The following is a 172,460-nucleotide window of genomic DNA, read 5'->3' as shown; positions in this document are numbered from 1 at the left end:
TGTTTTTCAAGTTTCTGCTTTTCAGATTCCAACTTTCACGCTTCTTATTTGTCAATTTTCTGCGGAAATAAATGCTTGTTTTCTGATTGAATTTACCTGCGTAATTTCGGCTCAACTCACGCATAACTAGTATATATGCGAAACAAACCTTCGTGTATCCACCCTTTTTCGAAGTGATAGGCGAAGTTTTGTTACGCTTTATTGTTTTTCAAAAATAACTAAAAAAGATTACAAATCATCAAACGCACTTTTTGTTGCTATTCTATTTTATGAATTTGTTTAAACAGATTGAGCTGTGTTTGTAATGTTTCAATTTGTTTTTCATTCTCGGCAAGCTGGGTTTTCAATTCCTTTTCAGCTTTGGTTTCATAGGGTATTGCCAGTCGTTCGCCTAGTTCCATCAGAAAATTGTATTGTACAGCCTGCGAGATACGCCATAAAATAGCAAACTGAAAAGAGGATTGCTTAAAATAGCCGTTAAGGGTAGTGGGGAGAACTCCTAAAAAATCGGATATGCTTTTCTTCTTGGTCTTGTTCTGTTGAAAGTGCCAGTTGATGAAATTGCCCAATGATGGCGGGTCATTCTCTCTCTTTTCCAGAAATTTTTTTTTGATGTCCATTTGGTTTATATCAAAGTTATAAGACAAATATATGTAAATTTTTTATTACAGTTGGTAGTTAAGGCTAACTAAATTAATGTTTATGGCTAATAGTATTTGCCTTGAAGGCTAACTGAATTAGCCTTAACTACCAACTAAGTTAGCCCTATAGGCTAACTTAGTTATGAATAAATACAAACTGAATTAGCCTTTAAACATAATTTAGTTATCCTTTTTCACCAACAAAATTAGCCTTAAAGGCTAATTTTGTTGGTGAAAAAGGATAATAAACCCTTAAAAAAGTCATTTTAGGACACTCAATGCAAGGCACAAAAAAAACGCTTTCTTACTAAAGAAAGCGTTTTTGATTGGTGTACTGCTTGAAATATTTTTAATTGGAAACTACTGGAGTAGCAGGAATACCTGAGCCTCCCTGACCCGCGAAGCGTTGTTTGAGTTGTGATACAATACTATCGGTACCACCTACACCAGCATCGGCAGCAGAGCCAAAAAGTTTATACAGCGTAAGTGCCGATGTATAGGCTTCGCTACCCACCAATAATTGGGTGTCCTCCATTTTTTCAAGTAACTGTTTGGTTACCATAATAATTTCATCGAGTTGTGTAAAAAGCAACATGTCATTTTGCATACTGGCTATAGATACATAAGATGGTATTAATGTCGGGTTGTTTACTCCTGCATTAATTGCGTCCTCGGTAAATGCCTTGTTGGAAACGTTTATCGACGGGAGAGCAATACGTTCCTCGGTAGTAAGCCCCACCAGAAAAGGCAGGTTCGCAGTAATGGTTTGCAAGGCAGTTTTTACGGCTGTTATTTGTGCAGCTGTAGCGGTAGTGTTGATTCGGTTGTTGGTTAAATTGGCCATAGAATGATGGTTTAAAAGGTTGTTAATTAATGCTAATATAAGAATTTTAGCAAATAGTATTTAAAAAGATTGAGGTATTTTCTTATTTTGTTATCTGAAAAACAAGACATAGTAGTTAGGCGTAATATTGTCAAGTTTGGAGTTTGTAGAGGTGTGAAAAATATGCAAAACGGCTATAGAATGTGCAGTGGCTTTTTTGGAAAACGTCTTATGAAAAACTAAAGGTGTTAACTAGCCCTGATGGAAGCGGCATCTCCCGATTTAGAAAAACAAGGCTTTTTTGCCGTAGTTTTTGTTAATCGGGAATACAGCGGACAGCAGGAGTTATGTTGATGAGAAACGAATAATTTCTGCTCCTTATTTTCATTAGGGTTATAAAATGAAAAACCCTTTCAGTTTTAATACTGAAAGGGTTTTGTATAATCTGCAATCTAATTTCTGCAACCTGCAACCTGCAATCTGCAACCTGCAATCTGCAACCTGCAATCTGCAATCTGCAATCTGCAACCTGTAATCTAGCTCTCCATGTAAGCCTCGATAGGCGCACAACTGCACACTAGGTTTCTGTCTCCGTAAGCGTCATCGGCTCTACGAACGGTAGGCCAGAATTTGTTTTCGGCAATGTAATCCAATGGGAAAGCGGCTTGCTCTCTGCTGTATGGGAAATCCCAAGTTTCGGCAGTAAGCATGGCTAATGTATGAGGAGAATTTTTCAATACGTTGTTGCTGTCTTCGATGGTTGCAGCTTCGATTTCTTTACGAATGGAAATCATGGCGTCACAAAAACGATCTAATTCTTCTAGGTTTTCACTTTCGGTTGGTTCGATCATCAAGGTTCCTGCCACTGGGAAAGAAACGGTTGGTGCGTGGAAACCATAATCCATTAAACGTTTTGCGATATCGGTAACTTCGATTCCTTTTTGTTTGAAAGGACGACATTCCAAAATCATTTCGTGAGCCGCACGACCCATTTCGCCAGAGTACAATGTATCGTAGTGACCGTTTAATTTTTCTTTGATGTAATTGGCGTTCAGGATAGCGTGCTCTGTAGCTTCTTTCAATCCATCGGCACCTAACATTGTGATGTAACCGTAAGAGATTAAACATACCAATGCCGATCCCCAAGGGGCTGCAGAAATACCTGTAATGGCATTGCTTCCGCCTGTTGGAATAACTGGATTAGAAGGTAAGAAAGGAACTAAGTGCTCGGCAACGCAAATTGGTCCAACACCAGGTCCACCACCACCGTGAGGGATGGCGAATGTTTTGTGAAGGTTCAAATGGCAAACGTCAGCTCCAATAGTTGCTGGGTTGGTCAAACCAACTTGTGCATTCATATTGGCTCCGTCCATATATACTTGTCCACCGTTTTCGTGGATGATTCTTGTAATTTCGATAATGGCACTTTCAAAAACCCCGTGAGTCGATGGATAAGTAACCATCAAACAAGAAAGGTCATCTTTGTGCTCAATTGCTTTTTGACGTAAATCTTCTACGTCTATATTTCCGTTTTCCAATGTTTTGGTAACGATAACTTTCATACCCGCCATTGCTGCAGATGCCGGATTGGTTCCGTGAGCCGATGATGGAATCAAAGCAATATTTCTGTGGTGATCACCACGAGATTGGTGGTACGCACGAATAACCATTAATCCTGCGTATTCTCCTTGTGCTCCTGAGTTAGGTTGCAAAGTAGTTCCTGCAAAACCAGTGATTACGTTTAATTGTTGCTCTAGTTTTGACAACATTTCTTGGTATCCTTGTGCTTGATCTAGCGGTGCAAAAGGGTGAATGTTGTTCCAAAGCGCATTGCTCAATGGCAACATTTCGGCAGCTGCATTCAGTTTCATTGTACAAGAACCCAATGAAATCATCGAGTGATTCAATGATAAATCTTTACGCTCCAACATTTTGATGTAACGCATCATCGCTGATTCCGAGTGGTACTGGTTGAAAACATCGTGTTGTAAAAAAGATGATGTTCTGTTTAAATCCTCTGGGAAATGATTTGCCTCTGGTAAAGTCTCGATAGTTGTTGCTTGCTTACCATTTGCGGAAGCGAAGATGCTAACGATTTTATTGATATCGGCAATACTTGTCGTTTCATTCAAAGAGATTGAAACGGTATTGTTGTCTATGTAGTAAAAGTTTACTTCGTTTTGTTCAGCAATAGTGCGAACTTTTTTAGCATCGGCTTTGATTACGATAGTATCGAAGAAAGCTGTATTGGTTTGTTGTAAACCTAGTTTTTCCAATTCGTTTGACAAAGTTGCTGCCAAAGCGTGAACTTTGTTGGCAATATATTGCAAACCTTTTGGTCCGTGGTATACGGCGTACATTCCCGCCATTACCGAAAGTAAAACCTGTGCAGTACAGATATTTGAAGTCGCTTTGTCACGTTTGATGTGTTGTTCACGAGTTTGCAAAGCCATACGCAAGGCACGATTCCCGTTAGTATCAACAGTTACCCCGATGATTCTTCCTGGCATAGAGCGTTTGTACTCGTCTTTGGTAGCAAAATAAGCAGCGTGTGGCCCACCATAACCCAACGGAATTCCGAAACGTTGTGTTGTTCCAACTACTACTGCAGCTCCCATTTCTCCTGGAGGAGTCAGTTTTGTTAAACTCAAAATATCGGCAGCAACGGCTACTTTTATTTCATTAGCGGCAGCTTTTGCAATAAATGAGGTATAGTCGTTTACTTGACCGTATTTACCTGGATATTGAAGAATAGCTCCAAAAAAGTCTGATGAGAAATCAAAAGCTTCGTGGTTTCCAACAACCAATTCTATTCCGATTGGAGTAGAACGAGTTTCTAAAACAGATAATGTTTGAGGTAATATTTCTTCGGAAACGAAGAATTTATTGATGTTGTTTTTCTTTTGATCGCGTGTTCTTACGTCGAAAAGTAAAGCCATTGCTTCGGCAGCGGCAGTCGCTTCGTCAAGTAGAGAAGCATTGGCGATTTCCATTCCGGTAAGTTCAACTACCATAGTTTGGAAATTTAAAATTGCTTCCAGACGACCTTGTGCAATTTCGGCTTGGTAAGGTGTGTAAGCTGTGTACCATCCTGGGTTTTCAAAAATATTTCTTTGAATAACCGCCGGAACAATAGCTTGATTGTAACCTAAACCGATGTAAGATTGAAACATTTTGTTTTTGCTTCCCAACTGGGCGATATGATTGGAATATTCATATTCGGTCATGGCCGGGTCCAAAGCGAGAGGTGCTTTTAGACGAATATCATCCGGGAGGGTTTCATAAACAAGTCGCTCTATGGAGTCAACTCCTATGGTTTTCAACATGTGTTGTAAATCTGTTTCTCTCGGGCCAATGTGTCTTAAAGCAAAAGAATCTGTTTTCATGTGTAGTTAATATTTGTTTTTTATTTGAACATGGTATCGCCATTCTGTTTTAATTATTCTACAGTATGAATCATGGCGATTTCATATGTGTGTAGCTACTATTTGTTTTTTTTAAGTCTAAAGGAAAAGCCTGATTGTTTAAATATTCAATTATATTTGAATTTCGGTCCAATCAAGACTATTTAGTGTAGAAATAAAAGAGTTGTGTTTTTTGTGGTGCAAAAATAAATATTAATCTCTTAATAAAGCTCTTTTTTAACTTGATTTTATAGGGATTTTTCAACTAATGGACTGATTTATTAACAATTGATTAAATTTGTTAAATGAAGGTTTTAAAAAATATTTTGCAGTTTTATATAAACAGTAGTATTCATGTTGCTTTGTCTGTGTATTCTTTGGTACAAATGACCAATTTTATGTTCAATATTCCTGAGGATAAACCAATAGCAAATTTTGCTTTTTTTGGGACTATTGTGGGGTATAATTTTGTTAAGTACGATAGTTTCGCCCGAACACATAAAATAAAAATGAGAGGTACTTTGAAACTGATTGTTTTGTATAGTATTTTTTCTTTTTTGGCGGTTGGTTTTTACTTTTTTCAATTGCAACGCATAACACAAATTGTTTCAGTAGGGGTTTTATCGGTGACTTTATTGTACACGTTACCATTTTTTCCAAATCGGAAAAATGCTAGAAATTGGGCTGGTGTCAAAATTTATATTGTGGCTTTGTGTTGGGTTGGAGTAACTTTAGTATTGCCAATTCTGGATGCTGGAATTGCAATAACTTTGGATTTTTATCTAAAAAGTGTTCAACGATTTATATTGGTTTTTGTATTGATTCTTATTTTTGAAATTATAGATTTGGCCAATGATGATCCTCATTTAAAAACCGTTCCACAACAAATAGGAGTGAGGCGAACTAAAAATTTGGGTTATCTTTTATTGATTATTTTTTGTGTTTTGGAATTGTTTAATAGTAATTTCAAGTACAACATTATGCATTTAGTGCTAATAATTATTATTGCCATTATTACAGCTTTATTTTTGGCTTTCGCCAGTGAAAAACGGTCCAAATATTACACTTCGTTTTGGGTTGAGAGTATTCCTATTGTTTGGTGGGTTTGTGTTTTGTGTTTTTGGAAAATGTAATGATTGATTCATTGCTTTTTAAAAATATAAAACCGAAGCATCTCTACTTCGGTTTCTCTTTGAATTCTAAAATCTAGAATCTGCAATATTTTATAACAATCCCGCTCTTTTTAGTAAAGCATCCGGTTTTGGTTCCTGTCCTCTAAAACGTTTGTACAAAATCATAGGATGTTCTGTTCCTCCTTTTGAAAGTACATTTTCTTTGAATTTTTCGGCTACTTCAGTATTAAATATTCCCTCTTCTAAGAAATAATCAAATGCATCGGCATCAAGAACTTCGGCCCATTTGTAACTGTAATAACCCGAAGAATATCCGCCTTGAAAAATATGTGAAAAGGCAGTACTCATCGCATTTTCTTTTACATCAGGATACAATTGTGTTGAAGCAAATACTTCATTTTCAAAAGCTTTAATGTCTGTTATATTTGTTGGGTCTTGTCCGTGCCAACCCATATCCAACAATCCAAAACTCAATTGACGCATGGTTGCCATCCCTTCCTGAAAACTTGCACTTTCTTTAATTTTTTGTACGTATTCCTGCGGAATTACTTGCCCAGTTTCATAATGGTGTGCAAACAAAGCCAAAGCTTCTGGCTCGTAGCACCAGTTTTCCATAATCTGGCTTGGTAGTTCCACAAAATCCCAATAAACCGATGTTCCTGAAAGACTTGGATAGGTGGTGTTGGCTAACATGCCATGCAATCCGTGACCAAATTCGTGAAATAAAGTCGTCACTTCGTTAAATGTCAAAAGCGACGGTTTGGTTTCGGTAGGTTTTGTAAAGTTGCAAACATTCGAAATGTGTGGTCTTTCATTTATGCCGTTTTTGATGTATTGTGATTTGAAAGAAGTCATCCAAGCACCGTTTCGTTTTCCTTTCCTTGGAAAGAAATCGGCATAAAAAACAGCAACCAATTCGTTATTTTGGTCTTTTACTTCATAGGTAGTTACTTCTTCATGGTATTTATCAATATCAAAAACCTCAGTAAAAGTCAATCCGTATAATTTTTCGGCAATAATGAAAGCGCCATTCAATACTTTTTCCAATTGGAAATATGGTTTCAATTTTTCATCATCTAAATTGAATAATTGTTGCTTCAATTTTTCCGAATAATAAGCTCCGTCCCATTTTTCAAGCTGTTCGATGCCATCCAGTTCTTTGGCGAAAATAGATAATTGTTCAAATTCTTTTTCCGCGGCTGGTTTGGCTTTGGCCAATAAATCATTAGAAAACGACAATACTTTCTCTGGACTTTCGGCCATACGTTCTTCAAGAACAAAATGAGCGTGTGTTTTATATCCCAAAAGATTGGCTCTTTCGAAACGTAGTTTGGCAATTTTTAAAACAATCTCTTGATTGTCGAATTCGTTATTTTGGAAACATCTGGCGCCAAAAGCAATCGCCATTTTTTTACGTAATTCACGGTTGTCTGCATATGTAATAAACGGAATGTAACTCGGATGGTCCAAGGTGAAAATCCAGCCTTCTTTTTCTTGGGCTTTCGCCAATGAACGAGCGGCTTCAATTGTTCCTTCCGGTAAGCCTGCTAAATCCTTTTCATCCGTTAGATGCAATTCAAATGCATTGGTTTCAGCCAAAACATTTTCACCAAATTGCAAACTCAGTTTCGATAATTCTTTGTCAAGTTCCCGTAATTGATTTTTTTTGTCTTCTGGTAAATTGGCTCCATTTCTGGAAAAGCTTTTGTACTGTTTATCTAGTAATGTTGCCTGTTCTGGATTTAGGTTTAAGGATTCTCTTTGATCATAAACCGTTTTTACTTTGGCAAATAATGCGGCATTCAAACGAATGTCATTTCCAAATTCTGACAATAACGGTGAAACTTCCTGAGCAATTTTTTGCATTTCGTCACTCGTTTCGGCCGAATTCAAATTAAAAAAAATACTTGAAATTCTGTCCAAAGTATCTCCGCTAAAAGATAATGCTTCAATTGTATTCTCGAAAGTAGGATTTTCTGTATTGTTGACAATGACGTCAATTTCGGATTTTGCCAAGACAATTGCTTCCTGAAATGCAGGAAGGTAATCTTCGTTTTTTATTTTAGAAAATGGCGCTGTGTCTAGCTTGGTGTCAAATTTTTGAAGTAGTATATTCATAATTCTATATTCTATTTTGTTACAAATAAGTGGTTGTTATAGTTTTGCATTTTTATCTTTTAAAAACAAAAAAGAAGAAAAATGTGTTAAATTTTCCAATAGATGTGTATTTTGTCGATTATTTGTGTACTTTTGTCGAATAATTAATTTACACATGAATTAATTAAGTCAAAATTATAAGCTCTTTTTGTCCCAAATCACAAAGAAATTTAGTTCCTTAAATACCACACATTATTGATAAAACTAAATTCCCCCAAGTTTAGATTTTACAATACCAAAAAAGCTCCTTGTTTAGGAGCTTTTTTTTATTTATTCAAGTTTTCAGAAGATTTGTAAACCGCTTCTTTTAGTCCTTCTTTATAGGTGATGATTTTGTCCAAAACAATTTTGTCGGAACTTCCTATGATTTGCGCGGCAAGAATTCCGGCATTTTTTGCTCCGTTTAAAGCCACTGTTGCTACAGGAACACCACCTGGCATTTGTAAAATCGACAAAACGCTGTCCCAGCCATCGATAGAATTACTTGATTTTACGGGAACTCCGATTACAGGCAATGGAGACATGGAAGCGACCATTCCAGGTAAATGCGCGGCCCCGCCAGCTCCGGCAATAATCACCGAAATACCGCGGCTATGGGCATTTTTACTGAAATCAAACAACTTTTCAGGTGTTCTGTGGGCCGATACAATATCAACTTCTACAGCTATATCAAATCCTTTTAAAATGTCTATGGCATCCTGCATTACCGGCATATCCGAAATGCTTCCCATGATTATGGCTACTTTGCTCATTGTTTTTTATGTTGAATTTTGAATTATAAATTTTAGATTAAAATAATTTAGGTTTTCATTTAAAATTTATAATTCAATATTTATAATTATTTTTAACTGATTACTCTTATTGTATTCTTCACATCCTCGGCAATTTTTCTTGCTTCGTTTATGTCTTCATTGACAATCGTCACATGTCCCATTTTTCTAAAAGGACGGGTTTGTTTCTTGCCGTAAATGTGTGGTGTAACACCATCCCATCCTAATATTTTCTCTATGTTTTCGTAAACGACATCTCCAGAGAAACCTTCTGCACCGGTAAGGTTAACCATAATTCCGGCTACTTTACTGTCGGTGTTTCCAAGAGGTAAATCTAGAATCGCACGTAAATGGTTTTCAAATTGTGAAGTATAACTGGCTTCAATTGAATAATGACCAGAATTGTGTGGGCGAGGAGCAACTTCGTTTACCAGAATTTCATCGTCTTCGGTTTGGAACATTTCAACAGCCAAAAGCCCGACATGATTGAATTGCTGAGAAACATTCAAGGCAATTATTCTTGCTTTGTCGGCTACTTTTTCGTCAATTCGGGCAGGGCAAATCACATATTCCACTTGGTTGGCTTCGGGGTGAAATTCCATTTCTACCACTGGATAGGTTCTTATTTCTCCTTGAGGATTGCGGCAAACAATTACGGCCAATTCGTTTTTGAAAGGTACCATCGTTTCTGCAATACATTCAACATTCGGTAAATTTTCTAAATCAGAAGTTTGTCTAATAATTTTTACACCGTTTCCGTCGTATCCAAATTCGGTACACTTCCATACAAAAGGAAGTTGAATGTTAGAATCCACTAAATCAATCACCAAATCTTTTAAAGTTGCATAACGTTTAAAAGGAGCTGTTGGAATGTTATTTTCTATATAAAAAGCTTTTTGAATGCCTTTGTTTTGTATCAGTTTCAGTGTTTTTGGCGAAGGATAAACTTTTATGCCTTCGTTTTCCAATTTTTCAAGAGCATCAAGATTGACCAACTCTATTTCAAAAGTCAAAACATCTACTTGTTTCCCAAAATTGTAAACCGTTTCAAAATCCATTAAGTCTCCTTGAAAGAATTGATTACACGCTATTTTGCAGGGAGCTTCATCGCTAGGATCAAGAACATAAGTTTGTATGTCAAATTTTCTCGTGTCAAACAAAAGCATTTTGCCTAATTGTCCGCCACCAAGTATACCTAATTTAAAAGAGGATGAAAAATAATTCATTGTGATTGTCTTTAACTTTGTCTGTTGGGCATATTGCCTAGTGTGTGCAAAGATACTTTTTCCTAATCGAATAGGAAAATGCTATTTTATTTTCTTCAAAACTTCTTTGGCGACGGCCTTATAAGCTGCACTATGGTTTGGAAAGTCTTTAGTAATTATAATTTTCAATTCGGGATGTATCCAGTCATAATGTTGTCCCAGTATATATAAGGTACGCATCGAATAGGCTTTGGCCGCTACTTTGGTGTCGTTTATCATCCAATCAAAACTATTTTCTGTTATTTCTTCCAAATGTTTTTCAGAAAGCTGAATCTCTTTTTTCTTAAAATGCGAAAGAATCAAAAGCTGGCAGATTTTTGCAGCTGGTCGTATGGCGCTTTCATCTTTCAGACTTTTAATTTGAGAACAAAAGAAATTCAAATGTTCTTCTATCCATTCCAATTTTTGGTAACAAACAAATTCCAGGATCCAAAAGGCTTTGGATGCATTTTTGTTTGAAGTCTGAAAACACAACTGAACCAGCTCAGGAAAAAGTTCCCGGTTATCCAGAACTTCATTGGCATATTTTTGCCTGTTGGCCCGATGTCCAGTTACATTATCTAATTTTTTTTGGAATTCGGTGACCATCATCTATGTTTTTGATTTAAAAGTACAAATCAATTGACAATTGTCAAAAGTGAAATCCCTATCTTTGCCAAATATTTTAAAATATAAAACTGTGATACAACTACACGATAAACAATTTGTTCCGTTTATTTCAGCCAAAGAGATAAACTTTGCTATTGAAAAAATGGTAGCACAAATAGAAGACGATTTTTTTGATGAAACACCAATTTTTATTGGAGTACTGAATGGTTCTTTTATGGTCGTTTCCGATTTTTTAAAATTATACAAAAAACCTTGCGAAGTGTCTTTTATCAAATTAGCTTCCTATGAAGGAACTTCCTCTACGGAATCGGTTAAGCAATTAATAGGTTTGAACCAAGATTTGACGGGACGGACTGTAATTATTTTAGAAGATATTATCGATACAGGAAACACTTTGGAGGAATTGAAAAATTTATTTAAAAGCCAAAATGTAAAGCATTTTAAGATTGCAACGCTGTTCTTCAAACCCGATGCTTTCAAAAAAGACCTAAAAATTGACTATGTGGGTATTCGCATTCCTAACAAATTCATTGTTGGTTTTGGTTTAGATTACGATGGTCTGGGCAGAAACTTACCAGAGGTATATCAATTAAAGGAATAACAAAATAGTAAAAATCATATATAAAAAAGGAATGATCAATATAGTTTTATTTGGAAAGCCAGGAGCAGGAAAAGGAACTCAGGCAGAATTTTTAAAAGAAAAATACAAATTAACACACATTTCAACTGGAGATGTTTTTCGTTACAACTTGAAAAACGACACTCCACTAGGTAAAGAAGCAAGAGTGTACATGGATGCCGGGGATTTGGTTCCAGACGAATTGACTACCAAAATGCTTATTGATGAGGTAAACAAACACCCAAATACCAATGGGATTTTGTTTGATGGCTATCCAAGAACAATTTCTCAAGCTGAAGCATTGGACGCTTTTTTGCAAACAATTGGTTCAAAAGTTACGGCTACGATTGCACTCGAAGCCGATGATGAGATTTTAGTGGCCAGATTATTGGAAAGAGGAAAAATAAGCGGAAGAGTTGACGATCAGGACGAAGATAAAATCAGAAATCGTTACCAGGAATACAACGAAAAAACCGCTCCTTTAGTGGGATATTATAAAGCACAAGATAAGTTTCACGCTGTAAATGGAATAGGGTCTATTCAAGAAATTACAGAAAGATTAACTGCAGTTATCGATAATTTGTAGAAGCAATTTCCAGCTGTACGTTTCAAGTCCGCGTCCCGTTGTTTATTTTTCTAAAGCGCCCCATAAGCTTCTTTCAGTCGCTTTTGTGTCACTCATAAAAATTAAACAACGGGACTGTGGGCTTTTCACTTCCATCTGGGCTATTAAAATAAGATTACACAACAACAGGATTCTAAGAATCAAAAATATAAACGAATTATCTAAACATTGGAAATAGTAATAATATTTTTTCTGATACTCTTAAATGGATTTTTTTCTATGTCTGAAATCGCATTGATTTCGGCCCGAAAAAACAGGTTGGAAACCGCGGCAAAAAAGGGTAACAAAAGTGCTCAAATAGCTTTGGATTTAGCCAATTCCCCAAATAAGTTTTTGTCAACAGTACAAATAGGAATAACATTGATTGGAATACTTACCGGTATTTACAGTGGGGATAAAATAACCACAGATGTGGAGGTATTTGTAAAAGGATTTCATGTGTTAATTCCGTTTGCACGTTCAATTGCGGTTGGAATTGTTGTTGTAATATTGACGTTCTTTTCTTTGGTGTTGGGAGAGTTATTACCTAAACGAATTGGATTGAACCATCCAGAAGGAATTGCCAAGGCAGTAGCGTGGCCTATGAAAATTGTTTCTATAATTACCGCACCTTTTATATGGTTGCTAACCACTTCGACCGAATTTTTATTGGATGTACTGCAAATAAAACCTACAGCCGACGGAAAAGTAACTGAGGAAGAAATAAAAGCCATCATCAAAGAAGGTACTGAAGTTGGTGAGGTTCAGGAAATAGAACAAGATATCGTGGAGCGCGTTTTTCATATTGGAGACCGAAAAATCAATTCGTTGATGACGCACAGAAAATCGGTTATGCTCTTGCCTTTACACGCTGATAAAAATAAGGTAAAGGAATTTATGCTAAAAGAATTGCATTCGATTTATCCTGTTTATGGCGAAAATCACGATGATATTGTGGGAGTTGTAAATTTGAAAAATATTTTCGCCCATTTTGAAAACGATAGTTTTAATTTGGCTGAAATTATGACCGAAGCTCCTTTTATGATGGAGCAAACCACAGCTTACAAAGCACTGGAACAGTTCAAGGAAACAGGAATTCATTATGCATTGGTTTCAGATGAATATGGGGTTTTTCAGGGGGTAATTACGTTGAATGATATTCTTGAAGCGCTGGTTGGCAATGCTTCGGATTTTTATAAGGACGATTTCCAGTTAATCGAAAGGGAGGACGGAACTTGGATGGTAGACGGACATTATTCGTTACACGATTTTCTGACGTATTTCGAACTGGATGATTTAATAAATGATTATGAAGTGACCACCGTAAGTGGATTAATAATGACCGAATTATCTCGTATTCCAAAAGAAGGAGAAAAGTTAATTTGGCAAAAATTTGAGTTAGAGGTCATCGATATGGATGGCGTGAAGATTGATAAAGTAATGGTTAAATCATTACAAAAATAGAAATAAAAATAGATGGCAGATGGCGATGGTAGTTTGATTTTTTTTCAATCTAAAATCTAAAATCTAAAATCTGAAATTGAGAAAAATGACAGAAGGGAATTTTGTAGATTACGTAAAAATTTATGTTTCTTCAGGAAAAGGAGGAAAGGGATCTACGCATTTGCATAGAGAAAAATTTATTGAAAAAGGTGGACCAGATGGTGGTGATGGTGGACGAGGCGGACACGTTTATTTAGTGGGTAACAAAGGACTTTGGACTTTGTTTCACTTAAAATTTGCACGTCATATTAAAGCAGGACACGGAGGAGATGGAGGAGGAGACCGCAGCACTGGTGCTGATGGTGAGGATAAATACATCGAAGTTCCGTTGGGAACTGTTGTAAAAGACAAAGAAACAGGCGAAACCCTTTTTGAAATTACCGAAGACGGAGAGAAACAAATTCTTTCCCGCGGAGGTAAAGGAGGATTAGGAAACTGGCACTTTAGAAGTTCAACGAATCAAACGCCGCGATATTCACAGCCAGGTTTGCCAGGTGTGGAAATGGATGTGATTTTGGAACTTAAAGTATTGGCCGATGTAGGTTTGGTAGGTTTTCCTAATGCCGGAAAATCAACGCTATTATCAGTGTTGACTTCTGCAAAACCAAAAATTGCCGATTATCCTTTTACAACTCTAAAACCAAATCTTGGAATTGTAGCGTATCGAGATTTTCAATCTTTTGTAATTGCCGATATTCCGGGAATTATCGAAGGCGCTGCAGAAGGAAAAGGACTAGGTCATTATTTCTTGCGTCATATTGAGCGTAATTCGACTTTATTATTCTTAGTTCCTGTAGATACTCCAGATATTAAAGCAGAGTATGATATTCTGGTTAATGAATTGACCAAATACAATCCGGAAATGCTAGATAAAGAGCGTTTATTAGTGATTTCAAAATGCGATATGCTGGATGATGAACTGAAAGCGGAATTAAAAACCGAATTAGACGTTGCTTTCAAAGACATTCCTTATATGTTTATCTCATCAGTTGCCCAACAAGGTTTGACTGAATTGAAAGATAAATTATGGAAAATGTTGAATGATTAAAATCAGTATTTTTATACTAAAAAAGGTGTTCTAGCAATAGAACACCTTTTTTGTTTTTTTAAACATTTCTTAAATTTTGGTTAATTTAGAAGTGTTTGATTGTGTTTATGTTGGTAAAAATTTAGTAGAATTGTCAAAATGATTATATTCGTGGCGCTAAAATAAAATATACCCAAATGAAAAAAGTTGTATTATTCTTGACCATGTGCCTAATGGCTTTTCCAGTAAGAGCTGATGAGGGAATGTGGTTTTTGATGTTTATCGAGAGATTAAACCATAGAGATATGGAAAAAATGGGCTTGCAATTGACAGCCGAAGAAATTTACAGTATCAATCATCATAGTTTGAAAGATGCTGTAGTTCAATTCAACGGAGGTTGTACGGCCGAGATCGTTTCAAAAGAAGGTTTGGTACTGACCAATCACCACTGTGGATACAATGCCATCGCTGAACTTTCTACAGAAGAACAAAATTATTTAAAGAATGGATTTTGGGCAAAAAATCGAAGTGAGGAGTTAAAACCAAAATCATTATATGTACGTTTCTTTGTTCGTATGGATGACGTTTCTAAAAGAATTTTATCAAAAGTAAATGATAAAATGACCGAGACAGAGCGCAATAAAGTGATTCAACAAGAAATTGCTCTAATCGAAAAAGAAAATAATGAAGGTGGAAAATACACGGTATCTGTTCGTCCATTTTTTCAAGGAAACGAGTATTACTATTTTGTTTACCAAGATTATAAAGACGTTCGTTTGGTAGGAACACCTACAGAAAGTCTTGGGAAATTTGGTGGAGATACGGATAACTGGGAGTGGCCTCGTCATACTGCCGATTTCTCTATGTTTAGAGTATATGCAGATAAAGACGGAAATCCGGCAGAATATTCCAAAGATAACCTGCCATTACAGCCGAAACACCATTTGCCAATAAATATTACTGGAGTAAAAGAAAATGATTTTGCTATGATTTTGGGTTATCCAGGAAGGACAAACCGTTGGATGCCATCGGGAGGAATTGCACAAAATGTAAAGTATGCTTATCCTGCATGGGTTGAAGGTGCAAAAACTGGAATGGACAACATGAAGAAGTTCATGAAACAAGATGCGACCGTAAACTTAAAATACGCGTCTAAATATGCTTCGACTGCCAATTATTGGAAAAACCGCCAAGGAATGATTGATGCATTGACTAAAGCAAAAACAGCTACTGCAAAATCAAATGAAGAAGCTAAATTCAATGCTTGGGCCAATAAACCTGAGAACAAAGAAAAATACGGAAATGTTATTGCTACAATAAATGATTATTATGCAAAAACAAATTTGAAATCACGTCATGACAATTATCTTACCCAATTGATGAGAACGACTTCTTATGGAGCTGGACCGTCTGTATTAGGGAATGCATTGATTGCATATTACAAAGAAAATGAAGCTAAAAGAACCGAAATGATTCCTAAGATAAATAGTTTAATCGGAAACTATTATGGAGACTTTTACGCTCCTTTGGAAAAAGAAGTTTTGACGGCTCAACTTAATTTGTATGCTGCTAAAGCATCAGAATATGGTTTGGCTCCAGTTGTGGCCAAAATGAAAGAAACTAATAAAGGTAATTTTGCAGCCGATGTTGATAAAGCAATTGCTGGAAGTATTTTTGCTAACAAAGAATCGGTTGAAGCTTTTATGAAAGACCCAAAACCGGAACTAATTGAAGCAGATCAATTGTATGTGATTTCAAATGATTTGATGACAAAAATGAGAGCCAAGTCTCCTGAGCAATTAAAAGCAGATGATGATTTTGCTATTGCTTACCGCAAATTGGTGGAAGGTTTAAGAGAATCAAAATTGAATACTATTCAGTATCCAGATGCCAATTCGACTTTGCGTTTAACGTATGGTAAAGTTCGTTCTTTACCTACAGACAAACGAAATGATGCCAAAATAAACAATTATACAACAATGACCGGTATGGTCAATAAGTATAAAGTAGGAGATTCTGAATTTGATTTGCCAGCTCGTTTATTGGAATTAAACAAAGCAAAAGATTTTGGTGAATATGCAGATAAAGCAGGATATATGCCTGTGAATTTCTTGACTGATAATGATATAACAGGAGGGAATTCAGGATCTCCAGTATTGAATGGAAAGGGAGAATTAATCGGTGTGGCTTTTGATGGAAATATCGAGGCCATGGCAGGCGATGTTATTTTTGATAAAAAACTGCAACGTACGATCAATCTTGATATTCGTTTTGTACTTTGGATTATTGACAAATATGCAGGTGCGCATAACATTATTGAAGAAATGACAATTGTGAGGGATGCACAACCTTAATAAAAAAGAGTAGAATACCGTTGCTATTGAAAATTAAAACCCCGTCTTGTTATTAAAAAACAGACGGGGTTTCCTTTTATAATATAGATTAATCATAATAAGTGTCAAATAAAACCTCTAAGGTTTCTTTAATATTATTGGCTTTCATCGTTGGATATTTGATCGGGGAATCCAACCAGTTTTCGATTATTAGATCAAAATTATCGTCAACATCGTAAAGCACTGGGATACCTAGTTTTTTAAGAGCAGCCGCATTGCATTCTTGTTCATAATGTTTTCGGATAGGAATAGAGAGTATTTTTTTACCAAGATATAAAGCCTCGGCTGGCGTCTCAAATCCTCCTCCGGTAATGATTCCTTCGCAATTGATTAGACTTTTATTAAAGTACTGTTGATTGACAGGAAAATAGGTAACATTCTTAATTGTGTGTTTGGTTTTTATGTCATTCAAAAACCAGTGAAATTTTAAATTCGGAAGTTTGTTGAATGCATTTTCCAAGCAATCCTTTTGGAATGAAGGCAAATAAACAGTGATATGTCCTGCGTTTTTGGGTTCTGCATTTATGATTTCATCTTTGATGATGGGAGGGTAAATAAAATCATCGTATTTGTCAAAATGCAATCCAATGTTTTTTGGAGAGGGAGCATAATGTTTTAGAATCATTTCTCCCATAATACTTTTCTTTTCGGGTCTTGGAGTTTTGGACGATATAAAACTGGCTTGATGTCCAAATTGTATCGAATGTACTTTTTGAAGTTTGCAGGCCAAGGAAGTAATCGAGTCAAAGTCATTGATGACCACATCGTAATTTTTCAGGGGCAAAGCATCGGCATCTTTATAGATTTGTCTCGGTTTAATGTTTTTGGCAATGTCCCAATAATCCAAACCGCCGCATTTACTGTAATGCAAACTACAACCCTCACTTTTGAATTTTATAGGCAAATTGATGTCCAGACTGGCATTGTTGCCGCTTAAGAAAAAATCAACCTCACCAAATTTTTGAAGATACGGATACAATTGCACCGCTCTGCTTATGTGTCCATTGCCTGTTGCCTGTATGGCGTAAAATATTTTCATTTCTGTATATTTTGATTTTAAAGAACTTTTTTTGAATAATGATTTTAAGAAAGAATCTTATTGACAATGTCATTAACCACTTTTTCCTCATTGCTGTCGGCATCCTTGTAATGCTCTTTTTTATACTGGTAAAGGCTCCATTTTTGTTTTTTGTATTCCAATGCAGTCAAGTTTTCAATCCAATCGCCACTGTTTAGGTACATTACTTTACCGTGTTCATTTTCTACTTCCTTCATTTGGGGTTTGTGAATGTGTCCGCAAACTACGTAACTGTATTTTTTTTGGATAGCGACATCGGCTGCGGTAGTTTCAAAATTGGATATGAAGGAAACCGCTTTCTTGACACTGTCTTTGATCATTTTAGAGTAGCTTCTTTTTTCTTTGCCCAAAACAGTCAAAAACCAATTAATCAAGCTATTGATAAGTATCAATAAATCATATCCTTTTCCGCCCAGTTTGGCAAGTATTTTGGCATAGCCCTGAGTGGAAGAATCGAAGACGTCGCCATGAAAAATCCATGCTTTTTTGCCATCTAAATCCAATGTAAGTTTGTCAACCAATTCGAAATTGCCTAAAACAAAATCAGAATATTTTCGTAACGCCTCATCGTGATTTCCGGTAATGTAAATAACTCGTGTCCCAAGATTGGACATTTTTATTATTTGTCTCAGAACATTCATATGGGCAGCAGGGAAGTAGCTTTTGGTAAAACTCCACATATCAATAATATCGCCATTAAGAACTAATGTCTGTGGGTTTATTGATTTTAAATACTGTAGTAATTCTTTGGCGTGGCAGCCGTAAGTTCCTAAATGGACATCACTTATAACGACTAGTGGAATTTTTCTTTTCCTTTTCATTTTTAGTTTTTACGAAAGTAAGATCATTATGTTATCCCAATATGTTCTTAGGGTTATTTATATATGAAAAACGGCCGATTCAGTTTATCCCTGTATCGTTTTGCACAAACTTTTAGGAGTTATAATTTTGTAAGCAAGACTATTAACTTTGGGTATAATAGGGGTGTTTTGTGGTAGCAGGGGTATGATTTATAAGATGTATTGCTCCTAGTTTATGGTAGTGTTGTTGGTCTTTTTAGGCAGCGATACTCCTTGTTTATGGGGGTATAAATGGTATTTTTAGGGAGTAATACTCTTGCTTTAAGGGAGTATAAGGGGTGTTTTTAGGTACGTGTAGGGGGTATAATAGGGTGTAGTGGCCCTGTTTCAAGTATAATTAACTGGAACGAAGTTAGCGGTTTTTAACAAAAATGATCTAGTAATATTCCACTGACGCTCGTTTGTACACGTTCCCTCGTAGTCGTCTGTGACGAGTACTTGCTTAAGTTAAAAGACAAATTGTAGCGTTTACAACGCAGGTAGCTAAAACAAGAATTTGAGAGGTTTTGGAAAATCCGAAAATAAGGATTAATTTAGGATTAAGTTTCTGGTAAAAAGCATGTTATGTCTCGTAGTGAAATGTGTTTTTTTATTTATTAATTCTAACTGTTAAACTAATCTATGGCATCACTTAACAATACCAGAATAGAATCCATTGACTTACTAAAAGGTTTGGTGATGGTCATAATGGCACTCGACCATGTTAGGGATTATTTCCATTATTCGGCTTTCTTTTTTGACCCAACGGACCCAATTCAAAGTAATTTGCCCATCTTTTTTACACGATGGATAACTCATTTCTGTGCACCTGCGTTTAGTTTTTTGGCAGGAATGTCTGCATTTATGGTTGGCAAAAGGAAAACAAAGAATGAATTATCGGGTTTTTTATTCAAACGGGGACTTTGGTTGGTTTTTATAGAGTTGACAGTTGTTGGCTTTGCATGGTTTTTTGATATTCACTTCAGGACTTTTGGTTTGCTGGTGATATGGTCTTTAGGTATTAGTATGATAGTTTTGGCTGCTTTAATTTATTTACCGAGAATCTATATTTTGATTTTTAGCTTGTTGCTTATTTTCTTTCACAACCTGTTTGACAACGTTCATTTTTCTGGGAATGAATGGTGGTCCCTTATTCATGAACAAGCTTTTTATCCGCTTTCAGAGCATACTCAATTGTTGATAGGATATCCACTTGTTCCATGGATTGCTGTAATGGCTTTAGGATATTATTTCGGTGCTTTTTATGATAAATCTTTTGACAGTAATAAACGAAAAAAAATGTTCAACTCTATTGGAGGGATCGCTATTGTAGTTTTCGTTCTTCTACGATTGACCAATCTGTATGGAGACCCGAAGCCGTTTAAGCACTATGATACGTTATCCCAAGATCTGATTTCTTTTTTAAATCCAAGTAAATATCCACCATCGCTTTTGTATGTATTGATGACTTTGGGTGGGGTATTTTTATTTTTGGCCAACACTGAAAAGCTCAAAGGAAAGATTGTTAATTTCTTCTCCACTTTCGGGAGAGTTCCTTTTTTTTATTATATTCTGCATCTCTATTTAATTCATATACTCGCAATGATTTTTGCTGAACTCTCTGGTTTTGGCTGGCAAAAATTTATTTTCTCAACTTGGATAGGATTTGAACCCAATATGAAAGGCTATGGTTTTAGTCTTTTGGTAGTTTATGCTGTTTGGATTGGAATTGTTCTTCTGCTTTATCCATTATGTAAAAAGTTCGACAAGTATAAACAAATGAACAAGGAAAAATGGTGGTTGAGTTATTTGTAAAAATAAATGCAGACTCGTTTTACTTTTGATATAAAATAATTTTTATTAAGTAATAAATAAAATTTATGAATCCTAAAGTTGATTTTTATTTTAGTAAATCCAATAAATGGCAGCCAGCATTGGAGCAATTAAGAAAGATTGCTTTGGATTGTCAACTAACCGAAGAGTTGAAATGGGGCACTCCTTGCTACACTTTTCAGGGAAAGAACATTGTTTTAATACACGATTTTAAAGAGTACTGTGCTTTTTTGTTTTTCAAAGGAGCTTTGTTAAGTAATGCAGATGGTATTCTAATTCAGCAATCAAAGAATGTGCAGGCAGCGAGACAGATTCGCTTTACCAATGTAAAAGAAATAGTGGAGATGCAAACCATTTTAAAAACTTATATTTATGAAGCCATTGAAGTAGAAAAAGCCAGTTTGGAAGTAAAATTTAAAAAAACGGAAGAATTTATTATGGCCGAAGAATTTCAAAAGAAATTGGACGAATTACCCACTTTGAAAACGGCATTCGAAGCTTTGACTCCAGGACGCCAAAGAGCCTATATGCTTCATTTTTCTGCACCCAAACAATCCAAAACCCGAGAGTCAAGAGTTGAAAAAAGTATACCACAAATTCTGGGCGGAAAAGGATTGAATGATTAGTATATTTGGCGAGAAAATAAAGAATCCATTTTAATCCTTGTAGCAAAAGCATGTCTGAAATATTTAAAAATCATTTAGGAAAATTTATCGAAATAGATGACAAGGAACTTTCGAATATTTTAGCTTTTTTTCAGGTTAAAAAGATCAAAAAGAAAGAGAACTTACTTGTTGAAGGGCAGATTTGCAAATCTCATTATTTTGTACTAAACGGTTGTCTGCGAAAATTTTTTATCAATGCAAAAGGAATGGAGCAAACTACGGAATTCGCAATCGAAACCTGGTGGATGACTGATAATTTTGCCTACGAGCGGGGATTGGCAACAGAGTTTTATATTCAGGCGGTAGAGAATTCGGAGATTTTGGTCATTGACCGTGAGGCACAAGAAAAATTACTGACCGAATTCCCTAAAATGGAGCGTTATTTTCGATTCATATACCAACGGGCATACGCGGCAACACAAATGCGAATAAAATACTTGTATGATTTTTCCAAAGAAGAATTCTACGATCATCTGTGCAACGGACATCCTGAATTTGTGCAAAGGATTCCACAGTATTTAATTGCTTCTTTTTTAGGTTTTACACCAGAATATTTAAGCGAAATCAGAAATAAAAAGCGTTCTTAAACCAGTTTAAGTTTTTTCAGTTATCTATTCCTGAAATTTGTACTGTTAATTTAAAACAAACAAATAAAATGGAAAAGAGAATAAATATCAACGAAGTAGAACCTCAGGCTTATAAAGCGATGTATGCTTTGGAAAGTTATTTGGCAACAAGCCAATTGTCAAAAATAAATAAAGAATTAATAAAAATAAGAACTTCCCAAATTAATGGATGCGCATTCTGTCTTGATATGCACACCAAAGATGCGTTAAAATATGGTGAAACCCCCCAACGTATTTTTTTGCTGAATGCCTGGCGTGAAACCGCGTTATTTACTGAGGAAGAAAAAGTGATTTTGGCCATTACCGAGGAGATTACTTTGATTCATAACCACGGTTTATCTGCTGAAACGTATACAAAAGCGGAACAGTTTTTTGATAAAAATACCATCGCACAGATTATAATGGCTGTCGTAACCATAAATGCTTGGAATAGAATTGCAGTAAGCACACAGTTGGAGCCTGCGAATTAAAAGTCCATTAGGAAAAGTAAGTATTAAAAAGCGCAAGAGTTGGGAACTTTTGCGCTTTTTTTATGATTAAAATCTAAGTTGTGTAAAGTTCTTAGCTGTAATATTGATTCGATTTTACTCTTTATTTTTTAAGTTAAAAGCCTTCTATTCTTTTAAAAATTCTTTATTTTTGGTGGATGAAACTACTGGCAAGCGTCTTTTTGTTATTTCCAATATTATTGTTTTCTCAATCTTTTGAAAAAGGAGAAAAATTGTTCATTGATGGAAAATTCGATCAAGCGCAGCCTATTTTGGAGATTTACTTAAAAAACAATCCATCAAATCTTAAAACCATTGAGTATTTGGGAGATATTGCAGGGTATAATAAGTCTTGGGACAAAGCGATTTCCTATTATAAAAAACTGAAAACATTAAAACCCAACGAAGCTAATTATTACTATAAATATGGGGGCGCTTTAGGTATGAAATCTCTGGGAGTCAGTAAATTTAAGGCACTAGGGATGATTGGTGAAGTGAGATCTTCCTTTGAAAAAGCAATAGCCTTAGACCCAAAACACATCGAAGCACGTTGGGCATTGATTGAATTGAATTTGGAATTGCCCGGAATTGTTGGCGGAAGTGAAGCAAAAGCCATTAAATATTCGGGAGAATTAAGGGAATTGTCGCCAGTTGACGGGTATTTGTCCCGTGGTCATATTGAGGAATACTTTAATAGATATTCTAGTGCCGAACAGCAATATAAAAGAGCTATTTTGATAGGAGGTTCCAAGGTTTGCTATCAAAAATTGGCGGATTTGTATAAAAATAAAATGAAACAACCCGATAAAGCCAATAAGGTTTGGGAAGAGTATAAAAATAAAAAATAACGGTTATTCGATAACATTGTCCTCGATTAAACCTAGTAACGAATAAACGAATAGACATAAATGAGAACACATTTCATTGCCATTGGCGGAAGCGCAATGCACAACTTAGCATTGGCATTACATAACAAAGGATATCAAGTTACGGGAAGTGACGATGCCATTTTTGAACCTTCAAAATCAAGATTGGAAAAAAAAGGAATTCTGCCTGCTGAGTTGGGATGGTTTCCAGAGAAAATCACAGCCGATATTGAAGCCGTAATCCTTGGGATGCACGCCAAAGCTGATAATCCGGAACTCTTGAAAGCACAGGAATTAGGACTTAAGATTTATTCATACCCAGAATTTTTATACGAGCAATCCAAAAATAAAACGCGCGTAGTTATTGGTGGTTCACACGGGAAAACGACCATAACGTCGATGATTTTGCACGTGATGCATTACCATAATATCGAAGTGGATTATATGGTGGGAGCTCAATTGGAAGGGTTTGACACGATGGTGCATTTAACGGAAGAAAATGATTTTATGGTTTTGGAAGGAGATGAGTATTTATCTTCGCCAATTGACAGAAGACCTAAATTTCATTTATATCAACCAAATATTGCCTTGATTTCTGGAATTGCCTGGGATCATATCAATGTTTTTCCAACCTATGATTTTTATGTGGAGCAGTTTGAAGTTTTTATCGATAGAATTACAAACGGTGGGATTTTGGTTTATAATGAAGACGATTCCGAAGTAAAACGTGTTGCCGAAAAAGCTACTAATCCGATACGTAAATTAGCCTATCACACTCCAAATTATACAGTAAGCGATGGTATAACTTTATTGGAAACTCCGGAAGGACCTATGCCTATTGAAGTGTTTGGAGCTCATAACTTGAATAATTTAGCAGGAGCCAAATGGATTTGTCAAAATATGGGAGTCGATGAAGCCGATTTTTATGAAGCAATCGCCAGTTTCAAAGGGGCATCTAAACGATTGGAAAAAATCGCCGAAAGCAAAACAAAAGTAGCCTATAAAGATTTTGCCCATTCACCAAGTAAAGTGGCTGCAACAACGAAAGCGGTAAAAGAGCAATATCCAAACCGTACGATTGTGGCTTGTTTGGAATTACATACTTACAGCAGTTTGAATGCCGAGTTCTTGAAAGAGTATGAAGGAGCATTGGAATATGCTGATGTTGCTGTTGTTTTCTATTCGCCAGATGCTGTTAAAATTAAGCAATTAGAAGAAGTGACTTATGAGCAAATAGCCAAAGCTTTTAATAGAGAAGATTTGATTATTTACACTAATCCAAAAGATTTTAAAGATTATTTGTTTAACCTAAATCTTGAGAATTCAGCTTTATTATTGATGAGTTCTGGAAATTATGGTGGATTGAACTTTGATGAGGTGAAAAGTTTGATTGAATAAAAATGGTTGTTTATATTGTACAATGTGCCAATTGCAATTTTGTAATTGGCACATTTTTTTTTGCATAGTTAATCCAATATTAAATAAGAAATTAATTTTATTGTATGATTTTTCTCTTTTTTTAATACATTAGCAAAACTAAGATTAAATATTTATGGACTCGATAGTAAAAGTTGTACAAACAACCAGTGAGAATTCTGATTTTTTATCATTGATAAAGACATTTGATGAGTATTTGTGGGAACGTTACCCAGAATTGAAAACCAATTATTGGGGAAACAATATTATAGAATTGAACAGGAATGTAGTAGTAATTTATTTGGATGAAAAACCTGTTGCTTGTGGTTGCTTCAAGAAATATGATAAAAATACGATTGAAATAAAGCGGATGTTTGTTTCTCCAGAAGCTCGCGGATTAGGTTTGGCTCAAAGAGTGTTGCAAGAATTGGAACTTTGGGCGAAGCAATTGAACTATTCGGTTTCAGTTTTAGAAACGTTACATAAACAACAGGAAGCGATTAATTTGTATCAGAAAGTTGGATATGCAATTGTCGATAATTACGGGCCTTATATTGGCTTAGACAAAAGTGTTTGCATGAAAAAAGAAATTTAAGAAGATAACCTATGTCTGAAACTTCATTTTGTCCCATTACCAATTGGTCTGAAGACGATAAGCCTCGTGAAAAGTTGATGCTCAAAGGCAAAAGTGTTTTGAGTGATGCCGAATTGATTGCGATATTGATTGGTTCTGGAAGCCGAAACGAATCGGCGGTAGGTTTGAGTAAACGAATTTTGGCAAGTGTAGATCATAATTTGAATGCTTTGGGGAAGCTATCTATTGCACAATTAATGAATTTTAAAGGAATTGGCGAAGCCAAAGCGATTTCGATAATTGCTGCAATGGAGTTGGGGAGGAGAAGACGAAGTGAAGATGCAGTTGAGTTAACAAAAATAGCATCCAGTAAAGCAGTTTTTGAAGTGATGCAGCCCATAATAGGTGAGCTGCCCCATGAAGAATTTTGGGTTTTGTTTTTGAATAATTCCAATAAGATACTTTTCAAAGCACAATTAAGCAAAGGCGGAATGACGGGAACAATGGTAGATGTTCGAATTGTTTTTAAATTGGCCTTTGAGCAAAACGCAACGGCAATAATTCTCACGCACAATCATCCTTCCGGAAAATTGCAAGCCAGTGAGGCCGATATTCAAATAACAAAAAAGATTAAAACGGCAGGGCAACAATTAGATATTCCTGTTTTGGATCATGTAATTATCACAGAAAATGGTTACTACAGTTTTGCTGATGAAGGAATATTTTAAAAAACTTGCGAATAAAAGACATTTGTCTTATATTTACAGACAAATGTATTTATATGGAAGCGATTAAATTAAAGCCAAGAGGCCCTATTGATAAGGCGGTTAGAGTTTTGGTCAATAGAGTAGAGCACGAGAGAGGATATAAGCTTTTGAATAAGAATATCACCTATGATGAGTTTTTGAAAAATAGGATGCTAATCGTTCATGCCATTCGCGAAGGAATTCCGTATGAGTTTTTTAATTTAATAAAAGAAATAACTCCTTTTAATGAAGAGGATTGGGCTTCTTTTTTAGGGATTTCCACAAAATCGCTTCAACGAAATAAAATCAAAGAAGATTTTATTTTTAAACCTCTGCAGTCCGAGAAAATATTGGAATTGGCCGAGGTGACTTCTTTGGGAAATACCGTTTTTGATTCCGAAGTACAATTTTATATGTGGTTGAAAACCCCTTCGTTTGCGCTTGGAAATTTACAGCCTATAGAATTACTTAGGGATTCTTATGGCAAAGAAATGGTGGTCAATGAATTGAATAAAATAGACCAAGGAATTTTCGTTTAATGGAAGTTTTTCGATTAGCACGCAAAAAATACCCTGTTGAGTTATCTGGAAAAGGAGCGTCAATTTCTGGTGCACGTTGGAATTCAAAAGGGACCGAAATTATTTATTGTGCCCAAAATAGGGCTTTGGCAATGGCCGAAGTTTTAGTTCATCTTTCATTGGCAACATTGCCCAATGATTTTGTGATGCTTTCAATTGATATTCCGGATAATATTTCCCTAGAAGTTTTAGACCTCAATAAATTATCTATCGATTGGAATGTTTTTCCTTGTACCTTTGAGACACCTTTTTTGGGCGATGATTTTATCAGAAGAAATGAAGCGTGTGTTTTGAAAGTGCCATCAGCGGTAGTTAAAGGAGATTTTAATTTTTTGATTAATCCCTATCATGCTGATTTTACTAAGATTAAAATTACGGAACAGGTGAATTTTCCTTTCGATAAACGAATTTTTAAATAATGAAATTACATGTTTTCTACTAAAATAACCGACATATTCTTCGACTTAGACCATACACTTTGGGATTTTGATGTTAATTCGGAATTGGCTTTTGAAACAATTTTGAAGAAAGATCATCCAACAATCGAAATTGCCGATTTCATAGAAAAGTATGCTCCAATCAATCAGGCCTGTTGGAAATTATACCAATATGATAAAATTACACATGCTGAATTAAGGTATAATCGTCTCAAACATACTTTTGATGCGTTGGAATATTTTGTTTCGGATGCTCAAATAGAAATTATAGCGCATGATTATATTCAGTTATTGCCCGAAAATAATCGTTTGTTTGATGGTACAATTGAAGTTCTGGAATATCTGGAAAAAAAGTATAAATTGCATATTATTACCAACGGTTTTGCCGATGTGCAATACAAAAAAATACAGAATTCGAACATTGCCGGTTTTTTCAAAACGATAACCAATTCGGAGATGGCGGGTGTTAAGAAGCCTAACCCTGTTATTTTTGAGTATGCTCTTAATCAAGCTAAAGCCAATAAAGAAAGTAGTATCATGATTGGAGATTGTCTAGAAGCCGATGTCCAAGGAGCGTTAGATGCAGGACTAGACGCTATTTTTTTTAATGATAAAAGAATTAAAATAGAGAAAAACATCAAGCAAGTAACTCATTTATTAGAATTAAAAAAATATTTATAAATATGAAGACAAAATTTTTATTCCTATTGTTGCTTGTTTCAAGCTACGGTTTTTCTCAATCGGTTAATGATTATGCTGCAGTTATTGTTCCACTTAAATTTGATTTTCTCAAAAGTGAAAATCAGTATCGACTCAATACCTTGACCAAATTCAATCTGCAAAAAGCTGGTTTCGTTGCTTATTATAACAACGAAGATATTCCAAATGAATTAAATAATAGATGTAGTCTTTTGTCAGTGGATGTTTTGAAGGAAAGCGGATTTTTGATAACAAAATTGTATGTAATCCTTAAAGATTGTAATGGTAAAGTCGTTTTTAAATCTGAGGTAGGGAAAAGCAAAGAGAAAGAGTATGAAGTAGCCTATAGTGAAGCTTTGAATATGGCTTTTGCGTCTGTTTATGCTTTGCATTATAAATACAATGGAGGGATTGCCTCTAGTTTAACACCGGATAAAGTAGTACCAATAACAGCTTCAGTTCAGACATTGGGAACTGTAATAGCGGTAAATCCTGTAGAAAATAAAGAGTCAAATTTGCTGTATGCACAACCTACAGCATTGGGTTTTCAATTAATAGACAGTACACCAAAAGTTGTTTTTAAAATATTTAAAACATCGATTCCTAATTGTTTTATTGCCTTCAAAGATAATATTCAAGGAGTTTTAATAGCTAAGGAAGATCAATGGTTTTTTGAATATTACCAAAGTGAAAAACTGATGTCCGAGAAAGTAGTGGTTAAGTTCTAACCAAAAACAATAACATTCCGTAATTTAAATCAAAATTCTACAATCTTAATACCCGTATTTACCCTTCCATCTGTTTTTTAAGAATTCACGTGTCGTGTTTTCTCTGGAATTATTGCCCGGAATATATATGGGGGTATTGCTTAAAGCTTCGGGTAAGAATTCTTGTTCAGCAAAATTATTGGCATAGTCGTGTGAATATTTATAATCCTCACCATACCCTAACTCTTTCATTAATTTGGTAGGGGCATTACGCAAATGGATAGGTACAGGTAAATCACCTGTCTGTTTTACTAATTGTTGTGCAGTTCCAATCGCCAAATAAGAAGCATTGCTTTTAGGCGAAGTGGCAAGGTAAATTGCACATTGACTCAGAATAATTCGGCTTTCAGGATAACCAATGGTTGATACCGCCTGAAAAGCATTATTAGCCATAATAAAAGCAGTTGGATTAGCATTTCCAATATCTTCACTGGATAAAATCAACATTCTTCGGGCAATAAATTTCACGTCCTCTCCGCCTTCAATCATTCGTGCTAACCAATAGACAGCGCCGTTCGGATCACTTCCGCGAATCGATTTTATAAAAGCCGAAACAATGTCATAATGCTGTTCGCCACTTTTGTCATACAAAACCGTATTTTGTTGCACCAATTCAAAAACGCGATCATTGGTGATTAAAATTTCGTCTTCAGCTGAAGCGTTTACGACCAGTTCAAAAATATTTAATAGTTTGCGCCCATCGCCGCCAGAAAGACGCAAGAGAGCCTCTGTTTCTTGTAGCTCGATCTTTTTTGTAGCCAAATAAGTATCCGTTTTTATTGCCCTTTGCAATAAATGTTCTAAATCCGATTTAGTAAAAGCATTCAAAATATATACCTGACAACGAGACAATAAAGCGGGAATAACTTCAAAACTCGGATTTTCGGTCGTAGCACCTATAAGTGTAATCCATCCCTTTTCAACCGCAGCCAATAAAGAATCCTGTTGTGATTTACTAAAGCGATGAATCTCATCAATAAATAAAATTGGATTTTTGGCTGTAAATAAACCGCCGCTTTGTCTCGCTTTTTCAATTACATCTCGAATGTCTTTCACCCCCGAGTTAATGGCGCTTAAGATATAAAATGGGCGTTTGGACTCTTGGGCAATAATTTGCGCCAAAGTCGTTTTTCCAGTTCCGGGTGGTCCCCAAAATATTAGGGACGGAATAATTCCTTTTGATATTTGTTGCGTCAACGAGCCATTAGGCCCAACCAAATGCGATTGACTGATGTAATCTTCTAATTTTTGTGGGCGTATGCGTTCTGCGAGTGGTGCTTCCATGTGGTAAAATTAAACAATTTTCAGTTTTTACAAGTATATTTTTCGGGAGCTATTCCTGCTGTTCACTATATCTTTTGTGTCTCGTAGAAAAAACGAGACACAAAAGGATGGCGTTTCCATCAGGGCTAGGGCAATCGTTTTCATAACAGAATTATTTTATATGACAAAATAGCATTAAATTGCTTTTGGATACATTTTTGATTTACATTAAGAATCTATTTAGTCCAATAATCCAGTATTCTGAAAATGGAAGAAAATCATTTTAAATTCACCAACGCAGTAGTGGGAGTCCCGCTTTTTTTTGTGCTCTTCCTATGGTTTGTCTATTGGTTAGAAATCCGTTTTGGATTTGATTTTGATGATAACGGGATTTTACCGAGAACTTTTTCTGGATTACAAGGTGTAGTTTTCAGCCCATTTATTCATTCGAATATTGAACACCTCTATAATAATTCTATACCATTAATAGTCCTTTTAGCAGCGTTGTTTTTCTTTTACAGAAAAGAAGCAATAGGGATATTGGTTTACGGAATTTTATTATCTGGGGCTATAACATGGCTCATCGGAAGAGAAAATTATCATATTGGAGCGAGTAGTTTAATCTATGTATTGGTTTGTTTTATTTTTTTTAAAGGAGTTCAAACCCAATATTATCGATTGGTAGCCTTGTCACTTACGGTAGTTGTGCTTTATGGCGGAATGGTTTGGTATGTTTTTCCAAAAATTGATGAAACTATTTCTTGGGAAGGTCATTTGTCTGGGCTAATAGCAGGTTTTATACTTACTTTTTTATACAAAAAGCCAGAATTCAAAAAAGTAATTAAATACGATTGGGAACGCCCGGATTTTGACCCGTCAGAAGACAAATTCATGCAGCGTTTTGACGAGAATGGAAATTTCGTCAATCTACCCAAATCTGAAATTATTGAAGAGTGTCAAATAGAAATTGATCCTTTTTTTCAGTCGAATGCTAATGTTGTTTATGATTTTATCGAAAATCAAGAGGATATAAACAACAAAAATGAATCAAAAACGGAGTCTTGATTCATTTTTGTTTTTAATCTAAAATCTGCAGTCTTACCCTCTCTGTCTCACGGCTTCGTATAAAAAGGCTCCACAAGCCACAGATACATTCAATGATCCTATTGATCCAAACATAGGAAGTTTTGCTTTTTCATCTACAATTTTGAGAACAGATGGATTAACTCCTCGGTCTTCAGATCCCATAATAATTGCTACAGGTTCATTCAAAGAAATATCGTATATATTTTGTTCTGTTTTTTCGGTGGCTGCCACAGTTTTTATACCGCTGGCCTGCAAAAGAAAAATAGCATCTTTTATGTGTTCTACTTTACAAATCGGAATATTAAATACCGCACCCGCCGAAGTTTTCACTGTGTCTCCATTTACTGGGGCCGAACCAGCTTTTTGAACAATTATGCCATTAACTCCTGTGCATTCTGCCGTTCTGATTATAGCTCCAAAATTCCTTGCATCCGATATTTGATCAAGAATTAAAAATAATGGTTTTTTGCCGTTTTCAATAACAGTATCTATCAAGGTTTCTAAATCATAAAATGAAATAGGAGATACGGTAGCAACTGCACCTTGATGATTATTGGGAGTCAGTCGGTTTAGTTTTTCAACAGGAACATAAGAAAAATTAATATTTCCTCTTTTCATCACTTTCATTAAGTCTTTCATTAGTTCGCTGCTTGCTTCCTTCTGAATATAGACTTTATCTACTGTTGCGCCTGCTTGTATGGCTTCAATTATTGCTCTGATTCCAAAAATTTGATGTTCTCTTTCCATGGGGCAAAGTTAAGTAAAAGGTTTGTATAAAAAAAACCACCAGCAGTGCTGGTGGTTTTTAAATTATTTAGTGACAAATAATTATTGTACTAATTCTCCTTCTTTGTAAACAAATTTAAATCCTTGAATTAATGCTGAAGAGCTAAGAGATAAATCAGTTACTTTCAATAATCCGTAATAAGTTACATCTTGAAAGTCTGGTTCGTCTTTAGTTCCTAAATTAACATTTCTAGTAACTTTATACAATACTACAGAATCAATAAATAATTCCTCAGTCAATGTAGTTACAGGTGTTCCAGCATTAAAAGCAGTTTCTGCATCAAATAAATTAGCATCATCATAGCTTAAACCAGAGTTTTCAACAAATTCAATTCTTGTTTCTCCAGCTTTTGCAAAACCAAATTCAGGGTTGAATACAATCTCTCCTTCTGTACTATCGCTAGCGTAAGTTTTAGCAGTTGCAAAACTGAATTGATTCATTGATGAATCTTGAGAAAGGCTACCGGTACTTGATCCTCCAAATACTTGATCAGCAATTGTAACTTTAGTTTTAATGGCGTCTTTTTGTCCTGTTGAGGATGTTACTGTAAATTTGTAATAAATCACATCTCCAGCAGCTAAACTTCCATATGTAGAATATGGAATAGCAGCAATATCAATAGTTTGTTTAGTTGTTGAAAATGTTCCAGGAAGAGCAGCGTAAGTTACATCATCTTTAGACCATTCACCAGTAACACTTGCAATGGTAGTAGCCGGTTTTTTAACAACTGCGTATCTAATTTCAACTGGTGTAGGGTCGTTAAGTTTGAAGCTTGAAACTCCACTAGTAGAAGTAGTTACTCCATCAGCATCTTTCCAAACAATTCCTTTAGCAACAGTTTGTACATATGGTGTAGTAGTTACTGTACCGTCAGAAAAAGTTGATTTGATAGCTAACGGAAAAGTTCCGGTTTTTCCTGTAAGTGTTACTTTACCATCAGTGCCTGTTACAGGAAATATATCAAAGCTCCCTAAAGTAGATGAACTATACGTTGCAGTTGTATTCGTGTTGTCAACTGTTACTATAGTCGCATCCGAAACTTTATCTCCAAGTACAATTGCTGCAGTTGAATTTGCAGCTATATTTCTGTAGATTTCAACTTTAGTAACCGTTACGCCTTCTTTTAGTTTTATTTTAACTGTAAGAGGAACGTTTGTGTCTAAGCGGCTTATGCTAGTTGGAGCAACTGCACTTCCTCCAGCTGAAAGCATATCTACTTTCTCGTCGTCTGGTGAACAAGATGCAAAAGACACGATTAATGCCAACGCAACAATTTGTTTTATATATTTTTTCATGTTTTTCATTTTAAATATTAGAATTTATCCCAGAAGATTTTTGCTGTCAACGTGTTTTTACCTCCAGGTAATTTTGCGATTGCAGCAGATACGTTAGTACCATTTAGGGTTTGCTCTCTAGCTGGGTACGAATATCTCTTAGGAACTTCAGTTAAACCATTATAAGTTACCGCAGGAACGTTTAACACAGGGAAGTCTAATCTTCTGTAAGAAGTCCAAGCTTCAAAACCTCTGTTGTATAAAGCAATCCAAGCTTGCTCTCCAATTACTTGTTTATAGTTCGCAGCATTATAAGGATTTGCAGCTAAATATGCTGTTGCATCAGCAGAAGCAACTCCCCAGTTTTCCATAGAAGCAGCGATAGCATTGTTATAATGTGTTGCAGCAGCACCTACAGCAGCACCTTTCGCAGCAGCCTCAGCTAATAAAAATTCGACTTCAGTAGCATCCATTAATGTACCTGGAAATGTAGGTTCATTTAAAGTAGCGGTAATGTGAGAGAAACTTCCGAAAGCATTAGATGCTCCATATATACCTCCTTTGTAAGTACCGTCAGAGTAAAGTTCAAAATACTTAGCTCTTCTTGGGTCATTAAGGGCATTCATTTTGTTAACTAAAGTGTTTGCAGGGATGAAGTCATTTCTACCACTTACCACTAAATCAGCGTATAATGGGTTAGCATTTGGCTGTAAAGGCAAATATATTAAGTTAGTATTATCAGCATTACTGGTTATTACTCCTGCAGTTGTAGCTTTTTCTGCTTCAGCTTTTGCGTAAGCAGCATCTACATCAGACATGTTTACAGCCATTCTCAAACGCAATGAGTTCGCAAATTTAGCCCATTTTGCACTGTTACCACCATAAATCAGGTCAGCATTAGCAAAACTACCTGCAGCGCTATTTGCTGTTAAGCTACTAGCATCAGCAGTCAATCTAGAGATAAGATCTTTATATATTGTTTGAGCATCATCGTATGCTGGTAACGGGTGATTTTGAATGTCTAAAGCTTCAGTATAAGGAACATCTCCAAAAGTATCCACCAATACACTATAGCTATAAGCAGATAAAATGTCAAGAACCGCTTTTTTGTTTGCCAAAATAGCTGTTTCTTCTGCTGTAGCGGGAGTTTCAAGATCTAATAATCTTTTAGCTTCTTTAAAATCAGCCAATACATCTCTGTAAAGAGTAGCAAAGTGAAAATCAGGAATAGTTCTAGTTGTGATGTCATACTGACTTTCGTCTGGATAAGTCGTCTCAGTCCAATGTTGAGAAAATAATCTGAAAACGTTTCTGTTTACTGATGTATTTACCATTTGATCCACTAATGTTTTTTGTGCATTAGTGAACAAATATTCCGCCTTGGTCGTTGCGGGTCTTTTTGCTTCTTCATTCAAATCTGTGATATCACTTGAGCAGGATACAAACAAACCGATGAATGCTGTTAATAAAGCTATTTTTTTCATAATTTAAAATTTAATTGTTACGTTACCACCAATGTTTCTTGTTGTTGGTAGAGATCCCACAGAGTATCCAGAAGACAAGTTACCTGAACTTGATCCACTTTCTGGGTCTGCATAAGGAAGGCTTTTGTCGATAATCCATAAGTTAGAACCTACAATTGCAAATGACATAGCTGTAAGTTTCATTTTAGAAACTATACTACTAGGTAAATTATAAGTAATGTTAGCTTCTCTTAATTTGATATAACCTGCATCATACATAAACGCTTTGTTAGGAGCTTGTCTGTAACCAGCGATATTTCCGTACTGATCTGGAGAAGCAGTTCTAATCGTGTTGGGAGTACCGTCTTGTTGTACACCTGGAAGTATAACACCACCACCATTAGCGATAGTATTTCTCATTGGGTATCCTAAGTCGTTAAGACCTGCAGACTCTTTGTATAAACCTGTAGCTTGTCCGTAAGCTTGATCAAGAGAGAAGATGTCTCCACCTTTTTGCATATCAATTAAAAATCCTAATGAGATTTGTTTGTAAGTAAATTTGTTACGGATACCACCAATCCAATCTGGAGTGATATTTCCAATAACGTTTGTGGTTGCAGTATTTCTGATATATCTACCGTTTGTCCCTACTACTTTTTCTCCATTTAAGTAAGTATAGTCAGTACCTTGAATAGTTCCGTAAGGTTGTCCAACAGTTGCATTGATTGTAATACCTTGTTGGAATGATCCTAATTGTAAATTTTCAATACCTTCAGTTAACTCAACAACTGTATTTTTGTTTTTAGACCAGTTTACAAAAACATCCCAAGCAAAATCTGCTGTTTTTACTGGAGTTACATTAAATTGTACCTCTATACCCTTGTTTTCAACAGATCCAGCATTGATGAATCTTTTTGTAGCTCCAACTGCTGTAGAATAATCTACATCAAAAATTTGGTCAGTACTTAAACTTTTGTATACTGCTACGTCAAATCCAAGTCTTCTATCAAAGAATTGCATTTCTAAACCAATTTCCTCAGATGCTGTTTTTACAGGGCGTAAATCTGAATTAGATAGTGTACTTGGCATTGAGTATTGTTGGTTTGAACCAAATGGGTCAAATTTAGTATATGTATTTACTAAAGAGTGTAATGCAATGTTACCTTGTGGGTTTTCTGCATAACTACCTCTTAATTTACCAAATGACAACCATGGTTGGTCAATGTGTTTAGTGAATACATAAGATCCTGATACAGAGAATGTATTAACACTATTATTGTCTTTTGGTAAAGTCGAGAATGAATCTCTTCTAAATGTTCCGTCTACGAATAAGAAATCTTTGTAACCAAATGAAGCCGAAGCGAAAACAGAATTAACTCCTGAGAAATCTTGACGTTCAACTGGAAAAGGTACTGAGTTAACAGAGTTTGATAAACTATATAATCCTGGAACAATTAGACCTCCTTGAGTAGAAGCCAAAATAGAAGTAAAGTTAGTTCTCAAAATATTACCTCCTAGAATTCCATTGAAAGAGAAGTCTTCGTTAATGTTTTTCTTGAATGTCAAAATACCTTCGTAGTTTTGTTCAGAGAAGTTACCATTATATCTTGTGTATCCTGAACTCTCATCTAATCCGTTGATTCCGAAAGTACCAGGGATAGATCCAGTAGCTCTTCTTTCCTCACGTAATTCAGCGTATGAATCTGTTGAAACTTTTCCAGATGCAGTTACCCAGTCAAATAATTTATAGTCAACTTTAGCGTAACCGGTAAAACGATTTCTGTTATCTGATTGATAGTTTTGATATCTTGTGAAATATGGATTATCCCAGTAAATAGGGTTTGTTGCACCACCGCTTGGGTTTTGCATATTCCAAGTAATGTTTTGGCCACCTGATCTGTTATAAGCACGTTCAAGTTCTTTGATATCGACATTAGTTTCGAACCATTGACGGAATGAAGTCATGATGTTGTCATTATAACCAGTTGAGTTTCTTCCTACTGTGTTTTGAGAAGTATAGTTAGCAAAAACTGCTGTAGAAAGTTTGTCTGTGAATTGGTGGTTAACTTTAACACTCATAGTGTTTTTCTTTAATTCACTGTTTGGCATAATACCAGTTTGTTTGAAATTGTTGTAGTTCAATACAAAACTAGTCTTGTCTGTAGCATCTTCCATAGAAACAGAGTTGCTGAAAGTATTCGCTGTTTGGAAGAAAGAGAAAGGTCCGTTTTTACCAGCAACCCAAGGAGTTTCTTGTTGGTAATGATCTGAATATGGAGTGTAAAAACTCCATTGTCTTACATTTAAAGATGGGTCAAAAGCAGCACCGTAAGAAGCATCTTCGTAAGTTGGAACAACGTTGTTTCCATCTGCATCAACATCAAAAGGTCCGTCTCCATTTGGTCCATAAAAAGGGCCATAACCAGCTCCGTATTTATCTTGGTATTTAGGGAAAGTAGCCTTGTCTGCATTAGATGTGGTAAATTCACTAGTAAGTGTTATACCCATTCCTTTTTTAGTCTTTCCTTTTTTGGTAGTAATCATTACTACACCGTTACCAGCTTGCCATCCGTATAATGCTGATGCAGCTGCTCCTTTTAGGATATTTACACTTTCAATATCATCTGGATTCACATCCATTGCGGCATTACCATAATCGTAACCACCTCTACCTCTGTCTTGACCTACTGTCATTTCATTGTTTGTGTTGTTGTTATTGATTGGCATACCATCAATAACAATAAGCATCTGGTTGTTACCTGTAAGGTTTTTAACACCACGAGAAACGATGTTAGTAGAACCTCCAAAGTTGTTGTTTCTTCTGATGCTAACACCTGCAACTTTACCAGAAAGATCATTAATAAAATTTCCTTGTGTTGGCCCAACGTTTAAATCAGCACCTTTTACTTCTTGTGTAGTATAACCTAGAGATTTTTTATCTCTTTTGATACCTAAGGAAGTAACAACAACACTCTCTAATTGAGTAGCATCACTTGCTAATTTTACATTAACTGTTGTTGAGCTTGCAGATTTCTCTGAAGATTTCATTCCAACATAGCTAAATACCAATACATCGCTTGGTGAAGCTTTGATAGAGTACTTTCCATCAAAATCTGATTGAGTTCCATTTTTTGTTCCTTTTACTAATACACTTACACCCGGTAAAGGCATACCTGCATTGTCGGAAACAATCCCTGAAACAGATCTTTCTTGCGCAAAAGTTAGTTGCGCCACTAGTACTACTAAGAGTACTAAGAATCCATTGAACTTTAGTTTCATTTTTAAATATTTTGAATTAGTGAGGCAAAAATCATAATAATTTGTTAACTATCCTAATATCTGAAACTCTTTTTTTTGTTAAAGCTAAAATTTAACATTATAACTTAAAGTTATGTTTGTGTTATAAAATTTTAATTCTGTGGTTTTTGTCTTTCCATTTGTTATTGCAAATTTTAATAAACCATTGGTGGTTTGGACGCCCAAGCCTATTCCAATCCCTAGAAGTTTTTCGTTTTTATTTTCTCCTATTGTAATTGTTGGGTCTTCGTAATAGCAGTAATCGAGTATAGAATTGAAGTAAAAAGTTTGTGAAACTAAATAACGGTATTCTGTCATGAGTGAAATAATTAGATTGGCTTGTAAGCTATTTTCTGCAAATCCTCTTATGGTATTAATGCCGCCAAAACGGAATAATTCATTTGTTAGGTAATTGTGGCTTTTTAGATAATAATTTTGGTTTTTAACACTTATAATATTTTTCTCATTAATGTAAAAATTGTTCATTATGTTAAAATTTACAAAATTTTGTTTTAAGGATGGGTTTGTTGTCGTGTTTCTATTTCCAGTGCCTATTGTTATATTTAATAGCGATTTTATGGGAAATAGATTGTTTTTGGTTGAGTTTTTTTTGAAATCTATTGTAGAAGTATAAAATAAATTTTTAAAATCACTTAGATTTTGGTTGTTTGAATTTTGGATATCGCTTGACTCGGTTGATTCGTAACCAAAATAAAATCGTCGATTGTAGTCTATAGAATAACCAAGTTGTATGGTTGTTTTTGTGTTTTGAAAAATACTGTCTTGTTTAAAAATGTTTAGTTGGGCTTTAAGTCCTATTTGGCTTTTAAATAAATATGGTGCGGTTAAATTAGCATTGAATATTTTTTGATTATTTGCATCATTTTTCCAATAGATGGATAGCTCTTCTCCGTTTCGAAGTGTATTGACTAAAGTTAAGTCTAGATATCCGTTAAATTGTATTTTTTTATTTTCGGTATTGTTGAAGCCTAAATATCCGTCAAATATATTTGCTTTTCTTTTTTCTAAATACACAAATACTTTGGTTGTGTCTTTTGTGAATAGAATTTCTGGATATTTGATTTGATTGATGAATCCAAATTTTTCAAAATCATCATGTAGTTGTTCTATTGTTTTTTGGCTGAATATTGTGTTCTTGTATTTTTTGTTGATTTGTTTTTCTGCACCTTTTGGGAGGAGGTTTTTTTGTTGTTGATTGGTGTACTTTATTTCAATGGTATTTATTGTTCTTCTGTTTCCTGTAGTGATTGATAAATCAGCATAAAGATTTTGTTTTTTCTTTTGGATATTGATAAGTTTTACTTTTGTAAAGGCGTAACCATTTTGTTCTAAATTTTGTGTAGTGTGTTTTAAAAATGATTCTGTTTGAGAATATGGTAATATTATGCTGTCTTGATTTATGATAAAGTAATTTGGTATAAATGAGGTCTTTTTTATACCTATATATATATGTATGTTTTTTGTTTTGTTCTCTAGTGAGATTATAGTGGTGTAACTGCTGTCATTTTCTTTTTTTTCTTCTAGTATTTTGTTCTCAATATAGCCGACTTCAGAAAGTTTTTTTCTTGTTGAATTTATTTCTTCAATTAATTGTTTTGTGTTTTGATGTTTTGTTGCATATCCAATTGAATCAATAATTGAAGTTTCAATTTTGGTCTTCCCAATTATTTTTAATTGTAAAGTTTGACTCGTTGAAGTCATGTGAGTAAATAGAAATAATAGAATAAGAATTGTAGATTTCAATTTTGATTTCTTTAATTAGGCGGTTGCAAATATCTGCTCTTTGTTGGAATAATCATAGTGTTAGCTCAATGAAGTTTTATTGTGCTATAAAGTCTTTATTTTGGTTTGAAATGTAGTTTGTTGGAATAATGTCAATGGTATTGATAAACAAATATTTACTTCGGTTGAAAATTAATTGATTATGGTTTGTAAAGTGAAAATTAATTTATACATTTGCAACCCCGTAAAAAGCGGGATTTTAATATAATAAGAAATTTTTAGTATTAATTATGCCAACAATTCAACAATTAGTAAGAACAGGAAGAACTCAGATAACTAAGAAGAGTAAATCGGTTGCTTTAGATTCTTGTCCTCAAAGAAGAGGGGTTTGTACGCGTGTTTACACTACAACACCAAAAAAACCAAACTCTGCAATGCGTAAAGTAGCGCGTGTACGTTTGACAAATGGTAATGAAGTGAATGCCTACATCCCTGGAGAAGGACACAATTTACAAGAGCACTCGATAGTATTAGTTAGGGGTGGAAGGGTAAAAGATTTGCCAGGAGTAAGATATCACATCGTTCGTGGTGCACTTGATACGTCAGGAGTAGCAGGAAGAACGCAAAGGAGATCTAAGTACGGAGCAAAACGACCAAAAGAAGCGAAAAAGTAATTTAAAACGTTATTCTTATAGGGGTACGATTCGTCGTAGCTATATAGGTATGAAATTTTATTAAAAAAAAGACATGAGAAAAAGAGCGGCAAAGAAAAGACCACTTTTACCAGATCCAAGGTTTAACGACCAATTGGTAACACGTTTTGTGAATAACTTAATGTGGGATGGTAAGAAATCAACAGCTTTTAAAGTTTTTTATGATGCAATTGACATTATAGAGACAAAAAAGCAAGATTCAGAAAAATCTTCATTAGAAATTTGGAAAGATGCTTTAACTAACGTTATGCCTCACGTAGAAGTACGTAGTCGTAGAGTAGGTGGAGCTACATTTCAAATTCCAATGCAAATTAGACCAGACAGAAAAATTTCTATGGCTATGAAATGGTTAATTCTTTATTCAAGAAGAAGAAACGAAAAGTCAATGGCTCAGAGATTGGCTTCAGAATGTTTAGCTGCGGCTAAAGAAGAAGGAGCTGCTGTTAAGAAAAGAATGGATACTCACAAAATGGCAGAAGCTAATAAAGCTTTCTCTCACTTTAGATTTTAATTCTTAAGAAATGGCTAGAGATCTTAAATATACAAGAAATATAGGTATTGCTGCTCATATCGATGCTGGTAAAACAACAACAACTGAGCGTATATTATTCTATACTGGGAAATCACATAAAATTGGTGAAGTACACGATGGTGCTGCAACAATGGACTGGATGGCACAAGAGCAAGAAAGGGGTATCACAATTACTTCTGCAGCTACAACTTGTGAATGGAATTTTCCAACTGAACAAGGTAAAGTTTTACCTGAAACATTGCCTTATCACTTTAATATTATCGATACCCCGGGACACGTTGACTTTACAGTTGAAGTAAACCGTTCTTTGCGTGTACTTGATGGTTTGGTTTTCTTATTTAGTGCGGTTGATGGTGTTGAGCCTCAATCTGAAACTAACTGGAGATTAGCAGATCAATATCGTGTGCCACGTATGGGATTCGTTAATAAAATGGATAGGCAAGGTTCTAACTTTTTGAATGTATGTCAGCAAGTTAGGGATATGTTGAAATCAAACGCTGTTGCGATCACTTTGCCAATTGGAGAAGAAAATGATTTCAGAGGTGTTGTTGATTTAGTGAAAAATCAAGCTATTGTATGGCATGATGAAACATTAGGAGCGACTTTTGATATTATCGATATCCCTGCGGATATGGTTGATGAAGTGAAAGAATACAGAGATATCCTTATTGAAGCGGTTGCTGATTATGATGAGAACTTGCTTGATAAATACATGGAAGATCCGGATTCTATCACGGAAGAAGAAATCAACAAAGCTTTAAGAGCTGCGACTATGGATATGGCTATCATTCCAATGATTGCAGGTTCTTCTTTCAAAAATAAAGGAGTTCAATTCATGTTAGATGCGGTATGTAAATATTTGCCATCTCCAATGGATAAAGAAGGTATTACTGGAATTCATCCAGATGATGCTGAATTGCTTGAAGAAGACCAAACTCAAATTTTGCGTAAGCCAGATGTAAAAGAGCCATTCGCTGCTTTAGCATTTAAGATTGCTACTGACCCATTCGTAGGTCGTTTGGCATTCTTCCGTGCTTATTCAGGAAGACTTGATGCTGGTTCTTATGTATTGAATACTCGTTCAGGTAATAAAGAAAGAATTTCTCGTATCTACCAAATGCACGCTAATAAACAAAATCCAATCGAATATATTGAGGCTGGAGATATTGGAGCTGCTGTTGGGTTTAAAGATATTAAAACAGGAGATACATTGTGTGATGAAAAACACCCAATTATTCTTGAGTCAATGAAATTCCCTGCTCCGGTAATTGGTATTGCTATTGAGCCTAAAACAAAAGCTGACGTTGATAAGATGGGTATGGCTTTGGCTAAATTAGCTGAAGAGGATCCAACGTTTACAGTTAGAACTGATGAAGCTTCAGGACAAACTATTATCTCTGGTATGGGTGAGTTACACTTAGATATCTTGGTTGATAGAATGAAACGTGAATTCAAAGTTGAAGTTAACCAAGGTGAACCTCAAGTTGAATACAAAGAAGCTTTTACAAAATCTGCTCAACACAGAGAAACTTATAAAAAACAATCTGGAGGTCGTGGTAAATTCGGTGATATCGTTTTCTTACTTGAACCTGCTGATGAAGTTGATGGTAAAGTTCCTGTTGGATTGCAGTTTGTTAATGCAGTAAAAGGTGGTAACGTACCAAAAGAGTATATTCCATCTGTAGAGAAAGGTTTCCGTGAGGCTATGAAAACTGGTCCTTTAGCAGGATACCAAGTAGATAGTTTGAAGGTTACTTTATTGGATGGATCTTTCCACCCTGTGGATTCTGATGCGCTTTCTTTTGAGCTTGCAGCAAGAATGGGGTATAGAGAGGTGGCTAAAGCAGCTGGTGCAGTTATTTTAGAGCCAATTATGAAAATGGAGGTGATAACTCCAGAAGAAAACATGGGGGATATCGTAGGTGATATCAACCGTCGTAGAGGTCAAGTAAATGACATGGGTGATAGAAATGGTGCTAAAACTATTAAAGCTGATGTACCATTGTCTGAAATGTTTGGATATGTAACAACTTTAAGAACTTTATCTTCAGGTCGTGCAACATCTACAATGGAATTTTCACACTACGCTGAAACGCCTTCTAATATTTCAGAAGCAGTTATCAAAAAAGCAAAAGGAAACGCATAATCTTTAAGAAAATGAGTCAAAAAATCAGAATAAAATTGAAGTCTTACGATCATATGTTGGTAGATAAGTCTGCTGAAAAGATTGTAAAAACGGTTAAAACTACCGGTGCAGTTGTTACGGGTCCAATTCCATTGCCAACTCACAAAAAACTTTTCACTGTATTGCGTTCTCCACACGTAAACAAAAAAGCTAGAGAGCAATTTGAAGTAATGTCATATAAGAGATTAATTGATATTTATTCATCTTCATCTAAAACTATTGATGCTTTAATGAAACTTGAATTGCCAAGTGGAGTTGAAGTTGAAATCAAAGTTTAAGTACTTTAAGAGTAAAAAGGAACGCCGTTTTTAGGTAAAAAATATTTTTTTGGTTTGTGTGTAAATAAGTTATACATTTGCACCCACTAAAAAAATAGGATTTGCTTAAAAGCTGCGTTCTATATTTATATTTAATAATTAATAATTAATATTTATGTCTGGGTTAATTGGTAGAAAAATCGGCATGACTAGTATTTTCGACGAAAACGGGAAGAATATTCCTTGTACAGTAATCGAAGCTGGACCATGCGTTGTTACCCAAGTCAGAACCAAAGGTGTTGACGGGTATGAAGCGTTGCAACTTGGTTTCGATGACAAAAACGAGAAACATTCCACAAAAGCGGCTGTAGGTCACTTTAAGAAAGCTGGAACTGTAGCTAAGAAAAAAGTCGTTGAATTCCAAGATTTTGCAACAGAACAAAAATTAGGAGATCTTATTGATGTTTCTATTTTTGCTGAAGGAGAATTTGTAGATGTACAAGGTGTATCTAAAGGTAAAGGTTTTCAAGGGGTTGTGAAACGTCACGGTTTTGGTGGTGTTGGACAAGCAACTCACGGTCAACATAACCGTTTAAGAGCGCCAGGTTCTGTAGGAGCTTCTTCTTATCCATCTAGAGTATTCAAAGGAATGCGTATGGCTGGAAGAATGGGAGGAGATAATGTAAAAGTTCAAAACCTTAGAGTTTTAAAAGTAGTTGCTGATAAGAACCTACTTGTTGTTAAAGGATGTATTCCTGGTTGCAAAAACTCTTATGTAATCATTCAGAAGTAATGGAAGTAAAAGTATTAGATTTCAACGGAAAAGATACTGGAAGAAAAGTTCAACTTTCTGATTCAGTTTTCGCAATCGAACCAAATAATCACGCTGTATATCTTGATGTAAAGCAATATTTGGCTAATCAAAGACAAGGTACTCACAAAGCTAAAGAAAGAGCTGAAGTAGCGGGAAGTACACGTAAGATTAAAAAACAAAAAGGTACAGGTACAGCTCGTGCGGGTAGTGCTAAAAACCCTTTATTTAAAGGTGGAGGAACAGTTTTTGGACCTAGACCAAGAAGTTATTCATTCAAATTGAATAAAAACTTGAAACGTCTTGCTAGAAAATCAGCATTTTCAATTAAAGCAAAAGAGTCGAATATAATCGTACTTGAAGATTTTAATTTTGAAACGCCAAACACTAAAAATTTCATTAATGTTTTGAAAGCTTTAGAGTTAGAAAACAAAAAATCACTGTTTGTGTTGGGTGATACGAATAAAAACGTATATTTGTCCTCACGAAATTTAAAAGCGTCTAATGTTGTAAGTAGCTATGAATTAAGTACTTACGCTATTTTAAATGCTAATAATTTAGTGCTTTTGGAGAGTTCTTTGGAAGTAATTGAAGAAAATTTAAGTAAATAATAGGATATGAGCATCATAATTAAACCTATAGTAACGGAAAAAGTAACCAAAGAAAGTGAAGTTTTAAACCGCTTCGGATTCGTTGTTGACAGAAAAGCAAACAAAGTACAAATTAAGAAAGCTGTTGAGGCTGCTTATGGAGTAAATGTTTTGAGTGTTAATACAATGAATGTGAGACCGGATAGAACTACAAAATACACTAAAAGTGGTTTAATCAGTGGAAAGACTAACGCTATTAAAAAAGCGATTGTTCAAGTACAAGAAGGAGAAACAATTGATTTTTACAACAATATCTAAGATAAAATGTCAGTAAGAAAATTAAAACCTATTACCCCAGGTCAGCGATTTAGAGTTGTGAATGGTTATGACGCCATTACAACTGATAAGCCGGAACGCTCTTTGATAGCGCCGATAAAAAACTCTGGAGGTAGAAATAGTCAAGGAAAGATGACCATGCGTTATACGGGTGGTGGTCACAAGCAGAGATATCGTATTATTGATTTCAAACGTACAAAAGAAGCAATTCCGGCTACAGTGAAATCTATTGAATACGATCCAAATCGTACTGCGTTTATCGCTTTATTAGCTTATGCTGATGGTGAGAAAACTTATATTATTGCTCAAAACGGATTGAAAGTTGGTCAGAAAGTAGTTTCTGGACCAGAATCTCAACCTGAAATTGGTAATACTTTACCTTTAAGCAGAATTCCTTTAGGGACTGTTATATCTTGTATCGAATTGAGACCAGGGCAAGGGGCTGTAATTGCTCGTTCTGCTGGGACATTTGCTCAATTAATGGCAAGAGATGGAAAATATGCTACAATTAAAATGCCATCAGGTGAAACAAGATTAATCTTGTTGACTTGTTCAGCTACAATTGGAGCAGTTTCTAATTCAGACCACCAATTAGTTGTATCTGGTAAAGCAGGTAGAACAAGATGGTTAGGAAGAAGACCTAGAACAAGACCTGTTGCAATGAACCCTGTCGATCACCCAATGGGTGGTGGTGAAGGACGTTCTTCTGGTGGACATCCACGTTCAAGAAATGGAATACCAGCTAAAGGTTATAGAACTCGTTCTAAGAAAAACCCGAGTAACAAGTATATCGTAGAACGTAGAAAGAAATAATAAGATATGGCACGTTCATTAAAAAAAGGACCTTTCGTTCATTATAAGTTAGACAAGAAAGTTGCAGAAAACATCGCAGGTGGAAATAAAGGAGTGGTTAAGACATGGTCTAGAGCTTCTATGATTACTCCAGACTTTGTTGGACAAACAATCGCAGTTCATAACGGTCGTCAATTTGTACCAGTTTACGTAACAGAAAACATGGTAGGTCACAAATTAGGAGAATTTTCACCAACTAGATCTTTTAGAGGTCATGCTGGAGCAAAAAATAAAGGTAAAAAATAAGAAGCAATGGGAGTTCGTAAAAGAGAAACAGCAGATGCGAGAAAAGAGGCTAATAAGTCTATAGCTTTCGCAAAATTGAATAACTGCCCTACTTCACCTAGAAAAATGCGCTTAGTAGCGGACTTGGTAAGAGGTCAGAAGGTAGAAAGAGCACTTAACATATTAAGATTCAGTTCGAAAGAAGCTTCAAGAAAATTAGAAAAACTATTATTATCTGCAATCAATAACTGGGAGCAAAAAAATAGTGAAGGTAATCTTGAAGAAGCTGGATTATTTGTTAAAGAAATCCGTGTAGATGGTGGAATGATGTTGAAAAGACTTCGTCCAGCTCCACAAGGTAGAGCACACAGAATAAGAAAACGTTCTAACCACGTTACAATCGTGTTAGGAGCTATCAATAACACACAAAGCAATTCTTAAGCAGCATGGGACAAAAGACAAATCCAATTGGAAATAGACTTGGTATCATCAGAGGGTGGGACTCAAACTGGTATGGTGGAAATGATTACGGTGATAAATTAGCCGAAGATTATAAAATCAGAAAGTATATCCATGCTCGTTTATCAAAAGCTAGTGTATCGAAAGTAATCATCGAGAGAACTTTGAAACTTGTAACCGTTACTATCACTACTGCAAGACCTGGTATTATTATTGGGAAAGGTGGACAAGAGGTAGACAAGTTGAAAGAAGAACTTAAGAAAATTACTGATAAAGAGGTTCAAATCAACATCTTTGAAATTAAAAGACCTGAACTTGACGCGTATCTAGTTGCTACAAGCATCTGTCGTCAAATCGAAAGTAGAATTTCTTACAGACGTGCAATCAAAATGGCTATTGCTGCTTCTATGCGTATGAACGCTGAAGGTATCAAAGTTTTGATCTCTGGTCGTTTGAATGGTGCTGAGATGGCTCGTTCAGAGGGTTTCAAAGAAGGTAGAATTCCTCTATCAACTTTCAGGGCTGATATTGATTATGCTTTGGCTGAAGCTCATACTACTTATGGTAGAATGGGTATCAAAGTATGGATCATGAAAGGTGAAGTTTATGGAAAGAGAGATCTTTCTCCACTTGCTGGAATGGACAAAAAACAACCAGGTGGTGGTAAAGGTGGAGATTCTCCTAGAGGAGACAGAAAGCCTTTTAATAAAGGTGGAAAACCAGACGCTCGTAAACGAAAGTAAATTTTTAAACTAAAGAAAAATGTTACAGCCTAAAAGAACAAAATACCGTAAGGTACAAAAAGGTAAAATGAAAGGAAATTCTCAAAGAGGACATGAACTTTCTAATGGAATGTTTGGTATTAAATCTGTACATGAAGATGGAATGTTCTTAACCTCTCGTCAAATCGAAGCTGCGCGTATCGCTGCAACTCGTTTTATGAAAAGAGAAGGACAATTATGGATCAAAATATTTCCAGACAAACCTATCACTAAGAAGCCTCTTGAGGTACGTATGGGTAAAGGTAAAGGTGCCGTTGAATATTGGGCTGCCGTTGTTAAACCCGGAAGAATTATGTTTGAAGTTGGAGGAGTTCCTTTGTCAGTTGCAAAAGAGGCATTACGTCTTGCAGCTCAAAAGCTTCCAGTAAAAACTAAATTCGTTATTGCTAGAGATTTCGAAGCATAATCTATATTATATTATGAAACAATCAGAAATAAAAGATCTTTCTGCAGCGGAGTTGCAAGAAAAACTTAGCCAGACTAAGAAGGCATATGCCGACCTAAAAATGGCTCACGCTATTTCTCCAATTGAGAACCCACTTCAAATTAGAAGTGTAAGAAGAACAGTTGCAAGATTAGCTACAGAACTTACTAAAAGAGAGTTACAATAATTGTATTCTGCTGAAAGATGGAAGAAAAAAGAAATTTAAGAAAAGAAAGAGTTGGGGTTGTTACTTCAAATAAAATGGATAAATCCATTGTGGTTGCTCAGGTAACTAAAGTAAAACACCCATTATACGGTAAGTTCGTGTTGAAAACAAAGAAATTTGTTGCACATGACGAAACAAACGACTGTAACATAGGAGATACTGTAAGAATTAGCGAAACGCGTCCTTTGAGTAAATCAAAATGTTGGAGATTAGTTGAAATCCTAGAAAGAGCTAAATAATTATGGTACAACAAGAATCAAGACTAAAAGTAGCAGATAACACGGGAGCAAAAGAAGTTTTAACTATCCGTGTTTTAGGAGGTACCAAAAGAAGGTATGCCTCTGTTGGAGACAAGATTGTAGTATCTATAAAAGACGCAACACCTAACGGAAACGTTAAAAAAGGTGCTGTTTCAACTGCAGTTGTTGTACGTACCAAAAAAGAAGTAAGAAGAGCTGATGGTTCTTATATCCGTTTCGATGATAATGCATGTGTTCTTTTGAATGCTGCAGGGGAAATGAGAGGAACTCGTGTTTTTGGTCCGGTAGCAAGAGAACTTCGTGAAAAACAATTCATGAAAATTGTATCATTAGCACCAGAAGTGCTTTAATTCGTTTTAAGATGATAAAGCTAAAAATAAAATCAGGAGACATCGTAAGAGTAATTGCTGGAGACCATAAAGGTGCTGAAGGCAAAGTTTTACGTGTTTACCGTGAGAAAAACAAAGCAATTGTTGAAGGTGTAAACATGGTTTCTAAACATACGAAACCTAGTGCAAAAAGCCCTCAAGGTGGTATTGTAAAGAAAGAAGCTTCTATTCAAATTTCTAATATATCTTTAATTGATCCTAAAACTAAGGAAACAACAAGAGTAGGTATTAGAGTTGAAGGAGATAAGAAAGTAAGATTTTCAAAAAAATCTAATCAAGTACTATAGTAATGGCATATATACCTAGACTAAAAGAAGAATATAAGAGTAGAGTTATCTCTGCTCTTAAAGAAGAATTCGGTTACACAAACGTAATGCAAGTTCCAAAATTGGAAAAAATCGTTTTGAGTAAAGGAGTTGGTGCAGCAGTATCTGATAAAAAATTGATTGACTATGCAGTTGATGAATTAACTAAGATAACTGGACAAAAAGCAGTATCTACTATCTCTAAGAAAGACGTTGCGTCTTTCAAATTGAGAAAAGGGATGCCTATTGGAGCAAAAGTTACTTTGCGCGGTGAAAGAATGTATGAGTTTTTAGATAGACTTATTACTTCTGCTTTACCACGTGTTAGAGATTTCAGTGGTATTAAAGCTACTGGTTTTGACGGTAGAGGAAACTATAATCTTGGTGTTTTAGAGCAAATCATTTTCCCAGAAATTGATATTGACAAAGTAAATAAAATATCTGGAATGGACATTTCTTTTGTAACTACTGCAAAAACAGACAAAGAAGCAAAGTCATTGTTGGCTGAATTAGGTTTACCTTTTAAAAAGAATTAAGATATGGCTAAAGAATCAATGAAAGCCCGTGAGGTTAAGAGAGAAAAAACGGTAGCTAAGTATGCTGAGAAAAGAAAAGCTTTGTTAGAAGCTGGAGATTTCGTAGGTTTGCAGAAATTACCGAAAAATGCTTCGCCAGTTCGTTTGCACAATCGTTGCAAATTGACAGGTAGACCAAGAGGGTATATGCGTCAATTCGGTATTTCACGTGTTACATTCCGTGAAATGGCAAACAATGGATTGATACCGGGTGTTAAAAAAGCATCTTGGTAGAAAAAATATTCAGACGTGAGTAATCACGTCTGTTTTTCACATTTATAAACTGGTTTCAGGTTCGATTACGTTTAATCGAAAACCGTTACCGCAAATCAATACATATGTATACAGATCCAATTGCAGATTATTTGACGAGAGTTAGAAACGCTGTGGCTGCAAACCACAAAGTTGTCGAAATTCCAGCATCTAATCTAAAAAAAGAGATAACAAAGATCTTATTTGATCAAGGTTATATCTTAAGTTACAAATTTGAAGACAACGCTGTTCAGGGTTCAATCAAAATTGCTTTGAAGTATGATAAAGATACTAAAGAGCCTGTAATCAAAGATATCCAAAGAATTAGTAAACCAGGTTTACGTAAGTACACAGGTGCTTCTAAAATACCGAGAATCCTTAACGGATTAGGAATTGCTATTGTTTCAACTTCAAAAGGGTTGATGACAGGGAAACAAGCCAAGCAATTAAATGTAGGTGGAGAAGTAATTTGTTACGTATACTAATTTTAAAGACTATATAAGATGTCAAGAATAGGTAAAAGCCCAGTAACAATACCAGCTGGTGTAACTATTACAGTTGCCGACGGTATTATTACGGTAAAAGGAAAAAACGGTCAACTAACACAGGAGTTTTCGGACGTAACTGTTACAGTTGAGGGAGATCAAGTTCTAGTAGAAAGATCTTCTGATCATAAAGACCAAAGAGCAAAACACGGTTTGTATAGATCTTTGATTAATAACATGGTTATTGGTGTAACAGAAGGTTTTACAAAATCTTTAGAATTGGTTGGAGTTGGTTATAGAGCTTCAAATCAAGGACAAAAGTTAGATTTAGCGCTTGGGTTCTCACACAATATTATTTTAGAAGTAGCTCCAGAGGTAACTCTTGAAACTATATCTGAAAAAGGTAAAAACCCAATTGTAAAATTAACATCATTAGATAAACAACTTTTAGGTCAAGTTGCGGCAAAAATTAGAGGTTTCCGTAAGCCTGAGCCGTACAAAGGAAAAGGTGTTAAATTTGTAGGTGAAGTATTAAGAAGAAAAGCAGGTAAATCAGCTTAAAAAATAAGATTATGTCATTAACAAAACCTGAAAGAAGACAACGTATTAGATTCAGAATTAGAAAAACGATTAGTGGTACTGCTACTAAACCGAGACTATCTGTTTTTAGAAGTAACAATGAAATTTACGCTCAATTAATTGACGATGTAAACGGAGTTACTATATTAGCTGCTTCTTCAAGAGAAAAAGAAATAGGAAAAGGTACGAACATTGAAGTGGCTACAGCTGTAGGGAAACTTGCAGCAGAGAAAGCTTTGAAAGCAGGTATAAGTGAAGTTACTTTCGATAGAGGAGGTTACTTATATCACGGTCGTATTAAATCATTAGCGGAAGGCGCAAGAGCGGCTGGACTTAAATTCTAATATATTATGTCTAATAAATACAAGAATATAGAGTTAGTAAAACCAAGTGGTCTTGAATTAAAAGATCGTTTGGTGAGTGTAAATCGTGTTACTAAGGTTACAAAAGGAGGTAGAGCTTTTGGTTTTTCTGCTATTGTAGTTGTAGGTGATGAAAATGGAGTTGTAGGTCATGGATTAGGAAAATCTAAAGACGTTTCTGAAGCAATTGCGAAAGCAGTAGAAGATGCAAAGAAAAATCTTGTGAAAATTCCTTTGAACGGACAATCAGTTCCTCACGAACAAAAAGGTAAATTTGGTGGTGCACGTGTATTTTTAATTCCTGCCTCTCATGGTACAGGAGTTATTGCTGGTGGAGCTGTTCGTTCAGTTCTTGAATCAGTAGGAATTCATGATGTATTGTCAAAATCACAAGGATCTTCAAATCCTCACAACGTAGTGAAAGCAACTTTTGATGCTTTATTACAAATGAGAAGCGCTTACACTGTTGCAAAACAGAGAGGTGTTTCTTTAGAAAAAGTTTTTAAAGGTTAATTCAAGGAAATTATGGCTAAATTATTAGTAAAACAAGTTCGAAGCAAAATCAACTGTCCTCTTACTCAAAAAAGAGGTTTGGAAGCTTTAGGCCTACGTAAAATGGGACAAGTTGTAGAGCATGATTCAAATCCTGCTATCCTTGGGATGATAAATAAAGTTAAACACTTAGTTTCTGTTGAAGAAGCTAAATAACAAATACTGTTATGAATTTAAGTAACTTACAACCTGCTGAGGGTTCTACACACAATCAAAACAAAAGATTAGGTAGAGGTGAAGGTTCTGGTAAAGGTGGTACCTCTGCAAGAGGACACAAAGGAGCAAAATCTCGTTCTGGTTATTCTAAAAAGATTGGTTTTGAAGGAGGGCAAATGCCACTTCAAAGACGTGTACCTAAGTTTGGTTTCACTAACATCAATCGTAAAGAATACGAAGGTGTTAATCTTGATACTCTTCAATTATTAGTTGATAATGGAGTAATTACAGATACTGTTGATATGACAGTTTATGTAGCTAATCGTCTTGCTACCAAAAATGAAATCGTTAAGATTTTAGGTAGAGGAGAATTGAAAGCAAAATTAAAAGTAACTGCTCACAAATTTACTGCTACTGCAAAAGCTGCTATCGAAGCTGCTGGTGGAGAAGCTGTAACCATGTAATATTACAATTAAGATGAAGAAATTTATTGAATCAATAAGTAATGTTTGGAAAATAGAAGAACTAAAAAATAGAATTTTAATTACTTTAGGTCTACTTCTTGTTTATCGTTTTGGTGCCCATGTTACACTTCCCGGAATTGACGCAACTCAATTAACTGGATTAGCTGGGCAAACTAAAAATGGATTAGGATCTATTCTAGACATGTTTACCGGAGGTGCATTTTCGAAAGCTTCAGTTTTTGCTTTGGGAATTATGCCTTATATTTCTGCATCTATTGTTGTGCAACTTATGGGAATTGCAATTCCTTATTTGCAAAAACTTCAGAGTGATGGAGAGAGTGGTAGAAAGAAAATCAATCAAATTACCCGTTGGTTAACTATCGTTATAACTTTAGTACAAGGGCCAACTTATATCTACAATCTTTACAGAACTTTACCTAGTTCAGCTTTTATTTTGGGGTTTAACTCTTTTGAATTTTTATTTTCTTCAGTTGTAATCTTAGTTACTGGTACAATTTTCGCCATGTGGTTGGGAGAAAAAATAACTGATAAAGGAATTGGAAATGGAATTTCCCTTTTGATAATGGTTGGTATTTTGGCTAGGTTGCCACAAGCTTTTATTCAAGAATTTACAACTAGAGTAACTAACAATAATGGTGGACCAATGTTATTGGTTGTTGAAATCATTATCTGGTTACTTGTGATTATATCTTGTGTATTACTTGTAATGGCAATTAGAAAAATTCCAGTACAGTATGCCCGTCGTACAACATCTGGTGATTTCGAACAAGATATGATGGGTGGTAATAGACAATGGATTCCATTGAAGCTTAATGCAGCAGGTGTAATGCCTATTATATTTGCACAAGCGATTATGTTTATTCCTGCGGCTGTTGCTGGTTTGTCTAAGTCAGATGCTTCTCAGTCTGTTGTTGGTGCTTTTAGTAATATGTTCGGTTTTTGGTATAATTTAGTTTTTGCAACATTAATAGTTGTATTTACTTTCTTTTATACAGCAATTACAGTTCCTACTAATAAGATGTCTGATGATTTAAAGAGAAGTGGTGGTTTTATACCAGGTATTAGGCCGGGTGTTGAGACTTCAGATTATCTTGATAAAGTGATGTCTTTAATAACTTTTCCAGGATCTTTATTTCTTGCTTTGATAGCTGTGTTCCCAGCCATTGTTGTAAGTCTTATGGATGTTCAACAATCTTGGGCTATGTTTTTTGGAGGGACTTCATTGATAATTATGGTTGGAGTTGCAATAGATACTATTCAGCAGATTAATTCATACTTGTTGAATAAACATTATGATGGTTTGATGAAAAGTGGTAAAAATAGAAAAGCAGTAGCTTAACTTATGGCAAAACAATCAGCAATAGAACAAGACGGATCAATCATTGAGGCATTGTCTAATGCAATGTTCCGTGTAGAGTTAGAAAATGGACATATTGTAATTGCTCATATTTCTGGAAAAATGCGTATGCATTACATCAAATTATTACCTGGTGATAAAGTGAAACTAGAAATGAGTCCTTATGATTTGTCAAAAGCAAGAATTACTTATAGATATTAAAGGATATTCACTATGAAAGTTAGAGCATCAGTAAAAAAGAGAAGTCCCGAGTGCAAAATTGTGCGTAGAAAAGGGAGATTGTACGTAATAAACAAAAAGAATCCTAGATTTAAACAAAGACAAGGATAATTATGGCAAGAATAGCAGGGGTAGATATCCCAAAAAATAAGAGAGGTGTTATAGCACTAACCTATATCTTCGGATTAGGAAGAAGTAGAGCAATTGAGATTTTAGAAAAAGCTCAAGTTAGCCAAGATAAAAAAGTTCAAGATTGGAATGATGACGAGATCGGAGCAATTCGTGAAGCTGTTGGAACATTCAAAATTGAAGGAGAATTACGTTCTGAAGTTTCTTTAAACATCAAACGTTTAATGGATATTGGTTGTTATAGAGGTATCCGTCACAGATCTGGTCTTCCATTAAGAGGACAAAGAACTAAAAACAACTCTAGAACTAGAAAAGGTAAAAGAAAAACTGTTGCTAACAAGAAAAAAGCAACTAAATAATAAGTAATATGGCTAAAGCAACTGCAAAAAAACGTAAAGTTATCGTTGAATCAACGGGTGAGGCTCATATTTCTGCTACCTTCAATAACATCATTATTTCTTTGACTAACAAAAAAGGTGAAGTTATTTCTTGGTCTTCAGCTGGTAAAATGGGTTTTAGAGGTTCTAAAAAGAACACTCCATACGCAGCTCAAATGGCAGCAGAAGATTGTAGTAAAGTAGCTCTTGAGGCTGGACTTAAAAAAGTAAAGGTTTATGTTAAAGGACCAGGAAACGGACGTGAGTCTGCTATCCGTTCTTTACATAACGGTGGAATTGAAGTTACAGAGATTATCGATGTTACTCCAATGCCGCACAATGGATGTCGTCCTCCAAAAAGACGTAGAGTTTAATACTCAAAAGTAATTATAGTATAACCTAGATTGAACATAGATTATCGAAGGATAAGACCTGAATTCATAATCTCAATCTTAAACAATTTAAAATGGCAAGATATACTGGTCCTAGTACAAGAATCGCTCGTAAATTTGGCGAGGCAATTTTCGGAGACGATAAAGCTTTCGAAAAAAGAAATTACCCTCCTGGACAACACGGGATGGCAAAAAAAAGAGGAAAAAAATCTGAGTATGCTGTTCAGTTAATGGAAAAGCAAAAAGCTAAATATTCTTATGGGATTTTAGAAAAACAATTCAGAAATTTATTCGAAAAAGCATCAGCTACCAAAGGTGTAACTGGTGAAGTATTGTTACAATTATGCGAAGCTAGATTAGACAATGTTGTTTTTAGAATGGGTATTGCTCCTTCTAGAAGAGGTGCTCGTCAAATCGTTTCTCATCGTCACATTACTGTTAATGGAGAAAATGTTAACATTCCTTCTTACCACTTGAAACCAGGTGATGTAGTAGGTGTTCGTGAAAAATCTAAATCTTTAGAGGCTATCGAACGTTCTTTATCTAATTCAAGTCATGTTTATGAGTGGATTACTTGGAATAATGAAACTAAACAAGGTACATTTGTAAGTGTTCCTGCTAGACTTCAAATTCCAGAAAACATTAAAGAACAATTAATCGTAGAGTTGTACAACAAATAATAATTGACTTAGTCGAAATTTATGGCAATATTTAATTTTCAGAAGCCCGATAAAGTTATCATGATCGATTCAACCGATTTTGAAGGTAAATTTGAGTTTAGACCTTTAGAACCTGGTTACGGATTGACTGTTGGTAATGCACTTAGAAGAGTTTTGCTTTCAGCATTAGAAGGTTATGCAATTACATCTGTTCGTATAGAAGGTGTAGATCATGAGTTTTCTACTATTTCAGGAGTTGTTGAGGACGTTACCGAAATTATTCTTAATCTTAAACAAGTGCGTTTCAAACGTCAAATTGAAGATATAGATAATGAATCAGTTACTATTTCTGTTTCTGGTAAAGATCAATTAACAGCTGGTGATTTTCAAAAATTTATTTCAGGTTTCCAAGTTTTGAATCCAGAACTTGTTATCTGTAATTTAGATAGTAAAATTAAACTGAATTTCGATTTAACTATCGAAAAAGGTAGAGGATATGTTCCTGCTGAGGAGAACAAAAAACAGAATGCTGCAATAGGAACTATTTTTACTGATTCAATTTTTACTCCTGTAAAAAATGTGAAGTATGCAATTGAAAACTTCCGTGTAGAGCAAAAAACGGATTATGAGAAATTGGTTTTTGAAATAAAAACTGACGGATCAATAAATCCAAAAGACGCTCTTACTGAAGCTGCAAAAGTTTTGATTCACCATTTCATGTTGTTTTCTGATGAAAGAATTACACTAGAGGCTGACGAAATTGCACAAACAGAATCTTATGATGAAGAGTCATTGCACATGAGACAATTGCTTAAAACTAAGCTTGTTGACATGGATCTTTCTGTTAGAGCATTAAATTGCTTGAAAGCGGCTGAAGTTGATACACTTGGTGATTTAGTATCGTTCAATAAAAATGACCTAATGAAATTCCGTAATTTTGGTAAAAAATCTTTAACTGAGCTAGATGAACTAGTTGCAATTAAGAATTTAACCTTCGGTATGGATTTAGCAAAATACAAACTAGATAAAGAATAATCTAATCCCGCTTGCGGGATTAAATTTCATAAAGCAATGAGACACGGAAAAAAATTCAATCACTTAAGCAGACAGACTGCACATAGAAGTTCTATGTTAGCAAATATGGCTTGTTCTCTTATTGAGCACAAACGTATTAACACTACTGTTGCTAAAGCTAAAGCGCTTAAACAATTCGTTGAGCCGCTTATAACAAAATCAAAATCTGATACTACTCACAATCGTCGTATCGTTTTTGCTTACTTACGTAGTAAATATGCAGTAACTGACTTGTTCAGGGATGTTGCAGCTAAAGTAGGTGATCGTCCAGGAGGATACACTCGTATCATTAAAGTTGGAAATCGTTTAGGAGATAATGCTGATATGGCAATGATCGAATTAGTAGATTTCAATGAACTTTACAACGGCGGTAAAAAAGAAGTTAAAAAAGCAAAAAGCCGTCGTGGTGGAAAAGCTAAAAAAGCAGATGAGGCTACTGAAGCTCCAATTGCTGAAGCAGAAACTACAACTGACGCTGCTGAATAATTATGAAAATAATCATTCGATAATAATCAAGGATAAGCTATTTATAGTTTATCCTTTTTTTTTGATTTTTAATTAAATTGATGGATTGATTATTGTTTTCGTTAATTGATTCAGAAGTAGAAGTAGAAATAGTGCTAATGTAATTTGGTTTTGTAATATTTCATTTTGTCTTTTTTGAACATTTTATGGCCATTTTGTTACTCTGTGTCATTGAGTTTTAAATTGACTGAATTATTCATAAAAAACGTTGCGTCCACTGTTTTAAAAATTTAAATTTGCACAATATTAAATTACATATGAAATATACAACACGAAAAAGCGCTATTCTTTTATTAAGTGACGGAACCATATTCCACGGAAAATCAATTGGAATAAGTGGAAAAACATTTGGTGAAGTTTGTTTTAATACAGGTATGACAGGATATCAAGAGATTTTTACAGATCCTTCTTATTTTGGTCAATTAATGGTTGCTACAAATGCTCATATTGGAAATTATGGGGTGAATGACAAGGAAGTTGAATCTAGTAGTATAAAAATTGCTGGTTTGATTTGTAAAAATTTTAGTTTTAATTATTCTAGAGTTGACTCATCAGGAAGTTTGGAAGATTATTTTGCTAAACAGAATTTGATTTGTATTTCGGATGTAGATACACGTGCTTTAGTAAGTTACATACGTGAAAACGGAGCAATGAATGCAGTTATCTGTACTGATGATACTCCTGTTGAAGAGTTGAAAGTATTGTTAGCCGAAGTTCCTGAGATGGAAGGATTGGAACTGGCGTCAAAAGTATCTACTCTTGAACCTTATTTTTACGGGGATGAAAATGCAACATATAAAATTGCTGCCTTGGATCTAGGAATAAAGGAAAATATTCTGCGAAACTTAGCTAAAAGAGATTGTTATGTTAAAGTTTTCCCATACAACTCAACCTATCAAGAATTAGCATCTTTTAATCCAGATGGTTTTTTCTTGTCCAATGGACCTGGTGATCCTGATCCTTTGGAATCTGCAATACAAGTTGCAAAAGATATTCTTAAAAATGATAAGCCTTTATTTGGTATTTGTTTAGGGCATCAAGTTATTGCTTTGGCAAATGGTGTTTCAACATACAAAATGTTCAATGGACATAGAGGAATTAATCATCCTGTGAAAAACATAATAACCGGTAAAGGTGAAATTACTTCTCAAAATCATGGATTTGCCGTAAATAAAGAAGAACTTGATAATCACCCAGATTTAGAAATTACACATTTGCATTTGAATGATGGAACTGTAGCAGGGATGAGAATGAAAAATAAAAATTGTTTTTCTGTTCAATATCATCCCGAAGCAAGTCCTGGACCGCACGATTCTTCTTATCTTTTTGATCAGTTTATTGAAAATATCAAATCTGTATAAGACTAAAACGTTATCGTTAATAAATAAAAGTACATTAACGTTTTTGGAATAAAGACTTGTGATTTTTTTTACTTAATTTTGAGTAAAATACAAATTAATAACATAAAAAATAAGAATAATGAGTATTATTGTTAAAATTCACGCAAGACAAATTTTCGATTCAAGAGGAAATCCTACAGTAGAAGTAGATGTAGTAACAGAAAACGGAGTTTTAGGTAGAGCTGCTGTTCCGTCAGGAGCATCAACTGGTAAATTCGAAGCAGTTGAATTACGTGACGGAGGAAAATCTTTCTTAGGAAGAGGTGTCTTAAAAGCTGTTGAAAATGTAAATACTAAAATTGCTGAAGAATTAGTTGGAACATCAGTTTTTGAACAAAACTTGATTGACCAAGCAATGATTGATTTGGATGGTACACCAAATAAAGCAAACTTGGGAGCAAATGCTATTCTTGGAGTTTCTCTTGCTGTTGCAAAAGCTGCTGCTAATGAATTAGGATTGCCTTTATATAGATATGTAGGAGGTGTCTCTGCAAATACGCTACCTGTTCCTATGATGAATATCATTAATGGAGGTTCACATTCTGATGCGCCTATCGCATTTCAAGAATTTATGATTTTCCCGGTAAAAGCAACTTCTTTTACTCATGCTATGCAAATGGGTACTGAGATTTTTCACAATCTTAAAAAAGTATTGCACGATAGAGGTTTGAGTACTGCTGTTGGTGATGAAGGAGGATTTGCTCCAAACTTAGCTGGTGGAACTGAAGATGCTTTGGATACTATCAAATTGGCAGTTGAAAAAGCAGGGTATTCTTTTGGAGATGAAATTATGGTGGCTTTAGACTGTGCTTCGTCAGAATTTTATGTTGATGGAAAATACGATTATTCTAAATTTGAAGGTGCAACTGGAAAAATTAGAACTTCTGCTGAACAAGTAGATTATTTAGCTGAATTAGCTGCTAAATATCCAATTATATCTATTGAGGATGGAATGGATGAAAATGACTGGGATGGATGGAAATTATTGACCGAAAAAATTGGTAATAAAGTTCAATTAGTTGGAGATGATTTGTTTGTAACTAATGTAGAGCGTTTGTCAACTGGAATTGAAAAAGGAATTGCAAATTCAATTTTGATAAAAGTTAATCAAATTGGTACTTTGACTGAAACAATTGCTGCAGTTAATATGGCTAAAAATGCGGGTTATACATCTGTAATGTCTCACCGTTCTGGAGAGACAGAAGATAATACAATTGCTGATTTGGCAGTTGCATTAAACTGTGGTCAAATCAAAACTGGATCTGCCTCACGTTCTGATCGTATGGCAAAATACAACCAATTATTAAGAATTGAAGAGGAATTAGGGAATTCTGCATATTTTCCTGGAAAAAAGGCATTCAAAATAAAGTAATTGTAATGAAATTGTAGTAATTGAGCCATTCGTCTATGATGAATGGCTTTTTTATTGAATTTTTAACAAATTCAATGTTCAATTAGTTTTTAATTTAATGTGGAATTCCTTAGATTTGGTAAATTATAAATTAAATTATATTTCATAAAAAAATATGTCAAAAATAGCAATATTAGAAATTGATGGTAATAAATTTGAGCTTCCCGTAATTGTAGGAAGTGAGAATGAAGCTGCTGTTGATATTAGTAAATTACGAGATATGTCAGGCGTAATTACCCTTGATCCAGGGTATAAAAATTCTGGTTCTTGTAAAAGTGAGATTACCTTTTTGGATGGTGAACTTGGAATTTTGCGTTATAGAGGGTATTCGATTGAGGAATTAGCTGAAAAATCTCATTTTTTAGAAGTTTCATATTTAATAATTTTTGGAGAATTGCCTTCCACAGAAAGATTGGAGCAATTTGAAAATGACATTCGAAAATTCACTTTAGTGAGTGAAGAAATGAAGATTATTTTGGATGGTTTTCCAAGAACAGCTCACCCTATGGGAGTGCTGTCTGCTTTGACAAGTGCTTTGACTGCTTTTAATCCTAAGTCTGTAGATGCGGATAACGAAAAAGACATGTATGATGCAGTTTGTAAAACTATTGCTAAATTTTTAGTTATTGCTACCTGGACTTATAGAAAAAGTATGGGATATCCTTTGAATTATTATGATAATACAATTGGGTATGTTGAGAATTTTATGAATTTGATGTTTAAATTGCCTACCGGGCCATATACTGCTGATCCAATTGTTATTGACGCATTAGATAAATTATTTATTCTTCATGCGGATCACGAACAAAACTGCTCTACTTCAACAGTAAGAATGGTTGGTTCGTCACATGCTGGTCTTTTTGCGTCTATTTCAGCGGGAGTGTCTGCTTTATGGGGACCATTGCATGGTGGTGCAAACCAAGCTGTCCTAGAAATGTTAGAAGAAATTCATGCTACAGGAGGCGATGCTGAGAAATATTTAGCAAAAGCGAAAGACAAAAACGATCCTTTTAGATTGATGGGTTTTGGACATAGAGTTTATAAAAACTTCGATCCAAGAGCAAAAATAATCAAGAAAGCAGCTGATGAAGTACTTGCAACTTTGGGAGTGAATGATCCTATTCTTGAAATCGCTAAAAAATTAGAAGTTTCTGCATTGGAAGATGAATATTTCAAATCTAGAAATTTATACCCTAATGTTGATTTTTATTCTGGAATTATTTATAGAGCTTTAGGTATTCCTACTGATATGTTTACAGTATTGTTTGCAATTGGTAGATTGCCAGGTTGGATTGCTCAATGGAAAGAAATGAGAGAAAATAAAGAACCAATAGGAAGACCAAGACAGATATATACTGGGTATCCTTTGAGAGAATATGTTAAATCATAAATCTTAAATAGATTATTAAGGCTTCACTTTACGGTGGAGCTTTTTTTTTTATCTTTGGCAAAAGTTATAAAAATGCTAGAATTAAACATAAAAAATGAGACCTCAAAATTGAGGCTAGTGGTGTTAGGTTCTGCTGTTAACAATGGCCCTACGCCAAAGGCGGAAGAAGCTTATGATCCTAAATCTTTAGAGCATATATTAGCGAATACCTACCCAATGGAGGCTGATATGGTTGTTGAAATGGAGGCTTTTAATTCAGTGTTTCAAAAATATGGAGTAACTGTTTTACGTCCAGAAATGATCGAAAATTACAATCAGATATTTGCAAGAGATATTGGTTTTGTAATAGACGATACTTTTGTTAAATCAAATATTTTGCCGGATCGCGAACGGGAATTGGATGCCATTCAATATGTAATTGATCAAATGAATCCTGTAAAAGTAGTTCGTCCTCCCGCTGAAGTTCACATTGAGGGAGGTGATGTAATGCTTTGGAATGATTATATTTTTGTTGGAACTTACAAGGGGAGCGATTATGCAAGTTATGTAACGGCCAGAACGAATTGGCAAGGTGTGAAATTTATAAAAGAATTGTTCCCAAATAAAATTGTAAAAGATTTTGATTTGGTTAAATCAAAAATTGAAGCCCGCGATAATGCTTTGCATCTTGACTGTTGCTTTCAACCAGTAGGAAATGATAAAGGAATTATTTACAAAAGAGGGTTTAGGGAAGAGGCAGATTATATGTTTCTAGTAAACCTTTTTGGAAAAGAAAACTTGTTTCATATTACACGCGATGAAATGTATAATATGAATTCCAATGTATTTTCGATAGACACAAATGTAGTTGTTTCTGAAAAGAATTTTACAAGATTAAATAATTGGCTAAGAGCTAATGGGTTTACAGTGGAGGAAATTCCATATGCCGAAATTGCAAAGCAAGAAGGGTTATTGAGATGTTCTACTTTGCCATTAATTAGAGATTAACAATTCGTTTTGAGTTTTATTGTTTAACTTTAGACAATAGATCCTTTTAATGATAATACCATAAAAATATGAAACAAACAACAAACTCCATTTTGATGATTCGGCCTGTTGCATTCCGTATGAATGAGCAAACGGCGGTTAATAATTATTATCAAAAAGTTTTAGACGGTCTTTTGCCAGCAACAGTAAATGCAAAAGCGCAACAGGAATTTGATGTTTTTGTTGAAAAACTTCGTTCGGTTGGGGTCGATGTAACGGTGGTTGATGACAAAGAAAGTTCGGATACGCCTGACAGTATCTTTCCAAATAATTGGATTTCTTTTCATGAGAACGGGGACGTGGCGTTATATCCTATGTTTGCAGAGAATCGTCGTCTGGAACGTCGTGAAGATATTTTGGATACTTTGGAAGATAAAGGATTTATAATCGATAACATTATGGATTATACTTCTGCCGAAGAAGATGGTTTTTTCCTGGAAGGAACGGGAAGTTTAGTTTTAGATAGGGAGAATGGGAAGGCCTATTGTGCACTTTCTCCAAGAGCAGATGAAGAGTTGTTCATTGAGTTTTGCGAAGATTTTGAATTTACACCTGTTATTTTTGAAGCCTTTCATACTGTTAACAACGAACGAAAGCTGATTTATCACACTAATGTAATGATGTGTATTGGAGAGACCTTTGCTGTTATTTGTGCCGATTGTATCGATGATAAAAAAGAGCGAAAAATGGTTCTTGAAAGCCTTAAAGGTGATGAAAAAGAAATCATTTTGATTACCGAAGAGCAAGTGAATAATTTTGCAGGAAATATGCTTGAAGTAAAAGGTGTTGATGATAGAAGGTATTTGGTAATGAGTGCTTCGGCGCATCAAAGTTTGACTAAAAAACAAATTGCTCAATTAGAAGAACATGTAACAATTTTGAGTTCAAGTTTGGATACTATTGAAGCTTGCGGTGGTGGAAGTGCCCGCTGTATGATGGCGGAAATTTTCTTGCCAAGAGAATAAAAGGTGAATTTTTAAAATAAAAAAACAAATTCCAATTACTCACGACGATTGGAATTTGTTTTTTTTATTGCTAATTTTTAGGATTACATCAAATTACTTTTGATGATATTGATAAGGGCACTTACAATGTATTGAATACCAATTGCAATAACTATAAAGCCTACAATTCTTGAAATTGCTACTATCCCAGATGCGCCAAGTATTTGGGCTAGATAATGTGCACTTCTCAGAATAATAAAAATTGCAATCGCAATTGCTAATATGGCTATTGAGGCAATTATAAGTTCGTTGGTGGAATTATGTTCTTGGTAAAATGCAATTAATAGAGAAATTGAACCAGGGCCGGCAAGCATTGGAATAGCCAGTGGTGTCAAAGCAATGTCATTTCGTTTTTGAGCATCGGTTTCTATCTTTTTGTTGATACCTCGTTTTTTATTAAATTTTCCCGATAGTAAGGAGAAGCCTGAGCTCACAATGATCAGGCCCCCGGCAATTCGCAGGGAATCAATGCTAATGCCAAAAAAACTCAAAACATATTTTCCAATAAAAAACGAAATGATAAGAATTAAAAATACATTTATGGAAGTCCATAATGAAATTCTTGAACATTCTTGTTTGGAGTCGCCTTGCGTTAGACCTACAAAGATTGGTACTGTTCCTATTGGATTTAATACAGAAAATAAAGCAACAAATAAGTAAATAAATAAATCCATCCAGTTTTGGTTTTTTGATTGTAAAATTACGAATTTATGTATAAATAAGTTTAAACAAGAGTTATGTAATTGTTTATTTCAATAAATGAAAGAGTTAATTGCAGAATTAGTTAAAAGGTACTTTGATTAATGGCTATTAATATGTTTGTGACAACTATTTAGTTAGTGCTTACTCCTTTTTGATTACTTTTGCATCTTATATTGATTTAAAATGACAAAAAATAAAAAAACCTTAGTTCTTGGAGCTACAACAAAACCAGACAGGGCTGCATTCAAAGCTGTTGAAATGTTGGTTGCTAAAGGACATTCAGTTCTTGCATTAGGACAAAATGCTGGAGAAGTGGCTGGAATTAAAATAAATACCAAAGCAATTCCAGTTAAAAATATTGATACCATTTCGTTATATATAAATCCAATGCGTCAAAGGGATTATTATAATTATATTGTTGATGCCAAGCCTAAACGTGTTTTGTTTAACCCAGGAACTGAAAACCCAGAGTTTTATCAATTGCTGGAATTGAATAATATAAAATATGAAGCAGCCTGCACATTGGTTCTGCTGACATTAAATAAATATTAATGTTTTAGGATCTATTTAGTTCGTGAGTTTGCTTCGCTAGTTTTCGGCTGTCTGTTATATCCACGCAAAAAAAAGTGGGATGCCGATTCAATATGGGATAAGCCATATCAATACACAATTTTAACTGAAACGATTTGATTTTTTGAAAGTATTAGGTATTTGCTTTGTGTAAAAAAGAGATGGCTTCCTTTATTTTAAAACTGAAATACAGTATTTAAAATAGATTCAATTTTCTAAATGGCAGTTTGTCAAATTGCTTACTTTTGTATTCATGGAATTTTCTTCAAAACTAATAGAAAAAGCAGTTAATGAAATGGCTCAATTGCCAGGAATTGGCAAAAGAACCGCCTTGCGATTGGTTCTGCATATTTTAAAGCAACCCAAAGAGCAGGCTGCTTTTTTAGCTCAAGCATTAGTCACAATGCGTGAGGAAATTAAATATTGCAATAGCTGCCATAATATATCAGATAGTGAAGTTTGTGAGATTTGTGCCAATCCAGGTAGAAATCATCAGATTATTTGTGTTGTCGAGGATATACGAGATGTGATGGCAATCGAAAATACGGGGCAATTTAGAGGTATCTATCATGTTTTAGGAGGCAAAATTTCACCTATTGATGGAGTTGGGCCTAGTCAGCTTACTATTTCTAAGTTGGTAGAGAAAGTCAAGTTAGGTCAAGTCAAAGAGATAATATTTGCTTTGAGCTCAACAATGGAAGGAGATACCACGAATTTTTATATCTACAAACAGATAGCAGATTTGCCAATAGTGGTTTCAACAATCGCAAGAGGAATTGCTGTTGGAGATGAATTGGAATACGCAGATGAAGTTACTCTAGGGCGAAGTATACTGCAAAGGGTGCCTTTTGAAAAATCATTAAAAAACAATTAAAGGTTTATTAAGCATGATGCTTTTTTAATACTAATTGAAAAACTATATTTGTTACTAAATTAACACGAATGAACAAACGTTTACTCCTTATTTTTTTAATTATAGGTATGTTATTTGCATCCTGTATTCCTGTAAAGGATTTGGTTTATCTGCAAAAAAAGGATAATTCTTCCAATGAAGGACCAGTCGTAATGGTGGAATCAAAACCGTATCGTTTGCAAACCCACGATGTATTAAGTATCACTATCAAAGCCTCAGATCCAAAACTAGTAACTATTTTTAATCCGACTGCGAATGGTTCTGAAACAGATCAATCAGAGTCTGGTTTGTATTTTGATGGTTTCACTGTAGACGATCATGGAAATATTCGAATCCCGGTTTTAGGAGAGATGAATGTTATGGGATTTACTTTAGAAGAAGTACGTGTTAGTGTTGAAAAAAGATTATTGGCAGAATATTTTAAAGATAATGCCAGTATTTTTGTAGTGGTAAAATTAGCTGGTTTTCGATATACTATTAATGGAGAAGTTGGTAGTATGGGGACCAAAACTTTGTTTCAGGAAAAAGTAAATATAATGGAGGCTATTGCCAATGCTGGGGATATAACCACAACTGGGGATAGAAAATCTGTAACTGTTATTAGGCAAACTCCGAATGGAACCGAGATGAAGGATTTGGATTTAACGAATATTAATGTGATGAATTCACCTTATTATTTTTTGCAGCCTAACGATTATATTTATGTAAAACCACTTAAACAAAAAACGTGGGGAACCGGGAGTACTGGAATTCAATCTTTGACAACTCTTATTACATTATTGTCTTTAGTTAGTACCACTTATTTGTTGCTTAAAAAATAAAATCAATTTTCCAATATGTTAGATATTAAAGATTTTTCGGTTTTTGAAAATCAGCCCAGTTTTGATTTTAAGGGTTTTTTAATAAAGATATTAAGTTATTGGAAATGGTTTTTGCTATCTGTAGTTGTGGCATTAATGATTGCGTATCAGGTTAATATACGCAAAGAGAAAATTTACGGAATCGAAACTCTAATTTCGGTTAAGGAAGAAACCAATCCGCTTTTTACATCCAGTACCAACTTGGTTTTTAATTGGGGAGGTGCTTCTGATCAAATGCAGACTATCTCGACCACTTTGCAGTCCCGCTCGCACAATGAGTTGGTGGTTGATAAATTACAATTCTATATTGATTATTTGGTGCAAGGAGAGTATAATCTTGTAGATGCATACGGAGCTGTTCCGTTTCATTTTGATATTGATGAAAAGCAGGGTCAAGTAGCAGGAAATCTGATAGGAATTAAATTTATTACTGAAAATGAATATGAAATAAGAATTCCTTTTGAAAGAACATCTGTTTCACTTATTCATTATTCTGATAATAGTTATAGTAACACGTCAGTTGTAGAAGGAGAATTTGTAAAAAAATACAAAGTTGGACAAAAAGTATCTTTGCCTTTTTTGAATTGGACATTGCAAATAAATGACAATCCAGGTTTGTACAAGGGGAATGAATACTTTGTGCGATTCAATGACTTTGACGGCACAGTTGCAAATTATAGAAACATTAATGTAAAAACAGATGACAAAGGAAGTTCTATAATTACTTTGGGAATGCAAGGTACTAATAAAGCCCGAATGGTCGATTATCTGAATTCGACTGTAAATATGCTGATTAAAAGACAGCTAGATAGTAAAAATCAATTTGCAACAAACACTATTAATTTTATTGATAGCACACTTGTTGCTATGGAATCTCAACTCAAACAGACGGGTGATGAGTTAAAATCTTTTAGAAAAGATAAAAATATTTATGATGTTGAAGAAGGAGGGGCGGCTAAATTTTCAGATAAAATTCTTAATTTCGACGTAGAAAAAGACGCTGTAAAACGAAAAATAGCTTATTATAATTCGTTAAGATCTTATTTAAGAAACAGTGTTGATTATTCAAAATTGCCTGCACCTTCCGTGGCAGGAATTGAAGATCCTAATATTGCAGTCAATGTGTCCAAATTAATAGCTCTTTCTACTCAGCGATCGGAGATGGCTTATGCTGTGAAAAGTGAAAAAATATTTCGGGATTTTGATAATCAAATGGAAGCGGTTAAAAACGTTTTATTGGAAAATATTACTACTGCAAAAACTTCTTTGGACTATGATTTGGCAATGGTGGAGAGTAAAATGAATGAAGCTGAAAGTAAGATAAAGCGTCTGCCAGATGATCAGCAAGAATTGATAAAAATCAAAAGAAAATACGACTTAAATGATAATATCTACAGTACTTTTCTTCAAAAAAGGAGTGAAGCTGATATCGTAAAAGCAGCCAATCTGTCTGATATTCATTTTATAGATTCGGCTAAAGATATTGGAGGAGGTCTAATAGGACCTAAGACAGGGGTGAATTACATATTGGCCTTATTTATTGGGTTCTTACTGCCTTTGTTAGTTATCGTTGTAATTTTCTTTATCAATAACACCATTCAAAACCCGGATGATATAAGTAAGTTAACTAGTATTCCGTTGATTGGTATAGTTGGAGTTAATACTGATAATAATGATTTGGCCGTATTCGAAAAGCCAAAATCAGCCTTGTCAGAGTCCTTTAGAGCCATTCGTTCTTCTCTTCAGTTTTTGTACAAGAAGAGTAATGTCGCTGGGGCAAAAACATTAATGATAACGTCTTCGGTGAGTGGTGAAGGAAAAACATTTTGTTCCATAAACATTGCTACGGTTTTTGCTTTAAGCGGAAAAAAGACAGTGATTGTTGGTTTGGATTTAAGAAAACCAAAATTGTTTGAGGAATTTAATTTGAGCAATACATCGGGAGTTGTCAATTATTTGATTAAACAGAAAAGTTTGGATGAAATTGTAAATCATACTTCAGTTCCTTTTTTAGATGTAATATTTTCAGGGCCTATACCTCCCAATCCTTCGGAGCTGATTATGAGTGACGGAATGAAAGAATTGATAGAAGAACTAAAAACTAAATACGATTACATTATTTTGGATACGCCACCGGTTGGTTTGGTTGCTGATTCTCTTGAGCTGGCGCAATATTGTGATGTTACTTTATATATGGTAAGACAAAATTTCACTAAAAAAGAAATGATAACTTTGCTGAATAATAGGGTAAATCGAGGAGAACTGCATAATACGAGCATTATTTTGAATGGTTTTGAAAATAAAGCCAAATATGGTGGTGGTTATGGATACGGGTATGGTTATGGAAGCGGAAATTATTCAAGCGGCTATCATGAGGGCGAAAAGAAAAAAAGTATTATTGATAGAATTGGAAGAAAGAAATCATGACTACTTCTATTTTAAAATGAATTAAAAATGACTGGAAATAACATGAAAAAAGTCCTAATTACGGGAGGAGCTGGATTTATTGGATCTAATTTATGTGAGTATTTTTTATCCAAAGAATACAAAGTGGTTTGTTTGGATAATTTTGCTACTGGTCATCGTCATAATTTGAAGGATTTTGTAAACAATGATAATTTTAGTTTGATCGAAGGAGATATACGAAATTTAGAAATATGTCAAGAAGCGGTAGAAGGAGTAGATTATGTATTGCATCAAGCTGCATTGGGTTCCGTACCCAGATCGATAAATGATCCAATTACCACAAATGATGTGAATGTTTCCGGTTTTTTGAATATGTTAGTAGCGGCAAGAGATGCACATGTTAAGCGTTTTGTATATGCTGCCAGTTCTTCAACTTATGGGGATTCGGTGGGGTTGCCAAAAGTAGAAGATGTAATTGGGAAACCACTTTCTCCTTACGCCATCACAAAATATGTAAATGAGATGTATGCCGAAATTTTCAGCAGAACTTATGGATTGGAAACTATTGGTTTGCGTTATTTTAATGTTTTTGGTAGAAAGCAAGATCCTAATGGGGCCTACGCAGCAGTTATTCCAAAGTTTGTTATGCAATTAATGCAGCACCAAAGTCCAAAAATAAATGGGGATGGAAATTATTCAAGGGATTTTACATATATCGATAATGTAATCCAGATGAATGAATTGGCGATGACTGTCGAAGATCAAAAAGCAGTAAATACCGTTTATAATACCGCTTATGGAGATCGCAATACATTAAATGATTTGGTTGGTTACTTAAAAACTTTTTTGGCAGAATATGATCCAAAGATTGCTGATGTAGCAATTGAATATGGTCCAAACAGGGTGGGAGATATTCCTCATTCATTAGCCAGTATAGCTAAAGCGAAAGCAATTTTGGGCTATAATCCAAAATTTTCCTTGCAAGAAGGACTGAAGGAAGCTGTAGGTTGGTATTGGGAGAATCTTAGTAGATAAAAGATTTCAGAAAGCAGGATTGAGAAAGTAGAACAGAGAAAGCAGAATAGAGAAAAAGAACAGTAATATGAAAATTACGAAAATTTGTTGCATCGGGGCAGGATACGTTGGAGGGCCAACCATGGCCGTTATAGCACAAAATTGTCCTCACATTCAAGTTACGGTTGTCGATTTGAATACAGAAAGAATTTTAGCATGGAATGATGAAAATACAGATAATATTCCAATTTATGAGCCTGGTTTGGATGCTATTGTTGCTGAAGCCAGGGGGAGAAACTTATTTTTTTCCACTGAAGTGGATAAGGCAATAGACGAAGCTCAAATTATTTTTATATCGGTAAATACGCCTACAAAAACCTATGGAAAAGGAAAAGGTATGGCTGCTGATTTGAAATATATTGAATTGTGTGCCAGACAAATTGCAAAAGTTGCAAAAGACGATAAGATTGTTGTTGAGAAGTCAACACTCCCAGTACGAACAGCCGAGGCTATTAAAAGTATTCTTGACTCTACCGGGAATGGGGTGCAGTTTCAGATTCTGTCAAATCCAGAATTTTTAGCCGAAGGTACTGCAGTTCAGGATTTATTAAATCCAGACCGTATTTTAATAGGAGGAGACACCACAGAAGAAGGACAAAAAGCAATCCAAGCTTTGGTTGATGTTTATTCGAATTGGGTAAGTCCAGAAAAAATATTGACCACAAATGTTTGGTCATCAGAGCTGTCAAAGTTAACGGCAAATGCTTTTTTGGCTCAACGAATTTCCTCCATTAATGCAATGTCTGAACTTTGTGAAAAAACAGGTGCCGATGTCAATGAAGTTGCTAAAGCCATAGGAATGGATAGTCGAATTGGATCTAAATTCCTGAAAGCTTCCGTTGGATTTGGAGGTTCTTGCTTTCAAAAAGACATATTGAATTTGGTATATATTGCAAAATCATACGGATTGAATGAAGTAGCTGATTATTGGGAACAGGTGATTATTATGAATGACCATCAAAAACGTCGTTTCTCCAATAATATAGTGAAAACGCTATATAATACCGTAGCTGATAAAAAAATTGCTTTTTTGGGTTGGGCTTTCAAGAAGGATACCAATGATACAAGAGAGTCGGCTGCAATATATGTGGCAAATGATTTGATTAATGAACACGCAAATATTGCGGTATATGACCCAAAAGTTTCTCGAAAAAAGATTCTTTCAGACTTGGATTATCTTGAAACAAGATCGTCAGAGGAGAATGCAGGGAGTATTATTACTTTTGATAATCCGTATTTGTCCTGTGAAAATGCACATGCCATTGCGGTACTTACTGAGTGGGATGAATTTGTACACTATGATTGGCAAAAAATATATGATAAGATGCAAAAACCCGCTTTTGTTTTTGACGGAAGAAATATATTAAATAAAGCAGAATTAGAAAATATTGGTTTTGTTTATCAGGCTATCGGTTCGTAATAGTCTTGTTATGGTGAATGATGGATGCTAAATGGGGAAGTAATTTGTTTGTGGCTAAATTGCAGATGAAATTCCTGATTAAAAAAATGAATCAAATTTAACGAACAAAATTTTCATAAAAAAAAGGGCTAATTTTATAAAGTTAGCCCTTTTTTATGCTTGATTAGGTTTGAAAAATGGTTTTCAATTATATAGATAATGTTTAGTAAATTTCTTTGAAAGCGGGAAGACCGACAAGAAAACAGCTTTATTCTTCAATTTAGAGACTTAGGGGTGAAAAAAGAACTTCACTTAATAGTATTCACTCGGTGTATGAGGGACTCCCTTTTACGAACACGATATTCTCCCCAGTTGAGGGGATAAGTTTTTTTTGTTTGTAAGGCTTTTGCTTTTTTATTAAATAAATTGATTCGTTTGCTATGATGATGCCGGTTTTCGATCTGTTACTGCTTTATTATTAAGTGGTTGTTGTTTTATGAACTACTTGCTGAACTAGTGTTTTTTTTAGAGTAATTGACTAGAGATTTTTCCCTTACATGTTACCCGATTATACAACGTAAAACATGCTCTAGCTAAAGGCCTGAATACGAACAAAATTCCTCTATCGAAATTAATTGATGTGGTTCTTTATTCAAGTTGTCTTTAATTTTGTTTAAATACAACCTTGCCTGTCTGTTTGTTTTACCGGTAATACGTTGTACATCTTTGGGATAAATACATACCTTGATGTTGCCTGCTATCACACTACTACTTTTAATACATTATCCTGTGATTTTTCACCTTCAGTTTGGATTTTTATAAAAAGATTTTTATTGACTATTAGTTGTTTACAATTTTAGTTTATAAGAATCTTTTTTTTTGATTGGAATAGGTTTTTTGGGGTAAAATTGGAAGTTTATTTTTACTACCTTTGTCTGCTAAATTTCATTCAGAGTTAAGGTTAAATACATTACAATTCTGAAAAATTATTTTATAAATAAAACTTTCAAAACCAACAATAGTTTAAGAAATTGAATAAAGACATAAAAATTGCAGTAATAGGTTTGGGTTATGTTGGTTTGCCTTTGGCTCGATTATTTGCTACCCAATTTTCAGTTGTAGGTTTTGATATTAATACATCAAGAGTTGTAGCGTTGCAGTCGGGAACCGACAGTACGCTTGAAGTTGATGATGAAACTTTGCAAAAAGTTCTGGTTTCAAAACCAAGCGATGAAAAAGGATTGTATTGTTCTTCAAAAATAGCCGACATCGCCGATTGTAATTATTATATTGTTACAGTTCCTACTCCGGTGGACAAAAATAATCGACCCGATTTAATCCCATTGTACAAGTCCAGTGAAACTGTCGGTTCTGTTTTGAAAAAAGGAGATATCGTTATTTATGAGTCGACCGTTTATCCAGGTGTTACCGAGGAGGAATGTGTACCCGTTTTAGAAAAAGTTTCGGGATTGCAATTCAATGTCGATTTTTTTGCGGGCTATTCTCCAGAGCGTATTAATCCGGGGGATAAGGAACATACAGTAGAGAAAATTTTAAAGATAACTTCAGGATCCACACCTGAGATTGGGCAAAAAGTAAATGAATTGTACCAATCTGTTATCCTTGCGGGGACGCATCTTGCGCCTTCCATAAAAGTAGCTGAGGCCGCCAAGGTAATCGAAAATTCCCAACGTGATATTAATATTGCCTTTGTCAATGAGTTGGCCAAAATTTTTAATCTTTTAGAAATTGATACTGCTGCTGTACTTAAAGCGGCGGGTACCAAATGGAATTTTTTGCCCTTTAAGCCAGGCTTAGTTGGAGGACATTGCATAGGAGTTGATCCCTATTATTTAGCTCAAAAAGCCCAAGAAAAAGGCTATCATCCTGAAATAATTTTGGCAGGACGTCGTTTGAATGATAGTATGGGCGAATATGTGGCTTCACAAGTAGTGAAGCTAATGATCAAAAAAGGAGTGACTATTAATGGTGCCCGTTTGTTGATGCTGGGTATTACTTTCAAAGAAAATTGTCCAGATGTTCGGAATACCAAAATTGTTGATGTGATAAAGGCATTGGAAGATTATGGAATTCAAGTGACTATTTTTGATCCTTGGGCAAATCCAATGGAAGTAGAACACGAATATGGTTTAACAATTGTAAATGATGTTCCAAAGACTAGTTTTGATGCAGTAGTTTTGGGAGTGGCTCATGCCGAATTTATAAATCTTGATATCAATTCATTAAGGGAAAAATGTAGTATTCTTTATGATGTTAAAGGGGTTTTGACGGATGGAGTGGATGGAAAACTTTGAAAGAGTTATGAGTTATGAGTTGTCGATTTTGGTTTTAAAAAAGTCGAAAAAAACAATGGCAATGGCAATATCAATGTCAATTTGAAAGAAAATAGAATAAAGATAACAGTTGGCAGAATTCAGAAAGCAGTATAAAGAGAGCTGAAAAATAGAAAATATAAAAAAATGAAAAAGATACTTATTACAGGAGGGGCAGGATTTATTGGTTCACATGTCGTAAGACGATTTGTGCAGAACTATCCAGATTATAAAATATTTAACTTAGATGCCTTGACGTATGCAGGGAATTTGGAAAATATCAAAGATATTGAGAATGAACCCAATTATACTTTTGTAAAAGGAGATATTACCGATGAAAGTTTTATAAATGGATTGTTTGAAGAGAAACAATTTGACGGAGTGATCCATCTGGCAGCTGAATCCCATGTGGATCGTTCTATCGAAGATCCTCTGGCTTTCGTGAAAACCAATGTGATTGGTACAATGAATTTATTGAATGCTGCCAAAAAACAATGGATCGGAAACTTTGATGGGAAACGTTTTTATCACGTAAGTACAGATGAAGTTTACGGGTCGCTAGGAACTGAAGGCTTATTTACGGAAACTACAGCTTATGATCCTAATTCGCCATATTCGGCTTCCAAAGCGAGTTCAGATCACTTTGTGAGAGCTTATGGGGAAACATACGGATTGCCATATGTAATTACGAATTGCTCCAATAATTACGGACCTTTTCATTTTCCGGAAAAATTAATCCCATTGTTTATCAATAATATTATCAATAATAAGCCATTGCCAGTTTATGGAGATGGGAATTATACCAGAGATTGGCTGTTTGTAAAAGATCATGCTGTGGCAATAGATTTGGTTTTTCATCATGGCAAAAATCATGAAACCTACAATATTGGAGGGTTTAATGAATGGAAAAATATTGATTTGGTTACAGTGTTGTGCCAAATTATGGATCAAAAATTAGGAAGAACTTTAGGTGAATCAGCTCAATTGATTACTTACGTTAAAGACCGACCTGGTCATGATTTGCGTTATGCTATTGACGCTTCCAAAATAAATACACAGTTGGGTTGGAAACCATCGGTTACTTTTGAGGAAGGGCTGGAAATTACAATTGATTGGTATTTGAATAACCAAGATTGGTTAAATAATGTGACTTCGGGTGCTTATGCTTCTTATTATGAGAAACAGTATTCTTGATAAGAATTTTAGATTTCAGAATGCAGATTTTAGATTTTTAAGTTCAATAAGAGAAAAAATATGAACTGGTACGTAGTTTATACCAAGCCCAAGTGGGAAAAGAAAGTTGCGGAACGGTTGAATGAGATTGGGATTAAAGCCTATTGCCCTTTGATAACCAAAGAACGTCAATGGTCAGATCGTAAAAAGAAAATACAGGTGCCGTTGTTTAATTCCTATATTTTTGTTCAAGTCAATGAAAAGGATCGGAATGTCATTTTTGAAGTTACAGGTGCCATACGCTATTTATTTTGGCTGGGAAAGCCAGCCATTGTAAAAGAGAAAGAAATTGAGGCTATTCAAAATTGGTTAGATGTGCCAGATACTTTTGAAGTTATGGTAGACAAATGGCAAAAAGGAGATAAAATTGTATTGGAATCCGGACCATTTATGGCACAGTCGGCCATTGTACAGAAAGTAAAACACAATCACTATGTACTCGTTTTGGAGTCTTTGGGATGTATTCTTAAAGTGAAAATAAAATAAAATGATTGTTTTTTATACAAAGTATAATCACACCCAACAGAGTAAAGTATAAAAAAGTGATTGTTGTTTTTAATTATTTGGTGATCAGTTATTTGTGCTGTTTTTAGTTTTTAATTAAATTTTTGAAATAAAAACACCAAATCAACGCAGTAAAAGGAGGGCAAAATCCTTTTTTTTAGTATAAATTTGCAAATTCTTAAAAATCGGTGAACCAAATTGGGACTCACTGAGGCGGAGCCGTGTAAAAGGGTGAAAAATGGGTTGTGAGTTGTGTATAGCAATCTCATTAAATAAGTTGCAAAAGTAAATTACGAAATAATTGCTTTAAAAACATTAAATTTTAAGTTATAATATCCAAAATAGTATTTATATATGAAAAAAATAATTACAGCAGTTGTCCTTTTTGTAGCACTTTTTCAATCTACCACTTTGATGGCTCAGGATATTTTAAAAGGGAATGACTTAAGCAATGTAAGAGTAGATTATTTATCCGACGGAGACATAGCAAAGATAAAATCGCAATTGCAAAGCAATAATGTTTCCATAGATCAAGCGGAATCCATGGCGCTATCAAAAGGAATGAGTGCTACAGAATTTGCCAAATTGAAAAAACGTTTGGCTCTCCCGGAAGGACCAAAAGCTACGGCAGACAAAAAAAAGACCAAAAAGAAAACAAAAGATACAGAGTCGGAAGACGAACAGGACGATAGTGACGATACCGAACGAAAGCAAGAAAAATTCGAAAACGAAAAAGTAAAAGACAGTTTGAATTCACTTGTTTTTGGATCGGAGTTATTTGATAATCCCACATTGAATTTTCAACCTAATTTGAAATTGGCCACGCCCGTAAATTATGTTTTAGGACCTGGAGATGAATTGCAAGTGAGTGTAAACGGTGTTCAAGAGTTTGATGATAATGTGCCTGTAACTGTAGAGGGAAAAGTCAATATTCAATATGTAGGACAAATTTCAGTGTCGGGAATGACTATTGAAGCCGCGACCCAAAAAATAAAGGGAGCTATCGCCCGAATCTATAGTACAGTTCGTTCCGGACAATCTCAAGTTAGTATAAGTTTAAGTCGTATTCGAACGATTAAAGTAACCATTATTGGCAGCAGACAACCTGGAAATTATTCTATTTCGTCCTTGGCAACAGTATATAACGCTCTGTTTTTAGGTGGAGGACCCGGAAAAAATGGAAGTTATAGAAACATAGAGCTGATCCGAAACAATAAGGTTTTAAAAAATATTGATATATATCGTTTTTTAGTTTCAGGAAATCAATCGGATAATGTAGGTCTAAAGGATAATGATGTCATTCGGATTCCGGCTTATACAGATAGGGTAACCCTTGAAGGGGAAGTAAAACGTCCGGGTATATTTGAGATAAAAAAAGGTGAGCGTTTTTCTGACGTATTAAATTTTGCTTCAGGATTCAATGAATTTGCTTATACGGCATCGGTTAATGTTTTGCAAAAAACAGGAAAAGAATTTAAAGTAGCCGATATACAAGCTGCGCAATATGGCAGTTATATACCCTTGAATGGTGATGTGTATCGTGTTTCCAAAATTTTAAACCGATTTGAAAACCGTATTATTATCGAAGGAGCCGTTTTTAGACCAGATACTTATTCTTTTTATGAAGGAATGAGAATATCCGATTTGATTCGACAAGCAGAAGGACTAAAAGAAGATGCCTATAAAAAGAGAGCTGTAATTGTGCGTTTGAAGTCTGATTTGACCACCGAAGTTGTCAATGTTAATTTAGAAAAGGCTTTGTCCGGGGATAGTGAAGCTGATATTGCGTTACTCAAGGAAGATAAGGTAACTGTTTATTCTATTTTGGATTTTAGGGAAGAATATAAGATAACGATAGACGGGGAGGTTAAAACACCTGGCATTTATGATTATCATGATCGCTTGACTTTGAATGATTTGCTGATTGAAGCCGGAGGATTAAAGGGTTCTGCGTCCAAACGTGTTGAGATTGCGCGTATGATTAAGTCGGAGACTATTAATGATAATGATCCCAACCGATCGACATTGTTTAATCTTGAAATCAACGCTGACTCCAATGAGCAAATTAAAAACTTTGCATTAGAGCCATATGATGTAATTAATGTCAGAAGAATGGCCGTGTTCGAAAAACCAGAAATGGTAAAAATCACAGGAGCAGTTGCATATACCGGAAAATATGTCTTGGCCAATAAAAAAGAAAAAATTTACGATGTCATTCAAAGAGCAGGAGGGTTAACTTCTGTAGCCGATTTGGATGGAGTAAAAATTAAAAGGCCTATAAAAGGCAAACAAATTGAAGATTTGGAAAATGTGAGCATGAATGTAAGCTCCAAAATCGAAGATGTTGAGGGCGAAAAAATAAAGGATGGTGAAAAAAATAATGGTTCAGGGGTAAAATCAGATACAATTCAAAATAAATTGGCTAAAAAATTATTGGAAGAAAAGAAATATGCCACAATTCCAGTTGATTGGAAAAAAATTATTAAAAATCCAGCCAACAATACTAATGTAACGCTTTTGCCAGACGATGAGATTGAAGTGGCTACTTATAATGAAAGTGTAAAAATTACAGGAAATGTACTTTTGACTTCTGAGATCCCTTATACAAAGGGGAGAGGTTTTAATTATTATTTGGATGCAGTCGGTGGATTGGATGCCAGAGGATGGAAGAAAAAAGCCTATGTCATTTATCCAAATGGGAAAGCAGCAGTTTCGAATCCTGTATTTTTGGTTTTTAGAACCTATCCAAAAGTATTACCAGGCTCTCAAATTGTAGTGCCGGAGAAACCATTGACTAGGAAAATGACAACAGGTGAATGGGTAAGTATTGGCGCCATAATGACAAGTTTGGCAACACTTATGGTTACAGCTTTTAAGTAGGTTAGCAGTGAATAGTTTATAGTGAGGAGTGAAGGGACGAAAAGTATGGGAATTTTACGGCAGTTCGTTTAAGGGGTTAAAATTCCTAGACAATGAGAAATTAACCCAGAAATTGGAAGGCAGAATTCAGAAAATAGAATTAAGAATAAAAATTTCAGAGTTTGAATCTAGAGGGTTAAGTTATGGATTCTAAAAACGATAGCGCAAATATGAAAGAAGAAATACCTAATGACGAAATATCTTTAAAAGAACTGATAGAAAAAGGAAAAGAATGGTATGTTTATTTGCTATCCCAATGGAGAATCATTGTATTGGCGGGTGTAATTGGAGCTACCCTGGGAGTGACTTATTCTTTTATCAAAAAACCAGTTTATACAGCTACTTTGTCTTTTGCATTAGAGGATGAAAAAGGAGGAGGAGGATTAGGCAGTGCCTTGGGTTTAGCTAGTACACTTGGATTGGATCTAGGTGGTGGTGGTGGGAGTATTTTTACAGGATCTAACCTTACTGAGTTATTTAAATCCCGTACTATGGTAGAGCAAACGTTATTATCACCTGTAACAGTAAATGGGAAAGTAATTTCTTTGGCTGAAATGTACATTCAAAATAATGAATGGAGAGACAGTTGGAACAAAAATCCGAAATTTAAGAACATCCAATTTTTGCCTGAAACCAAACGCAAGTATTTTACAAGAGTTCATGACAGTATATTGGGTGTAATGTACCGGAATTTGTCTAAAAGTTCTTTGTCTGTTGCCCAGAAAGATAAAAAAATTTCCATTATATCAATGGATGTGACTTCTACCGATGAATTGTTTTCACTTTATTTTTGCGAAGCATTAGCAAGACAAGTAGGGCGTTTTTATGTTGATACGAAAAGTAAAAAAGCTCGTATGAATATGGAAATTCTGAAACGACAAACCGATTCTATACGTGCAGAATTGAATAGTGCCATCACGGGTGTAGCTGTGGCTACGGATAATACTTTCATGTTGAATCCTGCGCTCAATGTACGTCGTACTCCATCAGCTCGCCGGCAGGTGGATGTTCAGGCTAATACTGCTATCTTAACCGAATTGGTTAAACAAACCGAATTAGCGAAAGTAACCTTACGAAAAGAAACTCCATTGATACAAGTGATTGATCGTCCTATTTTGCCGTTGCCTAAAGAGCGTTTTGGGAAAGCTAAAGGATTGGTGTTGGGTGGATTTTTAGCTGGATTTTTAGCTATATTATTTTTGATAGTGAAGCGGTTATTGAGGGAACTACAAGCCTAAGATTGTTTAAGATTTAAATGGTTTTAATCGCAAAGTTTGCAAAAAAAAAAGCTAAGAATTTTTAAGTTTTAAACTGTATTGAAACCAGAGTGAAGATAGTAAAGAATTTGAAGTTCACTATAGCTTCAATATTTTCTAAACTAAAATTTTGTACTTGCCTGACACTACAGAGAGCAGGAAATTGGATTTAGTATAATGAATAAATGAATAAGAGCAAGGATTTGTCGTTCAAAAGTTTTAACCTTTGAATATTCAAGTGAGACAGTTAATAAAAAATAGAGTTTAAAATAATACATTATTAGAAAATGTTAGACAATAAAGCAATTTTGATTACAGGAGGAACAGGGTCTTTGGGAAAAGCACTGACTTCTCATATTTTAAAGAAGTTTCCTGGAATCAGGAAATTGATTATTTTGTCAAGAGATGAGCAAAAGCAATTCCAAATGGCTCAGGAATATCCTCAAAGCAAATATCCCCAAATTCGTTTTTTACTTGGAGATGTTCGAGATGAAGCCAGATTGGTCAGGGCATTTCAAGGAGTTGATTATGTGATTCACGCTGCAGCGATGAAGCATGTTCACTTGGCGGAATACAACCCTGATGAATGCATAAAAACCAATATTGGAGGTGCCCAAAATGTAATTCACGCTGCTTTACAGACCAACGTGCAAGGGGTCGTTGCACTTTCTACGGATAAGGCCTGTGCTCCTATTAATTTGTATGGAGCTACTAAATTGACATCAGATAAATTGTTTGTTGCCGCAAATAATATTAAAGGATTTAATCCAATTAAATTTTCAGTAGTTCGATACGGAAATGTTATGGGATCTAATGGTTCTGTAATTCCTTTTTTTATTAATAAAAAGAAAGAAGGGAAGTTGCCCATAACCGATGTTTCAATGACACGTTTTAATATATCACTTCAAGGAGGAGTAGATATGGTAATGCATGCAATGGAGCATGCTTGGGGAGGCGAAATTTTTATACCAAAAATACCTTCTTACAAAATTACAGATGTTGCACAAGCTGTAGCGCCACAATGTCCAATTGAGGTGGTGGGAATTAGACCAGGTGAAAAAATACATGAAGAGATGATTACTGCATCAGATTCATTTTATACATATGATTTAGGGAAGTATTATACTATTCTACCTTCTGTGCCTAATTTTAAATTAGAGGAGTTTTTAAATCATTTTAACGCTGTAAAAGTCGAAGAAGGATTTAATTATAACTCTGGATCTAATGAAGACTGGGAAACAGTAGATACATTGAGAAGTTTGATAAAAGAACATGTAGATACTAATTTTGAAGTATAATGGATAAAAAAGTAATTCCTTATGGAAGGCAAGATATTACAGCAGAAGATATTCAAGCTGTAATTGATACACTTCAATCTGATTATTTAACACAAGGTCCCAAGATAGCTGAATTTGAGCAAAATTTTGCAGAATATGTTGAGGCTAAATATGCAGTAGCTGTGAATAATGCTACAGCTGGTTTGCACCTTGCCGTTATGGCTATGGGATTAGAAAAAGGCGATAGAATAATTACTACTCCCATAACATTTGCCGCATCTGCAAATTGTGCACGTTTTGTAGGGGCTGAAGTATGGTTTGCTGATATTGATAGGGACACTTATTTATTATCCCTCGATAAAACAAGAGAATTGATAGAAAGTAAGCCGAAAGGTTTTTTTAAAGGTATTATTCCTGTTGATTTTGCGGGACTTCCTGTCGATTTAGAGGCATTTAGAGCTTTGGCAAATGAGCATAATCTTTGGATTGTAGAAGATGCTTGTCATGCGCCTGGAGGATTTTTTATAGATTCTAAAGAACAGAAACAATTTTGTGGTAATGGGGTATACGCTGATGCAGCGGTTTTTTCATTTCATCCTGTGAAACATATTGCTTGCGGCGAAGGAGGAATGGTAACTACTAATTCTGAAGAGGTTTACAAAAAATTATTGTTGTTGCGATCCCATGGGATAACAAAAGAAAATATGACTGAGAATCACGGAGGATGGTTCTATGAAATGCAGACATTAGGTTTTAATTATAGAATCACAGATTTTCAAGCAGCATTAGGTATATCGCAATTAGCCAGAAATGAAAAAGGAGTTGCTAAAAGAAATGAAATTGCGCAACAATATAAAGATGCTTTTGAAGGAAAATTTAAGTTTCAGGTTTTGCCGGATAACTTTTTGAATGCACATCATCTTTTTATTATAGAAGTCGAAGATCGCAAGGGTCTGTATGATTATTTGCATGCCAATAAGATTTATGCACAAATTCATTACATTCCAGTGCATCAATTACCTTATTATAAAAATATTGGATACAACAATGGGACAGATTTGAGTAATTCAGAAAAATATTATTCAAGATGTATTAGTCTGCCAATGTATCCTACGTTGACAATTGAAGAACAAGAATTTGTTATTAAAAAAACTTTGGAATTCTTAAATGTCTAATCTTTGTATAATTCCTGCACGTGGGGGAAGTAAACGAATCCCCAGAAAGAATATTAAACCTTTTTTAGGAAAGCCTATAATTGCTTATTCCATAGAAGCTGCTATAAATTCTGGTCTGTTTGATGAAGTAATGGTATCAACAGATGATTATGAAATTGCAGAAATAGCAAATAAATACGGAGCAACCGTCCCTTTTTTTCGAACAGAAAAAACTTCTACAGACTTCGCCACCACTTTTGATGTAATAGAAGAGGTAGTGGAAAAATATCAGGCTATTAATAGAAATTTTGATTTTATATGTTGCTTATATGCCTGTGCTCCTTTTGTTACTTCCGATAGACTTTCAGAGAGTTTGAAAATTTTAGAAACACAGGAATATGATAGCGTTTTTCCAGTTATTCCTTTCGGGTTTCCTATTCAAAGGGCTTTAAAATTCGAAGGTGAAAAAATCAATTTTTTTTATCCTGAATTTAGTTTGTCAAGATCTCAGGATTTGGAAAGAAGTTATCATGACGCAGGACAATTTTATTGGCTTAATACCGATATATGCCTAAAGCATAAAAAAATATTAACAAATAATAGTGGAAGTATAATAATTTCTGAAATGGAAGGTCAGGATATTGATAATGAAGTTGATTGGAATATTGCTGAATTAAAGTATGAGCTCTTACAAAAGAATAAACTCTAAATATGAACTGTAGTGGTGTATTTTTTCACTTAATTCACAATCAATTGCAATGAAGAGAGTAATTTTTAGATCAGATGGTAATTCAGAAATTGGATATGGTCACTTTGTTAGAACTTTAGGGCTTGCCGCCTTGATCAATAAAGAATTCAATTGTGTATATGCAACCCAAAAACCAACAGATTATCAACGAAAAGAAATTAATAAAATTTGTAATAGTTTAATCGAACTTAGTGATAATGATAATCACTATAACGAGTTTCTCGATTATTTAGATAAAGATGATATTGTTGTTTTAGATAATTACTTTTTTGAATCAGAATATCAAATAAAAATTAAAAGTAAAGGATGTAAATTAATTTATATAGATGATCATAATGATAAAAATTATATTTGTGATGCATTAATTAATAATATACCGGGTTTTACACCTAATTCATTTAAAAAAGAAAAGTATACTAAATTATATTTAGGAACTGATTATGCTTTATTAAGAGAAGAATTTTTTAATAGAGAATATAGGCAAATAAAAAAAATTCCGAATAAAATATTCCTATCATTTGGGGGAGCCGATTTTTTTAATATTTCCGAAAAAGTTTTAGGGTTTTTATCTGAACTAAATTCTTTTTCTGAAATTAATTTATTGATAGGAGATGCCTATAAGTTTTATCCTAGCTTGGAAAAATTTAAAAATTTAAAAATTCATAAAAATATAAGTGCTAATGAAGTTGCAATGTTGATAGCTAGTTCAGATATAAATATTGTTCCTGCAAGTAGCTTATTGAATGAAACAGCCTGTATCGGTAGCAAAATTATAACAGGTTTTTTTGCTGATAACCAGATTCAACCTTATAATTATTTTGTTGATAATAACTTGGCAATTGGAATTGGAGATTATAGAAACCTCAATTTTGATTTATTTAAAGAAAAAATAGAGGAAGTAAAGTCTTCTGACTTTCTAATAGAAAATCAAAAAAAGATATATAATTATCAACAGTACGCGAATTTAAAAAATGTATTCTATGAGTTATGATGATATTAAAATAGGTCTAATTGGTTTTGGAAGCGTTGGAAAACAGTTGTATAATACATTACTAGAAAACAATTATAAAGAAGAGAATATTTATATTTTCGCTGATGATCTCATTGGCACCGGCAATGAAAGAAGATATAAATTTAATGATTTTAAATTAGAAGCTTTTAAGCAATTACATTTTATACCAACTTTAGGTTATCTCAGTAAAAACTTAAAATATGATATCTTAAACTATTTAATCGAAAAACAATATAACATTTTTAGCTTTATTCATCCAACAGCTTATGTAAGTAAAAATGCCAAAATAGGAAAGGGTGTTATTATTTATCCTCTTTGTAATATAGATCAGGGTGTTGTAATCGAAGATGGTTCAATAATTCTAAACTCAACCATTGTTGCTCATGATACATATATTGGTAAGTGTACATATATTGCTCCCGGTGTATGTTTAAGTGGCTTTATAAATGTTGGCGAGCTGTCATTTATTGGTACCAGCTCAACAATTGCAAATAATATAACAATAGGGAGGAATAGTACTATTGCTATAGGAACTTGTTTAACAAAGGATATAAAAGAAGAGAGTTTTGTAATTGGAAATCCATTTAAGCACAAGGATAAAATTACCTTGTACTAATGAAAATAAGATTTGAATAGTTGAAAAAAATAGTAATTATCACTGGTACAAACAGAGGTCTTGGTAAGTCGTTTGTGGATCTTGCATTAAATGATAAGAATTCGAGAATTATTTCTATTTCCAGATCACTACACGAAGATCATAAAGAAATTGATTCTAATAAATTATTATTAATTAAGACCGATTTATCTGAGCCATTTTCTACAGCAGTTATTGAAATATTAAAAAAGGAAATAAATCAAGATTCAATTATTTATTATTTTAATAATGCGGGAGTAATTTTACCAATTAATAAAATTGGTAATTTTAAAAACAATGAAATTTACTCCTCAATCAATATTAATATTAATTATCCCGTAAATTTTATTAATGAATTACTGTCTAATTTTTACAATAATAAAACTATTTTGATTAATGTAACTTCCGGAGCAGGAAATAATCCGATAGAATATTGGTCTTTATATTGCTCCTCAAAAGCATACATGAAAATGTTTTTTAAAGTTTTAGAAGAGGAGAATTTAAATAATAAAAGCTTAAAGTTGTATAGTGTTGATCCGGGAGTCCTTGATACTAAAATGCAATTAGATATCAGGAAAAATGAATTTCCTGAAAATAAGTATTTTAGTTCCTTAAAAGAAGAAGATAAACTTGTAAAGCCGGAAGAAGCTGCTGAAAAAATATTTGATACAATTAATTTTTACTCATGAAAATAGCAGTTATTTCGGATATACATGGTAATCACTATGCTCTGGAAAGTGTATTAAAAGAAGCCAGGGAAATAGGAGTGAGTAAAATTTTTGTTTTAGGAGATATAGTTGGTTATTATTACCATCCGGAAAAAGTTTTACAGATGCTTTCAGAGTGGGATTATGAGCTGATTAAAGGCAATCATGAAGTAATTTTACAGGATTTATATGAAAATAAAATTGATTCAGAATTATTAATTGAAAAATACGGAAGAGGGCATGAATATGCATTGAATAACCTTGATTCAAACACACTGAATAGGCTGTTTTCTCTACCAAAACAGAAATCAATTACTATCGATCAAGTATCTTTTCAATTGAATCATGGAAGTACATCCAGTATTGATGAATATATTTATCCAGATGCTCCAATATCACAATTAGAAAGATGTAATTCAGAAAACCATGATTTTGTACTAATTGGTCATTCTCATTATGCATTTTCATACAGATGTAAAAACACTACCTTAATTAATTGCGGATCTGTTGGACAATCAAGACAAAAAGGCGGGAATGCATATTGGGTAGTAATTAATACATCTAATAAAAGCTACGAAACAAAAATCAGTTCTTACGATACAACTAAATTAATCGAGGAAATTAAGTCGATAGAAATGAAGGCAGGTTATTCGGTAAAAATATTGACAAGATAATAGTAGTCATACTATTATAAAAATAATAATTAAAAATTTATGATTAAAGACAAATTAAATATATTAGTGACTGGTTGTGGAGGTGATATAGGACAAAGCATTGGTAAAATTCTTAATGAATATAGTCTTGTCCATAACCTATATGGTTGCGATATATCAGATAAAAATGCGGCGAAATTTATTTATCCTAATTTTTTTTTAGGCCTAAAATATAATGATTTAAATTACATTGATAGTTTAGAAAAATTCGTAAAAGAAAATGACATCGATTTTATTATACCAATTTCTGAACCAGAACTACGATTTTTTTCTAAAGAAAAAATTAATAAAATAGATAAGGCAGAATTAATATTGGCATCGGATTTAGCTCTTCAAATCGGATTTGACAAATTAGAAACAGCAAATTTTTTAAAAATTAACAATCTTCCATTTCCAATTACTGAGTCAATAGAAAAAGTTGATTTACTCAAAAATTTTCCAGTAATTCTGAAATCCAGAACAGGATCAGGAAGTTCAGATGTTAGTATTGTACATGATTTTGATACTTTTCTTTCTCTTAAAAGGAATAATCCTGATTTTATTGTTCAGGAATTTTTAGATGGTGATAATGGTGAATACACTTGCGGATTATTTAGAAGCAAAAATGGAATTATTAGAACAATTATAATTAAAAGAGAATTAATGGGAAGTCAAACTGGTTATGGTGAAGTAGTTGATAACTCTGAAATTGATAATTTACTTTTTAAAATTGCCGAAAAATTATCTTTGGTTGGAAGTATTAATGTGCAACTCCGATTAACATCTAAAGGGCCTGTTGTTTTTGAAATTAATCCAAGATTTTCCAGCACAATTCGTTTTAGACATTTGTTTGGTTTTAAAGATATGGAATGGTCAATTGAAGACAAACTTAATATCCCAATTTCTAATTATTCTGCTAATTCAATTGGTAAAAAATTATATAAAGGATTTAGCGAATACATTGAGTAATAAATATTTTTATGAACAAATACATAATCTTATCTGAAAAAAGCTGGCATAAAAGCCTTTTAAATAATTTAGGAGAAAATAATAGTGGAAATTGGATATTAATAGATTCCAAGGATAATTTTAATCTAGATGTTTTAAAGGCTTTTAATCCAACAAAAATTTTTATTCCGCATTGGTCATATATAATTCCTAGTGAAATTTATGAAAATTATGAATGTATAGTTTTTCATATGACTGACTTGCCTTTTGGAAGAGGAGGAAGTCCTTTGCAAAATTTAATAGAGAGAGGTTTTACAAAAACAAAAATTTCTGCCATTAAGGTGGAACAAGGCCTTGATACCGGTGATATTTATCTGAAGGAAGAACTTAGTTTAAACGGTACGGCTAGAGAAATATTCGAGAGATCTGTTTCAATTGTTGAACAAATGATCAGAAAAATTATTAAAGAGGATATTACACCTGTTCCTCAGGCTGGTGAAATTACAGAGTTTAAAAGAAGAAAGCCGGATGATGGTAATTTAGCCGTATTGTCCGATTTAGAAAAAGTTTACGATTTCATAAGAATGTTAGATTGCGAAGGATACCCGCATGCTTTTATAGAAACGTCTGAATTTAAAATAGAATTTACGAATGCAAATTTTCAGTCAAATAAAAAAATAATAGATGCCAATGTTAGAATCTTTAAAAAATAAAAAAATTATGATTGTGGTTGCACATCCTGATGATGAATTATTAGGATTAGGAGCAACATTTCATAAATTAATTAATGAATATAATGTTGAGACACATGTTGTAATTCTTGGTGAGGGAATTACTTCTCGTTCTGAAACCAGAGATGTTCAATTGTGGGAGAGTCAACTCAAAACACACCGCGAAAATATCAAGAATGCACAAAAAGCAATTGGTTATCATAGTACAAGTATTTATGATTTTCCGGATAATAGGTTTGATTCGGTTGCTTTGTTAGATTTAGTTAAAGTTGTTGAAAAAGAAAAAACTCAATTTAATCCTGATGTTATCTTTACTCATCACGGGGGTGATGTAAATATTGATCATCAAAGAACTTTTGAATCAGTTATTACAGCCTGCAGGCCAATGCAAGATGAAAAAGTGAAAATAATAATAACCTTTGAAACGCCTTCAGGCACGGAATGGCGATCTCCGTCAGATCCTAAACATTTTCTGCCAAACTTGTTTTTTAGTGTTTCTGATGAAGATGTTGATGCAAAGATTAAAGGAATGGAAAGTTATGAATTTGAACGCCGCAAATATCCACACCCTCGTTCACCAGAGGCCTTAAAAATTCAGGCTCAAAGATGGGGTGTTGTAATAGGAAGTTATTTTGCAGAGGCATTTTGTTTAATCAGATCAATAAATTAAAATATGAAAATCGGTAATATAGATATCAATGATAATTCACCTGTTTTTATTATTGCAGAGTTATCAGCCAATCATAATGGTAGTATTGAAACTGCTATTGAAACAATAAAAGCAGCTAAGAGAGCTGGAGCTGATTGTATAAAATTACAAACTTATACAGCAGATACAATGACTATAAATTCTGAAAAAGAAGACTTTATTGTTAAAGGTACAATATGGGAAGGGCAAAATTTACACGCATTATACAAGGAAGCATACACTCCGTGGGATTGGCATGAAGAACTATTTAGAGTAGCTAAAGAAGAGGGGCTCGTTTGTTTTTCTTCACCATTTGATAAAACGGCTGTTGATTTATTAGAAGGTTTAAATGTGCCTGCTTATAAAATTGCATCTTTAGAAATTACAGACATACCATTAATAGAATATATTGCTTCAAAAGGTAAGCCGGTAATTATATCAACTGGTATAGCTGAAGAAGAAGATATAGAATTGGCTTTGGATGCTTGTAAAAGAATGGGCAATTTTGATATTGTTTTATTAAAATGCACCACAAGTTATCCTGCTCCCATTGAGGAGGCTAATATGGCGATGATTAGTGATTTGAAACAAAGATATAATGTAATCAGTGGCTTGTCAGATCATACCATGGGAGCAACAGTTCCTATAGTTGCTACAGTTTTAGGAGCAAAAATGATAGAAAAACATTTCATCTTAGATCGTTCAATTGGAGGGCCTGATGCATCTTTTTCCATGAATGAAAAAGAATTTACTGAAATGGTAAAAGCTGTTCGAGAGGCTGAAAGTGCAATTGGTGTTATAGATTATAAATTAACCGAAAAACAAGCTCAGGGAAAAGATTTTTCCAGATCATTATATGTTGTTCAGGATATAAAAGCAGGGGATGTAATTACAGAGGAAAACGTTAGATCTATCAGACCTGGTTTTGGTATGCATCCAAAATTTTTTAAGGATATTCTAGGTAAAAAAGTTACTTTTGATCTGGAAAAGGGAGACGCATTAAAGTGGGACCATATAAACTAATTTTATGAAAAAAATTTTACTAAGTTTGATTTTCGGGTTTCTTTTTTGTACTTCTTGTACTTCTCAAGATGAAGATGATAATGATGACCTTCTAATTCGAAGAGTTACCGATATAAGCGATAAAAACCAAGCGTTTACAGACTTAGTTTATTTTAATAATCAATTTTTTTTAGCATTTCGAGAATCAGATAGACATGCTGATGGTCAGGATGGCGTGATTAAATTATTAGTTAGTCCAGACGGCTTTAATTGGAATTTTACAAAAGAATTCAGTGTAGATGGGACAGATTTACGAGACCCTAAATTTGCAATAAACAAGGATAAACTGATGCTTTATATCCATGGCTCTAAGTATGAAAATAAAAAAATATCTTCTTTTACTGATTATAATTCAAAATATTCTTCTTCGGGACAATGGGGTGATCTAAAAAATGTCGTTTTAGACAATTTAAAACTTAATACTGCAAAAATTTCAGGAAATGAATCCTGGCCATGGCGAATTACCTGGTACAATGGCAAAGCATACAGCATTGGTTATAATGGAAATGGAATATTCGACTTATATCAAAGTGATGAAGGTAACTTTTTTAAAAACATTAAATCATTTAGTGATATTAGTAATTTGCCGACCGAATCAACTTTAAGAGTTTCTAACAACGGGGAGTTTTTTATTTTAGCAAGAAGAAATAACGGCTCAGCTTTAATTGGACGAACTTTTGACCTTAATGGCAAATGGGACTGGTCTAGTGAAATTCCTATTCAAAATTTTGGGGGACCTAATTTTCTATTTACGAAAAATAATTTTATGATAATTTCAGGAAGAGAAAATAATCAGGTCATGTTAGGACAGTTCGATATAGTAACTAAAACGTATAAAAGACTTTTGACAATTAAAAGCGGAGGAGACTGTTCTTATCCGGGAATGGTTATTAAAGATGATTATTTATGGGTAAGCTATTATTCTTCACATGAATGTTCTACAGGAACTGCAATCTATATTGCCAAAATAAATTTGCAAAAATTGAATGTCAATTAAAAAGTTTTTGACAGCAATAATAAATTAAATGCGAGATAAAATGATGCTATCCGATTTTGAAGATGACTATATTTTAGATTTATTATTTAACCAATTAAAATTGTTTAAATTAACTGATGCAGAGAAAAACATCATTATTGACTCTTTTAGCGAAACTAAATCAAGAACTGAGTATTGTTTTGTAAATACCAACAATAAGTATTATAGTAAAAATGATGTCGCTTTTTTTAACCCATTTCACTCGGGTCAATGGTGTATTTTTTTATATTATTTAAGTAATACGATTTTTATATCATCAGTGGATAATAGAACTGTTTGTGACAAAATTTATTATCTCAATCGAATGTTAAATTCTTGTGATTTATTTTATGAGGTTAATCTTCCGGATATTTTCTTTTTGGACCATCCTTTGGGAACTGTAATTGGCAGAGGTATCTTCAAAAATTATTTTTCTTTTAATCAGGGCTGTACTGTTGGAAATAATAAAGGTATTTTTCCTGTATTTGGTGAAAATGTAAAAATGTTGTCTAATACTAAGGTTTTAGGAAATTCGACAATAGGGGATAATGTCATTATTTCAGCAAATTCATATATAAAAGATACGGATATTCCTAGTGGTTCTATAGTTTTCGGAACAAGTCCTAATTTAATTATAAAAAAAATTGATGCCAGCAATTATAAAAATTATTTTTCAAAATAACTTATAATACTTAAAATAAATTGGTTGAATTGAGGCTATAATTGGAGCAGTTGATATGGAATTTTGAAAATAGTAAAAATGACAAAATTTAATATCAAATTTTAAACATACATGGATAAATATCTTATTAAATATTTAAGGGATAATTCAGAAAATGAATTGTCATCAAAATATATCGATTTTTTTAAAGCAGAATTAGATTGGCATATATATAATTCAGAAAAGCATATAACGAAATCTTATCATAGAAATCGAACAATAACCTGGAGGGAAAAAGCAATAGAATTGCTTCAGTATTCCAGCGCTATATTGAATAACCCAAAACAAGTATCTGAAAATGTAAATATCTTATCTACAGTAAATTTTTCGGACAAGACACTCTTAAAACAATTAGGATTTGACTCTTTTTTTCCTGTCTGGCAACCTATAGAAAGAAAAAACGTTTTTGGAGATTTCAAAACTATAAGTTGGCACAAGAAAACTCAAAGGCTGATACATAAAGAAGATTTTAATACTTACCTGAAGCCAGAACTTCATGCTGAATTCGAAAAGTTTCAGTCGCATTTTATAGATCAATATACTGAGAAAAATTTCAAAGCTTTATTGCTTAATACAGATCAATATTTTTATAGCAAATATTTTATAGATGTTTTTAAAAAAATCCAAAAACCTTCTTTTGTTTTTTCACATGGCATGCCAGGGATTTATTCACTTGATGTTGACAACAGATCTGACTATTTAATGGTATGGAGTGAGAAAATTAAGAAGAATTATATTGATGCAGGATTTAATTTTTCAAAAATTAAAGTCGTCGGAAATCCAAAATTTAAGAGCTTAGAAAAAGATAAAAATTTACGCTCAGATCTATCAAATATCTTGATTATTCCTCTTTCATCTGCACTTTGGCACCAGCATGAGTACGATAATACGGTTATTAGTGACAAAAGCATGATTGTATTATATTTATATAAGGTACAATCTGTCTTGAAAAAAATAGGTATTAAAAAAGCGAGATACAGACCTCATCCCTCTATTGATAAAAAATGGGTTCATGCTTTTTTAGACCAGGATTTTTACATTTCAGATAATGAACCGCTTAAAGATTCGCTAAATAGGTCATCATTAGTAATAGGTGCAACTTCAACCGTTCTGCTGGAATCTTTAATAAACGGGGTAAATTACATTGTTTTTGAACCAAAAGATCAAGAAGGAATTAACATGGCAGGTTTTAAGTTGGTTCCTCCATTTGATGGGACTGATGAAAAAGTAATGATTGCAAATGATGAAGATGAACTCGAAAAAATGTTGCGTTATAATGCTATGTCGGAATATAGTTTGGTTCATGATTATATTCAGAGTTTTGACCTATCAATCCTTAAGGATTTGATTAAATAGATTTTATGAAAGAAAGCAAAAATTTAATTAAGAATACTACAATTTATGCATTAGGAGATATTGTTCCGAGACTATTAGGGTTTATATCATTTCCTATTCTTACTAGATATTTGTCCCCTGCGGATTATGGGATTGTGAATTATGTAAATACTTTAACGACATTTCTATTATCACTTGGATTCTTATGCATTAATACTTATTATTTGGTTTTTTACTATAGATGTGAAAATAGTATTGAACAAAAAAAGTTGCTAGGAAACCTTTCTTCTTTTGTAATATTATTTAATTTGTTATTAGTGTTTCTGTTTTTATTATTTGGTGACACTTTTTTTGGTTTTTTGGGAAGTAAAATTTCTTTTTATCCATACATTGTAATAGGAATTTTGACTAATTTTTTTAATATTTTCTCGATACTTCCCTCGGCATTGTATCGTTTATTGGAGAATCCATTAGTACTTACACTTATTAATATTTCGAGAGGAATTATTACTCTGATATTGACTTTAGTGTTAGTGATTTATTTTGATTATTCAGCCTTAGGAGTATTGTTTTCAGCTCTTCTAGTGAATTTTATTTATGCATTTGTTTTTCTTTACATTTCGAGAGAACATATTATTTGGAATTTATGTTTTAGACAGTTAAAAGAAGTATTGTTGTTTTCTTTGCCACTTGTTCCAGGAACTTTAGCCTATTATGTTACAACTATTTCAGATAGAATTTTAATAGATAAATATCTTAATTTAAATGACTTAGGTATTTATAGTACAGCGGCAACATTGGCATTAATTCTAAATATATTTTCTTATGGAGCCTATAAAGCTTTTGAACCTTATATTTTTAAAAAATGGGGTACAGATGGGTTTTTAAACGCATTCGAGAAGATAAGAAATGGTTTTGTTTATGTTTTGCAAATTGGTGTGCTTTTTCTATGTGTTTTTTCGAAAGAATTTTTTCAAATTATGTCAAACGCTAAATTTCACAGTGCTTATTGGTATGTTCCTATGATTATAATTGGAGTTTATAGTTCATCGCTAAGTATGCTCTATGGGACAATTATTACTGCAAAAGCAAAGACCAAAATAAACTCTTTAATTAACATTACGGGAGCCAGTATAAGTATCTCTTTAAATATTTTTTTACTTCCCAGATTTGGTTTGATAGTGGCTGCTCTTGTTTCTAGTTTTTCAATGTCAATAATGTTACTAATTTCAATGTGGTATTCACAGTTGAAAATAAGTCACATTAGGCCTCTCATTAGTTTATTGATATTAAGTATTTCGATATATGCATTGGTTTATCTGATTAATATAGAATCGCTACTGTATTCCATTATGTTCAAATCTCTACTGTCAGCAGTTGTAATTATAGCTTTATCGTTAACGCTTTCCATTAATCCTTTTAAAATGATAAATGGACTTATTAAAAAATAATTTATTTATGAAGACAAAAGCACGTCTTATCGCATTTTATTTACCACAATATCACCCAATACCTGAAAATAATGAATGGTGGGGTAAAGGATTTACAGAATGGACTAATGTAGGTAAAGCCAAAAAGCTTTTTAAAGGACATAATCAGCCAAAAATTCCCGCTGATTTGGGTTATTATGATTTACGTTTGGCAGAGACTCGTAAAGCACAGGCTGATATGGCTAGAGAGTATGGTGTAGAAGGATTCTGTTACTGGCATTATTGGTTTGGTAATGGGAAAAGATTAATTGAACAGCCGTTTAATGAAGTTGTAAATTCTGGAGAGCCTGACTTTCCTTTTTGTTTAGCATGGGCAAATGATTCATGGATGGCTAAATTGTGGAATAGTGAAGGTACTTGTAAAAAAGAAATATTGCAAGAACAACTTTATTTGGGAGATGAGGATTATAGGGAACATTTTGATGTACTTTTACCTGCTTTTAAAGACAAACGTTATATACGAGTGAATAATAAGCCATTATTTATGATATATAAGCCATTGGAATTTCCTGAGGTTAGTCATTTCATTCAATTATGGCAGAAATGGGCAAAAGAGAATGGACTCGAAGGTATTTATTTTGTTGGACAAACTCCGAACATAAAAAAAAGAGATTTAATATTAGGTAAGGGATTTGATGCTGTAAATGTGGTGCGTTTATTTGAATTTGTACGATATGGCAGGAGTTTCACTAGAAGAGTTGTAGATAAATTAAAAAGAGAAATCTTTTCATTACCATTTATATTTCAATATAAAGATGCTATGAAGGGTTTTGTTGGGAAAGAAGATTCAGAAATAAAGGTTATGCCCTCAATCATTCCAAATTGGGATCATACTCCACGAAGTGGTTTAGGAGGACATGTTTATCTTAATTCAACCCCAGAATTGTTTGGAAAACATGTTGCAGAAGTTTTAGAAAAGATTAAAGATAAACCAGATCAAGAACGTATCGCTTTTATTAAATCATGGAATGAATGGGGCGAAGGTAATTATCTTGAGCCTGATTTAAAGTATGGTTTGGCCCATTTAAAGGAACTAAAAAGGGTTTTGAAAGCATTTGAAAAATAATTTTATGAAAAAAATACTTATAGTTTTTGGGACAAGACCTGAGGCGATAAAGATGGTTCCTTTGGTAAAAGAATTTCAAAAATATCCAGATAAGTTTGATATAAAAGTATGTGTTACGGCTCAACATAGGGAGATGTTAGATCAAGTTTTGAAATTTTTCGAGGTTATTCCTGATTTTGATTTAAATTTAATGCGTCCAGGACAAAACTTATATCAATTGACAGCGGATGTAATACTGGGATTGAAACCTATTCTTGAAAACTTTATGCCCGATTATGTTTTTGTTCATGGAGACACAACAACATCGAGTGCAACTGCTTTAGCCTCGTTTTATGCTGGAACTAAAGTTTGCCATATTGAGGCAGGCTTGAGGACACATAATAAATTATCTCCATTTCCAGAAGAAATGAATAGACAATTAACAGGGAGATTGGCAGACTTGCATTTTGCTCCAACTGAACAAGCCAAAAAAAACTTAATGGATGAAGGAATTGATTCTAATTCTATTTTTGTGACTGGTAATACTGTTATTGATGCACTTTTATTGGCAAAAGATAAAGTTGAGGAAATAAATGATAAACAGATTGATTTTTTAAAATCATTGATTGATAATTCTAAAGAATTAATTGTAGTCACAGGACACCGCAGAGAAAATTTTGGTGACGGATTTATTAATATTTGTAAAGCTCTCAAACAATTAGCATTAGAACAAAATGTCCAAATCGTTTATCCAGTTCATTTAAACCCAAATGTAAAAGGACCAGTACACACTATTTTAGGAGACATTCCAACTATTCATTTGATTGAACCTTTGGCCTATCCAGCTTTTGTTTGGTTAATGAAAAAATCTAAAATTATAATTACAGATAGTGGAGGAGTACAAGAAGAGGCACCTAGTTTAGGAAAACCAGTTTTGGTTATGCGAGATACTACTGAAAGGCCTGAAGCTGTCGCGGCCGGCACTGTAGTTTTAGTGGGAACCAATACTTCAGAAATTGTTAAGCAAACAATGACCTTGTTATCAGATGATAATTTATACGAGAAAATGAGTAAAGCGCATAATCCTTACGGAGATGGACTAGCAAGCTATAATTGTGTTAAAACATTTTTATGATGGAAAGTAAATTATTGATTTTAGCACCATATCCGACGAGTGAAAATAATAAAGATGGGATGATAAGTCGTGTAAAAGCTATTGATACCTTATTCGAAAATATACCACGCACATATTTATATGTTTCATTGAGAAGTTTTATAAAGGCTAAAAAGTATAGTGATGGTATTGTAGAAGTGAATTCTTTAAATCTTCTGATTCATTTCAGAACAATATTGAAGTTAATATATTCCCATCAGCATATTTACTCACACTCAATATATATGTTGACTTTTTTATGGCTGTTTATTTCAAAAAAACAAACATCAATGACTCTCGATCTTCATGGTGTCGTTCCGGAAGAAGAAAAATATTTTGGTAAAACAAAAATTCGAGCTGTATATTATGACTTTATTGAGACACAAATATTTAAACGTCTGACGAATGCAATATGTGTAACTGATGCAATGAAAGCCCATTATCAAAATAAGTATAAATGGTTTACCGGAACGTTTTTAACTTACAGTATTATACCAGATAATTTGCAAATCATTGATAAAGAAACTGTAAAATTTGTAAAAGAACAAAATAATAAAAAAATACATGTAATTTATAGTGGTGGTGCTCAAAGTTGGCAAAACATCGATTTAATGATGCAAATAATTAGAAATAATCAATCTCCAGAAATTTACTATACAATTCTTACTGGAGACAAGAAGATTTTTGAAGATAAAATTAAGAATAATAAAATTAACCCAGAATTAATTACAGTAGTCAGTAGAAATCCCTCTGACTTATGGAAAGATTATATTGCGGCGGATTATGCTTTCATTTTAAGAGATGAAAATATAGTTAATAGAGTAGCTTGTCCTACTAAATTAGTAGAGTATTTGTTCTATGGATTAATCCCGGTTGTATTATCTGAGGAAATAGGTGATTATAAAAAGCTAGGATATGATTATTTTAAAATGGAAATTTTTTCTCAGATAAAGAAACCAATGTCGGTAAATGAGAATAATATCAATATAGCTAAAAAAATAATTAAAGTAAACCAATCTACAAATTTGGCTCAGTTTATATTAAAATCTTGATTTTCTTATTATTATGATTTTATTATTACTTTTTTTATTTTTCATTTTTTCATTAATATCTCTTTTTCCCCCAAAAGAAAAAATTACAAAAAAAATTATTTTCTTATGTTTAGGGTTTTTGTTGATAACCATTGCTGGTTTTAGAGGAGAAGGAGTCGACAGAGATTATAATAATTATATTGAGATGTTTCAGCAACAGGAATTTATTTCAACTGAACCAGCTTTTGTTTTAATTTCTATTTTCATACACTCATATATTGGAGATAATTATGTTTTTTTGTTTGTAATTTTTGCAATATTAGGAGTTACTTTAAAATTAATTGCAATCAAAAAAATAACAGATTTATGGTTTTTATCATTGGTTATTTATTTAAGTAATTTTTTTATCCTTCATGAAATGACACAAATTAGGGTTGGAATTGCATCAGCTTTACTTCTTTTGTGCATAAAACCAATATATGATAGAAACTGGAAGATTTTTTTATTGTTTTCTGCTTTAGCATTTTCGTTCCATTATTCTGCTATTGTAATACTACCCTTATGGTTTTTAGATCAAAAACCAAGAAAACGAGTTTTACTATTATCAGTGCCAATAGCTTATGTGATTTATTTTTTAGGAATAAATATAATAACTAAAATTCCTATACCAATGATACAAAATAAAATTGAAATGTATCAGACGTTGATGGAATTAGGAGATGAAGGTTCAATTTTAATAAATGTTTTTAATTTAGTTTTTATAGCAAAAATTATAATTTTTTATTTTCTATTGTATAAATATGAAATAATTATTCAGAATAATAAATATGCTTCTATAGTAATGAAGATTTATTCTATTTCACTTATATCATATTTAATTTTAGCTGTCATGCCACCACTGGCAACTAGAGTTAGTGAATTGTTTTCAATAGTTGAAATAGTTGCTATTCCATTCGTATTTTATATTTTTGAACCAAAATATTTTTCGCGCTCAATTTTGATTTTTATTGGTGTGTGTCTTTTATTAATTAATTTGTTTTACGTAAAATTAATTACATTTTAAATAAAAGTATAAAATTACTTATAAAAGTATTTACTATAAAATAGATATAATGATTGCAGCTGTCGTTGTTTTGTATAATCCAGAAAAGGGTATTTTAAAAAATATTTGTGCTTATATAGATTTTGTTGATAAAGTTTATATTATAGATAATTCTAGTCTCTCAAATGAAAATTTATTTAAAGAGTTTCCAGTTCTTCATAAGCTAGAATACTTTTTCAATAATGGTAATTTAGGAATCGCTAAAGCACTTAATATTGGATGTCGGTTAGCAATAAAAAGTGGTTTTAAGTGGGTTCTAACAATGGATCAGGATAGTGAGTTTAAGCAGTTGAAAGAAAGTGTAAAAATGGACATACTTAATTGTAAAGACAAGAAAAACGCACTCTATTATCCTAATTATCAAATAGAAGGATTTATTTATGATAAGTATATTAAAGAGAATGGTGAGCCTATTGTGGTAATGACTTCAGGCAATATCATAAATTTAGATGTTTATAATGAATTGAATGGATTTGAAGATAAACTATTTATTGATTATGTAGATATTGATTATTGTTTGAAACTAAAACAGGCAGGGTACAAGATAGTTAATTTACCTGAAGTTATTTTAGCCCATGAATTAGGTAAGTCGAAACATATTTCTTTTTTTAATTTTAAAATAATTGTTACGAATCACTCTAGTTTAAGAAGGTATTATATTACAAGGAATCGATTGTACGTTAGAAATAAGTACAAAAATTTTTCAACTATTTTTAATAATATTGAAAGAAAAGTGTTTATGAATGATATATTGAAAATTATTTTTTTTGAGCAAAATAAATTTTTAAAAATTAAAAGTGTAATTAAAGGATATATTGACTACCGTCACAATAAGTATGGCGTTTATAATTAGAAAGATTTCCAGTCTTAATAAAAAATAAGTATAAAGTAAAACTTTGAATAAATTTTATATATGATATCAGTTTGTATTGCTACTTATAATGGAGAAAAATACATAAAGGAACAGATAGATTCAATTTTAGCTCAACTTTCAGTTTGTGACGAACTTATTATTTCAGATGATAATTCTAATGACAATACTGTCGGTATTATTAAGAAGCTTAATGACACCAGGATTCGTTTTTTTTTAAACAACGAAAAAGGCTATACTAGTAACTTTGAAAATGCTCTTAAACAAGTTAAAGGAGATGTTGTATTTTTAAGTGATCAAGATGATATTTGGGAGGGTAATAAAGTTGAAGTTTGTTTGGAAGAGCTCAAGAACTATGATCTTGTTGTTTCAGATTGTAAAATAATAAATAGTGAAAATGAAATAATTGCAGATTCATACTTTAAGTTGAGGAGTATAAAAAAAACTAGTTTGGGTAATCTTTTTAAATTTAGTTATTTAGGATGTTGTTTAGCTTTTCGATCGGATATATTAAAAAAAGCGCTTCCTTTTCCTGCAAACAGACAATTATGTACTCATGATAATTGGTTGTTTTTAGTTGGGTCTTGTTTTTATAAGCATAAGATTCTAAATAATAAACTCATTCTCTATAGGAGGCATGATGGTAATGCATCAACTGGCGGGTTAATTTCAATGACTTCAATATGCTTCAAAATTAAATATAGAATTTATTTGTCTATTTTTTTAATTAAAAGAGCGTTTATTAATTAAAAGTGTATAATGAAAATATCAATAATAACCGTTGTCTATAACAACGAGAAGACAATACAAGAAGCGATGAAGTCGGTTCTTTTACAAAGCTATAAAAATATTGAGTATGTTATTATAGATGGTGGTTCTAAAGACAATACTGTCAATTTAATCGATGAATTCAAAGACCAACTTGGATATTTTGTTTCCGAAAGGGACAAAGGGCTTTATGATGCTATGAATAAGGGGATTAAGGCTTGTTCAGGAGATGTGATTGGGATATTAAATTCTGACGATTTGTATCAAGATTTGGATGTTCTTGCAGCTGTTATGGAACAATTCAATAATGATCCTGATTTAGACATATTGTATGGAGATTTGGTATATGTGAAAAGTGATGATACCAATAAAGTAGTTCGGAATTGGAAATCAAAAAGCTATTGCAATAATTTTTTTGAGAACGCCAATGTTCCACCGCACCCGTCATTATTTGTTAGAAGTAAAGTTTATAAAGAGGCAGGATTGTTTGATTTACAGTATAAACTGGCGGCAGATTATGAATTAATGTTACGAATGTTTAAAAAGCATAATTTTAAATCTAAATATATTAATAGATTGATAATTAAAATGAGATTAGGGGGGGCTACAAATCAGAGTTTTACAAATATAGTTAACCAAAATAAAGAGATACTTAAAGCATGGAAAAACAATAATTTACAAGCCCCAGTTCATTTAATGCCATTGCGAATATTTAAACGTTTAACTCAATTTATCTAGTTGATTAAAAGTATTCATTAAATGGAAATAATAGTAACGGGAGCCAATGGTTTTTTGGGGAAATATATTGTTAAGGCATTGGTAAATAAGAATAATTTAAAAAGCTTGTCTAGAACTTCGGGAGATTATCAAGTTTCTTTAGAAAATGAAGTTCCTAATTTTGAGCAAAAATTTGATTTAGTTGTTCATGCTGCAGGTAAAGCACACAGTATTCCGAGTACAGCGGAGGAGAAACAACAATTTCACGATGTTAATGTTTTAGGAACACTCAATTTTCTGAAAGGATTTGAGAAAGTGGGATTACCAGAGCAATTTGTTTTTATAAGTTCGATTTCGGTTTACGGTCAGGAGTATGGAATAGAAATAACTGAAGAGTATCAGCTTAAAGCTAAAGATGCTTATGGTTTGAGTAAAATTGAAGCCGAAGTATTGGTAATGGAATGGTGTAAAAAATATAATGTGGTTTGCACTATTTTGCGATTACCATTATTGGTTGGGAAAAATCCTCCAGGTAACTTAGGGGCAATGATAAAGGCAATCGATAAAGGGTATTATTTTAATATTGGAGGAGGTAAAGCCAGAAAGAGTATGGTATTGGCTGAAGATGTTGCCTCCTTTATCCCTAAAGTTGCAGCTATTGGAGGAACGTACAATCTAACTGATGGGATTAATCCTGATTTTAAAGAGTTAAGTAGGGTCATTTCAAAACAGAGAAATAAAAAAATGCCTTTTAATCTACCTTTATTTATTGCAAAGATAATGGGGTATACAGGTGATTTATTGGGAGACAAAGCTCCTATTAATTCTTCAAAAATAAAAAAAATCACTTCCGATTTGACTTTTGATGATTCAAAAGCAAGGGAATTGTTGGGTTGGAATCCTAAATCCGTTTTAGATTACTTGAAAAATAATAATTTATAAGATAGATTTTTAAATTTTTCTTGAATGGTTTAGAATTTAATCAAGAAAAGATATACTAAGAATAAAATCATTAACATGAAAATAGCCCTTATCACAGGAATTACAGGACAAGACGGTTCGTACTTAGCAGAATTATTATTAGAGAAAGGATATATGGTTCATGGTATAAAGAGAAGAGCTTCTTCATTTAATACCCAAAGGATCGATCATATATACCAAGATTTGCATCAAGATCATGTGAATTTTAAGTTGCATTATGGAGATTTAACGGATTCTACTAATATCATTCGAATTATTCAAGAGGTGCAACCAGATGAAATATATAACTTGGGAGCAATGAGTCATGTAAAGGTGTCTTTTGATTCTCCTGAATATGTGGCTAATGTAGATGGTATTGGTACACTTCGTATTTTGGAGGCTGTTCGAATTTTAGGATTGGAAAAGAAGACCCGTATTTATCAGGCCTCTACTTCAGAATTGTATGGTGGTTTGGCTGAAAATAAAAATGAAAAAGGATTGTATGATGAGAATTCTCGTTTTTACCCACGTTCACCTTACGGAGCGGCTAAAATTTACGGTTTCTGGATTACAAAAAATTATCGTGAAGCTTACGGTATGTTTGCTACAAATGGAATTCTTTTTAATCACGAATCGCCTCGTCGAGGAGAAACTTTTGTGACTCGTAAAATTACCATGGCTACTGCTGCTATAGCTTTAGGAGTGCAAGATTGTTTATATTTGGGGAATCTTGATGCCCAACGCGATTGGGGTCATGCCAAAGATTATGTTGAGGCGATGTGGCGTATTTTGCAACAAGATGTTCCAGAGGATTACGTAATTGCTATGGGTGAAACTACCTATGTTCGCGACTTTGTGAGAATGGCATTTGCCGAAGTAGGCATCGAGATTGAATTCAGAGGTGAAGGCGTTGACGAAAAAGGCTATGTGAAGACTTGTACGAATCCAGACTATTCTGTTGAAATAGGAAAGCAAGTTATTGCTGTCGATCCTCAATATTTCCGTCCTACAGAAGTAGATTTGCTTATTGGTGATCCTACAAAATCGAAAACAAAACTAGGGTGGGTGCCTAAGTATGATTTGGCGGGATTGGTGAAAGAAATGATGGCTTGTGATGTGGCAAGAGTTCAGAAAGAAAGAATGTTGAGAGAAGCGGGGTATAAGTGTTAAGAATAAGATTGAGTAATTTTTATTGAATTAGATAGTAGTTATAACCTTTGTTAAAGTTTAAAACTTTGACAAAGGTTATGTAGTATAAAAAAGATATGGACAAACAAGATAAAATATACATTGCAGGTCACAGAGGAATGGTAGGTTCAGCTATTTTAAGAGCGTTGCAAGCTCAGGGGTACAGTAATTTTTTGTTGCGTACTTCGGCAGAATTGGATTTACGTAATCAACAAGCTGTAGTTGATTTTTTTGCACAAGAAAAACCAGACTATGTTTTTTTGGCAGCCGCTAAAGTAGGGGGGATTATTGCTAATAATACTTTTAGAGCTGATTTTATATACGAAAATTTGATGATTCAGAATAATGTGATTCATCAGTCTTATGTCAATCAAGTAAAGAAATTAATGTTCTTGGGTTCTTCTTGCATCTACCCAAAATTGGCTCCACAACCACTAAAAGAAGATTATTTATTGACAGGTCTTTTGGAACCTACGAATGAGCCTTATGCAATAGCCAAAATTGCAGGTGTCAAAATGTGTGATGGGTATAGAAGTCAATACGGTTGTGATTTTATTTCGGTAATGCCAACTAATTTATACGGTCCTAATGACAATTATGATTTGACTAATTCCCATGTGTTGCCAGCGATGCTACGCAAGTTTATCATGGCGAAACGTAAGGGGGATGCATCCGTAACCATTTGGGGAACGGGTAGTCCGAAACGCGAGTTTTTGCATGCCAATGATTTAGCAGAAGCGTGTTTGTTTTTAATGGAAAACTATAATGATTCTGGATTAGTTAATATTGGTATTGGAGATGATATTTCTATATTGGATTTGGCTCATTTGGTAAAAAAAATAGTTGGATTTGAAGGTGAAATTTTAACGGATATCACCAAACCTGATGGCACTCCAAGAAAGTTGATGGATGTTTCCAAACTGAATGATTTAGGCTGGAAAGCAAAAATCACTTTGGAGGAAGGAATTAAGAAAGTATATGAGGAAATTAAGGATAATGAGTGGGAGTAAGAAACAATAATGAAAGTTTAAATTGTTTAAAGTTTGATTGTTATTTAATGATAGAAGTTAAGTAAAAGGAATTTAAATAGGTTGTTTTATTAAAATGAAAATATGTCAAAAGAGAATAAACATCCGCAATTAATTAAGGGAGGAATCCATGCCGATCATAGAGGACAAATTTCCTTTGTAAATGATATGAAATTTAAAACGATTGAAAGGTTTTATATTATCAGCAATTCTGCCGAAAATCCATTAAGAGCATGGCAAGGACATAAAATAGACAACAAATATTTTTATTGCATGCAAGGTGTGATAAGAGTATATTTTGTAAAAGTAGACAACTGGGAATCGCCTTCGAAAAAGCTAAAAGTTGAAAGTGTTGTGCTTAGTGCTAATCAAAGTAATATTCTTCATATTCCTGAAGGCTATGCGAATGCTATTGAATCGTTAGAAAAGGATTCTAAATTAATTTCATTTTCAACTTTACCACTGAGTCGAATTTCAGAAGATGAGGTACGGTTTGAGAATGGGATGTGGGCAATTTAAAGGTTTAAGAGTTTAAAAATTTAAGAATTTTTACTTTTCATTTTTTTTAAAATAAAAAAACACAATATGAAAATAGAAGAAACATTTATAAAAGATTTAGTAGTTGTTGAGCCAACTGTTTTTGGAGACGAAAGAGGTTACTTTTTTGAGTCTTATAGTAAAACAAAATTTGAAGATTTAGGTGTAGATATTGAATTTGTTCAAGATAATCAATCTTTTTCTAAGAAAGGAACTTTGAGAGGCTTACATTATCAGAATCCTCCTTTTGCGCAAACTAAATTAGTTCGCGTTTTGGAAGGAGAAATAATTGACGTTGCTGTAGATTTAAGAAAAGATTCTGCAACTTATGGGAAAGCATTTAGTGTTTTATTATCTGCTGAGAATAAAAAACAATTATTGGTTCCGCAAGGATTTGCCCATGGATTTTCGGTTATTAGCGAAACTGCATCGGTAATGTACAAATGTGATCAATTTTACAATAAAGCTTCTGAGGGTGGAATTAAATATGACGATCCTTCATTGAGCATCGATTGGGGAATGGATTTAAATGAGGCAATCGTTTCAGAAAAGGATCAAATTCTTCCATTTATTGACGAATGTAATAGTTTATTTTAATGAAAAAGATACTAGTTACTGGTGCCAATGGACAATTGGGTTCGGAGTTAAACGTTTTATCAAAAAACTATAACCAATTCGAATGGGTTTTTACAGATAGAGAAGAGTTGGATTTGTGTAATTTAGAGAATTTAGCCTCTGAATTATCCAGAATCAATCCACAATTTATTATTAATTGTGCAGCGCATACCGCTGTAGATAGGGCAGAATCAGAATTTGAATTATCAGATATTCTGAATAACCAATCAGTTACGGTTATAGCGAAATGGAGTGCCAATAACGATTGTAAATTGATTCATATTTCTACTGACTATGTTTTTGATGGTACTGCCGCAACACCCTTGACAGAATCTGCTCTAACAGGTCCGATTAATGTATATGGAAAAACCAAATTATCAGGTGAAATATCTTGTCAACTTGAAAATCCATCTTCAATTATTATAAGAACTTCATGGGTTTATTCTAGTTTTGGTGCTAATTTTGTAAAAACCATGTCACGTTTGATGCAAGAAAGAGATTCTTTGAGTGTAGTTAATGACCAAATAGGAAGTCCAACTTATGCAGCCGATCTGGCTCAAGCCATAATGACTATCATTACTCATGAGCAATGGCAAGCGGGAATCTATCATTTTTCGAATGAAGGAGAAATCAGTTGGTATGAATTTGCGTTGTCGATTCAGGAAATTGGTGGTTTTGATTGTGAAATTAACGGGATTCCATCTTCGGCTTATCCGACACCTGCAAAACGTCCACAATATTCTCTATTGGATAAAACTAAGATAATAAAAGCTTTTGGAGTTGTTGTTCCAGAATATAAGGAGAGCTTGGTGAAGTGTATGGAGTTGTTGAAAGGGTAGTACTCTGTTGTGGGTTATGAGTTGTGGGCTGCAGAATTTCCGTTTTGCCCCAGCCCTAAAGGGAGCCGAAAATAGACAAGTGATTTGTAAAAAAAAAACTTATTTTATATTAAATAAATTGAATAAAAATCAATTTAGTTCAGATGATATGTGGAAAGGTGCTTCGCCAAGAATTTTTGCGAATGCACAAAAAATTACGAGAAAATGCAACTGAAGCAGAGGAATTTCTTTGGTTGGCGTTGAGAGAAAATCAATTGGATGGGTATAAATTTAGAAGACAACATCCATTAAGTATTTACATAGCCGATTTTTATTGTCATAAACTCAAATTGGTTATAGAGATTGATGGTGGTTATCATAAGACCAAAGAGCAGATAATTTTGGATAAAGAGCGAACTGATACTATTGAACTTCAGGGTTTAAAAGTGATTCGATTTACAAATGAAGAGGTATTGTTGAATTTGTCAAATGTCTTAAATTAAATTAAAGAGTTTGCAAAATTGGAATTGTGAATTTACATTTTTTGCCCAATCTTAAAGGGAGTCGAAAAAGGAATAAGCGAATTTCCGTTTTGCCCTGACCCTAAAGGGAACCGGAAATAAACAGATGAGTATAATAAATCCTTGAAATGATAAATGTTCTTATTCATTTTTTGCACCCTTTAGGGTAGGGAGATGAAAAAGGAATAAGCGAATTTCCGTTTTGCCCCAACCCTAAAGGGAACCGGAAATTGACATATTTGTTGTAATGAAAAATGAAATTAAAAATAATCTAAATAACAAGACAATATAATGAAAGGAATAATATTGGCCGGTGGATCTGGTACCCGATTACACCCATTAACATTGGCAATGAGCAAACAAATGATGCCTGTTTATGATAAACCGATGATTTATTATCCGTTATCGACTTTGATGATGGCGGGTATTCATGAAATATTGATTATCTCAACTCCACACGATTTGCCTAATTTCAAGAAATTATTGGGAGACGGATCGGCAATTGGTTGTCAGTTCAGTTATGCTGAACAGGCTATTCCAAATGGTTTGGCTCAGGCGTTTGTGATTGGAGAGGAATTTATAGGTTCGGATTCTGTTGCTTTGGTTTTAGGAGACAATATTTTCTTTGGTGCCAATATGCATGAACTATTGCAATCTAATACCAATCCTGAAGGCGGAGTCGTTTTTGCTTATCATGTTTCAGATCCAGAGCGTTATGGTGTAGTGGAATTTGATAAAAATCTGAAAGCGCTTTCTATCGAAGAAAAGCCTTTGGAGCCTAAATCAAATTATGCAGTTCCCGGATTGTATTTTTATGATAATTCGGTTGTAGAAATTGCCAAAAATATAAAACCAAGCGCCAGAGGTGAATATGAAATTACAGATGTTAACAAAGTATATTTGGAACAAGGCAAATTAAAAGTTGGAATTTTAAGCAGAGGAACTGCCTGGTTGGATACTGGAACTTTTAATAGTTTGATGCAAGCAGGACAATTTGTACAGGTTTTGGAAGAGCGTCAAGGATTGAAAGTGGGTTGTATTGAAGAAATTGCCTGGAGACAAGGTTTTATATCTGAACAACAGTTGAGAGATTTGGCTGAGCCTTTAAAAAAATCTGGTTATGGTGAATATTTGCTGGGGCTCTTAAAGCATAAACTATAGTATTCGTTGGTGTTAGCAGACAACGGACAGCAGAAATAAGTTAGCAGAAAATAAAATAAAAACAGAAGAAAACAACACACATTCTATCAATATGACCTACATACTTTTATTAATTTTATTCATCGGTATTGAATTAATTTATTTCAAGATTGCAGATCATTATAATATTATCGACAAACCAAATAATCGCTCTTCACATACATCCATTACCTTGCGTGGTGGTGGGATTATTTTTCCAATTGCTATTTTAAGTGCTAGTTTGTTGGGATATGTTTCTTGGGCAGTAACAGTTGCAGTGATTTTGGTGGCGGTGGTTAGTTTTATAGATGACATAAAACCTTTGTCACAGTTGCCTAGGTTTGCTTCCCATGCCATTGCTATAACCTTGGTTTTTTATGATTTGAATTTGTTTTCCCAAACAATTTGGCTTTTGCCTATTGTTTTTATTTTGTTGATTGGATGGGTGAATGCGTTCAATTTTATGGACGGTATCAACGGAATCACTGTTTTGTATGCATTTGTTGCCATCTTTACTTTTTCTTTTTTAGACATTAACAAAGGGAGTCTTCCTTTGTTAACCACTATGGGGATGTCCTGTTGTGCCTTTGGAATTTTTAATGTTAGAAAAAAAGCCAAAACATTTGCAGGAGATGTCGGAAGTATCAGTATGGCTTTGTTTTTGGGGTATTTTATGATTAAAACAATTTTGGTTTCAGGGCAAATTGGATACCTACTTTTTTTATCAGTTTATGGCATTGATGCAGTTATTACGATTTTTATCCGTATCAAAAAGAAAGAAAATATTCTTGAACCCCATCGATCACACTTATACCAATATTTAGCAAATGAATTGGGTTATTCTCATATTGTAGTATCGTTATTGTATTCAGGTATTCAATTGTTTATAAATGCTGTGCTAATTTATTTGGAAAGAATAGGAGAATTGTCACTTCCGATTGTTTTCTCTTTTTTATTGTTTCAAATCATGGTTTATTTATGGATTAGAAATAGGGTTCTTCAAAACATTAATTTGGAAAAAATAGCTTAACTCTACAAATAACAGCATTTGTAGAACACATTTCTAAAATATATAAGTCATATAAGTTTAATTTGAATAAAATGAAGTAAAACTAATAGTTCATTTAAGTAAAATTACATAACATTACAAAGAATATTTTTGATTTATATGTTTAAAATCAAATGCTGATTATTTTTGCATATAGCGAAAAAAATTAATGTTTGTAGTAAGTAAAAATGTATTCCTTTGCCTAAAATGCTATTCAATTGAAACCAATTATTAAACGACTTTTCGATATTTCATTTTCGGCTTTTGTGCTTGTCTTCTTTTTATGGTTAATTCTTCTGGCTTGGTTTTTTGCAATGATAGATACTCGCAGTAGTGGTATTTTTACTCAAGAGCGTATAGGTCAATTTGGAAAAGGGTTTAAAATTTACAAATTACGAACTATTAAAATTGTGGCCAATACCGGGAGATTTCAAATTTCCGCAATTGGCAGATTTCTTCGAAATTATAAATTAGATGAGTTACCACAAATGATTAATGTTTTGAAAGGAGAGATGAGTATTGTGGGGCCTAGGCCTGATATTGAAGGCTATTATGATTTATTGGAAGGCGAAAACCGAAAGATTCTCGAATTAAAACCAGGTTTAACAAGCTTGGCTTCTTTGAAATATTATAATGAAGATGAATTATTGGAAAAGCAGGTCCATCCCTTAGAGTATAATGATAAAATTCTTTTCCCCGATAAAGTGAAACTGAGTTTGGAATATTATTATCATCAAAGTTTTTCAGGTGACTTGAAAGTCATCTTTGCTACTTTTAAATTAGTGTTTAACAGATATAAAGCAGAATTGTAAATAATAAGGAAAGCTATTTTTCAGATGAAAAAAAATGTTTGGAGAATAAAAGATAGTAAACTCAAAAACAATTCGTTAATGCTTTGTCTTTTGGTTTTTATCTGTAAATTTTTTTTATGTTCTGTTAATTCATTTTCATACAGATAATATTTTGTATTTTTGTTAACACTCTTCGTTTCTTTAAAAATTTAAATATCGTAAAAATGAATGAAAATTCTCTACATTCTGGATTTTTTTCAAGAGACAATTTAAAATTAAACATTCGTAATTTAAGTTATCTTCCAAGGTGGATTATAGTTATGATTGATTTTTCAGTTTTAATTGTTGCCTTTTTCTTTACTCTACTTATTTTTAGAGGTACAGGTTTGAAATATATCAACACTACGCATGATGTATTGTTTATATGTTCTTTTTTTGGATTTAATATTTTCTTTTTTTGGTTGTTTAGAACCTATTCAGGAATTATCAGACACTCTTCTTACATAGATGCAGTAAAGCTTTTGTTTTCACAAATGGCAGTTTTGGTTGTATTCTTAGTTTTTAATTTCGCCTATGAATTATTGTATAATGAAAGAGTATTCTTGACAACTGCCCTTTTTATTAATGTGGTGCTTTCTTTTTGTGGATTGTTTTTATATCGCGTTGTTGTCAAGCAAACTTTCGAATTGTATCTTTCTGAGAAAAGTGCAACCAAATTAATACGAACCATCATTTATGGGACTGATGCCAATGCTATTTCGGTTGCCAATGCCTTGAAGTTTGAAACTCCAAGCCGTTTTAAAATTGTTGGTTTTGTTGATCGAAACAATCAAAACGCTTCCAAAAGAATGTTGGATTTACCCATATTGGTTCAGAAGAAAAAACTACCTTCCCTAATGCGTTCTGTGGGGGCTGAGGCGGTAATTATGGCCGATAAAAGCTTGGAAAAAGAAGAACAATTGGTTATTGTGGATCAATGCTTAGAATTTAATTATAGAGTTTATACCGTGCCTTTGATTACTGACTGGGAAAATCAGAAGGAGATTTCACAAAAGGTAAAGAATATTCAAATTGAAGATTTATTGGAAAGAAAACCGATAGTCTTGGATAATAAATCCATTTCAAAACAGTTGAAAGATAAAACGGTTTTAATCTCTGGTGCAGCAGGTTCTATAGGAAGTGAAATTGTAAGACAGGTTTTGACATTCAATCCTAAAAGAGTGATTATTTTAGATCAAGCAGAAACACCTTTGCATCATTTAAGTCTTGAATTGGAAAAAATACATTCGAAATCAAAAATTCACAATGTTATTGCCGATGTTAGGAATAAGGAAGCAATGAATAGGGTTTTTAAATTATATAAACCGCAAGTGGTATATCATGCCGCCGCTTATAAGCATGTGCCCTTAATGGAGGAAAATCCATCGCAAGCAATCTTGACCAATATTGAAGGTACTAAGCATTTGGCAGATTTAGCTTGTGAACACGAAGTAACAAAATTTGTAATGGTCTCTACCGACAAGGCTGTTAATCCAAGTAATGTTATGGGGGCCAGCAAAAGAATTGCTGAAAAATATGTACAATCTTTGCAAATAAAAAACCAGAGGGAAAATAAATCTAATGCTACTAAATTTATCACCACCCGTTTTGGAAACGTTTTGGGTTCAAATGGGTCTGTGGTTCCTTTGTTTACCAAACAAATTGCCAATGGCGGCCCTGTTACAATTACCCATCCCGATATTATTCGTTATTTTATGACCATACCAGAAGCCTGTCAGTTGGTTCTAGAAGCTGGGTCTATGGGGAATGGGGGGGAGATTTACATCTTTGACATGGGTAAACCCGTAAGAATTTTAGATTTAGCCAAAAAGATGATAAAATTGGCGGGATTTATTCCTGATAGAGATATTAAGATTGAGATAGTAGGATTACGACCTGGGGAAAAATTATATGAGGAGTTGTTAAATGATACGGCAAAGACAATACCTACTTACCATGAAAAAATCATGATTGCTGAAGAAATTCAAGATGAATTTGAAAATTTGCATGTTGATATTAATGAACTGATAGGAATTGCCAATTTCTTTGACAATGATGATATTGTTGCCAAGATGAAAGTCATTGTTCCAGAGTTTAAGAGTATGAATTCCACTTTTGAAATTTTGGATAAATAAGTATAATAAAAATAAATATAGAAAAGGTTTACAAGGTTGTCCTTGTGAACCTTTTTTGATTACGATTGTTTTTTAGAAGTACTATTATAAGCTAAATGCTCTTTTAAAATTATTACATTTGCCCTCTTTAATATTAAATAAATGGTAATCATAAATTCCAACTTATCATTTTTTACCCAATGTCATGAATACTGAAAATACCACAAATAACGATTGGCTGTTTGAAATAACACCAAAAAATAAATTTTTCTCGCTTAACTTGAAAGAGGTTTGGCAATACCGTGATTTACTATTTTTATTCGTTAAAAGAGATATTGTAACTGTTTATAAACAAACAGTATTAGGGCCACTTTGGTACTTGATTCAGCCCTTGTTTACTTCCATTACTTTTACCATTATTTTTAATACTGTAGCAGGAATAGATACTGGAACAGTACCACCATTTTTGTTTAATTTGGCAGGAATTACCGTTTGGAATTATTTCACTGCCTGCCTTACAGGGACTTCGGATACATTCAGGAGTAATGCCAGTATATTTGGGAAAGTCTATTTTCCCAGGATTATAGTTCCCATTTCTATAGTGATTTCGAATTTATTAAAGTTTGGCATACAATGTGGAATCTTTATTGTTTTTTACCTGTTTTATTATTTTCAAGGAGCTGCAATTAGTTTAAATCCAAGTGTTTTGTTATTCCCCGTATTGATTATAGTAATGGGCGTTTTAGGACTTGGTCTGGGAATGTTTATTTCATCATTAGTAACAAAGTATAGAGATTTTAATCATTTGATAGGTTTTGGTGTGCAGTTGTTAATGTATCTCTCGGCTGTAATGTATCCTATGGCTTTGCTACAAGAAAAAATGCCAAAATACAGTTGGTTAGTGCAATATAATCCTTTGGCGTATATTATAGAAACTGCTCGTTATATGTTGCTTAATGTGGGAGAAATTTCGATTTTGGGATTGGGATATACTTTTTTGGTAACAGTAGGAGTTTTTTTTGTGGGACTATTGATTTTTAATAAGACGGAGAAAAGCTTTATAGATACTGTTTAAGTTGGTTGTGAATAGTGAATAGTGAGAAGTGAATAGTGAGAAGTGAGTTGTGAATTATTAATAGAAAAAAAGGTTGAATGGATCATAAAGAGTTAGATGTTTGGAAAAAAAGCATGGATTTGGTAGAGTCAATTTACACACTTACTCAGCGATTTCCTGATGTTGAAAAATATGGTTTGACAAGTCAAATGAGGAGAGCTGCTGTTTCGATTCCATCTAATATAGCTGAGGGCGCTGCTCGAAAAGGAGATAAAGAATTACTACAGTTTCTGTATATTGCTATTGGTTCGCTTTCGGAATTAGAAACTCAATATCTAATTGCAATACGATTAGCTTTTGTAGAAAAAGAGGTTGCTTTGGAAAAGCAGATGGTCGAAGTGAAAAAGCTTTTATTAGGATTTAAGAATTATATAAGTAAAGTGTAGTTAGGAGTGAGTAGTTAGGAGTGAGTAGTTAGAAGTGAGTAGTGAGAGATGAATAGTGAGGGGTGAATAGTGAGGGGTGAATGGTGAGGGGTGAATGGTGAGGGGTGAATGGTGAGGGGTGAATGGTGAATAGTGAGACGAGAAAAGTAATAGTGGCTCTTGCGGAGTAATAAAGAAACGAGAATTATATTGTATATAAAAAAGAGTAAGGTGAAGCTTAATTGTGAATAGTAAGAAGGCAATCTCTATTCACGATTCACGATTCACGGCTCACTAATTATGAAAGACATTATATTAAAAGCCGAAAATATTTCCAAGCAATACCGCTTGGGGACTGTAGGGACGGGAACTTTGAGTCACGACCTAAACCGTTGGTGGCATCAAGTTCGGGGAAAGGAAGATCCTTATTTAAAAATTGGCGACACCAACGACCGCAGTACCAAAGGAACCAGTGAGTATGTTTGGGCATTGCAAGACATTAATTTTGAGGTTGAGCGAGGAGAAGTTCTTGGAATCATAGGTAAGAATGGAGCGGGGAAATCAACTTTATTGAAAATATTATCTAAGGTTACAGCTCCTACTACAGGAAGCATAAAGTCCCGCGGTCGCATTGCTTCATTGCTTGAAGTGGGAACCGGTTTTAATCCTGAGTTAACCGGTAAAGAAAACATATTTCTGAACGGGGCAATTCTTGGAATGACAAAAAAAGAAATTGCCTCCAAGCTTGATGAAATTGTTGAATTCTCAGGATGTGAACGTTATATAGATACTCCTGTAAAACGCTATAGTAGCGGTATGACGGTTCGTTTGGCTTTTGCCGTAGCTGCTTTTTTAGAGCCAGAAATTTTGGTGATTGATGAGGTATTGGCGGTAGGTGATGCCGAGTTCCAGAAAAAAGCTATCGGGAAAATGCAGGATATCTCCAGAGAAGGAGGTAGAACAGTTTTGTTTGTGAGTCATGATTTAAGTGCAATAAGCACTCTTACAAAAAAAACGATTGTTCTTTCGAATGGTAAAATTGTAGCTTTTGAAGAGACTGATAAGGCAATTTCGTTTTATTCATCAATGCATTCTTTGTCAAATATTTTTATGCAAAAATATTTGGTACAGAAACCAACTGTAACTAAAGTTGAAATTTTAACCTCAGAAGGAGGCACATTACAAGGATGTAATAATCCTTTTACTGTCAATTTTGAAATAACAATGCCAGATGTAGAAATAGAAAATATGGCATTATCTTTTCAAATATTAAATCATTTACAAGTTCCAATTTTATACGATTACATTTTCGATATACATACGAAAATTTGTAGAATAAAAGGAGTCAATTATCTATCGTTTACATATGATAAATTATCTCTTTATAAGGGGAATTATAGTATTATGGTTCATTTGGCTGAAACCAAAACTAAGACAAAATTTCAAGAATTTAATTGTTGCTCATTTGAAGTAGAAATGATAGGTATGAAAGAACCAGAATGGGGATGGCAGAAAAATGTTTGTCAATATTTAGATGAAGGAGGGTGGAAAATATGATGATTGTTAAATAAGAATGTATGATAAAAAATATTGACAAGTATAAAAGGGATTGGTTTATAGATTTAAAATTAGATGTTTTGCCTATTTCTTTTTACATTATAAGAAAGTCTTTGTTAGCAGCTGTTACAGAATTAAGACCTAAATTACATGGTAATGTTCTTGATCTAGCTTGTGGTGTTATGCCGTATAAGGAGTTTCTTAAAAATGATTTGATTGAAGAGTATATAGGTATAGATCTTGAACCAACTGAATATCATAATGATGTAAAACCAGACTATTATTGGGATGGAAATAAAATTCCGCTAGATGATGCTTCAGTTAATTTTGTAATTGCTACAGAACTTTTAGAACATTATTTTGACACCAATCATATTTTGAAGGAAATAAAAAGAGTTTTGAAACCAGGTGGAACTTTCTTTTTTACGGTTCCAAGTGTTTGGCCACTTCATGAAGCGCCTTATGATTATCATAGATTTACACCATTTGCTTTAGATGAATATTTCAAAAAATCCAAATTTAGTTCATGGGAAATAAAGCCCTTAGGAGGATTTCATTATCATCTAGCTTTATCTTTTGCTTTATGGAACGATTATCGATTATCTGGGAAGTATAAAAAAATCATTAAACCATTTTTAAATATGTTTTTAGAGTTTTTGCTAAAGAAAGATAAAAAAAACCTAATTTTTAAAAACGGGGAAATGTATTCAGGACTCTATGGTTTTGTTACCAAATAATTTATTATCACTTTACTTAAAACAAAATAAATTATGAACCCAATTTTATCCATAATCATTCCCTGTTATAATTCTGAAGCTACTTTAGAAACTACTTTGGAGTCAGTTTTAAATCAAGAGTTTCAAGATTGGGAGGTTATAATTGTCAATGATGGTTCAATTGATTCTACAGAAAAAATAGCTTTGAAATGGGTTAATCAAGATAGTAGATTTAAATATTTTGCTAAGGAAAATGAAGGTTTGGGTAAAACCAGAAATTATGGAATAGCAAGGTCAAAAGGAATTTTCATTTTACCTTTAGATTCAGATAATCAATTGATGAAAGACTTTGTTCAAGATGCAATTGATGTTTTTAAAAATAAACCCGAAATAGGTGTTATTTATGGCGATGCAGAATATTTTGGTGAACGAAATGGACTTTGGAAAGTTGATCAATATAATTTTAACAAGATTTTGGCAGGGAATTATATTGACGCCTGTGCAATTTATAGAAAAAAAAATTGGGTTGAGGTTGGAGGCTATGATGAGAATATGCCTTATCAAGGTCACGAAGACTGGGAATTTTGGATAGCTTTAGGAGTTTTAAACGTTGAATTTTATCATTTAAATAAAATTACTTTTAAATATTTTGTTTCAAATAGTTCTATGATACGATCATTTACCGATGAAATGCTAGTTGTGAATCAAAATTATATTGTAAAAAAGTATTCTAAACTATATTTTGATTACTACTCTAGAGCAATCTCAAAGACGAATAAAGTAAATTTTTTTGTTATTAATAAATTAAAAAGCGAAAAATTTGTGATTGATTTATTTTGTAAAACTTTTTTTGGTTTTACAATTTTCAAAAACAAACTGGATGAATTTGAATAGTGTGAAATAATTTATCTTTAGTTTCTGTAATTATTTAAAATTAAAACCTTGAAAAATATTTAAAAGAGAGTGTCTACGACAGCAATTAAGTATATCAACTAAGTGAAATGTTAAAAATAGGATGAATAAAATTATTCAAAAAAATAGTCAGTTTAGACAAATTTATTAGTCTGCCATGGAGAAAAAAGATATTTGTGTAATTATTCCTCTGTATAAAGAAGTCCTAAATGATTATGAGATCGAATCAGTTAATCAGTGCGTCAAAATACTGTTTGATTATTCATTGCATTTTGTTTGTCCTCAAGGACTAAATATTGATTTTTATAGAGAAAATTTTTCAGAAATAAAAAACGTCCTTTTTTTTGACATTGTTTATTTTGAAGGTATAAATGGATATAATAGATTGATGTTAAGTCCTGATTTTTATAGAACTTTTGCTCGTTTTGAATATATGCTTGTCTATCAAACAGATTGTTATGTTTTTAGGGATGAATTACTGGATTGGGCAAACAAAGGTTTTGATTATATTGGAGGAATATGGTTTGAAGATTATCACGGTAATCCAAATTTAGGTGCAAAATTATGGTGTCCAGGAAATGGTGGACTTTCTTTACGTAAGATAAAAACAATGATTAGAGTATTATCGTCTAAACGACCTTTAAAAAACTGGAGTCAGTTATTGAATGAAAAAAAACGCAAAAGAGAGAATGTTTTTAATAAATTAAAAGGGATGATATTGATTCCTTTGAATGTTTTGGGTTATAAAAACAATTTTAAATATATGGCTTCAAAATATGAATTATTCGAGGATGTTTTTTTTATGGAAGCTGGTCTGGTTTATAATAACATAAAAATCCCAATTGTAGAAGATGCTATTTTTTTTTCTTGGGATAAAAACCCACAATATTTGTTTAATAAGTTTAAGGGTTTCCCTTTTGGTTGCCATGCTTGGTATAGAGATGATGTTCCATATGAAGGGAATAAGGAATTTTGGGTGGAGCATATAAACAAAGAATTATATTAATGGATAAATTTATAAAGGGTTATCCAAAAATATCAATTGTAACCCCATCCTATAACCAAGGGCAATATCTTGAGGATACTATTTTATCCATTTTAGGTCAAGGTTATTCTAATTTGGAATACATGGTTTATGATGCAGCAAGTACAGATAATTCAATAAGCATAATAAAAAAGTATGAAAATCAATTAAGTTATTGGGTTTCTGAAAAGGACAAAGGACAGGCTGATGCAATCAATAAAGGTTTTGCAAAGGCTACAGGAGAAATCCTAATGTGGTTGAATAGTGATGATATTTTAATGCCTAATGTTTTGCATTTTATTGCGGAACAATACATGAAAAAAGGGGATGGTATTTATTTTGGGAATTGCATTCATTTTAAGGAAAATTTAAACGGTAATTTATATTCAAGTGGGAGTAATGTTGTTGCATCCTATAATAAAATACCGCTAGAATTGGCTGATACAATCATTCAGCCCTCTTCTTTTTGGAGCAAAAATGTTTGGATTAAAAATGGAATTTTAGCAGATAATTTTCATTTTGGTTTTGATTGGGAATGGTTTTTAAGAGCCAAAAAAAATCGTATTCCATTTTATTCAATCAATAAACCAATTGCAATCTACCGTATTCATGAAGCTCATAAAAGTGGTTCAGGAGGAAGGAAGAGGCAAGAAGAACTGTTAAAAATTTATGAGATTTATAGTTTTAAATATGCACAATTATATCAATTGATAATGAATGAAAATTTTGATTTGTCATTTATTGAAAAAATTATTTTTCGTATATTCAAGGCATTGTCTAAAAAAGGATTTTCCGGAACTCATTTTTTAAAAATAATGAAGTACAATAAGTATAAAAATTATACCGTAACCGAGATGAATGTTATAAAGGGGATGTTATAAATTTAGATATTTAAATAAAAAAAAACAATGTTGAAGCTATCTATCATAACTATAAACTACAATAACCTCGATGGTTTGAAAAGAACTATTAGAAGTGTTGTTAATCAAACTTGGAGAGACTTTGAATATATTATTATAGATGGGGGTTCTACAGATGGTAGCGTAGCTTATATAGAAAGTCAAAGTGCAAACATTAATTATTGGGTAAGCGAACCCGACAATGGGATTTACAATGCCATAAATAAAGGAATTGTGAAATCCACAGGGGAATATTTGTTGTTTTTGAATAGTGGAGATCATTTGTATAATGATTTTGTGCTTTATGAAAATCAAGGTCAAATAGTAAATCATGATTTAATATATTTTAATATTGAATTGGCTGATGCAAAAACATCTAGAATAGTTTCTTATCCACAAAAGTTGAATTTTTCTTTTTTTTATAAGGGAACATTGTGTCATCAATCTACTTTTATAAAAAAAGTGCTTTTTGATGAATTGGGATTATATGATGAAAATTTTAAATTGGTTTCGGATTGGAAATTTTTCATATTAGCATTGTTCAAATATAATTGTAGTTATTTAAAAGTTGATACAACTCTGGCCACTTATTATTTGGATGGTATAAGTTCCAATTGGACAAACAAAAAAATGTTAACAGACGAAAGACAGAGGGTGTTAAATAAAGATTTTAATGGTTTTATAGAGGATATGAACCAACTTTTGGAATTCAAAAGAATTGTTTTAAATTTAAGAAATTCAAAAAAAATAAAATTTTTCACAAGATTAGGGCTGTTAAATAAATTTTAAAAATAGACATGGCGCTAGTTTCCATAATTATCCCTACCTACAATCGCGTGCACCTAATTGGTGAGACCTTAGAAAGCATAATAGCGCAAAGTTATAAAAGTTGGGAATGCCTAATTGTTGATGATTGGAGTACGGATGATACAGCTACTCTTATTGCCGATTACATAAAAAAAGACGCTAGATTTCAATACCATCAAAGACCTGTAGATAGAAAAAAAGGGGCCAATGCTTGTCGAAACTATGGTTTTGAATTGAGCAAAGGTAAATACATTAAGTGGTTTGACAGCGATGATATTATGCATCCTGATTTTCTGGAAAAACAAGTTCAGGTTTTAGAAAAGAATAAATATTTGGATTTTTGTATATGTCTAGCCAATGAGTTTTTTGATAATTTAGATAGTAGAAATATTTTCAAAGCCAATAGAACACCAAAAAACGATAAACTAACTAGTTATTTGGTAAAAAATCATTATTTTTTTACTGCTTCACCTTTATGGAAGAAATCTCTATTGAGAGGTAAGCCTTTATTTGACGAGGATTTAACAGATAGTCAAGAAACAGATTTTCATTTTAGAATGCTGTCCTTTGATGTAAAATACGAATATACAAATGATGTTCTATTTTCAATAAGAAGAGGGCACAGTAGTATCACTCAGGATGAATTAAATTTGGTTTCTTCAAATTTTTCTAGATTTAAATTTTTTCTTAAAGCATTTGAGATTGTCGAGGAAAATGAAGTTGATGATAAAAATTTATTGAAACAGTATATTCTCTACCGATTATTAGGCCTTTTTTATTTTTTAAATGATACTCAAAACAAGAAAGTAATGACAAAGTATTATTTTAGAATTTTAAAAAATATAATTAAAACTAAGTATTCCTTGAAAGACAAAATAGCTATATGTATTGGGTTTCTGCTTATCATTGTTTCAAATAAAGGACATAATCTTATAAAGCGTGCAAAAGTAAATATTATTGAAGTAATTGAAAATTGATTTATGAAAAACAAAATAAAAGAATTGATTTTTAAAAGATTTAATGTTAGTTTTTCTAAATCAGGTGATGATATTCAATTAAACAAGCTAATTGGTTCAACATCTCCAGGTGTTTATGTCGATATAGGGTGCTGGCATCCAATAAAAGCATCAAATACTTATTATTTTTATTTACGAGGTTGGAAAGGATTATGTATTGATCCAAATCCGGAATTGGAAATATTATATAAGAACTTTAGGCCGAAAGATAATTTTATAAATTGTGCAGTTGGGGAAGATTTGAAAAATTTCAAATACTATATGCTTGACGATCAATATAGTTCGATGAATACTTTAGATTTTGATTTTATAAAGAAGCACAATTTAGTTGATAGAATAAAGAAAACTATAGATGTTCCTACCTATTCTTTAAAAAAAATACTTGATGTAAATATTAAGGAAAATGATCGATTAGATTTTTTTGATATAGATGTAGAGGGATTTGATTTGGAAGTTTTAAAAACAAATGATTGGGTGAAATATCGTCCTAAGATTGTAGTAATTGAAACTGATTTGTCCTTGAAGGATGATTTAAATTCAGAAATTGTAAGTTATCTTGAATCGAAAGATTATAGACTGATTGGAAAATCTATTATTATGGGGGATTTAGGAAATTTGTTTTTGATAGATAATAAATTAAATCCATGCGAGTAGGCTACAATCCACATAAAGATAAAACGCAACCCACATCTGATTATTTTCATCAGGTTATTATTCCAGTTTATATCCCCAATCAGGAGGGATATTTTAAAGACAGTTTTGAGATATTGAAACTATGTCTGGATTCATTGTTTAAGACCATTCATGACAAAACATCCATAACTATTGTCAATAATGGGAGTTGTATAGAAGTTGTAGCTTATCTGAACTATTTGTTTCATAAAAATAAAATACAGGAAGTAATTCATACTACTAATATTGGAAAACTCAATGCCGTTTTAAAAGGGATTTCGGGAAATAGTTTTCCTTTAATTACAGTTTCGGATGCTGATGTGCTTTTCTTGAATGGATGGCAAGACGCAAGTTATTCTATTTTTGATGTGTTTCCAAAAACGGGAGCTGTTTGCCCAACACCGTCTTCACGTTCTTTGAGAACCTATACAGCCAATGTGTATTGGGATTTGTTTTTCTCAAATAAATTAAAATGCACTCCAGTTGTAAATCCTGATGCTTTAAAAATGTTTGGATTAAGTGTAGGAGATGCTAATTTTTATAATCCAGATCAATTGAAAAAATATTTGACTATAACTAATGAAGATAAAAAAGCGGTTGTAGGTGCAGGACATTTTATAACTACTTATCGAGCAGAAGTTTTCGATAATTTAGGTAGTAGATTTACAACATACAAATTAGGAGGTGATAGTGAAGGGCAATTTTTGGATCTCCCTGTTGTAAAAAAAGGGTTTTGGCGATTGTCAACTGCAGATAATTACACCTATCACATGGGGAATGTCGTGGAAGACTGGATGCCGGTTGAGGTATCTAAATTAACACAAAACAATAAAAAGTGTACTTTCGAATTAAAACCATTGCGATTTAATTCTAAACTGGCTTATTTTGTAAAGAGTAAATTGTTCTCCAAATTGATTTTGAATAAAAAAGTAATGCGTTATTTTTTAATTTGGAAAGGGTTGAGCAAGGAAGAAGCCAAAAACTATTTAAGATGATTGATAAATCTAAAATTGCAATTATTACTACTGTTGCTAGTTTCAAGTTTTATAATAAAACAGCAACTCTTTTCCCAGTAGGGATTGATAAAATAGTTATTGATGGTACTACTGGGATGTATGGATTGAAAAGCATTGACTTTATGTTTGAAAAACTTAAAAACAAGCAATACGATTGGATAATAATGGCAGACGAAGATGTTTTTTTTTATGATTCGGATCTTGTTTTTGATTTAATTCAGTATATGAAAAGTAACAATTTAGATATTTGCGGTGTTAGGGATGGAGGAGAAATTCAACATCGTTTACATAATCCTGAGGCAATAAATACTTTTTTTTCCATTTTAAATTTTAAAAAAATATCGGATAAGTATAATTACCGTTCGATTTTAGATTGTCAAAAGTATATTCCTAAATTGTATGCAAATAAAGAGTATTCAGCTTTAAAGTATTCATATGATTTGCAGAGTTTAAAAGAGCCTTATTATTGTTTTTACTTTTGGGCTCATTTAAATAAATTTAAATTTTTATATTTAGATACTATCAATCCGGTTGGTAATGATATGATTGGAAATGTAATTCTTTCCCCAACTGGAGAAAAAATTGCATTTCATAGTTGGTATGCAAGAACCTATGAAGTTTATGAAGACCAAACTATTAGGTTAAACTCTTTTTTGAAGGATTTTAATATTAAAGACGCATTGATTAATTGGAGAGAAGTCCAAGTTTTTAAGAAGCCATTTTTTAATTGGAAAAAAAGAGCAAAAATATTTGCTGTAAAATTATTTAAGAATAAATGATTAGCATAATATACCCTTACCGTGATCGGGAAGAAATTAGAGTTAAACGTTCTCTAGATTCATTGGCACAACAAAGCAATCGCGATTTTAAAGTTGTTTTTTTAGACTTTGGTTCTATATTTGCCAAAGCAGCAACAATTAAGATGCTTACTCAGAATTATGATTTTGTAACCTATCTCTATTCCTATCATTGTTATCAGCCCTGGTCAAGAGCCAAGGCGATTAATATTGGGTTGCAAGAAGTAACCACTCCTTATGTTTTTGTGGCCGATGTAGATATGATTTTCAGTCATGATTTTATAGAAAAACTGATATCGATTCAAAATCCTAATCAAGCAGTATTTTTTAAAGTTGGTTTTCTTGATCATAAAGAAAGTATTCAACTAAAACCTTTTGATCAATATAAAATAAATTTTTTTAGTCAAGTTGGCGCCAAAGGTTTGTCGTTATTTCCCCTTGATGCATTGAATAAAATACATGGTTTCGATGAGTTTTTGCATTTTTGGGGAGCTGAAGACGAAGATGTTCATAATCGATTGGAAAATGCGGGATATCAATCTGTATTTTATGATCAAGAGATTTTAATGCTGCATCAATGGCATATTACCTATAGAAAATCTGAGTCGAAAGGATTAAGCCAGGATTTGCAATTGACAAACATAAGCAGAATTAATCTTGAGCATTTATTAGATAATAAAAAGCAAAAGAAAACAATTGTTAATTTGAAACAATGGGGGAAAAGTATTTCCAAAACTGAATTTGAGGTGTTAGAAAATAACAAGGAGGCATTTTTTATAAAAAATAAAAAAGAAAGTATTAGTCATTTTCTTTTTGTGATATTGCCAAATTTTAAGGGAGGAGTGCTAAATGTTATTTTTCAAAAAGATGATTTTCAAAATAGTTTGAAATATTATGTAAAAAAAAGGTTAAGCAAAGCAGTTCCGGAATATTACTCTTTAAAAGAAATAAACGACAAAGTTTTGTTGCATCTTATTAGTTTTTATAGTGGCTGTAATTATTTTTATATAGTAGGGAATGATTTAAAATCGATTCAGTTAAAAATTAAAAAAGAGTAAACTACTTTTTCTATCTTTACTAAGCCATAATTTTTTTGCCTATGACCAAAGTAATTCTCATATCACAAACCCCACTTCCTTTTTCTAAAATAGGGAGCTGGACAACACTTTATAAAAATTATTTGCAAAAAGAACACCAAATAGATTTTATCGTATGTGAACCGCCAGAAATGCAGTTTGAGAATGTTAAGTACAGTTTGGTTGCCAATGATCTCATTTTTAAAATAAGAAGAAAAATAAAGAAAAATAAATACTTAGGTTATTTTGAGGCTTTAGACAAAATTCTTAGAGCAAACGAAAAATATATCATTCAAATCGTTGATAATTTTGGAATTGTGAAGCCTCTTGCTGCTTTTTTGGTTTCAAAAGGGCTGCGATCCAATTGTTGTCTTCAGTTTTTTTATCATGGTTTTCCTCCTTTTTATGAAAATTATAATGGCAGATGGTTTTTTGAGTCTATTGATGAAATGGTGTTATTAACGAATGATTCCTATTTGGCCCATAAAAATTATTACACGATATTGCCTACTCGATTTTCGGTTTTGCATAATGGCATTGATACCAAAAAGTTTTTCCCACTTTCGCTAAAAGAAAAGCAAGTAACTAAGCAAACAAAAAACACAAACGATAAAACCGTTTTTGTATGGTGTTCACAAGATCGCCCCAAAAAAGGGTTGGGTATTTTACTGGAGGCTTGGAAAAGAGTGTATGAAACTAGACAAGATATAGTGTTGTGGGTTATAGGTTGCGATCCTAAAACACCACAAGGAGGTGTGGTGTATCTCGGGCGAATTCCTAATGATGAACTTCCTGCTTATTTTCAAAGCTCAGATTGTTATTTGTTCCCCACACTTTGTCATGAAGGTTTTGGGATGAGCTTGATTGAAGCATTGCATTGCGGTAATTATTGTATTGCGTCGGCTATAGGTGGAGTTCCAGAGGTGCTACAGTATGGGAAATTGGGCAAATTAATAGAAAACCCTCATTTTGTTGCAGCTTGGGAAAATGCAATACTTGATTTTCTTGAAAATCCTGCTTCACCTCCAATGGTTTCATCGGATTTATATTCTTCCGAAAGTTGGTCCGCAGGGATGAATAGTATAATAACAAATGCTAAGGCTTTTATTTCCGATTTATGATAAAACCAAAGGGAAGTATCTTTTTTAAATAATTAGAAATAAATGAAAACTATAGTTATAATTCCCGCCAGAGGAGGATCAAAACGTATACCCGAAAAAAACATCCAGCTCTTTGGAGGTTTGCCCTTATTGGTTCATTCTATACAATATGCACTAGCAAATGGTGAAATTATAGATACTGTCTATGTTTCTACTGATGATGAAAGCATCAAAAGCATAGCCTTGGCAAATGGTGCTAACGTGATTGATCGGCCGGCGCATATTTCGGGTGATTTGGAACCTACAAAAACGGCACTTAAACATGCTCTAGAGACAATTGAAGATGAGGTAGAAAATGTCATTTTGCTACAACCCACAAATCCTTTACGACCACAAAATTTGCTAAAAGAAGCTTTTGAAGTATATCATAAAGGGAATTATGACAGTTTATTTACAGTCACTAGAAACCATCAAAAATTAGGCAAAATAATAGAAAACAAATTTCAACCTTTTAATTATAGTATTGGGCAACGCAGTCAGGATTTGGAACCTTTGTTTTTCGAAAATGGATTATTGTACATTACTAAAGCTTCTTTGATTCTCAAAGATATTATTATTTCAGAAAATGCCTTTCCATTCGAAGTAAATCATATTTTTGCCAATGTTGATATTGATACTACAGAGGATTTGGAGTATGCAGAATATTTAATAAAAAAAATGTCTCGACTGCGCTCGACATGACAAATCTAAAATTGTTGTCACCTCGAGCGCAGTCGAGAGGCCATAACTCATTTTATGAACCCATATATAGAAATTGCAGGTAGAAAAATAGGTCCCGATTATCCACCATTAGTTATTGCTGAAATAGGTATTAATCACGAAGGCTCATTGCAAGTAGCCAAAGAAATGGTCGATGCCGCTCATAGAGCAGGTGTTGAGGTAGTGAAACACCAAACTCATATTGTTGAAGATGAAATGTCTGGAGCTGCCAAAAAAGTAATTCCCGGCAATGCAGATGTTTCTATTTATGAGATTATGGAGCGTTGTTCCTTGAACGAAGCCGATGAATTGGAGCTAAAGAATTATGTTGAAAGTAAAGGGATGATTTTTATTTCGACTCCATTCTCTCGTGCTGCAGCAGAGCGATTGAAAAAGTTTGATATTCCTGCCTATAAAATTGGTTCTGGTGAATGTAATAATTATCCTTTACTGGAACATATTGCTTCGTTTGGTAAACCCGTTATTTTGAGTACAGGGATGAACACTATTGAAAGCATCCACAAAGCAGTTGCTATTTTTGATAACCATAAAATTCCAGTAGCATTATTACATACAACTAATTTATACCCAACGCCAATACATTTGGTTCGTTTGGGAGCCATGATTCAAATGCATGAAGCTTTTCCAGATAAAGTATTTGGGTTAAGTGATCATACATTGAATAATAATGCTTGTTTGGGAGCAGTGGCTTTGGGAGCCAGTATTTTGGAACGCCATTTTACAGATCATATGCAACGCACAGGACCGGATATTGTATGCAGTATGGATGAGCAAACTACTGCACAATTAATTATAAGTTCTAATGAAATTTGGCAAATGCGAGGTGGTGTCAAAGAACCAGCGCAAGAGGAACAAGTAACCATTGATTTTGCTTTTGCAACCGTTTGTGCCATCGCTGCCATAAAAAAAGGGGAAGCATTTACAAAAGAAAATATTTGGGTGAAACGTCCGGGTACTGGGAAGATTTTGGCAGAACATTTTGATTCTATTTTAGGTAAAAAAGCTACTCGAGATATTGATAATGATGAGCAATTAGATTTTATTGATTTTGAATAAAATGAAAAAAACACTATTCCTGACAGGAACCCGTGCCGATTTTGGCAAAATAAAGTCATTAATTTCAATTTTGGAACAGCAGCCCGAATTTGAAGTTTTTGTGGCGGTTACCGGCATGCATTTACAGGAAGAATATGGTTATACCTTGTTGGAAATTCAACGTTGTGGATATAAAAACATACATACTTTTCAGAATCATACCCATGAAACTACCATGGATTTGACACTGGCCAAAACCATCGAAGGGCTATCGAGTTATATAAAAAATGTTCAGCCTGATTTAATCCTCGTTCATGGAGATCGAGTGGAAACTCTTGCTGGAGCCATTGTAGGTTCCTTAAATAATATTTTGGTAGCCCATATTGAGGGCGGTGAAATATCGGGTACGGTAGATGAATTGATTCGTCATAGCGTAAGTAAATTGAGTCATATTCATTTTGTTTCTAATGTAGAAGCAGCTAAAAGATTGAAGCAAATGGGAGAGGTAAAAGAATCTATTTTTACTATCGGTTCACCTGATATAGATGTTATGTTTTCAGATAAACTTCCGGATTTAGCTGTTGCCAAAGAATATTATCAGCTGTTTTTTGAATCCTACGGTATAGTCATGTTTCATCCCGTAACTACTGAAATAAAGGATATTGAACAATATGCATCTGATTTTGTAGAGGTATTATTGGCAGACACACATAATTACATTGTTGTTTTTCCTAATAATGATTTGGGTAGTCAAATAATTCTTAACGCTTATGAACGCTTAAAAGGGAATCCGCGTTTCCGGATTTTCCCCTCATTACGATTTGAATATTTTTTGACATTATTAAAAAATTCTCAATTTATTATAGGAAATAGCAGTGCCGGAATACGGGAAGCACCTTATTACGGAATTCCGATTATCAATATTGGCACTCGTCAGCAAAATAGAGCCGTTCATGCCGATATTATAAATGTAGATTATGGCAAAAACAATATTTCAGAAGCATTAAAAACTATTGATTCCCATCAGGTACAACAAACTGATGCCGATTTTGGTGAAGGAAATAGTGCCGAATTATTTTTGGAGTCCCTCCAAAAAAAGGAATTTTGGCAAATGAATCATCAAAAACAGTTTAGAGATAGATGATGCAAAATAATAAAATATTCATTCTCTTGCCAGATGGTATTGGTCTACGTAATTTTGCGTATTCGGATTTTCAGGCTATTGGATTACAAGAAAATTTCGATGTTGTTTATTGGAATAATACTCCATTTGATTTAACTAAATTGGGTTTTAAAGAGATAAAGATTCAAAACTCCAAATCACATCCACTTACGGAAATCTACAAAAATGCCCGCAAACAAATAGAGTTGAATCTTAATATTCGAAGAACCAGAGAAACCGTTTATGATACGTATCGTTTTCCTTTTTCATATGCCACAATTGCAAAAGCTGTAAAAAGTGGTACAACAGAGTTGTTGTCTTTTACCCATTCTTCTTCTTTCGGATTAAAGTGCATTCGAAAAAAAATTAAACAAGAAGAACGAAAAACACTTTATTACCATCAAAGTTTAGAAACTTTGCAAAAAGAGCAACCAGATATGGTCTTTTGCACCAATCAACGGCCGATGACGGCAATTGCACCGTTATTGGCGGCTCAAGATTTAGGAATTCCCACTGTAACTTTTATTTTTTCCTGGGATAATTTGCCAAAAGCCACAATGGTAATAGAAACGGACTATTATTTTGTATGGAGTGATTTAATGAAAAAGCAGTTACTGTTTTATTATCCTTATATCGAAGAAGAACAAGTCTTTGTTACGGGAACTCCACAATTTGAATCTCATTTTGAGAAAAGTAAGTTACTTTCAAGAGACGTTTTTTTTGAACAAAATAATTTAGATGCCGATAAAAAATACATTTGCTATTCAGGTGACGATGTTACTACATGTCCAGATGATCCAAAATACTTGGAAGATGTTGCCATTGCTATTCGAGAATTAAACAAAAAAGGAGATGCATTGGGAATTATTTTTCGACGCTGCCCTGTTGACTTTTCGGATCGATATAACAAAGTACTTGATGATTACCGAGACGTAATCACTCCGATTGCTCCTATTTGGAGTAAAATAGGTGAGGGTTGGAATACGGTTTTGCCAACTCACGCCGACATTGATTTGCAAATGAATACGATAGCTCATACGGAACTGGTTGTCAATTTGGGGTCATCCATGGTTTTTGATTATGCCGCCCATGATAAAGCTTGTGCTTTTATTAATTATGATGTAAAAAATAAAACACTTAAAAATTGGTCCGTCAAAAAAATATACAATTACGTGCATTTCCGTTCTATGCCTAATAAAGAAACGGTTTTGTGGATAAATAGCCCAGATGCTATTGCTTCAATAATTGAGAAAGGAATAACAACTAATCATTTAGTTCTAGAAAATGCCCAAAAATGGTTTGAAATCATTAATCAACATCCTCCGCAAGACGCTTCCAGACGTATTTGGCAAGGAATTAAAACTATCATTTCTAAAGAATAATCCTTTTCTTTGCACTTTCAAAAATTAGCATGCAATTTTTAAAATAAATTATGTTTTTTAACTCCTTGGCTTTTGCCATTTTTTTACCCATAGTGTTTTTTTTGTATTGGTTTGTTTTTAACAAAACAAAGAGCAGCCAAAATGCACTCCTTATCGTTGCCAGTTATTATTTCTATTCCTGTTGGGATTGGCGTTTTTTGTTTTTGTTGGTTTTCTCAACTTTTTTAGACTATTATACCGGAATTAGAATTGAAAAAAGCACTAATGATAAAGGACGAAAGTTTTGGTTTTGGTTGAGTATTATTATCAATTTAGGATTCTTAGGCATTTTTAAATACTATAATTTTTTCTCAACATCGTTTGCACAAATGTTGACTACTGTTGGCTTTAAAGCGAGTCCGATTTTGTTAGATGTAGTTTTACCGGTTGGAATTTCTTTTTATACGTTTCATGGATTATCCTATGTAATCGATATTTATTTTAAAAGAATTAAAGCAGAATATAATTTTGTGGATTATTCGCTTTTCGTGAGTTATTTTCCGCTTCTGGTGGCAGGTCCAATTGAAAGGGCTACCCATTTATTGCCGGAAGTAAAGGTCAAAAGAACCTTTGACTTTAATCAAGCCAAAGAAGGAGTCTGTCAAATTATTTGGGGATTGGTGAAGAAGGTGGTTATTGCCGATACCTGTGCGACTTATGCTAATGCTATTTTTGACAATTACTCTTCAATGAATTCCTTGTCACTTATTTTAGGAGGAATATATTTTGCTTTTCAAATTTATGGTGATTTCTCCGGATATTCTGATATGGCATTGGGAATGTCAAAATTGTTTGGGCTGGAATTATTACGTAATTTCAATTACCCTTATTTTTCAAGGGATATAGCAGAGTTTTGGCGTCGTTGGCACATTTCGCTTTCTTCTTGGTTTCGTGATTATCTCTACATACCCTTGGGAGGAAGCAAAGGTTCCAAAGCCATGCAGGTTCGCAATGTCTTCATTATTTTTGTGGTCAGCGGTTTTTGGCATGGCGCCAATTGGACCTATCTGGCTTGGGGTTTTCTCAATGCGGTATATTTTTTGCCCCTTTTATTGTTGAATCGAAATCGGAGCAATATAGATGAAATTAAGCTGAACTGGAATTGGGATTCGGTAAGAACGATATCCAGTATTGTAATGACTTTTTGTTTGAGCACGATTGCCTGGGTATTTTTTAGGGCGAAAACGATAACCGATGCCTGCACGTATTTGAAACGAATAGTCGTAAACAGAGAGTTTACTTCTCAGTATCTTGTAAATGAGCGTTACAATTATGAAATATTGTTGATGATTGGTCTGTTTGTTTTGGTTGAATGGAATAATAGAACCAGAGTAGAGCCTATTTCAGGAAAATACAATACAGTGAAATTGGCTTTGGCCATAACAGCGATTATCGCTTTTGGGACGTACTCCGACTATAAAGAATTTATATATTTTCAATTCTAATGAAGAAGTTTTTACTATTTACTTTAAAAACATTAATCTTTACAATAGTAATTGCTGTTGCTTTGGATTTTATATATACCGCTATTTATTTGCAGTCGAGTAATCGAGGCAAAGTAGATCACGTTTATAATTCAAAAAAGGAAAATTTCGATGTGGTTATTTTAGGTTCTTCCAGAGCCAATAATCATTTTGTTGCCCAAATGTTCGAAGATAAAGGACTGAAAACATTTAATTATGGTATGAGTGGTGGTCATTTATTTGAAGCTGATTTGTTATTGAAATTAATGTTAGAACGGCATTACAAAATTAAGAATGTGATTCTTGAAGCCGATTTGAATTTGTCGAATAAACGTAGAGATTATGGAATTTCAAGTAAATTTTTGCCCTATTTGCATCAGTCGGAAACTGTAAAAAAGCATTTTTCAAACGAAGATGATTTTCTAGAAATGTATTATATTCCTTTTTACCGTTATATAAAATTTGATGAACGTATTGGTTTTCGAGAATTTTACAATACTACTTTGAAAAAATCAACGAATGTTTTGAATCACCAAGGCTATTATCCTTTAATCAATCGAAAAGGGAATATGAAGAATAATATTGTCAATCTAAAGCCCTTATTGCACAACCAATATTACGAAGAAATCAAACAAATTTGCAAAGACAACAATATTAATTTCATAGCGGTAATGACACCAATGTGCGAAAACACCAAAGGAATTGAGTATTTTAACAAAGTACAAAAGTTATATCCCGAAATTCATAATTATGAAAATGTAGTGGTGGAGGATAAATATTTTTCATCCTGTGGACATTTGAATGATACTGGGGCCAGATTGTTTACCGCTCGAATTTTGAAAGATTTTTTTAGTAAATAAAATTGTGATTTAAGAATAGAGCTTTAAATTTTCTCAATGAAAAACTTTTTATTTTTTGCACTTAAAATATTGATATTAATCTTTGTAGTAGCTGTAGTGTTTGATATTACTTATTCGCAGGTTTTTCTAATGTCAAACAATAGAGGGAAAATAGGCTATATATATAATTCAAAACCGAAAGAGTATGATGTTGTTATATTAGGTTCGTCGAGAGCTAATAATCATTTTGTGACTCAAATGTTTAAAGACAAAGGACTTGAAACTTTTAATTTTGGCATGCAGGGTTCGAAGTTATTTGAATCAGACTTAGTTTTAAAATTGTTATTGGAAAAGAAAAATAAAATTAAAAATATAATAATCGATATCGATGTTACATTAAGATCAAAGAAGAATTCGGAAGCGACAATTTTAAAGTTTTATCCCTATTTACAATCTTCTCCAGTTATAAAAGAGCACTTTAGTAGTTTGCCTGATTTTTATTTAAATCAATATGTTCCTTTTTATAGATATGCAAAATATGAAACTAAAATAGGTTTTAGGGAAATGTTTTTTTGCGCTATTGAAAAAAAAAGTAAAGAGCAAGATTTTGGTGGTTATTCAGCTTTAGAGAAAAGCAAAAATTTATCAAGTGAAAATTTATTGAATATTGAACCTAAGCGGAATCAGTATTACGAAGAAATAAAACAAATATGTAAGATCAATAATATCAATCTAATTGCAGTAATGACTCCAATGTGCGAAAGTACCAAAGGAATTAATTATTTTGAAAAGGTAAAAAAACTATATCCAGAAATTCATAATTATGAAAATGTAGTGGTGGAGGATAAATATTTTTCATCCTGTGGACACATGAATGATACCGGAGCGAGAATATTTACCGCAAGAATTTTAAAAGACTTTTTTAATAAATAAAAATATATGCATATTGCTTTTTTAACACCTGAATATCCCCATGAGCGTGTACAGCATGCGGCAGGAATAGGTACAAGTATCAAGAACTTGGTGGTGGCTTTGGTTAAAAAAAAGGTAACTGTTACCGTTTTTGTTTATGGACAATCAGAAAGTGCTATTTTCCAAGAAGATGGTGTGAAAATACATTTGATAAAAGCTCAAAAGTATAAAACGTTTGGTTGGTATTTTCATCGAAAATATATTCAAAATTATCTCAATAAATACATTGTTTTAGAAGGGATTGATTTAGTCGAAGTCCCAGATTGGACAGGAATTACTGCTTTTATGAATTTAAAAGTACCAATCGCAATTCGTTTTCATGGAAGCGACGCCTATTTTTGTTATTTGGAACATAGAAAACAAAAAGCAAAAAATTTTTGGTTCGAAAAATTGGCAATTAATAAAGCTCAGGCTTTTATTGCTCCTACCCGTTTTGCAGGAGAACTGTCAAAGAAGCTTTTTGGAATAAAAAAGAAAAGAATTCAAACCATTCACCACGGATTAGAGCTTAATCTATTTCAGAATACTAATCCGTTGGTTTATGAGAAAGGGTTGATTTTATATATAGGCACTATTATTCGAAAAAAGGGAGTATTGGAATTGCCTGATATTTTTAAGAAAGTTAGAAGTAAATATCCAGAAGCCAGATTGGTTTTGATAGGAAGTGATTCTTTTGATATTCAAACCAAATCCAAATCGACTTGGGAATTAATGCAACAAGAATGCAGTGAGGAAGATTTAAATGCTATTACTTATTTAGGTAAAATCCCTTACAATGAAGTGCAGGAATTCATAAAAAAAGCAAATGTTTGTGTTTTTCCAACTTTTGCAGAAACTTTAGGAATGGTGACAATTGAATCCATGGCGCTGCAAAAACCAGTTGTGAATAGTAATATTGGTTGGGCACAAGAATTACTTGTTGATGGGGAAAGCGGGTATTTGGTCCACCCAAAAGATCACGACGGATTTGCCGATAAAATAGTTGGTTTGTTACAAGACGATATTTTATGTTCTACAATAGGAAAAGCAGTAAGAATAAGAGTAGAAGCTATTTTCGATATTGAAAAAATAGTTGAGCAAAATGTAGGTTTTTATAAATCAATAATAGGTTAATTTTGATTATAGTATACCATAAAAATAATAGGATTAGCAAAGTTATTTCGGTTGATAAAAGTGAAATATCTTTTGCCAAAAATAAATCTATTGCGTTTGGCTTAATACAATTGGCAGAACGTTTTCCAGAATCAAAACTAGTTTGGTGTCATTCAGACTATCAAGAAGTGCTTAATGTAGAGGAACTTAATTTGATAATGCATCACAATAAAATGATACTTTCCTATAATCCAAGTGAAAGGAATTATTTAGGCCCAAAAATAGGCTATGTAGAGGAATCTTTATTTATTAGAGTAAATAAAAATGTAACCTACCCTACCTGGCAAATGAGTAGTTTGGTGGGATGTGTTCATACTTCGATATTAAGAGCCACTAAGGAAACGATAAAACGGGATTCTTGTTTTGATTATTATTTAAATTCAATTGCCAAAGTTTGTAAACCGCAAGGTTTGTTGTGCTATTCCGAGCCTAGATTATTGAAAAAGCACTTTTTAGTTTCTTCACCCAAAGCCTCTGTTTTTACCCTTTTTAGATTTATAAAACAGCATTATAAAAAGAGATGGATAGTAATGATGTTTTTAAATTTAATCATTTATGAGCGTCAATTCCCTTTAGGCGCCTTTTTATATGCTTATTTTTTTAAGAACAGGAAAAAGAACAAAACTGATTTAGACGCGATTAAAGTTAATTCATCTCTTAAAGTTATAGTTAACCCAACTATGGATGTTATTATTCCAACTATCGGGAGAAAAGATTATTTGTATGATGTGTTGAAGGATTTGGCTCAGCAAACTCATTTACCAATTCATGTAATTATAGTGGAGCAAAATCCTAAACAAGACTGTGTTTCAGAATTGGATTATATATATAATGAAATTTGGCCTTTTGTTATAAAGCATACCTTTACGCATCAAACTGGTGCTTGTAATGCAAGGAATTTGGCAATGAGCCAAGTAGAAAGTGAATGGGTATTCTTTAGTGATGATGATATAAGATTTGAATCGGATTTGATAGGGAGGGTTTTTAAAGGCATTGAGCAATATGGTGTTTTATGCTTAACGACAACTTGCTTGCAAGTAAATGAGTATAAGAATAATTTTCATATCCATCAGTCTAATATTTTTGGATCCGGAAATAGTTTTTTGAGAGCTGATTTATTAAAAAAAGTGTCTTTTGATAAAAGCTTAGAATTTGGTTATGGAGAGGATACTGATTTTGGATTGCAATTACGAAATTTAGGAGTAGATGTCATTTCTTTTCCCGAGATAAGTATTTTACATCTAAAAGCTCCAATAGGTGGATTTCGAATAAAGCCAACTTTTGAGTGGTCTAAAGAGGAGATACAGCCTAAACCTTCCCCAACTGTTATGTATGTGAAATTCAAGTATAATTGTAAGGAACAAATAGGCAGATACAAAACTACATTATTTTTTAAGTATCATAAACATCAAAATATTAAAAACCCAATTCGTTATTTAATTTACTTTAATAAGCAGTGGCAGAAAAGTATTTTTTGGGCTAATGAATTAAAAAAACGAGCGTAAAAATTTTCATGAATATAGCGTGGATAAGAGCTATCTTTACTACTGAACAAACAGTTTTTACAATAAGTTAATAAACATTTTATTTTGATACAATTTATTTTAATTTGTACTTCTTCAGGGAAAAGTGCGGTTCCTTTTGACAAGAGTCAAAAGAATAAAACTGAAATAGATATTTTAAAATTTTTATCTTTAAAGATTAATTCTTTTGATATTGTAATACGATTTTCTCAGCCCATTATTGAATTTAGAAGCCATGATTATCGATGGATAAATTGTAATAGTGATAGAATTGTTCATGAATTTTGTCCTAAGATCATAAAACTGAAGGGTGCGACACTTGTACGGGCCAATAGAAATATCGAGATTTGGGAGGTTAATAAAAAAATTAAAACGGTATTGTTGTGGGTTTTAATCCCGAGACACCTCTTCATTGATAAACTATATTAAAGATTATAACGAAATTACAATTCAATCGGTAAATCAGAACTTTAATTGGAAACAAAATCTAGCGATTTTATTCTCTGAGAAGAATGCTATCAAATTTAGCCGTTCAAAAATTCCATTTACAGCAATAGCTTGTTTTACGGATCACTGTGATTTTGATATTCCGGAAAATTTAAAGATTCAGAGAGATTTTTTTAAACGAAACAATGTTAAAGTTACTAAAGGTTTTTTTCTTAATCATTTTTCAAAACGATCAGATAATGCTTCCTTTGAAAATGATGTCGAAGAATTGTCGCTTTGGCAGAATGATGGCCATGAGTTAGGATATCATTTCCTATCACAATCTTTAAAAAATATTCCGGATAGTTTTGAGACTTTTTTTAATTTAAAAGCTCCTTTTTCAGGTCTTTGTACATGGATTGATCATTGCTTTCAACCGTATTATTTTTCTCTTTTTAAAAATAAAAAAATAATTGAGGAGGATTATGAGGCCAATTTAATTAGTAAAATATTAGAATCCTTTGGAATTATATTGACTCTGGTAAAGCAATAGTTGGGGTAATCAATCAATTGAATACGAAACAATTTACATTGTCAAGTTTCTTAAAAGGAAATAAAGGATTGCATTTTTCCAAACAATTGCAATTGATGACTAAAAATATGATGTTTCATTTTTATGGGGATCAAGAGTTAATTTTGAAATACAAAAGTATCGCTGGGAATTTAAAAAAAGTATTTCATCAAAAGGAAAAAAGTATATTTTATGTCTTACTGAAGGATGGTTTTGCTTTCCAGAATTGTCTCCGTTCTAGCTTTTTGGAATAGCAATAAAAATACTCCTTATAAATTGCAAAATATTGCCCTATTCTATTCAAACATACTATTTTTGAGAAAGAATTTTATATTTTTCAGACCTTAAAAATCGATAATTTTGAAAAGCATAATGCCAAGTTAACATTGATTCACTTATAAAAGAGAAAGGGGTCTTTGTTGCTCATATTTTTTTTCTGTCCCTATGAAGTATCATAAAGGAAGATTGTTTTATAGTAAGAATGAAATTAATTTTATTGGAGATAAAAATTTTAATTATTTAGGATTAAAGATTCTAAATAATGAAACTTGAATCCTACTTTAAAAGAATTGGTTGATTATTGGTCTAGTTTTGAGGATATACAGCTTGATGTAGATGAGCTAGGGAATATAGTTGAAAAAAATGATACGAATATTGTTTGTCGAAAAATACTGTAGTTATTCAATAAAAAATAAAATAATCTGAATTCAAAATAAGAGATGAATCATAAATTAAAAACATTCTTGTTTAAATCGCTGCTTTATTGCCGAACAAAGGGGATGATTATTTTTACCATAAAATTCAAATGTTTTTTGATAAAACGACATTGAAAAATAGACTAAAAAGTATGGAATTTATTTATTTAAGACTGAATGCTATTCTAGATAAATTAGAAATTGATTTAAAAGACAGAACCGTTTTTGAGTTTGGATCTGGTTGGTTTCCCACTATGCCTTATTTTTTTAAATATAAATTTAAAGCAAGAAAAGTAGAGGCTTTTGATGTTAATCAACATTTTAAAAGAAAAACAGTTTTAGAGTTTAATACTATATTTTCAAAAAAAGACAATTGTAACATAGAAGATGGAGCAAAAAACAAGTATGGATTGCCAAACTACATAGAATATTTTCCAAATTTTGATTTAGTTTTACAAGATATTCCCATAGCCGATATTGTGTTCTCTCGCTTCGTATTATTCCATATGAAAGAAATTGATGTGATTGGGTTTTGTGATAAAATAATAAATCAATATAACAAAGGCACCTATGTTATCCATTTTATTTCACCAAGTGATTTGGTACAACATAATGATAATACTATTTCGCAGCAGGAATTTTTGAAATATAGTAAGCTGGAATGGTAAAGTATAAATACTAAATTTGATTATCATAATTGATTGCGATTGCCAAATTTCTTGAAATTTTTAATAATTATGGTTATGAGTTAGTGCATTTGGAATCTGAAAATACAAAAGTAGGTTCAAAACAATATGATTTGTTTAAAAAAGTAAAATTGCATGAAGATTATATTAAATATTTATATGAGTAATTAACTTCAGGAAATATTTTAGTTATTTTAAAAGTTTAGTGGTCCTTAAAAAAATGAATAAACTCTTTATGAAAAACGTGACTCAATTCTCTCTCATCATTTGCACTTATATGCGTCCAAAACCCTTACTTCAATTGTTGCAATCGGTAAGGGAACAAACGTTATATCCCGATGAAATTCTCATCATTGACGGATCTACAAATAATGAAACACAGCTTATTTTTAATGATAATCATTTTAAAAATCTTCACTATTATATAGTTACAAATGAACATCGGGGTTTGACCAAACAGCGGAATTTTGGGATTGCTCATGTTGGATCGAATATGGAAGTGGTTTGTTTTTTGGATGATGATACGGTTTTGGAAAAAGATTACTTTGAGGAATTAATTGACACTTTTAAGCAAAATGCTACTATTACAGGAGTTGGAGGAGTTGCTATAAACGAAAATAAATGGGAGGTGATATTAACAAATAAGGTATACAATAAAAACAAGTATTTTTCTTTTGATGGTTTTGTGTATAAAGAAGGGCTTCGCAATGTGGTTCGGAATTATTTGGGTTTGCAGTCTAATCTAGGGCCAGGAAAAATGTCTAAATATTCACATGGTAGGACTTGCGGTTTTCCGTTGAATAATAAAATTTATGAGGTTGATTTATTAATTGGGATGTCAATGGCATTTAGGAGAACAGTTGTTAATCAAATCCAATTTTCTTCTTATTTTAAGGGCTATGGTTTGTATGAAGATGCCGATTTTAGTATTAGAGCTTTACAATTTGGGAAGAATGTAATTAATACAAAAGTGCAATTGAGTCATTACCACAATCACTCTGGAAGGCCCAATCAATACCTATATGGTAAAATGGTAGTTAGAAACGGTTGGTATGTTTGGCGGGTAAAAAATCCAAAACCAGTATTTAACGACAGACTAAAATGGCATTCAATTACAATACTATTGACAATCATTCGATTTAGTAATATCTTTAACACAAAAAAAAGGACCGCCGCTTTTACAGAAGCACTCGGTAGGACTGTTGGGTGGTGGAGTTTGATTTTTAGTAAACCAAAAATACAGCTTAATTTAAAATAAAATGGATCAATTCAATGCCTGTAAAATTTGTCACAATAGAATTGAATTAATAAATAGAAAGTTTAATTTAGGTCAATGTGTTAAATGCAAATTGATATTTTGTTTAACTGCATATTCTCAAGAACAATTTGTAACTGTTTATGATGAATTGTATAATAAAGAGAATAGTAAATATCAGAGACATTCTAGAATTGAGTTTGATCAAATTGTAAAAGAGCAAGTCATTAATATTGGTTTGAATCGTTATAGATTGATAAAGAAAAACATTTTGAATACAAATTGTCAATCGGTACTTGAGATTGGGAGTGGAATAGGTTTGATTGGGGCTCACATACGGTTAAAAAACGAACAAATACTGTACACAGGAATTGAATTGGATGAAGAAGCATTTCTCAAATCACAACAATTAAAATTAAATACAATTAATGGTGATTTTAAAGAAATGGAAAAAATAAAAGGTCAGTTTGATGTAATAATGCTCTGGGAGGTTATTGAACATCTTCAGGATTTGAAATTGTTTCTTGATTTGGCTTATAAAAAACTAAATTATAATGGTAAAATAATACTCTCAACTCCCAATTACAATAAAATCCTGAATTATCAGGATAGAGAAAAAGACCAATTGTTTCAGGATGAACCTCCAATTCATCTCAATTTTTTCACTGCAGAGAACATAAAAAATATTTTTGAATTTCATCATTTTGCTAATTGTAAAATTATGGTTAAGAAATTCCCTTATGTAGAATTGACCAAAAAAAGATTTTATTTGAATTGCTTTAAAGCATTATTGAATAGCTATCAAGGATCAACAATTTATTTGGAAGCAATAAAAAAGTAAATTTTTTAAGTATGAAAACAATTATAATAGCTCATAATTTTTCAGAAATTTCATTTGCAGGTATGAGTTTTCATTTAGCACATCATCTGGCTGATACGGGAAATAGAGTTGTTTTTATTTCGCACAAACCCTATTTTAGAATAAATCAAATAATCGAAAAGGGTACTGGTGAAATTATTGTTTGTTCATGGCCAACAGAAAACAGACCTACTTCGACAAAAGATTTAGTTTGGTTTTCAAAAATTCATTTAAAATATAAACCAGATGTAGTAATAGGACATTTTGTAGGCAGTAATATTTCAATTTTGGTTTCAAAGTTAATGTCTCTAGGAAAAGTTAAGACTTTTTGTTATTATCATACATTGTCTGACCAACTTTTGGCCGATAAAAAATATGGTTCAATGAAGCAAAATTTATTGTTTTTAAGAAAAAAAATATTCTATAAATTATTTTGTGATGTAATTATATGTCCTTCTGCAAAAGCAAAAAAAGATTTAAAAGCTTTTTTTTCAATTAAAAAAGGGAGTGTTGTGTTAAATCCTATCAAGGACAGATTTGAAAATAAAATTAGAATATCTGATGAAAACATTGTTGTTTCATATCTAGGCAGGCTAGATTCTTCAAAAGGGGTTATAGATTTAATTAAAGCATTCATAATTTATAGAAATGAATCAAAAGATTCTAAAATGATTTTAAATATATCAGGAAGTGGTAGTCAAGAATTTGAAATAAAAGAATTGATAAAAAATAATGCTTCAATACATTATTTTGCAAGGTTGACTTATGAAAAAATTGACGATTATTTAAATAAGAGCCATTTTTCAATAATTCCCTCAAAATGTGATAATTTACCAACAGTTGGTTTGGAATCAATGATGAATAACACTCCATTGTTAATTTCGAATAAAACGGGTCTTACAAAATATTTAAAGGATGGTTGCGAATGTTTTAAGTTCGATTCAGATGTTGATTCAATGGTTTCATTATTCAAAAAAGTTGAAAAAAATAGCGATAAACATGAGCAAATGGGCATGAATGCAAGGAATACTTTTTTATCTCTTTTTAGTATTGAAAATTATTGTAATGTTTTTTCCAAAATAATTTCATGAAATTTGCCATTATAACTCAAGTGTCGCATGTCTTTCAAAAGGGAAACTATTTTGCTTACGCACCTTATGTACGTGAAATGAATGTTTGGTCAAAATATGTCGATGAGTTTATTATTGTAGCACCCCTTATTCAAGCTTCAAATACGGTAATCGACATTCCATATAATCAAGAAAACATTGAGTTTTTCAAGATTGAGAGTATTAATTTATTAGGTTTTAAATCCATTTTTAACGCAATTTTAAAAATTTCAAAAATAAGTCGGCAAATTTTTAAAGCCATGAAAGAAGCCGATCATATTCATCTACGATGCCCTGGCAACATTGGGTTATTGGGTTGTTTAGTTCAAATTTTATTTCCAAATAAACCCAAAACGGCAAAATATGCTGGGAATTGGGATCCAAAAGCGAAACAACCATGGAGTTACCGTTTGCAAAAATGGATTTTGAGCAATACGTTTTTGACTAGAAATATGCAAGTTTTGGTTTATGGTGAATGGGAGGGAAGTACAAAGAATATTAAACCATTTTTTACAGCAACCTATTCTGAAATGGATAAAGTAGCAATTCAATCATTGGATCTAAATAGGGGAATAAATTTTGTTTTTGTCGGAGCATTGGTATCGGGTAAAAATCCTATGTATGCTATGAAATTGTTAGATACATTATATAAAAAGGGATATAATGTATCTTTAAATTTTTATGGAGAAGGTATAGAGCGAAAGGCTTTAGAGAGTTATATTGCTTCTAATGGTTTAGAAAAGATTGTACAATTAAAAGGAAATCAAAACCAAAAAGTTGTTACTGAAGCTTATCAAAACAGTCATTTTGTGATTTTACCTTCTCAAAGTGAAGGGTGGCCAAAAGCACTGGCCGAGGGGATGTTTTGGGGTTGTGTTCCAATAGCAACTCCTGTTTCTTGTGTGCCTTTTATGTTGGATTTTGGAGAAAGAGGAGTATTGTTGCAAATGAATCGAGAGCTTTGCTCGGACTGGCGTAGCAATTTAGAACAAGATGTTCGTAAAGTAGAAGCGGTTGTAAATGATAAAGTGGATTATGACACTAAAAGAAGAAAAGCTTCGGATTGGTCGCGGAAATACACACTTGAAGTTTTTGAATCAGCAATAAAAAAAATGCTTGAACAATGAGGATCATTCAAATAATAGATTCACTAGAAGCTGGTGGTGCAGAGCGTATGGCTGTTAATTATGCGAATACTTTGGTGGATGAAATTGATTTTTCGGGGTTGGTTGCAACTAGAAAAGAAGGAGTTTTGCTTAATCAAATTAATCAAAAAGTTTCTTATTTGTTTTTGAATAAAAAACGGCAACTTGATTTTGGAGCACTTTTTAGATTGCGTTCATTTGTTTTAAAAAATAAGGTAACTCATATTCACGCTCATAGTACTTCCTTTTTTTTAGCGGTTTTATTAAAATGCATTTGCCCTAACTTAAAAATCATTAGACATGATCATTATGGTAATAATGAGTTTTTAGCAACGAGACCTTATTTTGTTTTGAAGCAAACTGCATCTTTTTTTAATGGAGTTATTGCTGTAAACCAAAAGCTTAAAAATTGGTCAGAAGTACAACTAAAAGCAGAAAATGTTATTTATTTGCCTAATTTTCCAACCAAAGAGATGGGGGGAGAAGAGCATACAATCCTAAAGGGAGTTGAGGGAAAGCGAATAGTGTCTTTGGCTAATTTAAGGGAGCAAAAAAATCATTTTTTATTGTTGGAAGTTGCTCAAAAGCTAAAAGAATTCTATCCAGATTGGACTTTTCATTTGGTTGGAAAAGATTTTGAAGACGAGTATTCCAGACAAATTATAAAACAAATCAAAGAATGTGATTTAGAAAGTAATGTATTCCTTTATGGTTCAAGACAAGATGTGGAATATATACTCAATCAAGCACCAATTGCTGTTTTGACTTCACAATCTGAGGGGTTGCCCGTAGCACTTTTAGAATATGGATTATATAAAAAAGCTGTTGTAGTCACTCGAGTGGGGGAAATTCCTATGATAGTACAACACGGAAAGAATGGCTTAATAGTAGATTCTGATGAGCCGGATTTGTTTTATCTATCTGTAGTTGATTTGATTGCTAATGTGACTTTACGTTCTGATTTTGGAAAGGCACTTTATGACACGGTTCAAGCCAATTATACTGCTGAAAGCGTGATGGAAAAATATTTAAATTGGTTGAAAATAAGTTAAAATGAAGAAAGAAGAATTATCATATATTTATTTGGTGCTATTTCATACTTTTCTAGGAGGTTTGATATTTGTTATGCCTTTTATTTCAAAAATATACACTTTAGTGATATTTGTTTTTGGTATTTATTATATTGTAAAAAACAGTAATAAAAATAATGAAGCTCTTGTTATATCAGCCTATGTAATAAGCGTTGAGGTACTTTTGAGAATGACAGATGGAGTGTTATTAAATGAGTTTGGAAAATACTCAATTTTGATTTTTATGTTTCTCGGAATGATTTATTCTGGATTTTCAAATAAAGCTATTATATATTGGTTGTTCTTACTTTTATTGATTCCGGGGATTATTTTATCTGCTATTACCTCAAATTTTGAAACAGATATTCGAAAAGCAATTGCATTTAACATTTCAGGCCCCGTTTGTCTGGGTATTTCTTCTATATATTGTTATCAAAGGAAGATTACCTTTGACCGATTAAAAGGAGTGATTACAGCGTTCTCGTTGCCTTTGGTTGCTATTGTGATTTACTTGTATTTGTATACTCCCAGTGTGAGGGATGTGGTTACAGGAACGCAATCCAATTTTGAAACATCGGGTGGATTTGGTCCCAATCAAGTATCAACAATATTAGGCTTAGGGATTTTTATTTTTTTTGTCCAATTGTTATTGAATTCCAATAGCAGAATGCTACAAGTGATAAATGCTGGATTGGTGCTGGTTATTGCTTTTAGAGGTATCGTAACTTTTTCAAGAGGAGGGGTATTGACGGCAGTTGTGATGATTTTTCTACTTTTGATAATAATGTATTTTCAAGCTAATTTTAATACGAAACCTAAAATAGGATTGATTATTATAATGTCTTTTTTGGCTGGATTGGGAGTTTGGGGTTACAGTTCCATACAAACTGGTGGATTGATTAATAAACGCTATGCGAATCAAGATGCGAGAGGAAGGGAGAAAAAAAGTCAATTATCTGGTAGAGAAATGCTTATAACATCCGAATTGCAAATGTTTTTTGATAATCCTATTTTAGGGGTTGGCGTTGGAAGAAATAAAGAAATTCGGGAAAAGGAAACTGGAATTGTAGCAGCATCACACAATGAAATTACCAGGATGTTGGCCGAGCATGGTTCTCTAGGTCTGATCGATTTAGTGCTTTTGTTTTGTACCCCTTTGATTTTATTTGCCAACAATCGTCAAAATATATTTGCACTCTCGTTCTTGGTTTTTTGGTTGTTAACCATCAATCATGCCGCCATGCGACTTGCTGCTCCTGCTTTTGTTTATGCACTTTCATTGTTAAAAGTTTATACTGTTGAAAAACCTGCTCTACATAGGAAATAAGCTATCTAAACATGGTGTAACCCCGACCACTATTGAAATTCTTGGGCCACTTTTGGAACAAGAGGGTTTTGTGGTATCTTATAGTTCTTCCCAAAAAAATCAAGCAAGAAGATTAATTGCTATGTTGTGGAATGTATTTCAATATAGAAAAGGTGATTGTGTTTTAATTGATACCTATAGTACGACTAATTTTTGGTATGCATTTGCGACTTCTCAGTTGTGTCGATGTTTGAAACTCAAATACATTCCAATTTTACACGGAGGCAATTTAGCTTTTAGATTGAAGAATAACCCGAAAATTTGTGAAATGATTTTCAGGTATTCTTTCCAAAACGTGTCACCTTCTCTTTTTTTAATAAAGCAATTCAAAGCAGAAGGTTATGAAAATGTTATACATATTCCGAATGCTATTGAACTCGAAAACTATCCTTTTTTGGAACGAGAAAAAGTGAAACCCAATCTATTGTGGGTGCGTTCTTTTGCAAAAATATACAATCCCATAATGGCTGTTCAAGTATTTGCCTCTGTAAAAGAGAAATATCCTGAAGCGACACTTTGCATGGTTGGTCCTGAAAAAGATGGAAGTTTATTGGATGCTAAACAGAGAGCCAAAGATTTAAAATTGGATATCCTTTTTACAGGAAAATTATCCAAACTGGAGTGGATAAATAAATCCAAGGAATATGATATTTTCATAAACACTACCCATTTTGACAACATGCCTGTGAGCTTGATTGAAGCGATGTCCTTGGGTTTAGCCGTTGTTTCTACAAATGTTGGTGGCATTCCATTTTTGGTTCAGAATCAAAAAGAGGGTTTATTAATACCAGATAATGATGTCGACAAAATGGTTATGGAAATAGATAGATTAATTAAAAACAATGATTTGTTTGGTAAAATTACTGCTAATGCAAGAAGGAAATCAGAAGATTTTGATTGGCAGATTGTTAAGCTTAAATGGGGCACTATTTTAAAGTAAAGAAGGTTTAATTTTTATATAATAAGTATCTTGCAACGCAATCCAATTTTGAAATCAATGGATAATCAAAAAAGCATACACTTCGAAATTTCCGAGCGTAAAATTCTTTTACGGTTTTTTGATGTGGTTTTTGTATTATTTGGTTTGTATTGTGTCGGTTTTATTTTTCACTTCAATTATTTTAAATTTTCTAGTACCAATTACTACTGGACTATTGTTCTAGCACTCTACATTAACGCTTTTGGAGCTATTTTCGAAATGTATAACCTTCAAGTAGCAAGCAATCATTTTCAAGTGTTACGAAGCACGATTCTAACGACTTCTTCGACTGTAATATTTTATTTATTGACTCCTGTTTTTTCACCACAATTGCCCAAAAATCGTTGGCAATTATTGGTTTTTTATATTGCAGTCTTTGTGGCACTGTATACGTGGAGAATGATTTATGTTCGGTTTTTAGCATCCAATAGATTTGTTCAAAATGCAGTTTTAATATGCGATAGTGAGCAGGTGCAAGAGCTTGTTCAGGGATTGGAGAGTGTAGATCCCCATTACAAAATAATTGGATATGTAAATTCAGATTATCATTCGAAAAATAAATTTGAATATCAATATGTGAAGCATATAAAAAGCGAAGATTTATCTTTATTTGTTGCCAAAAATGGGATATCGGAAATAGTGATAGCTTCCCAACAAACAGACGGAATTACGACAGATTTATACCAACAATTACTTCATTTATTAGAATCGGGCAAGAGTATTAGAGAATATACGCATGTATATGAAAGTAAAACACAACGTATTCCGGTTCAATATATTTCGAGGGATTTTTATCGTTTTTTTCCTTTCAGCCGCAGTAATCAGAATAAATTATACTTGTATTTTATCAGAATATTTGAGGTTATTTTTTCATTGATTGGTTTAGGAATAGGTTTGATTTTAGTTCCTTTTATATTGTTATGCAATGTTTTTTGGAACAAAGGAAAATTGTTTTATACCCAAAAAAGAGTTGGCAAAGACGGTCTTGTTTTCAAGATCATTAAATTCCGGACAATGGTCAAAAATGCCGAAAAATCAGGTGCAGTTTTTGCTAAACTCAATGATTCCAGAATTACTACGTTTGGAAAATTTTTAAGGAAAACCAGAATAGACGAGTTCCCTCAGTTTATTAATATTCTAAAAGGGGATATGGCTGTTATTGGGCCAAGACCTGAGCGACCGGTATTTGTGAATGAAATTGCTAAAATGATGCCATTCTATGAAACGCGCCATATTATTAAACCCGGACTTACGGGTTGGGCTCAAGTCAATTATTCCTATGGTGAAAAACTGGAAGACAGTTTGATAAAATTACAATACGATTTATATTATATCAAACACCGAAGCATATACTTGGATTTAAGTATTGCTTTCAAAACAGTTTCAACGGTTTTGTTTTATAGAGGTCAATAAATTAAATAATTATAGGAATGCGTTCCTTGTGTTTAATAGCAAGTCGAGTTAAAACTATTATGTTGGTTATTAGTATTGGCGAAACGATAAGCCAATGAACTTTTGTGATGATGAAAAAGAAATACACAATCACCAAAAGAATATTTAAAACGGAAAGTTTGTAAGTCCATTTGGCGTTTTTTGTACTCCAGAAATACAATACCATAAAAAGGATAGGATTAAACAATAGAATATTGTAGTTGTATCCCAATTCCTGATGCGACGAATAAAATCCCAAAAATCCGAATAGCAAACCTAATGAAGCTATAATCACTAGATAAATGTAATCAATACTTTTCTTATTTATCAAAATCACAAAACCTAAAAATAAAAGATAAGTATAACAGTTATTCCACCAAGAGACAGGGATTTCCTCTTCAAAATTTAATATTGTTTTGTTTTCCTTGGATAAAGGATGGTTTTGATACTGAATAAGTTTTAAACTTTTTTGAAGTTCAAACGGTAAAAATATTTTGGTCCCCAGTTGATCTACTTTTGTTCCAAAAACAATACTCGTTCCTAGTTTTTCATAAAAATGATTGTCAAAATAAGGAAACAAAATGGATCTGTAGGTTTGGTCCGTATCTGTTTTTTTGGTAATCACTTTTGCGTTTAATGTTTTATTGATGACATCCACTACCTTCGAAGTGCAATTATTGTCAATGAATTTATATTGGTACAAACGTTCGTCAGATAGCAGTGATTGGGATAGATTGTCAAATAACTTTTGTTTGAGCGCAAGTGGAACATCTAATTCTTGTTCATAAACATCCCTTTTTTCATAATTATATTGATTAATAAAATCAACGTATCGATTGTTTACTATGAAATAATTCAAGTCCCCTTTGGTAAACTTCATTACAAAGTTGGGCGTATCAAAGTCAAAAGCACCATAGTTATAAACCACATCCAGATTATTGTCAATGTCGCTAACTCTTATGGCGGTGTGACCAAATAAAGAATAGGATTCATTACCAGTGCCACAAGTGAGCACGCTAACATGAGCATTTTTGGATAATTGAAGATCTTGGCCGTATGTGTTATAAATGGAACCCAACAAAAGAATGCAAACAAATATTTTTTTAAATTGGTAGATTTTCATTTTTTAAATTGTTTTAAATATAAATAAAGATGTAATTTTTTCAAAATTCAAAGTTAGCCTCTAAAAAGGGATAAATCAATTTTTAAAGAAAATACATTGGAATACAACGCTGTACTTTGATTGCCCAAAGAGGTTAATGCATAATCAATAGCGATTCCTTTGTATTTGAATCCCAAACCAATATTGGGTTGGAATCCTATTTTTTCGCCATTGTCCAATTGTGTTACGTGCTGAAAATTACCAACGCCTGCTCTCAAAAAAGCAAGATTTGTATAGCCGAATTCCAAACCAATGGCTGGATCAATACTAAGGAAACTGCTTGAAATTAGATCATTGGTTTGGGTGAATTGCATATTCATATTAGCAGTAGCCAAAAGGCTGTAATCATCATGAAAAAGAATTTTTTTGGCCACTCCCAGTTGAGCTTTAGGAAGGGTAATTTCAGTACTCTCGGGCATTTTTTGATTTTGTCCAGGAATGGCATCGGCTATTTTTTGATAGGCTTCTTCGTTGATATTCCAAATATTATAAGTCGTCGTGATATCTCGAAGCATTAATCCAAATTGCCAATCATTCTTTTCAAATTGTAATCCAAAATCAAAACCAAATCCCCAAGAAGTTGCAAAATCCCCAATAATTCTGCGTATAATTTTTGCATTTACGCCATATTGAAACCCTTCTATGGGTAATTTTACTGCATAAGAAAAAGTAAATCCATAATCGGCCGTTGAAAAAAGCTTAATTCTGTTGTAATCTATGTTACCTTCATTGTCTATTAAATCAGTAGTGTTCAAAATATCATCTACACCAAAACGGATCAATGAAATTCCCCAAGCCGTTCGGTCATCGATAGGACTGGCATAGGCAGCATAATCATATTTGGCAATATTGGCGAAGTAATTTGAATGCATTAAAGAGATTTGATTGTCTTCTAGATGAAGTAGCCCCGCTGGATTCCAATAGGTTGAGTTAACATCTGAAGTAGAAGCAACTACAGCGTTTGACATTCCCAAAGCTGCTGCATCTACACCTATATTCATGAACTCATTCGAGTATTTCCGAACGGTTTGACTACAGATTGTGTTTGCAATAAAAAGAAATAAAATGAGCTGTATTTTTTTCAAAAGATATTATTTGGAGTCTTGATGAGTTTAATTTCTACCAAAAATAAAGTTTTTTGATGATGTAGCTACTTCAATTCAATGAATTAATAATTTTTGTTAGTAAGGAACTAAAATCTCTTAACAAAAAAAGTATCACTTTCACTTATTGTATTAAATTTGTCGAGCTTATAATTCAATTTAAAAACCATGAACATCAAAAAACACATTCCGAATACAATTACTTTATTAAATCTTTTTTGTGGCTGTATCGCTGTGGTATTTGTAAGTAAAGACCAATTTGAAATGGCATTCTTTTTTGTTTGCCTCGGAATTTTTTTAGATTTTTTTGATGGATTTTTTGCCCGTTTGTTTAAAGTATCAGGTCCTCTGGGTCTACAATTGGATTCTTTGGCGGATATGGTGACAAGCGGAGTGGTTCCAGGATTTGTGATGTTTAAAATGATGCAAAGTAGCTCAGTTTATATGAGTGAAGGTTATTTTCAATTTTTTCCTTACTTAGGTTTTATTATTACTTTGGGATCCTGTTTTCGTTTGGCAAAATTCAATATTGACACTCGTCAAACCGATTCGTTTATAGGTTTGCCAACTCCAGCGAATGCTCTTTTTATATTGAGTCTTCCTTTGGTTAAGGAGTATTATTCTGGAGAGTCATTGATTATACTTGAAATTTTGACAGAGAAATGGGTTTTACTATTAATATCGCTGTTTAGTGCCTATATCTTGAATGCGGAGATTCCTTTATTTTCCTTAAAAATAAAAAAGTTTAATTTCAAGGATAATGCACTTCAGATTATTTTCTTAGCAATCTCTGTTTTGTTATTGTTGTTTCTTCAATATTTAGGAGTTACATTAGTTATTGTTTTTTACGTTTTGCTTTCCGTGATTAACAATAAGTTTCAAAACAAGTAATTTTTTTGATGAGAAAAAGCAGCAGCACTATGCCAAGGCGTAAACTAAAAAAGAAAAAAAGCAGTTTTTCTGGAAAGTGGATTGATTTCTTTTTTATTGGGATTGCGATTCTTTTTATTTTTTCAATAGCCTATCATTACCGCTCTGGTATTATAAATTATTTAGGCTTTAAATCACATTATAATAGTGGTACAAATGTTTTTTCTGAAGCTCGAAATTTAAAAGTTTTGGAAAAAAATGAAGGAAAAACGGTTGGTTTAGATGTTTCCGAATATCAAGGAAAAATCCGTTGGTCTTATGTTGATACCATTGAAGAAAAATATCCTTTACGCTATGTTTTTATTCGGGCAACTGTTGGAAAGGACAGAGTAGATAATCAGTTTAAAAGAAATTGGCTTGGCGCCAAAGAAAATAAAATGATACGGGGCGCTTATCATTATTATCGTCCAAATGAAAACTCTCTTGAACAAGCGGAACTTTTTATAAAAAATGTAAAGCTTAAGAAAGGTGATTTACCTCCCGTTTTGGATATCGAAAAACTTCCGAAAGAACAATCTATCGAACGGTTAAAAATTGGTTTAAGGCGTTGGCTGAAAGCTGTTGAATTGCATTACGGAGTAAGACCTATAATTTATACAGGAGAAAAATATTATGACGATTTCCTAAAAGAAGAGTTTAGCGATTATCTTTTTTGGATAGCCAACTATAATTTTTATCGGGAAGAAATTCAAGAAGATTGGCTTTTTTGGCAATTTACCGAGAAAGCCACTGTTCCTGGTATCGATACGAATGTTGATGTGAATATTTACAATGGCGATATACAGCAATTGGAATATATTACCGTGGAATAGGTTCAGATTTCAGAGTAAGAATGTTAAACGGCTTAATTATTTATTCAAAATAAAAAAAGTAACCATTCCAAAAAAAGCCAAAGCAACTAGTAAAGCCAATACCGATTTTGGGTTTGCAAAATTTATTGTGATACCCATTCCTTCAATTTTCTTAGGAGGAAAAATGCGTTTGTCTTCTTTGTTATAATAAAATATTCCCCAAATCCAATTTTTAGGATCTTTGCTCCACTTTTCTAATGTTTCTTGGTTTGGGTTTTCTTGATTTTCCATTATACTAAAACTCCAATTTCTTCTTTCTCAACTCAAAATTTTGGCCTAGATACACACGACGTACCATTTCGTCTTCAACCAATTCTTCTGGAATACCCGCTTTTAGAATACCTCCTTCAAACATAAGATAGGTTTTATCGGTAATAGCCAGTGTTTCCTGTACGTTGTGATCTGTTATTAAGATTCCGATGTTTTTATTTTTCAATTGAGCCACAATTCTTTGAATGTCTTCTACAGCAACTGGATCGACACCCGCAAAAGGTTCATCAAGTAAGATGAACTTTGGGTCAGTAGCCAAACAACGTGCAATTTCAGTACGACGACGTTCTCCACCCGAAAGTAAATCCCCGCGGTTTGTACGAATGTGTTCCAAACTAAATTCGGCAATTAAACTCTCCATTTTGGCTTCCTGTTGTTCTTTGGAAAGTTTGGTTAATTGCAATACACTTAAAATATTGTCTTCAATACTTAATTTTCTAAAAACAGAAGCTTCCTGTGCCAAATATCCAATCCCATGTTGGGCTCTTTTGTACATTGGATAATCGGTAATATTCAAATCGTCAAGATAAATATTTCCTGAATTTGGTTTTACCAGTCCTACAATCATATAAAATGAAGTCGTTTTTCCAGCACCATTAGGTCCCAAAAGACCAACAATCTCACCTTGGTTTACTTCTACCGAAATGCCCTTTACAACACTGCGGCCTTTGTAGGTTTTTATTAAATTCTCTGCTCTTAGCTTCATTTTTAATTAGATAATTAGATAATTAGAAAATGAGATAATTGAAAAACTAACTCAAATTCAATTTTAAAATTTATTAGAAGGGACAAATTAAAAGTAAAATAATCAATCAGATAGATGAATTAACAAATTATTGCGTTTTCAATCAATTATCTAATTTACTTATTGACACATTTTCTAATTACCAGTTTCCTCCAATGCTTCCCAGAATTCGTATGCTCTACGCAAGTGAGGCACTACAATTGTGCCACCTACTAGGGTTGCAATTCCCATAGCTTCCATCATTTCTTCTTTGGTCACGCCTTCTTTATAGCTGGTTTCCAAGTGGTATTTTACACAATCATCACAGCGCAAAACGGTTGAAGCCACTAATCCTAAAAGTTCTTTGGTCTTCACATCCAGTGCTCCAGCAGCATACGCATTGGTGTCTAGGTTAAAAATACGTTTTACTATTTTATTATTGTCTGCCAATAATTTTTCGTTCATTTTAGAACGGTATTCATTGAATTCTTGTACGATATCAGACATTTTCTTTCTTTTTATTTAGTGTTACAATTTTTGAAATCAAGATACTTACTTCATAAATAATCAGCATTGGGATGGCAACAATGGTTTGGCTCACCACATCGGGTGGAGTAACAATTGCGGCAACAATCAAGATTATTACAACCGCATATTTCCAATATTTTCTTAAAAATTCTGGAGTTACCAGGCCTAATTTGGTTAGAAAATAAATAATTATAGGAAGTTCAAAGAATAACCCACTAGCCAAAATACTGGTTTTTACCATTCCAATATAAGAGTCCAACGTAAATTGGTTTTTTACCATGTCACTTACTGAAAAAGTGGCCACAAAATTCACTGACATTGGAATAACAACAAAATAGCCAAATAGTACTCCTAAAAAGAAAAGCATTGAAGACGTAAATATAAAAACTCTAGCGTTTTTCTTTTCCTTTTCATACAAGGCCGGGCTGATAAATTTCCAAACTTCCCATAAAATATAAGGGAAACTTAAAATGAAACCAGCCAAGATACACATCCAAACAAAAATATTAACTTGACCTTCCATTTCAGTGTTCTGAATGATAAAAGGCATTTCGGTTATACAAATGCTATCGGCAAAACCCAATTGATGCGATAATTCGCAAAAATAGCGGTAGGTAAAAAAGGTAGCTCTTGTTGGGCCAAATATAATGGTGTCAAACAAGTAATCACTTATAAAATATGTTACACATGCCATGATAATCACAGCCGTCGTACTTCTCACTAAAAGCCATCTTAATTCTTCAAGATGGTCTAAAAAGGACATTTCGCCTAGGTTTTTCTTTGCCATTATACGATTCCTTCTTTTAAAATGTCATGTAAATGCAATACGCCTTTGTATTCTCCATTATCAACAACGATTAATTGTGTGATAGAGAAGTCTTCCATAATGTTAAAGGCATCCACCACCATATCTGTAGATTGTACTGTTTTTGGGTTTTTGGTCATAATATCTTTAGCTGTCAATTCGGCAAAAGTATCTCTTTCGTTGAGCATTCTTCGAATATCTCCGTCGGTAATTATTCCGATTACTTTGTTGTTTTCTACCACGGCTGTTACTCCTAAACGTTTTTCTGAAATTTCAAAAATTGCTTTTTTGATTGGAGTCTCAGGGCCTACTTCTGGTTTTAAGGTGTGTTCAAGCATGTCTTTTACGCGGAGCAATAATTTTTTACCTAAAGCACCACCGGGATGATAGATTGCAAAATCTTCGGCTTTGAAATCTCTCATTTCCATTAAGCATACTACAATAGCATCTCCCATTACTAATTGCGCTGTTGTGCTATTTGTAGGCGCAAGATTCAATGGGCAAGATTCGGCATCAACTGTTGTATTCAAAACATAATGTGAACCTTTGGCCAAAAAGGAAGTCATATTCCCAGTCATACCAATTAATTTGTTGCCAAAACGAGTCAAAAGCGGGACTAATGATTTGATTTCTGGGCTGTTGCCGCTTTTTGAAATACAAATAATAACATCGTCTTTTTGAATCATCCCTAAATCCCCATGAATCGCTTCGGAAGCATGCAAGAATAAAGATGGCGTCCCGGTTGAATTGAATGAGGCCACCATTTTTTGAGCAATAATGGCACTTTTACCAATTCCTGTTACAACCAACCTTCCTTTGGAATTGTAGATACACTGTACCGCTTCCGCAAAAGTTTCGTCAATGAAATCAATTAATTTTGCAATAGATTGGCTTTCGGATTCAATAGTTTTCTTGGCATTGGCCAGTATATTTTCCTTTGTAATCAAAACTGATAATTTTAAATTTGTATGTGTAAAAGAAAGTTGTATCTTTATGTTCCGCAAATTTATATAAAATACCACATATTAAAGAATGAATTCAAACGAAATTGACATACACAAAGAATTAAAGAAATATTTTGGCTTTAGCCAATTCAAAGGCCTGCAAGAAAAAGTAATAACGAGTTTGCTTAATAAACAAAATACATTTGTTATTATGCCAACTGGAGGAGGGAAATCACTATGTTATCAATTGCCTGCTTTAGTCCAAGATGGGACTGCAATTGTTGTCTCTCCTTTGATAGCATTAATGAAAAATCAAGTAGATGCTATCAGAAGTCTTTCTTCCGAAAATGGAATTGCCCATGTTTTAAATTCCTCCCTTACTAAAACCGAAATTGCACAAGTAAAAGCCGATATTACAGCGGGTATAACTAAATTGTTATATGTAGCTCCAGAATCTTTAACGAAGGAGGAATATGTAGCTTTTCTTCAAACTGTGCCTATCTCATTTGTGGCAATTGATGAAGCACACTGTATTTCAGAATGGGGGCACGATTTCAGACCAGAATATCGAAATCTAAAAAATATTATTAAACAGTTGGGAGAAGTTCCTATTATTGGACTTACTGCCACGGCCACTCCAAAAGTCCAGGAAGATATTTTGAAGAATTTGGAAATGGCCAACGCGACTACATTTAAAGCATCATTTAATAGAGCCAATTTATTTTATGAAGTTCGTACGAAAACAAAAAATATTGAATCAGATATTATTCGGTTTATAAAGCAGCATAAAGGGAAATCAGGAATTATTTACTGCTTGAGCCGTAAAAAAGTCGAATCAATCGCCGAAGTTTTGCAGGTAAACGGAATAAGTGCCGTTCCTTATCACGCAGGTTTAGATGCCAAAACACGTGCGAAACATCAGGATATGTTTTTGATGGAAGATGTAGAAGTTGTTGTGGCAACCATTGCGTTCGGAATGGGAATCGATAAGCCCGATGTGCGTTTTGTGATTCATCACGATATTCCAAAATCATTGGAAAGTTATTATCAAGAAACGGGACGTGCCGGTAGAGATGGTGGCGAAGGACATTGCCTAGCCTATTACTCTTATAAAGATGTTGAGAAATTAGAAAAATTTCTATCCGGAAAACCAATTGCCGAGCAAGAAATAGGATTTGCTTTGTTGCATGAAGTTGTGGCTTATGCCGAAACTTCTATGTCCAGACGTAAATTCTTATTGCACTATTTTGGTGAGGAATTTGACAGTGAGACCGGTGAAGGTGCCGATATGGATGATAATATTCGTAATCCAAAAACAAAAGTGGAAGCCAAAGATGAAGTGCTTAAACTGTTGGAAGTTGTCAAGAAAACCAAGCATATATACAAATCAAAAGAGATTGTTTTTACCTTAATTGGTCGTGTGAATGCAGTTATCAATGCGCATAAAACAGATTCTCAATCTTTTTTTGGATCAGGTTCGAATCATGACGAGAAATTTTGGATGGCATTATTACGACAAGTCCTTGTTGCAGGGTTATTGTCTAAAGATATAGAAACTTATGGCATTATAGAAATCACGAAGGAAGGATTGGCCTTTATGAAAAATCCAGAATCCTTTATGATGTCTGAAGATCACGAATATAATGAGTCTGAAGATGAAGCTATAGTAACAGCAGCAAAATCATCTGGAACAGCCGATGAATTATTGATGCAGATGTTGCGCGAATTGCGTAAAAAAGTGGCCAAAAAATTAGGTGTTCCTCCATTTGTTGTTTTTCAAGACCCTTCTCTAGAAGATATGGCTTTGAAATATCCAATCTCACAAGCTGAGTTGATTAATATTCATGGTGTCGGGGAAGGAAAAGCCAAAAAATATGGTAAAGAATTTATTGAATTAATAAGCCGTTATGTAGAAGAGCACGATATTATTCGTCCTGATGATTTGGTTGTAAAATCTACGGGAGTCAACTCCATCAATAAATTGTATATTATTCAAAACATTGACAGAAAGTTAGCTTTGACTGATATCGCTTCCGCAAAAGGGTTAAAGATGGATGATTTGATTAAAGAAATGGAACAAATTGTTTATTCTGGGACCAAATTGAATATCAAATATTGGATTGACGAAATGCTAGATGACGATCAACAAGAAGAGATTCATGAGTATTTTATGGAATCCGAATCAGATAGTATAGAGAAGGCACTAAAAGAATTTGATGGTGACTATGATTTGGATGAGTTACGCTTAATGCGAATAAAATTTATTAGTGAAGTGGCTAATTAGTTAGCAGAATTCAGATAGCAGATTGGAGAATTCAGATTTCAGAATAATAATAAGCGCAAAAAAAAAATCTTATAAAAAAAGCCGATTTTCATATGAAAATGGGCTTTTTTAATGTTGAATCTATAAAGTGTCTGTTTTGGTCTGCCTTCTGCCTTCTCAAATCTGCTATCTGATTACTGATAAACTTCCCCGCGGTGCGGTTTCAAAGCATCGCGTACTTGAATCATGTTTTCGTCGGTTACTACCATATATGCGATAGCGTACATTTCACCCAAGATTTGAAATCCAGTAATATTTATCGGTAATTTTTCAATGGTGATATATTCTTTCAAATGAATTTCGTGGTGTTCGGCTGTTTTTGCAGAAGCAGGACCACGAAAATCCCATATTAGTTTTATTTTTCTGGACATTATTTTATAGGTGCAAAGTTTCAAAGTAACAAAGGTACAAAGTCTATTTTGAAAATGGATTTTATATTAAAGAACTAATTTCATTTCAAAATGTTATTTTTGCATGTTCTTTTCATAAAAAGAAAAGCTAATAGAATAAATAAGATACAATGCCAAGAGAACTTTTACTTCAAGCAACACCAGAAATAGCTTCAAACGAAATGTTGTTGCGCGACTATTTGTCCAAACAGATAAAAGTTTCGGCAAATGAGATTCAGCATGTTGTTATTTTGAAACGATCCATTGATGCCCGCCAAAAAGCGATCAAAATCAATTTAAAAGTTTCGATTTATTTGAAAGGTGAACCTTTTCAGGAGCATAAAATAGAATTACCCGATTACAAAAATGTTTCGACTGCCCAAGAAGTTATTGTAGTAGGAGCTGGACCGGCGGGACTTTTTGCCGCTTTGCAATTAATTGAGTTGGGTTTGAAACCAATAGTAATTGAACGCGGAAAAGACGTTCGTGGTCGTCGTCGCGATTTGAAAGCTATTAATAGAGATCATATTGTTGATGAAGATTCCAATTATTGTTTTGGAGAAGGAGGGGCAGGAACCTATTCTGATGGAAAATTATATACTCGTTCCAAAAAACGCGGTGACGTCACTCGAATATTAGAGCTGCTTGTCGCCTTTGGAGCAACAGGAGATATATTGGTTGATGCTCATCCACATATTGGGACGAACAAATTACCTCAAATTATACAAGATATTAGAGAGAAAATTATCGAATGTGGCGGGCAAGTTTTGTTCGAGACCCGTTTGACCGATATTTTGATAAAAAATAATGAAGTGCAAGGAATTGTAACCCAAAGTGGAGATACGATTTTAGCAAATAAATTAATTCTGGCGACGGGACATTCAGCAAGGGATATATTCGAATTGTTGGATAAAAAGAAAGTGCTTATTGAAGCCAAACCTTTTGCGTTGGGAGTAAGAGCCGAGCATCCACAATCGTTGATTGACAGTATTCAGTACAGTTGTGATTATCGAGGGGAGCATTTACCGCCCGCACCATATTCTATAGTGAAACAGGTTAATGGTCGCGGAATGTATTCTTTCTGTATGTGTCCGGGAGGTGTAATTGCGCCTTGCGCTACCAGCCCAGGAGAAGTGGTGACCAATGGTTGGTCGCCATCCAAAAGAGACCAAGCAACAGCCAATTCCGGAATAGTAATCGAATTGAAATTGGAAGATTTCAAGCCTTTTGCAAAATTTGGAGCTTTGGCAGGAATGGAATTTCAAAAAAGTATTGAGCAAAAAGCGTGGCATTTGGCTGGACAAACCCAAAAAGTTCCTGCACAACGCATGGTCGATTTTACACAAAGCAAAGTTTCTTCCAATATTCCAAAAACATCCTATGTTCCGGGAACCACTTCTGTAGAAATGGGACAGGTTTTTCCAGGATTTTTGTCTCAAATATTAAGAGAAGGATTTACAGAATTTGGAAAATCGATGCGTGGCTATTTGACAAACGAGGCTATTTTACATGCGCCAGAATCCAGAACTTCTTCACCTGTTCGTATTCCTAGAGATCCAATATCCTATGAGCATTTGCAAATCAAAGGATTGTATCCTTGCGGAGAGGGTGCTGGTTATGCCGGGGGAATTATTTCTGCGGCCATTGATGGAGAAAAATGTGCTTTGAAAATTGCTGAGGTTTTGAGAAAATAAAATTTGTTCTATAGCCGCGTGAGGGATAGAAGCTAGCTACCGAAGTAGCGCGGATAGCCCGACATCATAAAGAAAAGAGACCGATTCACCGTTACGATGAGTTGGTCTCTTTTCTTTATGATGGCACGCCCAAATGAGTCTTTTTAAGGAATCAAGATGATTTTTCCAGTGCTTCTTCGGCTTTCCAGATAATCATGAGCCAACTTGCCTTCGGACAGTTTGAAAACTGTGGGTGCTGCAATAGTGATATCACCATTTGCAATCCAATTAAATAATTGATGGGCTCTCTTTATACGTTCTTCTTTTGAAATTAAATAGCTCCACAGGTCACCACCGGTCAATGTTTTGGAGGTATCCATCAACATTCTCGGGTTTACCAATTCGGGGTCACCACCTGCCATACCGAAAAAGACGACTTGTCCACACATTTTGGTTACCTCAAAACTATCGGTCAAAGTGCTACCAATACTATCGTAAACGACATCAACACCATTTGGACAAAAATCGAATACTTGCTTTTTCCAATCTTCAGAATAAAGAAAAACAGCGTCGGCACCATTTTGTTTTGAAACTTCCGCTTTTTGAGAAGAAGAGGTTAGTCCAATAACTCTAGCACCTAAAAGTTTGCTAATTTGTGTCAAGAATTGTCCAACTCCTCCAGCTGAAGCATGAACCAGCACGGTTTCTCCTTTTTGGGTTTTGTGACTGTCGGTTGCCAAATAATGTGCGGTCAAACCCTGTAATAAAATGGTTGCTGCTGTTTCGAAAGAGATACTCTCTGGCAACGGAATTAAATGCTCAAGAGGAACTGCGACGAACTCGGCATTGGCAAAAGGAACATCAGCAAAAGCCACTCGGTCACCAATTTTAAAATCTGAATTTCCATTGGTTTCCACCACAATTCCTGCTCCTTCGTAACCGGCAATAAAAGGTGGATTTCCTTTGAGATGGTAATTTCCTTTGCGCCTGTACACATCGGCAAAGTTGAGGCCGATTGCTTTCATTTCGACCAATATTTCACCGGATTTTAATATTGGTGAGGGGATTTCTATATATTCAAGTACATCGGAATTTCCGAATGTTGAGAAGGTAAGTGCTTTCATATGTTGATATTCATTGTTTTTTATCTGTCATATGTAATTCGCATATCATCATTGGTATTTGCGACCATTTTAAGATTATGCTCATTTCATTGTTTGTTTTTTAGGATGCAAAGAAAGCTAAATTTTAGGATTTAATGAAAGTTGGGAATGCGAAAAGAGAGGTTAGTGGTCATAGCTTATCATTCTAGAAATTTTCCATTGGTTATCTACTTTTTTCCAGATTGCAAGAAATTTAAATGTACCTATTTCCTCTTTCCCGTTTTCAATGTGTCGGAATTGATGAGTAGCGATTTCGATAGCTCCAAAATCTTTTATAGGATGTACTTCAAGACTGCCTTTTACTAATTGACGAGTCAGTTTGTTTTCGTTTTTAAACATTTTTTCAAAATTACCAAAAACGGTTTCATAAGAAAGTAAGCCTCCATTGTCTTGGTACCATTCCAAATCTTCGGCAAACAAGGGTTTAAATTTTGCCATATCTTTTGCATTGAATGCATCAAAAAGAATGGTATCCATTGTTGCAATTTCATTGTACAATTCTTGCGAAGTTGGAGCGACTTTTTTTTCTTGGGCCTGAGCAAAATTTTGACCTATTATCAATAGAAATAATAGATAAAAAGGTAGAAATTTAAATGCTTTTTTTCTCATGATTTTAAATATTAAGAAATAAGTTGTTAAAATTTAGATTTGTATTGTTTTTAAAGATAGGAAAAGAATATTAGATTTTAATAATCGCAACTTTTTTTAGTCTTCTGTAAGGAATAGTAATTTTGCTCGTTTTAGATCTATTTTTTGGTCTTTTTGTATTTCCAAGAAATAATCTAATTGCCATTTCTGTGTTTTTTGCGCTTGTTTACTGGTCGTTATATCCCAAGGCGGATAAACTCGAATGGCTCGTTTTCCTTCCTTTTTATCTGATACAATTTCCTTGGTTATCAAAATTGATTTAGGGAAAATAAATAGGCCGAAGTGATTGTCTTTTCGAGTACTGACGATAAATAAGTTAATTGGGTCGGTAGAGTCAAAAGGTTGAATAGGACCTTGAGCTATTCTTTTCCAGAGCGTAACAAATTGGCCTGTTTTGGTAGGTGTGATTTTTGCAGTTCGAAAGAGAATGTTTAAATTATTTAAAACAAAAGAACAGGCTCCATATTCAGAACTTTCTGCCTCAAGAATGGGTTGGGTGATTTCGAAATTACAGTTGTCAAAAAGTATTTCTTGGATCAAAATTAAATCTTTCGGAATACCTTCTGAAGTACTCCAAGGCTTTTGTATATTCATTTGGCAAATTTAATGTTTGTTAAATTAAAAAAAAGCCGAAAATGGATTTCGGCTTTTATAATTTGAAAATTACTTTTTGGTTTTCAATTTATCTTTAAATACTTTTTCAAATTTTTCCAACTTGGGCTGTATTACCATTTGGCAATACGGCTGGTTTTTGTTATTGGCATAATAATTTTGATGGTAATCTTCCGCTTTGTAAAACTTTGTGAAAGGTTCGACTGTTGTTACAATAGGATCTTTATACACTTTAGCTTTATTTAGTTCGGCAATAATGGATTGAGCGGATTTTTTTTGCTCTTCATTATTGTAAAAAATAACGGAGCGATATTGTGTCCCTCTGTCGGCTCCCTGTCTATTAAGCGTTGTTGGGTCATGCACAGTGAAGAAAACTTTGAAAATTTCATCGAGATTGGTCACGTTTTTGTCAAAAGTAATTTGAACTACTTCAGCATGACCTGTAGTTCCCGAGCAAACTTCTTCGTAACTAGGGTTGGCAATTTTGCCTCCAGAAAAACCCGAAACAACAGATTTCACTCCTTTCAAGTTTTCGTAAACTGCCTCTACGCACCAATAGCATCCTCCACCAAGGGTTATGGTTTCAAAATTTGATTGTGTCATTTTTTTAGTTGTATTATTGTTTTGAGAAAATAGTGTTCCTGTAAATAGCAAACAGGCTAGAATTATTGTTTTCGTTTTCATGTGAATCGTTTTTAATTTTTATTTAGCATCAGGCACAAAATCAAGTGCGATGGAATTCATGCAATATCTTTTTCCAGTTGGTGCAGGCCCATCGTCAAATAAATGTCCCAAATGTCCGCCACATCTGCCACAAAGAGCTTCAATTCTTTCCATTCCAATCGAATTATCGTTTTTAAAGACAATACTTTTTTTGTTTTCTTGTTCAAAAAAACTTGGCCATCCACAACTGCTTGCAAATTTGGCTCCCGAACGAAAAAGGAGGTTGCCACAAGCTGCACAATAATAGGTTCCTTTTACATCGGTGTTCCAATATTTGCCGGTAAAAGGTCTTTCGGTATCGGCTTTGCGAGAAACTAGATAAACATCTTCCGGGAGAATTTTTTTCCACTCGGCATCGGTCAAATTCAGTTTTGTAGTATCGGTATGAGAGTAATATGGATTCCCAAGTTTACTTTGATAAGTTTCAGCTGGAATCATTGCGTTACTCTTCGTTTCTTTACTCTGCCCACAAGCTTGAAAAACAAATAAGGGGAGTAATAATAAAGTAAAAAAAAATGATGTTGTTTTCATGGTGTTTGTTTTTATTCCCAAAAGTAAAGGACAAATTACTATCAAAATGTCGGGTATTTTACAATTCAATTTCTATTTATGCAATTTTTAACTATTGTTATTTACGTTAAAAAAGGCTTTTTGGTTTAAAAAAAAAGTAATAAATAAGATGTTTTGCTATAAACCAATACGCATATTAATTAAATGCTTTTTGAATCCTGCCTTTTCGTATGCTCTTATTGCTGAAGAATTGTCATTGTAAACATCCAATCGCATTTCACATATGCCTTGCGAGCGAACCCATTTGCTTAGCGCTTCAATAATTTGGGTATTTATTCCTTCTCCGCGGTGATCCGGGTGCGTGTACATAAAACCCAAATAAGCATATAATTTGTGATTCAAATAGGGTTTTGCATTTTCAATTCTGGCATAGCCGGAGCCTATAATTTGGTCATTTAAAACGGCAATAATGACTTCAACATCTGAGGCCGAAATCATTTGTCCGATGTCATAATAACTTATTTTTTCCTCTTTCAGTGTTGAGTCAAATGGACGCTCGGCGGCAATAATTCCTTGTTCAAATTCAAGGAGTATGGCTAAGTCGTCTAGGGTTGCTTTTCGGGTATAAATCATTGTGATTGTGGTGAATTTTATCATATCAAATATACAAAATGGAATGTAGAATTTCTGTAGTTAGGGTTTTAAGATTTATCAAGAGAAATAACTTCCACAAAAAGCAAAAAAAAGTTAAGGCCTTAAGAAAGCATATCTTTTTTGTACTTTTGTTTCATTAATAGATTATATGGAAGAAGAACAAGTAATATTAGTAAATGAATTGGATCAACAAATTGGTTTAATGGCCAAATTGGAAGCACATGAAAAAGCCATTTTGCATCGTGCTTTTTCTGTTTTTGTTTTAAATGACAAAAATGAAATTATGCTCCAACAACGAGCACATCAAAAATACCATTCCCCTTTATTATGGACGAATACCTGCTGCAGTCATCAGCGAGACGGTGAAACAAATATTCAAGCCGGTAGCCGTAGATTGTATGAGGAAATGGGTTTTAAAACGGAGTTAAAAGAGCTTTTTAATTTTATTTACAAAGCTCCTTTCGATAATGGTTTGACTGAGCATGAGCTTGATCATGTAATGATTGGCTATTATAATGATGAGCCGATGATTAACCCCGAAGAAGTTGAAGACTGGAAATGGATGAAAATTGAAGATATTCAAAAGGATATGCTTTTAAATCCAGAAATTTATACCGTTTGGTTCAAAATTATTTTCGATGAATTTTATCATTTTTTAGAAGAACATACAATATGAGAAGGCAGAAGTTATAAGTCAGAAAGCAGGTATTAGAAATTTTAGAAAGCAGAAATCTAAAATTAAAAATCAATAAACTGAAATCAATAAACTGAAATCTGTAATCTAAAATCTAAAATATCCCCTATGAGAGTAACCCTATCTAGAAAAGCCCATTTTAACGCAGCTCATCGTTTGTATAGAAAAGATTGGACTTTCGAACAAAATGATGCCATCTTTGGCAAATGCAATAATCCTAATTTTCACGGACACAACTATGAATTAATAGTAAGTGTTACAGGTGAGATAGAGAAAGAAACGGGTTATGTTATGGATGTGAAGTTTCTAACCGATATTATCAAGGAAGAAGTTGAGGATAAATTTGACCATAAAAATTTGAATTTGGATGTACCCGAATTTCAAGATTTAAACCCCACAGCAGAGAATATTGTAGTGGTGATTTGGAATAAAATCCGAAAAAAAGTAAAATTGGAATTGGATCTGGAAGTGGTCCTTTATGAAACACCGCGCAATTTTGTAACCTATAAGGGAGAATAATGGAATTGAAAGTAGGAGATAAAATTCCAAATTTTAGAGCAAAAGATACCAATGGAAATGATTTTGACAGCCAGGAAATAATTGGACAAAAACCATTAGTTATTTATTTTTATCCAAAAGACAACACACCGGGATGTACTGTCCAAGCCTGCAGTTTTAGAGATCAATACGAAGATTTTAAAGATTTGGGCGCTGAAGTGATTGGGATAAGCAGTGATAGCGTTGTGTCGCATCAAAAGTTTACCCAACAATATAAGCTACCTTTTATACTTTTATCGGATTCGGACAAGAAAATAAGAAAGCTTTTTGGAGTACCTTCAGGTTTGTTCGGAATATTGCCTGGCAGAGTTACTTATGTTGCCGACAAAGCCGGAACAATAATTATGGTATTTGATAGTATGATGGCAAAACGCCATATTCCAAAAGCGCTTGAAGCAATCAGAGAATTAAAGCAATAAATTGATAAAATAGTATTGTGTTTTGATTATGAAAATATAGAAATTTGTAAAAAAAATAAAAACATGAATTCAAAAATATATCCGTTACAGTTTGATTCAATCCTAAAAGAAAGAATTTGGGGTGGAGAAAAATTAAAAACAATTTTGAATAAACCAATTACATCCAGTATTACAGGAGAAAGTTGGGAGTTATCCACTGTTGAAGGTGATGTAAGCGTCGTTGCAAACGGTAATTATAAAGGAAAAGCATTGACGGAGTTAATCAATGAATTTCCAAATGAAATTCTGGGAACGGCAGTTTATAAAAGGTTTGGAAATCAATTTCCATTGCTTTTTAAATACTTGGATGCTCGTGAAGATTTATCGATTCAAGTACATCCCAATGATGAATTGGCTAAAAAGCGTCATAATTCTTTTGGTAAAACCGAAATGTGGTACGTTATGCAAGCCGATGCCGACGCAAGAATTATTGTTGGATTCAAGAATGATTCCAGTTCGGAGGAATATGTGGAGCATCTTAATGATAACACGCTGATTGATATATTGGATACTGTAAAAGCAAAACCCGGAGATGTTTTTTTCTTGGAAACGGGCACGGTTCACGCTATTGGAGCTGGATTGGTCATAGCCGAAATACAACAAACCTCCGATATCACTTATCGTTTATATGATTTTGACCGTAAAGACGCCGAGGGGAATACTAGAGAACTTCATGTAGATTTGGCTTTGGATGCCATAAATTACAAAAAGGTTGATACCTATAAAGAATATGCCAAACAAGTAAATAAGTCAAATACAGTTGTTGACTGTCCATACTTTACGACTAATTTTATTCCATTGGAAAATGAAAAAGAGGTTGTGAATTTAGGGTTGTCCTTTGTAGTGTATATGTGCGTTGAAGGTTCTTTTGAAATAGCTTACGATGGTGTAACTTATCAATATATAAAAGGAGATACAGTACTTATCCCTGCTGCAATGAAGAACTATAATTTGAAGGGAAAAGCTTCTATTTTAGAAATTTACATTTCATAGTTGGGAATAGAAAGATTATGTGTACTTTTGCAAACGCAAATTAAATAAAAAATAAAATGGCAAACGTTAAGAATTTAAAGAAAGACATCAACTACGTTTTAGGAGATATTATTGAAGCAGTTTACTTGTTTGAAATTTCTACAACAGGAAAACCTACTGAAGAAACGAATGCATTGATTGACGAAGCTATCGCTGCTTTTGATGTTTTGATCACTAAAGTGAATGCTAAAAATGTTGAAAACAAAAAAGCACATTTCAAACAAATAAATGTAGAATTGGAACAAACTGCTAATCAATTGATTGGTAAAATCAACGATTTGCAGTAAAAAAAAGGTCAAAAAAAGTTTGGATTTATTTTGGAAAAAAGAAATTCAGACTTATATTTGCACCCGTAATGAGTCGCCAGCGTAGCTCAGTTGGCTAGAGCAGCTGATTTGTAATCAGCAGGTCGTGGGTTCGAGTCCCTCCGCCGGCTCTTTAAAAAAAACCATCTATTCATTTAGGTGGTTTTTTATTTAAGTTGGCACATTACAAAATATATTGAGTCCGCCAGCGTAGCTCAGTTGGCTAGAGCAGCTGATTTGTAATCAGCAGGTCGTGGGTTCGAGTCCCTCCGCCGGCTCTTTAGTAAAACCACCTAACTTATGTTAGGTGGTTTTTTTGTTTTAGGGTAGTTTGTAATTTGGGTACAAAAAAGAAACTTGAAAACAGATAATCTGAGCTGTTTTTAATATTGCTGTTGATTCCTATTGGCTCGCGAGAGGGATAGAAGCTAGCTACCGAAGTAGCGCGGATAGCCCGACCGCATTATGGGAAGGGGGCGAATAATCGATGTGTGGAGTTGCCCCCGTTCATAATGGGGTTTCGCCCATATGAACTTTTGAAAACAGATAAAGCAAATGATCTATTAATTGATACAAAAAAAACCGCCTTGTTGATAGGCGGTTTTGATTTGTAGAACAAAGTTGAATTACTTAGCTTCAGTTTCCTTTATGGCATCAACGTATTTAGTTAATTTTTTACCATAAAGTGAGTTGGCTACTTTTGGAGTCATTGATTTTTGAATGGTATCCAAATATTTGATGTTTATATCATAAATTTCAGCTAAAGCGATGTATGGAGACACTTCATGGTCTTTATTGTTTACTGCAAAATTGGTTGCGTAAAGATATTTACGCTTAATGTTGTTGTCTTGTAAAGCGTTTATGCTGTCTATTGCTTTTGCATTGTTGCTCTTTACAGCCTTAAATTTTTGCTCTATCAAGGTTAGATTTTCATCACTGAAACGAGAATTTATTTTTTTGTATTCCTCATATAATTCTTGGTTTTTTGACCCAGTGATTTTTGCACTTGAAATAAATGAATCTAAGTTGGTCTCAATGTTGATTGTTCCAGGTTCTGCAAAAAACATTATGTTGTTGTCTAACGAGTTGGTTACACCTCTGTCAAGATATAGGTACAACATTTCAGGAGATTTTAAGTCAATGTTACTTTCAAAAGCAGAATTTCCATCAATCTTTATACTGTCGATTGCCACAAGGGAAGAGTCAGCATATCTTTGAATGTACAAAGTTCCTTCTTTTAATCCTTTGATGTTTCCTGTAATATGCAGATTTGTTTTGGATTCATTTTTGTTACAAGCAACCAAAAGAAATAGGGTAACAAAAGCAATAATTGAATTTTTCATGTATAAATTATATTTGTTTTTTTGGAAACGTAAAAACGCTATTCTTCATTGTTGAATTTGGGCGATTTTAGTTTTGTTTATTTTTGGCGCAAAATAAAGAAAATTGTTGGAATGAATGGTTTTAATGAGAGTGAATTTTAAAAAAAAATCCCATTCGCCGCAGCGAATGGGATTTTGTCAATGGTTGTTAAGATTATCCTTTCAGCCAGGCTTCTCTCAAAGCTGCTTTTGAAGCATCTGTTGCTTCAAGACCGTCGGTATCTATATAAGGGAATTTCACAACTCCTTTTAATATTTGTTCTTTTCCGTCACGTTTAATTTTTATGGAGATGGCATCGTTCTCTTTCCATTTTTGACTTTCCGAAATCATGTCGTAAATATTGTCTAGCGAATAAGGCTTCTCATTGATGGCAAGAATTATGTCACCACCTTTTAGATCCAATGTAGTATAGAAAATACTCAATTCTTTGTTTGGAGCCACGAAAATCTCTTTGTTTTCATGATTGACAGCGATATAGGGAACCTGACCTTTTAGGAATATTCCTTCCGGTGTTTTTTTGGTAACTTTTGTTACACCTACTTTTGCTAAATAATCATAATAAGGAATTGGTGTCGGTCCAGATACATATGTGGTTAAAAATGTGCCAATTTCTGGGTAGGTTAATGAAGTTATTTTTGCAAATAGATCACCATCGTTAAATGGTTTTGAAACTCCATATTCATTAGATAGTTGATGCATTAAATCCAATATTCCTCTTTTTCCTCCACTGCTTTCTCTGATTTGTATATCCAAACACATTCCAATTAATGCACCTTTTTGGTATACATTTAAGTATTGATCTTTATAAGGCTCAATTAGTACATTAGCACTCATTGTAGTAAATGGCATGGTGTCATTTAGCGCTTTTGCACCTTCAATTTTTTCGGATATGCGAGAATAGAATTCATCCTCATTTATTAACCCTTGATTGATTTGGAAAAGGTTGGCAAAATATTCAGTTACTCCCTCATACATCCATAAATGCTGAGACATTTTTGGTGCATTATAATCAAAATACTGAATTTCTTTTGAGTGAATTGTTAATGGAGTTACGATATGAAAAAATTCATGTGAAACTACATCTTTCATTTCTTTTACCAATTCTTCTTTTGGCATCATTTCTGGCATAACTACAGTAGTTGCAGTAGGATGTTCCAATGCTCCAAAACCTTTTGCATCGGTTTGTCCCATTGTAGAAAGATAAAGAATAACGGTGTATTTTTTTGTTGAATTGATTTTTCCTAAAAATGTTTTTTGAGCCGTCATCATTGTTTTCATTTCGGGAGTAATATTCTCTGCGGTGAATTTTCCTGATGGTGAGTATACTGCAATCTGAATGTCCATACCATCTACATTAAAAGTAGTGTAATCAGGTTTGGAATACATAATTGGGTTTTCCAATAATTCTGAATAAAGAGGCATTTCGAAAAGATCTACTGTTTTTGAAGCATCTTTGTCAATCATTGAGGTAGCTCCCCAAAGTGTTTCAGGATGAGTAATGGTAACTTTGTAAGGGATTTCTTTTTTGTCTTGAAAATAACCAACAAAACCATGTAAGTTAAGCATGAAGTTTTTATTGACATCGATGTTTGTTCCAGCTGGGGAGAATACATCGTCTTTTCCGAAACCTCTTCCTTTTTCAGTATCGAAAGTGTCGTTTACTAGGTAAGTAATTTTCACTAATGATTTTGCTTTTTTGATTGACCAAGTGTTATCATCACTTTTGGTAACAGTTAATAGGTTTCCTTTGTTGTCATACGCTTTGAAATCGGCAACATATTTTCCATAATCATCTACCGAATAAGTTCCGGGAACTGTTTTTGGAAGACTATAGGTGATTTCGTCTGTTTTGATTTTTGGGGCTTTTACCGTAACCAAAACTTGGTCGTCTTTTACATCAGTAAGATTGATGTTGACTTCAATTTCTTCTTTTTTTGAATCTACAGGATGTGTAGTGTTTGCTTTACTTGTCCAAATTAGAGAAGAAAAAGCAAATGCAAAGATTATTTTTTTCATTTTGTAAGTGTTTGTTTTGTCCATTAGTATTTCAAAATCAAAAAATGTTACAAAAATGTTTTAATTAATGGGCTTTCCGCAAAAAAATAACTAAAAAAGTGAACTTGATATTTGTTGGGAAAATTTTTTTATTGTTTTTTAATACAAATTTGTGTTTGGCTAGTTGTTTTCAATAGCAAATTGGGATTGAAAAAATTAAAATAAAAAAACTCCTGAAATTCAGGAGTTTATAAGGTTTGGTTAGTCTAGTTTGTTTTTTATGTAATATTTTCCATCTAAATCTTCATCAAAATCATCGATTTTAAGAGGTTTTGGTTTTGGTTTACTTGCAATAGCTTTCTTTTTCCACATTTCATATTTTTCTGCGGGCATTTTCTTTTTCATAATTTCAAGTACCTCTTTCTCTGCTAATCCAAATTCTTTTTTAATAATTTCAAATGGATTTCTCTCCTCTTGGGCCAATGCAATCAGTCTTTCTGTTTGTTCCCAGTTTAATTCTTTGCGGTTACTCTTTTTCATCACGTGAAAATTAATTCTATTTGGTGTTAATGATTAATAAATCTGATTTTAAATCTTATACCAATATTAATAAAAATAATTATTACTTTTTATTTTAATTAAAAAAATATTCAATTTTTTAATTCTTATTGGCATATGATCTTTTTAAAAGAAGTTTTGATTCAATTTCCAGATTAATTGTTTTTATTTGATTATACGAAAGGTCAGATTTATTCTTGATCCAATAGGTTTGGTTGTTTTCGGAACTTGATGTTTCCAAAAATGCTGTGTAGTGCCTTTCATTAATAACAAGCTACCGTTTTCTAAAATAAGATTCTTTTTTTGAGTGGTATCAAAGTTGTGTTTCAATTGAAAGTTACGTTCTGCGCCTAAACTTAATGATGCGATTACGGGATTTGTGCCTAATTCTTTTTCGTTATCCGCATGCCATCCATTGCTATCACTGCCATCTCTGTAATAATTCAATAAAACTGTTGTGAAATTTGTGTCGGAAGCACTTTCTACAAGCGATTTGATTTTTTGTAAAGTCAATGTCCAGTAATGAGGTTGCATGGTGATATTAGAATAGGAGTAAGGTTTTCCTTCGTTTCCGTATAAAGCTGTTAATCGGGGTTGCAAATGTTTTTTACCATAAACAGTAATTTCGTCCTGTTGCCAAGGTGTGTTTTTAAGCAATTCCTGAAAAAGAGAATCGGCTTCCTCTTTTGAAAGAAAAGCTGGGAAGTAGATGATTTCGGCATCTGGTAAATTAAATATTATGGGCTCGGATTGAAAAAGTGAATTCATATTGCAAAAATAAAGAGAAAAACAAAATCTGGTATTTCATTTTTCTCTTTATAATTTATTTTATGTTTAAAATTTATGCTTCGGAATGGTCTTGCAATAAATTTTTATAAATAAAACCAGCAACAACAGCACCTAAAATAGGAGCAACCCAAAACAGCCAAAGCTGTGATAGTGGTTCACCGCCTACAAAAATAGCCTGAGATAATGATCTTGCAGGATTTACAGAAGTATTTGTAATTGGAATACTGATTAAGTGAATAAGAGTAAGTCCAAGTCCAATAGCAATTCCAGCAAATCTTCCGTTGGCAAATTTATCGGTGGCGCCAAGTATAATTAAAAGGAAAAATAATGTTAGTGCAAATTCAGCAATAAAAGCAGCTTGCATGGAATAGCCATCTGGGGAAAAAGCACCATACCCATTAGAGGCAAAAGCGCCAGCCTTAGTATTGTCTATCATAAATCCAGCTTTTCCAGAAGCAATGGTAAAAAGTGTCCCGGCAGCTGCAACAGCACCTACGCATTGTGCTATAATATAAGGAAGTAATTCTTTGGCTGAAAATCTTCCGCCAGCCCATAATCCAAAAGAGACTGCCGGATTAAAATGCCCTCCAGAAATATGTCCAACAGCATAAGCCATGGTCAAAACGGTTAAACCAAAGGCCAATGAAACTCCTATAAATCCAATTCCTAAATCAGGTATACCTGCGGCAAATAATGCGCTACCACAACCTCCAAAAACCAACCAATACGTTCCGAAAAATTCTGCAAAAAGTTTTTTCATGATAAAAAAATTTAGTTAATAGCTAATTGGTGAAAATGTTTAAAATAGTTTTCCAATACAACGACTTTGTAATTTAACAGGAATTGTATGGATTACGAATTTATAAAAAAATTAACAAATAATAACTATAACTATGTTTTTTTAATACTGATAATCAGTTAGATTGCTCTTCTTTGAAGTTGATATTCATTATTATGATGGACAATATAATAAGGAGTATGCCAATCCATTGTAGTAAAACAACATTTTCATGCAGGAGAAAATATGCCATTAAAACGGAGACAGGAAGTTCAAGTGCCGAAACGATACTTCCTAATCCAATTCCTGTAAGTGGAAATCCAGCATTCATAAGCATTGGAGGAATGATTGTACCAAAAAGAGATAATATAATTCCCCATTTAAGGAATATGCCATAATGGAATTCTGTGTTTTGTGTCGCGATTCCAAAGGCAAAAACAATTATGGCTCCTCCCAAAAGCATATATAGGCTGCGTTGTGCCGACGAAATTCCTAAGGCAACTCGATTGGCAGTAAACATAGTGGTCGTGAACGAACAGGCGGCCAATATTCCCATGATAAGCCCCCTCCAATCCAACTGAATTTCATCCTTAAAGATGTTGGTCGCCAAAAGTGTTCCTATTAAAACTACAAGAGCCGCCAAGATTTTTTGCGTTGAAGGGATTTTTTTTTCTAAAATCATTTCCAGTATTAAACCAATCCATACTGTTTGCATTAACAATACAATGGCAATGGAGACAGGGATATATTTGACGGCCAAATAATAAAAGACACTAGTCAAACCCATTGAGGTGCCGGCAATCATCAACTGAAATATGTTTTTCTTTGTGGCTTTGATAACCTCATTTTCATTTTTTGATTTTTGAAACCAATTAATAATTAGAATTCCGGTAATTCCTAATATAAATTGTGAGATGGTAACTTCGGCGGTAGTATATCCTTCGTCATAAGCCATTTTTACAAATGTTGCCAGCATTCCGTAACTAGTCGCGCCAAATCCTACCAAAAAGGCTCCTTTGAGTGTGTCGTTTTTAAACATATTTGTGGGTGTGTTGTTTTTTAGATATTTCTCTAGTGAAAAGAAGTCTATTTCGCTTAGATAGCTGGCTGTTGTTCTTTTTCAAGCTCTTTATGGGTCAAATCACTCAAATGCAAACGCAATGCATCAACCGAAATGTTGATCTCCCAAAAGCAAAGTGCCAAAGAGATTAATAAGGCAAGCAAACTGAAACCAAATAAATAAATTCCAGTCAGTTGATAATCTAAGAATAATACCAGCATTGTAAAAACAGACAGGAATAAACTCAATACACCTGCCATCTGCATAAAGCGGATGAGAGTCAATCGTAGGTTGAGGTTTTTTATTTCCAGCAAAATCATTCGATTCTCCTTTTCTTTATAGGCTTTCTTCAGACCGCGTATAATGGTCGCGAGTGTCAAAAACCGATTGGTGTAGGCCAACAAGATTAATGAAGTTGCCGAAAACAGTAAAGCAGGAGTTTCTATATGAAGTGTCATTAATGTAATTTTTAGACTGCAAAGTTCGTTTTTTTTAAGCAGTAATAAAAACCGCAAGTATAGTTTGTAGATGTTCAAAAGAGAGGGTAATATATAAGGTAGCCAAAATTCAAATACTCAGGAGCTATTTCCCGCTATCCGCTGCAATCTTATAAGCCGAACCCCTGCTTATAAGGATTTCCGCTTCTATCGGGGCTAGGGCCCGGGTTTTCATAAGATGAGGGTGAAAAATCA

At 33.3% G+C, this 172,460-nt stretch carries 179 protein-coding genes and 2 tRNA genes; 144 read left to right on the top strand and 37 right to left on the bottom strand.

Features of this window, described 5'->3' with window-relative positions:
* Positions 1 to 257: 257 nt before the first annotated feature.
* From DOS84_RS15780 to gcvP, 3 genes are all read right to left on the bottom strand, one after another.
* Positions 258 to 620: a transcriptional regulator gene (locus DOS84_RS15780; protein ID WP_111411060.1), complete on the bottom strand. Its 363-nt coding sequence runs from the start codon at positions 618 to 620 to the stop codon at positions 258 to 260.
* 370 nt (positions 621 to 990) lie between these two features.
* Positions 991 to 1,485 (bottom strand): hypothetical protein, encoded by a 495-nt coding sequence (locus DOS84_RS15775; RefSeq protein ID WP_111411059.1) that lies wholly within the window; start codon positions 1,483 to 1,485, stop codon positions 991 to 993.
* Between the two features lie 515 nt (positions 1,486 to 2,000).
* Entirely contained in the window at positions 2,001 to 4,850 is a 2,850-nt protein-coding gene (gene gcvP / locus DOS84_RS15770; protein WP_111411058.1) for an aminomethyl-transferring glycine dehydrogenase, read from the bottom strand.
* 323 nt (positions 4,851 to 5,173) lie between these two features.
* On the opposite strand from gcvP, the gene DOS84_RS15765 reads away from it, so the two are divergent.
* Positions 5,174 to 6,001, top strand: coding sequence for a UbiA prenyltransferase family protein (locus tag DOS84_RS15765; RefSeq protein WP_111411057.1), 828 nt, complete (start codon positions 5,174 to 5,176; stop codon positions 5,999 to 6,001).
* A 90-nt stretch (positions 6,002 to 6,091) separates the two neighbouring features.
* On the opposite strand, the gene DOS84_RS15760 is transcribed toward DOS84_RS15765, so the two are convergent.
* The 4 genes from DOS84_RS15760 to DOS84_RS15745 all read right to left on the bottom strand — a co-directional run bounded on the left by DOS84_RS15760 (position 6,092) and on the right by DOS84_RS15745 (position 10,781).
* Positions 6,092 to 8,119 carry a M3 family metallopeptidase gene (locus DOS84_RS15760; protein WP_111411056.1) on the bottom strand — a complete coding sequence of 676 codons (2,028 nt, stop codon included), beginning with the start codon at positions 8,117 to 8,119 and terminating at the stop codon, positions 6,092 to 6,094.
* 305 nt (positions 8,120 to 8,424) lie between these two features.
* Positions 8,425 to 8,910, bottom strand: a complete 486-nt coding sequence (gene purE / locus DOS84_RS15755) for a 5-(carboxyamino)imidazole ribonucleotide mutase (protein WP_111411055.1) — start codon at positions 8,908 to 8,910, stop codon at positions 8,425 to 8,427.
* Between the two features lie 92 nt (positions 8,911 to 9,002).
* Positions 9,003 to 10,154: a 5-(carboxyamino)imidazole ribonucleotide synthase gene (locus DOS84_RS15750; RefSeq protein WP_111411054.1), complete on the bottom strand. Its 1,152-nt coding sequence runs from the start codon at positions 10,152 to 10,154 to the stop codon at positions 9,003 to 9,005.
* Positions 10,155 to 10,235: 81 nt separating this feature from the next.
* Entirely contained in the window at positions 10,236 to 10,781 is a 546-nt protein-coding gene (locus DOS84_RS15745; protein ID WP_111411075.1) for a hypothetical protein, read from the bottom strand.
* 91 nt (positions 10,782 to 10,872) lie between these two features.
* Here DOS84_RS15745 and hpt point away from each other — a divergent pair, with 91 nt between their 5' ends.
* The 5 genes from hpt to DOS84_RS15720 all read left to right on the top strand — a co-directional run bounded on the left by hpt (position 10,873) and on the right by DOS84_RS15720 (position 16,909).
* On the top strand, positions 10,873 to 11,403 hold the full coding sequence (gene hpt / locus DOS84_RS15740) for a hypoxanthine phosphoribosyltransferase (protein WP_111411074.1): 531 nt from the start codon (positions 10,873 to 10,875) through the stop codon (positions 11,401 to 11,403).
* A gap of 31 nt (positions 11,404 to 11,434) precedes the next feature.
* On the top strand, positions 11,435 to 12,007 hold the full coding sequence (locus tag DOS84_RS15735) for an adenylate kinase (RefSeq protein WP_111411053.1): 573 nt from the start codon (positions 11,435 to 11,437) through the stop codon (positions 12,005 to 12,007).
* 207 nt (positions 12,008 to 12,214) lie between these two features.
* Positions 12,215 to 13,489 carry a hemolysin family protein gene (locus tag DOS84_RS15730; RefSeq protein WP_111411052.1) on the top strand — a complete coding sequence of 425 codons (1,275 nt, stop codon included), beginning with the start codon at positions 12,215 to 12,217 and terminating at the stop codon, positions 13,487 to 13,489.
* Between the two features lie 85 nt (positions 13,490 to 13,574).
* Positions 13,575 to 14,576 (top strand): GTPase ObgE, encoded by a 1,002-nt coding sequence (obgE, locus tag DOS84_RS15725; protein ID WP_111411051.1) that lies wholly within the window; start codon positions 13,575 to 13,577, stop codon positions 14,574 to 14,576.
* Positions 14,577 to 14,752: 176 nt separating this feature from the next.
* The gene (locus tag DOS84_RS15720; RefSeq protein WP_111411050.1) at positions 14,753 to 16,909 is read left to right on the top strand and encodes a S46 family peptidase; all 2,157 of its coding nucleotides are present in this window, start codon (positions 14,753 to 14,755) and stop codon (positions 16,907 to 16,909) included.
* 88 nt (positions 16,910 to 16,997) lie between these two features.
* Here DOS84_RS15720 and DOS84_RS15715 read toward each other — a convergent pair whose 3' ends face one another.
* Both DOS84_RS15715 and DOS84_RS15710 read right to left on the bottom strand, forming a co-directional pair.
* Positions 16,998 to 17,987 carry a glycosyltransferase family protein gene (locus DOS84_RS15715; RefSeq protein WP_111411049.1) on the bottom strand — a complete coding sequence of 330 codons (990 nt, stop codon included), beginning with the start codon at positions 17,985 to 17,987 and terminating at the stop codon, positions 16,998 to 17,000.
* A 44-nt stretch (positions 17,988 to 18,031) separates the two neighbouring features.
* On the bottom strand, positions 18,032 to 18,847 hold the full coding sequence (locus DOS84_RS15710; protein ID WP_111411048.1) for a UDP-2,3-diacylglucosamine diphosphatase: 816 nt from the start codon (positions 18,845 to 18,847) through the stop codon (positions 18,032 to 18,034).
* A 660-nt stretch (positions 18,848 to 19,507) separates the two neighbouring features.
* On the opposite strand from DOS84_RS15710, the gene DOS84_RS15705 reads away from it, so the two are divergent.
* The 12 genes from DOS84_RS15705 to DOS84_RS15650 all read left to right on the top strand — a co-directional run bounded on the left by DOS84_RS15705 (position 19,508) and on the right by DOS84_RS15650 (position 28,521).
* Positions 19,508 to 20,680 carry an acetyltransferase domain-containing protein gene (locus DOS84_RS15705; protein WP_111411047.1) on the top strand — a complete coding sequence of 391 codons (1,173 nt, stop codon included), beginning with the start codon at positions 19,508 to 19,510 and terminating at the stop codon, positions 20,678 to 20,680.
* A 65-nt stretch (positions 20,681 to 20,745) separates the two neighbouring features.
* On the top strand, positions 20,746 to 21,324 hold the full coding sequence (locus DOS84_RS15700; protein WP_111411046.1) for a YdeI/OmpD-associated family protein: 579 nt from the start codon (positions 20,746 to 20,748) through the stop codon (positions 21,322 to 21,324).
* 50 nt (positions 21,325 to 21,374) lie between these two features.
* The gene (locus DOS84_RS15695) at positions 21,375 to 21,950 is read left to right on the top strand and encodes a Crp/Fnr family transcriptional regulator (RefSeq protein WP_111411045.1); all 576 of its coding nucleotides are present in this window, start codon (positions 21,375 to 21,377) and stop codon (positions 21,948 to 21,950) included.
* Between the two features lie 68 nt (positions 21,951 to 22,018).
* The gene (locus tag DOS84_RS15690) at positions 22,019 to 22,459 is read left to right on the top strand and encodes a carboxymuconolactone decarboxylase family protein (protein ID WP_111411044.1); all 441 of its coding nucleotides are present in this window, start codon (positions 22,019 to 22,021) and stop codon (positions 22,457 to 22,459) included.
* 176 nt (positions 22,460 to 22,635) lie between these two features.
* Complete coding sequence (locus DOS84_RS15685; RefSeq protein WP_111411043.1) at positions 22,636 to 23,325, top strand: tetratricopeptide repeat protein; 690 nt, start codon at positions 22,636 to 22,638, stop codon at positions 23,323 to 23,325.
* A gap of 60 nt (positions 23,326 to 23,385) precedes the next feature.
* A complete protein-coding gene (locus tag DOS84_RS15680; protein ID WP_111411042.1) occupies positions 23,386 to 24,741 on the top strand; it encodes a UDP-N-acetylmuramate--L-alanine ligase in 1,356 nt (451 codons plus the stop codon).
* Positions 24,742 to 24,895: 154 nt separating this feature from the next.
* Positions 24,896 to 25,354, top strand: a complete 459-nt coding sequence (locus DOS84_RS15675) for a GNAT family N-acetyltransferase (protein ID WP_111411041.1) — start codon at positions 24,896 to 24,898, stop codon at positions 25,352 to 25,354.
* A gap of 11 nt (positions 25,355 to 25,365) precedes the next feature.
* A complete protein-coding gene (gene radC, locus DOS84_RS15670) occupies positions 25,366 to 26,061 on the top strand; it encodes a RadC family protein (RefSeq protein WP_111411040.1) in 696 nt (231 codons plus the stop codon).
* 53 nt (positions 26,062 to 26,114) lie between these two features.
* On the top strand, positions 26,115 to 26,618 hold the full coding sequence (gene parS / locus DOS84_RS15665) for a type II RES/Xre toxin-antitoxin system antitoxin (protein ID WP_111411039.1): 504 nt from the start codon (positions 26,115 to 26,117) through the stop codon (positions 26,616 to 26,618).
* Positions 26,618 to 27,076: an RES family NAD+ phosphorylase gene (locus DOS84_RS15660; protein ID WP_111411038.1), complete on the top strand. Its 459-nt coding sequence runs from the start codon at positions 26,618 to 26,620 to the stop codon at positions 27,074 to 27,076. The genes parS and DOS84_RS15660 overlap by 1 nt, the downstream gene beginning before the upstream one ends.
* A 9-nt stretch (positions 27,077 to 27,085) precedes the next feature.
* Positions 27,086 to 27,775: a YjjG family noncanonical pyrimidine nucleotidase gene (locus tag DOS84_RS15655; protein WP_111411037.1), complete on the top strand. Its 690-nt coding sequence runs from the start codon at positions 27,086 to 27,088 to the stop codon at positions 27,773 to 27,775.
* A 2-nt stretch (positions 27,776 to 27,777) separates the two neighbouring features.
* Positions 27,778 to 28,521, top strand: coding sequence for a hypothetical protein (locus tag DOS84_RS15650; protein ID WP_111411036.1), 744 nt, complete (start codon positions 27,778 to 27,780; stop codon positions 28,519 to 28,521).
* Positions 28,522 to 28,566: 45 nt separating this feature from the next.
* Here DOS84_RS15650 and DOS84_RS15645 read toward each other — a convergent pair whose 3' ends face one another.
* Positions 28,567 to 29,844 carry a replication-associated recombination protein A gene (locus tag DOS84_RS15645; RefSeq protein WP_111411035.1) on the bottom strand — a complete coding sequence of 426 codons (1,278 nt, stop codon included), beginning with the start codon at positions 29,842 to 29,844 and terminating at the stop codon, positions 28,567 to 28,569.
* Between the two features lie 246 nt (positions 29,845 to 30,090).
* Here DOS84_RS15645 and DOS84_RS15640 point away from each other — a divergent pair, with 246 nt between their 5' ends.
* The gene (locus tag DOS84_RS15640) at positions 30,091 to 30,888 is read left to right on the top strand and encodes a rhomboid family intramembrane serine protease (RefSeq protein ID WP_111411034.1); all 798 of its coding nucleotides are present in this window, start codon (positions 30,091 to 30,093) and stop codon (positions 30,886 to 30,888) included.
* A gap of 33 nt (positions 30,889 to 30,921) precedes the next feature.
* Here DOS84_RS15640 and rlmB read toward each other — a convergent pair whose 3' ends face one another.
* The 5 genes from rlmB to DOS84_RS15615 form a co-directional block, all read right to left on the bottom strand.
* Positions 30,922 to 31,656: a 23S rRNA (guanosine(2251)-2'-O)-methyltransferase RlmB gene (gene rlmB / locus DOS84_RS15635; RefSeq protein WP_111411033.1), complete on the bottom strand. Its 735-nt coding sequence runs from the start codon at positions 31,654 to 31,656 to the stop codon at positions 30,922 to 30,924.
* A gap of 81 nt (positions 31,657 to 31,737) precedes the next feature.
* A complete protein-coding gene (locus tag DOS84_RS15630) occupies positions 31,738 to 32,991 on the bottom strand; it encodes a hypothetical protein (protein WP_124020654.1) in 1,254 nt (417 codons plus the stop codon).
* A 17-nt stretch (positions 32,992 to 33,008) separates the two neighbouring features.
* Complete coding sequence (locus tag DOS84_RS15625; RefSeq protein ID WP_243636389.1) at positions 33,009 to 34,454, bottom strand: SusD/RagB family nutrient-binding outer membrane lipoprotein; 1,446 nt, start codon at positions 34,452 to 34,454, stop codon at positions 33,009 to 33,011.
* Positions 34,455 to 34,457: 3 nt separating this feature from the next.
* The gene (locus tag DOS84_RS15620; RefSeq protein WP_111411030.1) at positions 34,458 to 37,712 is read right to left on the bottom strand and encodes a SusC/RagA family TonB-linked outer membrane protein; all 3,255 of its coding nucleotides are present in this window, start codon (positions 37,710 to 37,712) and stop codon (positions 34,458 to 34,460) included.
* Positions 37,713 to 37,796: 84 nt separating this feature from the next.
* Positions 37,797 to 39,494, bottom strand: coding sequence for a BamA/TamA family outer membrane protein (locus DOS84_RS15615; RefSeq protein ID WP_243636388.1), 1,698 nt, complete (start codon positions 39,492 to 39,494; stop codon positions 37,797 to 37,799).
* 269 nt (positions 39,495 to 39,763) lie between these two features.
* On the opposite strand from DOS84_RS15615, the gene rpsL reads away from it, so the two are divergent.
* The 37 genes from rpsL to ctlX all read left to right on the top strand — a co-directional run bounded on the left by rpsL (position 39,764) and on the right by ctlX (position 63,189).
* Positions 39,764 to 40,147 carry a 30S ribosomal protein S12 gene (rpsL, locus tag DOS84_RS15610; RefSeq protein ID WP_007136570.1) on the top strand — a complete coding sequence of 128 codons (384 nt, stop codon included), beginning with the start codon at positions 39,764 to 39,766 and terminating at the stop codon, positions 40,145 to 40,147.
* 73 nt (positions 40,148 to 40,220) lie between these two features.
* A complete protein-coding gene (rpsG, locus tag DOS84_RS15605; RefSeq protein ID WP_035637287.1) occupies positions 40,221 to 40,697 on the top strand; it encodes a 30S ribosomal protein S7 in 477 nt (158 codons plus the stop codon).
* 10 nt (positions 40,698 to 40,707) lie between these two features.
* Positions 40,708 to 42,864 (top strand): elongation factor G, encoded by a 2,157-nt coding sequence (gene fusA / locus DOS84_RS15600; protein ID WP_111411028.1) that lies wholly within the window; start codon positions 40,708 to 40,710, stop codon positions 42,862 to 42,864.
* 11 nt (positions 42,865 to 42,875) lie between these two features.
* Entirely contained in the window at positions 42,876 to 43,181 is a 306-nt protein-coding gene (gene rpsJ / locus DOS84_RS15595) for a 30S ribosomal protein S10 (protein WP_007803605.1), read from the top strand.
* Between the two features lie 154 nt (positions 43,182 to 43,335).
* Positions 43,336 to 43,953 (top strand): 50S ribosomal protein L3, encoded by a 618-nt coding sequence (gene rplC, locus DOS84_RS15590; RefSeq protein ID WP_077377776.1) that lies wholly within the window; start codon positions 43,336 to 43,338, stop codon positions 43,951 to 43,953.
* Entirely contained in the window at positions 43,953 to 44,582 is a 630-nt protein-coding gene (gene rplD / locus DOS84_RS15585; protein WP_111411027.1) for a 50S ribosomal protein L4, read from the top strand. Before rplC ends, rplD begins: the two co-directional genes overlap by 1 nt.
* Positions 44,583 to 44,588: 6 nt before the next feature.
* Positions 44,589 to 44,879, top strand: coding sequence for a 50S ribosomal protein L23 (gene rplW / locus DOS84_RS15580; RefSeq protein WP_077377770.1), 291 nt, complete (start codon positions 44,589 to 44,591; stop codon positions 44,877 to 44,879).
* 6 nt (positions 44,880 to 44,885) lie between these two features.
* Positions 44,886 to 45,710: a 50S ribosomal protein L2 gene (gene rplB / locus DOS84_RS15575; protein ID WP_077377767.1), complete on the top strand. Its 825-nt coding sequence runs from the start codon at positions 44,886 to 44,888 to the stop codon at positions 45,708 to 45,710.
* Positions 45,711 to 45,716: 6 nt separating this feature from the next.
* Positions 45,717 to 45,995 carry a 30S ribosomal protein S19 gene (gene rpsS, locus DOS84_RS15570; protein WP_035637298.1) on the top strand — a complete coding sequence of 93 codons (279 nt, stop codon included), beginning with the start codon at positions 45,717 to 45,719 and terminating at the stop codon, positions 45,993 to 45,995.
* Positions 45,996 to 46,001: 6 nt separating this feature from the next.
* A complete protein-coding gene (rplV, locus tag DOS84_RS15565; RefSeq protein WP_007803631.1) occupies positions 46,002 to 46,415 on the top strand; it encodes a 50S ribosomal protein L22 in 414 nt (137 codons plus the stop codon).
* 5 nt (positions 46,416 to 46,420) lie between these two features.
* A complete protein-coding gene (gene rpsC / locus DOS84_RS15560; protein WP_077377764.1) occupies positions 46,421 to 47,176 on the top strand; it encodes a 30S ribosomal protein S3 in 756 nt (251 codons plus the stop codon).
* A 19-nt stretch (positions 47,177 to 47,195) separates the two neighbouring features.
* Positions 47,196 to 47,621, top strand: coding sequence for a 50S ribosomal protein L16 (gene rplP / locus DOS84_RS15555; protein WP_100433326.1), 426 nt, complete (start codon positions 47,196 to 47,198; stop codon positions 47,619 to 47,621).
* A gap of 13 nt (positions 47,622 to 47,634) precedes the next feature.
* Entirely contained in the window at positions 47,635 to 47,826 is a 192-nt protein-coding gene (rpmC, locus tag DOS84_RS15550) for a 50S ribosomal protein L29 (protein ID WP_035668115.1), read from the top strand.
* A 17-nt stretch (positions 47,827 to 47,843) separates the two neighbouring features.
* Positions 47,844 to 48,104 carry a 30S ribosomal protein S17 gene (gene rpsQ, locus DOS84_RS15545; RefSeq protein ID WP_026707010.1) on the top strand — a complete coding sequence of 87 codons (261 nt, stop codon included), beginning with the start codon at positions 47,844 to 47,846 and terminating at the stop codon, positions 48,102 to 48,104.
* 2 nt (positions 48,105 to 48,106) lie between these two features.
* The gene (rplN, locus tag DOS84_RS15540; RefSeq protein ID WP_007803649.1) at positions 48,107 to 48,475 is read left to right on the top strand and encodes a 50S ribosomal protein L14; all 369 of its coding nucleotides are present in this window, start codon (positions 48,107 to 48,109) and stop codon (positions 48,473 to 48,475) included.
* Between the two features lie 11 nt (positions 48,476 to 48,486).
* Complete coding sequence (rplX, locus tag DOS84_RS15535; protein WP_035668111.1) at positions 48,487 to 48,801, top strand: 50S ribosomal protein L24; 315 nt, start codon at positions 48,487 to 48,489, stop codon at positions 48,799 to 48,801.
* A 2-nt stretch (positions 48,802 to 48,803) separates the two neighbouring features.
* Entirely contained in the window at positions 48,804 to 49,355 is a 552-nt protein-coding gene (rplE, locus tag DOS84_RS15530; RefSeq protein ID WP_077377755.1) for a 50S ribosomal protein L5, read from the top strand.
* A gap of 3 nt (positions 49,356 to 49,358) precedes the next feature.
* Positions 49,359 to 49,628, top strand: coding sequence for a 30S ribosomal protein S14 (gene rpsN / locus DOS84_RS15525; protein ID WP_026707007.1), 270 nt, complete (start codon positions 49,359 to 49,361; stop codon positions 49,626 to 49,628).
* A gap of 104 nt (positions 49,629 to 49,732) precedes the next feature.
* Positions 49,733 to 50,131, top strand: coding sequence for a 30S ribosomal protein S8 (gene rpsH / locus DOS84_RS15520; protein ID WP_111411026.1), 399 nt, complete (start codon positions 49,733 to 49,735; stop codon positions 50,129 to 50,131).
* A gap of 18 nt (positions 50,132 to 50,149) precedes the next feature.
* Complete coding sequence (rplF, locus tag DOS84_RS15515; RefSeq protein WP_111411025.1) at positions 50,150 to 50,692, top strand: 50S ribosomal protein L6; 543 nt, start codon at positions 50,150 to 50,152, stop codon at positions 50,690 to 50,692.
* Positions 50,693 to 50,703: 11 nt separating this feature from the next.
* Positions 50,704 to 51,054, top strand: coding sequence for a 50S ribosomal protein L18 (rplR, locus tag DOS84_RS15510; RefSeq protein WP_111411024.1), 351 nt, complete (start codon positions 50,704 to 50,706; stop codon positions 51,052 to 51,054).
* A gap of 6 nt (positions 51,055 to 51,060) precedes the next feature.
* Complete coding sequence (gene rpsE, locus DOS84_RS15505) at positions 51,061 to 51,585, top strand: 30S ribosomal protein S5 (RefSeq protein ID WP_100433331.1); 525 nt, start codon at positions 51,061 to 51,063, stop codon at positions 51,583 to 51,585.
* A 12-nt stretch (positions 51,586 to 51,597) separates the two neighbouring features.
* Entirely contained in the window at positions 51,598 to 51,780 is a 183-nt protein-coding gene (rpmD, locus tag DOS84_RS15500; RefSeq protein ID WP_026706255.1) for a 50S ribosomal protein L30, read from the top strand.
* 11 nt (positions 51,781 to 51,791) lie between these two features.
* On the top strand, positions 51,792 to 52,244 hold the full coding sequence (gene rplO / locus DOS84_RS15495) for a 50S ribosomal protein L15 (protein WP_077377743.1): 453 nt from the start codon (positions 51,792 to 51,794) through the stop codon (positions 52,242 to 52,244).
* 13 nt (positions 52,245 to 52,257) lie between these two features.
* Positions 52,258 to 53,604: a preprotein translocase subunit SecY gene (gene secY / locus DOS84_RS15490; RefSeq protein WP_111411023.1), complete on the top strand. Its 1,347-nt coding sequence runs from the start codon at positions 52,258 to 52,260 to the stop codon at positions 53,602 to 53,604.
* Between the two features lie 3 nt (positions 53,605 to 53,607).
* Positions 53,608 to 53,823 carry a translation initiation factor IF-1 gene (gene infA, locus DOS84_RS15485; protein ID WP_007136545.1) on the top strand — a complete coding sequence of 72 codons (216 nt, stop codon included), beginning with the start codon at positions 53,608 to 53,610 and terminating at the stop codon, positions 53,821 to 53,823.
* Positions 53,824 to 53,835: 12 nt separating this feature from the next.
* Positions 53,836 to 53,952 carry a type B 50S ribosomal protein L36 gene (ykgO, locus tag DOS84_RS15480; RefSeq protein WP_008992256.1) on the top strand — a complete coding sequence of 39 codons (117 nt, stop codon included), beginning with the start codon at positions 53,836 to 53,838 and terminating at the stop codon, positions 53,950 to 53,952.
* A 2-nt stretch (positions 53,953 to 53,954) separates the two neighbouring features.
* Positions 53,955 to 54,329, top strand: a complete 375-nt coding sequence (gene rpsM / locus DOS84_RS15475; protein WP_100433334.1) for a 30S ribosomal protein S13 — start codon at positions 53,955 to 53,957, stop codon at positions 54,327 to 54,329.
* An 8-nt stretch (positions 54,330 to 54,337) separates the two neighbouring features.
* Entirely contained in the window at positions 54,338 to 54,721 is a 384-nt protein-coding gene (rpsK, locus tag DOS84_RS15470) for a 30S ribosomal protein S11 (protein ID WP_024981527.1), read from the top strand.
* Positions 54,722 to 54,813: 92 nt separating this feature from the next.
* Positions 54,814 to 55,419, top strand: a complete 606-nt coding sequence (gene rpsD, locus DOS84_RS15465; RefSeq protein WP_111411022.1) for a 30S ribosomal protein S4 — start codon at positions 54,814 to 54,816, stop codon at positions 55,417 to 55,419.
* 21 nt (positions 55,420 to 55,440) lie between these two features.
* The gene (locus DOS84_RS15460) at positions 55,441 to 56,433 is read left to right on the top strand and encodes a DNA-directed RNA polymerase subunit alpha (protein ID WP_035637337.1); all 993 of its coding nucleotides are present in this window, start codon (positions 55,441 to 55,443) and stop codon (positions 56,431 to 56,433) included.
* A 36-nt stretch (positions 56,434 to 56,469) separates the two neighbouring features.
* Positions 56,470 to 56,958, top strand: coding sequence for a 50S ribosomal protein L17 (gene rplQ / locus DOS84_RS15455; protein WP_111411021.1), 489 nt, complete (start codon positions 56,470 to 56,472; stop codon positions 56,956 to 56,958).
* A 296-nt stretch (positions 56,959 to 57,254) separates the two neighbouring features.
* A complete protein-coding gene (carA, locus tag DOS84_RS15450) occupies positions 57,255 to 58,358 on the top strand; it encodes a glutamine-hydrolyzing carbamoyl-phosphate synthase small subunit (RefSeq protein WP_111411020.1) in 1,104 nt (367 codons plus the stop codon).
* Between the two features lie 118 nt (positions 58,359 to 58,476).
* The gene (gene eno / locus DOS84_RS15445) at positions 58,477 to 59,769 is read left to right on the top strand and encodes a phosphopyruvate hydratase (protein WP_111411019.1); all 1,293 of its coding nucleotides are present in this window, start codon (positions 58,477 to 58,479) and stop codon (positions 59,767 to 59,769) included.
* A 154-nt stretch (positions 59,770 to 59,923) separates the two neighbouring features.
* A complete protein-coding gene (locus DOS84_RS15440) occupies positions 59,924 to 61,198 on the top strand; it encodes a citrate synthase (RefSeq protein WP_111411018.1) in 1,275 nt (424 codons plus the stop codon).
* A 72-nt stretch (positions 61,199 to 61,270) separates the two neighbouring features.
* The gene (locus DOS84_RS15435) at positions 61,271 to 62,185 is read left to right on the top strand and encodes a dimethylarginine dimethylaminohydrolase family protein (RefSeq protein ID WP_111411073.1); all 915 of its coding nucleotides are present in this window, start codon (positions 61,271 to 61,273) and stop codon (positions 62,183 to 62,185) included.
* Positions 62,186 to 62,253: 68 nt separating this feature from the next.
* A complete protein-coding gene (gene ctlX, locus DOS84_RS15430; protein WP_111411017.1) occupies positions 62,254 to 63,189 on the top strand; it encodes a citrulline utilization hydrolase CtlX in 936 nt (311 codons plus the stop codon).
* Positions 63,190 to 63,272: 83 nt separating this feature from the next.
* On the opposite strand, the gene DOS84_RS15425 is transcribed toward ctlX, so the two are convergent.
* Positions 63,273 to 63,902 (bottom strand): MarC family NAAT transporter, encoded by a 630-nt coding sequence (locus tag DOS84_RS15425; protein ID WP_111411016.1) that lies wholly within the window; start codon positions 63,900 to 63,902, stop codon positions 63,273 to 63,275.
* 211 nt (positions 63,903 to 64,113) lie between these two features.
* Here DOS84_RS15425 and DOS84_RS15420 point away from each other — a divergent pair, with 211 nt between their 5' ends.
* From DOS84_RS15420 to DOS84_RS15020, 77 genes are all read left to right on the top strand, one after another.
* On the top strand, positions 64,114 to 64,482 hold the full coding sequence (locus DOS84_RS15420) for a CoA-binding protein (RefSeq protein ID WP_111411015.1): 369 nt from the start codon (positions 64,114 to 64,116) through the stop codon (positions 64,480 to 64,482).
* A gap of 271 nt (positions 64,483 to 64,753) precedes the next feature.
* Positions 64,754 to 65,374, top strand: a complete 621-nt coding sequence (gene recR / locus DOS84_RS15415; RefSeq protein WP_111411014.1) for a recombination mediator RecR — start codon at positions 64,754 to 64,756, stop codon at positions 65,372 to 65,374.
* A gap of 68 nt (positions 65,375 to 65,442) precedes the next feature.
* Positions 65,443 to 66,234, top strand: a complete 792-nt coding sequence (locus DOS84_RS15410) for a polysaccharide biosynthesis/export family protein (RefSeq protein WP_111411013.1) — start codon at positions 65,443 to 65,445, stop codon at positions 66,232 to 66,234.
* A 15-nt stretch (positions 66,235 to 66,249) separates the two neighbouring features.
* Positions 66,250 to 68,700 carry a polysaccharide biosynthesis tyrosine autokinase gene (locus DOS84_RS15405; protein ID WP_111411012.1) on the top strand — a complete coding sequence of 817 codons (2,451 nt, stop codon included), beginning with the start codon at positions 66,250 to 66,252 and terminating at the stop codon, positions 68,698 to 68,700.
* 27 nt (positions 68,701 to 68,727) lie between these two features.
* Positions 68,728 to 69,714 carry an SDR family oxidoreductase gene (locus DOS84_RS15400; protein WP_243636387.1) on the top strand — a complete coding sequence of 329 codons (987 nt, stop codon included), beginning with the start codon at positions 68,728 to 68,730 and terminating at the stop codon, positions 69,712 to 69,714.
* A gap of 67 nt (positions 69,715 to 69,781) precedes the next feature.
* Positions 69,782 to 71,173: a UDP-glucose 6-dehydrogenase gene (locus tag DOS84_RS15395; protein WP_111411011.1), complete on the top strand. Its 1,392-nt coding sequence runs from the start codon at positions 69,782 to 69,784 to the stop codon at positions 71,171 to 71,173.
* A gap of 1,010 nt (positions 71,174 to 72,183) precedes the next feature.
* A complete protein-coding gene (locus tag DOS84_RS15385) occupies positions 72,184 to 73,467 on the top strand; it encodes a nucleotide sugar dehydrogenase (RefSeq protein WP_165830455.1) in 1,284 nt (427 codons plus the stop codon).
* A 165-nt stretch (positions 73,468 to 73,632) separates the two neighbouring features.
* On the top strand, positions 73,633 to 74,679 hold the full coding sequence (rfbB, locus tag DOS84_RS15380; protein ID WP_111411009.1) for a dTDP-glucose 4,6-dehydratase: 1,047 nt from the start codon (positions 73,633 to 73,635) through the stop codon (positions 74,677 to 74,679).
* Between the two features lie 60 nt (positions 74,680 to 74,739).
* Entirely contained in the window at positions 74,740 to 75,204 is a 465-nt protein-coding gene (locus DOS84_RS15375) for a UpxY family transcription antiterminator (RefSeq protein WP_111411008.1), read from the top strand.
* A 372-nt stretch (positions 75,205 to 75,576) separates the two neighbouring features.
* Positions 75,577 to 78,102: an SLBB domain-containing protein gene (locus tag DOS84_RS15370; RefSeq protein WP_111411007.1), complete on the top strand. Its 2,526-nt coding sequence runs from the start codon at positions 75,577 to 75,579 to the stop codon at positions 78,100 to 78,102.
* 209 nt (positions 78,103 to 78,311) lie between these two features.
* A complete protein-coding gene (locus DOS84_RS15365; protein WP_111411070.1) occupies positions 78,312 to 79,379 on the top strand; it encodes a Wzz/FepE/Etk N-terminal domain-containing protein in 1,068 nt (355 codons plus the stop codon).
* Between the two features lie 305 nt (positions 79,380 to 79,684).
* Positions 79,685 to 80,695 (top strand): UDP-N-acetylglucosamine 4,6-dehydratase (inverting), encoded by a 1,011-nt coding sequence (gene pseB / locus DOS84_RS15360; protein ID WP_111411006.1) that lies wholly within the window; start codon positions 79,685 to 79,687, stop codon positions 80,693 to 80,695.
* A complete protein-coding gene (gene pseC / locus DOS84_RS15355; protein ID WP_111411005.1) occupies positions 80,695 to 81,849 on the top strand; it encodes a UDP-4-amino-4,6-dideoxy-N-acetyl-beta-L-altrosamine transaminase in 1,155 nt (384 codons plus the stop codon). Before pseB ends, pseC begins: the two co-directional genes overlap by 1 nt.
* Positions 81,842 to 82,537 carry a pseudaminic acid cytidylyltransferase gene (pseF, locus tag DOS84_RS15350; protein ID WP_111411004.1) on the top strand — a complete coding sequence of 232 codons (696 nt, stop codon included), beginning with the start codon at positions 81,842 to 81,844 and terminating at the stop codon, positions 82,535 to 82,537. The genes pseC and pseF overlap by 8 nt, the downstream gene beginning before the upstream one ends.
* A 49-nt stretch (positions 82,538 to 82,586) precedes the next feature.
* Positions 82,587 to 83,567 carry a UDP-2,4-diacetamido-2,4,6-trideoxy-beta-L-altropyranose hydrolase gene (gene pseG, locus DOS84_RS15345; protein WP_111411003.1) on the top strand — a complete coding sequence of 327 codons (981 nt, stop codon included), beginning with the start codon at positions 82,587 to 82,589 and terminating at the stop codon, positions 83,565 to 83,567.
* On the top strand, positions 83,557 to 84,204 hold the full coding sequence (locus tag DOS84_RS15340) for an acetyltransferase (protein ID WP_165830454.1): 648 nt from the start codon (positions 83,557 to 83,559) through the stop codon (positions 84,202 to 84,204). The genes pseG and DOS84_RS15340 overlap by 11 nt, the downstream gene beginning before the upstream one ends.
* Positions 84,205 to 84,224: 20 nt before the next feature.
* Complete coding sequence (locus DOS84_RS15335; RefSeq protein ID WP_111411001.1) at positions 84,225 to 84,911, top strand: SDR family NAD(P)-dependent oxidoreductase; 687 nt, start codon at positions 84,225 to 84,227, stop codon at positions 84,909 to 84,911.
* The gene (locus tag DOS84_RS15330; RefSeq protein ID WP_111411000.1) at positions 84,908 to 85,603 is read left to right on the top strand and encodes a metallophosphoesterase family protein; all 696 of its coding nucleotides are present in this window, start codon (positions 84,908 to 84,910) and stop codon (positions 85,601 to 85,603) included. Before DOS84_RS15335 ends, DOS84_RS15330 begins: the two co-directional genes overlap by 4 nt.
* A 39-nt stretch (positions 85,604 to 85,642) precedes the next feature.
* Positions 85,643 to 86,590: an ATP-grasp domain-containing protein gene (locus DOS84_RS15325; protein ID WP_111410999.1), complete on the top strand. Its 948-nt coding sequence runs from the start codon at positions 85,643 to 85,645 to the stop codon at positions 86,588 to 86,590.
* Between the two features lie 11 nt (positions 86,591 to 86,601).
* The gene (locus DOS84_RS15320) at positions 86,602 to 87,282 is read left to right on the top strand and encodes a formyl transferase (protein WP_111410998.1); all 681 of its coding nucleotides are present in this window, start codon (positions 86,602 to 86,604) and stop codon (positions 87,280 to 87,282) included.
* Entirely contained in the window at positions 87,254 to 87,970 is a 717-nt protein-coding gene (locus DOS84_RS15315) for a PIG-L deacetylase family protein (protein ID WP_243636386.1), read from the top strand. The genes DOS84_RS15320 and DOS84_RS15315 overlap by 29 nt, the downstream gene beginning before the upstream one ends.
* A gap of 3 nt (positions 87,971 to 87,973) precedes the next feature.
* Positions 87,974 to 89,011, top strand: a complete 1,038-nt coding sequence (gene pseI / locus DOS84_RS15310) for a pseudaminic acid synthase (RefSeq protein ID WP_111410996.1) — start codon at positions 87,974 to 87,976, stop codon at positions 89,009 to 89,011.
* A 4-nt stretch (positions 89,012 to 89,015) separates the two neighbouring features.
* The gene (locus DOS84_RS15305; protein WP_111410995.1) at positions 89,016 to 90,047 is read left to right on the top strand and encodes a hypothetical protein; all 1,032 of its coding nucleotides are present in this window, start codon (positions 89,016 to 89,018) and stop codon (positions 90,045 to 90,047) included.
* A gap of 40 nt (positions 90,048 to 90,087) precedes the next feature.
* On the top strand, positions 90,088 to 90,747 hold the full coding sequence (locus DOS84_RS15300) for an LbetaH domain-containing protein (RefSeq protein WP_243636385.1): 660 nt from the start codon (positions 90,088 to 90,090) through the stop codon (positions 90,745 to 90,747).
* 111 nt (positions 90,748 to 90,858) lie between these two features.
* Positions 90,859 to 92,142, top strand: coding sequence for a hypothetical protein (locus DOS84_RS15295; RefSeq protein ID WP_111410994.1), 1,284 nt, complete (start codon positions 90,859 to 90,861; stop codon positions 92,140 to 92,142).
* Positions 92,143 to 92,147: 5 nt separating this feature from the next.
* On the top strand, positions 92,148 to 93,572 hold the full coding sequence (locus DOS84_RS15290) for a lipopolysaccharide biosynthesis protein (protein ID WP_111410993.1): 1,425 nt from the start codon (positions 92,148 to 92,150) through the stop codon (positions 93,570 to 93,572).
* Positions 93,573 to 93,579: 7 nt separating this feature from the next.
* Positions 93,580 to 94,677, top strand: coding sequence for a glycosyltransferase WbsX family protein (locus DOS84_RS15285; protein ID WP_111411068.1), 1,098 nt, complete (start codon positions 93,580 to 93,582; stop codon positions 94,675 to 94,677).
* Positions 94,678 to 94,681: 4 nt separating this feature from the next.
* Complete coding sequence (gene wecB / locus DOS84_RS15280; protein WP_111410992.1) at positions 94,682 to 95,791, top strand: non-hydrolyzing UDP-N-acetylglucosamine 2-epimerase; 1,110 nt, start codon at positions 94,682 to 94,684, stop codon at positions 95,789 to 95,791.
* On the top strand, positions 95,791 to 96,861 hold the full coding sequence (locus DOS84_RS15275) for a glycosyltransferase family protein (RefSeq protein ID WP_111410991.1): 1,071 nt from the start codon (positions 95,791 to 95,793) through the stop codon (positions 96,859 to 96,861). The genes wecB and DOS84_RS15275 overlap by 1 nt, the downstream gene beginning before the upstream one ends.
* Positions 96,862 to 96,874: 13 nt before the next feature.
* Positions 96,875 to 97,903, top strand: coding sequence for an EpsG family protein (locus tag DOS84_RS15270; protein ID WP_111410990.1), 1,029 nt, complete (start codon positions 96,875 to 96,877; stop codon positions 97,901 to 97,903).
* A gap of 49 nt (positions 97,904 to 97,952) precedes the next feature.
* A complete protein-coding gene (locus DOS84_RS15265; RefSeq protein WP_111410989.1) occupies positions 97,953 to 98,795 on the top strand; it encodes a glycosyltransferase family 2 protein in 843 nt (280 codons plus the stop codon).
* Positions 98,796 to 98,855: 60 nt separating this feature from the next.
* Entirely contained in the window at positions 98,856 to 99,563 is a 708-nt protein-coding gene (locus DOS84_RS15260) for a glycosyltransferase family 2 protein (protein ID WP_111410988.1), read from the top strand.
* Between the two features lie 9 nt (positions 99,564 to 99,572).
* Complete coding sequence (locus DOS84_RS15255; protein WP_111410987.1) at positions 99,573 to 100,319, top strand: glycosyltransferase family 2 protein; 747 nt, start codon at positions 99,573 to 99,575, stop codon at positions 100,317 to 100,319.
* Between the two features lie 21 nt (positions 100,320 to 100,340).
* Positions 100,341 to 101,240 (top strand): NAD-dependent epimerase/dehydratase family protein, encoded by a 900-nt coding sequence (locus DOS84_RS15250; protein ID WP_111410986.1) that lies wholly within the window; start codon positions 100,341 to 100,343, stop codon positions 101,238 to 101,240.
* 75 nt (positions 101,241 to 101,315) lie between these two features.
* Positions 101,316 to 102,428, top strand: a complete 1,113-nt coding sequence (gene gmd / locus DOS84_RS15245) for a GDP-mannose 4,6-dehydratase (protein WP_111410985.1) — start codon at positions 101,316 to 101,318, stop codon at positions 102,426 to 102,428.
* 95 nt (positions 102,429 to 102,523) lie between these two features.
* Entirely contained in the window at positions 102,524 to 103,456 is a 933-nt protein-coding gene (locus tag DOS84_RS15240) for a GDP-L-fucose synthase family protein (RefSeq protein ID WP_111410984.1), read from the top strand.
* Between the two features lie 102 nt (positions 103,457 to 103,558).
* Complete coding sequence (locus DOS84_RS15235; protein WP_111410983.1) at positions 103,559 to 103,993, top strand: dTDP-4-dehydrorhamnose 3,5-epimerase family protein; 435 nt, start codon at positions 103,559 to 103,561, stop codon at positions 103,991 to 103,993.
* A gap of 66 nt (positions 103,994 to 104,059) precedes the next feature.
* Positions 104,060 to 104,608, top strand: coding sequence for a dTDP-4-dehydrorhamnose 3,5-epimerase (gene rfbC / locus DOS84_RS15230; RefSeq protein ID WP_111410982.1), 549 nt, complete (start codon positions 104,060 to 104,062; stop codon positions 104,606 to 104,608).
* A complete protein-coding gene (gene rfbD / locus DOS84_RS15225) occupies positions 104,608 to 105,465 on the top strand; it encodes a dTDP-4-dehydrorhamnose reductase (RefSeq protein WP_111410981.1) in 858 nt (285 codons plus the stop codon). The genes rfbC and rfbD overlap by 1 nt, the downstream gene beginning before the upstream one ends.
* A 182-nt stretch (positions 105,466 to 105,647) precedes the next feature.
* On the top strand, positions 105,648 to 105,947 hold the full coding sequence (locus DOS84_RS15220) for an endonuclease domain-containing protein (RefSeq protein ID WP_243636384.1): 300 nt from the start codon (positions 105,648 to 105,650) through the stop codon (positions 105,945 to 105,947).
* A gap of 309 nt (positions 105,948 to 106,256) precedes the next feature.
* Positions 106,257 to 107,126, top strand: coding sequence for a glucose-1-phosphate thymidylyltransferase RfbA (rfbA, locus tag DOS84_RS15215; protein ID WP_111410980.1), 870 nt, complete (start codon positions 106,257 to 106,259; stop codon positions 107,124 to 107,126).
* Between the two features lie 91 nt (positions 107,127 to 107,217).
* A complete protein-coding gene (locus DOS84_RS15210) occupies positions 107,218 to 108,174 on the top strand; it encodes an MraY family glycosyltransferase (RefSeq protein ID WP_111410979.1) in 957 nt (318 codons plus the stop codon).
* 236 nt (positions 108,175 to 108,410) lie between these two features.
* Positions 108,411 to 109,004 carry a sugar transferase gene (locus DOS84_RS15205; RefSeq protein WP_341537936.1) on the top strand — a complete coding sequence of 198 codons (594 nt, stop codon included), beginning with the start codon at positions 108,411 to 108,413 and terminating at the stop codon, positions 109,002 to 109,004.
* Between the two features lie 203 nt (positions 109,005 to 109,207).
* Positions 109,208 to 111,157, top strand: a complete 1,950-nt coding sequence (locus DOS84_RS15200) for a polysaccharide biosynthesis protein (RefSeq protein WP_111410978.1) — start codon at positions 109,208 to 109,210, stop codon at positions 111,155 to 111,157.
* Positions 111,158 to 111,341: 184 nt separating this feature from the next.
* Positions 111,342 to 112,211 (top strand): ABC transporter permease, encoded by an 870-nt coding sequence (locus DOS84_RS15195; protein WP_111410977.1) that lies wholly within the window; start codon positions 111,342 to 111,344, stop codon positions 112,209 to 112,211.
* A 77-nt stretch (positions 112,212 to 112,288) separates the two neighbouring features.
* The gene (locus DOS84_RS15190) at positions 112,289 to 112,636 is read left to right on the top strand and encodes a four helix bundle protein (RefSeq protein WP_111410976.1); all 348 of its coding nucleotides are present in this window, start codon (positions 112,289 to 112,291) and stop codon (positions 112,634 to 112,636) included.
* Positions 112,637 to 112,915: 279 nt separating this feature from the next.
* The gene (locus tag DOS84_RS15185) at positions 112,916 to 114,172 is read left to right on the top strand and encodes an ABC transporter ATP-binding protein (RefSeq protein ID WP_111410975.1); all 1,257 of its coding nucleotides are present in this window, start codon (positions 112,916 to 112,918) and stop codon (positions 114,170 to 114,172) included.
* A 20-nt stretch (positions 114,173 to 114,192) separates the two neighbouring features.
* Positions 114,193 to 114,909 carry a class I SAM-dependent methyltransferase gene (locus tag DOS84_RS15180; RefSeq protein WP_111410974.1) on the top strand — a complete coding sequence of 239 codons (717 nt, stop codon included), beginning with the start codon at positions 114,193 to 114,195 and terminating at the stop codon, positions 114,907 to 114,909.
* 33 nt (positions 114,910 to 114,942) lie between these two features.
* Positions 114,943 to 115,782 carry a glycosyltransferase family 2 protein gene (locus DOS84_RS15175; protein WP_111410973.1) on the top strand — a complete coding sequence of 280 codons (840 nt, stop codon included), beginning with the start codon at positions 114,943 to 114,945 and terminating at the stop codon, positions 115,780 to 115,782.
* A 175-nt stretch (positions 115,783 to 115,957) separates the two neighbouring features.
* Complete coding sequence (locus DOS84_RS19130) at positions 115,958 to 116,806, top strand: DUF5672 family protein (protein WP_165830453.1); 849 nt, start codon at positions 115,958 to 115,960, stop codon at positions 116,804 to 116,806.
* On the top strand, positions 116,806 to 117,705 hold the full coding sequence (locus DOS84_RS15160) for a glycosyltransferase family 2 protein (protein ID WP_111410970.1): 900 nt from the start codon (positions 116,806 to 116,808) through the stop codon (positions 117,703 to 117,705). Before DOS84_RS19130 ends, DOS84_RS15160 begins: the two co-directional genes overlap by 1 nt.
* Before the next feature lie 27 nt (positions 117,706 to 117,732).
* The gene (locus DOS84_RS15155; RefSeq protein ID WP_111410969.1) at positions 117,733 to 118,512 is read left to right on the top strand and encodes a glycosyltransferase family 2 protein; all 780 of its coding nucleotides are present in this window, start codon (positions 117,733 to 117,735) and stop codon (positions 118,510 to 118,512) included.
* Between the two features lie 8 nt (positions 118,513 to 118,520).
* Positions 118,521 to 119,507 (top strand): glycosyltransferase family 2 protein, encoded by a 987-nt coding sequence (locus DOS84_RS15150; protein ID WP_111410968.1) that lies wholly within the window; start codon positions 118,521 to 118,523, stop codon positions 119,505 to 119,507.
* A gap of 3 nt (positions 119,508 to 119,510) precedes the next feature.
* Positions 119,511 to 120,200, top strand: a complete 690-nt coding sequence (locus tag DOS84_RS15145) for an FkbM family methyltransferase (RefSeq protein WP_111410967.1) — start codon at positions 119,511 to 119,513, stop codon at positions 120,198 to 120,200.
* A complete protein-coding gene (locus DOS84_RS15140; protein WP_111410966.1) occupies positions 120,191 to 121,213 on the top strand; it encodes a glycosyltransferase family A protein in 1,023 nt (340 codons plus the stop codon). The genes DOS84_RS15145 and DOS84_RS15140 overlap by 10 nt, the downstream gene beginning before the upstream one ends.
* Positions 121,210 to 122,013, top strand: a complete 804-nt coding sequence (locus DOS84_RS15135) for a hypothetical protein (RefSeq protein ID WP_111410965.1) — start codon at positions 121,210 to 121,212, stop codon at positions 122,011 to 122,013. Before DOS84_RS15140 ends, DOS84_RS15135 begins: the two co-directional genes overlap by 4 nt.
* Entirely contained in the window at positions 122,010 to 123,089 is a 1,080-nt protein-coding gene (locus DOS84_RS15130; protein ID WP_111410964.1) for a glycosyltransferase family 2 protein, read from the top strand. Before DOS84_RS15135 ends, DOS84_RS15130 begins: the two co-directional genes overlap by 4 nt.
* Positions 123,090 to 123,130: 41 nt before the next feature.
* The gene (locus DOS84_RS15125) at positions 123,131 to 124,228 is read left to right on the top strand and encodes a glycosyltransferase family 4 protein (protein ID WP_111410963.1); all 1,098 of its coding nucleotides are present in this window, start codon (positions 123,131 to 123,133) and stop codon (positions 124,226 to 124,228) included.
* Between the two features lie 42 nt (positions 124,229 to 124,270).
* Positions 124,271 to 124,948, top strand: a complete 678-nt coding sequence (locus DOS84_RS15120; protein WP_111410962.1) for an acylneuraminate cytidylyltransferase family protein — start codon at positions 124,271 to 124,273, stop codon at positions 124,946 to 124,948.
* Positions 124,949 to 125,002: 54 nt separating this feature from the next.
* Positions 125,003 to 126,043: an N-acetylneuraminate synthase gene (gene neuB / locus DOS84_RS15115; RefSeq protein ID WP_111410961.1), complete on the top strand. Its 1,041-nt coding sequence runs from the start codon at positions 125,003 to 125,005 to the stop codon at positions 126,041 to 126,043.
* A gap of 1 nt (position 126,044) precedes the next feature.
* Positions 126,045 to 127,166, top strand: coding sequence for a UDP-N-acetylglucosamine 2-epimerase (neuC, locus tag DOS84_RS15110; protein WP_111410960.1), 1,122 nt, complete (start codon positions 126,045 to 126,047; stop codon positions 127,164 to 127,166).
* Positions 127,163 to 128,566: a glycosyltransferase family protein gene (locus tag DOS84_RS15105; RefSeq protein ID WP_341537935.1), complete on the top strand. Its 1,404-nt coding sequence runs from the start codon at positions 127,163 to 127,165 to the stop codon at positions 128,564 to 128,566. Before neuC ends, DOS84_RS15105 begins: the two co-directional genes overlap by 4 nt.
* A gap of 50 nt (positions 128,567 to 128,616) precedes the next feature.
* The gene (locus tag DOS84_RS15100; RefSeq protein ID WP_111410959.1) at positions 128,617 to 130,050 is read left to right on the top strand and encodes an MBOAT family O-acyltransferase; all 1,434 of its coding nucleotides are present in this window, start codon (positions 128,617 to 128,619) and stop codon (positions 130,048 to 130,050) included.
* Complete coding sequence (locus DOS84_RS15095) at positions 130,050 to 130,928, top strand: hypothetical protein (RefSeq protein WP_111410958.1); 879 nt, start codon at positions 130,050 to 130,052, stop codon at positions 130,926 to 130,928. The genes DOS84_RS15100 and DOS84_RS15095 overlap by 1 nt, the downstream gene beginning before the upstream one ends.
* Before the next feature lie 36 nt (positions 130,929 to 130,964).
* Positions 130,965 to 131,840: a hypothetical protein gene (locus tag DOS84_RS15090; protein ID WP_111410957.1), complete on the top strand. Its 876-nt coding sequence runs from the start codon at positions 130,965 to 130,967 to the stop codon at positions 131,838 to 131,840.
* 6 nt (positions 131,841 to 131,846) lie between these two features.
* On the top strand, positions 131,847 to 132,992 hold the full coding sequence (locus tag DOS84_RS15085; RefSeq protein ID WP_111410956.1) for a glycosyltransferase family 4 protein: 1,146 nt from the start codon (positions 131,847 to 131,849) through the stop codon (positions 132,990 to 132,992).
* Between the two features lie 2 nt (positions 132,993 to 132,994).
* The gene (locus tag DOS84_RS15080) at positions 132,995 to 134,536 is read left to right on the top strand and encodes a glycosyltransferase family 2 protein (protein WP_111410955.1); all 1,542 of its coding nucleotides are present in this window, start codon (positions 132,995 to 132,997) and stop codon (positions 134,534 to 134,536) included.
* A gap of 430 nt (positions 134,537 to 134,966) precedes the next feature.
* Positions 134,967 to 135,533: a hypothetical protein gene (locus DOS84_RS15070; protein WP_111410953.1), complete on the top strand. Its 567-nt coding sequence runs from the start codon at positions 134,967 to 134,969 to the stop codon at positions 135,531 to 135,533.
* Between the two features lie 823 nt (positions 135,534 to 136,356).
* Positions 136,357 to 136,914 (top strand): hypothetical protein, encoded by a 558-nt coding sequence (locus DOS84_RS15060; protein ID WP_165830452.1) that lies wholly within the window; start codon positions 136,357 to 136,359, stop codon positions 136,912 to 136,914.
* Positions 136,915 to 137,152: 238 nt separating this feature from the next.
* Complete coding sequence (locus DOS84_RS15055) at positions 137,153 to 138,190, top strand: glycosyltransferase family 2 protein (protein ID WP_243636383.1); 1,038 nt, start codon at positions 137,153 to 137,155, stop codon at positions 138,188 to 138,190.
* A 1-nt stretch (position 138,191) separates the two neighbouring features.
* Positions 138,192 to 139,028 (top strand): class I SAM-dependent methyltransferase, encoded by an 837-nt coding sequence (locus DOS84_RS15050; protein ID WP_111410950.1) that lies wholly within the window; start codon positions 138,192 to 138,194, stop codon positions 139,026 to 139,028.
* Between the two features lie 11 nt (positions 139,029 to 139,039).
* Positions 139,040 to 140,137: a glycosyltransferase family 4 protein gene (locus DOS84_RS15045; protein ID WP_111410949.1), complete on the top strand. Its 1,098-nt coding sequence runs from the start codon at positions 139,040 to 139,042 to the stop codon at positions 140,135 to 140,137.
* Complete coding sequence (locus DOS84_RS15040; RefSeq protein ID WP_111410948.1) at positions 140,134 to 141,282, top strand: glycosyltransferase; 1,149 nt, start codon at positions 140,134 to 140,136, stop codon at positions 141,280 to 141,282. Before DOS84_RS15045 ends, DOS84_RS15040 begins: the two co-directional genes overlap by 4 nt.
* The gene (locus DOS84_RS15035) at positions 141,279 to 142,352 is read left to right on the top strand and encodes a glycosyltransferase family 4 protein (protein ID WP_111410947.1); all 1,074 of its coding nucleotides are present in this window, start codon (positions 141,279 to 141,281) and stop codon (positions 142,350 to 142,352) included. Before DOS84_RS15040 ends, DOS84_RS15035 begins: the two co-directional genes overlap by 4 nt.
* 1 nt (position 142,353) lies before the next feature.
* Positions 142,354 to 143,697, top strand: coding sequence for an O-antigen ligase family protein (locus DOS84_RS15030; protein ID WP_111410946.1), 1,344 nt, complete (start codon positions 142,354 to 142,356; stop codon positions 143,695 to 143,697).
* Complete coding sequence (locus tag DOS84_RS15025; protein ID WP_111410945.1) at positions 143,669 to 144,676, top strand: glycosyltransferase family 4 protein; 1,008 nt, start codon at positions 143,669 to 143,671, stop codon at positions 144,674 to 144,676. The genes DOS84_RS15030 and DOS84_RS15025 overlap by 29 nt, the downstream gene beginning before the upstream one ends.
* 57 nt (positions 144,677 to 144,733) lie before the next feature.
* A complete protein-coding gene (locus DOS84_RS15020) occupies positions 144,734 to 146,128 on the top strand; it encodes an exopolysaccharide biosynthesis polyprenyl glycosylphosphotransferase (RefSeq protein WP_111410944.1) in 1,395 nt (464 codons plus the stop codon).
* A 1-nt stretch (position 146,129) separates the two neighbouring features.
* Here the strand turns inward: DOS84_RS15020 and DOS84_RS15015 are convergent, their stop codons facing one another.
* Positions 146,130 to 147,269 (bottom strand): lipoprotein N-acyltransferase Lnb domain-containing protein, encoded by a 1,140-nt coding sequence (locus DOS84_RS15015; RefSeq protein ID WP_111410943.1) that lies wholly within the window; start codon positions 147,267 to 147,269, stop codon positions 146,130 to 146,132.
* Between the two features lie 53 nt (positions 147,270 to 147,322).
* Entirely contained in the window at positions 147,323 to 148,393 is a 1,071-nt protein-coding gene (locus DOS84_RS15010) for a putative type IX sorting system protein PorV2 (protein WP_481249177.1), read from the bottom strand.
* Positions 148,394 to 148,579: 186 nt separating this feature from the next.
* On the opposite strand from DOS84_RS15010, the gene DOS84_RS15005 reads away from it, so the two are divergent.
* Positions 148,580 to 149,302, top strand: coding sequence for a CDP-alcohol phosphatidyltransferase family protein (locus tag DOS84_RS15005; protein WP_111410941.1), 723 nt, complete (start codon positions 148,580 to 148,582; stop codon positions 149,300 to 149,302).
* 29 nt (positions 149,303 to 149,331) lie between these two features.
* The gene (locus tag DOS84_RS15000) at positions 149,332 to 150,153 is read left to right on the top strand and encodes a glycoside hydrolase family 25 protein (protein ID WP_243636382.1); all 822 of its coding nucleotides are present in this window, start codon (positions 149,332 to 149,334) and stop codon (positions 150,151 to 150,153) included.
* 36 nt (positions 150,154 to 150,189) lie between these two features.
* On the opposite strand, the gene DOS84_RS14995 is transcribed toward DOS84_RS15000, so the two are convergent.
* From DOS84_RS14995 to DOS84_RS14975, 5 genes are all read right to left on the bottom strand, one after another.
* Complete coding sequence (locus tag DOS84_RS14995; protein ID WP_111410939.1) at positions 150,190 to 150,423, bottom strand: DUF5808 domain-containing protein; 234 nt, start codon at positions 150,421 to 150,423, stop codon at positions 150,190 to 150,192.
* A gap of 4 nt (positions 150,424 to 150,427) precedes the next feature.
* Positions 150,428 to 151,168: an LPS export ABC transporter ATP-binding protein gene (lptB, locus tag DOS84_RS14990; RefSeq protein WP_111410938.1), complete on the bottom strand. Its 741-nt coding sequence runs from the start codon at positions 151,166 to 151,168 to the stop codon at positions 150,428 to 150,430.
* Positions 151,169 to 151,342: 174 nt separating this feature from the next.
* Positions 151,343 to 151,693, bottom strand: coding sequence for a carboxymuconolactone decarboxylase family protein (locus DOS84_RS14985; protein WP_111410937.1), 351 nt, complete (start codon positions 151,691 to 151,693; stop codon positions 151,343 to 151,345).
* On the bottom strand, positions 151,686 to 152,501 hold the full coding sequence (gene tatC, locus DOS84_RS14980) for a twin-arginine translocase subunit TatC (protein ID WP_111410936.1): 816 nt from the start codon (positions 152,499 to 152,501) through the stop codon (positions 151,686 to 151,688). The genes DOS84_RS14985 and tatC overlap by 8 nt, the downstream gene beginning before the upstream one ends.
* Complete coding sequence (locus DOS84_RS14975) at positions 152,501 to 153,466, bottom strand: KpsF/GutQ family sugar-phosphate isomerase (RefSeq protein ID WP_165830451.1); 966 nt, start codon at positions 153,464 to 153,466, stop codon at positions 152,501 to 152,503. The genes tatC and DOS84_RS14975 overlap by 1 nt, the downstream gene beginning before the upstream one ends.
* Before the next feature lie 85 nt (positions 153,467 to 153,551).
* Between DOS84_RS14975 and recQ the strand changes: the two genes are divergently transcribed.
* On the top strand, positions 153,552 to 155,747 hold the full coding sequence (recQ, locus tag DOS84_RS14970) for a DNA helicase RecQ (protein WP_111410935.1): 2,196 nt from the start codon (positions 153,552 to 153,554) through the stop codon (positions 155,745 to 155,747).
* 173 nt (positions 155,748 to 155,920) lie between these two features.
* Here the strand turns inward: recQ and DOS84_RS14965 are convergent, their stop codons facing one another.
* Positions 155,921 to 156,157, bottom strand: a complete 237-nt coding sequence (locus tag DOS84_RS14965) for a hypothetical protein (RefSeq protein ID WP_111410934.1) — start codon at positions 156,155 to 156,157, stop codon at positions 155,921 to 155,923.
* Between the two features lie 149 nt (positions 156,158 to 156,306).
* On the opposite strand from DOS84_RS14965, the gene DOS84_RS14960 reads away from it, so the two are divergent.
* A complete protein-coding gene (locus DOS84_RS14960) occupies positions 156,307 to 157,869 on the top strand; it encodes an NAD(P)/FAD-dependent oxidoreductase (protein WP_111410933.1) in 1,563 nt (520 codons plus the stop codon).
* A gap of 143 nt (positions 157,870 to 158,012) precedes the next feature.
* On the opposite strand, the gene DOS84_RS14955 is transcribed toward DOS84_RS14960, so the two are convergent.
* The 6 genes from DOS84_RS14955 to DOS84_RS14930 form a co-directional block, all read right to left on the bottom strand.
* Complete coding sequence (locus DOS84_RS14955) at positions 158,013 to 158,972, bottom strand: quinone oxidoreductase family protein (protein ID WP_111410932.1); 960 nt, start codon at positions 158,970 to 158,972, stop codon at positions 158,013 to 158,015.
* Positions 158,973 to 159,134: 162 nt separating this feature from the next.
* Positions 159,135 to 159,620, bottom strand: coding sequence for a nuclear transport factor 2 family protein (locus DOS84_RS14950; protein WP_111410931.1), 486 nt, complete (start codon positions 159,618 to 159,620; stop codon positions 159,135 to 159,137).
* A 96-nt stretch (positions 159,621 to 159,716) separates the two neighbouring features.
* Positions 159,717 to 160,253 (bottom strand): MepB family protein, encoded by a 537-nt coding sequence (locus DOS84_RS14945; RefSeq protein ID WP_111410930.1) that lies wholly within the window; start codon positions 160,251 to 160,253, stop codon positions 159,717 to 159,719.
* 69 nt (positions 160,254 to 160,322) lie between these two features.
* The gene (gene msrA / locus DOS84_RS14940) at positions 160,323 to 160,955 is read right to left on the bottom strand and encodes a peptide-methionine (S)-S-oxide reductase MsrA (protein ID WP_111410929.1); all 633 of its coding nucleotides are present in this window, start codon (positions 160,953 to 160,955) and stop codon (positions 160,323 to 160,325) included.
* Positions 160,956 to 160,973: 18 nt separating this feature from the next.
* Positions 160,974 to 161,525, bottom strand: coding sequence for a peptide-methionine (R)-S-oxide reductase MsrB (msrB, locus tag DOS84_RS14935; protein WP_111410928.1), 552 nt, complete (start codon positions 161,523 to 161,525; stop codon positions 160,974 to 160,976).
* 156 nt (positions 161,526 to 161,681) lie between these two features.
* Positions 161,682 to 162,161 carry a GNAT family N-acetyltransferase gene (locus DOS84_RS14930; RefSeq protein ID WP_207802070.1) on the bottom strand — a complete coding sequence of 160 codons (480 nt, stop codon included), beginning with the start codon at positions 162,159 to 162,161 and terminating at the stop codon, positions 161,682 to 161,684.
* Positions 162,162 to 162,306: 145 nt separating this feature from the next.
* On the opposite strand from DOS84_RS14930, the gene idi reads away from it, so the two are divergent.
* The 7 genes from idi to DOS84_RS14895 all read left to right on the top strand — a co-directional run bounded on the left by idi (position 162,307) and on the right by DOS84_RS14895 (position 165,483).
* The gene (gene idi, locus DOS84_RS14925; protein ID WP_111410927.1) at positions 162,307 to 162,834 is read left to right on the top strand and encodes an isopentenyl-diphosphate Delta-isomerase; all 528 of its coding nucleotides are present in this window, start codon (positions 162,307 to 162,309) and stop codon (positions 162,832 to 162,834) included.
* A gap of 126 nt (positions 162,835 to 162,960) precedes the next feature.
* Positions 162,961 to 163,371, top strand: coding sequence for a 6-pyruvoyl trahydropterin synthase family protein (locus tag DOS84_RS14920; protein WP_111410926.1), 411 nt, complete (start codon positions 162,961 to 162,963; stop codon positions 163,369 to 163,371).
* Complete coding sequence (locus DOS84_RS14915; RefSeq protein WP_111410925.1) at positions 163,371 to 163,829, top strand: peroxiredoxin; 459 nt, start codon at positions 163,371 to 163,373, stop codon at positions 163,827 to 163,829. Before DOS84_RS14920 ends, DOS84_RS14915 begins: the two co-directional genes overlap by 1 nt.
* A gap of 63 nt (positions 163,830 to 163,892) precedes the next feature.
* Positions 163,893 to 164,861 (top strand): type I phosphomannose isomerase catalytic subunit, encoded by a 969-nt coding sequence (locus DOS84_RS14910; RefSeq protein ID WP_111410924.1) that lies wholly within the window; start codon positions 163,893 to 163,895, stop codon positions 164,859 to 164,861.
* Between the two features lie 56 nt (positions 164,862 to 164,917).
* A complete protein-coding gene (locus tag DOS84_RS14905; RefSeq protein WP_111410923.1) occupies positions 164,918 to 165,187 on the top strand; it encodes a hypothetical protein in 270 nt (89 codons plus the stop codon).
* 75 nt (positions 165,188 to 165,262) lie between these two features.
* Positions 165,263 to 165,336: transfer RNA gene (locus DOS84_RS14900), tRNA-Thr, on the top strand.
* Between the two features lie 73 nt (positions 165,337 to 165,409).
* A tRNA-Thr gene (locus DOS84_RS14895) sits at positions 165,410 to 165,483 on the top strand.
* 348 nt (positions 165,484 to 165,831) lie between these two features.
* On the opposite strand, the gene DOS84_RS14890 is transcribed toward DOS84_RS14895, so the two are convergent.
* From DOS84_RS14890 to DOS84_RS14860, 7 genes are all read right to left on the bottom strand, one after another.
* A complete protein-coding gene (locus tag DOS84_RS14890) occupies positions 165,832 to 166,548 on the bottom strand; it encodes a DUF4369 domain-containing protein (RefSeq protein ID WP_111410922.1) in 717 nt (238 codons plus the stop codon).
* Positions 166,549 to 166,741: 193 nt separating this feature from the next.
* Positions 166,742 to 168,604, bottom strand: a complete 1,863-nt coding sequence (locus tag DOS84_RS14885) for a M61 family metallopeptidase (RefSeq protein WP_111411061.1) — start codon at positions 168,602 to 168,604, stop codon at positions 166,742 to 166,744.
* A 240-nt stretch (positions 168,605 to 168,844) separates the two neighbouring features.
* Positions 168,845 to 169,123: a DUF2805 domain-containing protein gene (locus tag DOS84_RS14880; protein ID WP_111410921.1), complete on the bottom strand. Its 279-nt coding sequence runs from the start codon at positions 169,121 to 169,123 to the stop codon at positions 168,845 to 168,847.
* Positions 169,124 to 169,306: 183 nt separating this feature from the next.
* Positions 169,307 to 169,909 carry an alpha-ketoglutarate-dependent dioxygenase AlkB family protein gene (locus DOS84_RS14875; RefSeq protein WP_111410920.1) on the bottom strand — a complete coding sequence of 201 codons (603 nt, stop codon included), beginning with the start codon at positions 169,907 to 169,909 and terminating at the stop codon, positions 169,307 to 169,309.
* A gap of 73 nt (positions 169,910 to 169,982) precedes the next feature.
* The gene (gene aqpZ, locus DOS84_RS14870) at positions 169,983 to 170,690 is read right to left on the bottom strand and encodes an aquaporin Z (protein ID WP_111410919.1); all 708 of its coding nucleotides are present in this window, start codon (positions 170,688 to 170,690) and stop codon (positions 169,983 to 169,985) included.
* A 154-nt stretch (positions 170,691 to 170,844) separates the two neighbouring features.
* Complete coding sequence (locus tag DOS84_RS14865; protein WP_111410918.1) at positions 170,845 to 171,747, bottom strand: DMT family transporter; 903 nt, start codon at positions 171,745 to 171,747, stop codon at positions 170,845 to 170,847.
* A 56-nt stretch (positions 171,748 to 171,803) separates the two neighbouring features.
* Positions 171,804 to 172,226 carry a DUF2721 domain-containing protein gene (locus tag DOS84_RS14860; protein WP_111410917.1) on the bottom strand — a complete coding sequence of 141 codons (423 nt, stop codon included), beginning with the start codon at positions 172,224 to 172,226 and terminating at the stop codon, positions 171,804 to 171,806.
* Between the last annotated feature and the right edge of the window lie 234 nt (positions 172,227 to 172,460).

The organism is Flavobacterium aquariorum (assembly GCF_003254745.1).
GTDB lineage: Bacteria > Bacteroidota > Bacteroidia > Flavobacteriales > Flavobacteriaceae > Flavobacterium > Flavobacterium aquariorum.
Note: the sequence above shows the minus strand (reverse complement) of the source record. Positions and strands in the feature narration are given on the sequence as shown.

Excerpts from the sequence above, each read along its gene's own strand:
- rfbD (WP_111410981.1), top strand. The coding sequence starts at position 104,608 with ATGAAAAAGATACTAGTTACTGGTGCCAATGGACAATTGGGTTCGGAG.
- DOS84_RS15680 (WP_111411042.1), top strand. The coding sequence starts at position 23,386 with ATGAGAACACATTTCATTGCCATTGGCGGAAGCGCAATGCACAACTTA.
- rpsN (WP_026707007.1), top strand. The coding sequence starts at position 49,359 with ATGGCTAAAGAATCAATGAAAGCCCGTGAGGTTAAGAGAGAAAAAACG.
- DOS84_RS15340 (WP_165830454.1), top strand. The coding sequence starts at position 83,557 with ATGAGTTATGATGATATTAAAATAGGTCTAATTGGTTTTGGAAGCGTT.
- pseF (WP_111411004.1), top strand. The coding sequence starts at position 81,842 with ATGTCTAATCTTTGTATAATTCCTGCACGTGGGGGAAGTAAACGAATC.
- rplN (WP_007803649.1), top strand. The coding sequence starts at position 48,107 with ATGGTACAACAAGAATCAAGACTAAAAGTAGCAGATAACACGGGAGCA.
- DOS84_RS14930 (WP_207802070.1), bottom strand. The coding sequence starts at position 162,161 with ATGATAAAATTCACCACAATCACAATGATTTATACCCGAAAAGCAACC.
- DOS84_RS15125 (WP_111410963.1), top strand. The coding sequence starts at position 123,131 with ATGACCAAAGTAATTCTCATATCACAAACCCCACTTCCTTTTTCTAAA.
- DOS84_RS15035 (WP_111410947.1), top strand. The coding sequence starts at position 141,279 with ATGAGGATCATTCAAATAATAGATTCACTAGAAGCTGGTGGTGCAGAG.
- idi (WP_111410927.1), top strand. The coding sequence starts at position 162,307 with ATGGAAGAAGAACAAGTAATATTAGTAAATGAATTGGATCAACAAATT.
- DOS84_RS15620 (WP_111411030.1), bottom strand. The coding sequence starts at position 37,712 with ATGAAACTAAAGTTCAATGGATTCTTAGTACTCTTAGTAGTACTAGTG.
- DOS84_RS15255 (WP_111410987.1), top strand. The coding sequence starts at position 99,573 with ATGAAAATATCAATAATAACCGTTGTCTATAACAACGAGAAGACAATA.
- DOS84_RS15645 (WP_111411035.1), bottom strand. The coding sequence starts at position 29,844 with ATGGAAGCACCACTCGCAGAACGCATACGCCCACAAAAATTAGAAGAT.
- DOS84_RS15425 (WP_111411016.1), bottom strand. The coding sequence starts at position 63,902 with ATGGATTTATTTATTTACTTATTTGTTGCTTTATTTTCTGTATTAAAT.
- rplE (WP_077377755.1), top strand. The coding sequence starts at position 48,804 with ATGGCATATATACCTAGACTAAAAGAAGAATATAAGAGTAGAGTTATC.
- DOS84_RS15095 (WP_111410958.1), top strand. The coding sequence starts at position 130,050 with ATGAAGAAGTTTTTACTATTTACTTTAAAAACATTAATCTTTACAATA.
- DOS84_RS15660 (WP_111411038.1), top strand. The coding sequence starts at position 26,618 with ATGGAAGTTTTTCGATTAGCACGCAAAAAATACCCTGTTGAGTTATCT.
- rpsH (WP_111411026.1), top strand. The coding sequence starts at position 49,733 with ATGTATACAGATCCAATTGCAGATTATTTGACGAGAGTTAGAAACGCT.
- DOS84_RS14885 (WP_111411061.1), bottom strand. The coding sequence starts at position 168,604 with ATGAAAAAAATAATCTTTGCATTTGCTTTTTCTTCTCTAATTTGGACA.
- DOS84_RS15155 (WP_111410969.1), top strand. The coding sequence starts at position 117,733 with ATGTTGAAGCTATCTATCATAACTATAAACTACAATAACCTCGATGGT.
- DOS84_RS15150 (WP_111410968.1), top strand. The coding sequence starts at position 118,521 with ATGGCGCTAGTTTCCATAATTATCCCTACCTACAATCGCGTGCACCTA.
- infA (WP_007136545.1), top strand. The coding sequence starts at position 53,608 with ATGGCAAAACAATCAGCAATAGAACAAGACGGATCAATCATTGAGGCA.
- DOS84_RS14880 (WP_111410921.1), bottom strand. The coding sequence starts at position 169,123 with ATGAAAAAGAGTAACCGCAAAGAATTAAACTGGGAACAAACAGAAAGA.
- aqpZ (WP_111410919.1), bottom strand. The coding sequence starts at position 170,690 with ATGAAAAAACTTTTTGCAGAATTTTTCGGAACGTATTGGTTGGTTTTT.
- rplX (WP_035668111.1), top strand. The coding sequence starts at position 48,487 with ATGATAAAGCTAAAAATAAAATCAGGAGACATCGTAAGAGTAATTGCT.
- obgE (WP_111411051.1), top strand. The coding sequence starts at position 13,575 with ATGACAGAAGGGAATTTTGTAGATTACGTAAAAATTTATGTTTCTTCA.
- DOS84_RS15375 (WP_111411008.1), top strand. The coding sequence starts at position 74,740 with ATGAACTGGTACGTAGTTTATACCAAGCCCAAGTGGGAAAAGAAAGTT.
- pseG (WP_111411003.1), top strand. The coding sequence starts at position 82,587 with ATGAAGAGAGTAATTTTTAGATCAGATGGTAATTCAGAAATTGGATAT.
- rpsQ (WP_026707010.1), top strand. The coding sequence starts at position 47,844 with ATGGAAGAAAAAAGAAATTTAAGAAAAGAAAGAGTTGGGGTTGTTACT.
- DOS84_RS15045 (WP_111410949.1), top strand. The coding sequence starts at position 139,040 with ATGAAAACAATTATAATAGCTCATAATTTTTCAGAAATTTCATTTGCA.
- DOS84_RS15055 (WP_243636383.1), top strand. The coding sequence starts at position 137,153 with ATGAATAAACTCTTTATGAAAAACGTGACTCAATTCTCTCTCATCATT.
- DOS84_RS14905 (WP_111410923.1), top strand. The coding sequence starts at position 164,918 with ATGGCAAACGTTAAGAATTTAAAGAAAGACATCAACTACGTTTTAGGA.
- rpsS (WP_035637298.1), top strand. The coding sequence starts at position 45,717 with ATGGCACGTTCATTAAAAAAAGGACCTTTCGTTCATTATAAGTTAGAC.
- DOS84_RS15235 (WP_111410983.1), top strand. The coding sequence starts at position 103,559 with ATGTCAAAAGAGAATAAACATCCGCAATTAATTAAGGGAGGAATCCAT.
- recR (WP_111411014.1), top strand. The coding sequence starts at position 64,754 with ATGGAATTTTCTTCAAAACTAATAGAAAAAGCAGTTAATGAAATGGCT.
- gmd (WP_111410985.1), top strand. The coding sequence starts at position 101,316 with ATGAAAATAGCCCTTATCACAGGAATTACAGGACAAGACGGTTCGTAC.
- DOS84_RS15175 (WP_111410973.1), top strand. The coding sequence starts at position 114,943 with ATGAACCCAATTTTATCCATAATCATTCCCTGTTATAATTCTGAAGCT.
- rfbC (WP_111410982.1), top strand. The coding sequence starts at position 104,060 with ATGAAAATAGAAGAAACATTTATAAAAGATTTAGTAGTTGTTGAGCCA.
- DOS84_RS15130 (WP_111410964.1), top strand. The coding sequence starts at position 122,010 with ATGATTAGCATAATATACCCTTACCGTGATCGGGAAGAAATTAGAGTT.
- DOS84_RS15270 (WP_111410990.1), top strand. The coding sequence starts at position 96,875 with ATGATTTTATTATTACTTTTTTTATTTTTCATTTTTTCATTAATATCT.
- rplR (WP_111411024.1), top strand. The coding sequence starts at position 50,704 with ATGTCATTAACAAAACCTGAAAGAAGACAACGTATTAGATTCAGAATT.
- DOS84_RS15160 (WP_111410970.1), top strand. The coding sequence starts at position 116,806 with ATGGATAAATTTATAAAGGGTTATCCAAAAATATCAATTGTAACCCCA.
- DOS84_RS15105 (WP_341537935.1), top strand. The coding sequence starts at position 127,163 with ATGATGCAAAATAATAAAATATTCATTCTCTTGCCAGATGGTATTGGT.
- wecB (WP_111410992.1), top strand. The coding sequence starts at position 94,682 with ATGAAAAAAATACTTATAGTTTTTGGGACAAGACCTGAGGCGATAAAG.
- DOS84_RS15410 (WP_111411013.1), top strand. The coding sequence starts at position 65,443 with ATGAACAAACGTTTACTCCTTATTTTTTTAATTATAGGTATGTTATTT.
- ykgO (WP_008992256.1), top strand. The coding sequence starts at position 53,836 with ATGAAAGTTAGAGCATCAGTAAAAAAGAGAAGTCCCGAGTGCAAAATT.
- DOS84_RS15695 (WP_111411045.1), top strand. The coding sequence starts at position 21,375 with ATGTCTGAAATATTTAAAAATCATTTAGGAAAATTTATCGAAATAGAT.
- eno (WP_111411019.1), top strand. The coding sequence starts at position 58,477 with ATGAGTATTATTGTTAAAATTCACGCAAGACAAATTTTCGATTCAAGA.
- DOS84_RS15190 (WP_111410976.1), top strand. The coding sequence starts at position 112,289 with ATGGATCATAAAGAGTTAGATGTTTGGAAAAAAAGCATGGATTTGGTA.
- pseC (WP_111411005.1), top strand. The coding sequence starts at position 80,695 with ATGGATAAAAAAGTAATTCCTTATGGAAGGCAAGATATTACAGCAGAA.
- rpmC (WP_035668115.1), top strand. The coding sequence starts at position 47,635 with ATGAAACAATCAGAAATAAAAGATCTTTCTGCAGCGGAGTTGCAAGAA.
- DOS84_RS15440 (WP_111411018.1), top strand. The coding sequence starts at position 59,924 with ATGTCAAAAATAGCAATATTAGAAATTGATGGTAATAAATTTGAGCTT.
- DOS84_RS15020 (WP_111410944.1), top strand. The coding sequence starts at position 144,734 with ATGGATAATCAAAAAAGCATACACTTCGAAATTTCCGAGCGTAAAATT.
- DOS84_RS15640 (WP_111411034.1), top strand. The coding sequence starts at position 30,091 with ATGGAAGAAAATCATTTTAAATTCACCAACGCAGTAGTGGGAGTCCCG.
- DOS84_RS15765 (WP_111411057.1), top strand. The coding sequence starts at position 5,174 with ATGAAGGTTTTAAAAAATATTTTGCAGTTTTATATAAACAGTAGTATT.
- DOS84_RS15210 (WP_111410979.1), top strand. The coding sequence starts at position 107,218 with ATGACCTACATACTTTTATTAATTTTATTCATCGGTATTGAATTAATT.
- DOS84_RS15400 (WP_243636387.1), top strand. The coding sequence starts at position 68,728 with ATGACTGGAAATAACATGAAAAAAGTCCTAATTACGGGAGGAGCTGGA.
- DOS84_RS15625 (WP_243636389.1), bottom strand. The coding sequence starts at position 34,454 with ATGAAAAAAATAGCTTTATTAACAGCATTCATCGGTTTGTTTGTATCC.
- DOS84_RS14955 (WP_111410932.1), bottom strand. The coding sequence starts at position 158,972 with ATGAAAGCACTTACCTTCTCAACATTCGGAAATTCCGATGTACTTGAA.
- rpsD (WP_111411022.1), top strand. The coding sequence starts at position 54,814 with ATGGCAAGATATACTGGTCCTAGTACAAGAATCGCTCGTAAATTTGGC.
- DOS84_RS15295 (WP_111410994.1), top strand. The coding sequence starts at position 90,859 with ATGGATAAATATCTTATTAAATATTTAAGGGATAATTCAGAAAATGAA.
- DOS84_RS15290 (WP_111410993.1), top strand. The coding sequence starts at position 92,148 with ATGAAAGAAAGCAAAAATTTAATTAAGAATACTACAATTTATGCATTA.
- pseI (WP_111410996.1), top strand. The coding sequence starts at position 87,974 with ATGAAAATCGGTAATATAGATATCAATGATAATTCACCTGTTTTTATT.
- DOS84_RS15300 (WP_243636385.1), top strand. The coding sequence starts at position 90,088 with ATGATGCTATCCGATTTTGAAGATGACTATATTTTAGATTTATTATTT.
- DOS84_RS15685 (WP_111411043.1), top strand. The coding sequence starts at position 22,636 with ATGAAACTACTGGCAAGCGTCTTTTTGTTATTTCCAATATTATTGTTT.
- DOS84_RS15090 (WP_111410957.1), top strand. The coding sequence starts at position 130,965 with ATGAAAAACTTTTTATTTTTTGCACTTAAAATATTGATATTAATCTTT.
- DOS84_RS14890 (WP_111410922.1), bottom strand. The coding sequence starts at position 166,548 with ATGAAAAATTCAATTATTGCTTTTGTTACCCTATTTCTTTTGGTTGCT.
- DOS84_RS15370 (WP_111411007.1), top strand. The coding sequence starts at position 75,577 with ATGAAAAAAATAATTACAGCAGTTGTCCTTTTTGTAGCACTTTTTCAA.
- DOS84_RS15460 (WP_035637337.1), top strand. The coding sequence starts at position 55,441 with ATGGCAATATTTAATTTTCAGAAGCCCGATAAAGTTATCATGATCGAT.
- rpmD (WP_026706255.1), top strand. The coding sequence starts at position 51,598 with ATGGCTAAATTATTAGTAAAACAAGTTCGAAGCAAAATCAACTGTCCT.
- DOS84_RS15120 (WP_111410962.1), top strand. The coding sequence starts at position 124,271 with ATGAAAACTATAGTTATAATTCCCGCCAGAGGAGGATCAAAACGTATA.
- recQ (WP_111410935.1), top strand. The coding sequence starts at position 153,552 with ATGAATTCAAACGAAATTGACATACACAAAGAATTAAAGAAATATTTT.
- DOS84_RS19130 (WP_165830453.1), top strand. The coding sequence starts at position 115,958 with ATGGAGAAAAAAGATATTTGTGTAATTATTCCTCTGTATAAAGAAGTC.
- pseB (WP_111411006.1), top strand. The coding sequence starts at position 79,685 with ATGTTAGACAATAAAGCAATTTTGATTACAGGAGGAACAGGGTCTTTG.
- rpsK (WP_024981527.1), top strand. The coding sequence starts at position 54,338 with ATGGCTAAAGCAACTGCAAAAAAACGTAAAGTTATCGTTGAATCAACG.
- DOS84_RS15675 (WP_111411041.1), top strand. The coding sequence starts at position 24,896 with ATGGACTCGATAGTAAAAGTTGTACAAACAACCAGTGAGAATTCTGAT.
- DOS84_RS15325 (WP_111410999.1), top strand. The coding sequence starts at position 85,643 with ATGATTAAAGACAAATTAAATATATTAGTGACTGGTTGTGGAGGTGAT.
- rplB (WP_077377767.1), top strand. The coding sequence starts at position 44,886 with ATGTCAGTAAGAAAATTAAAACCTATTACCCCAGGTCAGCGATTTAGA.
- DOS84_RS15085 (WP_111410956.1), top strand. The coding sequence starts at position 131,847 with ATGCATATTGCTTTTTTAACACCTGAATATCCCCATGAGCGTGTACAG.
- DOS84_RS15220 (WP_243636384.1), top strand. The coding sequence starts at position 105,648 with ATGCACAAAAAATTACGAGAAAATGCAACTGAAGCAGAGGAATTTCTT.
- rpsL (WP_007136570.1), top strand. The coding sequence starts at position 39,764 with ATGCCAACAATTCAACAATTAGTAAGAACAGGAAGAACTCAGATAACT.
- DOS84_RS15260 (WP_111410988.1), top strand. The coding sequence starts at position 98,856 with ATGATATCAGTTTGTATTGCTACTTATAATGGAGAAAAATACATAAAG.
- DOS84_RS15015 (WP_111410943.1), bottom strand. The coding sequence starts at position 147,269 with ATGAAAATCTACCAATTTAAAAAAATATTTGTTTGCATTCTTTTGTTG.
- DOS84_RS14860 (WP_111410917.1), bottom strand. The coding sequence starts at position 172,226 with ATGACACTTCATATAGAAACTCCTGCTTTACTGTTTTCGGCAACTTCA.
- rplF (WP_111411025.1), top strand. The coding sequence starts at position 50,150 with ATGTCAAGAATAGGTAAAAGCCCAGTAACAATACCAGCTGGTGTAACT.
- DOS84_RS15285 (WP_111411068.1), top strand. The coding sequence starts at position 93,580 with ATGAAGACAAAAGCACGTCTTATCGCATTTTATTTACCACAATATCAC.
- rlmB (WP_111411033.1), bottom strand. The coding sequence starts at position 31,656 with ATGGAAAGAGAACATCAAATTTTTGGAATCAGAGCAATAATTGAAGCC.
- DOS84_RS15100 (WP_111410959.1), top strand. The coding sequence starts at position 128,617 with ATGTTTTTTAACTCCTTGGCTTTTGCCATTTTTTTACCCATAGTGTTT.
- DOS84_RS15395 (WP_111411011.1), top strand. The coding sequence starts at position 69,782 with ATGAAAATTACGAAAATTTGTTGCATCGGGGCAGGATACGTTGGAGGG.
- DOS84_RS14960 (WP_111410933.1), top strand. The coding sequence starts at position 156,307 with ATGCCAAGAGAACTTTTACTTCAAGCAACACCAGAAATAGCTTCAAAC.
- rplQ (WP_111411021.1), top strand. The coding sequence starts at position 56,470 with ATGAGACACGGAAAAAAATTCAATCACTTAAGCAGACAGACTGCACAT.
- DOS84_RS14965 (WP_111410934.1), bottom strand. The coding sequence starts at position 156,157 with ATGTCCAGAAAAATAAAACTAATATGGGATTTTCGTGGTCCTGCTTCT.
- fusA (WP_111411028.1), top strand. The coding sequence starts at position 40,708 with ATGGCTAGAGATCTTAAATATACAAGAAATATAGGTATTGCTGCTCAT.
- DOS84_RS15275 (WP_111410991.1), top strand. The coding sequence starts at position 95,791 with ATGGAAAGTAAATTATTGATTTTAGCACCATATCCGACGAGTGAAAAT.
- rplW (WP_077377770.1), top strand. The coding sequence starts at position 44,589 with ATGAGCATCATAATTAAACCTATAGTAACGGAAAAAGTAACCAAAGAA.
- rpsG (WP_035637287.1), top strand. The coding sequence starts at position 40,221 with ATGAGAAAAAGAGCGGCAAAGAAAAGACCACTTTTACCAGATCCAAGG.
- DOS84_RS15050 (WP_111410950.1), top strand. The coding sequence starts at position 138,192 with ATGGATCAATTCAATGCCTGTAAAATTTGTCACAATAGAATTGAATTA.
- DOS84_RS15195 (WP_111410977.1), top strand. The coding sequence starts at position 111,342 with ATGAATACTGAAAATACCACAAATAACGATTGGCTGTTTGAAATAACA.
- DOS84_RS15145 (WP_111410967.1), top strand. The coding sequence starts at position 119,511 with ATGAAAAACAAAATAAAAGAATTGATTTTTAAAAGATTTAATGTTAGT.
- DOS84_RS15305 (WP_111410995.1), top strand. The coding sequence starts at position 89,016 with ATGAAAAAAATTTTACTAAGTTTGATTTTCGGGTTTCTTTTTTGTACT.
- DOS84_RS14910 (WP_111410924.1), top strand. The coding sequence starts at position 163,893 with ATGAATTCAAAAATATATCCGTTACAGTTTGATTCAATCCTAAAAGAA.
- msrB (WP_111410928.1), bottom strand. The coding sequence starts at position 161,525 with ATGAAAACAACATCATTTTTTTTTACTTTATTATTACTCCCCTTATTT.
- rplC (WP_077377776.1), top strand. The coding sequence starts at position 43,336 with ATGTCTGGGTTAATTGGTAGAAAAATCGGCATGACTAGTATTTTCGAC.
- rplP (WP_100433326.1), top strand. The coding sequence starts at position 47,196 with ATGTTACAGCCTAAAAGAACAAAATACCGTAAGGTACAAAAAGGTAAA.
- DOS84_RS15650 (WP_111411036.1), top strand. The coding sequence starts at position 27,778 with ATGAAGACAAAATTTTTATTCCTATTGTTGCTTGTTTCAAGCTACGGT.
- rpsJ (WP_007803605.1), top strand. The coding sequence starts at position 42,876 with ATGAGTCAAAAAATCAGAATAAAATTGAAGTCTTACGATCATATGTTG.
- carA (WP_111411020.1), top strand. The coding sequence starts at position 57,255 with ATGAAATATACAACACGAAAAAGCGCTATTCTTTTATTAAGTGACGGA.
- rpsE (WP_100433331.1), top strand. The coding sequence starts at position 51,061 with ATGTCTAATAAATACAAGAATATAGAGTTAGTAAAACCAAGTGGTCTT.
- DOS84_RS15435 (WP_111411073.1), top strand. The coding sequence starts at position 61,271 with ATGCTAGAATTAAACATAAAAAATGAGACCTCAAAATTGAGGCTAGTG.
- radC (WP_111411040.1), top strand. The coding sequence starts at position 25,366 with ATGTCTGAAACTTCATTTTGTCCCATTACCAATTGGTCTGAAGACGAT.
- DOS84_RS15265 (WP_111410989.1), top strand. The coding sequence starts at position 97,953 with ATGATTGCAGCTGTCGTTGTTTTGTATAATCCAGAAAAGGGTATTTTA.
- DOS84_RS15420 (WP_111411015.1), top strand. The coding sequence starts at position 64,114 with ATGACAAAAAATAAAAAAACCTTAGTTCTTGGAGCTACAACAAAACCA.
- purE (WP_111411055.1), bottom strand. The coding sequence starts at position 8,910 with ATGAGCAAAGTAGCCATAATCATGGGAAGCATTTCGGATATGCCGGTA.
- DOS84_RS15060 (WP_165830452.1), top strand. The coding sequence starts at position 136,357 with ATGTTTTTTGATAAAACGACATTGAAAAATAGACTAAAAAGTATGGAA.
- DOS84_RS15000 (WP_243636382.1), top strand. The coding sequence starts at position 149,332 with ATGCCAAGGCGTAAACTAAAAAAGAAAAAAAGCAGTTTTTCTGGAAAG.
- DOS84_RS15720 (WP_111411050.1), top strand. The coding sequence starts at position 14,753 with ATGAAAAAAGTTGTATTATTCTTGACCATGTGCCTAATGGCTTTTCCA.
- neuB (WP_111410961.1), top strand. The coding sequence starts at position 125,003 with ATGAACCCATATATAGAAATTGCAGGTAGAAAAATAGGTCCCGATTAT.
- lptB (WP_111410938.1), bottom strand. The coding sequence starts at position 151,168 with ATGAAGCTAAGAGCAGAGAATTTAATAAAAACCTACAAAGGCCGCAGT.
- DOS84_RS14995 (WP_111410939.1), bottom strand. The coding sequence starts at position 150,423 with ATGGAAAATCAAGAAAACCCAAACCAAGAAACATTAGAAAAGTGGAGC.
- DOS84_RS15185 (WP_111410975.1), top strand. The coding sequence starts at position 112,916 with ATGAAAGACATTATATTAAAAGCCGAAAATATTTCCAAGCAATACCGC.
- DOS84_RS15630 (WP_124020654.1), bottom strand. The coding sequence starts at position 32,991 with ATGAAAAAATATATAAAACAAATTGTTGCGTTGGCATTAATCGTGTCT.
- DOS84_RS15750 (WP_111411054.1), bottom strand. The coding sequence starts at position 10,154 with ATGAATTATTTTTCATCCTCTTTTAAATTAGGTATACTTGGTGGCGGA.
- DOS84_RS15700 (WP_111411046.1), top strand. The coding sequence starts at position 20,746 with ATGAATCCTAAAGTTGATTTTTATTTTAGTAAATCCAATAAATGGCAG.
- ctlX (WP_111411017.1), top strand. The coding sequence starts at position 62,254 with ATGAAACAAACAACAAACTCCATTTTGATGATTCGGCCTGTTGCATTC.
- DOS84_RS15140 (WP_111410966.1), top strand. The coding sequence starts at position 120,191 with ATGCGAGTAGGCTACAATCCACATAAAGATAAAACGCAACCCACATCT.
- DOS84_RS15315 (WP_243636386.1), top strand. The coding sequence starts at position 87,254 with ATGCCAATGTTAGAATCTTTAAAAAATAAAAAAATTATGATTGTGGTT.
- DOS84_RS15040 (WP_111410948.1), top strand. The coding sequence starts at position 140,134 with ATGAAATTTGCCATTATAACTCAAGTGTCGCATGTCTTTCAAAAGGGA.
- DOS84_RS15240 (WP_111410984.1), top strand. The coding sequence starts at position 102,524 with ATGGACAAACAAGATAAAATATACATTGCAGGTCACAGAGGAATGGTA.
- gcvP (WP_111411058.1), bottom strand. The coding sequence starts at position 4,850 with ATGAAAACAGATTCTTTTGCTTTAAGACACATTGGCCCGAGAGAAACA.
- DOS84_RS14865 (WP_111410918.1), bottom strand. The coding sequence starts at position 171,747 with ATGTTTAAAAACGACACACTCAAAGGAGCCTTTTTGGTAGGATTTGGC.
- DOS84_RS15710 (WP_111411048.1), bottom strand. The coding sequence starts at position 18,847 with ATGAAAAGGAAAAGAAAAATTCCACTAGTCGTTATAAGTGATGTCCAT.
- DOS84_RS15745 (WP_111411075.1), bottom strand. The coding sequence starts at position 10,781 with ATGGTCACCGAATTCCAAAAAAAATTAGATAATGTAACTGGACATCGG.
- rfbA (WP_111410980.1), top strand. The coding sequence starts at position 106,257 with ATGAAAGGAATAATATTGGCCGGTGGATCTGGTACCCGATTACACCCA.
- DOS84_RS15250 (WP_111410986.1), top strand. The coding sequence starts at position 100,341 with ATGGAAATAATAGTAACGGGAGCCAATGGTTTTTTGGGGAAATATATT.
- DOS84_RS15405 (WP_111411012.1), top strand. The coding sequence starts at position 66,250 with ATGTTAGATATTAAAGATTTTTCGGTTTTTGAAAATCAGCCCAGTTTT.
- rfbB (WP_111411009.1), top strand. The coding sequence starts at position 73,633 with ATGAAAAAGATACTTATTACAGGAGGGGCAGGATTTATTGGTTCACAT.
- DOS84_RS14945 (WP_111410930.1), bottom strand. The coding sequence starts at position 160,253 with ATGAATATACAAAAGCCTTGGAGTACTTCAGAAGGTATTCCGAAAGAT.
- DOS84_RS15780 (WP_111411060.1), bottom strand. The coding sequence starts at position 620 with ATGGACATCAAAAAAAAATTTCTGGAAAAGAGAGAGAATGACCCGCCA.
- rplD (WP_111411027.1), top strand. The coding sequence starts at position 43,953 with ATGGAAGTAAAAGTATTAGATTTCAACGGAAAAGATACTGGAAGAAAA.
- DOS84_RS15180 (WP_111410974.1), top strand. The coding sequence starts at position 114,193 with ATGATAAAAAATATTGACAAGTATAAAAGGGATTGGTTTATAGATTTA.
- DOS84_RS14915 (WP_111410925.1), top strand. The coding sequence starts at position 163,371 with ATGGAATTGAAAGTAGGAGATAAAATTCCAAATTTTAGAGCAAAAGAT.
- DOS84_RS15365 (WP_111411070.1), top strand. The coding sequence starts at position 78,312 with ATGAAAGAAGAAATACCTAATGACGAAATATCTTTAAAAGAACTGATA.
- DOS84_RS15320 (WP_111410998.1), top strand. The coding sequence starts at position 86,602 with ATGAACAAATACATAATCTTATCTGAAAAAAGCTGGCATAAAAGCCTT.
- rpsM (WP_100433334.1), top strand. The coding sequence starts at position 53,955 with ATGGCAAGAATAGCAGGGGTAGATATCCCAAAAAATAAGAGAGGTGTT.
- DOS84_RS15200 (WP_111410978.1), top strand. The coding sequence starts at position 109,208 with ATGAATGAAAATTCTCTACATTCTGGATTTTTTTCAAGAGACAATTTA.
- rpsC (WP_077377764.1), top strand. The coding sequence starts at position 46,421 with ATGGGACAAAAGACAAATCCAATTGGAAATAGACTTGGTATCATCAGA.
- DOS84_RS15735 (WP_111411053.1), top strand. The coding sequence starts at position 11,435 with ATGATCAATATAGTTTTATTTGGAAAGCCAGGAGCAGGAAAAGGAACT.
- tatC (WP_111410936.1), bottom strand. The coding sequence starts at position 152,501 with ATGGCAAAGAAAAACCTAGGCGAAATGTCCTTTTTAGACCATCTTGAA.
- DOS84_RS15715 (WP_111411049.1), bottom strand. The coding sequence starts at position 17,987 with ATGAAAATATTTTACGCCATACAGGCAACAGGCAATGGACACATAAGC.
- DOS84_RS15330 (WP_111411000.1), top strand. The coding sequence starts at position 84,908 with ATGAAAATAGCAGTTATTTCGGATATACATGGTAATCACTATGCTCTG.
- DOS84_RS14920 (WP_111410926.1), top strand. The coding sequence starts at position 162,961 with ATGAGAGTAACCCTATCTAGAAAAGCCCATTTTAACGCAGCTCATCGT.
- DOS84_RS15005 (WP_111410941.1), top strand. The coding sequence starts at position 148,580 with ATGAACATCAAAAAACACATTCCGAATACAATTACTTTATTAAATCTT.
- DOS84_RS15705 (WP_111411047.1), top strand. The coding sequence starts at position 19,508 with ATGGCATCACTTAACAATACCAGAATAGAATCCATTGACTTACTAAAA.
- DOS84_RS14875 (WP_111410920.1), bottom strand. The coding sequence starts at position 169,909 with ATGAATTCACTTTTTCAATCCGAGCCCATAATATTTAATTTACCAGAT.
- DOS84_RS15775 (WP_111411059.1), bottom strand. The coding sequence starts at position 1,485 with ATGGCCAATTTAACCAACAACCGAATCAACACTACCGCTACAGCTGCA.
- DOS84_RS15655 (WP_111411037.1), top strand. The coding sequence starts at position 27,086 with ATGTTTTCTACTAAAATAACCGACATATTCTTCGACTTAGACCATACA.
- neuC (WP_111410960.1), top strand. The coding sequence starts at position 126,045 with ATGAAAAAAACACTATTCCTGACAGGAACCCGTGCCGATTTTGGCAAA.
- rplO (WP_077377743.1), top strand. The coding sequence starts at position 51,792 with ATGAATTTAAGTAACTTACAACCTGCTGAGGGTTCTACACACAATCAA.
- parS (WP_111411039.1), top strand. The coding sequence starts at position 26,115 with ATGGAAGCGATTAAATTAAAGCCAAGAGGCCCTATTGATAAGGCGGTT.
- msrA (WP_111410929.1), bottom strand. The coding sequence starts at position 160,955 with ATGAAAACGAAAACAATAATTCTAGCCTGTTTGCTATTTACAGGAACA.
- DOS84_RS14950 (WP_111410931.1), bottom strand. The coding sequence starts at position 159,620 with ATGAGAAAAAAAGCATTTAAATTTCTACCTTTTTATCTATTATTTCTA.
- DOS84_RS14985 (WP_111410937.1), bottom strand. The coding sequence starts at position 151,693 with ATGTCTGATATCGTACAAGAATTCAATGAATACCGTTCTAAAATGAAC.
- DOS84_RS15135 (WP_111410965.1), top strand. The coding sequence starts at position 121,210 with ATGATTGATAAATCTAAAATTGCAATTATTACTACTGTTGCTAGTTTC.
- DOS84_RS15690 (WP_111411044.1), top strand. The coding sequence starts at position 22,019 with ATGGAAAAGAGAATAAATATCAACGAAGTAGAACCTCAGGCTTATAAA.
- DOS84_RS15030 (WP_111410946.1), top strand. The coding sequence starts at position 142,354 with ATGAAGAAAGAAGAATTATCATATATTTATTTGGTGCTATTTCATACT.
- secY (WP_111411023.1), top strand. The coding sequence starts at position 52,258 with ATGAAGAAATTTATTGAATCAATAAGTAATGTTTGGAAAATAGAAGAA.
- rplV (WP_007803631.1), top strand. The coding sequence starts at position 46,002 with ATGGGAGTTCGTAAAAGAGAAACAGCAGATGCGAGAAAAGAGGCTAAT.
- DOS84_RS15760 (WP_111411056.1), bottom strand. The coding sequence starts at position 8,119 with ATGAATATACTACTTCAAAAATTTGACACCAAGCTAGACACAGCGCCA.